Genomic DNA, 175,593 nt, shown 5'->3' on the forward strand with positions numbered 1-175,593 from the left:
TTGCCGCCGGAGAAGAGGATCACCGGCTTCTCGAACTCGCCCGCCACCTCACGGAAGATATGGACCGCCTCGGACTCCAGCGCGTCCAGGTGGGACAGCGTGAACTCACTCATACGAGCCCCCGCTCGGCCAGCGCCGCGTACACCAGGTCGGCCGACTCCCGTGGGGTCTGGTCCTGCGTCTTGAGCACCAGCGCCGGGTCCACGGGCTCCTCGTACGGGTCGTCGACGCCCGTCAGCCCGGTCAGTTCGCCCGCCGCCTGCTGGGCGTACAGGCCCTTCACGTCCCGCTCGCTGCACACCTCGACGGGGGTGGCGACATGCACTTCCACGTACGGCGTGGCGCTCGCCTCGTGGCGTCTGCGGACGGCCTCGCGGCTGTCGGCGTAGGGGGCGATGACCGGGACGACGGACAGGACGCCGTTGCGGGCCAGCACCTCCGAGACCAGGCCGATGCGCTGGACGTTGGTGTTGCGGTCCTCGCGGGAGAAGCCCAGCCCGGCGGAGAGGAAGCGGCGGATCTCGTCGCCGTCGAGCACCTCCACCCGGTGTCCCTCCGCTCTCAGCCGGTCCCCGAGCAGGCGGGCGATCGTCGTCTTGCCCGCGCTCGGCAGCCCGGTGAGCCAGACCGTGGCTCCCTGAGCCCTTGCCGTGGTGGTCATGCGCGACATCCTCTTTCTCTGCTGGCATGGGGCTCAACGAACGCTAGGTAAGAACCTTGAGAAGAGGAAGAGAAGAAGCTGAGGGTTCCATGAGTGACGCGCGATGTGGTTGAGATCACAGGGGACTTGTCGCCGGAATCACCGCATGTCCGCAGCCGGAGTCAGAGCCCGGCGAACTCGGCCCCCGCGTCCCGCAGCCGCTCGTGCAGTTCCCGGAAGACGGCGGCCGAGCGCGCGCCCGGCCAGTCGGCGGGCAGGAGGTGCGCGGGGAGTCCGGGGTCGGCGTAGGGGAGGTGGCGCCAGGAGTCGAGGGCGAGGAGGTAGTCGCGGTAGGCCTCCTCGGGCGGGGTGTCGGCGCGCCGCGACCAGTCGTCCAGCACGCGCGCGTGGCGGTCGAGGAACGCCTCGTGCTGCTTGGCGATGGCCGCCAGGTCCCACCAGCGGGCGACCGCCTCCACGGTGGGCGCGAAACCGAGGTGGGCACCGCGGAAGAAGTCGACGTAGGCGTTCAGGCGCAGCCGCTCAAGGGTGTGCCGGGTCTCCTCGTACAGCCGGGCGGGGGCGATCCACACGCCGGGCGCGGCGGTGCCGAAGCCGAGTCCGGCCAGCCGGGAGCGCAGGACGTGCCGCTTCTGCCGCTCCGACTCCGGCACGGAGAACACGGCGAGCACCCAGCCCTCGTCCTCGGCGGGGGCGGTGGCGTAGATGCGCCGGTCGCCGTCGTCGAGCAACTGGCGGGCGTCGGGGGAGAGTTCGTAACCGGCGGTGTCCTGCGCGGTGCGCGCGGGCACCAGCAGGCCGCGCCGCTTGAGCCGGGACACCGAGGAGCGCACCGAGGGCGCGTCCACGCCCACCGCCGCCAGCAGACGGATCAGCTCGGCGACGGGCATCGGGCCGGGCAGGAAGCGGCCGTACGCGCCGTAGAGCGTGACGATCAGGGACCGGGGAGCGTGCTGGTCGGACACGTTGATCATCTTAACGGCGTGCGGTTCGTTGTATGGATCACCGCTGGTCATCCGGGGTACGCAGCCGGAACCGCTGGAGTTTCCCGGTGGCGGTGCGCGGCAGCGCGTCCAGGAAGACGATCGCGCGCGGGCACTTGTACGGCGCCAGCTCGGCCTTGACGGAGGCGCGCAGCGCCTCGGCGTCCCGGGGCGCGCCCTCACGGACCACGACGTACGCCACCACCGCCATCCCGCGTGCCTCGTCGGGGTGCCCGACGACGGCCGCCTCGACCACGTGCGGATGGCGCAGCAGCGCGTCCTCGACCTCCGGTCCGGCGATGTTGTACCCGGCCGAGATGATCATGTCGTCGGCGCGGGCGACGTAGCGGAAGTAGCCGTCGGGTTCGCGGACGTAGGTGTCGCCGGTGATGTTCCATCCGTCGCGGACGTACTGCCGCTGCCGGGGGTCGTCGAGATAGCGGCAGCCGACCGGGCCGCGCACCGCCAGCAGGCCCGGCTCGCCGTCGGGCACCGGTTCGCCGTCGGCGTCCTGCACGCGCGCGTACCAGCCCGGTACGGGCACGCCCGTGGTGCCGGGCCGGATGTGGTCGTCGGCGGCGGAGACGAAGATGTGCAGCAGTTCGGTGGCGCCGATGCCGTTGATGACGCGCAGGCCGGTGCGTTCGTGCCAGGCGTGCCAGGTGGCGGCGGGCAGGTTCTCGCCCGCCGAGACACAGCGGCGCAGACTGGTCACGTCGTGGCCGTCGAGTTCGCCGAGCATCGCGCGGTAGGCGGTGGGCGCGGTGAACAGCACGGACACGCGGTGCTCGGCGATCGCGGGCAACAGCCGCGCCGGACCGGCCTGTTCGAGCAGCAGCGCGCTGGCACCGGCCCGCAGCGGGAAGACGACGAGTCCGCCGAGCCCGAAGGTGAACCCGAGTGGCGGACTGCCCGCGAACACGTCGTCGGCGCGCGGGCGCAGGACGTGCCGGGAGAAGGTGTCGGCGATCGCGAGGACGTCCCGGTGGAAGTGGACGCACCCCTTGGGGCGGCCGGTGGTGCCGGAGGTGAAGGCGATCAGCGCGACGTCGTCGGCGGCGGTGTCCACGGCCGGGTACGGGGTGTCCGGCGCCGGGCGGTTGAGGAGATCGTCGGGGCCGTCCCCGCCGTAGGTGACGATCCGCAGGTCCGAAATCTCGGCCTTGGCGAGGTCGTCGACGGAGCGGATGTCGCACAGGGCGTGCCGGACCCGCGCGATCTCGCACATCGTGCGCAGTTCGCCGGGGCGTTGCTGGGCCAGCACGGTCACCGCGACCGCGCCCGCCTTCAGCACCGCGAGCCAGCAGGCGGCCAGCCAGGGGGTGGTGGGGCCGCGCAGCAGCACCCGGTTGCCGGGGACGACGCCGAGGTCCCCGGTGAGCAGATGCGCGAGCCGGTCGACGCGGGCGCGCAGGTCGCCGTAGGTCCAGGGCGGGCCGGTGGGGGTGCGGAAGACGGGGCGGTCGGGGGGCGGCCCGTGCAGCAGTGCGGCGGCGCAGTTCAGCCGCTCCGGGTAGCGCAGCTCCGGCAGGTCGAAGCGGAGGTGGGGCCACTGGTCGGGGGGCGGGAGGTGGTCCCGCGTAAAGGTGTCGACGTGGGCGGAGCGGGTGTGACCGTCCATGATGGTGCGCCCCCTTGGCTGGTGGGCGGCGTACTGGTCATCCGAGCGTAGCGCGTTGGTGACGGCAGTCAACGGAGCGCGATACCGTCGGGGGACGTGCTCAGTGAGGGAGGACCGGCCGTGCCCGCATTCTCGCTCGACCCCGACCGACTGGCCTGGTGCGCCGAGCTGCGCACCCGCGCCGACCGCCAGCTGCGCCCGCTCGCCGACCAGGGCGAACCGGGCCGGGTCAACCGCCCGCTCCTCGCCGAACTGGGCCGACTGGGCCTGCTGTCCCGGCTGTTCACCTCCGGCGCGCTCGACCTCTGCCTGACGCGCGAGTCCCTCGCCCGGTCCTGCAGCGAGGCGGAGACCGCCCTCGCCCTCCAGGGCCTGGGCGCCCACCCCGTGCACACCCACGGCACCGACGCCCAGCGCGCCCGCTGGCTGCCGGGCGTGAGCGACGGCACCACGGTGGCCGCCTTCGCCCTCACCGAGCCGGAGGCGGGCTCGGACGCGGCGGCGCTGGCGCTGCGGGCGACGCCGGACGGCGCGGACGGCTGGCGCCTCACCGGCGACAAGTGCTGGATCTCCAACGCCCCCGAGGCCGACTTCTACACCGTCTTCGCCCGCACGGAACCCGACGTGGCCGGAGCGCGCGGCGTGACCGCCTTCCTGGTCCCCGCCGACCGCCCCGGACTCACCGGCGCCGCCCTCGACATGCTCTCCCCGCACCCCGTCGGCACCCTCCGCTTCGACGCCGTACCGGTCACCGCCGCCGACGTGCTCGGGGAGCCCGGTCACGGCTTCCGGGTCGCCATGGGCACCCTCAACCTCTTCCGCCCCAGCGTCGGCGCCTTCGCCGTCGGCATGGCGCAGGCCGCGCTGGACGCGACCCTCGACCACACCGCGCACCGCAAGGCCTTCGGCGGCACGCTGAGCGACCTCCAGACGGTGGCCCACCAGGTCGCCGAGATGGCCCTGCGCACCGAGGCGGCCCGGCTGATGGTGTACGCGGCGGCGACGGCGTACGACGAAGGCGCCGCCGACATACCCCTACGGGCCGCCATGGCGAAACTCCTCGCCACCGAGACCGCCCAGTACGTCGTCGACACCGCCGTCCAACTGCACGGCGCCCGCGCCCTGCGCCGGGGCCACCTCCTCGAACACCTCTACCGCGAGGTCCGCGCCCCACGCATCTACGAGGGCGCGAGCGAGGTGCAGCGCGGGATCATCGCCAGTCGGCTGTACGCCGCCGAGAGGAGCCAGGGTGGCCACTGAACGCGTCAACCCGCCCGCCCTCTCCCCGCCCACCGGCTTCTCGCACGCCGTCGTCGCCACCGGCAACCGCGTCGTCTTCCTCGCCGGACAGACCGCGCTCGACGAGGACGGCAAGATCACGGGCAGCACCCTCCCCGAGCAGTTCCGCCGCGCCCTCACCAACCTCCTCACCGCCCTGCACGCCACCGGCGGCACCCCGTCCGACCTCGCCCGTGTCACCGTCTACACCACCGACGTCGCCGCCTACCGCGCCCACGCCGCCGCACTCGGCCGTGTCTGGCGGGAGCTGGCGGGCCGCGACTACCCGGCGATGGCGGTGGTGGAGGTCGTACGGCTGTGGGACGAGGCGGCGCTGGTGGAACTCGACGGGTTCGCGGTGCTGCCGTGACCGGGCCGGACTCGCCACCGAAGGGGTGACGGTCACGGGGGTCGGCGCGGGCGGCGGGTACGAGTGGAGGCCCCGCTCCCTCACCAAGGAGGCCCCCGATGTCCCTACGCGCCCTGCTCGGCACGGCCGCCGCGACGCTGCTGCTCGCGACGCCCGCGTCCGCCGACCCCTACGAGACGGTCACCGTCGACCCGACCGCCCGCGTCGCCCCCGACGGCACCGTCACCCTGACCGGCACCTACCGCTGCACCGGCGGCAGCGGACCGGTCTTCGTCAGCTCCTCCGTACGCCAGGACCCCGACCAGGTCCGCCACGGCATCAACGGCACCCCCGCCATCTGCGACGGCGTCCAGCGCAGCTGGACCAACACCGGCAAGCCGTCCACCCACACCACCTTCCGGACGGGCCCCGCCCATGTCGAGGCCACGCTGATGGAGCTGAACACGGACGCGGGTCTGCCGCTGCCTCGGTTCCACGCCCGGAGCGGGCAGACGGTGACACTGACCGAGAGCTGATCCGCGAGGACAGTCCCGTACCCCACTGCCAGGTGCGCCCGAACACCCCACGCCGACGGCACAGTTCGGGCGTACCGGTCACGGGGGCCTCCGCCGACTGCCCCCGCGCGCTCTGGGTGCCCGACTCGGCCTCGAAGGAGTCCCCGACCGCGAACTCGGCACCGAGACCACTGCCCGCCTGGAGGCGTCCGGAGCACCCCGCCCGTGACAGCACGTGCCCCGGCGGCAGCCCTTCAGGGAGTGGGTACGGCGATCAGGCTGACGGCGGCCAGGTGGGCCCGGTGGCGGCGGAACACGCCCCGCATGGGCGCCGTCCGGCGGGCGGTGACCGTGAAGCCCTCCTCGGCGAGCAGTCCGCTCCAGTGGGCCGGGGTCAGCGGGCGGGCACAGTCGGGGCCGTCCGGCAGGAGGCACAGTTCGTGGATGCCGTAGCGGCCGGTGGTGCCGTCGAGGAGGCGGCGCGCCTCCCGGATGACGAGCCGTCGGTCGGGTTCGGGCCGCGGGGTGAGCATCGCCTCGCCGTAGACGACGGTGGCGCTCCCGGGCGGCAGACCGGTGGCCGACGCGTCCGCCCAGACCGCGCGGACGTTCGTCGCGGCGGTGGCGGTGAAGGTGCTCAGGGCCGCCACCGCGGCCGGGTCCCGGTCCACTGCGGTGTAGCCCGCCGGGGCGCGCACCAGCGTCAGACGGGCGGTGGCGCCGAGCCCCGCCGCCAGTTCCACCACCCGGTCCGCGGGCCCGACGGCGAGCGCGTCGAGCATCCAGCGGGTCAGTCCCACCCCGCCGGGACGCAGGACACGCGGCAGGGCGGTGTCGGGGAGGGACTTGGTCACAGCAGACCACTCCAGTACGTCCAGAAGCGGGTGAGGACGAGCACCGCGATCACGCCGTACCAGCCGGACAGGACCAGCCAGTGGTTCTCCCGCACGGCGAGGCCGAGGTGGCGTCTGAAGTTGTGCAGGGTCAGGTACCAGAACAGGGCGATGGTGACGACCCACACCACCGCGCAGTACGGGCACAGCCGGTTGAGGGAGTACAGCGACTGCCAGATCAGCCAGTGCACGAAGACGACGGCGGCCAGCGCCCCGGCGTTCAGGGACAGCCATACCGCCCGGTGCAGCCGGGACCCGGTGACCACCGCGACGCCGAGGGTGACGACGACGGCGAAGGCGGCGAGCCCCAGCAGCATGTTCGGGAAGCCGAACAGGTTGCCCTGCGGGCTCGCCATCGCGCTGCCGCAGCCGATCACCGGGCTGATGTCGCAGCCGGGCTCGTAGGCCGGGTCGTTCAGCAGCCGCCAGTCGTCGACGGTGAGCCGGAAGGAGGCCAGCCAGCCGACCAGGCCGGTCACCGTCATCAACCAGCCGAGCCGCCGATCGGGACCGGCGTCAGTCACCGGTCGCGTGCCGTGTGGCGGCGCCCTGCCGCACCGGTGGGGTGGCGGCGCGACGCCGGTAGACCACGTACGGGCGGGCCAGATAGCCGATCGGCGCGCTCCACACGTGCACCAGCCGGGTGAACGGCCAGGCCGCGAAGAGCAGACAGGCGGTGAGGGCGTGCAGTTGGAACAGCAGCGGCGCGCCCGCGATGGCCTCCGGCTCCGGCTGGAGGACGAACAGACCGCGGAACCACACGGAGACGGTGGAGCGGTAGTCGTAGCCCTCGCCGAAGACGTTGTGCGCGGCGGTGGCGATGATGCCGAGCAGCACGGTGGCCGCCAGCAGCGGGAAGAGGAGCTTGTCGCTGCGGTCGGTGCCGAGGCGGATGCGACGGGTCAGCAGGCGGCGCGCGCAGAGCATGCCGAGCCCCGCCACCATGGCGATCCCGGCGACCGAGCCCGCCCACACGGCGGTGTTGTGGTACACGTGCTCGTCGATGCCGACGGCCTCGGTCCAGGACGCCGGGACGGCGAGCCCCACCACGTGCCCGGCGATCACCATGAACGCGCCGATGTGGAACAGCGGGCTGCCGAACCGCAGCCAGCGGTGCTCCAGGAGCTGGCTGGTGCGGGACGTCCAGCCGAACTGGTCCTGGCGGTAGCGCCACACGTGCCCGACCGCGAACACGGCGAGGCAGATGTAGGGCACCGCGACCCACAGCAGCAGGTCGGCGCCACTGGCGGCGGCGAGGGGTGGGGTTTCTACGGCGCTCATCGCGGGCCTTCCAGGGATGACGGGGGCGTCAGGGGCGGCATCAGGGTCGGCGGGGCCTGCTCGGGCGGCACGAACGCGTCCGGCGGCGCGAACTCGCCCGACCCGTACGGGTCGAGGCCGACGTCCTCGTTGGGCGGGCCCTGCGCGGCGAGTTCCGCGACCGCTCGCAGATCCGCCTCGGTGGGCGGCGGCAGCAGCGAGATCAGCGCGGCCAGGACGTGCCGGTAGGGCGAGTCCGTGTCGGTCAGCGCCCGGTGGATCAGCTCGATCCCGCGCCGGTGCTGACGCAGCGGCGCCTCCCCGGCGCGCGGCCCGGCGAGCGCGGCGTACTCCAGGACCACGGGCAGGTGGTCGGGCAGCTCACCGCCGTCGGTGTCCCAGCCGGTGGCGCGGTAGCGCTGCGCCAGCGTGAGCAGGGCCATGCCCCGGCGGCGGGTGTCGCCGTGCAGGTAGTACGTCAGGTAGAGGCTGCTCTTGCGGCGCAGGTCGAACATCTCGACGTAGTGCCGCTCCAGCGCGTCCGTCTCCTGGCCGGTGAACCACGCCGTGAACGCGGTCAGTTCCTCGGCGGCGGGCGACGGCGGCAGCGCCTGCACGGTGGCGGTGAGCACCGGACGGGCGGCGGCGAGCGAGGCGTCCGGGTACTGCAGCAGCAGGGACATCAGCCGCAGCAGCAGCGCCCGCGTCTCCGTCTCTTCCGGGGTCAGCGGGGGCGCGTCCCGGTGCGGGCGGCGCAGGGCCGCCTTCACCTTGGTGCGGACGATGCCCGGCACGGTGGCGGGGAGGGGGCTCATGAGGTCTCTCCCGTCGAGGCTGTCTTGGCGCGGCGCAGGGTCGGGATGCCGAGCATCACGCGGCGGCCGTCGGTGGGCTGCGGGTCGCCGGAGGTCTCCACGGGGCAGCGGTCCTCCATCGCGGACAGCGCCGCCGCGTCCTCCTTGTGCGCGGCCGGGACGACGTACCGGTCCTCGTACTTGGCGACGGCGAGCAGCCGGTGCAGGTCCTCCGCCTCGCGGGCGGTCATCCCGACCGCCTTGACCACGGACTCGTCGCCGGGCTCACCGAGGGTCCGCTCCCGCATGAAGGAGCGCAGCGCCGTCAGCTTCATCAGCACGCCGCCCACCACGTCGGTGTCCCCGGCGGTGAACAGCTCCGCCAGGTACTCCAGCGGGATCCGCAGCCGGGTGACGGCGGCGAAGACGTGGTCGGGGTCGTCCTGGTTGCCGCCCGCGCTCGTCACCGCGTCCAGGACGGGGGAGAGCGGCGGCACGTACCAGACCATCGGCAGGGTGCGGTACTCCGGGTGCAGCGGCAGCGCCACCTTGTACTTGGACACCAGCGCGTACACCGGCGAGCGGCGGGCGGCGTCCAGCCAGTCCTCCGGGATGCCGGACTCCCGTGCCGCCGCGATCACCTCGGGGTCGAACGGGTCGAGGAAGACGTTCCGCTGGGCGTCCAGCAGGTCCTTCTCGTCCGGCGTCGCCGCCGCCTCGCCGACGCGGTCGGCGTCGTAGAGGAGCAGGCCCAGGTAGCGCAGTCGGCCCACACAGGTCTCCGAGCACACCGTGGGCTGTCCGGCCTCGATGCGCGGGAAGCAGAACGTGCACTTCTCGGCCTTGCCGGTGGCGTGGTTGACGTACACCTTCTTGTACGGGCACGCCGTCACGCACATCCGCCAGCCTCGGCACTTGTCCTGGTCGACCAGGACGATGCCGTCCTCGACCCGCTTGTACATCGCGCCGGACGGACAGGCGGAGACACAGGCCGGGTTGAGGCAGTGCTCGCACAGGCGGGGGAGGTGGAAGAGGAAGGTCTGCTCGAACTCGAACTTCACCTTCTCCGCCCACTCACCGGTCAGGTTGGGGTCGCCGCCCGCGTTCTCGGGCGCGCCGCCCAGGCCGTCCTCCCAGTTGGCGCCCCAGGTGATGGCGGTGGGCTTGCCGGTGAGGACCGAGCGCGGGCGGGCGACGGGGACGTCCTTGCCCGCGGGGGCGTTGACGAGGTTGTCGTAGTCGTAGGTGACCGGCTCGTAGTAGTCCTCGAGGGACGGCAGGTCCGGGTTGGAGAACAGGGACAGCAGGCGCCGTACCCGGCCGCCGGAGCGCAGGACCAGACGGCCCTTCTTGTCCAGTGTCCAGCCGCCCTTCCACTGCTCCTGGTCCTCGTAGCGGCGGGGGTAGCCGACGCCGGGTTTGGTCTCGACGTTGTTGAACCAGGCGTACTCGACGCCGGTGCGGTTGGTCCACGTCTGCTTGCAGGTGACCGAGCAGGTGTGGCAGCCAATGCACTTGTCCAGGTTCATGACCATGGCGATCTGGGCCATGACGCGCATGTCAGTACTCCACGTCCTGCGAGCGGCGACGGATGACCGTGACCTCGTCTCGCTGGTTTCCGGTCGGGCCGTAGTAGTTGAAGGCGTAGGTGAACTGGGCGTAGCCGCCCGCGAGGTGGGTGGGCTTGAGCAGCAGCCTGGTCAGCGAGTTGTGGATGCCGCCGCGCTTGCCGCTGACCTCGGTCTTCGGCACGTTCACGTTGCGGTCCTGGGCGTGGTACATGTACACCGTGCCCTCGGGCATCCGGTGGGTGACCACCGCCCGGGCCGCGACGACGCCGTTGCGGTTGTACGCCTCGATCCACTCGTTGTCCTTGGCGCCGATCTTCTCGGCGTCGGCGACGGACATCCAGATCGTGGGGCCGCCCCGGGACAGGTCGAGCATGTACTTGTTGTCCTGGTAGTTCGAGTGGATGGACCACTTCGAGTGCGGGGTCAGATAGCGGACGGTGACCTCCGCGCGGTCCCGGTCGTGGAGCTGCTCGTCGCCGTAGTGCCGGGGCGTGTTCAGCGGCGGCCGGTAGACGGGGAGCTGCTCGCCGAGTTCGCTGATCCAGTCGTGCTGCACGTAGAAGTGCTGCCGTCCGGTGAGCGTGTGCCAGGGCTTGAAGTGCTCGACGTTGATGACGAACGGCGAGTAGCGGCGGCCACCGGTCTCCGAGCCCGACCATTCGTACGAGGTCATGACGGCCCGCGGCTGGGTGCGCGTGTCGGCGAAGGTGATGCGCTCCGCCTCCCGCTCGGAGGCGAGTTCCACCAGGCCCTCGCTGCCGGTCTGCCGCTCCAGCTCCCGGAAGCCCTCGGTCGCCAGACGCCCGTTGGTGGTGCCGGACAGGGCGAGGATCGCCTCGCACATGTGGGTTGCGGTGGCCAGCGAGGGGCGTCCGGCGGCGATGCCGTCGCGGATCGTGCCGTTGCGGCGGCGCAGCTCCTCGATCTCCTTGTCCGGGTGGACCGTGATGCCCTTGGTGGTGGTGCCCAGCTTGTCGAGCAGCGGGCCGACCGCGCGGATCTTCTGGGACACGGCGGCGTAGTCCCGCTCGATGACGACGAGCTTCGGCATGGTCTTGCCGGGAATCGGCTCGCACTCGCCGGTCCTCCAGTCCCGCACCACGCCGCCCGGCTGGGCGAGTTCGTCCGGGGTGTCGTGCAGCAGCGGCACGGCGAGGACGTCGGTGCGGGTGCCCAGGTGCTCGCGGGCCAGCTCGCTGAACCGGTCGGCGATGGTGAGGAAGGTGTCGTAGTCGGTGCGGGCCTGCCAGGGCGGCGCGATGGCCGGGGTGAAGGCGTGCACGAAGGGGTGCATGTCCGTGGAGGACAGGTCGTCCTTCTCGTACCAGGTGGCCGCCGGGAGGACCACGTCCGACATCAGACTGGTGGACGTCATCCGGAAGTCCATGGTGACCAGCAGGTCGAGCTTGCCCTCGGGCGCCTCGTCCCGCCACACCACGTCCTGCGGGCGCCCCTCGGGCGGGGTCTCCTCGGAGCGGACCGCGGCGTCGGTGCCGAGCAGGTGGCGCAGGAAGTACTCGTTGCCCTTGCCGGAGGAACCGAGCAGGTTGGCCCGCCACACGGTCAGCACGCGCGGGAAGTTGGCCGGGTCGTCGGGGTCCTCGGCGGCGAACTTCAGATCGCCGGACTTCAGCTCGTCGACGATGTGCTCGGCGACGCTCTTGCCCTTCCCGGCCGCCTCGTCGGTGATGTCGAGCGGGTTGCGGTTGAAGCCGGGGTGGCCCGGCGTCCAGCCCAGCCGGACCGCCTGCGCCAGCACATCGGCCGTGGCCTTGCCCGCGAACCGTCCCTCGCCCAGCGGCGAGGCCAGCTCGTCGGGGCCGAACGCCTCGTACCGCCACTGGTCGGTGTTGAGGTACCAGTACGAGGTGCCCGCCATGTGCCGGGTCGGCCGCTGCCAGTCGAAGGCGAACGCCAGGTGCTGCAGGCCGGTGATCGGGCGGATCTTCTCCTGGCCCACGTAGTGCGCCCAGCCGCCGCCGTTGACGCCCTGGCAGCCGGTCATCGTCACCAGCGCGAGGAACGCCCGGTAGATGGTGTCCGAGTGGAACCAGTGGTTGGTCCCGGCGCCCAGCGCGATCATCGAACGGCCGTTGGTCCGCTCCGCGTTGCGCGCGAACTCCCGCCCGATCCGCGCCGCCTGCTCGGCGGGCACGGAGGTGATCGTCTCCTGCCAGGCGGGGGTGTACGGCTGCGAGGCGTCCTCGTACGAGGTCGGCCACACGCCGGGCAGGCCCGGCCGTACGACGCCGTACTGCGCCAGCATCAGGTCGAAGACGGTGGTGACCAGCCGCCCGCCGACCCGGCGCACGGGCACCCCGCGCACCATGGTCGAGCCGCCCTCGGTGGCGCCCTCGTCGAAGCGGGGCAGGGTGACCTCGACGGTCTCCTCGGCGCGCTCCAGCAGGCTCATCTCGGGGACGGTGTCGCCGAGTTCGAGGTTCCAGCGGCCCTGACCGGTCTCTCCCCACCGGAAACCGAGGGAGCCGTTGGGGACGACGGGCTCGCCCGTGGCCGCGTCCAGCAGGACCGTCTTGAACTCGGCGTTCTCCTCGTCGCGGCCCAGGTCGGCGGCCGTCAGGAACCCGTCGGGCACGTGACCGTCGCCGCGCTCCTTCAGGGCGACCAGGAACGGCGCGTCGGTGAACTTGCGCAGGTAGTCCTGGAAGTACGGCACCTCACGGTCGACCAGGAACTCCTTGAGGATCACATGGCCCATCGCCATCGCCAGGGCGCCGTCGGTGCCCGGGTGCGGGGCCATCCACTCGTCGGCGTGCTTGACGTTGTCGGCGTAGTCGGGGCTGACGGCGACGATCTTGGTGCCGTTGTAGCGGGTCTCCGTCAGGAAGTGCGCGTCCGGGGTGCGGGTCACGGGGATGTTGGAGCCCCACATGATCAGGTACCCGGTGTTCCACCAGTCCGCGGCCTCCGGGACGTCCGTCTGGTCGCCGAAGACCTGCGGCGAGGCGATCGGCAGGTCCGCGTACCAGTCGTAGAACGACAGCAGGGTGCCGCCGATCAGCGACATGAACCGGGCGCCCGAGGCGAACGACGCCATCGACATCGCGGGGATCGGGGAGAACCCGGCGACCCGGTCGGGGCCGTACTCCTTCACCGTGTGGACATGGGCCGCGGCGACCATCTCGGACACCTCGTCCCAGTCCGCGCGCACCAGACCGCCCTTGCCGCGGGCCCGCTTGTACGCGCGGGCCTTCGCCGGGTCGCCGGTGATCTCGGCCCATGCCGCGACCGGGTCACCGAGCCTGCGCCGGGCCTCGCGCCACAGCTTCAGCAGGGTGCCGCGCACATACGGGTAGCGGACCCGGCTGGGGGAGTAGGTGTACCAGGAGAACGAGGCCCCGCGCGGGCAGCCGCGGGGTTCGTACTCGGGACAGTCCGAGCCGATCGACGGATAGTCGGTGGCCTGGTGCTCCCAGGTGATGATGCCGTCCTTGACGTACACCATCCACGAGCACGAACCGGTGCAGTTCACGCCGTGCGTGGACCGCACCACCTTGTCGTGCGCCCACCGGTCCCGGTAGAACCCCTCCCACTTGCCGTCGTTCTCACCGAACACCGCACGCCCGTCGTCCGACGTCTCGCGGCGGGTCAGCAGCCGTCGGGCCGCCAGCGGCCAGTCCTGAGCTACGCGCGACGGCTTCGGCCGTGCGTTCTGGTCGTTCTCCATGCTGGAAGACGGTAGGTACCGGTCCTGATTCGCACCTGGGGCCAAAGGTCCCTTACCAGGCGACCTACCGTCCCGATCCGAGGACCCGGAGGTGGGCCCTTGGGGCCCGCTGGCGGCGCGTCGGCTCATGCGAAGAGGTCCGTGCTCAGATAGCGCTCACCGGTGTCGGGCAGGACGACCACGATCAGGGCGCCCTCGTGCCGGGGGTCCCGGGCGACGGTGGCGGCGGCGTGCAGGGCGGCGCCGCTGGAGACCCCGGCGAGGATGCCCTCGGTGCGGGCCAGGCGTCGGGCGGCCTCCTGGGCCTGCGTGAGCGGGACCCGCCGGATGGTGTCGTACACCCCGGTGTCCAGGACATCCGGGACGAATCCGGCGCCGAGTCCCTGGATGCGGTGCGGCCCCGGGTCGCCGCCCGACAGCACCGCCGACTCGGCGGGCTCCACGGCCACCACCGTGACCCCCGGCTTCTTCGCCTTCAGCACCTGCCCGACACCGGTGACGGTGCCGCCGGTGCCGACCCCGGCCACCAGGACGTCCACCTTGCCGTCGGTGTCCTGCCAGATCTCCTGGGCGGTGGTACGGCGGTGGGCGTCCGGGTTGGCCGGGTTGCGGAACTGCTGCGGCATGAACCAGCCGTGGGCCTCCGCCAGCTCGGTGGCGCGGGCCACGGCACCGCGCATGCCCTCCGGCGCCGGGGTGAGCACCAGCTCCGCGCCGTAGGCCCGCAGCAGGGCGCGGCGTTCCAGGCTCATGCTCTCCGGCATGGTGAAGGTGACCGGGTGGCCCAGCGCGGCGGCCACCATGGCCAGCCCGATGCCGGTGTTGCCGCTGGTCGGCTCGACGAGGCGCTGACCGGGGCGCAGGGCGCCGGTCTCCCGGGCGTCCTCGATCATCGCCAGCGCGATGCGGTCCTTGACGCTGCCGCCGGGGTTGGCGGACTCGAGCTTGGCCACCAGGCGCGCGGGGAGGTCCTCACCGAAGCGGTGCAGGGCCACCAGGGGGGTGCGCCCGATCAGCGCGGTGACCGAGGGGTGGATCGTCGCCATGGAATGCCTTCTTTCTGGGGGACTTGGGTTCGTGCGTCGAGGCCGGGGCGCTGACGCGGGAGCGGGCGGGGACGTCCCGCAGGACCAGGGCGTGCGCGCCCACGAGCGTGTCGTCGCCGACGGTCACCGGGCCGAGGACGGTCGCGCCGACGCCGAGCACCACCCGGTCGCCGACCCGGGGGTGGCGGCGGGCGGGGGTGGTGTCGGACCACCAGCCGGTGCCGCCCAGGGTGACCCGGTGGTAGAGCATCACGTCGTCCCCGAGGACGGCGGTCTCGCCGATCACGACGCCCATGCCGTGGTCGATGAAGCAGCGGCGGCCGATCGCGGCCCCCGGGTGGATCTCGACACCGGTCAGCGCACGGGTCGTCTGCGACAGCAGCCGGGGCAGGAACGGCACGCCCAGGCGGTGCAGCCGGTGCGCGACGCGGTGCGACCAGATGGCCCACAGCCCCGGGTACAGCAACGCCTCGACACGGCGGGCACCGCGCAGCGCGGGGTCCTTCCGGCAGGCCGTCCGGAGGTCTTCCAGGATCATGTACGGCGTCCTTCTGAGGGCGTGACGGCGGCTGGAGAGGGGGCAGCCGACGGCACGGGGGTCATCCGCCGCCTCGATGCGCCGGGGGAGTGAAGGTGGTTGTGCTGGCCGGGTGGTGCCGATGCCTCAGACGTCGTCGGACGCGGCGTCGTGGCCCCGCCCCCGGGGGGCCGGGCCGCCGTGGATCACGGGCGGGACGCGGGACGGACGTGGGCGGGCCGCGCGAGGGACCGGTACGGCCGACATCGGCGCGACCACCAGGCGCCCGGGTTCGGGGCGTAGGTGTGTCGTGGGCCCCGGGTCGGGCTGCCGTCGTCCATGTCGCCGGACGCTAGACAGGCGGGGGCGGGTGGCGCTTGGGCCGAAGTACCCCATGTGGGCGGCCGTTGGGCCCTGCCGGGGCTGGTGAGGGAGGGCCGGAGGTCGGTGGGGCGGGGACTGTCCGGCCCACGCGGCGGCCGTCGGCGTACGGCGATGCTGGTCCCGACCGACCAGGAGCTGTCGTCACGACCGCCGCACGGCCGCTGGGCCCCGTCTTCTCGTGCCCGGGGCCGCGGCCCGCGGGACGCCCTCCCGGTCCGGTCACCGTCCGGCAACCCCCGACTGACACCGCCGGACGACCGTCCGCCACGCCCCGTCCCGGTGCCTGGCCCGCCCCGGCCGATATGCCGGTTCCCTCAAGGGGCGTGGCGGACAAAACCCTTCGCACCGGCCGGTCCCACCGGCGTGACCCACGGGAGACGACCTCCATGAGCGCTCTGACCCTCGCGTCGGACCCCGAGGACGCCACGGCCCTCGCCGCCGCCGAGGCCCACCACGCGCGGCTGGCCGGGAAACTGGCCGGACGCGTCGCGCTGCTGCTCACGGCCACGGGCCGGGACCCGGGCGCCGCGGCCCGGCTGCACACCGGGCTGGTGACCTTCTGCGACCGCGACCTCCTGCCGCACGCCGCGGCCAAGGAGGCCGTGCTCTACCCGGTCGCCCGCCAGCTGCCCGACACCCGGCTGCTCATCGAGAGCCTGGTGGGCGAGCACCGCTGCATGGCCGCGCTCGTCGAGGCCCTGCGGGGCGCCAGGGAACAGCCCCTGGCAGCCGCCGAGGCCCGCGCCCTCCAGGTCCTGTTCGAGGAGCACGTGGCCAAGGAGAACGGCCTGGTGCTCCCGCTCCTGGCGGCGGCGCCGGAGGTGCGGCTGCCGGTGCTGCTGGCGGAGGTCGCGGCGCGTACGACATCCCTGCGCACCGATCCCAGGACAGCCGATCCCAGGAAAGCCAAGAAAGCCAAGAAAGCAGAGGACATGAAGGACGACGACCGGGACGACCCCCTGAACCAGGGCGGCGGCTGCGGCTGCGGTGGCTGCGCCTGCGGCGCGCAGGAGATCGGCGACCCCGAACTCGACGTACGGACCGTCCCGCACGCCGTCCGTCACGCCACCGTCTTCCACACCCTGGACACCCTCCCCCCGGACAGCGCCATCGTGCTGGTCGCCTCCCACGACCCGCTGCCGCTGCTCGCCCAGTTGGAGGAGCGCCGCCCCGGCGTCTTCGCCACCGAGTACCTGGAGCGTGGCCCCGAGAGCTGGCGCCTGCGCTTCAGCCACCGTGCCGGGGTGACGTCATGAGCGGCTCCCGTTCCGGGGCGTTCGCCCAACTGGTCGGCGCCGCCCTGATGGTGGCCGGTCCCGTCATGCTCTACCGCGCCCGCGACGGCCGCTCCGAGATCCGCGGCGAACTCGAGGCCCAGAAGATCACCTTCCCGGACCACGGACTCCCCGCCCACCTGGCCCACTACTCCGGCCAGCCGGTGCGGACCGGCCCCCAGGCGCACGCCTACGCCGACATGATCAAGGACCACATCGCCAAGGCGACCGGCGGTCGCACCTACGCCCAGGTCACGGAGGAACTCCACGCCACGGGCGGCGACGACGAGAAGCTGACCAAGCTGCGCCAGACCGCCTTCATGGGCGAGACCCTGCGTGCCTCCCTGCTCTCCGCCTACCAGGCGTGGGAGATCACCACCCTGGTCGCGGGCCTCGGCACGGCGCTGACCGGGGTGGGCGCGGCGATGGTGGCGACGGCCCGCCAGGCGCGCCGCTCCTGAAGGGCTGGCGCCCCACCCCTCACCGCCAACAAGGGACCTTCGGCCCACCCCCAAGGGCTCATCGGCCGCCGCGCCGGAACCCGTGGAGGGCGGAGGCTGATCCACGACCGACCCGGAGGTTTTCCGTGTACGACCGCAACCCGCGCCCGTGCGGCTGTCTCCCCCGTCACCTTCCGCGGCGGGCGCCGTACCGGCTCCGGGCCGGTCATCGTCCGGCCGCCCACCACATCCGCCCGGACAGCGGGGCGGCCGGACCCACCCGGTGGTGCCGGTGAGTGCCGTCCGGGCGATCCGGCGACAGCACCAGAACGTCGCCGACAAGCCGTTCATCGTCATCTGGGAGTCCACCCGGGCCTGTCCGCTGGCCTGTCTGCACTGCCGGGCCGAGGCCGTGCCCGACCGCGACCCGCGGGAGCTGGACACCGCCGCCGCCAAGGACCTGCTGCACCAGGTCGCCGCGTTCGGACACCCCGCCCCGCTGTTCGTCATCACCGGCGGCGACCCCTTCCAGCGGCCCGATCTGCTGGAGCTGATCGCGTACGGCGAGGAGGCGGGCGTCCGCGTCGCCGTCTCCCCCTCCGGTACCCCCACCCTCACCCCGGCCCGCCTGCGCGAGGTGCACGCGGCGGGTGCCGTCGGGCTCTCCCTCAGCCTGGACGGTTCCACCGCCGAACTCCACGACGGCTTCCGGGGCGTGCCCGGCGTCTACCGCTGGACGCTGGACGCCTGGGACGCCGCCCGCGCCCTCGGCATGAAGGTGCAGATCAACACCACGGTCACCCGGCACAACCTGCACGACCTGCCGGGCGTCGTCCGCCTCGTGAGCGACCACGGCGCCATGCTGTGGAGCGCCTTCTTCCTGGTGCCCACCGGGCGCGGACGCGGACTCGGCGTCCTGACGCCCGCCGAGTCCGAGGACGTACTGAACTTCGTCTACGACGTCGGCCTGACCGTCCCCGCCAAGACCACCGAGGCCCACCACTTCCGCCGCGTCGCCCTCCAGCGCAAGATCCTCACCGACCTGGGGGAGGACCACGTCCCGGCGCTCGGACTCGGGCCCCTCTACGAGGAGTTGCGGGCGCGCGCCACCGACCTCGGTCTCGACACCGCCAACCGACGCGTCCGCAGGCCCCCGCTGGACGTCAACGCCGGACGCGGCTTCGTCTTCGTCTCCCACACCGGCACCGTCCACCCCAGCGGCTTCCTCCCGCTGGGCGCGGGCAACGTCCGCCGCACCCCCCTCCCCGAGATCTACCGCACCTCCGAACTCTTCACCGGACTGCGCGACGCCGACCGGCTCGGCGGTCGCTGCGGCGCCTGCGAGTTCCGCCGCGTCTGCGGCGGCTCCCGGTCCCGCGCCTACGGCGTCACCGGCGACCCCTACGCCGAGGAACCCTGGTGCGGCTACCGCCCCGGAACCTTCCCCCACCAGCGGGAGCTGGCGGCCGTACTGGCCGGAGGCCCACCCGCGCAAGGAGCACCGTGACCGGCAAGCCCGTCGCCCTCGCAGCACCCACCCGGCGGGGCGGGTACCGGCCCGCCAGCCTGAAGGCGCGTCACCTGCGCGCCCACGTCCTCGTGGTGGGATGGGCGGCGCTGGCCCTCGTGGCGGCCTTCGCCCAGCAGAGCCTGCCCCTCGCCCGCTGGCTGGCGATCCACCTGTTCCTGCTCGGCGCCGTCACCACCGCCCTGGTCATCTGGAGCGAGCACTTCGCCACCGCGCTGCTGCACGCCCAACCCCCCGACGAGCGCTGGAGCACCGCCCGGCTCGCCGCCGTCAACGTCGCCGTCGCCGGACTGCTGACCGGCGTCTGGGCCGACCTGCCGGTGCTCACCGGCGCCGCCTGCGCGCTGCTGCTCGCCGCCGTCACCGCCCATCTGGTGGTGCTGGTGCGCATGGGCCGGGGCGCGCTCGGGGGACGGCTCGCCCCCGTCGTCGGCTACTACCGCGCGGCCACGGCGGCGCTGCTCGGCGGCGCGGTGCTGGGCTGGCTGCTGGCGTCCGGGCACGCCGGACCGGGGTCGTACGCCGGGCTGCGCCTCGCCCACGTCCACCTCACCCTGCTCGGCTGGATCGGCCTGCCCGTCCTCGGCACCCTGTTCATGCTGTGGCCGACCGTGCTGGGCGTACGGATGTCCGAGCGCACCACGAACGCCGTCCGCCGCGTGCTGCTGCCGACCGGCGGCGGCCTGCTGGTCGCGGTCGTCGGGCTGGCCGCCGGATGGCGGTGGGCGGCGGTGGCCGGGGTCGTCGGGTACGGCGCCGGAGTGGCCGTCTCCGTGGAGCTGTTCGCCCGTACGCTGCCCGGGCGCAAGCCCGTCTCCGCCGCGGCGGCCTGGATGCTGGGCGCGGCGGTCGGCTGGCTCTGCGTGGGCGTGGTGGCGGACGCGGGCATCCTGGCGGCGCGACCGCTCGCCGAGGCGCAGGACCCGGTGGGCACGCTGGTCCCGGTGCTGCTGGTCGGCATGGTCGCGCAGGTGCTGATCGGGGCGCTGACGTATCTGCTGCCGGTCGTCCTCGGCACCGGCCCGAGGGAGCGCGCCGCGCTGCGGGCGGTCCTGGAGCGGGGCTGGCCGGTCCGGCTGATCGCGCTCAACGCCGGTGTGGCGCTGCTGGCGCTGCCCGGCCCCTTCGGCACGACCGGCCTCGCGCTCGTCGCGCTCGCCGCGGCGGCGTTCCTCGCCCTCACCGTCACCGTCATGGCGCGCGGCGTACGCGCCGCCGACGCGGGCGCTGCCTCGCGGCGGCCGGTGCTGCTGGGCACGGCGGCCGGGGCGGTGCTGACCGTGCTGGCGGTGCTGGTCGCCAACAGCGGTGGTACGGGCGGTACTTCGGTAGCCGCCGGGCAGGGCGGCGGCACCGGTACCGGTGTCACCCGCACCGTCGAGGTCACCCTCACCTCCATGCGCGTACGGCCGAGCCGTATCGAGGTCGACCCGGGCACCTCCCTGCGGCTGGAGGTCACCAACGACGACGCCCAGCGCCATGACCTCAAGGTCGACGACGGCCCCGCGACCCCGCTGCTCTCCCGCGGCCAGTCCGACACCCTCGACCTGGGCCCGGTCACCGGCGACCGGGAGGCCTGGTGCACCCTGCCCGGCCACCGCGCCGCCGGGATGACCCTGGACATCGTGGTCAAGGACGGTACGGGCGGGCACAGCACGGGGCACGGCGACGGGCACGCCGCCCTCGCCGACAGCGGCACCGGCCTCGACCTCTCCGCCGACTTCACCGGCGACTGGGCGGCCCGGGACGCCCAACTGGCCCCGGCCCCGGGCGGCTCGGTGCACAAGGTGACCCTGCGCGCCGCCCACACCGACGTGGAGGTGGCGCCCGGCGTCAAGCAGCAGATGTGGACCTTCGGCGGCACCGCACCCGGCCCCACCCTGCGCGGCAAGGTCGGCGACGTCTTCGAGGTGACGCTCGTCAACGACGACGAGGGCATGGGCCACGGCATCGACTTCCACGCCGGATCCCTCGCCCCCGACAAGCCGATGCGCACCATCCAGTCCGGCGAGAGCCTGGTCTACCGCTTCCGCGCCGAGCGCGCGGGCGCCTGGCTCTACCACTGCTCCACCGCCCCGATGCTCCAGCACATCGGCAACGGCATGTACGGCGCGGTCGTCATCGACCCGCCCGGTCTGTCCGAGGTCGACCACGAGTACGTCCTCGTCTCCTCCGAGCTGTACCTGGGCACCCCCGGCTCCACCGCCCAGGTCACCAAGATGCGCGAAGGCACTCCGGACGCCTGGGCGTTCAACGGCGTCGCCGCCCAGTACGGCAAGCAGCCGCTGCGGGTGAAGGCCGGGGAACGGGCCCGCTTCTGGGTGGTCGCCGCCGGGCCCGGCGACGGCATCGCCTTCCACGTCGTCGGCACGGTCTTCGACACCGTCTACAAGGAGGGCGCGTACCTTCTGAAACCGGATCAGCCCGGCGGCGCGCAGGTCCTCGACCTGGCCACCGCGCAGGGCGGGTTCGTGGAGACCGTCTTCCCCGAGGCGGGCCACTACTCCTTCGTCGACCACGACATGCGGCACGCCGAGTCCGGCGCCCACGGCGTCGTGGAGGTGAGCCGGTGATGGACACCGTCACCTGGTGGTCGGTGGTGCGCTTCCTGCACGTGGCCGGTGCCGCCCTGTGGGTCGGCGGGCAACTCGCCCTGTCCCTGGTGATCCTGCCGCTGGCCCGCCGGATGCTCGACGCCGAGGCGAAGGACCGTTTCACCGCCGAGGCGGGGCGCCGGTTCGGCCTGCTCACCGGGGCGGTGTTCCTGCCGGTGCAACTGGGCACCGGCTGGGCCATGGCCTGGCACAAGGGCGTCACCTGGGCCTCCCTCGCCGACCCCGGCTACGGGCGCACCCTGGCCACCAAACTCGCCCTGTTCGTGCTGGTGATGCTCACCGCCGCCGGACACGGCATCGCCCACGCCAGGGGCCGTACCGAACTGGCGCGTTCGCTGGCGGTGGTGTCGCTGGTGGGGTCGCTGGGCGTGGTCCTGCTGGCGACGGGCCTGCCCGCCACCTGAGCCGGGTGGACGGACGCGTGGGCAAGACGCGGCCCTCCGGACCCCGAACCAGGACCGTACGGCCCTCCCCGGGCCACCGGCCCCCAACGGAAGCTGAAGTCGGCGCAAGACGGCGCCGCACAGCGAAGGTCATCGAGGGTCGTCGAAGGTCATCGAGGACTTCAGGACAGTAGGGAGTCGCCATGCAGACCCGGGAGATCGACGCCACCGTGCTGGAGACGGTGCTGACCGCGGCCGCGGCGGCACCGTCGATCCACAACACGCAGCCGTGGCGCTTCACCATGGACCCGGTCACCGGCACGCTCCAGGTGCGCCTGGACCGACGGCGGGCCCTGCCGCTGGCCGACCCGATGTACCGCGCCCAGTACCTCTCCGTGGGCGCCGCCCTGCTCAACCTGCGCGTCGCCGTCGCCCAGCTGGGCCTGGAACCGGTCATCCGGCTGCTGCCCGACCCCCGGGGCGACGCCGACCTGCTGGCGACCGTACAACTCACGCCCGCGACGGGGGAGTTGCCGGACCTGCGGTGGCTGTACCCGGCCATCGCGCGGCGGCGCACCAGCCGGATGCCGTTCACCGGCCGCCCGGTGCCCGAACCGGTCGTGATGGACCTGGCCGCCGCCGCCCGTGCCGAGGGCGCCCGGCTCTACGTACCCGACATCGCCCGCACCCGCAGGCTGCTGCGCCTCACCGCCGAGGCCGAGACCCGTAACCGCGCCTTCGCGTCCCGTACCGCCGAGACCCGCAACTGGATCACCGCCCCCGGTTCGCACCTGGGCTACGGCATCCCCGTCACGGCCCTCGGCCCGCAGGACACCGCGGGCCGGATGCCGATGCGGGACTTCACCGGCCCGTTGCCCGCGCTGCGGCTGCCCGCCCTGCGCTTCGAGCGGCACGTCCAGGTCGCCCTGCTGTGGACGGCCCACGACCGGCCGGTGGACTGGCTGCGCGCCGGACAGGGCCTGGAGCGCGTCCTGCTCACCGCGACCACACGCGGCGTACGGACCTCGATGCTGCACCAGGTCATGGAGTGGCCCGACCTGCGCGCCGCGGCCCGCCTCCCCCAGCGCCGCTGCTCCCCCCAGCTGGTGATCCGCTTCGGCTACGGCCCGGACGGCGCCCGCACCCCGCGAGCCTCCCTCGACCTGGACGACTAGGGGCTCAGCCCGCCGGGCGGGAAGCCGTGATCTCCCGCCCGGTGATGATCTCCGCGGCGATGCGGACGAAGACCCCGTCCGGGTTGGCCACCCAGGAGCGCGGCCCGGTCCTGGTCAGGCGTTCGTGTTCGGCGGCGTCCGTCACCACGTCGGCGCGGCCGGTGACGACCACGCTCCAGCCGGACTGCGCGTCGGCGTCGTACTCGTCCACCTCGAACGCGACCACGACGCCGTCGACGGCCCGTACGAGGTCGGAGTCGGCGCCGGTGCGCAGCACCACCGCGCCGTCCGTGTCGAGGGCGAAGTTCACCGGGAGGACCGCGGGCAGCGCCTGCCGCGTGTACACGATGCGGCCGACCGGGGTCTTCGCCAGCAGGCGCAGACATTCCTGGCGGTCGAGCGCGCGGAAGCCGTTGTTGCCGAACATCCCTCCAGCGTCCCGTGCCCGACCATCGCCGCGTTAGGGCCCAACGGCCCTGTTTCGGTGCTCCGGGTCCCGACGTTTCGACAACGCCGCCCCGGGTGACGCGGTAGCCGGAAACGGGGACCGCCGGGCCCCGTGATGAGGACTGTTGGCCCACCTCAGCGGGCCATTGCGATGCCGATAGTGACTACGGGCCACGGACGGCGCAGCGCCGCCGAGCGCCCGCGGCGCCCGCACCCGCACCGGCGCCGCTCACCGCGAGAAGGAAGGGACGGACGGAATGCTCCAGCCGTCTGGAAACAAGAGCGAGACACCGGCGGCCCCAGTGTCCCGGCAGGCCTGGCTGATGCTGACGCTGGCCACGGTCGGTTTCGCCGTCAACTTCTGGGCGTGGGCTTTGCTGAGCCCGCTCGGTCCGCGTTTCAAGGACTCCCTGGAACTGTCCTCGTTCGAGCAGTCGCTCCTGGTAGCGGTGCCGGTGGTGGTCGGCTCCCTCGGCCGGATCCCGGTCGGCGCGCTCACCGACCGGTTCGGCGGTCGGGTGATGTTCCCGCTGGTGTCGGCGGCCACCATCCTCCCCGTCCTCTACCTCGGTCTCGCCGGTCATGACTCGCTGGCGGCGCTGCTGGCCGGAGGGTTCTTCCTCGGTATCGGCGGCACCGCCTTCGCCGTCGGCGTGCCCCTGGTCAACGCCTGGTTCCCGCCCGAGCGGCGCGGTCTGGCGATCGGCATCTTCGGCGTGGGCATGGGCGGCACCGCGATCAGCGCCCTGACCACGGTCAAGCTGGTCGACGCCCAGGGCATGGCCACCCCGTTCCTGATCACCGCCGGTGCGCTGGCCGTGTACGCGGTGGTGTCCGCGCTGCTGCTGCGGGACGCCCCCGGCCGCACCGTGCCCACCGAGCCGCTCACCCAGCGCCTCGCCGCCACCCTGCGCCTGACCGTCACCTGGCAGGCCTCCGCCCTGTACGCGGTCGCCTTCGGCGGGTACGTCGCCTTCTCCGTCTACCTGCCCACCTACCTCAAGACCGGCTACGGCCTGGAGCAGGCGGACGCCGCGAACCGCATGGCCGGGTTCGTGCTGGTCGCGGTCGCGATGCGGCCGGTCGGCGGCTGGCTGTCGGACCGCTTCGGCCCGGTCCGGGTACTGGGCGCCTCGCTCGCCGTGGTGCTCGTCGCGGCCTTCGCCCAGTCCCCGTCGCCGTCGCTGGCGCCGATCGGCACGATCGCCTTCCTCGCCATGGCCGCCGCGCTCGGCGCGGGCAGCGGCGCGGTGTTCGCCCTGGTCGCCCTGCTCGCCCCGGCGAACAAGGTCGGCTCGGTCACCGGCATCGTCGGCGCCGCGGGCGGCCTCGGCGGCTTCGTCCCGCCGCTGGTCATGGGCGCGCTGTACGGCTCCTTCGGCAGCTACGCGGTCGGCCTGCTGCTGCTCGCCGGGGTCGCCGCGGCGGCCCTGGCCTTCACCAGCACGGGCGTACGCCATGCGGTCGCCCGGCGCCGGGTTCCCCCGACCGCGGTCTCCGCGGGCCGCTGACCTCGCGCACGCTACCCACCCAACCCCCAGGGGAGGACCCCCACCATGTGTGAGTACTGCGGCTGCCAGTCCCTGACCACGATCGATGAACTCACCCAGGAACACGACACGGTCGTCCGGCTCATCGCCCACGTGCGTGACGCGTACCGGGACGGTCGCATCGCCCGCATGGCCGAGCTGGCCCGGCAGATCACCGTCGTGCTCACCCCGCACACCCAGGTGGAGGAGGGCGGCCTGTTCCCCGCGATGGCCGCCGAGTTCCCGGAGCAGATCGCCGCGCTCGAGGCCGAGCACCGCCGCATCGAGTCCGTGCTGGCCGAGGCGGAGGGGTCCTTCCTGGCGGACGCGACCTGGCCGGGGCGTCTGATGGACACGCTCGCCCTGTTGCGCGAGCACATCCTCAAGGAGCAGGACGGCGTCTTCCCCGCCGCCCTGGCGACCCTCGACCCCGACCAGTGGGAGGCCGTCGAGGCGGTCCGCGCCCGGGTGGGCAGCGCCGTACCGCAGCCGTCGCCCTGACCCCCGCCGCACCCCCGACCCACCCCGTCCGCCCGGCGCGCCCCTTACGCCGGGCGGGCGTCCTGTCGTGCGGGGCGCGGACCCGTGCGGTACGGATGGGCACAACCGACGGGGCCGCACGGGCCCGGGAAGGGGCGGCCCCGTGGCCACGCGGACAGCGGGACGACGGCAGGCGGGCATGGACGGCGAGCTGGCCGAGGCGCTGGTGCGCTCGCGCCGGTTCCTCAGCAGGGCCGAGGTCTCCGACGACCTGCGCTCCCTGCACCGGCGCGGCGGGCGGCAGGCGGACGAGTTCTACCGGGACCGCTGGTCCCACGACAAGGTGGTCCGCTCCACCCACGGAGTGAACTGCACCGGCTCCTGCTCGTGGAAGGTGTACGTCAGGGACGGCATCATCACCTGGGAGGCCCAGCAGACCGACTACCCGTCGGTCGGCCCGGACCGCCCCGAGTACGAGCCGCGCGGCTGCCCGCGCGGGGCGGCGTTCTCCTGGTACACCTACTCGCCGACCCGGGTCCGCTACCCGTATGTGCGCGGGGAGCTGCTGCGGATGTACCGGGAGGCGAGACAGCGGCTCGGCGACCCGGTGGCGGCCTGGGCGGACATCGTCTCCGACCCCGAGCGCGCCCGCCGCTACAAGTCGGTGCGCGGCAAGGGCGGCCTGGTCCGGGCGAGCTGGCAGGAGGCCGTCGAACTGGTCGCCGCCGCGCATGTGCACACCATCAGGGAGTACGGCCCCGACCGGCTCGCGGGCTTCTCCCCGATCCCGGCGATGTCGATGGTCTCGCACGCCGCGGGCGCCCGCTTCTACTCCCTGCTCGGCGGCGTGATGCTGTCGTTCTACGACTGGTACGCCGACCTGCCCGTGGCCTCGCCGCAGGTGTTCGGCGACCAGACCGACGTACCGGAGTCGGGCGACTGGTGGGACGCGGGCTATCTGATCATGTGGGGTTCCAATCTGCCGGTGACCCGCACCCCGGACGCCCACTGGATGGCCGAGGCCCGCTACCGGGGGCAGAAGGTGGTCGCGGTCTCCCCCGACTACGCCGACAACGTGAAGTTCGCCGACGAGTGGCTGTCCGCCCAGCCGGGCACCGACGGGGCGCTGGCGATGGCCATGGGGCACGTGATCCTCAAGGAGTTCTTCGTCGACCGCGCCACCCCGTACTTCACCGACTACGTCAAGCGGTTCACCGACCTGCCCTTTCTGGTCACCCTCGACGAGCGCGAGCCCGGCACGTACACACCGGGCAAGTTCCTCACCGCCGCGGACCTGGGCCGCGACGACGGGACCGAAGAGAACGCGGAGTTCAGGACCGTCCTGCTGGACGCGGCCACCGGCGAGCCCGTCGTGCCCAACGGCACGCTCGGGGACCGCTTCTCCGACTCCGGCGCCGGGAAGTGGAACCTCGACCTCGGCACCACCGACCCGCTGCTGTCCGCGGCGGGGTCCGCCGAGCCCCCGGTCACGGTGGAGCTGCCGCGCTTCGACGACGGCTCGGCACGCACACCGCGCGGGGTGCCGGTGCGCCGGGTCGCCGGACGCCTGGTGACCACGGTGTACGACCTGCTGCTGGCCCAGTACGGGGTCGCCCGCGCCGGACTGCCCGGCCGCTGGCCCGCCTCGTACGACGACGCCTCCGAGCCCTGCACCCCGGCCTGGCAGGAGACGGTCACCGGGGTGGCGGCCGACCGGGCGGCCCGGATCGCGCGGGAGTTCGCCGCCAACGCGGAGGAGTCCAAGGGCCGGTCGATGATCATCATGGGGGCGGGCACCAACCACTGGTTCCACTCCGACACCATCTACCGCGCTTTCCTCACCCTGACCACGCTGACCGGCTGCCAGGGTGTCAACGGCGGCGGCTGGGCGCACTACGTCGGCCAGGAGAAGGTCCGCCCCATCACCGGCTACTCGGCGATCGCGACCGCCGCCGACTGGAACCGCCCCGCGCGGCAGATGATCCAGACGGCGTACTGGTACCTGCACAGCGACCAGTTCCGCTACGACCCGTTCTCCGCCGACACCCTCGCCGCCGCCGGAACCGACGGCGGCCCCTTCGCCGGGATGACCACCGCCGACGTCATCGCCCAGTCGGCCCGGCTGGGCTGGATGCCGTCCTACCCGACCTTCGACCGCAACCCGCTCCACCTGGCCGGGGAGGCGGAGGCCGCCGGACGCCCGGTCGGCGAGCACGTGGTGGCCGAACTGAAGGCCGGGCGGCTGCGGTTCGCCTGCGAGGACCCCGACGCCCCCGAGAACTTCCCGCGCGTGCTCACCGTGTGGCGGGCCAACCTGCTGGGCTCCTCCGCCAAGGGCAACGAGTACTTCCTGAAGCACCTGCTCGGCACCGACTCCGCGCTGCGCGCCACCGAGGCGCCGCCAGGCGCCCGCCCCCGGGACGTCACCTGGCGCGAGGAGGCACCCGTCGGCAAGCTGGACCTGCTGCTCACGCTGGACTTCCGGATGACCAGCACCACCGTCTACTCCGACGTCGTCCTGCCCGCCGCGACCTGGTACGAGAAGCACGACCTGTCCTCCACGGACATGCACCCCTACGTGCACGCCTTCAACCCGGCGATCGCCCCGCCCTGGCAGACCCGCACCGACTTCGACGCCTTCCACACCCTGGCCCGCGAGTTCAGCCGCCAGGCCGTCGGCCACCTCGGCGTCCGTACCGACGTGGTGGCTGCCCCGCTGCTGCACGACACCCCCGACGCGCTGGCCACCCCGCACGGCAGGGTCCGGGACTGGAAGGCGGGCGAGTGCGAGCCCGTGCCCGGCCGCACCCTGCCCAAGCTGGCCGTCGTCGAGCGCGACTACGGCGCCGTGGCCGACAAGATGGCCGCGCTCGGCCCGCTCCTGGACACCCTGGGCGCCACCACCAAGGGCGTCACCTTCAAGCTGGACCGCGAACTGGAGTACCTGCGGCACAAGAACGGCACCGCCCGCGGGGGAGCGGCCGACGGGCGGCCGTCGATCGCCCGGGACACCCAGGTCTGCGAGGCGATCCTCGCCCTGTCCGGCACCACCAACGGCCATCTCGCCACACAGGGCTTCCACACCCTGGAAGCCCGCACCGGCACCCGGCTGGCCGACCTCGCCGCCGAGCACGAGGGCAAGCGGATCACCTTCGCCGACACCCAGGCCGCCCCCGTCCCGGTGATCACCTCACCGGAGTGGTCCGGCTCCGAGACCGGCGGGCGCCGCTACTCGCCGTTCACCGTCAACGTCGAGCGGCACAAGCCCTGGCACACCCTCACCGGCCGCCAGCACTTCTACCTCGACCACGACTGGATCGCCGCCCTCGGCGAACAACTCCCGGTCTACCGGCCCCCGTTGCAGATGGACGCCCTGTTCGGCGAACCCCGCGTCGGGGAGACCGGCGAACTCGGCGTCACCGTGCGCTACCTGACCCCGCACAACAAGTGGTCCATCCACTCCGAGTACCAGGACAACCTGTTCATGCTGTCGCTGTCCCGGGGCGGCCCCACCCTCTGGATGAGCACCCCGGACGCGGCCAAGATCGGCGTGCACGACAACGACTGGGTCGAGGCGGTCAACCGCAACGGCGTGGTCGCCGCCCGCGCCGTCGTCTCGCACCGCATGCCCGAGGGCACCGTCTACATGCACCACGCCCAGGACCGCCTCATCGACGTGCCCCGCACCGAGACCTCCGGTCTGCGCGGCGGCATCCACAACTCCCTGACCCGGCTGCTGATCAAGCCGAGCCATCTGATCGGCGGCTACGCGCAGCTGTCGTACGCCTTCAACTACCTCGGCCCGACCGGCAACCAGCGCGACGAGGTCACGGTCGTCCGCCGCCGCACCAACCAGGAGGTGACGTACTGACATGCGCGTGATGGGCCAGATGGCGATGGTGATGAACCTGGACAAGTGCATCGGGTGTCACACCTGCTCGGTCACCTGCAAACAGGCGTGGACCAACCGCACCGGCGTCGAGTACGTGTGGTTCAACAACGTCGAGACCCGCCCCGGCCAGGGCTACCCCCGCCGCTACGAGGACCAGGAGCGGTGGAAGGGCGGCTGGGAGCTGAACAAGCACGGGCGGCTCGCGCTGAAGGCGGGCGGCCGGTTCAAGAAGCTCGCCCAGATCTTCTCCAACCCCGAACTGCCGCCCCTGGACGCCTACTACGAGCCGTGGACGTACGACTACGAGACCCTGACCAACGCCCCGCTCCAGGACCACACCCCGGTCGCCCGCCCCAAGTCCCTGATCTCCGGCAAGGACCTGAAGATCTCCTGGTCGGCCAACTGGGACGACAGCCTCGGCGGCTCCGCCGACCACGGCGACCAGGACGTCCTGCTGCGGGACATCGCGGAGCAGGTCACATTCGAGTTCGAGCAGACCTTCATGTTCTACCTGCCGAGGATCTGCGAACACTGCCTCAACCCGTCCTGCGCGGCCTCCTGCCCCTCCGGCGCCATCTACAAGCGCGAGGAGGACGGCATCGTCCTCGTCGACCAGGACCGCTGCCGCGGCTGGCGGATGTGCGTGACGGGATGCCCGTACAAGAAGGTCTACTTCAACCACCGCACCGGCAAGGCCGAGAAGTGCACCTTCTGCTTCCCGCGCGTCGAGGTCGGCCTGCCCACCGTCTGCTCCGAGACCTGCGTCGGCCGCCTGCGCTACCTCGGCCTGGTCCTCTACGACGCCGACAAGGTGCTCGAGGCCGCCTCCGCGCCCGACGACACCGACCTCTACGAGGCCCAGCGGCAGGTCTTCCTCGACCCGCACGCCCCCGACGTCATCGAGGCGGCCGAGCGGTCCGGCATCCCCCGCGACTGGATCGAGGCCGCCCAGCGCTCCCCGATCCACGCGCTGATCAACACCTACAAGGTGGCGCTGCCGCTGCACCCCGAGTACCGCACCCTGCCCATGGTCTGGTACATCCCGCCGCTCTCCCCGGTCGTCGACGCCGTCCGCGGCACCGGCCACGACGCGGAGGACCACCGCAACCTCTTCGCCGCCGTCGACGCCCTGCGCATCCCCGTCGACTACCTCGCCCAGCTGTTCACCGCGGGCGACCCCGCCCCCGTCGACGCCGTGCTGCGCCGCCTGGCCGCCATGCGCTCCTACATGCGCGACATCAACCTCGGCAGGGAACCCGACGACGCCATCCCGGAGTCCGTCGGCATGACCGGTGAGCGGATGTACGACATGTACCGGCTGCTGGCGCTGGCCAAGTACGACGAGCGGTACGTCATCCCGCCCGCGCACGCCGAACAGGCCCACCGCCTGGAGGAGTCGGCGACCGAGTGCAGCCTCGACTACGAGGGCGGCCCCGGCATGGGCGGCTCCGGGCCCTTCGGCGAGGCCTCGGGCGGCGCCGCGCCGATCGCCGTGGAGAACTTCCGGGCGCTGCGCGACCGGCAGACCTCCGAGACCCCCGCCGCGCCGGTCGACAAGGAGACCCGCGTCAACCTGCTCAACTGGGACGGCAAGGGCTCCCCACCCGGCATGTTCCCGCCCGCCGCGGACGACGAGGACCCCAGGACATGAAGCGCAGGAACCCGCGCCCCGCCCGCCCCCAGCCCTGGCACCCGTACGCCTGGCAGACGCAGTCCCTGCTGCTCGGCTACCCGGACGACGACTTCCCGGCCCGCCTGGCGCTGGCCCACCGGGCGGCACCCGCGCTGCCCGCCCCGGTCCGTCAGCCCCTGCTCGCCTTCCTCACGGACGTCGAGGCCACCCCGGCCGACGACCTGGCGGCGGCGTACGTGGCCACCTTCGACCACCGCAAGCGCTGCTGCCCGTATCTGACCTACTACGGCCACGGCGACACCCGTAAGCGCGGTCTCGCCCTGCTCCGGCTCAAGCAGACCTACGCCGCCGCGGGCTGGCGGCTGGCCGACGACGAACTGCCCGACCACCTCGCCGTGGTCCTGGAGTTCGCCGCCGCCGAACCCGCCGTCGGGCACGGGCTGCTCACCGGGCACCGGGCGGGCCTGGAGCTGCTGCGGCTGGCCCTGGCGGACGACGGCTCCCCGTGGGCGGCGGTCCTGGCCTCCGTCTCGGCGACCCTGCCCGCGCTGGCGGGCGACGACCGGGAAGCGGTCGCCCGGCTGGCCGCCGGGGGGCCGCCCGAGGAGGAGGTCGGCCGCACCCCGTACCCGCAGTTCCTGCCCGACCCCGCCTTTCCGGGAGGCACTCGATGACCGCACCCGCCCGCTTGCTCACCACGGCGGCCGAGACCGGCACGGGCGGCGTCCTGCTCTGGGTCGTCCTGCCCTACGTCGTCCTCGCCGTCTTCGTCCTCGGCCACGTCTGGCGCTACCGCTACGACAAGTTCGGCTGGACCACCCGCTCCTCCCAGCTGTACGAGAACCGGCTGCTGCGCATCGGCAGCCCGCTGTTCCACTTCGGCATCCTCGTCGTGCTCATCGGTCACATCGGCGGCCTGGTCGTCCCCAAGAGCTGGACCGAGGCCGCCGGGATCAGCGAGCACACGTACCACGTCACCGCGGTCGTCCTCGGCACCCTCGCGGGCGTGTGCACCCTGGGCGGCGCGGCCATTCTCATCTACCGCCGCCGCACCGTCGGACCGGTGTTCTCCGCGACCACCCGCAACGACAAGGCGATGTACCTCTCGCTCGTGGTGACCATCGGCCTCGGGCTGGCGGCGACCGTCGCCGCGAACATCGTCGGGGGCGGCTACGACTACCGCGAGACGGTGTCGCTCTGGTTCCGCTCGATCTTCGCCTTCCAGCCCGACCCGGACCGGATGACCGGGGCCCCGGTGCTCTTCCAGCTGCACGCCATCAGCGCCCTGCTGCTGTTCGCGTTCTGGCCGTTCACCCGGCTCGTGCACATGCTCACCGCGCCGATCGGCTATCTGACCAGGCCGTACATCGTCTACCGCAGCCGTGACACCCGGCTGGGCACCCGCCCGCCGCGGCGTGGCTGGGAGCGCGTCGGCTGACAGCGTCCGCGGGGGTCGTGTCCAGGGGTCCTCCGGCCCTTCGGAATACCCCCCGGGGTACTCGTGCTACCGTCGAAGACATACCCCCTGGGGTAAAAGCTTCGCTGGAAGGGAGTACCTCGTGTTCTTCGTCGACACGATCGAGGTGGCAGGGCTCGGCAACCGCGGCTATCTGGCGGGCGGTGAGCGGACGGCGGTGGCCGTCGACCCGCCCCGCGACGTCGACCAGGTGATCGCGGCCGCCGCCCGGCGCGGTGTGCGCATCACCCAGGTCGTCGAGACCCACGTCCACAACGACTACGTCACCGGCGGCCTGGAACTGGCCCGCCTCACCGGTGCCGCCTACCGGGTGCCCGCCGGGGCCCGGGTCTCCTTCGCCCGCACCCCCGTCCACGACGGCGACCGCGCGGACGTCGACCCCGCCGCCGCCCTGACCCTGCGCGCCATGGCGACGCCCGGACACACCCCGCACCACACCGCCTACGTGCTGGAGGAGAACGGCACGGCCGTCGCCGTCTTCACCGGCGGCTCCCTGCTGATCGGCACCGTCGGCCGCCCCGACCTCGTCGAGCCGCGCCTGACCGAGCACCTCGCCCGTGCCCAGCACGCCTCCGCGCACCGGCTGGCCGCCGAACTGCCCGAGCGGACGGCGGTCCTGCCCACGCACGGCTTCGGCAGCTTCTGCTCGTCCGCCCAGGCGGAGGGCGACGCCACGACCATCGGCAGGGAGAAGGCGTCCAACGACGCCCTCACCCGCGACGTGGACACCTTCGTCGCCGACCTGCTGGCCGCCCTCGACGACATCCCCGCCTACTACGCCCACATGGGCCCGGCCAACGCCGCGGGCCCCGCCCCCGTCGACCTCACCCCGCCCGCCATCGCCGACGCCGACGAGATAGCCGCCCGGCTGGCCGCGGGGGAGTGGGTGGTGGACCTGCGTCATCGCGTCGCCTTCGCCGAGGGGCATGTGTCCGGCTCGTTCAACTTCGAGGCCGAGGGACAGCTCGCCACCTACCTCGCCTGGCTGATCCCCTGGGGCAAGCCGGTCACCCTGCTCGCCGAGTCGACCGCCCAACTCGCCGCCGCGCAGCGCGAACTGGCCCGGGTGGGCATCGACCGCCCCGCCGCCGCGGCCACCGGCTCCCCGGCCGACTGGCTGCGCCCGGGGGAGACCCCGGCCGCCTTCCGCCGCGCCGCCTTCGCCGACCTCGCCGACCGGGCGGGCGCGGCGGGCGCGGCGGGCGTGGTGGTCCTGGACGTCCGGCGCGCCGCCGAGCGCGCGAGCGGTGGACACATCGAGGGCTCGGTCCACATCCCCGTCCACACCCTGCACCGCCGCCTCGGCGAGATACCCGAGGGTGAGGTGTGGGTGCACTGCGCGGGCGGGATGCGCGCCGCCATCGCCGCCTCGCTGCTGGACGCGGCCGGTCGGGACGTCGTAGCCGTGGACGACTCCTTCGAGTCGGCGGTGGCGGCGGGGCTGACGGCATGAGCGCCCGACCCCCCGTCGCGGGCCGCGTCACCGTCCAGGAGGCCGCCGAGTCCACCGGCCCCCGGGGTGCGCGCGCGGTCCTGCTGGACATCCGCGAACCGCACGAGTGGCAGGCGGGCCACGCCCCCGGAGCCGTACACCTGCCCCTGTCCGCGCTGGTCACGGGCGCCCCGCTGCCCGCCCAGGCGCAGGCCGTGCCGCTGGTCGTGATCTGCCGCTCGGGCAACCGGTCCCGGCAGGCCGTCGAACTGCTCACCGCCCGTGGCGCGCGGGCCGTGGACGTGATCGGCGGCATGGAGGCGTGGGCCGTGGCCGGGCTGCCGGTGGTCGACGCACGCGGTGGGAGAGGCGCCGTCGCGTGAGTGTGCTGTTCCTCGCCCTGACCGCCGGGGCGTTGGTCGGTCTGGCGCTCGGCGCGCTCGGGGGCGGCGGCAGTGTGCTGGCCGTCCCCGCCCTGATCTACCCGCTCGGCCTCACCCCGGCCGCGGCCACCACCGCGAGCCTGGTCATCGTCACGCTCACCTCCGTGACCGCGCTCGCCGCGCACGCCCGCGACGGCCAGGTCCGCTGGCGTACGGGGCTGCTGTTCGCGGCGGCCGGGATCGGCCCGGCGATGCTGGGCGGCGCGCTCGCGGCGCGGGTCCCGGCGGCGCTGCTGACGGCGGCGTTCGCGGGGGTCGCGGCGGTGGCCGCCGTGCACATGCTGCGGACCACCCCGGAACCCGTCGCGCGGGTGCGCCCGGGGCGGGCGGTGGCCGCGGGGGCGGGCCTCGGCGGTGTCACCGGCGTGCTGGGCGTCGGCGGCGGCTTTCTCGCCGTACCCGCGCTGGTGGGGGTGGTCGGCCTGCGGATGCGGGCGGCGGTGGGCACCAGTCTGCTGGTCATCACCGTCAACTCGCTGGCCGCGCTGGCGACGCGGGCGGGCACGGTCGGCGCACTGGACTGGACGGTCATCGGCCCGTTCGCCGGGGCGGCGATCCTGGGCGCGAGGGACGGGAAACGCCTGGCCGCGAAGGTCTCGGGCGGCACGCTGCAGCGGGCCTTCGCGCTCGTCCTCCTCGCGCTGGCCGTCTTCATGCTGGCGGAGGCGGTGCTGTGAGGGCCCCGTGCGCCGGGCTCACGCCAGCGACAGGAACAGCTTCTCCAGCCGGGCGCGCATCGCCTCGGTGTCCTCGCCGTTCTTCCGCCCGGACTCGATGTCCGACACACACTGCTGGAGGCCGGTGGCGATGATCGCGAACCCGGCCCGGTCGAGGGCGCGTGAGGCGGCGGCGAGCTGAGTCACGACGTCCTCGCAGTCACGGCCCTCCTCGATCATCCGGATCACACCGGAGATCTGACCCTGTGCGCGGCGCAGCCGGTTCAGCACGGCCTTCAGATCCGCACCCGCAAGCTCAAGCTCCACGATCACTCCTCATAAAATACCCCTAGGGGTACTGTACGTCCCGTTTGGGACCGACGTCGACCATGAAGGACCGCACCCATGACGAACCTCCCCACCCCCGCGACGCTCGGCACCGACCAGGCGGGCAGCCGCCTGCACGAGTTCACGGTGATCGATGTCCGCACCCCAGCCGAGTATGCCTCGGGCCATCTGCCCGGCGCCCTGAACATCCCCCTGGACCACCTGCGCTCGGCCCTGCCGGAGATCCGGCACGCGGCCGAACACGGCGAGATCCTCGTCGTCTGCGCCTCCGGCGCCCGCTCGGAGAGCGCCTGCGAGCTGCTGGCCGGGCAGGGCATCGCCACCGCCACCCTCGCGGGCGGCACCGGCGCCTGGGCCGCCGCGGGGCGCGACCTGCACCGCCCGGCCGCCCGCGCCACCTGGACCATGGAACGCCAGGTCCGCTGCACGGCGGGCACGCTGGTCCTGCTGGGCCTCGTCCTCGGCCTCGCCCTGCACCCGGCCTTCCAGCTCCTCGCGGCGGGCATCGCGGGCGGCCTGGTCTTCTCCGCGCTCACCAACACCTGCGGCATGGCGGCACTCCTCGGCAAGCTGCCGCACAACCGCCCGCGCAAGGCCGACCTGGACGCCGCCCTTTCGGCCCTGCGCGGGCGCTGAGCGGCCTCAGTCCGCCAGCTCGACGCCGACGGCGGGCGGCTGCCTGAGGGTGTTGTCCACCGTGCAGTGCGAGGCCACGGCCAGCAGTCCCGCCCGCCGCCGCTCGTCGAGTCCGGGCGGCGGCTCCACCACCACCCGCAGCGCGGCGACCCGGGCGGGCCGGTCGGCGGCCATGGTGAACTCCGAACGCACCCGCAACCCCGCGCGCGGCAGCCCGTGCCGGTGCAGATAACGCCCCGCGTAGAAGGCGACACAGGTGGCCAGGGAGGCGGCGAACAGCTCGACGGGCGTGGGCGCGGTGTCCGTCCCGCCCACGTCCAGGGGCTGGTCGACCAGCACCCGGTGCCCCCGGACGTCGACGGCGTAGGCGTCGCCGTCGACATGCGTGACCTCCAGGCGGTGTGCCTGGTCCCCCTGCCGTCCCACCCTGCGGTGGCCGTCCTGCGCGGCGGTGCCCGTCATGGCCCGACCTCTTTTCCCAGTCTCTCGCTCACCCCTCAAGTCGACTCCCGGTGAGGTCCCCACGGGAGGGGCCGAGCGGGGTGCGGAAGAGGGCCGGTGGGGCCCTCCCCGCCCCGCCGGGCACACCGTCAGGCCGCGGCCCGGCCCACCTTGAGCGCCGCGGCGGTCTCCACCACGCGCCAGGCCTGGTGCCGCGCCGCCAGCAGGGCCACCTCACCGGGCGCGCCGTCACCGGCGACGTGGGAGGTGCCGTAGGGGTTGCCCGAACGGAACTGGATGGGGTCGGTGTAGCCGGGCGGCACGATGATGCCGCCCCAGTGGTAGAACGTGTTGCCCAGCGCGAGGAGGGTGGACTCCTGTCCGCCGTGGGCGGTGTTGGAGGCGGTGAACGCCGAGTACACCTTGTCCGCGAGTCTGCCCGCGAACCACAGTGGGCCGGTCGTGTCCATGAACGCTCTGAGCTGGCTCGCCGGGTTCCCGAACCGGGTGGGCGTACCGAACAGCACCGCGTCGGCCCAGTCCAGGTCGTCGAGGCTCGCGTCGGGGATGTCGACGGTGTCCTCGAGGTGCCGCTGCCACTTCGGGTTGGCGCTGACCGCCGCGGCCGGTGCCGTCTCGGCCACCCGCCGCACCCGCACATGCGCACCGGCCTTCTCCGCACCAGCGGCGGCGGCCTCGGCCAGGGCGTGGACGGTGCCGGTGGCGCTGTAGTAGATGATCGCGACGTTCACGGATGTCATGTCGGTCTCCTCATATCGCGTGGGTGTCAGGCGAGTTCAGGCCTTACTCAGGAGTACGACGACACAACCGCCCGGAATGTGAGGCGACGGTCGATGTCACATTCCTCGCCCCTGTTTCGTCGTAGGGGAGGGCGATGCGCCACCGGACAGAACCGAGGAACAAGGCCAGGGAAAAACAGCACAAAGGGCACAAGCCGAGCGACACGACCGAGGGAGCCGCGACACCGTGACCACCCCACCCGCGCCGGGAGACAACGAACTCGGGCCGTCGGCCCGTGTCGACCCGGCCCTGAGCGCGATCATCAGCGAGCGCCAGCAACTGCTCAATCTCGGCTACCGCCTCCTGGGCTCCCTGGCCGAGGCCGAGGACGTCGTCCAGGAGACCTACGCCCGCTGGTACGCCATGTCCGCTCGGCAACGGCAGGCCATCGAGTCCCCCGGCGCCTGGCTGACGACCGTCGCGGGCCGGATCTGTCTCGACCTGCTCGGCTCGGCACGGGCCAGACGGGAGCGCTACGTCGGCGCGTGGATCCCGGAACCACTGCCCGACCGGGCGGAGTGGGGCGGCACCACGGCCGACCCCGCCGACCGGGTCACCCTGGACGAGTCGGTCGACATGGCCCTGCTGGTCGTCCTCGAGTCCATGACACCGGCCGAGCGCGTCGCCTTCGTCCTGCACGACGTCTTCCGCTACCCCTTCGCCGAGATAGCGGAGATCGTCGGCCGCACCCCCGCGGCCTGCCGCCAACTGGCCTCGTCGGCCCGCCGCCGCGTCCGCGTCGCCCGCCCCTCCACCCACCCGGCCGCCCACCGCGCCGACATCATCCGCGCCTTCAAAATGGCCTGGGAGGCCGGTGACATCGACGCCCTCATCGACGTCCTGGCCCCCGACGCCACCGCCACCGCCGACGGCGGCGGCCTCGTCCGCGGAATACGCCGCCCCCTCAACGGCGCCGATCAGATAGCCCGCTTCTTCATCGACCGCGCGAGCGCGGCGGCGGGCCTCGCCCTCCTGGAACGCACGGTCAACGGCCAGCCCGGCCTGGCCGCCCAGATCGACGGCGTCACGGTGACGGTGATGGCCTTCGACGTCACCGACGACCGCATCAGACGCGTCTGGGCGGTACTCAACCCTGCGAAGCTCGGTCCGTGGCTGTGACCCGCGTCGGACGTCCCGGAGGGAGACGCCCCACAGGCGTTCGGGCATCTCGGAGCGCTTCGGCCGAGCCCGCGCCCTGAGGGTCCTGATCACGGGTCAGTACGCTTCACCGGCTCCGGGCGATCACGTCCTGGACACCGCGGAACTCGGGGCGGCGGCCTGATCGCGGTGGTGGGGCCGTCCTCGCGGCGGGATGTTCCGGTCTGCTCCACACCGGTGACAACCGGGCGACGTGGGCCGTCGAAGGAGCGCGGCAGCCCGAAAGCCTGCTTGTCTGAACGTCCCGTCATCAGACCAGCGAGGAGCCCCCGCCGTGCCGCCAGAGCGTTCGGACCTCTCCTACACCGTGCCCGGGATGAGCACGCAGGACAGCCAGCAGATCATCGGCATGCTGCAAATGCGCCTGCACTCCCTCAACGACCTCCACCTCACTCTCAAGCACATCCACTGGAACGTCGTCGGACCGCACTTCATCGCGGTCCACGAGATGCTCGACCCCCAGGTGGACAAGGTGCGCGGCATGACCGACGACGTCGCCGAGCGCATCTCCACCCTGGGCGGAGAGCCCAACGGCACCCCCGGCGCGCTGGTGAGCGACCGGACCTGGAACGACTACTCCATCGGCCGCGCCGAGTCGATCGAGCACCTCGGCGCGCTCGACCTCGTGTACACGGCCGTCATCCAGGACCATCGCGAGGCGATGCAGGCGACCGAGACGTCCGACCCCGTCACCCAGGACATGCTCATCGAGCAACTGCGCGAACTGGAACTCTTCCAGTGGTTCGTCCGCGCCCACCTGGAGTCCAGTGGCGGCAGGCTCAGCACGCGCGGCGCCACCACGGAGACCGGCGCCGCCGCACAGGCCGCCGACCAGGCCCGCGACCAGCCCTGACCCGCGACCGACGGACGCGAAGGACGCTGGCCGCCAGAGCGGGTGAGCACCGGCTCCGCCGTGGCCCCGCGCTCGGGTACGAGGCGGCGGCCGGAGACGGGCCGCGCGGGGTGCATCCGCCGACGGCCCCGGCGGTGAAGCAGGGACGAGCCGATGAGCTGGTCGTCCGTGTCCGGGGGTGAGCGTGGAACTGACTGATGCCCGGGTCCTGGTACCCGGTGCGACCGCCGAAGTGGCCGGGCGGGGCGCGCGGGTGGCCCTCGCCGGACGCGCCGGAGCCGGGGCTGTGGAGATCCGGCCGGGGCATCTCGGCACCGGCTTCGCCCATCGCCCGGTGGCGGGCACCGAGCTGGTGCGCCCGGACCCGGACCAAACTCCCGTCGTCGAACGGCGCGCCCGGTGACAGCGCACTCCGCCGAGGTCTCGGACGTGCTCGTCGTGGGTGGCGGCGCGGCCGGTCTCGGCCTCGCGCACCGGCTGACGCAGACCGGCGCCGCCACCGTGACCGTCATCGAGCCGCCGGACGGCCCGCTGCGCCCGGCGGAGCGGACCTGGTGCTACTGGGGCGAGGGCGACGACGGCCTCGACGAGGCCGTCAGCGCCTCCTGGTCCCGGCTGCGCCTGCACGGCCCCGACGGGCGGCCGGTCACCGTCGACCCGGCCCCGTTCACCTACCGCATGGTCCGCTCGACCGACTTCGAGCGGCTGGTCCACGGGCGCCTGGCCCGGTCGGACGGCGGGCGTCTCCTGCGCGCGACGGCGGAAGCGGTGCGCGGCGTGCCCGGCGGCGCGGAGGTGCGCTGCACGCTGCCCGGGGGCCGGTCCCTGACGCTGCGCGCCCGGCGCGTCTTCGACTCACGGCCGCCGCGCGTACCGCCACCGGCCCGGACCCAGCTGCTCCAGCACTTCCGCGGCTGGTTCGTCCGCACCGACACCGCACGGTTCGACCCGGCCGTAGCCGAGCTGATGGACTTCCGGGTGCCCCAGCCCGCACACGGGCTCGCCTTCGGGTACGTCCTGCCGCTCGCCCCGGACCGCGCGCTCGTGGAGTACACCCAGTTCTCCGGCACCCCGCTGACCACCGAGGCGTACGAGGCGGCACTCCGCCACTACTGCCGCGACACGCTCGCGCTCGGCGCGCTCACCGTGGAGCGGACGGAGCAGGGGGCCATCCTCATGACCGACGCCCGCTTTCCGCACCGGACCGGTCCCGCCGTCTTCCGCATCGGCACCGCGGGCGGCGCCACCCGTCCCGCCACCGGCTACACCTTCGCCGCGGTGCAGCGGCAGAGCAGGGCCATCGCCGACGGGCTGCGCGAGGGGCACGGAAGAGTCCCCGCCCCCCACGGGCGACGGGCCCTGGCCATGGACGCGATCCTGCTGCGCGCCCTGGACACCGGGCGGATCGACGGCCCCGCCTTCTTCACCGACCTGTTCCGCCGCGTCCCGGCCGAGCGTCTGCTGCGCTTCCTCGACGGCGCCACCTCACTTCGCGAGGAGTGGGGCATCGGCCTGCGCACCCCGGTGCGGCCGATGCTGCGCACGGCGGCCGAACTGCCCTTCCTGCCCCGCCGCTCCCGGCCCCTCCCGAGAAACGGAGCACACCACCGATGAGCCTGCTGCGCGACCACGACCTGGCCCGCGCCTTCGACCACGCCGCCCACACCTACGACCGGCTGACCTCCCTGAACCCCGGCTACCGCACCGACCTCCTGCGCTCGGCCCGCCGCCTCCGCCTCCCCGACGACGGCGCCGGACTGCACGTCCTCGACCTCGGCTGCGGCACCGGCGCCTCCACCCGGGCCCTGCTCGCAGCCGCCCCCCGGGCCCGCGTCACCGCGGTCGACGCGTCGGCGGGCATGCTGCGCCGGGCCCTGGCCAAACCGTGGCCCGCCCGCGTGCGCTTCCTGCACCTGACCGCCGAGGAGGTCGCGTCGTGCGGTGAGGGCCCCTTCGACGCGGTCTTCGCCGCCTACCTGTTCCGCAACGTCACCGACCCGGACGCGGTCCTCGGCAGCGTCCGGAGCCTGCTGCGGCCGGACGGACGGCTCGCCGTGCACGAGTACAGCCTCAGCGGCTCGCGCGTGCACCGGGCGCTGTGGACGGCGGTGTGCCAAGGGATCGTCATCCCCGCGGGCACGCTCACCGGCGACCGCGCCCTCTACCGGCACCTCCGGCACAGTGTCACCGGCTTCGACACCGCCCCCGCCTTCGCCGCCCGCCTGACCCGCGCCGGTTTCACAGCGGTGCGCGTGGCCCCCGTGGCCGGGTGGCAGACGGGCATCGTGCACACCTTCCTCGCTCGCCGAGGCCCGGCCCCGGCCCCGGCCCCGGAGCACACCCGGTGACCGCCCGCCGAGGCCGCGACCGCAGGGCCGAAGTACTGCCGCCCGCACCCGGCCGGGACCGGTTCCGGCGCGGGGAAGAACCGTCCGTCGCGGTGGTCGGCGGCGGAATCGCCGGTCTGGCGGCGGCCACCCTGCTGGCCGAACGCGGCGCCCGCGTGACCCTGTACGAGAAGGAGGAGCCGCTCGGCGGACGGCTCTCCGGCAGGCGGACCAGACTGGCGGACGGTTCCCCGGCGACCATGAGCCGCGGCTTCCACGCCTTCTTCCGCCAGTACTACAACCTCCGCGGCCTACTGCGCCGCACCGACCCCGCCCTCACGCGGCTCACCCCCCTGCCCGACTACCCCCTGCGGCACAGCAGCGGCCTGACGGACAGCTTCGCCCGCGTCCCGAGGACACCGCCGTTCAGCGCGCTCGGCTTCGTCGCCCTCAGCCCCACCTTCGGCTGGCGCGACCTCGCCGCCCTGGACGCCCGCGCGGCACTGCCCCTGCTCGACGTGCGCGTACCCGAGGTGTACCAGCGCTTCGACGAGGTCACCGCCACCGCTTTCCTGGCAGGCGTCCGCTTTCCGCAGGCCGCGCACCACCTGGCGTTCGAGGTCTTCTCGCGCAGCTTCTTCGCCGACCCGCGCGAGCTGTCCGCGGCCGAACTGCTGCTGATGTTCCACATCTACTTCCTCGGCTCGGCCGAGGGCCTGCTCTTCGACGTACCGAGCGAGCCGTTCCCCCAGGCGCTCTGGGACCCCCTCGGCGACTACCTCCAGCGCCTCGGGGCCGACCTTCGCACCGGCACGCCCGTGCACGGCGTGTTCCCCGCCGGCGACGGCGGAGCGGACGTGCTCACCGACACCGGCACGGGCCACCACCAGGCCGTGGTGCTCGCCCTCGACCCCGGGGGACTGCGCCGGGTCGTCGACGCGTCACCCGGCCTGGGCACCTCCGGCTGGCGCGCCGCCGTCGCCGCCCTGCGCACCGCGCCGCCGTTCCTCGTCTCCCGGCTCTGGCTCGACCGGCCGGTGCACGCCGACCGCCCGGGGTTCCTCGGCACCAGCGGCTACGGCGGGCTGGACAACATCAGCGTCCTGGAACGGTACGAGGGTGAGGCCGCCCGCTGGGCCGCGCGGACCGGGGGATCGGTGGTGGAACTGCACGCCTACGCCGTGGACGCGGGCGCGGAACCGACACAGGTGCAGGACACGCTCGTCGACCGGCTGCACCAGGTGTACCCGGAGACCCGCGAGGCGCGCGTCGTCGACGCCCGGCACGAGTGGCGGTCGGACTGCCCGCTCTTCCCGGTCGGTTCCCACCACCGGCGCCCCACCGTACGCACCCCCCACCCCTGGCTGACGCTGGCCGGTGACGCCATCCGCTGCGACCTGCCCGTGGCCCTCATGGAACGTGCCGCCACCACCGGCTTCCTCGCGGCGAACGCGCTGCTCGCCGACCGGGGCGTGCGCGGCCAGGTGCTGTGGACCGTCCCCCGCGCCGGACGCTCCCCCGTCCTGCGGGCGCTCGCGGCCGTCGCCGGGCGCCGCCCGTCCTCCTGACCGGCGCCCGGCCGTCGTACGGTCAGCCGGGGAACCGCCCGGTGCTGCGCAGCGCCCAACGGCGTTCGGCGTAGGCCAGGTCATCGCGCCACAGGCGCCCGGCCGTACGCCGTATCAGCGGGCGCAGCACGGGGGCGGCGGCCCGCGCGAGGGCGAAGCCGGGCCGGTCCGAGGCGGCGATCGTCGCCTCCACCACGGCGGTGCGCGGCCGGGCGTGCCCCGCTCCGGTCAGCGGAGTCGCGTGGGTCTCCACCACGGACGTGGCGCCCTCCCCGTCGGTGATCCGCATGACCACCGTGCGCGGCTCCGGTGCGGTGAACTCGGCCCGCACCGGGACCACCAGGCGCCCGGCCACCCGGAAGGAGACATCGACGACGAAGGCGTCGTCCTCCTCGCCCCGCGGCTCCTCCGCCACCGTCAGGTCGACGAACGAGTACGGGTGGAACCAGGAGCCGTGCCACGGGTCGAGCCGGTTGGCCACCACATCCTGCGGTTCGCACCGCCCCACCGCCGTGTACACCGCGTCCACCCCGCTGCCCGCCGCGGGCCGCGGGGGCACCACAGGACGGTCGGCGGGCTCCTCGCCGCCCACGTCGTCCAGCCGTACCCAGACGAGTACGCCGTCGTCGTGCGCCGGGAACGGCTGCCAGCCGGCGGTGGGGGAGCCGTCCAGGGCGAGGCCGTGCCAGTGGCACACCAGCGTGCCGCACGCCGCCACCCGGCTCTCGCGCAGGGGAGCGCCCAGGTGCGGGCAGATCCCCTGACCCGCGCGCAGGTCACCGGTCGCCGAGCGCCACAGCACGACCTCCACACCGGCGACCGTCCTGCCGTAGGGGCGGTCCGCCGCGCGGATGTCCCGTGAGGCGCCGACCACGAACCAGTTGCCGGACGGACGGGTGGACGCCCGCTTGAGCGCCTCGGCGATGAGTGCCGGTCGTGCCTGGCGCCACGTCGGTGGCTGCGCCGCCCAGTCCGGGCCGGGACGCCTGAGCCGCAGCGGCGGGGTCCAGCGCCTCCCGCCCGTTCGCTCACTCACCGCACCGGTTCCTTCCGTTCGGCTGCCGGACCACCCGCCGTGGCCGCTCCACGCGGGGCGCGGGCCTGCCACCGGGCAGCGGCCACGCGCAGCACACCGGCTGCGGCGGTGGCCGCGCGACGCCGACGCGACACGACCGCACGACGGTGCAGGACGGCGTAGTCCTGCTCCGCGATCGCGTCGAGGATCCCGCCGTACAGGGTGAACGCGGTGCGGATGCACGGCCGCACCCGCGGATCGAGCATGGCGATGCCCGGCTCCGCCGTCCGGTACACCTCGCGCGTCATGGCTTCCGCGGCGACCAGGGCCGCGCGGATCCGCGGATCGGTGCGCCCGGTACGCCGACTCCACTCCAGCAGCGGTCTGTCCACACCGTGCGAGGCGAGCAGATCGCCGGGCAGGTAGACGCGGCCCCGGTCGAGGTCCTCGCCCACGTCCCGCAGGAAGTTGGTGAGCTGGAACGCCACACCGAGCGCCGCCGCGTGCGGTGCCGCCTCCTGCCTCGGCGTGACGGTGCCGAGGACCGGCAGCATCTGCAGACCGATCACCGCGGCCGAACCGTGCACGTACTTCCGCAGGTCGGCGTAGGTCGGATAGTCCGTCACGGTCAGGTCGGCACGCATCGAGGCCAGGAAGTCGGCGAAGAGACCGTGCTCGATGGCGTACCGGTCGGCGGTGTCGGCGAGGGCCCGGACCACCAGTTCGTCGCCGCCACCGCAGCGCAGCCCGCTCGCGAGGTCGCTCTCCAGACGGCGCAGCAGCCGGTCGCGCTCCTCGGGCCCGCGGTGCCGGTCGAGGTCGTCCACGATGTCGTCGGCCCAGCGGGCGAAGCCGTACAGCGCGTGCACGGCCGAGCGGCGTTCGAGCGGTAGCAGACGGGTGGCCAGGAAGTACGTCTTGCCGTGGCGGGCGTTGAGCCGTCGGCACCGGGCGTAGGCGGCGCGGAGCGCGGGATCGGTGATCCCGGCCGCGTCGAGTTCACGACGGGTCATCGGCACCTGCCGGGGCGGGGACGGGGGAGGGACCGCTCGCGGCCGGGGGCCGGGGTGCGCGTGCGGGCCGGGAGCCGGTGCCGCCGGTGACACGCGCGGCGGCGAGCTTGCCGCTGATGAGCACGGTCGGCACGCCGACCCCGGGGGTGGTCCCGCATCCCGCGAGCACCACGTTCTCCACCTCCCGTACGAGATTGCGCGGGCGGAACGGCCCGGTCTGGGCGAACGTGTGGGAGACCGAGAAGGGACTGCCAGCGCCATGGCCCTGCCGCGCCCAGTCGAGCGGGGTCACCAGGAGTTCTTCCTGGACGCTGTCCGCGAACCCGGTCAGGCCCCGGCGCTCCAGTTCGGTGACCAGGCGGTCGCGGTAGCGCGGACCGAGGTCGCGCCAGGCGTCGGCCGCGGGGCCGACGGCCGTGTTCGGGCAGGGGGCGAGGACGTAGTGGAGGTGGCGTCCCGGCGGTGCCAGGGCGGGATCGTGCGTGGTGGGTCGGGTGATCAGCAGGGACGGGTCGCTCATCAGCTCGCCCGTGCGGGTCAGCTCGTCGAAGGTGCGCTCCCACGCGGCCCCGAAGGAGAGGGTGTGGTGGGCGAGCTGCGGCCAGGTGCGGTCGGTGCCCGCGTGCAGGATCACGGCGGACGGTGCGTGGCGCAGCCGGGCGGGCCGCCGGGGCGCCCGGCCCAGCAGCCGGTAGGCGGCAGGCAGTTCACAGGTCAGTACCACCGCGTCGCAGGAGACGCGCTCCCCGGAGGCCAGCCGGACGGCTCGCACCCGGCCCGCCGACCGCTCCAGGCCGCTCACCTCGGCCGCCCAGCGCAGGTCGGCGCCGGCTTCCGCCGCAGCGTCGGCCATGGCGCGGGGGAGCGCGTGCATGCCGCCCCTGGGGAACCAGACACCGGCCACGGTGTCCATGTACGCGATCACCGCGTAGGCCGCCAGGGCGCGGGCCGGGGCCACACCGGCGTACAGGGCCTGGAAGGAGAAGACGCGGCGCAGGCGGTCGTCGGACAGGAAGCGGCCGATCCGGCCGTCCAGCCGCCCGAACCCGCCCAGCGCCGCCAGCCGGGCCAGATCCGGGTGCAGCAGCTGGAAGGGCGAGTCGAAGTTGGTGTCGATGAAGCGGCGCATCTGCGCCGCGTACAGGCGCTCCAGCCAGCGCCGCAGATCCCGGTATCCGGCCGCCTCGGCCGGTCCGGCGAAGCGCCGTACCTCCGCCTCCATCGCCTCGCCGTCGGTGTGCACGTCGAGCGAGGAACCGTCCGCGAAGCACGCCCGGTACGCCGGACGCAGAGCCGTCAGCTCGACGCGGCGGCGCAGGCTGTCCCCGACCGCCGCGAACGCCTCGTCGGCCAGGTGCGGCATGGTCAGGACCGTGGGCCCGGTGTCCACCTGGTACCCGCCCAGCCCCAGGCGCCCGGCCCGGCCGCCGGGACCGGCGTCCCGCTCGACGAGGGTGACCCGGCGGCCCGCGCCCAGCAGGTGCAGCGCGCAGGCGAGTCCGGACAGTCCGGCACCCACCACGACGACGTGGTCGGTCGGTCCCGGCACCCTTCTCACGCGACCTCCTCGGCACGGCGCGGGGCCACGCCGGTGGCGCGGTGCACCAGTGAGGCGAACTCCTGGCGTACGGCCGGGTGGGCGCCGGTGCGTTCGAAGTGGCCGAGGCTCAGGTCCGTCAGCTCCTCGATCTTCGCCTCCACGAGGTCCCGGGCGCCGGTGCGTTCCAGCGCCGCCCGCGCCCGCCGCACGGCGTGCCCGGACCGTGGGTGCGCGTCCGGGGCCAGTCCCGCGGCGGCCTGGCGGTCGTCGGCGGCGTCGGAGAGCTGGAGGGCGACGGAGAGCAGGTAGGTGAGCTTGCGGGAGCGCAGGTCGTCGTCGGCTGGCTTGCCGGTCCGCTCCGGGTCGCCGAAGGCGCCGAGCAGGTCGTCCCGCAGCTGGAAGGCCAGCCCGGCGCACCGTCCGGCCGCCCGCAGCGTGTCCAGCACGCTCGCGTCGGCCCCGGCCAGCGAAGCACCCAGCGCGAGGGGCCGGGCGACGGTGTACAGGGCGCTCTTGAGGGTGGCGACGGCCAGCGCCTCGTCGGCACTCGACGAACGGGTGGCCTCGGCGCGCAGGTCGCGGTACTGCCCGGCGACCATCTCGGTGCGCATCGCCCGCCACTCCTCGTGCAGACACCGGCCGTGCGGCGTACCGAGTGCCGTCTCCGTCAGCAGGTCGTCCGCCCAGGCCAGCGCCAGGTCACCGGCGAGCACGGCGGCCGACGTCCCGAACGCCTCCGCGCCGCCGTGCATGCCCGCGGCCTGGTGCGCGCGGGCGAGTTCGACGTGCAGGGCGGGGGCGCCCCTGCGCCGCACGGACCCGTCCATCACGTCGTCGTGCACGAGGGCGCAGGCCTGGAGCAGTTCCAGGGCGGCTCCCGTGCGCAGTACGGCGGTGGCGTCGCCGGAGCCGCCCGCGGCGCGCCAGCCGCAGTGCGCGAAGGCCGCGCGCAGCCGTTTGCCGCCCCGCCCGACCAACGCGGCCAGGCGGTCGGCCAGCTCCTGGGCGAATACGGGATCGACGGCGCGGCAATGGCGTAGTCGTTCGTCGAGGACCTGCTGGAGAACGGCGCCGACGGGCGTCCCCGCGTCGGACGCGGTGAGGGGGGCGTCGACGAGTTCGGCCGGTGGGGCCACCACCGGCGGCAGTCCAGGCATGCACAACCCCTTCTCACTCTCGGTCATCCGCACGGCAGTGCTTCGGCTGCGTGCCCGCGTACGGATGCGCTGATTCCTGCCCGGTTGTGCGCCGGTGTCGGACGAACTTCACCTCAGCGGCCCACCGGCGGGGTGATTCACGGTGGTGCGTCACCCCGCGCGTGTTCCTGCTCGCGGACGTCCGCGAGGTCGGTGAGCCGGTCGAGCTGCCGCACCGGCCGGGCGGTGCGCCGGTTGTCGGCCAGCCGCTCCCGGTGCCGGTCGAGGAAGGCCCAGTAGCCCGCGGTGTACGGGCACGCGCGCTCCCCGGTGCGGTCGCCCGGCCGGTAGGCGCAGGGACCGCACAGGTCGCTCATGCGGTGGACGTAGGCGCCACCCGAGGTGTAGGGCTTGGTCGTCATGCGTCCGCCGTCGGCGTACTGGGACATGCCGACGACGTTGGGGAGCATGACCCAGTCGTAGCCGTCGACGAAGCAGCGGTGGAACCAGTCCGTGACGGCGGCGGGGTCCCAGCCCCGCTGGAGGGCGTGGCTGCCGAGGACCATCAGCCGTGGGATGTGGTGCGTCCATCCCGTGTCGCGCACCTGGGCCAGGACCGTGCGCAGGCAGTTGGCCCGGACGGCGTCCGCGTCCAGGTCGTTCCACCAGTCGGGCAGCGGGGCGGTGTGCCGCAGTGCGTTGGAGTGCCGGTAGTCCGCGCCGAAGTACCAGTACAGCTGCCACACGTACTCGCGCCATCCGGCGATCTGCCGGACGAATCCCTCCACGCTGTTGAGCGGGGCCCTGCCCTGCCGCCACGCCTTCTCCGCCTCCTCGACGCATTCGGCGGGATCGAGGAGACCGAGGTTGAGCGAGGAGGAGAGCAGGCTGTGGCTCATGACCGGGTCGGCGGCCAGCATCGCGTCCTCGTACGGTCCGAAGGTGGCGAGCCGGTGCTCGACGAAGCGGCGCAGGGCCCGTCGCGCCTCCGTCCGGGTCGCGGGGAACAGCCGGGGCCCGTCCCGTCCGACGAAGGAGACGTCCCCGTCGCGTTCCCAGCGGTCGAGGTCGTGGCGGACCTCTTCGTCGATGTGGTCCTCACGGGGCCGGTAGGGGCGGCTGATCCCGAGGGAGGCGGTGTCGCGGGGCGGGGGTTCCCGGTTGTCGTGGTCCAGGTTCCACTGGCCCCCCGCCGGTTGACCGCCGTCCATGAGCAGGTCGTGTCCGCGACGGACCCAGCGGTAGAAGTCCTCCTGCCGCAGCCGCTTCCCGTCGTGGCCGTCCGCCCACTCGGCGAAGTCGGCCATCGGCACGAGGAACCCCCGCGCGGGGCCCACCGTCACGCGCGGGAGGGCCCGCACCAGGCGCAGGGCCGCGTGCGAGGTGGGGTGGTGGACACGGACCGGGCGCCCGCGGGCCGCCCGGTCGAGGCCGTCGCGGTACGTCTCCGCCCGTACGTAGGTGACGCGGTCGCCCAGTTCGGCCGCGCGGTGACGCATCGCCGACAGGACGAGATGGGCCTTGGCCCGGTGGAACCGGCGCCGTCGGAACACCGAGCGGGCCTCGATCACGATCAGGGGCGTGTCGCGTCCGGGGCCGTCCTCGTCCGGGGTGAGGAAGTGCGGGCCGAGCTGGTCGCCGAAGATCCAGTGCACGAGTGCGTGCCTCCTCAGTCAGGGCCGCGGGCGCGCGGGGAGCGCGCGAGCCCGTCGGCGAGGTCGATGACCGGTTCCGGTGCCGTCCACGAGGAAGCCGATGAAGCCGATGAAGCCGATGAAGTCGAGGAAGCCGAGGAAGTCGATGAAGCCGATGAAGTCGAGGAAGCCGAGGAAGTCGATGAAGCCGAGGAGATGCCGGGCGCCGATCCGCCTCAGGCGGGCGGACCGCCGTGGCCCGCCGCCCGGTCGGCCCCTCCGCCGACGCCGAGCAGTCCCGTCGCCGAGAACGGCTCCGCCGCCGCGAGCCGGGGCAGTTCGCGCCGCGACAGCCAGGTCACTACGGGCGGCATCGCGGCCCGCACGAGCTGGGTCGAGCGCAGCCAACGGGGAACGTACACGGCCGCCCGGCGCCGCTCGACGGCCGTGACCAGCCGCCCCGCCACGTACGCGGCCGGGAACACCTTGCGCGCCGGGGGTGGCATGTGCCCGCGCAACTCCCGCAGCACCGCGTGCTCGTCGGCGTCGCGCACCATGTCGGTGTCCGTCCAGTTGATGTAGGCGATCCCCACGCCCACCCCGCGGTGCGCGACCTCGGCGCGCAGCGCGGGGGCGAACGACTCCACCCCCGCCTTCGACGCGCAGTAGGCACTCATCATCGGTGCCGCGCCTATCGACGCGAGCGACCCCACTTGCAGGAGGTAGCCGCGCGTGTCGATCAGGTCGGGCAGGAACGCGCGGGCGGTGATCGCGCTGCCGATGAGGTTCACCTCGACGACGCGGCGCCAGACGGCGGGATCCGACTCGACGAACGGACCGCCCTCCGCCACCCCCGCGTTGGCGATGACCACCGAGGCAGGACCGAAACGGGCACGGATCTCGGCGCCGACCCGGTGCATACGCCGGTCGTCGGTGACATCCGCCTCCCAGCACGCGGCGGACCCCGTGGGCAGCGAGTCCCTGACCCGGGCCAGGGTGCCCTCCTCCCGGCCCAGCAGTGCCACCCGCGCGCCTCGCTCGGCCAGGACCCGCGCGAGCGCCGCCCCGAGGCCCCGGGCTGCCCCGGTCACGACGGCGACGCGACCGTGCAGGGGCGTACGGTCGACCGGCATGGGGGGTTCCTTTCCGGGGTGACACCTGCCCGGCCCACGCTAGACGCCTCACGGTCAGGGGGCATGTCGGCCGCTTCCTGACGGGTCGGCAGCGCTCCGGCACGGAACCGCCGGGACGGCACCGTCCGGCCATCGTTCGCCCGGGGTTCACCCGGGTGATCCCCTCCTGGCTCACGTGCGCACGGGTCAGGAGGGGTATACGGCGGCGTTGGTCCCGGAGGGCCTCAGATGTCCCGGAAGATCTCGATCTGCGCCCCGATCGAGTTCAAGCGCTCCGCCAGATCCTCGTACCCCCGATTGATGACGTACACGTTCCGCAGCACCGACGTCCCCTCCGCCGCCATCATCGCCAGCAGCACCACCACCGCGGGCCGCAGCGCGGGCGGGCACATCATCTCGGCGGCGCGCCAGCGGGTGGGGCCCTCGACGAGGACGCGGTGGGGGTCCAGGAGTTGGAGGCGGCCACCGAGGCGGTTGAGGTCGGTGAGGTAGATGGCGCGGTTGTCGTAGACCCAGTCGTGGATGAGGGTCTTGCCCTGGGCCACGGCCGCGATCGCCGCGAAGAACGGGACGTTGTCGATGTTCAGGCCGGGGAAGGGCATGGGGTGGATCTTGTCGATCGGCGCCTCCAGCTTGGAGGGGCGGACCGTCAGGTCGACCAGGCGGGTGCGGCCGTTGTCGGCGAAGTACTCCGGGGTGCGGTCGTGGTCGAGGCCCATCTCCTCCAGGACCGCCAGCTCGATCTCCAGGAACTCGATCGGCACCCGACGGACCGTCAGCTCGGACTCCGTGACGACGGCGGCGGCGACCAGGCTCATCGCCTCGACCGGGTCCTCGGAGGGGGAGTAGTCCACGTCGACGTCGATGTTCGGGACACCGTGGACGGTGAGGGTGGTGGTGCCGATGCCCTCCACCCGCACCCCCAGCGCCTCCAGGAAGAAGCACAGGTCCTGGACCATGTAGTTGGAGGAGGCGTTGCGGATGACCGTGACGCCGTCGTGCCGGGCGGCGGCGAGCAGCGCGTTCTCGGTGACCGTGTCCCCGCGTTCGGTGAGGACGATGGGGCGGTCGGGGCGCACCGTGCGGTCGACGACCGCGTGGTACTGGCCCTCCGTCGCGGCGATGTCGAGGCCGAACCGGCGCAGCGCGATCATGTGCGGCTCGATGGTCCGGGTGCCGAGGTCGCAGCCACCGGCGTACGGCAGCTTGAAGCGGTCCATGCGGTGCAGTAGCGGGCCGAGGAACATGATGATGGAGCGGGTGCGTACCGCGGCGTCCGCGTCGATGGAGTCCAGGTCGAACTCCGCCGGGGGGATGAGTTCCAGGTCGACGCCCTCGTTGATCCAGCGGGTGCGTACGCCGATGGAGCCGAGCACCTCCAGCAGGCGGTAGACCTCCTCGATCCGGGCGACCCGGCGCAGCACCGTGCGCCCCCGGTTGAGCAGTGAGGCGCACAGCAGGGCCACGCACGCGTTCTTGCTCGTCTTGACGTCGATGGCCCCCGAGAGACGACGGCCGCCCACCACCCGCAGATGCATCGGGCCCGCGTAGCCCAGCGAGACGATTTCGCTGTCCAGGGCTTCACCGATTCGGGCGATCATCTCAAGGCTGATGTTCTGGTTGCCGCGCTCGATGCGGTTCACGGCGCTCTGGCTGGTGCCGAGCGCCTCGGCGAGCTGCGCCTGCGTCCAGCCGCGGTGCTGCCGGGCGTCGCGGATGAGCTTGCCGATGCGTACGAGGTAGTCGTCTGCCATGCGGTTGAGGCTATCTCAGATATGAGATCGCGCCTCCCGGGGGGTCCATTCGGGTGATGGACCGTCAACGGCGCCTGCGTGACGTCGTACGACGCCATCCGAAAGGTCCGGGCAAATCCATCGATGTCGTACGACGTCCGGTACTGCTGCGGGTGTGGCGCGGGCCCGTCCTGCCGCCGGTGGTGATGGACCACGAACGCTTGTTGAGGTTCAGCCGTACTCCGGGAAGGATGCGAAAACTCTTACGGAACGTAAGGGGCATCCCTGCCTCCCTTCGGGTTGCGGACTGCTGACTGTCAGTCCGGTTACCCCCAAGGGGAGGAGTCATGGCCGTACCGGCCGTCCGTTGGGGCGCACGCCACACCGGGGCCGGGCATGACCATCCCGCCCCCATGTACTAGAGTTATCTCGACATCGAGATATCTGCCGAGGCGCACCGCACCGCCAGCCCTGGTAAGGGTTACCTAACTTAGCCTCACCTTAACGGATCGGCCAAGACGGCGTGGCGGCAGGATTGCGGTGGTACGCGCACATCAATGAAGGAGACTGTCGTGTCGGCGAACAGCTTCGACGCCCGCAGCACGCTGAAGGTGGGCGACGAGTCGTACGAGATCTTCCGCCTGGACAAGGTGGAGGGCTCGGCCCGGCTCCCCTACAGCCTGAAGGTCCTGCTGGAGAACCTGCTCCGCACCGAGGACGGCGCGAACATCACCGCCGACCACATCCGCGCGCTCGGCGGCTGGGACTCCCAGGCGCAGCCCTCGCAGGAGATCCAGTTCACGCCCGCCCGTGTGATCATGCAGGACTTCACCGGCGTGCCCTGTGTCGTGGACCTCGCGACCATGCGTGAGGCCGTGAAGGAGCTGGGCGGCGATCCCAACAAGATCAACCCGCTCTCCCCGGCCGAGATGGTCATCGACCACTCCGTCATCGCCGACAAGTTCGGTACCAACGACGCCTTCAAGCAGAACGTCGACCTGGAGTACGGCCGCAACAAGGAGCGCTACCAGTTCCTGCGCTGGGGCCAGACCGCGTTCGACGACTTCAAGGTCGTCCCGCCGGGCACCGGCATCGTCCACCAGGTGAACATCGAGCACCTGGCCCGCACCGTGATGGTCCGCAACGGCCAGGCGTACCCCGACACCCTCGTGGGCACCGACTCGCACACCACCATGGTCAACGGCCTCGGCGTCCTCGGCTGGGGCGTCGGCGGCATCGAGGCCGAGGCCGCGATGCTCGGCCAGCCGGTCTCCATGCTCATCCCGCGCGTCGTCGGCTTCAAGCTCACCGGTGAGCTGAAGCCCGGCACCACCGCCACCGACCTGGTGCTCACCATCACCGAGATGCTGCGCAAGCACGGCGTCGTCGGCAAGTTCGTCGAGTTCTACGGCGAGGGCGTGGCCGCCACCTCGCTGGCCAACCGCGCCACCATCGGCAACATGTCGCCGGAGTTCGGCTCCACCGCCGCGATCTTCCCGATCGACGACGAGACCCTGAACTACCTCCGGCTCACCGGCCGCTCCGAGCAGCAGGTCGCGCTCGTGGAGACCTACGCCAAGGAGCAGGGCCTCTGGCTGGACCCGCAGGCCGAGCCGGACTTCTCCGAGAAGCTGGAGCTGGACCTGTCGACGGTCGTCCCGTCGATCGCCGGTCCCAAGCGTCCGCAGGACCGGATCGTCCTCGCGAACGCCGCCGAGCAGTTCAAGCAGGACGTCCGCAACTACGTGGACAGCGTGGACGAGGCGGGCGTCGAGTCCTTCCCGGCCTCCGACGCCCCGGCCGTCACCCCGAACGGCGCCCCCTCCAACCCGGTCACCGTCACCGCCCCCGACGGCTCGTCGTACGAGATCGACCACGGCGCGGTCACGGTCGCGGCCATCACCTCCTGCACCAACACCTCCAACCCGTACGTCATGGTCGCCGCCGCGCTGGTCGCGAAGAAGGCCGTGGAGAAGGGCCTGACCCGCAAGCCGTGGGTCAAGACCACCCTCGCCCCGGGTTCGAAGGTCGTCACCGACTACTTCGACAAGGCCGGGCTCACCCCGTACCTGGACAAGGTCGGCTTCAACCTCGTCGGCTACGGCTGCACCACCTGCATCGGCAACTCCGGCCCGCTGCCGGAGGAGGTCTCCAAGGCCGTCAACGACCACGACCTCGCGGTCACCTCGGTGCTCTCCGGCAACCGCAACTTCGAGGGCCGGATCAACCCCGACGTCAAGATGAACTACCTGGCGTCCCCGCCGCTGGTCGTCGCCTACGCCATCGCGGGCTCCATGAAGGTGGACATCACCAAGGACGCCCTCGGCATCGACCAGGACGGCAACCCGGTCCACCTCGAGGACATCTGGCCCACCGAGGCCGAGGTCAACGACGTCGTCGCGAGCGCCATCGGCGAGGACATGTTCGCCAAGTCCTACAGCGACGTCTTCGCGGGCGACGCCCAGTGGCAGGCGCTGTCCATCCCCACCGGCAACACCTTCGAGTGGGACCCGGAGTCGACGTACGTCCGCAAGCCCCCGTACTTCGAGGGCATGCGGATGGACCCGGCCCCGGTCGAGGACATCTCCGGCGCCCGGGTGCTCGCCAAGCTCGGCGACTCGGTCACCACCGACCACATCTCCCCGGCCGGTGCCATCAAGGCCGACACCCCGGCGGGCAAGTACCTCACCGAGCACGGTGTCGAGCGCCGCGACTTCAACTCCTACGGTTCCCGCCGCGGCAACCACGAGGTCATGATCCGCGGTACGTTCGCCAACATCCGGCTGCGCAACCAGATCGCGCCGGGCACCGAGGGCGGCTACACCCGCGACTTCACCCAGCCCGACGCGCCGGTGTCGTTCATCTACGACGCCTCCCGCAACTACATCGAGCAGGGCATCCCGCTGGTCGTCCTCGCGGGCAAGGAGTACGGCTCCGGCTCGTCCCGCGACTGGGCCGCCAAGGGCACCGCGCTGCTCGGCGTCAAGGCCGTCATCGCCGAGTCCTACGAGCGCATCCACCGCTCCAACCTGATCGGCATGGGCGTGCTCCCGCTGCAGTTCCCCGAGGGCGGCTCCGCCGAGGCCCTCGGTCTGACCGGCGAGGAGACCTTCTCCATCTCCGGCGTCACCGAGCTGAACGACGGCACCACCCCGCGCACGGTCAAGGTCACCACCGACACCGGTGTGGAGTTCGACGCGGTCGTCCGCATCGACACCCCCGGCGAGGCCGACTACTACCGCAACGGCGGCATCATGCAGTACGTGCTGCGCAGCCTGATCCGCAAGTAAGCGGCTCACGCCCGCACAGGGCCGCATCCCCGCATCCGGGGGTGCGGCCCCCGCCGTATCTGTTTACATCCGGCCCGCCCGCCGCTACCTTCCCCTCCCAGGGGTGGGAGCGCTCCCATTGGTGCTGCGGACCGGAACCCGTCGTGCCTCTCCGCTCCCACCCCGCCCGGGCCCCTCAGTGGGCCAGCACCCGTGCCGCCCAGTCCAGTTGCCGCCGGACGTGCAGCGCGTCCCCGCCCTCGTGGCCGTTGTAGGGGTAGGCGTGGATCTCCCGGCGCGGATCGGCGCCGCTCAGCTCCGCGTACCGGTTGAAGGCGGCGTAGGCGCCGCTCGGCGGGCACACGGTGTCGCGCAGGCCCACGCCGAAGTGGGCGGGCGCGTGGGCGCGTCGGGCGAAGGAGACGCCCTCGAGGTAGGCGAGCGTGCGGTGGGCGGAGGCCTCGGCGCCGCGGTGGACGGCGAGATACGCGGCGATCTCGCCGTAGGGACCCGCGTCGGCCAGCTCCAGCGCCCGTCGGATGCCGCACAGCAGCGGGGCGGTGACCAGGGCCGCCGCGAGGTCCGGGACCAGGCCCGCGACGGCCAGCGCGAGGCCGCCGCCCTGGCTGTTGCCGAGCGCGGCCACCCGGGTCGGGTCCACGCCGGGCAGGGCGCGCACCGCGGTGACGGCGCGGACGGCGTCCGTGATCAGGCGGCGGTAGTGGTGGTCGTGGGGGCTGCGCAGGCCGCGGACCGCCGGGCCCGGGCCGCCCGGCGCGGTGGCGTGCGGGTCGGGGGTGTCGCCGCCGTTGCCGTACTGGTCGCCCTGGCCGCGGTTGTCCATCAGCAGATGGGCGTATCCGGCGTTCGCCCAGGTCAGCCGCTCGTGCGGGAAGCCCCGGCCGCGCCCGTAACCCGCGTACTCGACGACCGCGGGGAGGAGGCCGGGCGCGTCGGTGGGGCGGGTGAACCAGGCGCGCACCGGGTCGCCCGCGAAGCCGCGGAAGGTCACGTCCCAGGTCCGCACCAGCCGCAGCCCGGTCGCCACGGGCCGTACGGAGAGGACGGGTTCGCGTGCGGCGGCCTCCTTCAGGGTGTGCTGCCAGAAGTCGTCGAAGTCGAGGGGCTCCTCGACGGCCGGGCGGTACCGCTCCAGCTCGTGCGGCGGCAGATCGAAGGCGGGCACGGGACCTCCCGGTGCGTCCGGTGGATTCGGTCGTGGTCGGATCCCGCTTGGCGCAAAGCGGTCCGATCGTTGCGTCTTTGCATCAGAATGTTTCGCCGTCAAGTGCTCTCGAAGCACTCTGAACCCCTGACTCCTCCCTCTGTCACCCCCATTGACACCCATTACAGCCGCCCCTAGCTTTGCCGCAAAGTTACCGGGGGGAGTCCGAAACTTTCGGTTACGCCAGGTCTCGGTACCCCGCGCCATCGGGAGGCCCATGCATGAGCACTTCCGCGACATCGGCTCCACCACCCGGCACCCAGGACCCACCGCCGAAGGAGGCCAAGCCCGCCGCGCCGCGGCCGTCCGCGCGCACCAGCTGGCGGCGGGCCCTGCGCCGGGACTGGCAGCTGTACTCGCTGGCCGTCCTGCCGCTGCTGTTCTTCCTGGTCTTCCGCTATCTGCCGATGATCGGCAACGTGATCGCCTTCCGCCGCTTCGAGCCGGGCGGATCGATCCTCGGCGAGCAGTGGGTGGGCCTGCGCTATGTGGAGATGTTCCTCAGCGACCCCACGTTCTGGCAGGTCTTCCGCAACACGCTGTGGCTCGGCGGGCTCACCCTGCTGTTCTGCTTCCCGATCCCGATCGTGCTCGCCCTGCTCCTGAATGAGGTGCGCCGCGGCGCCCTGAAGCGCTTCGTGCAGTCGGTGTCGTATCTGCCGCACTTCCTGTCGATCGTGATCGTCGCGGGCATCACCCTCCAGATGCTCGCGACGGACGGCCCGATCAACCACGCCCTGGGCTGGTTCGGTCACGACCCGATCCGTTTCATCCAGGAGCCGGAGTGGTTCCGTACCATCTACGTCGGCTCGGAGATCTGGCAGACCGCGGGCTGGGGCACCATCCTCTACCTCGCCGCGCTCACCACCATCGACGAGGACCTCTACGAGGCCGCGCGCATCGACGGCGCCAACCGCTGGCAGCAGATCTGGCACGTCACCCTGCCCGGCATCCGCCCCACCATGATCACACTGCTGATCCTGAACATCGGCACGTTCATGGCCGTCGGCTTCGAGAAGGTCCTGCTGCTCTACAACCCGCTGACCTATCCGACCGCCGACGTCATCTCGACGTACCTGTACCGCACCGGCCTCGAGTCCAACAGCTTCAGCTACGCCGCCGCCATCGGTCTGTTCGAGGCGATCATCGGGCTGGTGCTGATCACCTCGGCCAACCAGCTCTCCCGGCGCACGGTGGGGACGAGCCTGTGGTGAGACCGAGCCGCTCCTACCGGGTCTTCCAGGGCGTCAACGGGGTGATCCTCAGCCTCGTCGTGGTGGTCACCCTGTACCCGTTCCTCAACATCGTCGCCCGGTCCTTCAGCGGGGAGCGCCAGATCCGGGCCGGTGAGGTGACCCTGTGGCCCAAGGGGTTCGACCTCACCACGTACGAGATCGTCTTCAAGGACTCGATGTTCTGGCGGAACTACGGCAACACCGTGCTCTACACGGTCGTGTCCACCGCCATCGCGATGGTCCTGACGACCTGTTACGCCTACGTCCTGTCGAAGAAGCACCTCAAGGGGCGCGGACTGCTGGTGGGCATCGCGGTGTTCACCATGTTCTTCACCGGCGGACTGATCCCGAACTACGTGCTGATCACCAGCCTCGGCCTGAAGAACACCATCTGGGCGCTGGCCCTCCCCAACGCCATCAGCGTGTTCAACCTGCTGGTGATGAAGGCCTTCTTCGAGAACCTGCCGACCGAGCTGGAGGAGGCCGCGCAGATCGACGGGCTGAGCACGTACGGCATCCTGCTGCGGATCGTGCTGCCGCTGTCGAAGGCGGTGGTGGCGACGATGGTGCTGTTCTACTCGGTGTCCTTCTGGAACTCCTGGTTCGGCGCGTTCCTCTACATGGACCGCTCGGAGCTGATGCCGGTCACGGTCTACCTGCGCAACCTGATCGCGGGCGCCACCGGCGGCGGCAACGCCGGGGCCGCGACGGCGGAGCTGACCCAGGTGGCCGCGAACATCCAGGCGGTGACGATCGTGCTCACCGCGCTGCCCATCCTCTGCGTGTACCCGTTCATCCAGCGCTACTTCGTCTCGGGCGTGATGCTCGGCGCGGTCAAGGGCTGACAGCCGTACCCCCACCATCTGAGGGAGCACCCGATGAACAACGGACCACTGTCACGCCGCCAGATACTCGCCGCCGCGGGATTCGCCTCGCTCGCCGCCCTCACCGGCTGCGGCAGCGGCGACGACGGCGGCGACCCCAAGGACCTCAGCAAGAAGCAGAACGGCGCGATGAAGAAGTACCGCGTCGGCGACCAGTTCAAGGCCGCCAAGCCGCTGTCCTTCTCGGTGCTGCACAACGACAACCCGACCTATCCGATGAAGGGCGGCTGGCTGTTCTGGAAGGAACTCACCCGCCGCACCGGCATCACCCTCAAGCCCGTCAACGTCCCGCTCAGCGACTACGAGAAGAAGCGCAGCCTGCTCATCGGCGCGGGGGACGCGCCGGTGCTGATCCCCAAGACCTACCACCCCTCCGAGGTCGCCTTCGTCTCGTCCGGCGCGATCCTCCCGGTCAGCGACTACACCCACCTCATGCCCCACTTCCGGGACACCGTCAGGAAGTGGCGGCTGGAGCCCGAGCTGGACTCCATCCGGCAGTCCGACGGCAGGTCCTACCTCCTGCCGGGCCTGCACGAGAAGGTCAAGTCCGGCTACTCGCTGGCGCTGCGCACCGACGTCCTGGACCGGCTCGGCCTCACCGCGCCCACCACCTGGGACGAGGTGTACGACGTCTTCAAGGCGATCAAGGCCGAGTACCCCGACCGCTATGTGTTCTCCGACCGCTGGAGCACCAACACCCCCTTCCCCGCCGGTGCCCTGATGCGCTACCTCGGCGGGGCGTACGGCGTGAAGGCGGGCTGGACCTACGCCAACACCACCTGGGACACGCGGCAGGAGCGGTTCGTCTTCACCGGCGCCACGGACGCCTACCGGCAGGTCGTCGAGTATCTGCGCAAGCTGGTCGCCGAGAAGCTGATGGACCCCGAGAGCTTCACCCAGACCGACGACGAGGCCGTGAAGAAGCTGCTGTCCGAGCGGTCCTTCGCGATCAGCGCCAACCCGCAGGAGCTGGTGCAGAACTACCGCTACAACCTCTCCAAGCAGGTCGAGGGCGCCACCATCGACATGGTGCCGGTGCCGCTCGGCCCCGCCGGACCGGTCGTCCTGGGCGGCGCCCGGCTGGAGAACGGCGTGATGATCTCCAGCAAGGCGCTGGACGGCGACGACTTCGTGGCGCTGATGCAGTTCGTGGACTGGCTCTGGTACTCCGACGAGGGCCAGCGGTTCTGCAAGTGGGGCATCGAGGGCGCCACCTACACCCGCTCCGGCGCCGCCTACGAACCCGCCGACGGCATCAGCCTCATGGGCTCCGACCCGGACGCCCCCAAGGACCTCCAGAAGGACTACGGCTTCTTCAACGGCGTCTTCACCTACGGCGGCAGCTGGGACCTGGTCTCCTCCTCCTTCGGCCCGGACGAGAAGGAGTTCGAGGACGCCATGTCCCAGCGCGAACAACTCCCCGTCGACCCGGCCCACCCCCTCCAGTCCCACGAGCAGGAACAGGCCACCCTCTGGGACACCCCGCTCAAGGACCACGTCACCCAGAACACCCTCCAGTTCGTCCTCGGCAAGCGCCCGCTGTCCGAGTGGGACGCCTATGTCTCCGAGCTGAAGGCCAAGAACATGGACCAGTTCATCGACCTGCACAACACGGCGTATGAACGGTTCCGGAAGGAGCACGGATGATCCACGTCCCCGCCGAGCCCCAGGGCCGGTTCCCCGACGCCTGGCGGAGTTGCGTCGGCACCGGCCGCCTCGACCTCGCCCTGCGCCGCGACTACCAGGACTCGCTGAGCCTCCTCCAGCGGGAGATCGGCTTCCGCTACCTGCGCGGCCACGGCCTGTTCAGCGACGGCATGGGCATCCACCGCCCCTACGACTGGCAGGGCGCCCGGCACGTCCACCACAGCTTCACCTACCTCGACCAGGTCTTCGACGCGCTCCTCGACGTCGGCATCCGCCCGTTCCTCGAACTCGGCTTCACACCGTCCGAGCTGGCCTCCGGCGACCACACGGTCTTCTGGTGGCGCGGCAACGTCACCCCGCCCGCCGACGCCAAGGAGTGGGCCGCCCTGGTCCGCGCCACGCTCACCCACCTCATCGACCGCTACGGCCTCGACGAGGTCCGCACCTGGCCCATCGAGGTGTGGAACGAACCCAACCTCCCCATGTTCTGGCTGGACGCCGACGAGGCGGCGTACCACCGGCTCTACGAGATCACCGCGCACACCGTGAAGGAGGTCGACGCCGGTCTCCAGGTCGGCGGCCCCGCGATCTCACCCGGCGCCGACGAGTGGCTGACCGGATTCGCCGAGTTCGCCGACCGGCGCCAGGTCCCCGTCGACTTCGTCTCCCGGCACGCCTACTCGTCCGGCCCCGGACAGCACGTGCCGTTCGGCACGTACCAGACCCTCGCGCCCGCGAGCGACCTGCTCGACCAGTTCGCCGCCCCCCGCCGAGTGCTGAAGGGCACCTCCCTCGGCGAACTCCCCGTCCACATCACGGAGTTCAACTCCTCCTACTGCCCCGACAACCCCATCCACGACACCGCCTTCAACGCCGCCTACCTCGCCCCGGTCGTCACGGGCGGCGCCGAGCACGCCGACTCCTTCTCCTACTGGACGTTCAGCGACGTCTTCGAGGAGGCGGGCGTACCGACAGCCCTCTTCCACGGCGGCTTCGGCCTGCTCACCCACCGACAGGTGCGCAAACCGACGTACCACCTGTACGCCTTCCTGGCCCGGTCGGGCGAGGAGTTGCTGGCCCGCGGCGACGACCACCTGGTCACCCGGCACCGCGACGGCCGGGTGACGGTGCTGGCGTGGGCGCCGGTGGACGCGTCCGGCGAGACGCCCGGACCCGACGGACACACCCTCCGACTGTCGGTGCCCGTCGGCGGGGGACAGGCCTTCGTACGCCGCTCCTCCGTCGACGAGGAACGCGGCAACGCGCACACCGCCTGGCGGCACATGGGCAGCCCCCGCTCCCCGAAGCCCGCCCAGCTCGACATCCTCCACGAGGCGGCGGAACCGTCCCGCTCCCACGCCCGCGTCCCGGTCGCCGAGGGCCGGGCGGAGCTGACCCTCACCCTGACCCGCAACGAGGTCACCCTCGTCGAACTGTCACCGGTCTCGGACGAGGCCCCGCCCTGGTGGGACGAGGGCCGCCTGCTCGGCCGGAAGCCCGCACCATGACCACGACGACGGACTTCGGCGCGGGACCCCTGTCCCGCGCCGCCGCCCTGATCCACACCCTCGTCACCGTCGAGGCGCTGCTGCTCCTCGCCGCCTCCCCGGGCCTGGCCGGACTGTTCCTGCTGGGCCCGGCGGACGCCGCCAACCTCCCCCTGGCCGCGCTCTGCCTCCTTCCGCTCGGCCCGGCCCTCTCCGCCGCCCTCTACGCCCTCCACCACCGCGACCGCGACCTCACCGACCTCCACCCGGCCCGCGCCTACCGGCGGGGCTGGCGGCTCAACGCGCTGCCCGCGCTGAAGCTGTGGACCCCGTTGCTGGCCTGGCTGACGGTGATCGCCTTCACGCTCACCCACTTCTCCGCCACCGGCCTGCCCGGCTGGTGGGCGGTGCTGCTGGCCGTGGTCGGCGCGGGGTCCCTGCTCTGGGGTGCCCACGCCCTCGTCCTGACCTCCCTGTTCGCCTTCCGCGCCCGTGACACGGCCCGCCTCGCCGCGTACTTCCTCTTCCGGCACGTCCGCGCCACCCTCGCCGCGGCGTCCCTGCTGGTCCTGGCCGCCACGGCGACCGCCTTGCTGACCGAGGCCCTGCCCGCCCTGCTGGCGGCCCCGCTGCTGCTCTCCCTGCTGCACGGCAGCCGCCCGTTGATCGCCGAGACCGAGGAGGACTTCACGGCATGACCGCCCCCCGCACCCTCAAGATCCCCTACGGCGGCGACTACAACCCCGAGCAGTGGACCGAGGAGGTGTGGGACGAGGACCACCGCCTGTTCACGCGGGCCGGGATCGACACGCTGACGGTCGGCGTCTTCAGCTGGTCGCTCACCCAGCCGGGCCCGGACACGTACGACTTCACCGTCCTGGACCGGATCCTCGCCCGCGCGGCGGCGGAGGGCCGCGGCGTCTGCCTGGCCACCGGCACGGCCGCCGTCCCGCCCTGGCTGGCGAGACGCCACCCCGAGGTCAACCGCACGGACTTCGAGGGCCGCCGCCACCGCTACGGCCAGCGCCACAACTTCTGCCCCAGCTCACGGGCGTACCGCGACCACGCGACCCGCATGGCTGGCCACCTCGCTGACCGCTACGCCGACCACCCGGCCCTCCTGGCCTGGCACATCAACAACGAGTACGGCGGCGCCTGCTACTGCGGCCTCTGCGCCGACGCCTTCCGCGCCTGGCTGCGCGACCGGCACGGCACCCTCGACGCCCTCAACGACGCCTGGTGGACCACCTTCTGGTCCCACCGCTACACCGACTGGGACGAGATCGAACCCCCGAGCGCCCTCACCGAACACTGGCGCGGCCCGGACCACACGGCCTTCCAGGGCATCACCCTGGACTACCACCGCTTCACCACGGACGCCCTCCTCAACTGCTTCCGCGCCGAGCAGGAGGCGATCCGCCGCCACGACCCGGCGGCCCCCGTCACCACCAACCTCATGGGCCCCTACCGCCCCCTGGACTACCACCGCTGGGCCCCGCACCTGGACTTCGCCTCCTGGGACAACTACCCGCCCCTGGACGCCCCGCCGACCCGCCCCGCCCTCGGCCACGACCTGATGCGCGGCCTCAAGGACGGCGCCCCCTTCTGGCTGATGGAACAGACCCCGTCCACCACCGCCTGCCGCGACGTCAACCCCCTGCGCCGCCCCGGGGAACTCCGCCTCGCCACCTTCCAGGCCATCGCCCACGGCGCCGACGCCACCCTGTACTTCCAGCTACGCGCCTCACGCGGAGCCTGCGAGAAGTACCACGGCGCGGTGATCGGGCACGCGGGCCGCGCCGACACCCGCGTCTTCCGCGAGACCGCCGCGCTGGGCGAGGAGCTGACCCGCCTCGGCGCCGCGACGCTGGGCGCGCACACCCCCGCCCGCACCGCGCTGATCTTCGACTGGGACAGCTGGTGGGCCCTGGAGTTCTCGGACGGCCCGTCCCGCCTGGTCCGCTACCTGGACGTCGTCCACGCCTACTACCGGGCGGCTCGGGAGGCCGGTGCGGACGTGGACGTCACCCCGCACACCGCCGACCTGGGCCGCTACGACGTGGTCCTCGCCCCGGCCCTCCACATGATCAAGGGCGACCTGGCCGCCCGCCTGGAGGCCGTCGTCGCCAGGGGCGGCACGGTGCTGGCGACGTTCCTGTCCGGCCGCGTCGACGAACACGACCGGGCCTTCCGGGCCGACGTGCCCGGCCCGCTGGCCCCCCTGATGGGCATCAGGGTCGACGAATGGGACGCGAGGCCGGAGGAGTTCGAGCAGACGGTCCCCGAACTGGCGGCCAAGGCCCGGCTGGTCTTCGAGATCGTGCACCTGACCGGCGCCGAGCCGATCGCCACCTACGGCACCGACTTCTACGCGGGCACCCCGGCCGTCACCCGCAACCGGTACGGCGACGGCGGCGAGGCCTGGTACGTCGCCACCGCCCTCGACCAGCCCGGCGTCGACACGGTCGTCCGCCGCGTCCTGACCCGGCACGGTCTGCTGGGCCCGTACGCGGACCACCGGACCTTGGAGACGGCGACCAGGGTCACCCCGGAGGGCACCCGTCTCCTCTTCCTCCTCAACCACGCCCCCGCACCGGCGTCATTGACGGCCGCGTGCACGTCCGTCGACCTCCTGACGGGCAAACGGACCGAGGAGGGGGAGCCGTTGACCCTCGACCCGTACGGGGTGGCCGTCCTGCGGCTTCAGTAGATGCGCCGCCCCCGCGCGTCCGGCACGCCCGACTTCCGCGAGAAGTAGCTGTTGATCTGGTCCCGCCACTCCCGGGCCGACCGGAGCTGCTCCTCGTACCGCTCGGCCACGCGCGCGTGCCGCGCCGCGTCCACGACGTCAGCCAGCGAGGTCCACACCTCCCGAGCCGCCTCCACCTCCGCCACGCCCTCGAAGTGCGTGTCGTAGACGTGCTGGATGACGGTTCGGCCGCTGTGCAGAACATGCTCGTACGGCACGTGGTGGAAGAACAGCAGCAACTCGTCGGGACAGGTGCGCGGCGACTCGTAGACGTCGGCCCACACCTTGGCGTACTGCGCCGCGTACCCGGTGCCGGTGGCCGCGCTGCGGTCGACGCCGACACCGTCGCGGTCGGCGAAGTGGTAGGTGCCCCAGGGGCTGTACTCGTAGCCGTCGACGCTGGGCCCGTAGTGGTGCCCCGGCTGCACCATGAACCCGACCCCGAGGGGAGCGGTGTACTTCTCGTACGTCCGCCAGGAACCGTCGAGCACGGCGTGCAGGCCGCTGACCAGCCGCTCGGGGGCGTCCGGGAAGGTCAGCGCGATCCACTCGCCGAGCACCGCGCGCGGGTCCGCGCCCGGGTCCCAGGCGAGCCGCCCGAAGGTGTAGAGGTTGGCCTGGGCGAGGGGGTGCCCGGTCCAGTAAGGGTCGTCCCCGACGTTGGACACGGCGACGAGCCCGTCCGCCAGACCGCCGACCGCCGTCTCCCCGTCCGGCCGGAACCGCAGCACCTCACTCCACATCGGCCCCAGCCAGCACACGTGCCGCTGCTGTCCGGTGTACTCCTGGGTGACCTGCAACTCCACCGCGAGCCGGGTGCGGGGCATCGCGCCGATGACGGGGGACACCGGCTCCCGCACCTGGAAGTCCATCGGCCCGTGCTTCACCTGGAGCACGGCGTTCGCCGCGAACTCCCCGTCCAGCGGCGCGAAGTGGTCGTGGGCGGCCCGCGCCCGGTCGGTGGTCCGGTCCCGCCAGTCCTGTCGGTGGTCGTAGACGAAGGCCCGCCAGTGGACCGTACCGCCGTACGGCTCCAGCGCGGCGGCCAGCATGTTGGCGCCGTCGGCGTGGCTGCGGCCGTAGGCGAAGGGGCCCGGCTGGCCCTCGGAGTCGGCCTTGACGACGTAGCCGCCGAAGTCGGGGATGGCGTCGTAGACGCGGGCGGTGGCGTCGGCCCACCAGCCCTTTACCCCGGCGTCCAGGGGATCGGCGGTCGGCATTCCCCCCAGCACCATCGGCGCGGCGAAGGTGACGGAGAGGTGGGTGCGGATGCCGTAGGGACGGAACAGCTCGGCGAGAGCGGCGACTTCACCGATCCTGTCCGTGAGCAGGTGTGCCTCGACCTCATGCACGTTGACGTTGTTCACGGCCACGGCGTTGATCCCACAGGCGGCGAGCAGCCGGGCGTACGCCCGTATCCGTTGGGGTTCTTCGCGCGCCCGCCCGTCGGCCCAGAACAGCGACCCGCCCGCGTATCCCCGCTCCACCTGGCCCATGACCGGGTGCACGGCGACGTTGTCCCAGTGGTCGAGCATGCGCAGGGGAAGGGCGGGCCGGTGCGTCTCGGGGGCCCGCTCACCCTGGAAGGCGCCCTCTCCCAGCCGTACGAGGTGGAAGAGACCGTGCAGAAGCCCCCGTTCGCCCGGGGCCGTGATGGTCGTCGTGGCGTTCGCGCGGGCATGGGTGAAGGACTCGTCGCCCCACCCGGCGCCGCCGACGTCCAACACGAGACCGTAGGAGGCAGCCGCGTCCGCCCCACGGCCGCCCCGCTCGACCGACCCCCCGAACCGAGCGCAGGCCTCCGCCACCTCCCCGTACACGGTGTCCACCAGCGGACCCCCGGCTCCCCGGATCAGCGTCCGCCGGGCACCCACGGCGCTCAAGGCGGCGGGGGGCAGCCAGGCTGGGTCGGTGCCTGCGTCTTGGGCATCCATCACCCGAACAAGGTATCGGGCCTGCGTCTACGCGGTGGCGACCGGGAAGGTGACGTCCGCTGAGCCCAGGACCCCGTAGAGCCGTGGCCACAGCGGCATGAGTGGTTCCGCCGCGCGGGCGCTGGACAGGTCCCCGAGGTCGGTGACCTGGTCGGGGACCCAGCCGAAGGACCGCAGCAGAGCCGTCACCTCCGTCGTGGCGTGGTCGTCGTCTCCGCTGAGGAACACGTGGTGATGGCCGGGGATCTCCCCGTCCTCATCCTCCGTTCCCAGACGTCCGGCGTGGGCCCGGGGGCGGCCCCGGGGCCCACGCCGTCGTGCTCTGCCGAACCCGGTGCCGGGTTCACGCGCCGTTCAGTTGCTGTACTGCGGATCCGGTCTCCGGTTGGGGTCCGAGCAGAAGTGCCCGGTGGCCGGGTCGACGCCGGGGTCCCACACGAGGTAGCCGATGCCCCAGGGGTTGCCTCCGTGGAGGTTGCCGGTCGTCCCGCAGGGCCCGTACGGAGTGTCGTTCGCCGCCGCGTCCGCCGTTGGACCGCTGCACTTCTCGGAGTTGCCGTCGTGCACCGGCCCGGCGAGCCCGGAGCGCTCGCCGAGCAGCTTGGCGGCCCGGCCGTTGCGGTGGAGGTACTGGCTCGGCATGAAGCTGTGCCGTAGCAGGGGCTGCGCGCTGCCCTGCTTGTAGGCGTGGCCGTCGGTGCCGCACTCGGGTCGCCGGGAGTCGTCCGAACCGCGGTGGGACCAGCCGCTGTTGGAGCAGCCCGTCCGCACGGGTGGGGTGCCGGTCGGCACGTCGTCGATGATCATCGCGTTGGACGGGAGGCCCGTGGTGGCGCAGTCGGGCGGGTAGGCCGTGCCGTCGGCCTGTTCGGCGTCGTAGGTGGGGGAGGGGAAGCGGAAGAACTCGTTGCCGCAGGAGTAGGTGCAGTCGTCCTTCCACCGCACCGGCTCGTGGAACCAGCACTTGAAGTCACTTCGCGTGCAGGGCCCCGGTCCGGCGTCGTTCGACGCGCCGTCGCCGATGAGACCGGCCGCGCACTGGTTGACTTTCGCTCGTCGACGCTGGGCACCGGGAGTTCCCAGTAGGGAAAACCCTCGTCCGTCATACACGCCTTGATGAGTTTCTGCTCGGCGCGCTCGATCTCGATGACCTCCTCATGGGCCAGGTCCCGCACCCGGGAGCCGGAGACGGACTCCCACGGTCGCGGTTCCTCAGCGCTCCACGGCGGCGTCCGCATGCCCGCCCTGCTGCAGTTCCGCGTTGGCGGACAGGTGCGAGAAGTAGGTGAAGGCGAGCCGCGTGAGGGGCGAGTCGGGCCCCAACGGGACCGCGGTGATCTCGCGCAGAGCCCGGTCGGGGATCGCGAGCGCCGCGCGGGGGAAGCGCAGGAAGTAGTGGTCGAGGCTGCGGTCGTCTGGAAACTCGCTGTCCACTCCTCAGATCCTCCCCCGTACGGACGTGACACGGTACGGACATCGCTTCCCTGCCCGCCTCGCTGGTACCTGGACCCGGGCGAGGAGTGCACGTACTGGTGCCACGTGTACAACGGGTCCGGGAACTCGTGGACCTTCGGCCGTGCCACCGTGAGCGGCAGGTACGGCCGGGTCTATGACCCGCACCTCGCCAACTGCGGCTCCGAGGTGCTGTGCCCGTGACGGCGCCGGACACCTGACCGGGCGAAGGGCGGGGCTGCGGAGCGACGACTCCGGAGCCCCTTCAGTCCTTCAGGAACGCGAGCCGCGGATCCGTCAGGTTGGGCGCGATCTCGATGACCTCCGCCGTCACGACGTCGTGGACCACGAACGGGTCCTCGGCGACCCTCGCCTGGAAGTCCTCCAGCGTGGTCCCGGTGGCGAGCACCGCGCCGCCCTGTCCGGGCTGGATGCTTCCCACCAGCAGGAAGACACCGTCCTCCACACCCCGGCGGATCCAGTCCTGGTGGCCCGCCATGTGCTCGGCGGCGGCGGGCTTGTTGGCGGAGAAGCGAAGCAGGGCGACGTACACGAAGGTCTCCTCATCGACAGGGGCAGGAGGGAGAAGGGCCGCGGAGGGCCAGGAGAGGGCGGCTCAGCGCTCGCCGTCGGCGGAGGTGTGAGCGGCCACCCGCTCACTGAGCCAGGTGGTGATCCGGTCGGCCTCGCGGTGCACGAAGTCGCCGTCGTGGAACGCGTTCGACAGCGTGGCGACGCCTTGGCTGAAGGCCAGGACGTGCATCGCGGTGTCGTCGGCCGCCTCCGCGTCGAACCCGAGGCCCTCGAACTGCTCGCGCAGCCAGGTGCGGAACAGTTCGAAGACGCCCACGGCGTGCGTGCGGGAGGGATGGTCGAGCTTGGCGAGTTCGTTCGTCAGGGTGCCGACCGGGCAGCCGTAGCTCTCTATCTCGCCGCGGTTGGTGATGACCATCTCGACGAACCGCCGCACGCGGGCGAGCGGGTCCGTCGAGCCGTCCGCCCATTCGGCGAGCATCCTCCGCGTGCTGACCAGCCGGGCCTCGATCACCGCTTGGAGGATCTCGTCCTTGGTCTTGAAGTGGTAGTAGAAGTTGCCCCGCGAGATCCCCACCGTCTCCGCGATCGTCGCGAAGGACGTCGGCTCGAAGCCGCGCTGGTAGAACAGGCGGTTCGCCGCGTCGACGATCTGCTCGCGCGTTCCCACGACGACCCCTCACGTCCGGTGACCGTGTCTAGGACGAGTGTCCTAGACGACAGTCGGCACTCTAGGACATCCGTCCTAGCCCGGCAAGGAGGGGCGCAGAAGCCAGAGGCCCCGGATGGAATCCGGAGCCTCTGGATCAGCCGATGGCGAGGGAACGGGGTGACCTAGGCGAGGAGTTCCACCTCCGCGATCGTCGCCTCACCCTCCAGGACCAGGCGGTACTTCCCGTACGCACCCGGCTGCCCCACCGTGAACGCGCGTACCTGGCGGTCCCAGGCGAAGGACTCGCCGGAGCGTTCGTCCAGGGTCCGCCACTCGGTGCCGTCGTCGGAGCCCTGGAGCTTCCAGCCGGTCGGGGCCTTGGCGCGGTCCGTCGGGGAGGTCAGCGTGTACTGGACCGCCTTGGCGGCGGACGGCACCGGCAGCTCCACGGCCGTCGTCACGGCCGCCTCCGTCGCCGACGTGTCGTCGAACAGGGCGCCCTCGCCCTTCAGGACGTCCGCGCGCGGGTTCGGCTCGCGGTTGCCCTTGGTGAGGGAGACCGGGCTCGCCTCGTCGCCCGTGCCCCACGACGACGGCCGCGGGCCCATGTCGAACTCCAGTACCGCGCCCTTGGCGAGGAGGGAGTGCGGCAGCGCGGTCGAGTGCCAGCTGCGGCCGTTGACCTTCAGGCCCTGTACGTAGATGTTCTTGGCGTTGTTCTTCGGGGCGCGGACCACGAGGTCCTCGCCGTTCTCCAGGTGGACGGTCGCCTTGGTGAACAGCGGGGAGCCGATGGCGTACTCGCCGCTGCCCATCACCAGCGGGTAGAAGCCGAGGGCGGAGAAGAGGTACCAGGCCGACTGCTCGCCGTTGTCCTCGTCGCCGTGGTAGCCCTGGCCGATCTCGCTGCCGGTGTAGAGGCGGGTGAGCACCTCGCGGACCTTCTCCTGGGTCTTCCAGGGCTTCCCGGCCGCGTCGTACATGTACGCCGCGTGGTGGGCGACCTGGTTGGAGTGGCCGTACATGCCCATCCGCACGTCCCGCGCCTCGGTCATCTCGTGGATGACACCGCCGTAGGAGCCGACGAACTCGGGGGAGGCGGTCTCCGGGGTGGTGAAGTACTCGTCCAGCTTGTCCGCCAGGGCGCCCCGGCCGCCGTAGAGGTTGGCGAGGCCGCGGCTGTCCTGCGGGGCGGTGAAGGCGTAGCCCCAGCCGTTGGTCTCGGTGTAGTCGTGGCCCCACACGCGCGGGTCGTACTCCGAGGACTTCACCCGCCAGTTCCCCTCGGCGTCACGGCCCTGGAAGAAACCGGCCTGCGAGTCGAAGAGGTTGACGTAGTCCTGGGCGCGGTCGGCGAAGTACTGCGACTCCTCCTGGTAGCGCTTCTCGCCGGTCTCCCGGTACAGGGCCTGGCCCATCCTCGAGATGCCGTAGTCGTTGAGGAAGCCCTCCAGCGCCCAGGAGAGGCCCTCGTGGGTGGCGGTGCTGGTGTAGCCGAGGAAGGGCGAGGTCGCCATGCCCTTGCGGCCGACGCCCGCGGACGGGGGCACGACCGTCGCGTTCTTCACGGCCGCGTCGTACGCCGCCTTGGCGTCGAAGTCGACGCCCTTGACGTAGGCGTCCGCGAACGCCACGTCGGAGGAGGTGCCGGTCATCAGGTCCGCGTAGCCGGGGGACGACCAGCGCGAGGTCCAGCCGCCGTCCTTGTACTGCTGGACGAAGCCGTCGACCAGCTCACCGGCCTTCTTGGGGGTCAACAGGGAGTACGCGGGCCATGTCGTGCGGTACGTGTCCCAGAAGCCGTTGTTGACGTACACCTTGCCGTCGACGATCTTCGCGCCGGTGTGGGTGGGGGTGTCGGGGTTCGGCATGGGGGAGAAGGGCGAGGCGTACTGGTACTTGCCGTCGACCTTCTCGAAGCCGGAGTTGGGGTACAGGTAGAGGCGGTACAGGTTGGAGTAGAGGGTGGTCAGCTGGTCCGGGGTCGCGCCCTCCACCTCGACCTTGCCGAGGAGGCGGTCCCACTGGCGCTGGGCGGCGTCCCGTACGGCCTCGAAGGAGCGGCCCTCGGGGATCTCCTGGCGGAGGTTGTCCTTCGCCTGGTCGACGCTGATCAGCGAGGTCGCCAGGCGCAGGGTCACCGTGCGGTCGGCGCCCGCGTCGAAGCGCAGGTGGCCCTTGACGCCGCTGGACGCCCCGTCGGTGACCGGCTTGTCGAAGGTGCCGTAGACGAAGAGGCGGGTGGCGCCGGTGGACAGGCCGGACTTCACGTCCGAGTAGCCGGTGAAGGTGCCGCTGTCCTTGTCGAGGGTCAGGCCCGCCTGGTCGGTGACGTTGTCGAAGAGGACGCTCGCGTCGTCGCCGGGGTAGCTGAAGCGCATCATCGCGGCGTGGTCGGTGGGCGTCATCTCCGCCTTGACGCCGTTCTCGAAGCGGACGCCGTAGTAGTGCGGGCGGGCCGTCTCGTTCTCGTGGCGGAAGGGGAGGGCGCGGGCGGTGCGTGCGGTATCCGGTGTACCGGATACCGCCGACGGCATCACCTGGAACGTCTGCCGGTCGCCCATCCACGGGCTCGGCTCATGGCTCGCGCTGAACGCCTGGATGGTGGTCAGGTTGTCCGCGTTGTTGGCCCGCGCGTAGTCGTACAGCCAGCTCAGCGAGCCCGCGTTGGTCACCGGCGTCCAGAAGTTGAAGCCGTGCGGCACCGCGGTCGCCGGGAAGGTGTTGCCGCGGGAGAAGCCACCGGTGGAGTGGGTGCCCCGGGTGGTGACCGCGTAGTCGGACAGGTGTGCCTTCGGCTTCTCGGGGGCGACGGTCTTCAGTGACACGTCGTCGATCCAGCCGCGGAACTTCGCCGGGCCCTTGGGGGAGTCGTATGCCAGCAGTATGCGGTCGACCGTCTTCCCCGCCGCGACCGACCCGATCCGGGAGACCACGTTGTTCCACTGGTTGACGTACAGCACCTTCGAGGCGCCCTGCCCCTTCGGGGTGAGCGGGAAGCCGTGCTGGTCGGTCGCCTTCAGCTCGCTCAGCGAGGTGCCGTCCGTGAACACCAGGTCCATGGCGACGTTCGTGGCGTCGTAGTCGAGGTCGCCGTCCGCCATCGACGGGAAGATCTTGTACGCCAGCTGGGTGTCGCGCCCGACGGGCACGTTGACGTCGAAGATCCTGTTGTACGAATACGCCCTGCCGTCGGCTGTATGCCGTCCGGCGTAGCGCAGGGCCCGCTTGCCGGTGAAGCCCGCCCCGGCCTTCGCGGTCGGCGACCCGGTCGGGCCCCGGTCCGTCAGCGACAGCATGTCCGGCGGAACCGGCCCGTCCGCGCCGCCGACGGAGAACTGGACATCGGCGAGCTGGGTGATGCCCGAGGCGCCGTTGTTACGGGTGATCTCCAGCCGGAAGTGCCGGAACTCGGCCGGTTCGGCGAGGTCGAAGGTCCTGGTCTGGAAGCGCTCGGCGAAGGTCTCGCCCTCGCGGGTGTCCAGGGTCCGCCAGGTGGTGCCGTCCGCGGAACCCTTCAGGGTCCAGTCCCGTGGGTCACGGGTGGCGAAGTCATTGGCCGAGGTGAGCGCGTACGTCACCAGCTTCACCGGCTCGCTCAGGTCGAACTCCACCCAGCCGGTGGACTGGAAGACCAGCCACTTGGTGCTGGGCTCCCCGTCGACGAGGTTCTCCTTGACCTCGCCCGCGCCGGAGTTCTCGCCGTTCGCCCGTACGTCGGTGACCTTGTCGGTCACATTGCCCGGGATGCCGCTGCTGTAGCCGCCGTCGACGCCCGAGGCGCGCTTGGTGCCGTCGGAGGCGGTGTCGACGGTGTTCCGCCAGTCCGGCGCCGGGTCGTCCGCCTCGAACGAGGACGCGAACTCCCCGCCGGGTGCCGTGGGGGCCTCGGGCAGGGCGACCGCCGCGCCCGGCGTCCCCACGGCCATGACAAAGGCGGCCGCGCACACGACCGCCGTACTCCATCCGGGCCCAACTCTGTGCCGAGTTCTGCGTTGCATACCTGAGTACCTCTCTGCGCTGCGGACAACGTTGTCACCTTCGGTGCGCAAGGATCAGTAGGGGCTCAAGTGCACAGCTATGTCAAGGGTGTTGCCTGGGGTATTAGGGGTCAATGTCATGGATTTTTCCGGCAAGCCACCCACAGCGGGCTCATATTTCCGCGAGGTCTCAACTCGGAAAAGACCCATGGCCAACCTTGCATTCGATCTTGCTCCGTTGGCGGGAAGTGGACTATACCTGTCGGCACTTCGCATGCACGGCACTTCCTGCACGGCTTCCTGTAAGACCCTGCTTGACCCCACCGCGGTGCCGGGGAGGATCCGGTTCACCGCCTGAGTCCTGGAAGAAGGCGAGGACTTGAGCATGGGATCCACTTCCGCCGAGAACAACGGCCCCGACCGCACCGGCGTCACGGGTGTCGGCCGCCGTGCCCTGATCAAGCGGTCCGCGGCACTGGGCCTGGTCTCCGTACCCGCGATGAGTTTCCTGTCCGCGTGCGCGAGCGGCGGGGGCGACGACTCCGGTGACGACAACGCGCAGGGGAAGGTCTCCAAGGAGAACCCCTTCGGGGTGAAGGACGGCAGCAAGCTCGACGTCGTCATCTTCAAGGGCGGCTACGGCGACGACTACGCCAAGGCCTGGGAGGCGGCCTTCCAGAAGCAGTGGGGCGTCACCTCCAGCCACACCGGCACCCAGGAGATCACCGGCAAGCTGCAGCCCCGCTTCAACGCGGGCAACCCGCCGGACATCGTGGACAACTCCGGCGCTCAGAAGATCAAGATCGATGTGCTCTACAAGAACGGCCAGCTGCTCGACCTCGCCGAGGTGCTGGACGCCCCGTCGGTCGACGACCCGTCGAAGAAGGTGCGCGACACCGTCATCCCCGGCACCCTCGACCCGGGCCTCCAGGAGGGCAAGGTCGTCGCCCTCAACTACATCTACACCGTGTGGGGCCTGTGGTACTCCGGCAAGCTTTTCGCCGACAAGGGCTGGGAGGAGCCGCAGACCTGGGACGACTTCCTCGCCATCTGCAAGGACGCCAAGGCGCAGGGCATCGGCGGCCTCGCCCACCAGGGCAAGTACCCGTACTACATCAACGTCGCCATCATGGACCTGATCGCCAAGAAGGGCGGTCTGGAGGCCATGAAGGCCATCGACAACCTCGACCCCAAGGCGTTCGTCGGCTCCGACGCCGCGCAGGCCGCCGTCGAGGCGGTCTACGAGGTCGTCGAGAAGGGCTATCTGATGCCCGGCACGAACGGCCTGACCCACACCGAGTCGCAGACCCGCTGGAACCAGTACAAGGCCGCCTTCATCACCTCCGGCTCCTGGCTGGAGAACGAGCAGCTGAAGCAGACCCCGGACGACTTCGACATGAAGTTCCTGCCGATGCCGCTCCTCGAGGGCAGCGCGATGCCCTTCGAGGCGATCCGGGCCGGTTCCGGGGAGCCGTTCATCATCCCGTCCAAGGCCAAGAACCTGCCCGCGGCCAAGGAGTTCATGCGGATGATGCTCTCCAAGGAATGGTCGACGCTGTTCGCCAAGGAGGCCAACTCGCTGACCATCCTCCAGGACGGCGTCGACCCGAGCGTGCGGCTGCGGCCGGGCACCCAGTCCACGGTCGAGGCGTCCAAGGCGGCCGGTGACAACACCTTCCGGTACCTGTACACCGAGTGGTACAGCGAGATGGACACCGCGATCCAGAACGCGTCCAACGAGCTGATGGCCAAGCGCATCCAGCCCAAGGAATGGCTGAAGCGGGCCCAGGATGCCGTGAACGAGGCCGCGAAGGACCCCGCCGCCAAGAACAACCGCCGCGAATAGCAGCAAGGGGGGCCGCAGGTCACCGTCCGGAACACCAGGGGCAGGAACGCCAATGCGCAAAGGGCAGTACCGGTTCGTCGCGGGATTCCTCTTCGCTCCCGTGGCGCTTTATCTGATCTTCGTCATCTGGCCGTATATCCAGACGTTCGGCTATTCGCTGACCGACTGGAAGGGCCAGTCGCAGACCTTCAGTTTCGTCGGCCTGGACAACTACAAGGCGCTGTTCCAGGACGACGTCTTCATGCGGGCCATCTGGCACAACATCCTGTTCCTGGTGTTCATCCCGGTGATCACCATTCTGCTCGCCCTGTTCTTCGCCTTCATGCTGAACGCGGGCGGACGCGGCAAGGCCGGGGGCGTTTCCGGCGTCGCCGGTTCCCGGTTCTACAAAATCGTCTACTTCTTCCCGCAGGTGCTGTCGCTGGCGATTCTCGCCGTGCTCTTCGAGGCGGTGTACCGCAGCGACGGCGGCGGCATGCTCAACGGCCTCCTCATCAAGCTGGGCCTGGTCGACGCCGACCGGCCCATCGAGTGGCTCAACGAGCCCAACCTGGTGCTGTGGATGCTGATCGTGGTCGTCGTCTGGCACGGCGTCGGCTTCTACCTGGTGCTGTTCTCCGCCGCGATGCAGTCCATCCCCAGGGACATCTACGAGGCCGCGCTCATCGACGGCGCGGGCCGCGCCCAGTCCTTCTTCCGCATCACCCTGCCGCTGCTGTGGGACTCGGTGCAGACCGCCTGGGTCTACCTCGGCATCGTGGCGATGGACATGTTCATCCTGGTCTCCACCATGACCGTGCCCCGCGGCGAGTTCGGCGGCGGCCCCGACCACCACAGCGAGGTCATGGCGACCGTGCTGATGCGCAACTTCCTCACCTACGGCGAGAGCGGCTACGCCTGCGCGATGGGCGTGATCATGCTGCTGCTCACCCTGATCCTGTCCGTCGTGATGCTGCGCGCCACCCGCCGCGAGCGCGTCGAGTTCTGAGGCGGGGGAGACCACCACCATGAGCGCACCCATCAAGGAGCCCGAGGCCGCCCCGGTGCGGCCGTCCAAGGTCGCCGCCCCGCCCCGGCCGGGCGACCGGCGCGGCGAGGGCGTCGTCCTGAACGTCTTCTCGCACGGGTTCCTCGCCCTGTGGGCCCTGCTGATCGTCCTGCCGCTGCTGTGGCTGGTGCTCAGCTCCTTCAAGACCGACGCCCAGATCGGCGGCTCGGCCTTCGGCTGGCCGCAGCACTGGGACCTCGACGTGTTCTCCCGCGCCTGGGAGAAGGGCATCGGGGACTACTTCCTGAACACCGTGATCGTGCTGGCGTTCTCGGTGCCGCTGACCATGCTGCTGGGCTCCATGGCGGCGTACGTGCTGGCCCGCTACGAGTTCTGGGGCAACCGCCTGCTGTACTACTTCTTCGTCGCGGGCGCGATGTTCCCGGTGTTCCTGGCGCTGGTGCCGCTGTTCTTCATGGTGAAGCGGCTGGACATGCTGAACACGTACCAGGGACTCATTCTGGTGTATGTCGCATACAGCATGCCGTTCACCGTCTTCTTCATGCATGCCTTCTTCCGCACCCTGCCGACCGCGGTCTTCGAGGCGTCGATCCTGGACGGGGCCTCGCACACCCGGACCTTCTTCCAGGTGATGCTCCCGATGGCGAAGCCGGGCCTGATCAGCGTCGGCATCTTCAACACGCTGGGCCAGTGGAACCAGTTCATCCTGCCCACGGTGCTGATGCAGCCGCAGAGCGGCGACGACCCCGAGCGCTATGTCCTGACCCAGGGGCTGATCCAGCTCCAGCAGCAGCAGGGGTACGCCTCCGACCTGCCCGCCCTGTTCGCGGGCGTCACGATCGCGATGGTGCCGATGCTGGTGGTCTACCTGTCCTTCCAGCGCCAGGTGCAGGCGGGCCTGACCTCGGCCACTCTGAAGTGAGCGCGCCATGACAGGGTGGGGCTGACTCCAACCTCTGTGGTTGACCCCGCACCCTGGAGACAAACCTCCGTAGCCCTCCGCAGTGCCCCGTGCGCACGCCGTTCCCGCCCCTGGTGACGGCGTGCGCGCGGGTGTGCACGGACGCGGAAACTGTTCAACCTCTTGACGGGCGGCACCCCGAACGGCTCAGCTTAGAGTTCACTAGTTGGACATGGACGGGGCCTCATCGAAGCGGTCCCGCGCGCGGGAGGTCGTCGTGGAGACTCCGGGGTCGCAGTCGTCGCTGCACCGAGCCAACCTGGAGCGTGTCGTACGTGCCGTGCGGCTGGCCGGATCGCTGACCCAGGCGGAGATCGCCAGGACGACGGGACTGTCCGCGGCCACCGTCTCCAATATCGTCCGCGAACTCAGGGAGAACGGAACGGTCGAGGTCACACCCACCTCGGCGGGTGGCCGCCGGGCCCGGAGCGTCTCGCTGAGCGGGGACGCCGGGATCGTGGTCGGCGTGGACTTCGGGCATACGCATTTGCGCGTCGCGGTCGGGAACCTCGCCCACCAGGTGCTGGCCGAGGAGTCCGAGCCGATGGACGTCGACGCCTCCGCCGCACAGGGCCTGGACCGGGCGGAACAACTGGTCAACCGGCTGATCGAGGCGACCGGCGTGGACCGTTCCAAGGTCGCGGGAGTGGGCCTCGGTGTGCCGGGGCCGATCGACGTGGAGTCCGGCACCCTCGGCTCGACCGCCATCCTGCCCGGCTGGGGCGGCACCAAGCCCGCCGAGGAGCTGCGCGAGCGGCTGGGCGTGCCGGTGCACGTGGACAACGACGCCAACCTGGGCGCCCTGGGCGAGCTGGTCTGGGGGAGCGGCAAGGGCGTGCGCGACCTGGCGTACATCAAGGTCGCCAGCGGTGTCGGCGCCGGTCTGGTGATCGACGGGAAGATCTACCGGGGTCCCGGCGGCACAGCCGGTGAAATCGGACATATTACACTCGATGAATCCGGCCCGGTCTGCCGCTGTGGAAACCGGGGCTGCCTGGAGACCTTCACGGCCGCGCGCTATGTGCTCCCGCTGCTCCAGCCCAGCCACGGCACCGATCTGACGATGGAGGGCGTGGTGCGGCTGGCGCGGGACGGAGACCCGGGCTGCCGTCGGGTGATCGCCGACGTCGGCCGTCATATCGGCAGTGGAGTCGCCAACCTGTGCAATCTGCTGAACCCGAGCAGGGTGGTCCTCGGCGGTGATCTCGCCGAGGCCGGTGAGCTGGTGCTCGGGCCGATCAGGGAGTCCGTCGGCCGCTACGCGATCCCCAGCGCGGCGCGTCAACTGTCCGTTCTCCCGGGGGCTCTTGGTGGCCGTGCGGAGGTGCTCGGAGCGCTCGCTCTCGCGCTCAGCGAGATGGGTGATTCGACCCTTCTGGATGGAAGTGCGGGGGGCACCCTGCACGCCGCGGCACCTGCCTTCACTTAGAGAACGGATGGCACCGTTGCCAACCCGTTAAGGATTTACTTCTTGACGTCGCACGTGTGGCCGAGTTGACTTCCAGCCACCTCGGCCGCAACGACGCGGCCTCGTCAGGGAGGTTTCTGAAGTGAACACGCGTATGCGTCGTGCCGCCGTAGCCATCGCCGCAGGTGCGATGGCCGTCTCGCTGGCTGCCTGTGGCAGCGCCGAGGAGGCGGATGGCGGCAGCGGCGACTCCACCAAGTCGGCCGCCAAGGGTGACAACATCAAGGTCGGTCTCCTGCTTCCGGAGAACAAGACCGCGCGGTACGAGAAGTTCGACCGCCCCTTGATCGAGCAGAAGATCAAGGAGCTGACGAACAACAAGGCGGAGATCCAGTACAACAACGCCCGCCAGGACGCCAACCTCCAGGCGCAGCAGGTCGACACGATGATCACCAACAAGGTGGACGTGCTGATCCTGGACGCCGTGGACGCCAAGGCGATCAAGAACTCCGTGCAGAAGGCCGTTGACCAGGGCATCAAGGTCGTCGCCTACGACCGCCTCGCCGAGGGCCCGATCAGCGCCTACACGTCCTTCGACAACGTGCAGGTCGGCAAGACCCAGGGCGAGGCCCTGCTGGAGGCGCTGGGCGACAAGGCCGAGGACGGCCAGATCGTCATGATGAACGGCTCCATCACCGACCCGAACGCCGCCATGTTCAAGGAGGGCGCGCACTCCGTCCTCGACGGCAAGGTGAAGGTCGGCAAGGAGTACGACACCAAGGAGTGGTCGCCGGACAACGCCAACGCCAACATGGAGGCGGCGATCTCGGCGATCGGCAAGAACAAGATCGTCGGCGTCTACTCCGCCAACGACGGCATGGCGGGCGGCATCATCACCGCCCTGAAGTCCGCCGGCCTCGACGTCCCGGTCACCGGCCAGGACGCCGAACTCGCCGCCGTGCAGCGCATCGTCGCCGGTGAGCAGTTCATGAGCGTCTACAAGCCGTACGCCCCCGAGGCCGAGGCCGCCGCCGCGATGGCCGTCGCGCTCGCCAAGGGCGAGTCGCTGGACTCCATCGCCAAGGACAAGGTCGACAGCGAGAGCGCCAAGGCCGTCCCGTCCGTCCTGGTCGACGTCACCTCGCTGACCCAGGAGAACATCAACGACACCGTCATCAAGGACGGCGTCTACACCGCCGAAGAGATCTGCACCGGCAAGTACAAGGCCGCCTGCGACAAGCTCGGCATCAAGTAACACCAGCCGCCGCACGCCCGTCCCGAGCCGGTACGGGAATCCGCCCCAGGATTCCCGTCCGGGCCCGTGAGGCCTCGGGACGGCCGCGGCGCCCAGGCTCCTCCGGCGCCCCGCGTCACACAGCCCCGCAAGCTATCTGCGGGGCGCCGGACGGAACATCCCCCCAGTTCTCTCTGCACAACCTCCCGCCGGGTCAGGCGGCGAAGGAGATGGTTCACGTGTCCGCTACGCCCGTGCTGGCGTTGCGCGGGGTCTCCAAGCGGTTCGGTGCCGTCCAGGCGCTCACCGACGTAGAGCTTGAGGTCCACGCCGGTGAAGTGGTCGCCCTGGTGGGCGACAACGGCGCCGGAAAGTCCACGCTGGTCAAGACGATCGCCGGCGTGCACCCCATCGATGAGGGCGTCATCGAGTGGGACGGCAAGGCCGTATCGATCAACAAGCCGCACGACGCCCAGGCCCTGGGCATCGCGACGGTCTACCAGGACCTCGCGCTGTGCGACAACATCGACGTCGTCGGCAACCTCTTCCTCGGCCGTGAGCTGAAGAGGTTCGGCGTCCTCGACGAGATCGAGATGGAGCGCCGCGCCCGCGAGCTGCTCCAGACGCTGTCGATCCGCATCCCCAGCGTGCGTATCCCGATCGCCTCGCTCTCCGGCGGTCAGCGCCAGACCGTGGCCATCGCCCGCTCCATGCTCGGCGAGCCCAAGCTGGTGATCCTCGACGAGCCCACCGCCGCCCTCGGCGTCGAGCAGACCGCCCAGGTCCTCGACCTGGTCGAGCGGCTGCGCGAGCGCAACCACGCGGTCATCCTCATCAGCCACAACATGGCCGATGTGAAGGCCGTCGCGGACAAGGTGGCCGTGCTCCGCCTCGGTCAGAACAACGGCGTCTTCGAGGTCAAGACGACCTCGCAGGAGGAGATCATCTCCGCCATCACCGGCGCCACCGACAATGCCGTGACCCGCCGTGCGGCGCGCACGAACGGGGAGGTTTCCCAGTGAGCACCGACAAGACCTCCACCACGACGGCGCCGGACGAGCACGCCGTCGAGAACCCCGAGGCCGCCGCCGCCGCGGTCACCGCCGTCGACCCGCGACTGCTCGTCCGCGAGCAGGGCCTGGCGGGCTACCTCGGCGAGTTCAAGCGCAAGATGAAGGCCGGTGAACTGGGCTCCATCCCGGTCGTCCTCGGTCTGCTCATCATCTGCGTCGTCTTCCAGAGCCTGAACTCGGCGTTCCTGTCCGCGCAGAACATCAGCGACATCACCGTCACGATGGTCGGCACCGGCATGATCTCCGTCGGCATCGTCTTCGTGCTGCTGCTCGGCGAGATCGACCTGTCGGTGGCCTCGGTCTCCGGCGCGGCCAGCGCCATCGCGGCCGTTCTCGCGGTCAACCAGGGCATGCCCGAGTGGCTGGCCGTGGTCATCGCCGTCGCGGCGGGCGCCGCCATCGGCGCGGCCCACGGCTTCTTCTTCGCGGTCCTGGGGGCACCGGCCTTCGCGGTCACCCTCGCCGGTCTGCTGTTCTGGCTGGGCTTCATGCTCCAGACACTCGGTGAGAACGGCACCATCAACCTGGACAGCGACGGCCTCATCGGCCAGCTGACCACGTACTTCTTCACGGACATCGCCGCCGCCTACGTGCTGGCCGCGGTGGTGACCGGTGTCTTCTTCATCACCTCGTTCCTCGGCAACCGCCGCCGCGAGGCCGTGGGCGTGCCCTCCCGGCCGCTCAACGACACCATCCTGCGCACGGTGCTGCTCGCGGTGATCGCCTTCGCCGCGGCGTACATGTACAACCAGTACAAGGGCCTGCCGCTGGCCACCGTGATCTTCCTGGTGTTCCTGATCGCCACGGACTTCCTGCTGCGCCGTACCGCGTACGGCCGCAAGGTGTTCGCGCTCGGCGGCAGCGTCGAGGCGTCCCGCCGTGCCGGTATCAACGTCACCGCGGTCCGCATCTCGGTGTTCGCCATCTCCGGCGGCTTCGCGGCGATGGGCGGCCTCTTCCTGGCCTCCAAGATCGCTTCGGCCAACCAGAGCGCCGGTACCGGTGACCTGCTGATGAACGCGATCGCCGCGGCCGTGATCGGTGGCACCAGCCTCTTCGGCGGCCGGGGCCGCACCTGGAACGCCCTGCTCGGTGTGCTGGTGATCGTCTCCATCCAGTACGGCCTCCAGCTGGAGTCCATCGCCGAGCCGGTCAAGTACATGATCACCGCGGGCGTCCTGCTCACCACGGTCGTCATCGACTCCGTGACCCGCAAGACCCAGCGAACGGCCGGACGCGCCTAGCCTCCACGCCGTATCGCTCGACCCTGTGCCCGGCACCAACGGCGGTGCCGGGCACAGCCATGCCGTACGGCCGCGCGGAGCCGTACGGGCGGACGCGTGACGCATGACGCACCACCTGCGGTACGTCCGCGCGGCCGGAACATTAGACTCGACAGGCCCGGCAACAGCTCGATCAGCTCTACTGCAAGGAGGCACGGGTGCCGCTGCTGACCCGCATCAGGGGACCGCGCGATCTGGACCGGCTCACCCCCGAGGAGCTGGACCAGCTGGCCGAGGAGATCCGCACCTTCCTCGTCGACTCGGTCTCCAAGACCGGCGGCCACCTCGGACCCAACCTGGGCGTGGTCGAGCTGACCATCGCCCTGCACCGGGTCTTCGACTCACCGGCCGACAGGGTGCTCTGGGACACCGGCCACCAGGCCTACGTCCACAAGCTGCTCACCGGCCGCCAGGACTTCTCCAGGCTGCGCGGCAAGGGCGGCCTGTCCGGCTACCCCTCGCGCGCCGAGTCCGAGCACGACGTCATCGAGAACAGCCACGCCTCCACGGTCCTCGGCTGGGCCGACGGCCTCGCCAAGGCCAACCAGCTGCTCAAACGCGACCAGCACGTGGTCGCCGTGATCGGCGACGGCGCGCTCACCGGCGGCATGGCCTGGGAGGCGCTGAACAACATCGCCGAGGCCAAGGACCGCCCGCTGGTCATCGTCGTCAACGACAACGAGCGCTCCTACGCGCCCACCATCGGCGGCCTCGCCAACCACCTGGCGACCCTGCGCACCACCGACGGCTACGAGCGCTTCCTGGCCCGCACCAAGGAACTCCTGGACCGCACCCCGGTCGTCGGAAAGCCGCTCTACGAGACCCTGCACGGCGCCAAGAAGGGCCTGAAGGACTTCATCGCCCCGCAGGGCATGTTCGAGGACCTCGGCCTGAAGTACGTCGGCCCCATCGACGGCCACGACATCGAGGCGCTGGAGTCGGCCCTGACCCGCGCCAAGCGGTTCAACGGCCCCGTCATCGTGCACTGCCTCACCGAGAAGGGCCGCGGCTACGAGCCCGCCGAGCAGGACGAGGCCGACCGCTTCCACGGCATCGGGCCCATCCACCCGGACACCGGGCTGCCCATCAAGGCCGCCGCCGCGAGCTGGACGTCCGTCTTCGGCGACGAGATGGTCAGGCTCGGGCGCGAGCGCGAGGACATCGTCGCGATCACGGCCGCGATGCTCCAGCCGGTGGGCCTGAAGAAGTTCGCCGACGCGTTCCCCGACCGGATCTACGACGTCGGCATCGCCGAGCAGCACGCGGCCGTCTCCGCGGCGGGCCTCGCCACCGGCGGGCTCCACCCGGTCTTCGCCGTCTACGCCACCTTCCTCAACCGCGCCTTCGACCAGGTCCTCATGGACGTCGCCCTGCACAAGTGCGGGGTCACCTTCGTACTGGACCGGGCCGGGGTCACCGGCGACGACGGTGCTTCCCACAACGGCATGTGGGACATGTCCATGCTCCAGGTCGTCCCCGGGCTGCGCATCGCGGCCCCGCGCGACGCCGAGCAACTGCGCACCCAGCTCCGCGAGGCCGTCCAGGTCGACGACGCCCCGACCGTCGTGCGCTACTCCAAGGGCGTGGTCGGCCCCGCCGTACCCGCCGTGCGGCGGATCGGCGGCATGGACGTCCTGCGCGAGTCGGGCACCGACCACCCGGACGTGCTCCTCGTCTCCATCGGCGCCCTCGCCCCGATGTGCCTGGAGATCGCCTCCCTCCTCGACAAGCAGGGCATCTCCACCACCGTCGTCGACCCGCGCTGGGCCAAGCCGGTCGACGAGGCCATGGCCCCGCTCGCCGAACGCCACCGCGTCGTCGTCACCGTCGAGGACAACTCCCGCGTCGGCGGCGTCGGCTCGGCCATCTCCCAGGCCCTGCGCGACGCGGGCGTCGACGTCCCCCTCCGCGACTTCGGCATCCCACCCCGCTTCCTCGACCACGCCTCCCGCACCCAGGTCATGACGGAAATCGGCCTCACGGCCCCCGACATCGCCCGCCAGGTCACGGGCCTGGTCTCCAAACTGGACGGCCGCTACGACCGCGAGAGCACGAGCGAGGTGGAACCGGCCCGGGACTGACGAACGACAAGGGACCAACGCCCCTGAGGACAACGCCTCAGGGGCGCGGGTTCCTGCGAGGGAGACGGCCGGGCAACGCCCCAAAGGGGCGCGGGGAACCGCGCGACCAGCCACCACGGCGCCGCGCACGGCCAACAACCGCAACGCCCGCGGCGGGCAGCCGGTCAGCGAGGAACCGACCGCGGCCCCGCCACCTCCGCCCCCAACTCCCGCACCCGCCGCCGAAGCTCACGATCCGCCGTGACCACCACGCACCGGCGGTCACCCGCCCGGGCGACCAGCTCCACCATGTGGTCGTCGCCACTGCCGGGGGCGGACTCGACGAGGACGCCGGGGGCGGAGCCCACCCCCCGCGCCGCGCCCTCGACGACCAGGACGATCTCCACGGGACCGTCATGGCCGGGCAGGCCCTCCGTGGCCAGCCGGTCCCGCAGCCGCTCCGCCGCCCCGCGCCGGTCCCGCCACCATCCGTCGGGCACCGACCCGACGACGTTCGCGGCATCGACGATCACGAGCAGCGGGTCAGTCATGACACCCAGGGTCGCACGGGCCCGCGCCGCCAAGGCGCTCCGGTAGCCGATTAAAGTGGGCCCGTGTCAATGGTCCGCACAGTGAACGGCGACTGGCTGATACGCGGCCGCGATGGCCGGATCGCCGCCTACGCCCCCAGTGACGACGCGGTGTGGTGCCGGGCGGAACGGCATCCCGGCGGCGCCTTCCTGCCCCCGCGCAAGGCGGGCGGCGACCAGCGGCTGCACCCGGGGTTCGCGGTCGGTCAGGGCACCGACGGGTACGCCCATCTGGTGGCCTGGCGGCCCACCAGGGACGGCGAGTCCGGCCTGGTGCACTCCACCCACTTCCGGCCGCACCTCTCCGCCCTCGACTGGCATCCGATCGGCCACCCCAACAGACGCGGCGACCGCACCGGCAGACCCGCGGTGGCCGTCGACCCTGACGGACGCGCGTACGTCTTCGTCCGCAACCGCGGCCTGGGCGTGCACACCATCAACCAGAAGGCCCGCGGCGGCTGGAACGCCTGGCACGACCTCAGGGGCTCCAAGGTGGACGAGGACCTCGTCGCCGTCACCGCCGAGTCGGGCCTGATCGAGCTGTTCGCCACCAGCCCGGCAGGCGTCCTGCGCTGGATCCAGGAGGAGCCCGCCACCCGCCTCGTCGCCGCCGACCCGCTGCCGGTGCGGGCGGTGCCGGGCACGCTGAGCGCCCTGCCGACCTCCAAGGAGAGCACCACGCTGTTCTACGCCGATCCCGAGGGCATGCTGCACGCCTGGCGGCCGGGCGCCGACCCGGTCCCGCTGGCCACGGTCGCGGGCCCCGGCCCGGTGGCCGCCCTGCGCTGCTCCCTCGACGGCCACGACTGCACCCTGCTCGCCCAGCGCTCCGCCTCCGGCAAGGTCGCGTTCGCCGCCTACCCGACCGAACAGGAGTCCGCGGGCCTGTGGTGGACGGAGTCCGGCCCGCACCTCCCCGCGGACACCCGGGTCGCCCTCGCGCAGGACGCCGAGGGCCGGATCGTCGCCGCGACGACGACCCCGGACGGCACCCTGCGCCTGGCCCGCCAGAAGGACGAGCCGGGGCTGGCGCTGGCGGCCTGGCAGGAGGTCTGACGCCGCGTCGGCGGCACGCGTGCCGGTGCCCCGCACACCCAACGGCGTGCGGGGCACCGTACGAACGCGAAAGCCCCGCCTACTGCGGGACGCTCGCCACGCCCGGCTCCAGGAACCGCTTCCCGTTCACCCGCTCGGACACGCCCTCGCGGTCCAGGTACGGCGTGATGCCGCCCAGGTGGAAGGGCCAGCCCGCGCCGGTGATCAGGCAGAGGTCGATGTCCTGCGCCTCGGCGACGACGCCCTCGTCGAGCATGAGCCCGATCTCCTGCGCCACCGCGTCCAGTACGCGCGCCCGCACCTGCTCCTCGGTCAGCACGCTGTCGCCCTGCTTCAGCAGCGCGGCGACCTCCGGGTCCAGCTCCGGCTTGCCGCTGTCGTAGACGTAGAAGCCGCGCTTGCCCGCCTCGACGACCGCCTTGAGGTTCGGGGAGACCGTGAAGCGGTCCGGGAACGACCGGTTGAGCGTCTCGGAGACGTGCAGGCCGATCGCCGGGCCGACCAGTTCGAGCAGGACGAGCGGGGACATCGGCAGGCCCAGGGGCTCCACCGCCTTCTCCGCCACCTCGACCGGGGTGCCCTCGTCGATGACGTTCTGGATCTCGCCCATGAAGCGGGTCAGGATGCGGTTGACGACGAACGCCGGGGCGTCCTTCACCAGGACCGCGGTCTTCTTCAGCTTCTTGGCCACCGCGAAGGCGGTCGCGAGCGAGGCGTCGTCCGTCGTCTCACCGCGGACGATCTCCAGCAGCGGCAGGATCGCGACGGGGTTGAAGAAGTGGAAGCCGACGACCCGCTCGGGGTGCTTCAGCTTCGACGCCATCTCCGACACCGACAGGGAGGACGTGTTCGTCGCGAGGATCGCGTGCGCCGGGGCGACCGCCTCGACCTCCGCGAAGACCTGCTGCTTGACGCCCATCTCCTCGAACACGGCCTCGATGACGAAGTCCGCGTCCGCGAAGCCCTCGGCCTTGTCCAGGACACCGGTCACCAGCGCCTTGAGGCGGTTGGCCTTGTCCTGGTTGATCCGGCCCTTGCCGAGCAGCTTGTCGATCTCGGCGTGGACGTAGCCCACGCCCTTGTCGATGCGCTCCTGGTCGATGTCCGTGAGGACGACCGGGACCTCCAGGCGGCGCAGGAACAGCAGGGCGAGCTGCGAGGCCATCAGGCCCGCGCCGACCACGCCGACCTTGGTGACCGGACGGGCGAGGTTCTTGTCCGGGGCGCCCGCCGGGCGCTTGCCGCGCTTCTGCACGAGGTTGAACGCGTAGAGTCCGGCGCGCAGTTCGCCGCCCATGATGAGGTCGGCCAGGGCCTGGTCCTCGGCGTCGAAGCCCGCCTGGAGGTCGCCGTCCTTGGCGGCGGCGATGATGTCCAGGGCGCGGTAGGCGGCGGGGGCGGCGCCGTGCACCTTGCCGTCGGCGATGAAGCGGCCCCCCGCGACGGCCTGGTCCCAGGCGTCACCGCGGTCGATGACCGGGCGCTCCACCGTGATGTCGCCCTTGAGGACCTGCGCGGTCCACAGCAGCGACTGCTCCAGGAAGTCGGCGCCCTCGAAGAGGGCGTCGGCGATGCCGAGGTCGTAGACCTGCTGGCCCTTGAGCTGCTTGTTCTGGTTGAGGCTGTTCTCGATGATGATCTTGACGGCCTTCTCGGCGCCGATCAGGTTGGGCAGCAGCGCGCAGCCGCCCCAGCCGGGCACCAGGCCGAGGAAGACCTCGGGCAGCGAGAAGGCGGGCACGGACTTGGACACCGTGCGGTAGGCGCAGTGCAGGCCGACCTCGACGCCGCCGCCCATCGCGGCGCCGTTGTAGTACGCGAACGTCGGTACGGCGAGGGAGGCGAGGCGCTTGAAGACCTCGTGGCCGCCCTTGCCGATGGCGAGCGCGTCCTCGTGCCTCGTCAGCAGCTCGACGCCCTTGAGGTCGGCGCCGACGGCGAAGATGAACGGCTTGCCCGTGACGCCGACGCCGACGATGTCGCCGTCCGCGGCCTCCTTCTCGACCTGGTCGATGGCGGCGTTCAGGTTCGCCAGCGACTGCGGGCCGAAGGTGGTCGGCTTGGTGTGGTCGAACCCGTTGTCGAGGGTGATCAGCGCGAACTTCCCCGCGCCGAAGGGCAGGTCGAAGTGGCGTACGTGGGCGCTGGTGACGACCTCGTCCGGGAACAGCTCGGCCGCACCCTTCAACAGCTCAGCGGTGGTGCTCACTTGTCCCCCTCGAAGTGCGGGTTCTCCCAGATGACGGTCGCGCCCATGCCGAAGCCGACGCACATGGTGGTGAGGCCGTAGCGGACCTGCGGCTGCTCCTCGAACTGACGGGCCAGCTGGGTCATCAGCCGGACGCCGGAGGAGGCCAGCGGGTGGCCGAAGGCGATGGCGCCGCCGTACTGGTTGACGCGCTCGTCGTCGTCCGCGATGCCGTAGTGGTCGAGGAGGGCCAGCACCTGCACGGCGAAGGCCTCGTTGATCTCGAACAGGCCGATCTGGGAGATGTCCAGGCCCGCCTTGGCGAGCGCCTTCTCGGTGGCCGGGATCGGGCCGTAGCCCATGACCTCCGGCTCGACGCCCGCGAAGGCGTAGGAGACCAGGCGCATCTTGACCGGGAGGTCGTTCTCCCGGGCGAAGTCCTCGCTGGCGATGATCGAGGCGGTGGCGCCGTCGTTCAGACCGGCCGCGTTACCGGCGGTGACCCGGCCGTGCACGCGGAACGGCGTCTTGAGCCCGGCCAGGTTCTCCAGGGTCGTCCCCGGGCGCATCGGCTCGTCGGCGGTGACCAGGCCCCAGCCGGTCTCACCGGCCTCCGCGTTGGTGCGGCGCACCGAGATCGGCACCAGGTCGGCCTGGATCTTGCCGTTGGCGTACGCCTTGGCGGCCTTCTCCTGGGAGCGCACGGCGTACTCGTCGGCGCGCAGCTTGGTGATGTGCGGGTAGCGGTCGTGCAGGTTCTCCGCGGTCATGCCCATGAACAGGGCGGACTCGTCGACCAGCTTCTCGCTGACGAACCGCGGGTTGGGGTCGACGCCCTCGCCCATCGGGTGGCGGCCCATGTGCTCGACACCGCCCGCGATGACGGCGTCGTAGGCGCCGAAGGCGATGGAACCGGCCGTCGTCGTCACGGCCGTCAGGGCGCCCGCGCACATCCGGTCGATGGAGTAGCCGGGGACGGACTGCGGCAGCCCGGCGAGGAGGCCCGCGGTGCGGCCGATGGTGAGGCCCTGGTCGCCGATCTGGGTGGTCGCGGCGATGGCGACCTCGTCGATCTGCTTCGGGTCGAGGCCGGGGTTGCGGCGCAGCAGCTCCCGGATCGCCTTCACGACGAGGTCGTCGGCGCGGGTCTCGTGGTAGATGCCCTTCGGGCCCGCCTTGCCGAACGGGGTGCGGACGCCGTCTACGAAGACGACGTCCCTGACGGTACGAGGCACGATGGCTCTCCTCCAGGATGCGGGGCGCTGAGCACTTGCTTACGACCATGCTACTTATGAGTAACGTAGCTGCCCAGCCCCGTCGGCGCGAGCGGCGAAGGTCACACCTTCGGGGGAGCCGTCGACCCCCTCGGCGTCAGCACCGGCGTGGGCACCGGATGCGAGCCCGGACCCTCTCCCGTGATCACGCCGAACAGCGTCCGCGCCACCTCCGCGCCGAAGCCGTGGACGTCATGGCTCATCGCGGAGAGCGTCGGGTGGGTCAACCGGCACAGCTGCGAGTCGTCCCAGGCCAGCAGGGAGACGTCGTCCGGCACCCGCAGTCCCATCTCGGTGGCCACCGAGAGGCCCGCCACCGCCATGATGTCGTTGTCGTAGACGATGGCCGTCGGCCGGTCCTGCGGGGCCGCCGTCAGCAGCGAGCGGGTCGCGCGCGCCCCCGCGTCGCCGGAGAAGTCGGTGGCGACCTGCGCGGCCCCGGTCAGCCCCAGTTCCCGGGCGGTGGCCTCGAAGGCGGCGGTGCGGATGGCGGTGTGCCCGAGGGCCGCCGCGCCGCCGACCCGGGCGATCCGCCGGTGCCCGAGCGCCGTCAGATAGCGCACCGCCTCGGTGACCGCCGTGGCGTCGTCGGTCCACACCGAGGTCAGCCCGCCGGTCAGCGACGGATGCCCGACCGCCACCACCGGCAGCCCGAGCCGCGCGGCGACCGCCACCCGGGGGTCCTCGGCGCGGAAGTCGACCAGGATCGAACCGCCGATCTGCCGCGCCTTCCACCACGAGTCCAGCAGCCCGGCCTCCTCCTCCAGGTTCTTCACCAGCCGCAGGAGCAGGGAGCAGGAGTGCTCGGTCAGGACGCTCTCCACCCCGGACACGAACTCCATGTAGAACGGCTCCAGACCCAGCATCCGCGCGGGACGGCACACCGCGAGACCGACCACGTCCACCCGGGAACCGGCCAGCGACCGCGCGGTGAGGTTGGGTGCCCAGCCCAGCTCCCGCGCGGCCCGGAAGATCCGGTCCCGGGTCGCCTCCGACAGCCCCGGCCGGTGGTTGAAGGCGAGCGAGACGGCACCCTTGGACACGCCCGCGCGCGCGGCGACGTCCTTGATGGTGACGCGGGCGGACGGCGTCGATGTCATCGGGTGGGCTCCACGCAGTACAGGGCGGATCGGGCGGCGGCGGCATCCGGAGTCTTCCAGCCCGTGACCCCGATGGTCACCCGTTCGCCGGGAAGCAGCGTCACCAGCCCGCGGTCGGCCCGCGCGTCCGGCTCCAGCCGGTCCGCCTGGAGCAGCAGATCCCGTACGAGGGTGCGGGCCGTCACCGCGATCCCGCCCGGCACCAGTTCCACGTCGAACTCCGGCCGGGGATACGGGATCTCCCGGTCCGGCGCGGGGAAGCGCAGGGCGCGCACGTCGTCGGCGTCCGCGACCAGGAACTCCTTCGGCCCGCCCGGCACCAGCTCACGTGGCACCGGCACCTCGGTCACCGCCCGCCGCCCGGCCTCGAAGGCGGCCGTCACCGAGCCCAGGACCGCGCCGTCCACCGACATCCGGCGCAGCGTCACCGTCCCGGCCCACGAGTCCGCCGCCTGGTTGACGGCCACCAGCGTCAGCCCGCCGCCCTCCTCCCGCACGGTCAGCAGCCGGTCCGCGTACAGCCGCCGCAGCTCGTGGTAGAGCGGCTTCTCGCGTTCGTCGCCGTCGATCGCGGCCCATGAGGTCACCGGCCAGCAGTCGTTGAGCTGCCAGACGACCGTGCCCGCGCACACCGGCCAGTGCGACCGCCAGTGCTCGATCCCGGCGGAGACGGCGCGCGCCTGGTTGACCTGGGTGAGGTAGTGCCAGCGGTCGAAGTCGCCCTCGGGGAAGGCGAAGTGCCGCTCCAGGCCGCGGCGCAGCTTGCCGTTGCCGTCGTCGGCCTTCTGGTGGTGCAGCATGCCGGGGGAGTCGGGCGCGAGCGCCTCGCCCGCCAGCGCGCGCCGCAGGGTGGCGTACGCGGGCGGCGCCTGCCAGCCGAACTCCGCGACGAACCGGGGGACGTCACGCCGGTAGTCGGCGTGGTCGGCGCGGTTCCACACCTCCCAGGAGTGGTGCGTGCCGTGCGCCGGGTCGTTCGGGTGGTGGTCCCAGGAGCCGGACCAGGGGCTGCCCGCCGTGTAGGGCCGGGTCGGGTCGAGTTCGGCGACGACGCGGGGCAGCAGCCCCAGGTAGTACCCCTCGCCCCAGGAGTCCCCGGCCAGCGGCCCCTCCCACGCCCAGTCCCGGAAACCCCACAGGTTCTCGTTGTTGCCGTTCCACAGCACCAGCGACGGGTGCGGCATCAGCCGTACGACGTTCTCCCGGGCCTCCGCCTCCACCTCGCCGCGCAGCGGCTGCTCCTCCGGGTAGGCGGCGCAGGCGAAGGGGAAGTCCTGCCAGACCATCAGGCCCAGCTCGTCGCAGGCGGTGTAGAAGTCCTCGCTCTCGTAGATCCCGCCGCCCCACACGCGCACCAGGTCCACGCCCGCGTCGGCCGCCTTGGTGAGCCGCCGCCGGTAGCGCTCGGGGGTGATCCGGGACGGGAAGACGTCGTCGGGGATCCAGTTCACGCCGCGCGCGAAGAGGCGCTCGCCGTTGACGACCAGGGTGAACCCGGTGCCGTGCGCGTCGGCCGAGGTGTCCAGCTCCAGGGTGCGGAAACCGATCCGGCGCCGCCACACGTCGAGGGCGTCGGCGTCGTGCAGCAGCGTCAACTCGATCTCGTACAGCGGCTGTGCGCCGTATCCGCGCGGCCACCACAGGTCGGCGCCGGGCACGTCGAGCCGTACGACCCCGCGCGTGCCGTCGATGCGGCCACGCGCGCGTGCGTCGCCGATGCGGGCCTCGAGGGTCAGCCCGGCCTCCACGCGGCTGCGCTCCACGTCGACGTGGAGTTCGACGCGGCCGGTGCCGTCCGCGACGGTGACCAGGGGGCGGACGCGGGCGATACGGGCCGTGGACCACTGCTCCAGGCGCACCGGACGCCAGATCCCGGCGGTCACCAGGGTCGGGCCCCAGTCCCAGCCGAAGGAGCAGGCCATCTTGCGGAGGTACTGGTAGGGCTCGGCGTAGGCGCCGGGCCGCTCGCCGAGGCGCCCGCGCACCGCCTCGGCCTCGGCGTACGCGGAGGCGAACCGGACGGTGAGCAGCCCCTCCAGGCCGGTCACGTCGAAGCGGTGCGAGCGGTGCATGTTGCGCACCCGGCCGAGCACCCGGCCGTCCAGCAGGATCTCGGCGGCGGTGTCGAGGCCGTCGAAGACCAGGTCGGTCTGCTCGTGCCCGGCCCCGGCCCGCAGCCGCCGCTCGTACGTCCACTCCCGGCGCCCCACCCAGGCCACGTCGGCCTCGTTCGTCCCGAGGAACGGGTCCGGGATCAGCCGCGCCGCCAGCAGATCGGTGTGCACACAGCCGGGCACCGCGGCCGGGAGCACCGCTCCCGGGTCGTCGGGGTGTCGCAGGACCCATCCGTCGGTGAGCGGTGTGGCCTGAAGCATGCGCACTCCTTAACCGGTCTAATCCATGAGCTGGACACACTTCCGCAACCTTGGCGGAATACGGACTTTACCGGTTCAGAAACGGCTGTCAGAGTGCCGAATCAGCCAACTCTGCACGTGCTCGTCCGTCCCACGAACGGAGCTGATGCACATGAACCGCCGCACGATCCTGGCCATGACCGCCACCACGACCGCGCTGCTGCTCGCCGCCTGTACCGGTACAGCGGGCGACTCCTCCGGGGGCGCCGACGCCGAGGCACCCGACGACCCGACGAAGGTCAGCGGCACCATCACCGTGCTCACCCACCGGACCGACCTGGTGCAGGACGGGACGATGAAGAAGTACGCCGCCGAGTTCACCAAGACCCACCCCAAGGTGAAGGTCGAGTTCGACGGCATCACCGACTACGAGGGCGAAGTCAAGATCCGTATGAACACGGAGAACTACGGCGACGTCCTCATGATCCCCGGCGTGATCGAGAAGAAGGACTACCCCAAGTTCTTCGCCTCCCTGGGCACCCAGGACGAACGCAGCGCGAAGTACCGCTTCACCGACTACACCACCGTCGACGGGAAGGTCTACGGCCAGAGCCCGCTGGGCGCGGTGCCGGGCTTCATCTACAACAAGCGGGTGTGGAACGAGGCCGGGATCACCGACTGGCCCACCACACCGGCCGAGTTCCTCGACGACCTGAAGGCGATCGAGTCGAAGACCGAGGCGATCCCGTACTACACCAACTTCAAGGACATGTGGCCGCTCAGCCAGTGGACCCAGGTCAACGGCTCGGTCGGCTGCGACGAACAGGCCACCACGAAGCTCGCCGAGGGCGACCCCTGGGCCGAGGGCGCCGACCTGCGGACCGCCGACACCCTGCTGTACGACATCGTCCACGAGGGCCTGATCGAGAAGGACCCGACGACCACCAACTGGGAGGCGTCCAAGCCCCGGCTGGCCAAGGGCGAGATCGCCACCATGTGGCTCGGCTCCTGGGCGGTCATCCAGATGCGGGGTGCGGCGGAGCAGGCCGGGACCGACCCCGACGACATCGGGTTCATGCCCTTTCCGGTCCAGCATGAGGGCGCGTTCTGCGCGGTGACGCTCCCCGACTACCAGCAGGCCGTCAACATCCACTCCGAGGACAAGGCCGCCGCCCGCGCCTGGATCGACTGGTTCACCGACCAGTCCGGCTACGCGGCGGACAACCTGGCGCTGTCCCCGCTCAAGGACGACCCGCTGCCCGACATCCTCAAGGCGTACGAGGACAACGGCGTCAGGCTCCTCGACCTCGACGACACCAAGGGCGCCGAGGTGAAGTCCCTCGACAACCAGTCCGAGATCGGCATCTACAAGCCCGACTACCGCCAGGACCTCGTCGACCTCGCCCGCGGCGCCACCCAGGGCAGCCTGGACGACTTCCTCGACCGCCTCGGCGAGAAGTGGACCGAGACCCGCGCGGCCCTGGGGTCCTGATGACGGAGACGACCCACACGGCGGCCGTCGAGACCAGCGCGGGGGCGGCTCCACCGGCCGCCCCCGTACCCGCCCCGCCCCCGCGCTCGGCACGTCTGTGGCGCGGGGTCACCCCCTGGCTGTTCCTGCTGGCCCCGCTCGCGCTGCTGGTCATCTTCACCTACGCGCCGATCGCCAACATGGTCGCGTACAGCTTCACCGACTGGGACGGCGTCAGCCCCGAGCTGCACTACACGGGTGCCGAGAACTACACCGAACTCTTCACCCGCCCCGACCTGTTCGAGGTCTTCTGGGTCAGCGGCTACTACCTGGCCGCCTCCGTCGTCCAGATCGTGGCCGCGCTCTACTTCGCGACGATCCTCAGCTTCCACGTCCGCTTCCGGAACTTCTTCAAGGGTGTGCTGTTCTTCCCGTACCTGATCAACGGGGTCGCGATCGGCTTCGTCTTCCTCTACTTCTTCCAGGACGGCGGCACCCTCGACTCCGTGCTGAGCCTGCTCGGCGTGGAGACGGACCGTGCCTGGCTCGGCACCCCGGAGTCGGCGAACACCTCGCTGGCCGCCGTCTCGGTCTGGCGCTATCTGGGTCTGAACTTCGTGCTGTTCCTCGGCGCGATCCAGTCCATCCCGGGGGAGCTGTACGAGGCGGCCGAGCTGGACGGGGCCAGCCGCTGGCACCAGTTCCGGTACATCATCGCGCCGGGCATCCGGCCGGTGCTGTCGCTGGCCGTGATCCTGTCGGTCTCGGGCTCGCTCGCGGTCTTCGAGATCCCGTACATCATGACCGGCGGGGCGACCGGCACCGAGACCTTCGTGATCCAGACGGTGAAGCTGGCCTTCCAGTTCAACAAGACGGGGCTCGCCTCCGCGGCGGCGGTCGTGCTGCTGCTCGTCGTGCTCGCGGTGACCTGGGTGCAGCGGCGTCTCGTCCCCGACGACAAGGTGGATCTCGCATGACGCGCCGCGCGGTGGCCCGCACCCTCGTGTACCTGTCCCTGATCGGCGCGACCGTGGTCGTGCTGCTCCCGCTGACCGCCGTCCTGCTGACCTCCCTGAAGTCGGAGCGGGAGATGGCCGACGGCAGCGGGGCCCTGACCCTCCCGGACAACCCGCTCCACTTCGACAACTACGTCACGGCCTTCCAGGACGGCGAGATGCTCCAGGCGTTCGCCAACACCGCGATCATCCTGGTCGTCGCCATCGGCGGCACGGTCCTCATCGGCTCGATGACGGCCTACGCGATCGACCGCTTCACCTTCCGCTTCCGCAAGCTGGTGGTCGCGCTGTTCCTGGTCGCCGCGCTGGTCCCCGGGGTCACCACCCAGGTGGCCACGTTCCAGATCGTCAACAGCTTCGGCATGTTCGACAGCCTCTGGGCGCCGATCGCCCTCTACATGGGCACGGACATCGTCTCGATCTACATCTTCCTCCAGTTCGTCCGGTCCATCCCGACGTCCCTGGACGAGGCGGCCCGGCTGGACGGCGCCAACGCCTTCACCGTCTACCGCAAGATCATCTTCCCGCTGCTGAAACCGGCGATCGCCACCGTGGTGATCGTCAAGGGCATCACCACCTACAACGACTTCTACATCCCCTTCCTCTACATGCCCTCCGAGGACCTCGGCGTGATCTCGACGTCCCTGTTCCGCTTCAAGGGCCCCTTCGGCGCCCACTGGGAGACGATCTCGGCGGGCGCGGTGCTGGTGATCATCCCGACCCTGGTCGTCTTCCTGCTGCTCCAGCGCTTCATCTACAACGGCTTCACGCGGGGCGCGACGCGGTGACCACCGCACCCGGCACGGCGGGCTCCGGCAGCCCCCGCAACAGCAGCCAGCTCAGCACCGGCAGCAGCACCAGGGGTGACAGGGCCGTGCGCAGGGAGGTCGCGTCGGCGAGGACGCCGATGAGCGGGCTCACCAGACCGCCGACGCTCACGGTCAGCCCGAGGGTGATCCCCCCGGCGGTGCCGACCCGGGACGGCAGATAGTCCTGGCCGAGGGTGACCTGGAGCGAGAACGGTACGTACAGTCCGGCCGAGGCGAGCGCCACGAAGCCGTACAGCGCCGGGCCGGGCACGAGGACCAGGCCCGCGACCGCACCGGCGGTGAGCAGGTACGACCAGCGCGAGACGGTGACCCTGTCCCAGCGGTCGGCCAGCGCACCGCCCAGCACGGACCCCACCGCGCCACCGAGGTACAGCACGGACAGGGCGGCGGTGCCCGCCGCGGTGCCGCCGTCCAGGCGCTCGGCGGCGTACAGCGAGACGAAGGCGGACAGGCCGACGAAGACGACCGACCGGCACACCACCGCCAGCGACAGCCGCACGAACGACGCCACGTCGTCACCGGACGCCGCCACCGCCGTACCGGAGGCCCCGGCCGCCCGCCGCCGCTCCAGCGTCCGCAGCACCGGCAGACACAGCACGGCGCCCACGAGCGCCGGGAGCGCCAGCAGCGGCGTCATCCGCAGGCCACCGGTGGCCACCACGGCGGCGACCAGGAGCGGGGCCGCCGCGAAGCCCAGGTTGCCGCCCAGCGCGAACCAGCCCATCGCGCGGTGGCTGCCCCGGCTGACGAGCCGGGCGACCCGCGCCGACTCGGGGTGGTAGGCGGCCACGCCCACGCCGGACACCGCCACGAAGAACAGCGTCAGCGCATAGGAGCCGCTCACCCCGCTCAACGCGATGCCCACGCCGCCGAACAGCGTGCTCACCGGCAGCAGCCAGGGCAGGGCCCGGCGGTCGGTCAGCGCGCCGAACAGCGGCTGCGCGACGGACGACAGCAGGGACGCGGCGAGTACGACGCCGGACACGGCCGCATAGCCGTAGGCGCGCTCGGCGACGAAGAAGGGCACCAGGGAGGCGACGGCGCCCTGGTAGACGTCCACGCAGGCGTGCCCGAGGGACAGGAGGGTGATCGATGATCCGGCCGCTGACTTCCTTGGCATGCGGTCATGATCCGAGTCCGCCGCCCTGTCGCGCTTCCGATAACCTGCCAGGAAATGACGGAGATCCGCCACGATCCGATCGCCCCGACCCGCACCCAGCGGCTGACGTCCGGCGCCGCCATCGGCGCCCACCGGCACGACGACCACCAGATCGCGCACGCGGGCCGCGGCGTGCTGTCCGTGACCACCGACGCGGGCTCCTGGGTCGCCCCGGGCACCCGCGCCCTCTGGGTGCCCGCCGGGACCGTGCACGCGCACCAGGCGCACGGCGACCTCGAACTGCACCTCGTGGGGCTGCCCGCGACCGAGAACCCGGTGGGCCTGGACACCCCGGCCGTGCTGGCCGTCAGCCCGCTGCTGCACGAGCTGATCGTCGCCCACACCCGCACCCCGGACGACGGCAGCCCCGAACGCGCCCGGCTGCGCGCGGTGTTGATCGACCAGCTGCGCGTCTCACCCCAGCAGCCGCTGCACCTGCCCACCCCGACCACGCCACTGCTGCGGTCCCTCTGCGACCTCCTGCACACCGACCCGGCCGACCGCCGCACCCTGGCCGAGCTGGGCCGCGTCGTCGGCGCCAGCGCCCGCACCCTGTCCCGCCTCTTCCACGACGACCTCGGCATGACCTTCCCGCAGTGGCGCACCCAGCTCCGGTTGCACCACGCCCTGATCCTGCTGGCCGAGGGCACCCCGGTGACCAGGGTCGCGGCCCTGTGCGGCTGGTCGTCCACCAGCGCGTTCATCGACGTCTTCCGCCGGGCGCTGGGGCATACGCCGGGGGCGTACGCCCGGGGTTGACGGCCCGCGGGGCTCCGGCTGGGCGGACAGCGGGAGCCTGGCGGATCGTGGGGTTCCCGGCTGGGCGGACAGCGGGAGCGTGACGGATCGTGGGGCTCCCGCCTCAGCGGACTGCGGGAGCGTGACGGATCGTGGGGCTCCCGCCTCAGCGGCAGCGGGAGCGTGGCGGACCTTGGGGCTCCCGCCTAGGCGGCCAGCGCCCGCACCAGCACCGGCGTGACCTGTTCTATCTGCCAGGGCCGCGCGCCGTACCCGGCGAGGGCGGTCTCGACCGACTCGGCCGTGACGACCGCCGGGGGCTCCCAGCACACCCGGCGCACGGTGTCCGGCGTGATCAGGTTCTCCTGCGGCATGTTGAGGCGCTCGGCCAGGGTGGAGACGGCCGTGCGGGCGGCGGACAGGCGGGCCGCGGCGGCCGGGTCCTTGTCGGCCCATGCGCGCGGGGGCGGGGGACCGGCGACCGGCTGGCCGGGCGGGGGCAGCTGGCTCTCGGAGAGGGCCTTGGCGCGGTCCACCGCGGCCTGCCACTGCTCCAGCTGGCGGCGCCCGGTGCGCGGCCCGAAGCCGTTCAGCGCGGCGAGCGCGTGCACGGTGGACGGCAGGGCGAGCGCGGCCTCGACGATGGCGGCGTCCGACAGCACCTTGCCCGGCGAGATGTCCCGCCGCTGCGCGATCCGGTCGCGCGTCTGCCACAGCTCGCGCACCACGGCGAGCTGACGGCGGCGCCGCACCTTGTGCATCCCGGAGGTGCGCCGCCAGGGGTCCTTGCGGGGCTCGGGCGGCGGGGCGGAGGCGATCGCGTCGAACTCCTGGCGGGCCCAGTCCAGCTTGCCCTGCCGGTCCAGCTCCTTCTCCAGCGCGTCCCGCAGATCGACGAGCAGCTCCACGTCCAGCGCGGCATAGCGCAGCCAGGGCTCGGGCAGCGGCCGGGTGGACCAGTCGACGGCGGAGTGGCCCTTCTCCAGGACGAAGCCCAGCACGCTCTCGACCATGGCCCCGAGCCCGACCCGGGGGAACCCGGCGAGGCGCCCGGCCAGCTCGGTGTCGAACAGCAGGGTGGGCACCATGCCTATCTCCCGCAGGCACGGCAGGTCCTGGGTGGCGGCGTGCAGCACCCACTCCACGCCGCTGAGCGCCTCGCCGAGGCCGGACAGGTCGGGGCAGGCCACGGGGTCGATCAGCGCCGTCCCCGCGCCCTCCCGGCGCAGTTGCACCAGATAGGCGCGCTGGCCGTAACGGTACCCGGAGGCCCGCTCGGCGTCGACGGCCACGGGGCCGGAACCGGCGGCGAAGGCGGCGATGACGTCCGCGAGGGCCTGTTCGTCCGCGACCACCGGCGGAATGCCCTCGCGGGGCTCCAGCAAGGGGATCGGCGCCTCCGTCTCCGCAGATCCGCCGTCGTCCGGAGGGGCGCCCCCGGTGGTTCGCAGTGAAGTGTCTGCTGCGGTGTCTTGGGCGTCGGTCACCTGTCAAGGGTATCCGGATGTTCGACGGCCCGACCTGCACGATCCGGCCAATGGCTGTCTGACCTGGCGAAACGCGGGCGAATCCATGATCGACGAGGTGGTGTTCATGACCGTCGGTCAGAAAGTGGCGCCGGGGCGCGGGCGCTCGCGCCCAGCACACAGGCGCGCGCCCGTCGCCGGGCGCGCGCCTGGAAGGGGGAGGAGTGGGTGGGGGTCAGTGGATGATGCCGGTGCGCAGGGCGACCGCCACCATGCCCGCACGGTCGCCCGTGCCGAGCTTGCGGGCGATGCGGGCCAGGTGACTCTTGACGGTCAGGGCGGACAGGCCCATGGAGACGCCGATCGCCTTGTTGGACTGGCCCTCGGCGACCAGGCGCAGCACCTCGACCTCGCGGCCGGACAGTTCTCGGTAGCCGCCCGGGTGACTCGGGGCACCCGGGGGGCGGCGGTGCAGACGGGCGGCGGCGGCGCCGATCGGGGCGGCGCCCGGGCGGGTGGGGAGCCCGATGTTGGTGCGGGTGCCGGTGACGACGTAGCCCTTGACGCCGCCCGCGAGGGCGTTGCGCACCGCGCCGATGTCGTCGGCGGCGGACAGGGCGAGGCCGTTGGGCCAGCCCGCGGCGCGGGTCTCGGAGAGCAGGGTGAGGCCGGAACCGTCCGGCAGATGGACGTCGGCGACGCAGATGTCGCGCGGGTTGCCGACGCGGGGACGGGCCTCGGCGATGGACGAGGCCTCGATGACATCGCGTACGCCGAGCGCCCACAGATGGCGGGTGACGGTGGAGCGCACGCGCGGGTCGGCGACGACCACCATGGCGGTCGGCTTGTTCGGGCGGTAGGCGACCAGGCTTGCGGGCTGCTCGAGAAGAACGGACACCAGGCCTCCTGGAGTGCGGGGAGTGCGGGGACGGGTCGGCTCGTGGGGATGAAGCCGGGACGAACCGTGATTTCAAGGTCACAGTCGTCTTCGGCACCAAGGGCGTCCGCCTTTAGGAAATGATCACGATCCGGTGAGTAACAATCTGTGCAATTCGGACACGCGATCGATTATCCGAAGATCGAGTCGGATCGGTCACGCTCACTCACATGTCGAAAAGTGGTCGTGTCGACAAAGCGTGCCGACCGAAAGTCGACCGAAACGGGACTCAGTGCGATAGCCGACCGAAACGGGACTCAGCGCGAAAGCCGACCGAAACAGGACTCAGCGCGATAGCCGACCGAAACGGGACTCAGTGCGACTGCGGACCCCGGCGCTGCGGCAGCGTCACCACCGACGCGTCCCCCGGACCGGCCGGGGGCAGCCCCGCCACCTGGGCGAGCAGGTCGCACCAGGACGCCAGGTGCGCCACCGTGTCCGGAACCCCGCCCAGCCCCTCGCGCGGCGTCCAGGACGCCCGGATCTCGATCTGGCAGGCGGCCGGGCGCGCCGACAGCCCGCCGAAGTAGTGCGAACTCGCGCGCGTGACGGTGCCGCTCGGCTCGCCGTACGTCAGCCCGCGCGCCTGCAGGGCCCCGGTCAGCCAGGACCAGCACACCTCCGGCAGCAGCGGATCCGCAGCCATCTCCGCCTCCAGCTCCGCCCGCACCAGCGTCACCAGCCGGAAGGTGCCCCGCCAGGCCTCGTGCCCGGCCGGATCGTGCAGCAGCACCAGGCGCCCGTCGGCGAGGTCCTGCTCGCCGTCGACGACCGTGGCCTCCAGCGCGTAGGCGAACGGCGCCAGCCGTCGCGGCGCGTGGGTCGGCTCCACCTCCACCTGCGGTCGCAGCCGCGCCGCCCGCAGCGCGTCGACGGCGGCCCGGAAGGCCGCCGGAACTGTCTCGCCGTTATGCAGGACCCCGTCCCCGTTCTCTGCGTTCTCCGCGTTCTCCGCGTTCCCCTGGTTCCCCTCGTGCCCCTTGGATTCGCCCATTCCGCCAGCGCCGTCCGACAGTCGTCCCTGAGCCGCAGCCATGCGGGGAAGATTAAGCGGAACGGAAGCCGAGCGCAGGGAGGACACCCCGCCCGGACCCGCGCCGGACGCGCCCCGACGCCGTGCGAGACTTTTCCCGTGAGTGCCAATGGAAGCCCGACGGGCAAGCAGCCGACAGCCACATACGAGTCCGCCTTCCTGAAGGCGTGCAGGCGCGAGCCCGTGCCGCACACGCCGGTGTGGTTCATGCGGCAGGCCGGGCGCTCCCTGCCGGAGTACCGCAAGGTCCGCGAGGGCATCCCCATGCTGGAGTCCTGCATGCGGCCCGAGCTGGTCACCGAGATCACCCTGCAGCCGGTGCGCAGGCACGGCGTCGACGCGGCGATCTACTTCAGCGACATCGTCGTCCCCCTCAAGGCCATCGGCGTCGACCTCGACATCAAGCCCGGCGTCGGCCCCGTCGTCGAGCGCCCGATCCGCACTCGAGCGGACCTCGACCGGCTGCGCGACCTGACCCCCGAGGACGTCTCCTACGTCACCGAGGCCATCGGCCTGCTCACCCGCGAACTCGGCGGCACCCCGCTCATCGGCTTCGCGGGCGCCCCGTTCACCCTCGCGAGCTACCTCGTCGAGGGCGGTCCGTCGCGCAACCACGAGCACACCAAGGCGCTCATGTACGGCGACCCGCAGCTGTGGGCCGACCTGCTGGACCGGCTCGCCGACATCACCGCCGCCTTCCTGAAGGTGCAGATCGAGGCGGGCGCCAGCGCCGTACAGCTTTTCGACTCCTGGGTGGGCGCCCTGGCCCCCGCCGACTACCGGCGCTCAATCCTGCCCGCCTCCGCCAAGGTCTTCGCGGCCGTCGCGGAGTACGGCGTCCCGCGCATCCACTTCGGCGTCGGCACCGGTGAACTGCTCGGCCTGCTCGGCGAGGCGGGCGCGGACGTCGTCGGCGTCGACTGGCGGGTCCCGCTGGACGAGGCCGCCCGCCGCGTCGGCCCCGGCAAGGCGCTCCAGGGCAACATCGACCCGGCCGTCCTCTTCGCCCCGCAGGAGGCCGTCGAGGCCAAGGCCCGCGAGGTGCTGGACGCGGCGGCGGGCCTGGAGGGCCATGTCTTCAACCTCGGCCACGGCGTCCTGCCGACCACCGAACCGGACGCGCTCACCCGGCTCGTGGAGTACGTCCACACGCGGACGGCGCGCTGACCGTCACCCCCAGGTGTGCCGGGGCCGGGCCTGCCTGCCGAACAGCAGGCCGCGCGGCTCCGGCGGCGGCGGGGTGCCCCGCCGCAGCGGCCAGGCGATGACCATCCCGGCGAGGAAGCCGACGATGTGCGCCGCGTACGCCACGGTCCCCGCGTCGGCGACGCCCGTGCCGGAGGAGTACACCGCCTGAAGCACGAACCAGAAGCCCAGCACCAGCCAGGCGGGCAGCCGTAGCGGCAGGAAGACCAGGAACGGCACCAGCACCCACACCCTGGCCTTCGGGTACAGCACCAGATAGGCGCCCAGCACCCCCGCGATCGCCCCGGAGGCGCCGATCAGCGGGTCGGCCGAGCCGTCGTTGAGGAACGCGAAGCCGTACGTCGCCGCGTAGCCGCAGACGCCGTAGAAGATCGCGAAGGGCACATGGCCCATGCGGTCCTCGATGTTGTTGCCGAAGATCAGCAGGAACAGCATGTTGCCCAGCAGGTGCAGCCAGCCGCCGTGCAGGAACATCGCGGTGAGCACGCTCAGCTCCGGCGACTTGTCGTAGCCCGGCGGGCCGACCAGGCAGCCCGCGCCCTGCGGGCCCACCGCGACGTCGCCGGTGGGCACCAGCCGGGGCAGCTGATGGTGTATCAACTCGCGCGGCACCACCGCGTACTGGTCCAGGAACGCCTGCAGATGGCAGTACTGCGCCAGGCTGCTGTCCCCCGCCACGGAACCGGCGAGGCCGGGCATGAACAGGAAGACGAAGACGCTCGCGGCGATCAGCGCGTAGGTCACGTACGGGGTGCGGCGCACGGGGTTCACGTCATGGACGGGGATGACCACACAGAAGTAGTGCCCCCGATGCGCTCCGTGAATCGGTGAACACGCCCGTCCGTGCGTGCGTATGTCTCGTCGACGGCGTGCGGACACAGGCGACACAGGCGACGTGAGGACACAGGCGATGAGCGACCGAGTGGTTCCCCCGATGCAGGCCATGCCCGACGGCGAGGCGGAGCTGGCCCTCGTGGTGCGGCTGCCCTGGGAGGACGTGGCACGGCTCGGCCAGGAGGCCGGGCGGCTGGCGGCGCAGATGCAGCGGCCGGTGACGCTGGACGAGGCGGTGAGCCATCGGTTGCGGTCGGCCCGGCCCGCGGCGCATGCCCGTCCCGGGGTGGGGGTGGGGTCGGGTGAGCAGCCCGGGGCCGCGCCGGGGAGTGGGTCCGTGGCGTCCTTGCCGCGGCTCAGTGGGTCGGCTTAGCGCCGTTGCGGGGTGCGGGGGCGTCGTGGTTGCCCGCGCAGTTCCCCGCCCCCCTGAGGGGTGGGGTCCAGCACTGCCTTCGCCGCCTTGCGGGCCGCTACCAGTACCGGGTCCCACACCGGGGAGAACGGTGGGGCGTAGCCGAGGTCGAGGACGGTCATCTGTTCCACCGTCATGCCCGCGGTGAGGGCGACCGCGGCGATGTCGACGCGTTTGCCCGCGCCCTCGCGGCCGACGATCTGGACGCCGAGGAGGCGGCCGGTGCGGTGTTCGGCGAGCATCTTCACCGTCATGGGGGAGGCGTCGGGGTAGTAGCCCGCGCGGCTGGTGGACTCGATGGTGACCGCGGCGAACCTCAGGCCCGCGCGGCGGGCGTCCTTCTCGCGCAGACCCGTGCGCGCGATCTCCAGGTCGCAGACCTTGCTGACGGCGGTGCCGACCACGCCGGGGAAGGTGGCGTAGCCGCCGCCCGCGTTGGTGCCGATGACCTGGCCGTGCTTGTTGGCGTGGGTGCCCAGGGGGATGTACCGCTCGCGGCCGGAGACCAGGTCGAGCACCTCGACGCAGTCGCCGCCCGCCCAGATGTTCTCCTGCCCGCGCACCCGCATCGCCAGGTCGGTCAGCAGCCCGCCGTGCTCGCCGAGCGGCAGCCCCGCCGCGGCGGCCAGCGAGGTCTCGGGCCGCACGCCGATGCCGAGGACGACCACGTCCGCCGGGTACGCGGCGTCCCGGGTGACCACCGCGCTGACGTGCCCCTCGGCGTCGGTGCGCAGTTCGGTGACCTCGGTGTCGTTGACCATGGTGATGCCCATGCCCTGCATGGCCTTGTGCACCAGACGGCCCATGTCCGGGTCGAGCGTGGACATCGGCTCCGCGCCGCGGTTGACGACCGTCACCTCATACCCGCGGTTGATGAGCGCCTCGGCCATCTCGACGCCGATGTAGCCCGCCCCGACGACGACCGCGCGACGGCCACGCGCGCGTGCGAGGGTGTCCAGCAGGGCCTGCCCGTCGTCGAGGGTCTGCACGCCGTGCACCCCCAAGGCGTCCGCGCCGGGCATGTCCGGGCGGATCGGGCGGGCACCGGTGGCGATGACCAGTCCGTCGTACGGCGTCCAGGACTCGGCCCCGGAATCGACGTCACGCGCGCGTACCCGCTGCCCGGCCACGTCGATCTCCGTGACCTCGGTGCGCAGCCGCAGGTCGATGCCGCGGGCGCGGTGCTCCTGTGGGGTACGGGCGATCAGTTCGTCCCGGTCGGTGACGTCGCCACCCACCCAGTACGGGATGCCGCACGCCGAGTAGGAGGTGAAGTGGCCGCGCTCGAAGGCCACGATCTCCAGTTCGCCGGGGTCCTTGAGGCGGCGTGCCTGTGACGCCGCGGACATGCCCGTGGCGTCACCGCCGATCACGACCAGACGGCTGCTGCGGCTCCCGTGGGCGATGTCCATGGCAACACGCTACGGGCAGCGCGCACTTCAGTCCTGCTCGCCGTCCCCGTCACCTCGCGCGGGCTCCGGCGACGCGGTGCGGGCCTGCGGCAGCGGGCCGAGCGCGCTCATCGCCCCCGCGGGGGCCGGGCGGCGCGGCAGCCGGGGCCGTACGACCCGCAGCCACAGCAGCACCAGCAGCGCCAGCGCCGCCGCGAACGGCAGCACCGCGCCGAAGGCGACCGCGAGCCAGCGCAGCATGGTCACGAACGCGTCCCAGCCGCCCGCCACCGCGTCCACGAACCCGGGGTCGTCGTCCTTCTCCGGCTTCTCCTGCACCGGCGTCTCGGACAGCGTCAGGGTGATGGTGGCCAGGCTCGTGCGGTCCTCCAGGGACTTCTGCTGGGCGAGCAGGGCCTCCAGGTCGGCCTGGCGGGCGCTCAGTTCGCCCTCCAGGGTGACCACGTCGCTGAGTTTGGTGGCCCGGTCCATCAGCTCCCGGATCCGGGTGACGCTGGCGCGCTGGGTCTTGATCCGGCTGTCGACGTCCACCACCTGGTCGGTGACGTCCTGCGCCTTCGCCGTGCGGTCCAGGAGCTTGCCCGTGCCCTCCAGGTCGGTGAGGACCTCCTCGTAGGCGTCGGAGGGCACGCGCAGCACCACGCGGGTGCGCTCGCCGCCCTCCTCGTCGCGGCTGGTGACCTCGTTGCCGACGTAGCCGCCCGCGCCCTCGGTGGCCGTACGGGCCGCGTCGAGGGCCTTCGGCACGTCCTTGACCCGCACGGTCAGGGAGGCGGTGCGGATGATGTGGCTGGGGGTGAGCTTGGTCGGCGCGGAATCCCGGGCCTGGCCGCTCTGGTGGCCGCTGTCGGCCGCGGCGCCCTCCTCGGCACCGGCCTTGGCACCCGCCGCCCGGTCGTCGCTGGCCGCGTCTCCTCCGCTGTCGTCCGCGCCGCTGCACCCGGTGAGGGCGAGTGCCGCGGCGAGCAGGATTCCGGCCAGAGCCCGCACGGAACGCCGCCGTGTGGTGACTGGTGTGCGCATGATGGGTCCACCCCCGAGGGTCGTGACGACTGACGTTCCTTCGACGCCGGGGCGGTCCGGGACGTTGGGCCGATCCGGTCCCGATGCGGTCACGGTCGGGACTCGGTGGGGCCACATGGCCCTGGTGGGAATGTCAGTGGCGTCTGAGAAGGTGGAGCCATGACCGCAGCACCAACGGACACCAGGCATGTCGTCGTCATCGGGGCCGGGATCGCCGGACTGGCCGCCGCGCACCGGGCGCTCGCCCGGGGAGCGAGAGTGACCGTGCTGGAGGCGTCCGGGCGGGTCGGCGGCAAGCTGCTGCCCGGCGAGATCGCGGGCGTCCGCGTCGACCTCGGCGCCGAGGCCATGCTGGCCCGCCGCCCCGAGGCCGTCGGCCTCGCGCGCGAGACCGGCCTCGCCGACCGCCTCCGGCCGCCCGCCACCACCGCGGCGGCGATCTGGACCCGCGGCGCCCTGCGCCCCATGCCCAAGGGCCATGTCATGGGCGTCCCCGGCACCGCCGCCGCGCTCAGCGGCGTCCTGTCCGACGAAGGCCTCGCGCGCGTGGAGCGCGACGCCGAGCTGCCCCGCACCGAGATCGGCGACGACGTCGCGGTGGGGGAGTACGTGGCGGCGCGGCTCGGCCGCGAGGTCGTCGACCGCCTCGTGGAGCCGCTGCTCGGCGGGGTCTACGCGGGCGACGCGTACCGCATCTCGATGCGCGCGGCCGTCCCCCAGCTGTTCGCCGCCGCCCGCACCCACGACTCGCTCACCGAGGCGGTCCGCGACCTCCAGGCGAAGGCGGCCGGGGCCGCCCCGCAGCCGGGGCCGGTGTTCATGGGCATCGAGGGCGGCGTCGGCAGCCTGCCGCTCGCGGTCGCCGAGTCCGTCCGGGCGCGCGGCGGCGAGATCCTCACCGACACCCCGGTGACCGGACTGCGCCGCGAGCCGGACGCGGGCTGGCGGGTCGTCGCCGGGGACCGGGTGCTGAGCGCGGACGCCGTGGTCGTCGCCGCCCCGGCCCGCGCCGCGGCCGACCTGCTGCGCGCCGAGGCCCCCGCCGCCGCGGCCGAGCTGACCGCCGTCGAGTACGCGTCGATGGCGCTGATCACCCTCGCCTACCGCCGCGCGGACGCCGACCGGCTCCCCGAGGGCAGCGGCTTCCTGGTTCCGCCGGTCGACGGGCACACCATCAAGGCGTCCACCTTCGCCTCCCGCAAATGGGGCTGGATCGCCGACGAGGACCCCGACGTGGTGGTGCTGCGCACCTCCGTCGGGCGGTACGGCGAGACGGAGATCCTCCAGCGCGACGACGCCGACCTGGTGGCCGTCTCCCGGGACGACCTGCGCGCGGCGACCGACCTGGACGCCACGCCCGTCGCCACCCGCGTCACCCGCTGGGACGACGGCCTGCCCCAGTACCCCGTCGGCCACCACGCGCGCGTGGCCCGCGTCCGCGAGCACGTCGGCAAGCTCCCGGGCCTCGCCGTGTGCGGTGCCGCGTACGACGGCGTCGGCATCCCGGCCTGCGTCGCGAGCGGCCTCGGCGCGGCCGACCGGGCCCTCGGGGAGCAGGCCACTGCCGGAGCCACCGCGACAGCCACCGCCCACCCGGTGCCGGGCGCACAGGGTGGAACAGGAGAATAGGAAGCATGAGCGACGAAGCCCCCACCACCGCCCCCGACCGGATCCCCAACAAGGGCAAGCTGGCCAAGGACCTCAACGAGGTCATCCGCTACACCCTGTGGTCCGTCTTCCAGCTGAAGGACGTGCTGCCCGAGGACCGCGCGGGCTACGCCGACGAGGTCCAGGAGCTGTTCGACCAGCTCGCCGCGAAGGACGTCACCGTCCGCGGCACCTACGACCTCTCCGGGCTGCGCGCTGACGCCGACCTCATGATCTGGTGGCACGCCGAGACCAGCGACCAGCTCCAGGAGGCGTACAACCTCTTCCGCCGCACCAAGCTGGGCCGCGCGCTGCAGCCCGTCTGGTCGAACATGGCGCTGCACCGCCCCGCCGAGTTCAACCGCTCGCACATCCCGGCGTTCCTCGCCGACGAGACGCCGCGCGAGTACGTCAGCGTGTACCCCTTCGTGCGGTCCTACGACTGGTACCTCCTGCCCGAGGAGGACCGCCGCCGGATGCTCGCCGACCACGGCAAGATGGCCCGCGGCTACCCCGACGTGCGCGCCAACACCGTCGCCTCCTTCTCCCTCGGTGACTACGAGTGGCTGCTGGCCTTCGAGGCCGACGAGCTGTACCGCATCGTCGACCTCATGCGCCATCTGCGCGGCTCGGAGGCGCGGATGCACGTGCGCGAGGAGGTCCCGTTCTTCACCGGCCGCCGCAAGTCGGTGGCGGAGCTGGTGGCCGGGCTGGCCTGAGGCCCTGTCAGGCGGCCGGGCGGGCGGCCGGTGTCCTCGCGGACTCCCGGTCGCCCGGGGCCGTCGGCTTCGGCAGCGGATGGCCCGCGCAGGACGCGTGCCGGGCCGGGAGGCGGCCCTCCAGCAGGTAGGCGTCCACATGGTTGTTGACGCAGGCGTTGGGGCCGTAGGCGATGCCGTGCGTGCCGGAGTCGCGCTCGGTGACCAGCGTCGAGCCGGACAGCCGCCGGTGCAGTTCGAGGGCGCCCCGGTAGGGGGTGGCCGCGTCCCGCTCGGCGGCCAGGATCAGCGCCGGGGGCAGTTCACCGGGCCCGGTGCGCACGTCCAGCGGGCGCTGCCGGGGCGCCTGCCAGTAGGCGCACGGCAGGTTCATCCACGCGTTGTCCCAGGTCTCGAACGGCGCCACCCGCGCGAGGCGGGTGTTGTCCCGGTCCCAGACCGCGAAGTCCGTCGGCCAGGGCGCGTCGTTGCACTCGACGGCCGTGTAGACCGCGCGGGAGTTCTCCGCCTCCGCCGCCGCCTCCTTCGGCGGCCCGGCGATGTCGATCAGTGGCTGCGGGTCGCCCTTGAGATACGCCGACAGGGCGTGCGCGCGCTGCGGCCAGTAGTCGTCGTAGTACCCGGCCGTCAGGAACGCGTTCTGCAACTGCCCCGGCCCGACCTCCCCGCCCGCCGGTTCGGTGGCGAGCCGCGCCCGCGCCTTCTCGTAGCTGCGCAGCACGTCCTCGGCGGTGTCGCCGAGCCCGTACACGCCGTGGTGCGCGGCGATCCACTCCCGCAGCTCCGCCCAGCGGCCCTCGAACGCGGCCGACTGGGCGAGGTTGTTGCCGTACCAGACCCCCGCCGGGTCCGGGTTCACCGCCGAGTCGAACACCATCCGCCGTACGTGCGTGGGGAACAGCGTCGCGTACAGCGCACCGAAGTAGGTGCCGTACGAGGCACCCATGAAGGTCAGCTTCCGCTCACCGAGGGCGGCGCGCAGGACGTCCAGGTCGCGGGCGTTGTTGAGGGAGTGGTAGTGCCGCAGCGCGCTGCCCGTCCGCTGCGCGCAGCCGCGCGCGTACGCCTTCGCCTGCGCCACGCGCTCGCGCTTGTACGACGCCGAGGGGTGGGTCGGCGCCTGCGTGGGGCCCTTGAAGAACCGCCCCGGGTCCTGGCAGGACAGCGGCGCCGACGTGCCGACGCCGCGCGGTTCGTAGCCGACGAGGTCGTAGGCGCCCGCGAGGCGCTTCCACTCGGGGAGCAGGCCGACCAGCGGGAAGTACAGGCCGGAGGCGCCGGGGCCGCCCGGGTTGTGCACGAGGGCGCCCTGCCGGGGCACCTTGCGCTTGGCGTTGCGCGGGTCCTGGCCGGTGGCCCGCACCCGGCTGACGGTGAGCCGGATCTGCTGGCCGTTGGGGCGCGCGTAGTCGAGCGGGACGCTGACCGTGCCGCAGCGCATGCTGCCCGGCATGTCCTGCGCCTGCGCGCACGTGCCGAAGTCGATGCCCGCGGCGCGGGCCCGCTCGGCGGCCACGGCGGTGCCGAGCGTCTCGGCCGACACCTCCGGCCGCTGCGGGCTGCCGTCCGCCGGGGCGGCGAGGAGCGTGGCCAGGAGCACGGCGGACCCCGTGGCCGAGTAGAGGGCGGCTGCTCTCATCGCGTATCCCTTCAGTGCACGGCGAGCGACAAAAGGGATGTTTCGTTCGGGTGTCGGTGAAGGCAAGCACCGAGCGCCGGTGTCGGCCCCAATGCTCCCCGTGCGCCCCCCACCGGGGTCGGCGCTCCGGTCAGTCGCGCGCGTACGGCCCGCGGTGCGCGAAGGCCGCCCGCAGGTCCGGCTCCCCGACGGCCCGGACGCCGCGCACGGCGACGGTGGCCAGGTAGGCGTGGTCGTCCCCGGCGCCGCGCGCGCTGCGGCGGGCCAGCGTGCCCAGCAGCCGCTGCCCGGCGGGGGAGGCCCAGCGCGAGTACGGGTGCACCTCGATGCGGGCGATGACCAGACAGCTCAGGGTGAGCGTGAGGGGCAGCGCGAACCACAGGGCGATCAGCGGGCGCGGGGTCTCGGCCGCCGTGGGCAGCAGCCCCACGGGCGCCAGCAGCGCCGTCACGCCCAGCGCGAACACGACCAGCGCGGCGAGCCGCACTTGGCGGATTCCGGCCGCCACCGTCGTACGCGTCCCGTCCGGCACGGCGAGGCCCGCGCGGATCAGCCGGTCGGCGAGGCCCCGCACCGGGTCGGCGGCGGCCGTCGCGGTCCGCACCGGCGCGATGGGGGACTGGCCGTCCGGCCCGATCGCCCCTATCACCGACCGCTCGATGTCGTCGCGCCCGCGCGGGTCGACGACCGTGGCCCAGCCGGTGTGCGCGAGCAGCAGCCGACGCTGCCGCGCCATCGACACCAGCGTCAGCTCGGCGACCCGCGCGGGACCACCGGAGAGGAAGGCCGCCTCGTAGAGCGTCAGTTCACGTCCCCCGCCCGGTGCCGCGTCCACCCCCGCCGCGCGCACGGCGGCCAGGCACAACCGCGTACACGCCACACCGGCGACGACCCAGGCGGGCAGCAGGAGAAGGACCCAGAACATGCCGTGTTTCTATGCCAAGGGTCTGGGATTGGCCACACCCTGTTCACCATCCGGGCACCAGCGTTGCCGGTATGTGACCTTCCGGCCCTCAGCCCCCTGACCGGCGGCCCAGCACCAGCCGTCGCCCCTGTCCCCGCAGTACCCGCCCCACCCACCGCTGCCCGCCGCGCGGCGCCGGTCCCGAGCGCCGCGCCCACCACTCCCGCAGCTCCCGCCGCGCCCGCGCCCCTTCCGGACGCCCGGCGTCCAGCAGGAACTCGGCGAAGGCCAGCGCGTCATGCCGGTAGCCGCCGGTCATGGGGTGGGCCTGGGCGTAGGCGAGGAAGGCGGGACGGTAGCCGTCCCCGAGGATGGCGGGCAGCTCCGGCGCCACCTTGGCCACCACGTCCGCCCGCTTGGCGGCCAGGGCCCGCGCCTGCACCCGCAACCGCACCCGGTCGAAGCCCTCGGGCACGGGCGTGCCCGCGACCAACGCGGACAGCAGGGCGGTCTGGGCGAGGGCGAGCCGTTGGCGGGGGCGCTCGGTGGGGTGGTCCGGGGCGGTGGCCTCCCGGACGGGAGCGGGGCACTCCGACGCCTGCGCGCGGCCCTTCGCCACCGCCTCCCCGATCGCCGTCAACTCCCGCTCCAGCTCGGCCGGTTCGGGAAAGTTCTCGTCCCGCTCCAGCAGCACACCGGGCGGCCGGACCCGGGAGGCCAGGTCGGCCAGGATGTCCAGGACCGGCTGCGGGACCGGGTGGGCGTGGCTGTCGTGCCAGACGCCGTCGCGGTGAAAGCCGCCCGCGACATGGACGTAGGCGATGGCCTCCAGCGGCAGTTCGGCCAGCGCCTCGGCCGGGTCCTCGCCGCGGTTGACGTGGTTGGTGTGGAGGTTCGCCACGTCGATCAGGAGCCGTACGCCGGTGCGGTCGGCGAGGTCGTAGAGGAACTGGCCCTCCGTCATCTCCTCGTCCGGCCAGGAGATCAGCGCGGCGATGTTCTCCACGGCGAGTGGCACGGGCAGCGCGTCCTGCGCGATGCGGACGTTCTCGCACAGCACGTCGAGGGCGTCCCGGGTGCGCGGCACCGGCAGCAGATGGCCCGCCTCCAGGCGCGGGGAGGCGGTCAGTGGGCCGCCCGCGCGGACGAACGCGATGTGCTCCGTGACCAGCGGCGAGCCCAGCGCCTCCGCCCGCTCGGCGAGCGCGGCCAGCCGCCCCGCGTCCGGCCGGTCCGCGCCGCCGAGCCCCAGGGAGACCCCGTGCGGGACCACCGTCACCCCGCGCTCCCGCAGCCGCGTCAACGGCTCCGGGAGATGCCCGGGGCAGACGTTCTCGGCGACGACCTCGACCCAGTCCACACCCGGCATGCGCGCCACGGCGTCCGCGATCTCCGGCCGCCATCCGATCCCCGTACCCAGCCGCTCCATGACTCGTCCCCCTCCGCCACGTCTTCCCTCCGGTATGGCCCACCGCGCACGCGTGCGAACCCGGCCCGGTCACCTTCAGAGGAACATTTGAGGTTGCGTCGGCCCCGGCACGCGTGTGACCAGCGAATTCAGGATTCCCTGCAGCTTCTCCCGGACTCCGCGGAGCAGCGTGGACGACGGCGAGGGACCGGGGTGTGGCGCTCGCCGGTCGATCCCATGACTCAGGGAGGAATCTCAGACTCAGGAAGCTCGAATCGCTGGGGACCGGACTGCGGAGCCTGTTCGTGCCGAGGATCGAGGCGTCCGCGGGCTGCGGCCCGGAGCGGATCGTGGAGTACTCCAACTGCTGGCAGTGCGACTACCGCCCCTGCCTGGCGGTCCGCCGCGACGGGTGCGGCTGCCTGAGCCGTCAGCGGCGCAGGGCCGGGTGGTCGGCCACCACCGTGCAGCTGCCGGGGGCGATCTCGGTGAAGCCCGCGTCGCGGACCACCGGCAGTCCACTGGTGGTCAGGGCGGTCCAGTCGGCCGGGTCGGCGGCGCGGACGGCGAGCGGGAAGCCCGCGTCGCGCCAGGCCGCGCGCTCCTCGTCGGACAGCTCCCACCAGGCGAGCTGGGCGCCGTGCCCGGCCTGCGCCATCGCCTTGCCCGCCGACATCTCCACCTCGGGGCTGAGCCACAGCACGGGGCCGCCACGGTCGGCCGGGGCCGGGGGCTCGGGGTCGTCGAGGTCGGTGCCGGAGACCTGGAGCCGGGCCAGGTCCTTGGGCCAGCCGTCCAGCGGCACCGGCGGGAAGACCCGCACCTCCGCCGACTTCCCGGTGACGGTGATCCCGGGCAGCGCCTCCGCGCGCCGCCACTCCGCGCCGCGCGCCCGCCGCACCACCTTCCGGATCCGGGCGTCCTGCCAGTCCCGCATGGCCTGGGCCCACTCGCCCTCGCCCCGCGACCGCTCGTCGTCCAGCATCACCAGCACCGCGCGGGCGGCCGTCTCCAGCGCGTCGGTACGCGCGGGCGGCGCGGCCCGCTCGATCCGCGCGACCAGCGGCAGCACGAACTGGGGCGCGAGATCGCGGTCGGTGGACTCATGGCGGAAGGGGCTGTCGCTCACGGGCGTCGTCGGATCATCCTGGCTCACGCACCCCAGTGTGCCAGGGGCCGCGTCACCCCGAGCAGGCCGTCCGCTGGGCCTCCTGCCACTCACACACGGGGCACAGCGTGATGCCCTTGTACGACTCCGGATACTCCGTCGGCTCCCGGCACAGCACGCACTCCGCGTACGGCGGACCGTCCGCCTTGGGCGGCCTGGTCACGTCGATCAGGCAGTAGTCGCCACCCTCGTCGTCGCTCACGCCTTCGGCCCTGCCTTCAGCCATACGGTCAGCCCTGCCTTCAGCCATGCCTTCAGCGTACGGCGCTCACCGCCGCCCGCCCGCCGCCCCGATCAGCTCGGACACCTTCACGAACCGGTACCCCCGTGCGCGCAGCTCCGGCACGATCCGGCGCAGGGCGCGCTCCGTCGTCGGGGCGGCGCTGCGCGTGCAGTGCAGCACGACGACGGAACCGGGCCGTACGCCGTCCAGCACCTGCCGGGCCACCGCGTCGGGGTCCGTCGCGAACGCGTCGCCGCCGACCACGTCCCACTGCACCGCGGTGACGCCGGTGGCGTTCAGGGCCCGCAGCGCCTGACGGTCGTAGCAGCCGCCGGGGAAGCGGAAGTAGGGCATCGCGTCGGGCACGCCCGCGGCGCGGAAGGCGGCGTACGCCCGCTCCACGTCCGCCCGCATCCGGTCCGCGGCGAGGGTGGGCAGGCCGTGGCAGTCGGCGGTGAAGCCGTGGTGGCTGTAGGAGTGGTTCGCGACCTCGAAGAGCGGGTCGCGTCCGATGGCGCGGGCCTGGACCGGGTACTCCTCGGCCCACCGTCCGGTCATGAACACGGTGGCCGGAACCCGCAGCGCCCGCAGCGCCGCGATCAGCTCCGGGTGGTCGAACCGCTCGCCCGCCGCCGCCCGCGGCCCCTGGTCCGCCGTCATGTCGGCGTCGAAGGTGAGGGCCACGGTCCTGCCGAGGGTGCGCGGGCCGTTCTCGAACACCCGGGTCAGCCCGGCGGGCCCCGGCGCCAGCGTCGGCGGCCGGGACACCGCGGCCGAGGGGGTGGCGGGTGCCGAGGGGGCCGGTGGGGCGGACCGGGGTGCCTCCTGGGTGCCGCAGGCGGCGAGGGCGGCGCCCAGGAGGGCGATGGTGATGACGTTCCGTGCGCGACTGATCACCGTAGGAAAGTACGATGATCAGTGTTCCGGTGGGTGTCGACGCGGCGGGTGGGTCACCTGCCTGGCCGCGCCCGCGAAGGGCCGGTCACCTGCTCGAACGTGCCCCCCAAGGCCCGGTCACCGCGAAGGTCGTGCCCGGGTCGTAGCAGTTGACGTACATCGTCGAGCCGTCGGGGGAGAAGGCGACGCCCGCGAACTCGCCCCACTCGGGCTCCTCGGGGGTGCCCACGTTCTGGCGGTTGCGGGCCAGGGCGTAGACCTCGCCGCGCCGCGTGACGCCGTAGACGTGCTGGGCGCCGCCGCCGTCCTCGCAGACCATCAGGCCGCCGCTGGGGGCGAGGCAGATGTTGTCGGGGGACTCGCCGGGCAACTGGACGTCGGTGTCCGGGCCGAAGACGACCACCAGGGTGAGGTGGCGGCCCGCCGGGTCGTAGCGCCAGATCTGGCCGTAGTGGTCGGCGGCCGAACCCTCGGCGCTGCGCGCGTACGACGACACGAAGTACACGCTGCGCCCGCCCCAGTAGCAGCCCTCCAGCTTCTGCGCGTGGGTGATGCCGCGCGGGCCGAAGTCCTGGAGACGGATCGGGGTTGCGGCGGCCAGCGGGTCCGGTACGTCCACCCACTCCACGCCGTCGAAGCGGGCGCCGGGCTCCCGGACGGACGACAGGTCGGGCAGGCCCGGCACCCGCATCGCCTGGAGACGGCCGCCCGCGCGCAGCGAGCCGGTGCCGCCGAGCGGGCGGTCGGGCAGGAAGCGGTAGAAGAGGCCGAAGGGGCGCTGGAAGGCGTCCTCGGTCTCGTAGACGACACCGGTGCGTGGGTCGACCGCGATCGCCTCGTGCTGGAAGCGGCCCATCGCGGTCAGCGGGACGGCACCGGTGCGGCGCGGGTCGACCGGGTCCACCTCGAAGATGAAGCCGTGGTCCTTCGCATAGCCGTTGGTGCCCGCCCTGTCCTCGGTCTCCTCGCAGGTCAGCCAGGTGCCCCAAGGGGTGGGCCCGCCCGCGCAGTTGACGGCCGTACCGGCGATGGCGACCCGCTCGGAGCGCACGGCGCCGCCCGCGTCCAGCGTCAGCGCCGTGCAGCCGCCCGCGCCCGCCGGGTCGTAGGTGAGGCCCTCGACGGTGGGTACGGGTATCGCGGCGGTGGGGCGGTTCTCGTGGTTGCGGACGAGGTGGATCCGGCCGTGACGGCCACCGAAGGCGGCCATGCCGTCGTGGTTCGAGGGGACCCGGCCCTCGCCGGAGCGGAGCGGCTCGCCCGCACGGGAGAGCACCCGGTAGCGGAAGCCCTTCGGCAGGTCGAGCAGCCCGTTGGGGTCGGGGACGAGGGGTCCGTACCCCTGGTGGCCGAGTCCCTGGGCGGCGGCCGTACCGGCGAAGAGTTCGGTCAGGGACCCGGCGAAGGCGATGCCCACTCCCGCGGCACCGAGCATCTGACGGCGTGTCACGGACGTGGGTGTGCGTGTCTCGGACATGGCGGACCTTCCTGCTGGCGGACAGGACTGTGTCGCCGCCGTGTCTACCACCTGCCGTGGACCACGGGAACCACGCGCGTAGCGCGGGTCACTCCTGACGCGGGGTCAACTGCCCTGGCCGCGGCTGCTCCTGCGCCTTCTCCAGGAAGCGCAGCAGCTCCACCGGGAAGGGCAGCACCAGCGTGGAGTTCTTCTCGGCGGCGACCGCCACCACCGTCTGGAGCAGGCGCAGCTGGAGCGCGGCCGGGGTGTCGGACATCTGCTGCGCGGCCTCGGCGAGCTTCCTCGACGCCTGAAGCTCCGCGTCGGCGTTGATGATCCGGGCCCGCCGCTCCCGGTCGGCCTCCGCCTGCCGGGCCATGGACCGCTTCATCGTGTCCGGCAGCGACACGTCCTTGATCTCCACCCGGTCGATCTGCACGCCCCAGCCGACCGCCGGGGAGTCGATCATCAGCTCCAGGCCCTGGTTGAGCTTCTCGCGGTTGGACAGCAGATCGTCGAGGTCGCTCTTGCCGATGATCGACCGCAGGGACGTCTGCGCCATCTGGGAGACCGCGAAGCGGTAGTCCTCGACGTTGATGATCGCCGCCGCCGCGTCCACCACCCTGAAGTACACGACCGCGTCGACCTTCACCGTGACGTTGTCGCGCGTGATGCCCTCCTGGGCGGGCACGGGCATCGTCACGATCTGCAGGTTGACCTTGTGGATCCGGTCCACCACCGGGACGATCAGCGTGAAACCGGGCGGGCGTACGGTGCCCCGCAGCCTGCCGAGACGGAGCACCACTCCGCGTTCGTACTGCTTGACGACCCGGGCCGCCGCGGCGAGGTACACCGCGCCCGCGGCACCGGCCGCCACGGCCACCGTCAGCAGTTCCTCCAGCATGACGGCCTCCTTGCTCAGAGGTCCGTAGCGTCCGCCCTGCCGCTCCCGCTACTTCTGTCACGATATGCCCGGTGCCGGGCCGGGGGCCATGGCCAGGCCGTCACCGGGACCGCACGAGCCGTCCCGCGTCCCGGGCGAGGGCGGTGAGGCGGGAGATCGCGCGGAAGTACTTCTTGCGGTAGCCGCCCTTCAGCATCTCCTCGCTGAACAGGCGGTCGAAGGGCAGTCCGGAGGCCAGCACGGGGACCTCGCGGTCGTAGAGCCGGTCGGCGAGGACCACCAGGCGCAGCGCGGTCGACTGGTCCGGCACCGGGCGGACGTCGGTGAGGCAGACCGCCTTCAGCCCGTCGGTGAGGGCGCCGTACCGGCTGGGGTGGACCTTGGCGAGGTGGTCGAGGAGGGCCGGGAAGGCGTCGAGGGAGGCGCCCTCGGTGGCGTACGCCGCCCGGGTCACCTGCTCGTCGGAGAACGGCGGCGGGGCCTCGGGCAGGCCGCGGTGGCGGTAGTCCTCGCCGTCGATGCGCAGGGCGCGGAAGTGCGCGGACAGGCCCTGGATCTCGCGCAGGAAGTCGGCGGCGGCGAACCGGCCCTCGCCGAGCTTGCCGGGCAGGGTGTTGGAGGTGGCGGCGAGCGCGACGCCCGCGTCCACCAGCTTGCCGAGCAGGGTGGAGACCAGGACCGTGTCGCCGGGGTCGTCCAGTTCGAACTCGTCGATGCACAGCAGGCGGTGCCCGGAGAGGGTGCGGACGGTCTGCTGGAAGCCGAGGGCGCCGACCAGGTTGGTCAGCTCCACGAAGGTGCCGAACGCCTTGAGCGCGGGTTCGGCCGGGGTGGCGTGCCAGAGGGAGGCCAGCAGGTGGGTCTTGCCGACGCCGTAGCCGCCGTCGAGGTAGACGCCGCGGGGGCCGGTGGCGGGGCTGGCCTTCGCCTTGCCGAGGCCCTTGCCGGGGCCTTTGCCGGGGCCTTTGCCGAGGCTCTTGCCGAGGCCTTTGCCGAGGCCTTTACCGAGCCCGAAGAAGCCGCGCTTGCCGGTCGTCGCCGTGCCGCCGAGCCCGGCGGCGAAGCCCTCCAGGACCCGTACCGCCTCGCTCTGGCTGGGCTGGTTCGGGTCCGGTATGTACGTGCTGAACCGGACCGAGTCGAACCGAGGCGGCGGCACCATCTCGCCGACCAGCCGCTCCGCGGGCACGTGCGGCTCGCGGGCGCACAGGGACAGCGGGGCGGTGGCGGCGTCGGCGGCGCTCTTGCCGAGGCCGGGCGCGGTGGAGCCGGGAGTGGAAGACGACACGGTTCACCATGCTAAGCGGCGTGGAACACTGCACGTCATGCGACGCCTGTTCCCTGTGACCGACCAGACACCGACCCGGGGCTCCGAGGACCGTGACCGGGGCTCCGACGACCGTGGGCGTGGACTCGACGGCCGCGAGCTTGGCTCCGACGGCCGTGAGCGTGGTTCGGGCGGCCATGAGCGCGGCTCCGACGGCCGTGAGCGTGGTTCGGGCGGTCACGAGCGCGGCTCCGACGACCGTGAGTGGAGCCTCGCCGAGCTGGCCGCCGCCTACGCCTACCCGGCGGCCGAGCCCGGCCCGGGTGGGCCGCGGGTCTGGCTGCGGGCCAACATGGTGTCCACGCTGGACGGGGCCGCGCAGCACGACGGCCGTTCGCAGCCCATCTCCAACGCCACCGACATGCGGATCTTCGGCACCCTGCGGGCGCTGGCGGACGTGGTGCTCGTCGGTGCCGAAACGGTACGCCGGGAGGGTTACCGCCCCGCACGCGCGCGTGCGGAGTTCGCGGCGCTGCGGAAGGCGGCGGGGCAGGGCCCGGCCCCGGCGATCGCGGTGGTCAGCGCCAGCCTGGAGCTGGACTGGTCGCTGCCGCTGTTCACCTCGCCCCTGGTGCCCACGCTGGTCCTCACCGGCGCCGCGGCGGCCCCGGACCGGATCGCCGCCGCCGAGAAGGCCGGGGCGCGTGTGGTGATCGCCGGTGACGGGATGGGCGTGGACCCCGCGCGGGCGGTGCGCGCCCTCGCCGAGCTGGGGCACACCCGGCTGCTGACCGAGGGCGGTCCGCGGCTGCTCGGGCAGCTGGTGGCGGCCGAGGTGCTGGACGAGCTGTGTCTCACCGTCTCGCCGACGCTCACCGCGGGTGACGCCCAGCGGATCGCCGGGGGGCCGTCGGTGGCGGTGCCGCATCGATTCGACCTGGCGTCACTCCTGGAGGAGGACGGGTACTTGTTCAGCCGCTACCGCCGCGCCTGAGGGTCGGCGGTGCCGCGAATAGGCGGAATATGTCATTCCGTTTAGCTTCCGGTGGGCACACTAGGGAGCGCGGTCCCCGTGCGAACACGGGGCAGGATGGTTTCCGCAGGGCCGGACAACGGCCCACGGAGGACATGAGGGCCCGCGGGCCCTCGAAGGAGAAGGGGCGCCCGGTGTTCACAAGCGTTTTGATGATCGAGAAGGCCCTGACGTCCGCCGACGTGGAATTCGTCACCAGCTTGCACGGGGACGAACCGGTCGCCTTCCACGTACTGCTCCAGCCACGCGGCGAGCAGGCCGACCGGCTGCTGCGGGCCATCGACGACGTGGCGCTCGGCGAACTCGACGAGGCCGTGCGCGAGGGGGAGACGCCCGAGGGCGAGGCGGCGAAGGGCGTCGGACAGCAGGCCCTGGAGGTGTCCCTCACCGCCCTGCGCGCGTCCGGGAGCACGGCCGAGGGGCGGCTGGTCGAGGACCACCCGCTGGACGCGCTGAAGACCCTGGTCGAGGAGGTCGGCGCGGACGAGGTGATCGTCCTGACCGACCCGCACTACGTGGAGGAGTTCTTCCACCGCGACTGGGCCTCGCGGGCCCGGCACAAGGTGGGCGTGCCGGTGCTGAAACTGTTCTCCCACAGCAAGGCGTAGGGGTTCATCGGCAGCCCCCGGTCCAGCGCATAGGCTGGGGGTCGTCTTTTCGCGCGCCGTCACGGAGCTTTCGCGCGTCGTCGTCACGGATCTTGGGAGAAACACACATGGCACCCGGCCTTCCTACCGCCATGGAACGCCCGCACTTCATCGGCATCGGTGGCGCCGGGATGTCCGGGATCGCCAAGATCCTCGCCCAGCGGGGGGCGGCCGTGGCGGGCAGTGACGCCAAGGAGTCCGAGACCGCCGAGGCGCTGCGCGCGCTGGGTGCGACCGTGCACATCGGGCACGCGGCGGCGCACCTCGCCGACGACGCCAGCTGTGTCGTCGTCTCCTCGGCGATCCGCGCGGACAACCCCGAGCTGGCCCGCGCGGCCGAGCTGGGCGTCCCGGTGGTGCACCGCTCCGACGCGCTGGCCGCGCTGATGGCGGGCCTGCGCCCGATCGCGGTCGCGGGCACCCACGGCAAGACCACCACCACCTCCATGCTGGCCGTGTCGCTGGCCGAGCTGGGCCTGGAGCCGTCCTACGCGATCGGCGGCGACCTCGACGCGCCCGGCTCCAACGCCCTGCACGGCCAGGGCGAGATCTTCGTGGCGGAGGCGGATGAAAGCGACCGCAGCTTCCACAAGTACGCCCCCGAGGTCGCCATCGTCCTCAACGTCGAACTCGACCACCACGCCAACTACGCCTCGATGGACGAGATCTACGAGTCCTTCGAGACCTTCGCGGGCCGGATCGTCCCCGGCGGCACGCTGGTGATCTCCGCGGACCACGAGGGCGCGCGCGAGCTGACCCGGCGGCTGGCCGGATCGGTGCGGACGGTGACGTACGGAGAGGCGGACGACGCCGACGTACGCGTCCTGTCCGTCGTACCGCAGGGCCTGACCAGCGAGGTCACCGTCGTGCTGGACGGCACGGAGCTGACCTTCCGGGTGTCCGTCCCCGGCCGCCACTACGCGCACAACGCGGTCGCCGCGCTGGCCGCGGGCGTGGCCCTGGGCGTCCCGGCCGCCGAGCTGGCCCCGGCGCTGGCCGCGTACACCGGCGTGAAGCGGCGGCTCCAGCTCAAGGGCGAGGCCGCCGGGGTGCAGGTGATCGACTCCTACGCCCACCACCCGACCGAGATGACCGCGGACCTGGAGGCGATGCGGGCCGCCGCCGGGGACGCCCGCATCCTGGTGGTCTTCCAGCCCCACCTCTTCTCCCGCACCCAGGAACTGGGCAAGGAGATGGGCCAGTCCCTGGCCCTCGCGGACGCCTCCGTCGTCCTGGACATCTATCCCGCGCGCGAGGACCCGATCCCCGGCGTCACCAGCGAACTGATCATCGAGGCGGCCCGCGCGGCGGGCGCCGACGTCACCCCGGTGCACGACAAGGCCGACGTGCCCGACATGGTGGCGGGAATGGCCGGGGCCGGTGATCTGGTTCTGACGATGGGCGCGGGCGACGTCACCGACCTCGGACCGCGCATCCTGGACCGGTTGTCGAAGTGAAGGGCTGAGGCTTATGTCGTACGACGTCGAGAAGCCGGACGAGCAGTGGCGCACGGAGCTGAGCCCAGCCGAGTACGCCGTACTGCGGCAGGCCGGTACGGAGCCCGCCTTCACCGGTGAGTACACGGACACCAAGACCGAGGGCGTCTACTCCTGCCGGGCCTGCGGGGCCGAACTGTTCACCTCCACCACCAAGTTCGAGTCGCACTGCGGCTGGCCGAGCTTCTACGATGCACGCAACTCGGATGCGGTGGAACTGGTGCCCGATCGTTCACACGGGATGGTGCGGACCGAGGTGCGGTGTGCTCGATGCGGGTCGCATCTGGGTCACGTGTTCGAGGGGGAGGGCTACCCGAATCCGACGGATCAGCGGTACTGCATCAACAGCATCTCGCTGCGGCTGGTGCCGGACGAGGACTGAACCGGGCGTACAGCCCGACCCGTCTGCCGCTACCTGCGGCTTTGCCTTGGAAAGGGCCTGCGAGCCGCCTCGGAGGCCCTTTCTGATCTTCCGAGGGCCTGCCGCGTTGAGCGATGGAAAGACCCTCAGAAGAATCTGAAGGCGGCCTTGGAAGAACGCGCGCCGGGTCCCGGTGGAGGAGTCTTTCAGACTGCGAAGGGACTGGCCGGGCTCGTTGAGCACCAGGTCCGTCGCTACCCGTCTTGGAGCCGCTGGGTCACCCTTGCCCTGCTTGCTCACGCCTTCCTCGCCGTCGTGCGCGCCGACGAATGCACCCGGTGCGCCGTACCGGAGGAACTGGCCCGGCTGACCTGTCGGCATCCAGCGACTGTTCCTCGCCGTCACCGTCCGGCCGGCGAACAGTCTGGCCCACCGGTTCGGCTGGTCCGACTGGCGACGCCGACACCAGGCACGGTCACGGGCAGCCGCTACCGCCGACGAGCTGCGGCCCAGACATGAAGAATGGGGTGCGGGCAGGGGAGGAAACGATGCATTCGAAAATGGTTGGGTTAGAGGTCGAGATTGCGAGTCTCGACGGTCCGGTCGCCCCGTTGATCTACCAGTCACCTGCGGGCGGGACGGAGTTGGTGGCCTCTGACTCTCGTGGGCGGCTGACACGGTGGGATGCCGAGTCCGGCCGCCCGATGGGCGTCTTCCAGGTGCCCGAGAGCGCCTCCAACGGCACGTTCGAATTGACCGCGCTCGTGCTGCCGGACGGGCAGGTGCGTATCGCTGCCGGGGACGAGTGGGGGCTCTGCCTGTGGGACGGTGCGAGCGGACGGCTTCTGGCGGACGCGGTCGGGGACGACCGGATCTTCCATGTCGCTGGAGGACTGACGGGCGGTGGTCGGGCCCTTCTGGTCGGCACAGGGGTCAATGGGCTGCACATGTGGGACCCAGTGACTGGCGCGTCCCTGGCCCCTCCGCTGGAACACGTGGGAGACGTCGTCGCCGTGACCCTGGCGGAGTTGCGCGACGGGACCTCATTGATCGTGACGGGTGGCTACGGAGGAGTACGGCGCTGGCATGGCGACCTCTGCGAGTCGTCGTTCGGCGCGGAGATCGAGGCTTTTCACATCGACATGTTGATCACGGCGTACAGCGAGGACGGGCGACCACTGATTGTCGGTGTCGTGGAGGAGGGCGAGGTCGTCCGGCATTGGGACGCGAGGACGGGGGAGGAGGCGGGGCCGCCGATTCCGACTGAGGGGGAGTTCGTGAGGATCGCGACAGCGACCGTGGGGGGTCGGATGCGCCTGTTCACAGCAGACCAGGACGTGGTGAGCCAATGGGATCTACTGTCCGGCGAATCGTTCAAGCATACGTTCGTCGGATCGTATGTCTCCGCAGTGTCTCTGCGGGACGGAAGCGCTCTCCTTGCCACCGGGACGAAGGGAGGGAAGCTGACCATCCACCACCTGGCCTGAGCGTCAAGGGACCCACAAGGCCGGGTGGCAGGTCGACGCCGTCGGAATCCACTTTGCCCCGTACGACTGGCAACACCGCCACCAGGCACGATCACGGACCAGCCACTACTGCTGGCACGGCCTCAGCCGGACATGAAAGATTACGATCTACATCGCCACCACGGACACCTCGCCGAGGAATCCGGCGACGAAAGCAGTAAGCGGTGCCTAATTTCTGCAGGCTCGGTCCATTGAGCCGAGGGGGTGCTTCAGGGATGCGTAACGTTCGATGGCCTGTTCTGCTCCTCGGCCGACGCGTTGTGGCGCTGGCTGCCCCCACCACGAGAGTGGCGGTCTCGGAGCCCTGGCTGTGGTGCCTCCTGCGGGGCGAGCCTGGCCTCAGCCGCCCCTATGAATGACATTCGTCGATTCGGAGAACTGCGCACTGGAGAAGCACTGCGGCTGCCGAGTTTCTACGATGCACGCAACTCGGATGCGGTGGAACTGGTGCCCGATCGTTCACACGGGATGGTGCGGACCGAGGTGCGGTGTGCTCGATGCGGGTCGCATCTGGGTCACGTGTTCGAGGGGGAGGGCTACCCGACTCCGACGGATCAGCGGTACTGGATCAACTCGATCTCCCTGCGGCTGAATCCGGCTGGGGACTGAGCCCGGGAGGGGCACCCATGTGGGGGCGTGTCCTGCGGCAGGCGGGCGTGGTGGATCCGTCGCTGCGGCGTGACTACGCGCTTCAGCGGTGGGTGGTGGCCCGCTTCGCGCGGGCCGAGTACCTGGCGGTTCGGCTGCTGCTGCCGATGGCTCTCCAGCCCGACGTCGTCGCGGCCGTCGCGTTCATGCACGAGACGGACGACCGCGTCGACCAGGGCGGGGCGGCCGACCGCTCGGCCGCCCCGGCCAAGTGGGCCGTACTCGTGGAGAAGGCCCGCACCACCGGGACCTCCGACCTCCCGGTGCTGCGCGCCCTGGCGCACACCGCCGAACGGCACCCGGACACGTGGGCCCGTGTCGGGGACTTCCTGAACGGGGCCGCGCTGGAGGTCGCCTGGGAGGAGTTCGCCACCGAGGCGGACTTCGACCGGTACGTCACCGGCTACTCGCTGCCCGCCCTCATGCTCACGGCGGGCCTGCTGGCTCCTACGGGGCCTCCCGGGTCGGACGAGTTCATCAGCTACTGCGAGCGGCTCATCTCGGCGATGCAGCGCCTGGACTTCCTGGAGGACCTCGCCTCGGACCTGCGCACCGGACGCCTCGGCATCCCCCCGGAGGCCCTCGAAGCCTGCGGCATCAGCCGGGCGGACCTGCGGCCGGGCAGACCGCGGAGCCCGGCGGTCGACCGTCTGATCCGGACCCAGGCCGACGCCGCCGCGGCCGCGCTGGCGTCGGCGAGGCCGCTGGAGCACACGGTGAGCCCTGCCAGCGAGCCCTTTGTCCGCGCGTTGATCGGCGTACAGCAGTACCGTCTTGAGGCCGTACGGGCGGCTGGGGCCGGGCTCACCGAACGGTCGTCACGTCCTTCGGCGGTAGGCAGTCTCGGCTTGCTGTGAGGGGAAGCCTTCGCACGGTGGCGACATCGCCACCGAGGCTGAGGGAGCCCTCGGAGGCGAAGTCATCATCCTCGCGTGCTACTGGAACCCGAAGTACTGCTGATTCCAGCATCAACCACATTGGTCTTCGAGGTATGGGGCTCTGCCGCCGTGCCACTTCGAAGGGGGAGGTTGCTGGGACGGTGTCCGGCGTTGGGCGGCTCTGTCCCCGGACAGCGCGCACGGGAATGCCATGTACGACCTCAGTCCTCGCGCAGGGCAAGTTGCAGCACCACATAACTGTGGTGTTCGCGTCCGTGCGGCGAACGGGCCGTTGACACGAGAACGTCGGCCGTGATCCGGCGATTTGCGTAGGCGCTCAACAGGCTGGTCACCTCGTGATCCACACGGGCTGTGATCACGCCGCGGTCGGCCGTCTCGATCTCTACCGTCCGCCGGAGCATGCTTCCGCCGACGAGTCGGCCCACCATCTGCTGCTGCTGTTCCTCAGGCTGGACGGCCCGTAGGGCATCCCGGCACTGCTGGGCGCCGCGCGCCCCGAGTCGCGAAGCGCGGACACCGCCGTAGGGCGAAGACCAGGTCAGACGGATGTCGGCGCCCGAATCCGCGAGCACGTCCGTCAGGTCGGCGAGGCGGCTGAAGACCCGCCCACCCAGCGGCAGCGCGGTCTCGATCACTGCGTCGACAGCCCCCGGCCCTGCCTCCGCCCGATCCGTGATGTCAAGGATCTGTCCCATGGCGCGGTCCAGTAACGATTCCTTCGTGGCTACATCCGGCAGAGGCAACTCGTCCGCGCCCACTGGTGCCTCCTCAAGGACCATGCCGTATGAGGAGGGGAACGTCGCCGCAGCGTAGAGCCGCGTCGCCTTGCGGACGGCCTGCGGAAGTGGGCCGTAGTCGTGTGTCGGGCGGCTTTCGTCGAGCGCGTGGGCGACGGTCGTCACTGCTTCCTGGAAGGAGATCAGCCACTGCCCAAGCACGGACGACTCCACGCGGTGCTGTCGGACGGGCGTCCCTTCAAGCGCCACGCGAAGACTACGCCGGGCCTCCTCGGCTTGTGAGCTGTCAGTCGTGAGTCCCGCGGCCCTCAACATCTTGCGCCGCTGGGCAGAGGCCAGCTCGTCTGGCGACCGCACAGGATCATGGCCGGGTGCCTTGCCCCGATTGGCCCGCAACCAGGCCCTCAGGGCCTCCTTGTCCGAGGGGTCTGGCAGGTTCTGCGGCGCATTCACAGCAGCACCTCCACATATCCTCGTCGGGTTCCGTCGGGAACCCCGTTTTCTCCGCGACGGCAGCGCTGCCAGATCTCGTCGTGTACCCCGAGCTCCTCGAAGACCTTATGGTCCCCAGCAGCCATGGCTCCTGCCACTCCGAGGGCCTGGAAGTCCGCAGTCTCGGGGAGGCGCAGGACATACGCGTCCACCCGCATGCCATGGCGCACACACCAGTCCTTCGTACCCAGATTGTCAAGCTCGTCAACCGTGTCCGGGTCCTCGGTCGCCCGGCCGTATGCATCCGACGGTATGAGGTACGTGACATCGACGTCCTCGGGATTGATCTTCCTGCTGACGAAGCTCCCGGCAAGCCAGATTCGGCCCACCGCGCCTGTCGCGATCTCCACGAGAGCGAAGTGCATCCGCAGCTCGCTCATGAGGTCGGGGCGCGTGGACGAGTCCGCGAAACACTCGGCCTTCACCAGTTCCGACTCGACTTCTTCCCAAGCCAGGGGGAACCTCCCCGGAGGAGGGCACTTCGTGACGCGGTCGAACGCGGGTAACGGTGTCATACGGTCCTCGGCTCAAGGGCGAACGCAGAGTCAACCTAGACGATCTCTGGGTGATGGGTGGGTCGAATACGGAAGAACGCTCAGAAGGAGTTACTGAGGTTGAACTCGTGATGTCAGCCGGGTTGGTTGCTCAGGTAGGTCTGATGGTCAGGCCGGTCTCGGCGAGGTAGCCGTCTATGAGGTCGCTGCGGTACTGGATGTGCCGTAAGCCGCGTCGGATGCGCTGGACGAGGTGTTCCGGGGACGGCCAATCAGTGCAGTGGGGGGGTGGGTAAGTCTCTCACGACGAGAAGGTGTTTGTTTCAGGCGTAGGATTCATTGATGCTGTGTCAAGTTGCCGTGACGGCGTATCGGTTCAATTTTCTGGAGTGTGGTCGTCGCGGCTCAGGGATCCTGGTACCTCATCCCTGAGCGCCGTTCAACAGCCTTCGACGCACTGCTGGCCAGGCTGTTGGCCCTGGCGAGATCCTCTTGGGGCCGGATCCGCACCTCCGAGGGCTCGCCTGTCCCCAGGCAACCGATTCCCCGGACGTCGCGTACGAATACGTCGCTCAGCTCGACCATCAAGTACAGCAACGGCGCAAGGTCAGGATGCGCCCGGACGTGGGGGTGGATGCCGGTCCTGTCCGTCCTCGTCCGCTCTGTCGACCAGTGCCGCAGTGACGCAGCGCTGCAGTGCTGGAACCCGCCCGGATTGCCGACTCCGGCGAGGCATTACCGCTGCCGGTCATCAACTCGCACGCGCCGTGGTTCCAAACGGAACGGTCGGGCCGGATCTGGGCGTGGGATCTTCGTGTCCTCCGCCCAGGTAACCAAGCGGCGCGTTCGTGTTGTGCCTCGCGGAGCTGGGGACAGCCCTCCACAGAGATCACCTACGTCAGACGAGCCCCGTTCGGTAGCATGCTCCGAACGGGGGATTTCGGCTGTCGTGAGACGAGAAGCGGCACACTCACCGCACGAGGCCCGAGAAGTCCTGCCGCATGCCGCTCCCCGGAGCACACAGGCGAACCGACCGCACAGGACTGACCGGGTACACCGGGTACGGAGCGTGAAGATGGACTTCGACGTCGCCGCTCCCGACCCTGCTGGCATGGTGGCGTCGCTCAGTTCGCTCGGATACTCGCTTCCCGCCGCCGTTGCAGACCTCGTGGACAACAGTGTCTCGGCAGAGGCCAAGAACATCGACGTCGACTTCACGTGGGACGGACAGAGGTCCTGGATCGCTGTGACGGACGACGGCAGGGGGATGACGGAGCCCGAGCTTGTGACCGCCATGACGGTGGCGGCCCGCGGTCCGTCAGCCGAGCGGAGTGCCACAGACCTCGGCCGTTTCGGTGTGGGGCTGAAGTCCGCCTCGTTCTCCCAGTGCCGCAAGCTCACCGTCGCCACGGTCAGGGACGGAGTCCGGCACGTCCGGACGTGGGACCTCGGCGTTGTGGAGCACTGCAAGGAGTGGCGGCTCCTCCGTGACCCGGGCGACACGACCACCGCTCTCCTGTGTCGGATCGCGGGGAGCATGCAGCACGGGACCATCGTCCTGTGGGAGCAGCTCTCCGGTTACCACAACACCACCGTGGCCAGCGACGACGAGAAGACGCAAGCCCAGTTCTACGCGGAGGCGGAGCGTACCGAATCCCACCTTGCGATGGTCTTCGCCCGTTTCCTGCAGCGTCCGGCCCGGTGCCGGATCCGGGTACGTGGCTCCGACCTCTCCCCGTGGGACCCGTTTCTGTCCGCGCACCCGTCGGTACAGCGGATCCCCTGGGAACCACTACCGCTGGGATCGGAGTCGGTGCGTGTGGAGCCGTTCGTCCTCCCGACGGCACAGCGGCTCTCGGCAGCTGAATACGAGTCGGCTGCCGGGCAGAAGGGATGGCTGGGGCAGCAGGGGTTCTACGTCTACCGCCGTGACCGACTGATCCTGGCCGGTGACTGGCTGGGGATCCGCGGCCTGCGGCGCGAGGAGAAGTACAACCTCGCGCGGATCGCCGTGGACATCCCTGCGGAGGCCGACGCCGACTGGGGCGTGGACGTGCGCAAGGCGAGCGTGGTTCCCCCCGTCTCCTTGCGTCGTCATCTGGAGAGGATCGCAAGGCACACTCGCGAGGTGGCCTCTCGTTCCGCACGACAGCGTGGTCAGGTGGTGTCGCGGGCGCACGGTGACCCCCTGAAGTTCGCCTGGAACGTGAAGCGCCACGACGGCCGGGTCGTTCTGCGTATCAACAGAAAGCACCCTTTGGTGAAAGCAGCGATGGACGACCAGGGCGGCAATCCGGACGTCGTCCGCTCGATGATCCGGCTCCTTGAGGAGACGGTCCCGGTCACGGCGCTCCGCTTGCTTCACGAGACCGACACGGTCGACGACCCCGAACCCTTCGGCGGACCGGGGCCAGCCGCTCCGGAGACCGTCGACATCGCCCGCCAGGTGTACGAAGCACTCCTGGGGCAGGGCCGCTCCCCAGAGGACGCCCGGGGCGTACTCAGCTCCATGCCTCCCTTCGACGAGCAACAAGGTTTCTGGAACTCCTGACACCTGGTAGTCCCCACTCCCAACCGACCCGGCCGCAGGAGGTCGCTGTGAGCACCACCCCCGAGGACAGTCTCGAGAAAGCCGAGCAGACAGCGGTGCTGCTCCTGCCCGGTGACCGGCAGGCAACGCCGACCGAGGTCGACTTCGCCGTGAACACCGCGGTCAGTATCCTCGCTGCCCAGGGGATCACTGTGGAGCGGGACCAGGTGCGGAAGGTGCTCGAGGCCCGGGCCTCCGTGTTCCAGGCTGATTCATCCGCGATGAAGAACGACGAAGGCCACGTGCCCTGGCTCGCCGACGCGAAGGCGGACCGGAAGTGGGACTTCTGGGGCCGTTACCGGCGCTACCTCCTGACCGTCTCCAAGCTCCCGACGCAGGTCGTGCGCCGACTCGACCAGAGCACCGACGACGTTCTCGGTGAGCTGGAAGACCCTCAGCGGGAAGGCGCCTGGCGCCGGACCGGGCTCGTGATCGGGCAGGTCCAGTCCGGCAAGACAGGGCAGTTCATCGGGCTCGCCGCGAAGGCAGCCGACGCCGGCTACCGGCTCATCGTGGTGTTCGCCGGGATTCACAACGACCTGCGCAGCCAGACCCAGCTCCGTATCGACGAGGGACTCCTCGGGTTCGACACCCAGTACCAGTTCCGCTCGGACGACGACGCGCATCGCCATATCGGTGTTGGCGCGATGTCGCACGACAAGCGCCTGAAGGCCGCGTCGCTCACCACCAGTCACGAGAAGGGGGACTTCGCCCGCAAGACGGCGGTCTCCGCGAACGTGCCGGTGGGCAGCGTCCCGGTGGTCCTCGTGGTCAAGAAGAACCGGCGGATCATCGACAACCTGCGGGACTGGGTGATCGACAACCACGGCGTGGAGGACCCGGAGACCGGCCGGATGGTCGTTCCCGACCTCCCCTTGTTCGTGATCGACGACGAAGCCGACAACGCCGGGGTGAACACCTCCAAGGACCCCGACACCAACCCGTCGGCGATCAACAAGGCCATCAGGCGGTTGGTCAACAGCTTCACGAAGGCGTCCTACGTCGGCTACACCGCGACCCCCTTCGCGAACATCTACATCAGCCCCGACACGGACCACGACGAGCTGGGCCCCGACCTCTTCCCGGAGAGTTTCATCCGCACCCTGCGGGCGCCGTCAAACTACCTCGGTCCCGAGCGTGTCTTCGGTCTGCAGACCGACGGCGACGAAGAGGACATCGAGCCGCTGCCACTCATAAGGCACATCAAGGACACAGACCTCTGGGTACCGGACAAGCACAAGTCCCACCACCGCGTTCCCGACTTCCTGCCGGAGTCGCTGCAGCGCGCCATCCGGTCCTTCGTTCTGACCTGCGCGGCACGTCGAGCTCGGGGGCAGGTCGCCGTGCACAACTCCATGCTGGTGCACGTGACCCGCTTCACGGCCGTGCAGCAGCAGGTCTGCGACCAGATCGACGCCCACGTGCGTCTCCTCTTCGATGTTCTCCAAGACCGGTTCAGCAGTGTCCGCGAAGAACTCGAGGAAGAGCTGCGGGAACTCTGGGATGAGGACTTCGTCCCGTGCACCGAGGACATGACCGGGGACAGACTCGACTGGGAGGACGTCGAACCGCATCTCCACGCCGCCCTCGGGAAGATCACCGTCATGGCTGTCAACGGGGCGGCGAAGGACGCCCTCCAGTACTACGAGCGCCGGGAGACCGGCCTGTCGGTCATCGCCGTAGGCGGCGAGAAGCTTTCCCGCGGTCTGACGCTCGAAGGGCTGTCGGTCAGCTACTACCTGCGTGCCTCCAAGACGTACGACACCCTGCTGCAGATGGGCCGCTGGTTCGGCTACCGCCCCCGCTACGAGGACCTGTGCCGCCTGTACACGACACGTACACTGCAGCGCCAGTACGCGGAGATCACCGCGGCCACTGACGAACTCAGGCGCGATGTCGAGGAGATGTCCGCGGTGGGACTTACTCCCAGAGAGTACGGTCTCAAGGTCAGGACATCGTCGCTCGGCCTCGGCATCACGGCGTCCAACAAGATGAGGCAGGGCACGCGTGTCCGCCTCAGCTACTCCGGTGAACTTCCCGAGACGACCATCTTCGACCTTTCTGAGAAGGCGGTTCGCAACAACCACGAGCTCCTCGAGTCGTTCGTCGCGCGCCTCGATGCGGTCTCGGCCGGGAAGGTGGACGAGCGGAGCGGGAGCATCACCTGGAGTGGCGTCGCAGCCTCGGACGTCACCGAGGGTTTCCTCGACTCCTACCTCACCGACCGGCAGGCCCAGCGGGTGCGGCCGGCCTTCATCGCAGAGTACGTGCGCCAGTGCGCCAAGCAGGGTGAGCTTGGCAACTGGACGATCCGCCTCGCCAGCCGACTGCCCGAGGGCGCGGCGGCCGAGATCGCGGGCCACTCCATCGGCCTCATCACGCGCAGCCACTCCAAGTCCTCGGAGGTCGTTCCCGGCCGCTACACGATCAAGCGCGTCCTCAGCCCTGCCGACGAGCTCTGCGACCTGACCGAGGAACAGTACGACCGGGCGCTGAAGGACACGAAGGAGGCCGCGAAGGGGAAGCTCAACAGGAAGGGCGAACCGCTCGATCCGGACACGCCCCGCGGTCGGCCTCTGCGTCACCAGCGCCGCGCCGACCAGCCGTTGCTTCTGCTGTATCCCCTCAGCCCTGCCGAGGTGGCCAAGTCGTCGGGGAACCCTGAGCCGGTCGCTCCACTGGTCGGGTTCGCTATCAGCTTCCCGTTCTCCCGCCACCAGTTGAAGACCGAGTACGTGGTGAACGATATCTGGTTCAAGCAGGACATGGAGTTCGACGACTTCGAGGACGAAGAGTGATCGACGAGAGTGTGTGGCAGGAGCTGGAGGCCCACCAGCAGACCCCGGGCAGGTCCACCCGGCGGCTTCACCCCGACTCCCCGCACGACATCCAGGTGTCGGTGACGCACCCCGCCCTCCGGCGGATGCTACTGCTCGGCACGGACGCCAGGACTGCCGACACCGTACGTCAGGAGATCCACGAACTGCCGGCCACCCGTGGCCTGCAGCTGAACCTGTCGTCGGTGTCCGGTAACCACTACGAGCTCCAGGTCATGCTCACCGACGACGAACTCACGGAGGTCTTCACCCCGCTCGTCTCCGACATCGCAGAGGTGGTGCGGGACGCACCGACAACCGAGACGGCGGCGGAGGCTGCGGTTCGCCGCTACGTCCGGTGGCAGCAGTTGCTGCGCTCCGTGTCGCGCGACGGCCTGTCCCGACAGGCCCGGTGCGGCCTCTTCGGCGAACTCCACTTCCTCCTCGAGTACGTGCTGCCGACTTTCGACCAGCTCACCGCCGTCAGCTCTTGGACCGGACCGAGACAGACGAACCAGGACTTCCAGATGCCCGGTGCCGCGGTCGAGGTGAAGGCGACCACGGCACGCTCCCCCCGGACGGTCCAGATCGCGAGCGAGCGGCAGCTGGACACAGCCGACTCGACCCCCCTCGCACTGGCCCACCTCGTCCTCGACGACCGGCAGATGGGGCTCGGCAGGAGTCTGAACGTCCTGGTGGACGAGATACGGGCCCGTCTGACCTCACCGTCCGCCTCCCAGCGCTTCGAGAGCCTGCTGGTCCAGGCCGGCTACCTGCCGAACCAAAGGGATCTCTACGACCACGATCGCTACACCCTGCGGCGCAGCGAATTCTGGACGGTCGGGGAGGGTTTCCCTCGCATCGTCGAGGCCGAACTGCCGCCCGGGGTGGGCAACTGCACGTACACCATCGACGTGTCGGCCCTGGCCACCCACAGCGTGACCGCCGAAGCACTGGTCGACCTGATCCGAGGAACCCATGGCTGAGCACGACCTCCACGAGTACTCCCGCGCGCTGGTGACCGACATCCAGGCGCTGGCGGACGCCGAGGGCGGCTCGATCCCGAACACGTTCACCCAGCATGTACTCGAGATCCTCGAGGAAGCCGGTGTCGTCACCGACGCGGCACTCGCGTACCACTCCTCCCGAGGGCTGGAGATCTACGGCTACGGCCTGCCCGACGACGGGTCCAGCCTCGATCTCTACACCACCGACTTCAACCTGACCCCGTTGAGCAGCAAACTGACCAAGGCCGAGTCCGACAGGCTTTTCCGAAGACTGTTCGCGTTCCTGGGCAAGCACGGGGCCATCCGCCCCAACCAGGAGGACAACACCGACGTGCACGACATGTGCGTGGGTGTGGAGAAGGCACTGTCGAACGTTCCGAAGATCCGCCTCTTCCTCCTCAGCAACCGGATCAGCACGACGAGCGCCCCGGAGCCCACGGAGTTCCAGGGGATCCCCGTCACCTACGAGCTATGGGACCTTGCGCGGCTCCACAGACACGAGACCTCCGGGAGCATCGGCGAGCCCATCAAGGTGACCTTCGAGCGTCCTCTTCCGTGCCTGGCGGCGCACAGCGACGAGCCGAACTACTCGGTCGTCCTGGCCGTCATCCCCGGCCGACAGCTTGCCGAACTGTACAAGGAGCACCGGACCCGGCTGCTCGAACTCAACGTCCGGTCCTTCCTCCAGACCCGTGGTGGCGTGAACAAGGGCATCCGCGAAACCCTGCTGAAGGATCCGAGCCGCTTCCTCGCCTACAACAACGGCGTGACCGCCACCGCCTCGGACGTGGACTTCGAGACCGACGAGGACGGCAGTCCCGTCGCCATCAGGAGCATGACCGGCCTCCAGATCGTCAACGGCGGCCAGACCACCGCCTCGCTGCACCACGTCCTGACTCATGACAAGCGGGACCTGGACGGGGTCCACGTGCAGATGAAACTCACGATCGTCGATCCCGCCTATCTGTCCGAGATCGTTCCGAGGATCTCCCAGTACTCCAACACCCAGAACAAGGTGACGTTGGTCGACTTCAGCTCGAACCACGAGTTCCACGTCGCCTTCGAGCGTGTCTCCCGAAGCCTGTGGGCTCCTGCGACCGACGGCAGCGGTCAGGAGACGCGATGGTTCTACGAGCGGGCGCGGGGCCAGTACACCGACAAGTCCGCCGAGCACGAGACCCGCGCCGCCCAGCGCAAGTTCAAGCTGATCACGCCGAGTCGGCAGAGATTCAGCAAGTCCGACCTGGCCACCTTCGTGCACTCTTGGGAGCAGCTCCCGTACTGGGTGAGTCGCGGCGCCCAGAAGAACTTCGCCCACTTCATGGAGCGGATTGAGAAGTCCGATCCCGTCGTGGACGTGCAGTACTGCAAGCGCGCCATAGCCACTGCAATCCTCTTCCAGGCTGCCGACCGGATCGCCCGTGCGCACTCGGCCGGCAGCCACAAACGGCTGATCACGACCTACACGGTCGCCCGGCTCTCGCTCGCCGCCGAGAAGCGGATCGACCTCGACAGGATCTGGAACGAGCAGGGCATCACGGACGCCCTGAGGGACGCCCTCGACGAACTCTGTCCATTGATCATGGAGACGGTGATCTCCGGTGACCGGCACGTGTCGGAGTGGGCGAAGAAGCCCGACTGCTGGGACGAGGTGTCCCGTATCGCTTGGACGCTCCCCGACGCGCTGACCGCCGAGCTCACGGCCGAGCCCTTCGAAATCGCCTCCCCCGAGAGCAGTGAGTCCGACGAGGCCGAAGCCGCCGTCGAGGACATCCCCAGCGAGGAGTGGCAGGCTCTGGCGGACTGGGCCCGCGAAGGCCGGTTTCTGCGCGCCGTGGACAGGCAGCTCGCCGACCGTGTCGCGCAGCGTCTGTCCCAGGGGAGGCGGGTCACCGGGACCCAGGCTAGGCAGGCGATGGAGGTCTACGAAGAGGCTCTGCGGCACGGCTTCCACCCCGCGTCCGTCGGCCTCGACCACGAGACCGAGTGAGAGCGGCAGCCCTCGACAGCCGGGGCTGCTGCTACAGGGTTCCCTCCCGCAACAGGTCGTTGATCGCGTCTTCTGCCCGCCTCAGCACGATGCGCCCGTCCCCGTCGCTGAACACGAGCAGCTTGGTACCCGGGCTGATGCCTGCTTCGGCGAGGATCCCGAGCGGGATCTCCACACGGTCGGCCTCGTCGACGTCGAGTTCTGCGGGTTCTCGGATCATCTAGGTCAGTCTGTCATCCGGAGCACGCCCACGGCATGGCCGCCCGAGGTGGAAGGATGGCCTCGTGAGCACACACGACGGATGGGTGAGCACGCCTTGGAGCGCACAGCTGAGAGGCCGCCGCGTACGGGACACCGAACCGGAGAAGGCCCTCAGGAGCGCCGTGCACGCCCTCGGGCTCCGCTTTCGGCTGCACCGTAAGGTCGCTCCCCGCTGCACGGCGGACTTCGTGCTGCCCCGGTACTCCGTCGCGGTCTTCGTCGATGGTTGCTTCTGGCACGGCTGCCCCTCCCACGGCACGCGGCGTTTCCGAGGACCGAACGCCTCGCGCTGGGAAGCCAAGATCACGACCAACATGGAAAGGGACGCCAGAAACACCGAAGCGGCGAGAGATGCTGGATGGACCGTGGTGCGCATCTGGGAGTGTGAGGTCAGGGCCGACGCCGGGCGGGCCGCCGAGCACATCGCCCACGCCGCACACCGCAGCGTCCCGGTTCTCCCGGGAGGGCCTTCTCAGCCTGTGGTTACCGCAACATCCAAGGTGGCTGCGGTTCCCTCGTCCTCCTGCGGACGGGTCGGGCAGTAGTCGCTCAGAGGGCAGCTTCCACAGACGGGCTGCTTGTCGCGACAAAGGTTCTCGCCGATAAACCTGATGGCGGCCATGCGCACCGGCGCGTCCCGGCCGGCGCCGAGAAGCTTGATGAGGTTGAGCCGACCCTCGGTCAGTCGGTTGGTCAGGTGCGATTCGTTCTGCTGAACCCTCGCAGCCACCCGCAACGCACTCTGGCCCACCAGCATTATGTCGCCGCCGGCCAGCAGCCTGAACAATGCGAGCTCAGCCGGCTTGAGCCCCATCACCTTGCTGTGATCGAGAACCGAATCCGCGTTCGCCCAGACCTCGGGCTTGTCGACGACCGGACTGAGCCTGCCCTCCAGACGCTTGCGGAGTGCTGTTGTCGGCGCCGCGTTCACGAGGGCGAGATAGACGTCCTGCGTCAGTTCCCTGTGCCCAGCGACCTCGTCCATCACGTCTGAGAGCTGCTTCGGGTGCAGCTTGCTTCCCGAGAGCACCGCCATGACGAGAGCCCCGAGCGGCTTCATCTTCCGGCCACCGGGGAACTGGTACCACTGCTTGCCCGCACGCTGCTCCTTGGCCCAGCGGGTCAGCACCTCACGTACCTTCGGCCACTTGTCCGCGGCCTCCTCTCCGGCGGGAGCATCTTGCGGCAGGAGAACCCGGGCCGCGGCTTCGCCCAACAGCGGGGGAACCGCGTTGCCAATCTGGCGGAAGGCGTCGCTCCGCGTACCCGCGAACCGAAAGCGGTCCGGGAAGGTCTGGATCCTCGCGGCTTCACGCACGGTCAGCGTTCGCGCCTCTTCAGGATGGATGTACCAGTAACCGTCCTTGGCGATGTGTGCGGTGATGGTGCGGCTCAATTCCTTCCAGTCCAGCTTCTTGTACTTGTCGGTGAATTGCTCCGAGTCGTACCTCTGGAAATCCTTCTCGTCCTCTTCCAGTTTCTCTTCGAGCTCGGAGTAGAGGGTTTTGGAATCCATGACCGTGAAGATCCTGAAGTCGTCCTCACGAACCCGCCGCGTCATGTGGTCGTGAATTACACCCTTTTCTGCCCTTCTGCGCATCTCCTTGGCGAAGGAAGAGAGTGTCGACTCCTGCTGCTCGTCGTAGTCGATGACTCGGGCACCCACCGCTTTCAAAGGCTCCGGATTGAGCGCAGGCAGGTCGCCGATGGCATCCCGAAGTTTGGTCTGCTTCTTCGGCTTGCCCCACGCGAAGCCGCCACCGTCTCTCCGCGCGAGCAGGATCAAACGCTTCCGGTGCTGCGGCACGCGGTAGTTCCACGCATCGACGAGGCGTACCTGGGTCACGTACCCGAGACTCTCCAGCTTTGCCTCGATGATGCGGATCACGCTGAAGTCATCGCCGAGCCCCATGTCAGGGACGTTCTCCATGAGGACGGCGCGTGGAAGGAGCCGCTCCACCACGTCGACATAGGCCCGCCAGAGTTCCTTTCGGAGATCGTGCGGGTCACGGTTGTGGTACTCGACCAAGTGCCGGATCTTGCTGCGTCCGGCACGACTGAACGGCTGGCAGGGGGGGCCTCCCGCCACGATGTCGATCTCGGCGCCGGAGTCAAGGATTCGCTGGACGAATTCGCCTCGCTGGTCGTCGTCCCCGAGGTCGACACAGAGGCTCATTCCCGGGAAGTTCGCTGCATGTGTCTCGCGAGCCCGCTCGTCGAAGTCCACGGCCGCAGCGGTGGTCCATCCGGCCCGTTCAAGGCCCAGGCTCAGTCCGCCGGCGCCCGAGAAGAGGTCGACAGCCAGGCGCTTATCTTTTCCGTAACCGGACTGGACCCATTTCCTGAAATCGTCCGGCTCGCAGTGGTGCCTGTGCTTGTCCAGTTTGAGGTAGTCGCTCCGCTCCAGGGGCACGCCATACGTGCTTTTTGCCCCCTTCTCCTTCGCCACGACCCACTCCTCCGTACCTGACGACCTGAACGACCTCCAGGAGATCACGCACGACGCTGCGGAGGCAAGGCCTCCGGCCGGTCCACACCGCCGCAAAGCCTCGACTGTCACGCGGGTGACCTGCCTGGTGAACACTGCGGTTCACTCACCGTGTCTCACCGGTAACTTGAAGCAGTGTTCTTCTCTTGAGCCACCTCATGTTAGAGGACACTCCCTGGGCTACTCCTCGCGACCACCCCGTTCCGGATACGTCCGCGAACGTCACCTGCCTCAACGAGCCCTCGAAGCAGAAGGCACGTTCGACTACAGGGCTGCGCCCCCTTCGAACGCCTCAGCGAGGGCGTCCGCGGCGTCGAGTGTTCTGACGCTGACCAGCAGGCAGGCACGAACCATCACGACGGCCGGTTTCAGCGTGGTCGCGTCGATCGGCTCCGGCGGCGATGACGGGTCCCAGGACGCGATGCCTCAGGCCCCGCACATTCCCTGGGCCGCGGCGTCGGCGAGGGCGACGCACGCCAAGGCCAGAGCCTTCTGGTAATGAGGGGCGGCTTGGAGTGAGGGTTTCGGGTTGTGTAGGAACGCCACGTCTGATTTATGGCCCCGTGCATCCGAGTGGGGTCCAAGGAGTGTTCCGCCCGCGCTGCCCTCGTGAAGTAGCCCACCTTCATGGAGAGCGTGAACTTCGGCATCAGATCGCTCGCGGTTCGTGTAAGGACCCGAGGGGACTCTCCACTGCAACTCCTCATAACCCTGCTGGCTATGCTGCGGGGCCGTACGCGGCGGACTCTGAGACCAGCGCCTGCATCTGTGCCCGCATGCCGCTGTGGAGGTCGATCTGGGGCTGCCAGCCGAGCGCCTCTTGGGCGTGGGTGGGGTTGGCGCGTGTGGTGGGGACGTCGCCGCGGTGTGGGTTCTCCTGGTGAATCTGGATCTCGCGCCCGGCGAGGCTGTTGGCGATGTTGATCACTTCGAGCAGGGAGGCGCTAGAACCGCCGCCTACGTTGATCACCCCGCTGGCGGCCGGTGTGGTGGCTGCGGCGATGGTGGCGGTGACCGCGTCGTCGATGTAGGTGAAGTCCCGGCGCTGGTGACCGTCCCCGTACAGGCGTAGTGGTCGGCCGGTCAGGGCGGCCGTGAGGGCGAGGTGCGTGAACATGTCGGGGCGCTGCCGGGGGCCGTAGACGGTGAAGTACCGCAGGGCGACGACGCTGGTGGGGCAGTTGGCCTGGGCAGAGTGTGCGAGGCAGAGCTGCTCCTCGGCGAGCTTCGTGACCGCGTACGGGGAGGCTGGCCGGGGGCGGTCGGTTTCCACGCTCGCGCCGCCGTCGGTGGGGCCGTAGACGCTGGATGAGGAGGCCACCACGACCCGGGGGACGCCCATCCGGGCGGCGGCGTCCATGACCCGGTGGGTCGCGAGGACGTTGGAGGCGACGTACTCGCTGAATCTCGGGCCCCAGGAAGGGCGCACGCCGGGGATGCCCGCTAGGTGGAAGACGGCGTTCGCGTCGATGAGAAGCGGCTCGATCGCGCAGCTGAGGAGGTCGGCTGTGACGTGCATGTATCCAGGGGTCCCCTGTAGTGGAGCGAGGTTGAGCGCGGCCGTGGGGTCGGTGGCCGGGTTGCGCCGGTCGACGCCGATGACGGTCGCGCCCGTCTGGGCGAGGGCGTGTGCGAGGTGGGAGCCGATGAAGCCGGCGGCGCCGGTCACCACCGCCCGGCGGAGTACAGCGGTGGTCGGGTTGGATGGGTGCTGTGACACGGAGGTCTCCAGGAAGACGGGGGAGGGCGGCTTGCCTAGGCGAGGCGGGCCAGAACCGTCCGGCCGTGGGTGCTGAGGGCGAGATCGTGCTCTTCGTTGTCCGCGGACGAGGGCGGTGACGGCCTCGATCGCGCCGAAGGACTCCAGCAGCCGCTGTTCGGTGTCGTTGAGCGGCCTTCCGTATCCGGCGAAGAACGCCGTCCGGAGGCTGGGGGCGGCCTGCCAGCGGCGGAACTCGAGGCGGGCGAAGTCGCGGATGCGGGCGTCGCGGCGCATGTGCTCGAAGTCGCACAGCCCGAAAGAGTCTCCGAGGAGCCAGTTTCGAGGCTGGTAGTCGAGGTGGCAGACCGCGCTGTCCAGGAGCGTGTTCGCCACGACGTCCGCGTGGTGGTTGAGGCGGTCAACTTCGACCGTGGAAATGAGGTCGGCCCGCTCCGCGCGGGCCGTCCAGTCGCGCAGCCGCTGGGCGAGTTCCGTGCCGACGGCGCCGGTGCGCGGCACCGAGGTGGGGTGGTGCAGCTTGGCCAGCACGCGCCCGGCCTCGTAGTGGAGCTGCTCCTCCTCGGACGATCCTGGCGCGACGACCCTGGCCCGTACGCCCGGTACAGCGGTGAGAAGGAGGGTGCAGGTTGTGTCCTGTCGGCCCACCACGCGGGGAGCGTGGCCGATCAGGTGGGCTCCCCAGACGAGATAGGCGTGCAGCTCGCGGAGGTACCGGTCACGCTCGCTGTGCTGCTTGGCGAAGAACTCGTTGCCGTCGGCGTTGACCAGGCGCAGGACGCGGGAAGGGAGCGTCGGATCGTGCATGATCCGGACTGCTCCGAGTGTGCCGCGAGCCAGATTTAGGCGGGGGTCGTCGGACAGTGTGATCACGAGGCAGCCTCCTGTTCTAAGGCGGCCAGGTGCTCGGTGTCGTTGTGGCGGTCGAGTATCCATCGTCTCTGTCCGAGCCGGTTGAGGTGGTGCTGCCAGTGGGTGAGGGAGCCGTGGGAGATCGTGAATCCGGCCGGGGAACCGAGCGGGATTCCCAGGAGCAGGGTGTGTGCGACGATCACCGTTTCGCCGTGCGCGGTGAACAGGACGCGTTCGCCCTCGTGTTGGTTGATGAGTTTCTGGAGGAAGTGGCCGGCCCGCTTCAGGTAGCCGTCCCAGGTGTCGGATCCGGCAGCCCAGGGCTTGTCGGGGTGGGCATGCGGCCCACCATCGGCGGTTGTCTTTACCTTGGTCCAGGGCTGGCCGTCGGCGGCGCCGTGGACGGGGCCGTCGAGACGGTCGTCCGTGGAGATGGGGAGCTGGAGGGCCTGGCTGATGATCTCGGCCGTCTGCCGCAGACGGATACGCGGTTCGGTGTACAGCGTGTCGAAGGGCCGGTCGCGGTGCTCGGCGGCGAGGCGGTGCGCGACCCGTTCGACCTGTGCGTATCCGCGGTTGGTCAGCCCGGTGCAGGTGCGGGGGCCGCCGACCAGGCCGTTGACGTTGCACTGGGCCTCGCCGTGGCGGACGAAGACGAGTTCGGTGGTGATCATGCGGAACCTCGGGAGCCCGGTTGGAGAGTCTGGCTGTGGCGGTAGCCGTTGCGCCCGCCGTATGGGGCGGTCAGGACGGCGTGCAGGGCGAGGAAGTCGTCGAGACGCTCGCGATCCGTGGTGCTGAGCCGGGGGTCGTGGTGTTCGGCGACTTGGTTGTAGGCACGTAGGGCGGAGTCGATTGCAAGGCCGGGTAGGGGCCCGTATGTCAGGACTAGCGTCGCGATCAGTTTCGCCAGGTCGTATCCCATCGGCGCCAGCGTGAGATCGTCGGTGTCCACCGTGTGGATGTCGCCGGCCTTGGTGACGATGAAGTTCCGGGGGTTGCTGTCCTTGTAGAAGGCGGCCGGCCCCTCGGCGGTCTGCTCCAGCAGCGTCAGCATCGCGTTGAGGGCGGTCCGGTCCGGCAGGTAGCCCTGCTCCAGTCTTCTTCGGAGGGCGATCTGCCGGGGGCCGATGTAGCCGCTGAACGCGATGCCGTCCCGGAACCGGTGCGGTGTGTTCGGAGAGGCCGAGCTGAGGGCGGTGGTCCAGGCGGCTCCGTGGGCGTCGCCCAGCAGTTTGGCCAGGGGCAGCAGGTCGTCGGTCCGGGCCGGGCGGCCGTCGATCCACTCGTACGTCAGGCTTGTCGGGCCGACCGCGGTCAGCGTCGGAAGTCGGAGTGGCCGTGCGTGCTCGGCGAGCCAGGTGTGATGGCGGGCTGCCGAGGCCACCTGGTGTGGGGTGTCGTAGTGCTTGGTGAATTGGCGAAGGCTCACGATCGTTTTCCCCCTGCCTGGGCCACGACGAAGGTGACGAGGGACGTGGTGGTGAGGGGCCGGTCCGGCAGGAAGTCGTGAAGGGTCGCCGCGAAGGCGCCCGCATTGCCGTACAGGTTGGGGGCGAGGTCGTACTTCGGGCTGGTGGCCAGGTACTCGGCAACGTGGTCGTGGCCGTCGAAGGTGAAACTGTGCTCCTCCTGCTCCACGGCGAGTACGTCGAGCGACACGGCGGCCAGCTCGGCGAGGTTGCCGCTGTGCGCCGAGGCGTACAGGCTCTCGTGCTGCTCGGCGCGCGGGTCGACGCCAGCGGCAGCGACCAGCTGGTCCATCTCCCGGTAGCTGTCGAGCGCTTTCGTGACGAGCACGGCCAAACCGTCGGCAGCGAGCGCCCGGTCGATCTCCGCGACCACCGCCTGCGGGCGCGGTGAGTGGTACAGGCAGAACGCGGCGACGACAACGTCACACGACCCGGTGGGCACGGGGAGATGGTGGAAGTCGCCCTGAAGGAAGCTCACCGGCAGGCCGGGCAGACGTCGGGCGCGCTGGCGAGCCTGTTCAATCAGGGCCGACGCGGCGTCGAGGCCGACGACGCGCCGGGGACGGAGCTCCCGGGCGAAGGTCAGGCTGCTCGTGCCGCGACCGCAGCCGAGGTCCAGGGCCAGGCCGAGACGGTCCGGCCGCTCGTGGTGGTTGCGCACCAGCCCGACGATCGTCTCCGGTACGGGGCGCCCGGAGGTCTTCGCCCGCATCAGGGCGTTGGACCGGCTGGCCAGCCGAGAGACGTGTCCGTACAGATCCGCCTGCCGCGCGGGGTCCAGAAAGGGATTGGTACCGCTCATGAGGCAGCGCCCTCCCTTCGGGCGCACAGAGTGCTCAGCGGTCCTCGGCGGCGACCTTCCGCAGCCATCGGCGGGTCTGCCGCCGATTGGCCAGCAGCACCACACTGGCACGGCCCGAGGCGAACTCGTCGATCTTGGCCATGACGCGCGGGCGCATCTTGCGGCGATACGTTGCGACGTACTTGATGACGCCCCAGTGGATGCGGTTGTGCACCCCGTTCCCTTTGTGCCCGCCCCCGTGCCGGATCTGCCGGGAGAAGATCCCGTACAGCGCGGCCACGGTCGAGACGTCCATCAGAACCACCGTGTCGCAGGCTTCGAGCCGGATCTGCAGTGTCGAGTTGTAGTTCCCGTCGATCACCCACCTCGGCTGCGCGACCAGGTCCTGTTGCAGGGCGGCGAACTTGTCCATGGGCAGCTCGTTCCATCCGTCGTCGTAGAACGCGGCGTCCAGGTGTGTGACCGGGGCGTCGAGAATCCTGCCCAGCTCGCGTGCCAGGTAGGACTTGCCGCTGCCTCCGCAGCCGACGACGGCGACCTTCTGCATGGTGCTCCAGCGTAGAGGTGCTCGGGTGCCCGGTCAGATCGGCCGTTCGGACACGTTCGGATGATTCAGGCGGCATGGTCCTGGTGGTCTGTTTCATCACGCTGCTCCCCGTTCCATCGCGGTGGGGCTGGCGGCCGTTTCCAGGACGGCTTCCAGCGCATCGACCTGTCGGCTTAGGCGGAACATGTCCAATCGGTTCAGACAGGCCGCGATCAGGGCCGCGTGCTGTTGGGTGCCAGCGATCTGCTGGAGGTGCGTCAGCCGCTCGATCACCTCGTTGCTGGAGCTGACGATCAGCTCCTTGGGCACGAAGCGATCGGCGTGCAGGATGTCGGCAGGGGTGAGTGGGAGGCAGCCAGCGAGTACGGCCTCGAAGATCCGCTGCGTCATCTGCCCGACGGCGGCGTACCGCTTCGGCAGCATCAGCACGGTCGCCAGGGACCTGCCGTACACGGTTTGGACCACCTCGAAGGGGAGCCTGCCGACGAACGGGACGTGCGGCCAGTGGGAGGTCTTCGTCCACTTGCCCCCGACCACGTGATCGAAGTGGGTGGCGACCGGCGCGAAGAACCTGGCGAAGTGCTCGTCGCGGTCGTACTGGTTGCCGACGTAGCCGAGTACGAGGTCCCGTGGCTTGTTGGCTAACGCGAGGGGGTCCGCCTCGGCGAGGAGACGGTCGTCGACCGGGAAGAGCAGGCGGTGGGCTCCTGGCGTCGGTTCGAGAGCTGCCTCGCACACGGTGACATGGCCGAAGCGCCGCCACACACTGTCAGGCTGGAGCCGGAGGTCCTTGTCCCAGATCACGGTGGGCGTCTTCCTGCGCTCGGTGTACCGGGTGACCAGTTCGGCTTGGCGGTGCAGGTCGCAGGTGTGCCCCTCGGTGCCGCACGGGGTGGTGTTGCGCCCGTCGCTGGCCCAGCGCCACTCCAGAAACAGGGCGTCGATGTCCGGGCTGCCGTGGTGGAAGGTGTAAGCGTTGCCCAGGTCGTCGTCGGCTTCGAGCAGGTCCCGGTTGGCCTGGAGGAAGACGATCTCGTGGCCGTGGTCGTGGAGGGCGTCGATGAGCGGGCGGCGGTGGCTGCGGCCCCCGTCCGGAGTGTCGGTGATTCCGTTGCCGAGGAAGCCCCAGAAGCTGTACCCGATTTTCACTTGGTGATCCACCTGCCTTCCAGCAGCAGCGCGTCCAGTCCGGAGTTGGCCAGGCACTCCAGTGCCAGCTCCGGTGTCCCGCAGATCGGCTTGCCCTTGACGTTGAGCGAGGTGTTGATCAGGACCGGAACCCCGGTGCGGCGGGCGAAGGCGCGCAGCACGTCGTGCACGAACGCGTTCTGCGACCAGGTGACGGTCTGGAGGCGGGAGGTGCCGTTGGCGTGCACGATGGCCGGCACCCGCTCACGCGCCTTGTCGGTTACGCCGGACGCCATCGACATGTACGGCGCCTACTGGCCGAGAGTGAAGAACTCCGCGGCGCGTTCGGCCAGAACCATGGGCGCGAAGGGGCGGAATGGTTCTCGGAACTTCACGGTGGCGTTCAGCCGCTCGACGACCCCGGGCCTCAGTGGTGAGGCGAGGATCGAACGGTTCCCCAGGGCACGGGGACCGGCCTCGACCCGGCCCTGGAAGAGCCCGATGATCAGGCCGTGGGCGAGCTGGTCGGCAAGGAACTCGGCTGCCTCGACGCCCAGCGTCTTCTGGTGGAGCCCGGGCCACGGCGTCAGGTCAAGGGACTGGTCCTGGTACGACGGGCCGAGGTAGCAGGTCCGGGCGACGCCTGACACGGGCCGTCGGCTGCGGCTGCTGGTGTGCACGGCGATGGCGGCCCCTATGGCGGTACCGGCGTCGCCCGGGGCGGGCGGCACGAAGACCTTGTCGAAGATGCCGTCCTCGATGATCCGGCCGATGCTCACGCAGTTCGTGGCGACTCCACCGCCGACGCACAGACGGCGCGATCCGGTGATCATCCGGGCTCGGCGGGCCAGATGCAGCATCACCTGCTCAGTACGCTCCTGGAGCGCCGCGGCCAGATCCCGATGGACGTCCCCGAGCGGCTCGCTCGGGTAACGCTCGAGGCAGGTCTCCGCGATGAAACGACGGGAGGTACACGGGTAGCCCGAGGTCAGCACGCGCGGCGGGAAGTACGTCGGATCGACCACGAACCCCGTCGGCGTGGTGCGCACAGCCCGGGCGAAGAGGGGCCGGAACCGCGCGGGGTCGCCGAGGGCGGCGAGAGCCATCACGGTGCCCTCCTCGTCACCGCGGCGCCACCCGAGGTGCTCGGTGACCGCGCCGTACACGTAGCCCAGCGAGGCAGGGTCGTTGATCGCCTCGAGCGTGTGGGTGTACGGGTGGAGAGCGTCGCTTCCTCGGGCGATGGTCGTGGTCTGCCGCTCGCCGAGGCTGTCGACGATGAGAACGGCGGACTCGTTCCACCCGGAGGCGGCGAAGGCGGCCAGCTGGTGCGCGCGGTGGTGCAGGACGGGGTGCACACGGGTGGAGGGAAACCGCCGGCCGAGGGCGCCGGTTCTCAGTTGAGTACGCAGGGCCACCTTGGCGAAGCCGTGAGCCCGCGGCAGTGCCCGGTCGCGGGTCATCGGCGACAGTGCCAGGCGCAGGGCCGTCGCAGACTCGGCAAGGTAGTGGGCGGGCCGGAAGTTGTAGGCGACGGCATCGACGTCGGCGGCGGTGAGCCCTGCCTCGCTCAGCAGCCACTCCACGGCGTGGCGGGGGTAGTCCTTGGTGTGCTTCTGTTGGGAGAGCCGCTCCTCCTCGACGAAGCCGGTCAGCTCTCCGTCCACCAGCAGGGCTGCGGAAGAGTCGTGCGTGTAGGAGCACAATCCGAGGATTACGGAGGGCGCGCGGTCCAAGGCGGCCGTCACCGCGTCCTCGCCGTCTCGCGCGTGGGGCAGGTGCGGGCACGGTTGTTCAGCTCGCCGTACCAGGCGATCAGCGCCTCACCCAGCGGCCCGTCGATCTTGTCGGCCACCTGCCACGCCTGGTCACGCGCGCCGTCCTTCCACAGGCGGTAGCTGCGCAGGGTCTCCGACATCATGTTCCAGCCCGGGTGGCCGGTGGCGTCGCGGGCCGCGACCTGGCCGAGGAGGTCGTCAAAGCCCCGCCACGGTGTGGTGAGGTCCGGCATGACCGCGCTCGCGGTCACCGAGGTCAGGTCTTCAGCCTGACCGAGGTGTTCCTCGTAGATGTGCAGCGATCCCACCTGGTGGTGGAACTCGCCCAGCTCGACCCCGAGCCACCCCGCGACGCGACCAGCTCATGCAGCACGGTGTAGAAGAACAGGTCGTACGGCATACCGATCCATACGTCCTGACCGCGCATGGTGGTCGACATGTGGAGGCGGCCAGCCCGCAGGTAGAAGAGGAAGCCCAGCGTGCAGGGCACGTCCTTGTGTCCGGCGGCGTCCTGGGCCGGATCGTAGAGCTGGATCAGAGCCCTGCGAGAGTCGGGGTCCTCCTTGAGGATTTCGACGACCCGGCTCAACTGGTCGACTCTTCCCGCCCACCTCCGCATCCGCGGGCCGTACGCGCCCCGTAGGACACCGTCGTCGGCGTACTGCCGTAGGCGCGCGTTGTAGTCGAAGATCCATGCGGCATCCGAGCCGGAGAGGTGCCATACGGTCTCCGCCACGGCGAACGCGGGGTTGATGACGCGCGCGGGCGGCGCGTACAGCAGGCGGGCCCGTGGCTGGGTCAGCCGCATGTTGACGTCGAGGACCTCACGGGTCGCCATGCCACGGGGGCTGATCCTTTCGCCGTTCTTGGCCAGGGCGACGGCGCCCACGAAGAGCTCGGCGACGCTGTCGGCGGTCAGGTGGGTCATCGGGCAGGTACTCCTTCTCCCTGCAGCGGTCCGGAATCGGTGCCGCGGGCATCGTGGTGGACGTGGTGGGGACGCGTGACAGGGGCGTCGGCCCGGCGGGCAATGAGGCGTGCGACCTGGGCGGCGCTGTCGCCAGGCCGTCGGCACACCGCATCCATCGCCGCCCTGTCGGCAGGCGGACGAGGACCGCGCAGTGCGACGAGTGCGTCAGCGACGTCATCGGCGGTCCTGCACCGCCGCGCGAGGCCGTTGCCGGAGAGTCCGAGCGTGGGCTCGCCGGGCGCACCCAGTTCGAGCACCGGAACACCCACCAGCGCGGCTTCGATGCCGCACGTCGAGTAGGCGCTCGCCAGGGCGTCGGCACCGGCGAGGCAGCCGCGAGCGCCGACCCGGGGATCGGCCACGGCCACGAAGGGTTGACCGTCCCGTTCGAGAAGGGGCGCGAAGACGTCGATGCTCTGTGCTGGATGCGGCGCGATGACGAGTCCCCAGTCGTCGTCGGCCTTCCACAGACCGTCCAGGAGGAGGTCGGCCTGGGCCTTGAGGCGGTCAGGCCCGAAGGGCTGGCAGGCCCACACCGCGATACGGGCCGGGGCTCGCCACGGGCTGGGCGACAGCAGCTTCTCAAGGTAGCGCCGCTGGGCTTCGCGCTCGAGGTCGGCGAGCGAGTCGAAGCGGGGCTGGCCTAGAACATGAACTTCGGCGTCAGGGTGGCGCACCCACGCCTTCGCGAGGGGGAGATCCCGTTCCCCCATGACGACGATGTCGCGGCTGTGCAGCGCGGGCCATGCGACGGACTCCGCCGTCCACGCCCCGTGTTGGAGATGTACCGTGTTCGCCCCATGACGCTCCGCCGCGTGTCCAGCGAGCGCGCCCAGCGGGCTGGTGTCGTTGCTGACCAGAACGGTGTGCGGTTGAGTCGCGGCGAGGACACCGTCCAGCCACGTCTCCGCCCGGACCACGGATCGCCACGAGGGCTGGGTGCACCCGCCACTCGTCTCCAGCAGTACGGACAGAAGCCTGACCAGCCGGGCCAGTTGAACCGCGTACTTGCCGACCCGAACGGCACGGCCGTCGTCCTGCAACCTCAGACCGTCCGCGGCGCCGGAGAGGGTGAAGAGGTCCGTCGGCGGCGAGCACAGATGCACCCCCGCGATGCTCGAAGCCGGGCACCGCTCCGCCGGGTCGGTCGCCAGGTCCGCCACGAGGCTCGGGCGTCCGGTCCTGGCCAGTTCCTCCAACACCGGCAGCAGAGTGGCCGCGTGGCGGGAGGACCACGACAGCGCCACCACCTCGCTCGCTGGAAGCCTCGAGGGAGCCGGACTCGGCACCGCTGCGGTCACCGGGGGACGAGATCGTTTGCGTAACTGCGCGGAGCGGAACGGATTGTGAGGGGCTGGCGCACCGAGCAGGTACGCGATGCCCGACCGGGTAACGGTGTACGCGCGGTACTCGCGCGAGCTGCTCGACCGCAGCCCGACGAGTCCTTCGTACGGCGCGAGCCTCAGCCGACCTGGGGCCTTCGCGAACGGCTCCCAGTCGCTGAGCGCCGCCAGCTTTCGTACAACCTGCGCCATAAGGCGCCGAGCTGGCACATGCTGGACGTACAACCATCCCGCACCGCCCGGTGTCCTCGCGAGGTCAGCGCCGTACGTCTCGAGGGCCTGCATCAACTGGTCGACCCGTGCGTCCTCGCCGACCACTGCCCGCAACGGCTCGCCATCGGACTCTGCGCGGGAGAAGTCGGCGGCGGCGTTGCCTTCGGATGGCGTCATACCGGGCTCCCCGCTGGGAGCGGCCCGGCTTCCAGGAACCCAGCCAGGTGCTTCGGTGACTCGGCGACGAATGGGGCTGGAGGGCTCGGGGCGCCGTAGCCCCAGCTTGTGTGTACGTATGAGACTCCGGCACGGCGGGCTGCCTCCTGGCCGACCGTCATATCACCGACGTACAGCACATCAGCCAGGTCGGCGCTGAGGCCGATCAGTGCGAGCAGGACGGGATGGGGTGCGGGTTCGCCCTGCTCGATCCGGTTCGGAGTGCGCACCATGGCGAACGGGACGCCGAGCTGGGCCAGGAAAGGAGTAGTTCGGCCCAACGGGCTGGACGTGACGATTACCGGGCGGGTGTCGACGAGCCCACCGTCCAGGGCGCACAGCAGCACACGTACAAATTCGGGGCCGCGGTCCAGCCTCGTTCCGCCGGGGGACGGCGTGGGCAAGGGCAGATTCCGGGATCGCATCAGAGGGTCTCCAAGCGGAGTTGTCAGGAGGTGATGGGCGACTCTGGGCGCTTCACGAAGGCGATCACCCGCTTCCCGCATCCGTCATCCTTGGGGCAGGCGGCCCAGGCATCGGCTGCGGCAGACACGAGGCGAAGCCCGCGTCCGCTGGTGGCGTAGAGGGAGGGGATCTGAGGCACCGGGGGGTCCGGGGAGTTGTCTTCGACCTCGATCCCCACGACACCAGCCTGCAAGGTGAGCGTCAGCGTGATTACGTCATCGGGCTTGCCGTTGGGTCTGGGCGGAAGGGCCGGGCTGGCGTTGAGGGTCCGGCCATGCTGCTCGGCGTTGGTGGTGAGCTCGCTGACGATCAGCACCGTTTGGTCCAGGAGGTCTTCCACTCCCCACGTTGTCAGCGCGTCGCGGGTGAAAGTCCGGGCTTTGCCCGGGGCCCTGTCGTCTGCGGCGAGCGTCAGGCTCTTCTGCTGTTCAGGAGCGTTGATGACGCTGCCCAGGCTTGTGATTCGGTCCATGTTCGCCTTCTCACAACTGGTGCCTGAGGCTGCGGAGGACTCGATCGGCGGTTCTTTCGGAGCGGTTGAAGCGGCGGAGGTCCTGCACGAGCACGGCCATCGGTGGCGGTTGCGGAGGCGCCGTCCATCGGGGGTCGTGGTGGGTTCTCGCCCGCCGCCTGCGACAGTCCGGGCATCGGCGCCAGTCCTTTGGCTGGTCTTCACCGGTTTCCTCCCGGACAAGGACAGTTGGTGGTTTCGTTGACCACGAGCGAACCGTGGATCACATCGCGGCGGTATCTCCGGGCGGTTGCCGGGGCCGTCAAACCCGTCAAAGATCGTTTTGGTAGACCGAGGTAGCCGATGGCGCGCGAGCGGAACGTGAAGCTGGCCGACGCGATCGCGGAAACAGGCTGGTCGCAGATGAAGGTGGCGGCTGCCTTCGTGAGGGTCGCGGCCGAGGTAGAAGCAAGGGAACTGCTGGGCACCAGCCGCTCGCACATCGCCATGTGGGTGGCGGGAACACAGCCCTCGGGCAGAGCGCCGCTTATCTTGTGCGAGACGTTGTCCCGACGGTTACAGCGCCCCATCACTCCGGCCGAGATCGGACTCTCCGCGCCGGAGGCACATGCAGGCGCGGCATCGGAGTGGAACGTCGATACGCTGGCTGCGCTGGTCGATCTTGGGAGAAGCGACGTGGACCTCGAACGCCGCCGACTGTTGGCCGGCGCCGCCTACTCGGTGGGCGGCTTGGCTCTGCCCGGACAGCAGTGGTGGGACGAGGCCCCTCAGCGGGCGAAGTCCCGCCGCGCCGCGACGGGCCGTAGGGTCGGGGTCGCCGAAGTCAGTGCTGTCCGTGAGATGACGGAGTTCTTCTCCCGACGAGACCAGCGCCACGGTGGCATGGACGGCCGTACGTCGCTTCACCAGTACCTCGTTGACGACGTTGCCCGGTACTTGAGCGGGGTCTTTACCAGCGACGACACCCGTAGTGCCCTCCTCGCCGCTGCAGCTGAGGCGGTGTACGTCGCTGGCTGGATGAGCTTCGATGCGTCTCACCACGAAGGGGCGCGGCGCTACTTCACGCTCGCCCTGAAGCTCGCGGCGGAAGCAGACGACGCCCCGCTCACTGGCCACATCTTGCGGGCGATGGCTCATCAGGCAACGGACCTCGGTCACCCACGGGTTGCCGTTCAACTCGCCACGGCCTCCGTGGAGCGCAAGCGGTACACCCTGGCGACACCCCGCGAGCGAGCACTGCTCGGAGTGGTGCAGGCACGCAGCCTCGCCGCCGACGGGCAGAAGCGCGCCGCGATCGCAGCGCTTCTGCGGGCTGAGGACGACCTCGCCGCGGCGGAAGTCGGCGACGAGGACCCGAGCCGGGTGTGGTTCTTCCAGCGGGCCTCCTTGGCCCACGAGACCGCCCGCACCCTGTGGACGCTCGGTGACCTCGACGGGGCCCTGCGGGAATTCAACAACAGCGTGCTGAGCAGGAAGGCCGAAACCTTCAGCCGGACCCACGCGGTGACACTGGGCTACATGGGCACGTTGCAGGCACGCAAGGGGAACGTGGAGGCCGCTTGCCACACATGGGCCCAGGCGCTGGACGCGATGGAAGGCGTCCAGTCGGGCAGAGCACGCGAGGCGGCCGTGAACATGCGCCGGGTGCTGTCCCCCTTCCGCAACCGGGGAATCGGCGTGGCGGCGGAGATCGACGAGCGCGCCAAGGCCGTACTCGAACGAGTAGCCTGACGGCGCCATGGTGGGAAGGCGGTTGTGCTGTGGTCGACCGCCTTGCAGTACCGCGAGCGGAGAACGGGGGAGCCGTGTCCACACAGTCCATCGATGTACCTGTGATCGCCGACGTGGTCGGGGGCCACAAGGATCGACTCGACGACTTCAAGGGCGGCGTGGAGTCGATCATTCGGCTGCGCCCTGAGTACCCAGAGGAGACCCTGCAGGGAATCGAGGAGTTCTCCCACCTCCAGGTCACCTGGTTCTTCAACTTCGGCTCTCCCGAAGACGTCGCCCTCCACGCGCGCAGTCCGCGCAACAACCCGGCTTGGCCAGCTACGGGCACGTTCGTGCATCACAACCACCGTCGCCCTGCCCGGCTCGCGACCTCGTTCCCACGGTTGCTCCGCGTTGACGGTCGGGACCTGCACGTCACGGACCTCGACGCCGACGACGGCACCCTGGTGGTGGACTTGGTGCCGGTCTTCAAGGAGTTCATGCCGCGTGGCACCCTCTCCCAGCCTGCATGGCCCGGCGAGATGCTGGAGGACTACTGGAGGGACGCCACCGAGCGCTGACTCGGGATATTTTCCAGAGCCGCGACTGGCGGCCGGAAGGGATTGCGGGGGCTCCAGGTTCGCGTCGCCCGGCGCGGCGACTTGGACCAGCTCGGCTGTGACGACGTGCCGCCCGCCGAACTCGTCGCCCATGCCACCGAGCATGCGGTTGGGCCGTACGAGATGCGGCTACGGCGTACCGCTGCGGAATGAAGGCGGCACAATGCCCCGGCTTTGCACTCTCACGGCGGTATGGCCGGCGGCATTGTGTGCAGGCGCGGCTTAGCCGACAGCCTTCCCGACGAACATCAGATCACGGCCACACATGCTGACGAGGCACAGTCCTTACAGGGCGATGGCAAGGTGCAGAAGCACCAGGTGCTGAAGGCGAGAGCGATGAAGCCGAGGAAAAGCGACGGCAATGATCGGGACTCGCACGTACTACTCCTTCGTTGGAGCCCAGCACGCCAGCTCGACCGAGTCCTTGGTCAAGGCCGTGCCTGAGAGAGGTTCCACGGGGCTCGTCCGGTCACCGATGGCTCGGGGTGTGGCGGCAACGGATCAGCCAGAGCGGGTCCACCTTCACGAGAACCACCCGCACCTTGCCGAGCGTCTGTTCTACGGTGCCATCAGTGACCGAGGGTGAGGGAGGGGCCGTGGAGCAGGCGGGGGCGGTGCTGGCCGAGCGGATCGCGGAGCGCAGAGCGGGCGTTGGCGACCCTCGGGTGTTGGTGGGTGAGATGCGGCGTGCGGTGCTGCTGGTGCCGGTCGCCGGTGGGGGTTTGTGGTCGGCGCACTCGGGCGGGGTGCGGTGGATCTGCGCGTTCACTGATGAGGCGGCGCTGGCCCGCTTCGCAGTGCTGCACGGGCCGGGTGACCAGCCGATGGAGTACGCGACGTTGCTCGGTGCGCGGATCGTGGACGAGGTCGTGCCGTCGCTGGGCGAGCCCGCTGGTCTGGCGGTCGACATCGCCACGGAGGGCGGGTCGATGTTCTTCCCGCCGGTGGCCGGGATCGTGCCCGAGAGTGTGGCGGTGGACGCCCATGAGTGAGGACGGGGTGGACGTCAAGCTCGGCCGGGAGGCGGTGGCGAAGTTCACGCAGGGCGTGGGCGCGGTCATCGACCAGCTCGGGGACCTGGGCGGGGCGACGGGTTCGGTGATGGGCAAGGGTTTCTCGGAGTTGTCGATGACGGGGATGGAGGCCGGGCACCACGGTCTGTCGGTGGATTTCGAGGACTTCTGCGAGCGCTGGGAGTGGGGAGTTCGCGCCCTGATCAGTGACGCGAGCGCGATCTCGAATCGGCTGGGGTTGGCGGCGGGTACGCAGTGGGAGCACGACCAGTACGTGGCGGGCGCCCTGAAGGTCGGGGTGAACTCGGTGATGGGCGGCAACCCGCACGCCTCGGAGGAGGAGATCACTCAGCAGGACTGGGGCGACGTCTTCACCCCCGACTACCTGAGCCCCGACTACAGCCGCGAGTCGTTCGAGCAGGCGGGCGAGGACATCGAGCAAACCTGGAAGGACACCGGCCGCACCGTGCTCACCGAGGGCCAGGGCGGACAGCGCTCGGACCTGCTCAACGACGCGCTCGGCATCTCCGACGACCAGTGGAACCAGGCGCTGGACGACACCTTCGGCCCGTCCCCGGAGGAACGCGCCCAGCAGCAGGAGGGTAACTAGTTGTGGGCGTCGGTGACTTCATCAGTGACATCACTCCGGACTCGGTGGAGAACGTCGTCGAGGGCGGGGTGGAGTGGGTCGGCAACCGGGTCGAGGACGCCGGGAACTGGACCGCCGACCGCCTCGACGACGTGGGCTGGGAGTCCGGCGCGGACTGGGTGCGTGAGCAGTCCCGCTCGGTCGCCAACCGGATGGGCGCTGAGGTCGACGAGATGGACCTCGGCCAGACCGAGGACAAGACCAAACTCATCTACGGCAGCCCGACCAAGATCCGCGCCACCGCCGAGAAACTGCGCGGCTTCCAGTCCGCGTTCGACAGCGCGGGCGAGGGTCTGAAGGGCATGGACTCCTCCCGCCTGAAGGGCGAGACCGCCGAAGCCCTGCGCACCGCGGTGCGCACCCAGCCACCGAAGTGGTTCACCGGCGCGGACGCCTGCGAGGACGCCGCCGCCGCGCTGGAGGCGTTCGCGTCCACGGTCACCTGGGCGCAGGGCCAGGCCCAGACCGCGATCGACAAGTGGAAGGACGGCGTCAAAGCCTCCGAGGACGCCGCGAACGCGCACCGCAAGAAGGTCGACGACTACAACAGCGCCGTCGACCGCTACAACGCGATGCCCGCCGACAAACGCGACCCCGCCACCCTGCCGCCCAAGCCCGCCGCGACCTTCACCGACCCGGGCAAGACGCTGATGCAGGAGGCGCAGGACATCCTCGCCGAGGCCCGCAAACAGCGGAACACCGCCGCCGAGACGGCCCGGTCGGCGGTGCGCGCGGCCCGTGACAAGGCCCCGGCGAAACCGTCGTACGCCGATCAGTTGCGCGACGGCGTTCAGGAAGCCTGGATCATGGGCGACCACGTCGGCGGCGGCATCATCAAGGGCACCGCGGGCCTGCTGAACTTCGTGCGCGGCATCAACCCCCTCGACCCCTACAACCTCACCCACCCCGCCGAGTACGCCACGTCACTGAACAGCCTGGCCGCCGGCCTGGTCGTCGCCGCCAACGACCCCGTCGGCACCGGCCGCCAGATGGTCAGCGACTTCATGAAGGACCCGGCGGAAGGCTTCGGCCGCCTCATCCCCGACCTCGCACTGACCGCCGCCACCGGAGGCGGCGGCGCCGCCGTCAAGGGCGTACGTGTAGCAGCGGACGCGGCGGATGCGGCGAGGGCCCGCAACCTCCTGGACAACGCCCCCGACGGCACTCACAACCGCCCCGACGGCGAACGCACCACCGACGGCACCGACCCGGTCGACCTGGCCTCGGGCCGTATGTTCCTGCCCCAGACGGACGTGGCGATCCCCGGCATCCTCCCCCTGACCTTCACCCGCCGCACCGAGTCCGGCTGCACGATGGGCCGCTTCCTGGGCCCGTCCTGGACGACCACGGTCGACGAACGCCTGACCATCGACGCGATCGGCGTCATCCACGTCACCGCCGACGGCCTCCTCATCCCCTACCCGCATCCGGCCCCCGGCGCCCCCACCCGCACGGAATCGGGCCGCACCCGCCTGTCCCGCGAGCCGGACGGCGACTACACCCTCACCGACGAAGACACCGGCACAACCCGCCACTTCACCACCCCACCCGGCACCGAACCCGGCGCCGACGGCACCGCCTGGCTGACGTCCATCACGGACCGCAACGGCCACACGATCACCATCGACCGCACCGACGACGGCACCCCCCAGACCCTGACCCACTCAGCGGGCACACAGCTCAAACTCACCCCCACCGACGGCCGCATCACCGCCCTGACCCTGACCGGCGCGGGCGAGGACGGCACCGACCTGCCCCTGATGTCGTACGGCTACACGGACGGCAACCTCACCACCGTCACCAAACCCTCCGGCGCCACGACCCTCTTCACCTACGACGACCGCCACCGGGTCACCTCCTGGACCGACTCCAACCACAGCCGCTACGACTACGTCTATGACGACCGGGACCGCGTCATCGCCGAAGGCGGCGAGGCGGGCCACGTCCAGATTTCCCTCACCTACACCGACCCCCACCCCGAAACCGGCCACCGCACCACCACCCTCACCACCCCCAACGGCCACACCACCCACCACCTCATCGACCGCCACAGCCGCGTCATCGCCACCACCAACCCCCTCGGCCACACCACCCGCTCCACCTACGACACCCACGGCAACCTCCTCACCTGCACCGACCCCATCGGCCGCACCACCACCCACACCTACGACGAAGATGGCCGCCTGCTCCGCGTGGCCCGCCCCGACGGCACCGAACTACGCATCAAGCGCGACCCGTCGGGGCTGCCGACAGAGGTCGTGGCACCGGACGGTGCCCGCACGAGCTGCACCTACGACGAGCGCGGCAACCGAACGACGGTCACCGACCCGGCCGGTCACACCACCCACTACGCCCACGACGCACACGGCCGCCCCACCTCGGTCACCGACGCCCTCGGGAACACCACGCACGTCCTCTGCGACGCGGCGGGCCTGCCCGTTCAGGTCACCGACCCGGCCGGAGGGACAGTCCGCCTGGAACGCGATGCCCTGGGCCACCCCGCGCGTGTCACCGACCCGGTGGGCGGCGTCACCCGCCTCACCTGGAGCGAGGACGGCCATCTCGTCCGGCGTACCGGCCCCGACGGCGCCACCGAATCGTGGACCTACGACGGTGAGGGGAACCGCCTCTGCCACACCGACCCGGTCGGCGGCGTGACCCGGTTTGAGTACACCCACTTCGACCTGCTGGCCGCCCGCACCGGCCCGGACGGGGCACGCTACGAGTTCGAGCACGACCAGCACCTGCGCCTCACCCGCGTCACCAACCCGCAGGGCCTTGTCTGGGCCTACGAGTACGACGCGGCCGGTCGGCTCGTCGCTGAGACCGATTTCGACGGCCGCCGCCTCGGCTACGGTCTTGACCCGGCGGGGCAGTTGACGACCCGGACGGACGTGCTCGGTGGTGTCGTCACCTTCGAGCACGACCAGTTGGGCCGGGTGACCCGCAAGGACGCGCAAGGCCACGTCACCACCCACACCTACGATCCAGTCGGCCGTCTCGTGCAGTCGTCCAGCCCGGATGGGACTCTCATCCGCCAGTACGACCGGCGTGGTCTGCTCAAGACCGAACTCGTCGACGGCCATGCCATCAGCTACCGCTATGACGCCGCAGGCCGTCGAGTGCGCCGCGTCACTCCCACCGGGCATGTCACCACGTACACCTACGATCCGGTCGGTCGCCCGGACCGTCTGACAGCCGGCGGTCACCAAGTCGCTTTCACTCACGATGCCTCGGGCCGCGAGCTCTCCCGGGCCTTCGGCGACTCCCTGACCGTGTCGTCCGCCTGGGACGAGGCAGGTCGACTGTCCGCCCAGCATCTGATTGCTGGCGGACGCACACTCAACAGCCGCAGTTATACCTACCGCGCTGACGGTCACCTCACCACGATCTCCGACCGGCTGTCAGGCACCTGCAGCTTCGAACTCGACCCGGTCGGCCGTGTCACCGCCGTGACCGCCGACGGCTGGAGCGAGCGGTACGCCTACGACGCGAGCGGCAACCAGACCGAGGCGTCCTGGCCCGCCTCGCACCCGGGCCACGAAGCCACCGGACCCCGGGCGTACGACGGCACCACTGTCATCCGCGCCGGAGGGGTCCGCTATGAGCACGACGTCCTCGGCCGCGTCACCCTCCGCCAGAAAACCCGGCTCTCCCGTAAACCCGACACCTGGCGCTACGAGTGGGACGCCGAGGACCGCCTGGCCTGCGTTGTCACACCCGACGGCACCCGCTGGCGCTACCGCTACGATCCGCTGGGGCGCCGCACCGCCAAACAACGCCTCGCCCAGGACGGTGAGACGGTCGTCGAGGAGATCCGCTTCACCTGGGACGGCGCGACCCTGTGCGAACAAGTCACGGTGTCTGAGGCCATCCCCAACCAGGTTGCCCTCACCTGGGACCACCAAGGCCTGACCCCCCTTGCCCAGACCGAACGCATCCTCGGAAACAACACTCGGCAACAGGTGATCGACCGCCGCTTCTTCGCCATCGTCACCGACCTCATCGGCACCCCCACCGAGCTGATTGACGAGACCGGCGACATCGCCTGGCGTACCCGTACCACCCTCTGGGGCACCACCGCCTGGACGCGGGGCAGCGGCGCCTACACCCCCCTGCGGTTTCCCGGCCAGTACTACGACCCGGAAACCGGCCTCCACTACAACTACGTACGCCACTACGACCCGGAGACCGGCCGCTACACGGCGCCAGACCCGCTGGGCCTCGCACCTGCCCCCAATCCTTCGGCGTATGTGCCCAACCCTCACGCTCTCTGCGACCCACTGGGATTGGCACCGTGCGACGGCACGTCGGAGAGAGCGGCCCGCGGAGTACGCCAGGAGGGTGTCGAGCGCACACTCGACAACTCGCTCGACAAGAACACCTACCTGCGGGACGTGGCCCAAGAGTACGGAATCAACCTGAGAGGCTCAGGTCAGAACATCGACGTCATTTTTGACCCCGACCTCGGATCTGGACTGCTCGGGGTGACGAGGGCGGCCGACGGTGGGCGAGTGATACGGGTCGGCCCGGACGGCATCTACGATGACATCACCGCAGCGAACACCATCGCGCACGAGTTGAGCCACGCCCGGTACTTCTTGAAGCACGGGACCTTCGACGGCGAGGTCCACGGACACGCCGACTCGATGGCGGACGGAACACCGTACGGGTCGGGCAATGCCCTGCAGGACTGGATCGAGGGAAACCGTTGACACGGCAGGACATGGGGGAATGGCGCGAAACCAGCGAGGAACTGCATTCTCCGTGGCGTCGGCTCTTCAACAGTGACTGGCAGGGGCCTCGAGTGGCAAGTCCTTGCCCGGTCTGCTCGGCTCCGTCGCTGCACCGCTGGTACCACCAGGAGAGCGACCGGGCGATGATCCGAGGAGGACGCCGTTACCTCGGCCATGGACGCCTCTGGGAGTGGTGCAGCACCTGCCGAACGTTCGAGCACTATCCCGACGCACTGGTCCCGGACTGGTGGGTCGCACCGTACGAGGTCGCGGCGGAGGAATTGCGCTATGACCCAGGGCCGATCGAGAAGGCGCGGATGTCGGCGCTCTGAGTGGAATTCCACGTGACCAACTGGGAACCAATGCCGCCCTGGTGAGCCTGAGGCCGACAGCGGGCCAAAGCTGGGGCGATGCCTGTTGAGCGGCGCGTGTCCACAGCCGAAAAAGTCCTTAAAAGAGCTGATGAGAGAGGTATTCCCCTCTTTGCACCACCACGGTGTCGTGGTCGCGTACCAGACGCGATCACCAGGGAGGCCGCTGCCGTGGCGCCGATTCTGTACACCGTTGTTCTGATGCTGCCCTTCGCGATGGCAGCCGGGCCTTACGCGCTGTGCGAAGCGCGAGATTGCCTACGTCCCGGTCCCGGCCGCCACCGTCGCGTCGTACGGGGGCGTCATGCGGCCCGCAGGGGTCAGTGGTGACCGGGCGGACGGACGCCGCAAGTGTTGTCTGGCGGTGGACGAGCGGCACCCCCCATGCCTCGACGCGGGCTCGAGCCGCGTTGAGATGCGCCTTGGAACAGTTCGGGCTCGATCCCGGCGCGATCGCTGATGCGGTGCTGGCTGTTTCCGAGCTCGTCGCCAATGCCGTCGAGCATGCGGTGGGTCCGTACGAAATGCGTGTGCGCCGCAGCGGTCGGCAGATTATCTGCGAAGTCGAAGACCATGATCCGCGGATTCCGGTGATTTCAGATCTGCCCGCAGGCCCGCCCTTCGTCCCGGTCGAGGAGCATCGTGGGGGCGGGGCGGACGCTCTGTGCGGACTTCTGGCCGAACGAGGGCGCGGACTGCACATCGTTCACGAACTCAGTGGCGGCGCGTGGGGCTTTCGAAGGAGTTCCCGAAGCACGAAGGCGGCGTGGCTGGTTGTCCCGGGCAGCTTCATGCAGGGCTGATACGTCAGCACCGCTTCTCGCAGCGTTCATCGCTCTGCTGAGCGACGGACGCTGTGCCTCTTCTGTGTTCCGTGGGATGTAACGGGACTGGGGCTGGCCGGATTTGGTCGCTTTGATGGGGTTGATCTCCGTGCAGGCGGGTAACTCCAGTCGCGTTCGACTACTTGGAGTTGCTATATGTGTGCAATGAGTGATGGGAGTCTGTAGTGGCGACCAGACGGGGCAGCCGAGTGTCGTTGGTTGCACTGACGCTTTTGCTGGCGGCGACGTCCGCGTGCACATCGGCTGACGGTGCTCCGTCGCCGTCAGGGACATCTGTTTCAGAACCGCTCATGAGCGAAACCACCGATGCGCCGGGAGAAGGAGCGGTAGTGGCGTACCTGGCGATGTGGGACGACGCCGTGGCTGCGGCCAAGGTGTCGGACGCTGAGCACCCAAGGCTGGACGACCATGCCGAGGAGGGTGCGCTACAGCTCCTTCAACACATGATGCGGGAGAACCGGCAGGAGGGCGTGGTGACGAGAGGGCGGCCTGAGTTCGCTCCTGTGGTCACCGAGCGTGGGGCCTCGGAGGTGGTCATCGAGGACTGCGCGGACGGCTCCGACTGGCTCCAGTACACCGAAGACGGCGCCCTCAAGGATGACGTGCCCGGTGGCCATCACCGCGTCGACGCGACCGTTCGCCGACACGGTGAGCGGTGGCTGGTCGAGTCGCTGCGCATCGACGCGGTTGGGACGTGCGTGGAGTGACTCGCAGGCATGGTGGCGCACCGGTGGCACTCCTCATCGCCGCCGCTGGAACAGGCCTGCTCATTGCGCCGGAGGCGGCAGCGGGGGACGGGTTCGGCAGCGGTGTCGGAGTCGAGTGCTCGGGTAAGGGGTGCGACCTTGCTGTGTCTCAGAAACGCTCACCGAAGCGCTCCGGCGGCGCGGGAGGAGGGCGCGGGAGCCGTGCGAGTGGCGGTGGCGCTCACCGCGGCGGTGCAGGGACTGGCAAACCTGCGGAACCGCCGACCGTCGTCTCCGACGGGTGGGAGTACGAGTTGGGAAACGGCATGGGCATCCTGCCGCGCTTCGACGGGGTGAAGCAGGACAAGCCGCAGTCCGGCAAGCCAGGGAGGCGGGAGATCTCCGTGGCAGAGGTCGCCCGCCAGGCCGTAGAACGGCTGGAGCTGCCCGAGCCGGTGATCCGGACCAGCCCCGATGAGGACTACGTGCAAGTGGTGCATGTGCCGACGTGGATGTGGGTGGACAAGGGCGTATGGGGACCGGTGTCGGAGACGGCGGAGGTGCCTGGGGTGCGGGTGACCGCGACCGCGCGTCCGCGTGCGGCGGTGTGGTCGATGGGGGATGGGGCGACGGTCACGTGCCGGGGGCCGGGTACGCCGTACTCCGCGAGGTATCGGCCGCAGTCGGAGTCGCCGGACTGCGGATATACGTACCGAAGATCCTCGCTGGGCGAGCCGGGCGGAGCATTCACGGTGTCCGTTCGCGTGACGTGGGACGTGGAGTGGCGCGGCGGTGGGCAGGCCGGTGCGATTCCCGGGCTCGTCGTCAGTGCGGAGCGGCAGCTGGTCGTGGATGAGGTGCAGGCCGTTGTCACGCGCTGACGGCTCGGGTTGAGGGTGCGGCTGGCTGGCCATGGGCTAGCTGGGCCGGGCTGGTGAACGCTGGGAATTCTCTGATGCGAGGTGAATTGTGGGTACCTCTATGTCTTCCTCGGCTGTGAAGAGCGGTGGTCTGGCGGTGCCGAGTGCGCGCCGGGCGGGCCCGGAGCAGCCACCGGCCGTCATGGGCGTCCGGCGTCGCAGGCTGGGCTGGGTGTGGGCTGGGACGGGTGCGGTGGTGGCCTCGGCGGTTGGCTTTGCGCTGGTCGCGCAGGCGGTGGGGGAGCGGGAGCAGGTTCTGGTGCTGGCCCGTGATGTGCCGGTCGGGGCGGTGTTGAAGCCGGGGGATCTGCGAGCGGTGGAGGTGGCGGCGGACGCTGGGGTGGTGTCTGTCGGGGATCGGGGTTCGGTGCTGGGGCGGCGGGCGCGGGTTCCGCTGGTTGCCGGGGCGTTGCTGGCTCCTGGTCAGGTGGGTACGAGGGGTGCCTTCCCGCCGAAGGGTTTCTCGCAGGTGGCGCTTGCCGTTGAGCCCGGTGGTGCGCCACCGGGTCTTGCCCGGGGTGAGCGTGTGGCCGTCCTTCCTGGTCCGGCCGGTGCCGGGGCCGAGGGGGGTGAGGAGGAGTCTTCGGCGGTGGTCGGGACGGTGACGGGTGTGCGGGAGCCAAAGTCGGTGGGTGGGCCGCGGGTGGTCACGGTGTTGGTGGAGACCGGGGCGGCACGGAGGGCGGTGCAGTTTGAGGGTCCGCGTGTGGTGGTTCTTCCTGCGGAGGGGCGGGAGGCTCCGTGAGGCGGCTTGTCGTGGTGGGGTCGGTGACCGGTGCTCCGGGGGTGACGACGACGGCGTTGGCGCTTGCCGCCGTGTGGCCGCCGGAGGCGGATGGTGGGGTGCGGCCGGTGCTGGTGGAGGCGGATGCCTCCGGCGGTGACCTGATGATCCGGTTCGGTCTGCCGTCGGCTCCCTCGCTGCTGGATGTCGCGGCGGTGGTCGGGCAGCCGTATCCGGGCTCGTTGCTCGGGGCGGCGTGTGAGCTGCCGGGCGGGGTGAGGGGGGTGGTTGCGGTGCCCGGCCGTGGGCCGTGCCGGGAGGCTGTCCGGCTGCTGGCCGGGGATGCCGGGCGGCGTGTGTTGCTGGGGGACGGTTCCGATCGGGGCACGGTGCTCTTGGACGTCGGCCGCCTGGGCGAGGAGATCGAGCCGCTGCTCGACATGGCCGACCACGTGGTGCTGGTGGCGCGTGGCGGGGCGGAGCCGCTGACGCATGTGTCCGCGTGTGGCTGGGACGTTGACGCGCGTGCTGGGCGGCTGACGCTCGCTGTGGTGGGCCGTGCCCGTACGTGGCGGAGGAGATCGGGAGCACGCTGGGGATCGAGCGAGTGGTCTTCCTGCTCTGGGATCCCAGGGCTGTGGCCGCAATGGACGGGGCCCGGCGTAGTGCGCCGCGCACGGCCTGGGGGCGGCCCTCGCCGCTGATGTCCGCCGCACGGGCACTGGCGCGTGAGCTGGCCAAGCCGCGGGACAGCGTGCTCCGGACGAGGGCTGTGGACCGCGAGGACGTGACCGGGAGCTATGCGACCCAATGGCCTGGGTGGCCCCGGACAGGGCTGTGTGAGGGGCCGGGAGCCGAGAGGAGCGGATCGTGAGTGAGCTGCTGATGCCGCCGGGAGTAGTGCCCGGTGCGGGTGAGCGGGAGTTGGTCCAGGTGGTGCGGCAGCGTGTCGCGGCCCGGCTGACCGCGTACGCAGGCGAGCGGGAGTCGGCGGGGCTGCCCGCGGAGGACGATACGGCGCGGCGGGCGACGGTGGGGCTGTTGCTGGCGGAGGAACTGGCGGAGCAGCGGCGGTTGTCCCTCGCCCGGGGCGGTCGGGTGATTGATGCCGCGGTGGAGGAACGTGTCGCGCAGGCGGTCGAGGACGCCTTGTTCGGCATCGGCAGTCTGGAGCGGCTGCTGGCTGATGAGGCCGTGGAGAACATCTGCGTCAACGGCTGCGATGTGGTGTGGGTCAAGGACGCGGCCGGTGTGTGGCGGCGTGAGGCCCCGGTCGCCGCCTCGGACGATGAGCTGGTGGAACTGGTCCGCACGCTCGCGGCCCGCACGGGCGGGGAGGAGCGCCGTTTCGACCGGGGCGTACCCCGTCTGAATCTGCAGCTGCCTGACGGGTCCCGGCTGTTCGCGGTGATGGCGGTGACGGGGCGGGTGTCGCTGACGGTCCGCCGTCACCGGTTTCCGGCGGCGTCGATGGCGGAGCTGGTGCGGCTGGGCGTGTGCGATGAGCAGCTCGCCGCGTTCCTGCAGGCGTTGGTACGCGCCCGCAAGAACATCGTCATCGGAGGCGGCACCAACGTCGGCAAGACGACCGTGCTGCGGGCCTTCGCCCACGAGATCCCGCCCCAGGAGCGGCTGGTGACGATCGAGGACACCTTCGAACTCGGTCTGGACGCCGACCCGGTGGCCCACCCGAACGTGGTGGCCATGCAGGCCCGGGAGCCGAACATCGAGGGACAGGGCGGCATCGACCAGGCGGAGCTGGTGCGGTGGGGGCTGCGGATGTCGCCCGACCGGGTCATCGTCGGGGAGATCCGCGGGGCCGAGGTCATCCCGATGTGCAACGCCATGAGCCAGGGCAACGACGGCTCGCTGTCCACCATCCACGCCTCCACCTCACGCGGGGTTTTCACCAAGCTCGCCTCCTACGCCGCGCAGTCCCCGGAGCGGTTGTCCCTGGAGGCGACGAACCTGATGGTGGCCTCCGCGGTCCACTTCGTCGTCCACCTCGGTTGGGACAGCGCGGGCCGTCGGGTCATCGATTCGGTACGCGAGGTCATCGACGCGGACGGCGCGCAGATCGTCTCCAACGAGGTCTTCCGGCCAGGCCCTGACGGGCGTGCCGTCCCCGCCACCCCGCCGCGCACCGAGACCCTTCACGGTCTTCTCGCCGCCGGACTGGACGCCAGGGGCGCCGCTTTCCCGTGGTGGGGAGCGGGGTGATGCGGGGTCTGGTCGGGGCTGGTGCCTGGACGGCGTTCGCGGTGGCGTGCGGGACCGTCTTCGGGCTGGGCCTGGTCGCCATCGGCTATGGGGCGGTACGGCGAGCGGCCCGCGAGGAGGCGGCCGGTTCGTGGCGTGCGCTGAGGGGGCGGCTGCCTGCGGACTGGACGCGACGCCGGGTGGTGATCGCGGTCATGGCGGGCGCGGTTGTGGGGGTGCTGACGACGTGGCCGGTGGCGGCGGTGCTGACCACGGTCGCCGTGCTCACCCTGCCCGGCCTGCTGGGCCCGGACCGGCAGGCGGCGCGGCGCACGGAGCGGATGGAGGCGCTGGCCACCTGGACGGAGATGCTGCGCGACACCCTCTCTGCCGCGGCGGGTCTGGAGCAGGCCGTACTGGCGACCGCGGACATCGCCCCGGCCGCACTGGAGCCCGAGATGCGGGAGCTGGCCGCCGCTGTCCGCTCCGGGCATCCCCTTCCGACCGCGCTGCGCACGCTCGCCGAGCGCCTCGATGACCCGCTGGCCGATGTGGTGGTCACCGCGCTGGTGATGGCCGCCGAGGAGCAGGCCAGTCACCTCGCCCCGCTCCTGACCGAACTGGCGGACTCGACGCGCGAGCAGGTGGCCATGCGGCAGCGCATCGATGCCGGACGGGCCAGCGTGCGCACCGGGGTGCGGGTCACGGTGATCGTCACCCTGGGCATGGTGGTCGGGCTCGTGGTCTTCAACCGGCCCTACCTCGACCCCTTCGACACGCTGACCGGACAGGCGGTGCTCGCCGTGGTGGGCGCCCTGTTCGCCGCGAGCTTCACTTACCTGACCGCGATCGGCCGCATCGAGGAACCCGTCCGCCTCATCCGCACGGCCGCGCACCGTGCCACCACGGCCACTGAACGGGGAGGTGTCCGGTGATCATCATGCTGCTCGGCGCGCTGTTCGGAGCCGGGGTCACCGCTCTCGTCTACGGGCTGCGCCCGCCCCGGCCCGCGCTCGCCGATGTCCTCACCGCCCTCAACGCCCCCGTACCAGCACCGGATTCACGCCAGCGCGAGGAGAGCGACGGGGAGTGGGCCACCCGGCTGGGCAGGCACGCCGTGCCGCTGGTGAGGGCACTCGGCTTCCCCACCCCCTCCCTGCGCGCGGACCTCGCCGTGTGCGGCACGGACGAGGAGCAGCACCTGGCGGGGAAGGCGGTCTGCGCCGCCGCTGGACTCGTCGCCCCGTGGGCGGCCGTGCTCATGTTGCGCCTGGGAGCGGGCGTCGCTGCAGGCTGGTGGATGCCGCTGGCCGGATCGCTGGGCCTGGCCGTCGTCCTGTTCTTCGTACCGGACCTGTCGGTACGCCAGCAGGCCACACGGCGGCGCCGCGAAATGCGCCACACCCTCAGCCTCGTCCTGGACCTGACGGTGATCACCCTCGCCGGCGGTGCGGGAATCCAGCAGGCCCTCGCTCAGGCCGTGGCCGCGCCCCAGGGGTGGGCGGGGGCACGGCTGCGGCACGCCCTGCACGTCGCCCAGCTCACCCGCACCAGCCCCTGGCCTCACCTGGGCGACCTGGGGCGGCACCTGGCCGTAGCCGATCTGACGGAGCTGGCCTCGACCCTGAACCTCGCGGGCAGTGAGGGCGCGAAGATCCGCGGCTCGCTCACCGCGAAGGCGCAGGCCATGCGACGGCGCAGGATCTCCGAGGCCGACGGCGCCGCCCAGGCGGCGACCGAGCGGATGTCACTGCCCGTCATCGGGCTGTTCGCGGCGTTCCTGCTGCTGATCGGCTATCCCGCCTTCGCTCACGTCATGTCAATCACGTGAGTTCCCCCACGAGAGCTAGAGAAAGAGTGCTCGTCATGTTCCGACTCGACACCCTGGCCCGCCGGGTCCGCGCCCACCTGGCCGTACTCCGCCGACAGGCCCGCTCGGACGCGGGCTACTCCACAGAGGCCATCGTGGTCACCGCGCTGCTGGCGCTCCTGGCGCTGACCGCGGTGGGCATCATCGTCGCCAAGGTCACGGCCAAGGCGAACGGCATCGACCTGGGCGGTTAGTCCGTGACCGGATTCCTTCGCAGACTGCGCGGTGACCGCGGGGCGGTGAGCACCCAGCTGGTGCTCGTCGCCCCGGCGCTGATGCTGATCGCCCTGCTGGCCGTGCAGTTCGCACTGGCCTGGCACGCCCGGCACATCGCCCAGTACGCCGCCCAGCGCGCCCTGGCCGCCGCCCGCGCCGAGGACGGCACCGCGGCGGCCGGCCGGGCCCAGGCACGCCGCAGCCTGGCCGCGCTCGGCAGCCGGGCACTGACCAGCCCGTCCGTGACCGCCGAGCGCACCACCGCCCGGACCACCGTGCGCGTGAAAGGCACGGTGATGCGCCTGCTCCCCATCCCCGGACTTGTGCTGCAGGCCTCGGGCACGGCCTCCGGTCCCACCGAGCGCCTCACCACCCCCACGGGAGACCAGCCGTGACCCGGCAGGTGCGACGGATGCGCGCCGAAACGGAGCGGGGCTCGGCGGCGGTAGAGCTGGTCCTCGTCATGCCCTTGCTCGTGCTGGTGCTCCTGGTCGTGGTGGCCTTCGGGCTGCTCGCCGATGCCCGCCTGGTCGTGGCGGACGCCGCCCATCAGGCCGCCCGCGCCGCCTCCCTGGCCCGCACCGAGAAGGACGCCCACACCCAGTCCCAGCGGGCCGCCGCAACGGCACTGCGCGAGGCGGGAGCCTCCTGCACCAACGCCCAGGTCCGCCTCACCACCGGTCACCTCACTCCGGGCGCCACGGTGACGGCCAAGGTCTCCTGCACCGCCGACCTTGGCTCCCTCACCCACACCGGCCTGCCCGGCCACATGACGCTGGCCGACACCGCCTTCTCCGTCGTCGACACCTACCGGAGCACCCCGTGAAGCGACGAGCGCGGGAGCACGTGACGCGGATCCACCGCCAGGTGACATCCGGCGACGATCAGGGGCAGGCCACGGCATTCGTCGTCGGCGTCTTCGCCGCGCTGTGGCTGTTCGCCGGGATCGTTGTCGACGGGGGACTCGCCCTGGCCGGTAAAGCCCGGGCCCTGGACGTGGCACAGGAAGCCGCCCGCACCGGCGCCCAGCAACTGGACATCGGACGGCTGCGCAACGGCGAAGAGGTCCGCCTCGTACGCGGCCAGGCCGCAGCGGCGGCCCGCGCGTACGTCACCTCCACCGGAGACAGAGCCACCGTCACCGTCAAGGGCCAAGCCGTCACCGTCCACGTCACCCACCACCAGCGCACCCAGATCCTCCAACTGGTCGGCCTGCGCACCCTCACCGTGCACGCCACCGGCACCGCGCACGCAGAACGCGCAGCGCCGTAAGCAGCGTTGACCGACTCCGTACCGGCGACGAGAGCGAACCGGCGATGAATCCCCCACCTCAGCCGTGCCAGCGCCTGACCGCTGCCGCCACAGCGGCCGGCACCCTGGCCGTCACGCTTGCCCTGCTGGCCGGGATGCCCTACATCCTGTGGCAGGCCACCGGCCTGCCCTGGCCCGGACACGTCTCCTCCCTCAGCGACTTCGGACAGCGACTCACGCAACCGATCAGCGACCCGCTGGTGATCGACCTGCTGGCCATGGTCGGCTGGGTGTGCTGGGCCGCCTTCGCCTGCACCGTGGTCCGCGAGACCGCCTGGTACACCACCCACCTCCCACAACTGCTGCGCGACCGTCACGCCCACCATGAACACGTGGCCGCGCTGTCCATGAAGGGCTCGCTCGCCGCCCTGTGCATCGGCACCCTGGTCGTCGCCCTGCTCACCCTGTGGCGCCCCCAGCCGGTCAGCGCCCAACAGCCGACCTTCCCGGGCGAGGCCGTGGCGCACACCGCCGCGACGGCCCTCGTCATCCCTGCCTCGGCTCAACAGCCCGCGCCCGCGACTGCAACCCCGGCGGCCACAGCCCAGGCGGCGGCCAGACCCGCTCCGCCGTACTCCCGACCGCCCGGACAGACCGACCCAGCCCGGCACATGGAGTACACCGTCGTGGAGGGCGACACTCTGTGGGACCTCGCACGCACGCACCTGGGCGACGCGGTCAAGTGGCCGCGCATCTACGCGCTGAACAAGGACCGCCCCCAGTGCGACGGAGCCCGGCTCACCGACCCGGACCTGATCCTGCCCGGCTGGCACCTGACCATCCCCGTCGACCGGCCCGCCACCCCGCCACCGACGCGCAGTCCCGCGCCGCCGGATGCCGCGCCCGACTCGACACCCCCGGAACCGGCCGAGACCGCACCACCGCCTACTCCCGACCGGCACACGGATGCAGAGGAGCAAGGCGAAGGCGAGCGCACCTCCCCAGAAACCGGCCAGGAGAAAGGGACCAAGGCCCCCAAGGCGGCTCCACCCCCGGGCCCGGCCGCGATCAGCCTCGGAGAAGCCAGCCTCATCGGCATCACCGCGGCGGCAGGCCTGCTGGCCGCGCGCCGTTACTGGTACTGGCACCAGCACCGCCGCCGTCCGCCCGGCCGAGAGACGGACATCCCCGCCCTGAGCCCGCTCGTGGACAAGGCCGCACAAGCCGCCCACGCAGCCACCCGGCCCCGCCTTTCATCAGCCGACACCCAACCCCTGGCCCCTCGCCAGACGCCACCCCAGCGGCCCCACGCCAAAGACACGGTCACCATTGGCATCCGGCAGGACACCGAGGTCCCCCTCGACGAACTGGCCACACCCGGAGGCTGCACCTGGACCGGCCCCGGCGCACACAACGCCGCACGCGCCCTGCTGGTCGGCATCCTCACTGCCGCCGAACGCCAGCGACCCGGCCCCTCACGCGTCACAGCGGTCACCTCCCACGACGTCGCCGAGAACCTGCTGCCCGGACTGCCCACCCGCTTCTCCGCCCTGACCCAGAGCACCGACCCCGCGGACGCCATCCGGACCGCCGAACAACACCTGATCACCCACGCCCGCACCCGTGATGATCAGCCCACCGCGCCCGGGGAAACCGGGCCAGCCAGCGCCGACGCCGCACCAGAGCACGGGCCGGGCACCCTGCTTCTGCTCACCACGCCGCACTCCGCCCATACCGGACAACTCCAGGCCCTGGCCACCCGCGCCACACCCGAAACCCTGATCGTCGTCACCCTGGACACACCCCTGCCCGGCGCCACCTCGTGGCACATCGCTGACGACGGCACTGTCACCACCGAGGCACCTGGCCAACACGTCGGCTCGCTACGGCTGTTTCAGCTCACGCCGGACGCTGGACGCGACGTGACCGAGGTCCTCCTCACCGCCCGCGGTGAGCGCCCTCGCCTGCGCATTCTCTCTACGACACAGCGCCCCGAGGCCGCGCACCCCGACGCCTCTCCCGCACCCCCGGCACCGGACCCGCCCACGTTCCCGCAGGCGGTCGACACCACGCGGCCGAAACAGACCAAACCCGTGCGCCTCCACGTCTTCGGCCCCGTCACCCTCTACGCCCGCAGCCACCCCGACCCCGTCGGCACCAACATGCGCAGCGAGGTCCACGAATTTCTCGCCCTCCTCGCCGCCCACCCCACCGGACTCCTCGCCTCCGACATCGCCGACAAACTCCACCTCGCCCCTGGTCAGGACCAGAACGCACTGAAGAACCTACGCCGCGCCGTAAGACGCGCCCTGCGCTCTGCGACCGGCATTACGGGGCAGGAATTCATCCTCCTGCAAGGAGACATCCACAAGCTGCACCCGGAACTCGTGGAAACCGACCTCGCTGATTTCAACCACAGCCTGCAAGAAGCGTTTGCCACCTCGGGAAAGAAAGAAGAATGGGGCGAGGAACTTGCTGCCGTACGCGACGCCCTGGCCCACTACCGCGGCCCCTTCGCCCACGGCAGCGACTACTTGTGGGCCGACGCGATCCGCGAACACTGCGCCATGAAAGCCACCGACGCCGCCCTGCGCCTGACCCGCCAAGCCGAACACTCCAGCGCCACATCCCGCGAGCGGGACACCGTCCTCGAACTGCTGGAACACCTGGGCACCTTGCACCCCGACCACGAACGCCTCGCCCAGCACACCATCCGCCTTTACCAGTCCGCCGGACGCCACGACGCCGCCCGGCACACCTACACCCGCCTGGAAAGGCACCTTGCCGAGCTCGGCCTGGAACCCGAACCTGCCACCCAGGCCCTCGTCACGCCCCGGCCGCGCTCCCGTCAGACACGATAAGGACGCAGGCCACTGCCTCTGCGAGCTCATGGCCAGGCGGCAGTGACCTGTTGGCGTGCGCCCCGTCGCATCCGGTGTCGTATCGGCAGTCGATCCGGCGTGCGCGCTTGGATACGACACCCCCTGCCGGCCCGAAAGCGCAGGCCACAGCCCACGCGAGCCACCGGCAGGCGAGGGCGACTGTATATCGGTGCAGCAACGCATCCCGATCTACTGACAAGCCGCCCCCGGCCCGCCTGCGCCCCACGCGGTCCCCGCTGACGGACCCCTTCTACCGCTCGCTGACCCTTCACCACGTTCAACACATCTTCTCGACAGGCTTGTACAGCCCAGGGCCCGAGACAGACCGCCTCCCCGCACTCAGCTCACCGAGGAGGTGGCGGGCCGCAGGCGGCTACGGAGGACGCCACCCCGCCGGAGTCCCGCAATTCGTGCGCGCACTCGATTTCCCGGAATGTTGGCGCGGGCGGGGTGCCTCGGAAACGGTTGTGCAGGCGGCGACCCGCGACGCCTTGCGTCGCTCTTTCTGAAATAGCCCTGGAAAACGGTCGTGAATTCACGAGAATTCCAGCATTATCAAGCCGGAATCCGGCTTCAGGTGGGTTCCGGGTCGAGCTATATTTGAATTGTTCCCGGGAGATCCGGGAATGGAAATCCCGCCGATGGGGTCCGCCCGAAAACGGATTACGGGTGTAGTGTGCCCGAAAAGACGGTCGATTTCGAATTCGGATAGGTCGGCTATTTGCCTGGTGAAAGGACTTCCGTGATGACGAGCACTGCCACCCCTGCGTCCGCAGCCCCGCCTTCCAGCCCTCCGGCACCGCAGTCCGCCACGACCTCTCCGCCTTCTGCCACGGTGTCTGCGGCGTCTGCGCCTGGCGCGGGTGGCAAGGCCCGGCCGGGTGAGCTGCGGGCGAGGATCGCGCAGGTGTTGTCGGCGAGTCCGGGATCGGGGTTCACGGTCACGGAACTGGCCCGGAGGCTGGGGCATTCGGGCGGGGCGGTCGGCAACGCGTGCGAGACGCTGGTGTGCCGGGGTGAGGCGGAGCGGTCCGGTTCCAAACCCCGCACCTACCGGGCGACCTCGGCGACAGCCGCCGCAGCCCAGCAGTCCCCACCGCCTTCGCCCACCCCGGGCGGCCAGCCCACAGTCCCGCACCAGGCCTCTCCGCAGCCGCCTGCGGCCCCGCCCCCGAACCAGCGGCCGCAGCCGATCACCCGCCCGAACGGGCAGACGTACCACCCGAGGGCGCTGGCGCAGTTGCCGGATGTGGAGGCGCTGCGCAGGCTGCGGGAGGCGCAGGTCGCAGTCCTGTTGTACGGGCCGCCGGGGACGGGGAAGACCTCGCTGATCGAGGCGGCGTTCCCGGACCTGATCACCGTGGCCGGGGACGGAGACACCACGGTCGGCGACCTGATCGGCGAGTACACCCAGGATGCCAGCGGCGGCTACGAGTTCGTCTACGGGCCGCTGGTCACCGCTATGCAGGAGGGCCGCGCCCTCCTCCTGGACGACGCCACACTGATCTCCCCGAAGGTCCTGGCCGCCCTGTACCCGGCGATGGACGGGCGCAGGCAGATCCAGGTCAAGGCACACAAAGGCGAGACGATCACCGCCGCCGACGGCTTCTATGTGATCGCCGGACACAACCCAGGCGTGCACGGGGCGGTCCTGACCGAGGCGCTCGCCTCCCGGTTCAGTGTGCAGATCCAGGTCGGCTCCGACTACGACCTGGCCGCCTCCTTGAAGATCAACCGCACGGCGGTGCGGATCGCCCGCAACCTCGCCGCCCTCCAGCAGGCGGGCGATGTCGGATGGGCGCGGCAGCTGCGGGAGTTGCTCGCCTTCCAGAAGATCGCCGATGTCCTCGGCGTCGAGGCGGCCTTCGCCAACCTGGTCGGCATCGCACCGCTGGAGGACCGGGACACGGTCGCCGAGATCGTCACCAAGGCCATCGGCCGCCCGGTCACCGCCCTGGCCCTGGGCCGCCAGCTCTAAACCGCCCCGCCCGGGCCCGGCCGAGCACCGGGCCCGGGCCGCCCGCCCACCCCACCACCGCACACCAGGAAGGACCCGTGTCTGCCATGCCTTCGCACGCCCAGGCTCACGTCCAGCACACCCCTCCCGCCGTGTCCGAAGCCGACCAGGCCCTGGCCCGCTGGGAGGACGACGGCGGCCCTGCCGTCGAACCCCGGCCCGGCCGCCAGGCCGGTCAGTGGTTGCGTATCGCCGCCGCCCTGACCGAACGCCTTCCGGAACTCGCCGAACGCGAGGATGTGATCGTCTCCTGTCAGCACGGCACCCGCTCCGGCGCCCCCGCCGCCTTCTACCCCGCCACCGCCCAACTGGAGATCGACGCCGCCCTGTTCGCCCCGCTGGCCCCGGCCGCCATCAACCCGTCCTGGTCGGGTGACGAGGAGAAGTACCCGGTCGCCTGGGGCGCCTTCACCCACGAGGCCGCACACGCCCGCCACAGCCGCTGGGTGATCCCGCCCCCGCTGCGCGGGACGGCCCTGGACGCCGTATCCCAGGTACTGGAGGAATCCCGCGCCGAGTACGCCCACCTCGCCCGCCGCCCCGGCGACCGCAGGTTCCTGCGGGCCGCTGTTCGCACCCTGGTCTTCACCGACTTCACCAGCCAGACCCCCAGCGACCGGTGGCAGGCGGCAACGGCGGCCGGACTGATTCTCGCCCGCCGGGACGCCGGAATCCTCGACGACGACGAAACCGCAGCCCTGGAGAACACCGGCACCGCCATCCTCGGCCCCGACCTCCTCGACACTCTCGCCATGATCTGGACGGCGGCCCACAGCACCGCCGATGACGACGCGCAGGCCATGGTCGACCACGCCCGGGCCTGGTGCCAGGCCCTCGGCACCGACCCCTCCGGCCCCGAACCGGCCCCCGACCCCACCGCCGGACACCTGGGCGAGCTGGCCGAGGCGATCGGCAAGGTCGTGGACACGGTGGCCGCGAACGAGGCCGCACACGCCGCAGCCCAGGCACGTATCGGAGCCGCCCGAACGGCCCGGACACGCGCCAAGGCCGCCCAGGCCGCCCACGCCCGGCAGGCCGCACAGACAGCCGAGAAGGTCTTCGCACCCGGCGCACCCCCCTACACCCCCGGAAAGGCCGCCAAGGGCAGGCGCCGCTCCCCGGTGACCGGCACCCGCCAGCCCACCCGCGCCGAGAAGGCGGCGGCCGGACAGCTCGCCCGCGCGCTGCGGGCCGCCGCCTACCGGGAACGCACCACCCGGTCACCGCCTCAGCGGCCCCTCCCGGCCGCCTCAACATGCGCCAGGCCCTCGCCCGCGACGCACAAAAGGCGGCAGGCGCCAGCCCGACAGCGACTCCCTGGATCCACACCACACACCGGGCAGGCCCCACCCCGCCGCTGCGGGTGGGGATCGCGGTGGACGTCTCCGGATCCATGAGCATCGCCGCCGCCCCCATCGCCTCAGCCGCCTGGATCCTCGCCAAGGCCACCTCCCTCACCGATCCCGACTCCCGCAGCGCAACCGTCGCCTACGACCGCTCGATCACCGCGATCACCGCACCGGGCCGCGCCCCCGCCAAGGTCACCGAGTTCGCCGCCAGCGGCATGGGCCACAGCCTCGCCGAGACCACCGACGCCCTGACCGCAGCCCTCGACCTCACGACACCGGGGGCGGGCCGCCTGCTGGTGATCGCCTCCGACGGCTACTACCACCCCGACGAAGCCGACCAGGCGACCGGACGGATCACCGCCCTGCGCAAGGCGGGCTGCGCGGTGCTCTGGCTCGCCTTCGAACCCGACCCCCGCCCCCTCCCCGGCGCCACCCTCCTCCAACTCATCGACCCCGCCCAGGCCGCCACCGCCATCGGCAAGGCCGCCACCCACGCCCTCACCACCACCAACCCCTGACCCTGCGGTGCCGCCCCGATAGGAGCACGGGGCGGCACCTGGCAGACCGGCCGCCCAGCCCCCCACACCACGCACGGGCGGCCCTCACCCACCCGCACAACCCACGATCACAAAGGAGCCCATGTCCCCATGACATCGCTCGCCGAACGCGCCCACGCCGCCGCCGTCTTCATCCGCCACCACACCGCCGTCAGCCCGCACGGCCGCTACCGAGGCGCAGAACACGCCCGCACCGCCGTACGCCTGGCCGCCGCCCTCGGCCTTGGCCTGCACCAGATCACCACCAGCCCGGACTGGCTACGGCGCCGCACCACCCCGGCCGAACCGGTCCTGGCCACCGCCACCTGTCCCGACAGCGGTGAAAAGTACGTCTTCCTCGCCCGCTACCCCATCTACGACGACGAGCCCTTCGAACTCCTCGGCCCCTGCCCCCAATGCTCCGGCCAAGTCCCCCTCACCACCATCCGCCACCTCGCCGACCTCGGCACCTACCTCGCCCACACACCCCTCACCACAGACGACATCAAACGCTCAAGCACGGTGCCGGACACCTTCCCCGGCGACGAAGGCCACACCAGCACTTGCCCCTACAGCGAACCCCTCTGACCCCCACCGCACCAAAGGACATGCCCCAATGACCGAACGCCCCAGCTGAGGTGGTGCCCCCGTCGTGGTGTAGCCGATCACGGTCCGTCGCCTCCGCCTCGGAGCCATCCGGTACGTGGCCGCTGCTTGCCGTCGTGCGATTACCGCCGGTCCCAGCCCGGCGAGCCTCAACAGGGCATCCGGCGAAGGCGATTCGGGTCGCGACCTGCGGATTCCGTTAGCTTGATCGGCTACACCACGCGGCGGCAACGCCAGTGCGTTAAGGATGTGTGCGCCCTGTCAAGAGGGCGGGACCTCTGGTAGTTCGCATGGTGTCGAAGCCATTGCGAGTGTCTCGGAGGTCCCGTTGCCGCAGAATTCTGTCAGCGTCAGGTCCGGCGCGACAGCCCTGG

147 protein-coding genes and 6 pseudogenes are annotated in these 175,593 nt (G+C 71.1%); 83 read left to right on the forward strand and 70 right to left on the reverse strand.

Features of this window, described 5'->3' with window-relative positions; translation table 11 throughout:
• The 4 genes and pseudogenes from ACFVQG_RS35510 to ACFVQG_RS35525 form a co-directional block, all read right to left on the reverse strand.
• Positions 1-113: pseudogene (locus ACFVQG_RS35510) on the reverse strand (sulfate adenylyltransferase small subunit); the annotation flags it as partial.
• Positions 110-661, reverse strand: a complete 552-nt coding sequence (gene cysC / locus ACFVQG_RS35515) for an adenylyl-sulfate kinase (protein WP_383391796.1) — start codon at positions 659-661, stop codon at positions 110-112. The pseudogene ACFVQG_RS35510 and the gene cysC, both read right to left, overlap by 4 nt.
• Positions 662-822: 161 nt before the next feature.
• On the reverse strand, positions 823-1,635 hold the full coding sequence (locus ACFVQG_RS35520) for a PaaX family transcriptional regulator C-terminal domain-containing protein (RefSeq protein ID WP_383391799.1): 813 nt from the start codon (positions 1,633-1,635) through the stop codon (positions 823-825).
• A gap of 28 nt (positions 1,636-1,663) precedes the next feature.
• Positions 1,664-3,265: an AMP-binding protein gene (locus ACFVQG_RS35525; RefSeq protein ID WP_383391801.1), complete on the reverse strand. Its 1,602-nt coding sequence runs from the start codon at positions 3,263-3,265 to the stop codon at positions 1,664-1,666.
• Between the two features lie 120 nt (positions 3,266-3,385).
• On the opposite strand from ACFVQG_RS35525, the gene ACFVQG_RS35530 reads away from it, so the two are divergent.
• The 3 genes from ACFVQG_RS35530 to ACFVQG_RS35540 all read left to right on the forward strand — a co-directional run bounded on the left by ACFVQG_RS35530 (position 3,386) and on the right by ACFVQG_RS35540 (position 5,428).
• Complete coding sequence (locus tag ACFVQG_RS35530) at positions 3,386-4,525, forward strand: acyl-CoA dehydrogenase family protein (protein WP_383391804.1); 1,140 nt, start codon at positions 3,386-3,388, stop codon at positions 4,523-4,525.
• A complete protein-coding gene (locus ACFVQG_RS35535; RefSeq protein ID WP_383391807.1) occupies positions 4,515-4,913 on the forward strand; it encodes a RidA family protein in 399 nt (132 codons plus the stop codon). The genes ACFVQG_RS35530 and ACFVQG_RS35535 overlap by 11 nt, the downstream gene beginning before the upstream one ends.
• A gap of 98 nt (positions 4,914-5,011) precedes the next feature.
• A complete protein-coding gene (locus tag ACFVQG_RS35540) occupies positions 5,012-5,428 on the forward strand; it encodes a DUF6299 family protein (RefSeq protein WP_383391810.1) in 417 nt (138 codons plus the stop codon).
• Between the two features lie 233 nt (positions 5,429-5,661).
• On the opposite strand, the gene ACFVQG_RS35545 is transcribed toward ACFVQG_RS35540, so the two are convergent.
• From ACFVQG_RS35545 to epsC, 8 genes are all read right to left on the reverse strand, one after another.
• Positions 5,662-6,261, reverse strand: a complete 600-nt coding sequence (locus ACFVQG_RS35545; protein ID WP_383391813.1) for a class I SAM-dependent methyltransferase — start codon at positions 6,259-6,261, stop codon at positions 5,662-5,664.
• Positions 6,258-6,785 (reverse strand): vitamin K epoxide reductase family protein, encoded by a 528-nt coding sequence (locus tag ACFVQG_RS35550; RefSeq protein ID WP_383391816.1) that lies wholly within the window; start codon positions 6,783-6,785, stop codon positions 6,258-6,260. The genes ACFVQG_RS35545 and ACFVQG_RS35550 overlap by 4 nt, the downstream gene beginning before the upstream one ends.
• Positions 6,786-6,816: 31 nt before the next feature.
• Complete coding sequence (narI, locus tag ACFVQG_RS35555) at positions 6,817-7,581, reverse strand: respiratory nitrate reductase subunit gamma (RefSeq protein ID WP_383391818.1); 765 nt, start codon at positions 7,579-7,581, stop codon at positions 6,817-6,819.
• Positions 7,578-8,375 carry a nitrate reductase molybdenum cofactor assembly chaperone gene (narJ, locus tag ACFVQG_RS35560; RefSeq protein WP_383391820.1) on the reverse strand — a complete coding sequence of 266 codons (798 nt, stop codon included), beginning with the start codon at positions 8,373-8,375 and terminating at the stop codon, positions 7,578-7,580. The genes narI (ACFVQG_RS35555) and narJ (ACFVQG_RS35560) overlap by 4 nt, the downstream gene beginning before the upstream one ends.
• Positions 8,372-9,913, reverse strand: a complete 1,542-nt coding sequence (gene narH, locus ACFVQG_RS35565) for a nitrate reductase subunit beta (protein ID WP_383391823.1) — start codon at positions 9,911-9,913, stop codon at positions 8,372-8,374. Before narH (ACFVQG_RS35565) ends, narJ (ACFVQG_RS35560) begins: the two co-directional genes overlap by 4 nt.
• Before the next feature lies 1 nt (position 9,914).
• Entirely contained in the window at positions 9,915-13,613 is a 3,699-nt protein-coding gene (locus tag ACFVQG_RS35570) for a nitrate reductase subunit alpha (RefSeq protein ID WP_383391826.1), read from the reverse strand.
• Between the two features lie 125 nt (positions 13,614-13,738).
• Positions 13,739-14,659, reverse strand: coding sequence for a cysteine synthase A (cysK, locus tag ACFVQG_RS35575; RefSeq protein ID WP_383391829.1), 921 nt, complete (start codon positions 14,657-14,659; stop codon positions 13,739-13,741).
• Positions 14,586-15,197 (reverse strand): serine O-acetyltransferase EpsC, encoded by a 612-nt coding sequence (epsC, locus tag ACFVQG_RS35580; RefSeq protein WP_383391832.1) that lies wholly within the window; start codon positions 15,195-15,197, stop codon positions 14,586-14,588. Before epsC ends, cysK begins: the two co-directional genes overlap by 74 nt.
• Positions 15,198-15,946: 749 nt before the next feature.
• On the opposite strand from epsC, the gene ACFVQG_RS35585 reads away from it, so the two are divergent.
• The 6 genes from ACFVQG_RS35585 (at position 15,947) to ACFVQG_RS35610 (ending at position 22,975) form a co-directional block, all read left to right on the forward strand.
• Positions 15,947-16,816, forward strand: a complete 870-nt coding sequence (locus tag ACFVQG_RS35585; RefSeq protein ID WP_383391835.1) for a DUF2249 domain-containing protein — start codon at positions 15,947-15,949, stop codon at positions 16,814-16,816.
• Entirely contained in the window at positions 16,813-17,295 is a 483-nt protein-coding gene (locus ACFVQG_RS35590) for a hypothetical protein (RefSeq protein WP_383391837.1), read from the forward strand. Before ACFVQG_RS35585 ends, ACFVQG_RS35590 begins: the two co-directional genes overlap by 4 nt.
• Before the next feature lie 271 nt (positions 17,296-17,566).
• The gene (locus ACFVQG_RS35595) at positions 17,567-18,781 is read left to right on the forward strand and encodes a TIGR04053 family radical SAM/SPASM domain-containing protein (RefSeq protein ID WP_383391840.1); all 1,215 of its coding nucleotides are present in this window, start codon (positions 17,567-17,569) and stop codon (positions 18,779-18,781) included.
• Entirely contained in the window at positions 18,778-21,375 is a 2,598-nt protein-coding gene (locus ACFVQG_RS35600) for a multicopper oxidase domain-containing protein (RefSeq protein WP_383391843.1), read from the forward strand. Before ACFVQG_RS35595 ends, ACFVQG_RS35600 begins: the two co-directional genes overlap by 4 nt.
• Positions 21,375-21,821: a hypothetical protein gene (locus tag ACFVQG_RS35605; protein WP_383391845.1), complete on the forward strand. Its 447-nt coding sequence runs from the start codon at positions 21,375-21,377 to the stop codon at positions 21,819-21,821. The genes ACFVQG_RS35600 and ACFVQG_RS35605 overlap by 1 nt, the downstream gene beginning before the upstream one ends.
• Before the next feature lie 182 nt (positions 21,822-22,003).
• Positions 22,004-22,975 (forward strand): Acg family FMN-binding oxidoreductase, encoded by a 972-nt coding sequence (locus tag ACFVQG_RS35610; RefSeq protein WP_383391848.1) that lies wholly within the window; start codon positions 22,004-22,006, stop codon positions 22,973-22,975.
• Between the two features lie 4 nt (positions 22,976-22,979).
• Here the strand turns inward: ACFVQG_RS35610 and ACFVQG_RS35615 are convergent, their stop codons facing one another.
• Complete coding sequence (locus ACFVQG_RS35615) at positions 22,980-23,402, reverse strand: pyridoxamine 5'-phosphate oxidase family protein (RefSeq protein ID WP_383391850.1); 423 nt, start codon at positions 23,400-23,402, stop codon at positions 22,980-22,982.
• 277 nt (positions 23,403-23,679) lie between these two features.
• On the opposite strand from ACFVQG_RS35615, the gene ACFVQG_RS35620 reads away from it, so the two are divergent.
• The 9 genes from ACFVQG_RS35620 (at position 23,680) to ACFVQG_RS35660 (ending at position 34,985) form a co-directional block, all read left to right on the forward strand.
• The gene (locus ACFVQG_RS35620) at positions 23,680-24,933 is read left to right on the forward strand and encodes a nitrate/nitrite transporter (protein ID WP_383391853.1); all 1,254 of its coding nucleotides are present in this window, start codon (positions 23,680-23,682) and stop codon (positions 24,931-24,933) included.
• A 45-nt stretch (positions 24,934-24,978) separates the two neighbouring features.
• A complete protein-coding gene (locus ACFVQG_RS35625; RefSeq protein ID WP_383391855.1) occupies positions 24,979-25,452 on the forward strand; it encodes a hemerythrin domain-containing protein in 474 nt (157 codons plus the stop codon).
• A gap of 178 nt (positions 25,453-25,630) precedes the next feature.
• The gene (locus tag ACFVQG_RS35630) at positions 25,631-29,302 is read left to right on the forward strand and encodes a nitrate reductase subunit alpha (protein WP_383392191.1); all 3,672 of its coding nucleotides are present in this window, start codon (positions 25,631-25,633) and stop codon (positions 29,300-29,302) included.
• 1 nt (position 29,303) lies between these two features.
• Positions 29,304-30,974: a nitrate reductase subunit beta gene (gene narH, locus ACFVQG_RS35635; protein WP_383391857.1), complete on the forward strand. Its 1,671-nt coding sequence runs from the start codon at positions 29,304-29,306 to the stop codon at positions 30,972-30,974.
• Complete coding sequence (gene narJ / locus ACFVQG_RS35640; RefSeq protein ID WP_383391859.1) at positions 30,971-31,630, forward strand: nitrate reductase molybdenum cofactor assembly chaperone; 660 nt, start codon at positions 30,971-30,973, stop codon at positions 31,628-31,630. Before narH (ACFVQG_RS35635) ends, narJ (ACFVQG_RS35640) begins: the two co-directional genes overlap by 4 nt.
• Positions 31,627-32,394, forward strand: coding sequence for a respiratory nitrate reductase subunit gamma (gene narI / locus ACFVQG_RS35645; RefSeq protein WP_383391860.1), 768 nt, complete (start codon positions 31,627-31,629; stop codon positions 32,392-32,394). The genes narJ (ACFVQG_RS35640) and narI (ACFVQG_RS35645) overlap by 4 nt, the downstream gene beginning before the upstream one ends.
• Before the next feature lie 121 nt (positions 32,395-32,515).
• The gene (locus ACFVQG_RS35650) at positions 32,516-33,886 is read left to right on the forward strand and encodes a rhodanese-like domain-containing protein (protein WP_383391863.1); all 1,371 of its coding nucleotides are present in this window, start codon (positions 32,516-32,518) and stop codon (positions 33,884-33,886) included.
• Complete coding sequence (locus tag ACFVQG_RS35655) at positions 33,883-34,248, forward strand: rhodanese-like domain-containing protein (protein WP_383391866.1); 366 nt, start codon at positions 33,883-33,885, stop codon at positions 34,246-34,248. The genes ACFVQG_RS35650 and ACFVQG_RS35655 overlap by 4 nt, the downstream gene beginning before the upstream one ends.
• The gene (locus ACFVQG_RS35660) at positions 34,245-34,985 is read left to right on the forward strand and encodes a sulfite exporter TauE/SafE family protein (RefSeq protein ID WP_383391869.1); all 741 of its coding nucleotides are present in this window, start codon (positions 34,245-34,247) and stop codon (positions 34,983-34,985) included. The genes ACFVQG_RS35655 and ACFVQG_RS35660 overlap by 4 nt, the downstream gene beginning before the upstream one ends.
• Positions 34,986-35,003: 18 nt before the next feature.
• Here the strand turns inward: ACFVQG_RS35660 and ACFVQG_RS35665 are convergent, their stop codons facing one another.
• A complete protein-coding gene (locus ACFVQG_RS35665) occupies positions 35,004-35,291 on the reverse strand; it encodes a metal-sensitive transcriptional regulator (RefSeq protein WP_383391871.1) in 288 nt (95 codons plus the stop codon).
• Positions 35,292-35,369: 78 nt separating this feature from the next.
• Here ACFVQG_RS35665 and ACFVQG_RS35670 point away from each other — a divergent pair, with 78 nt between their 5' ends.
• Entirely contained in the window at positions 35,370-35,948 is a 579-nt protein-coding gene (locus tag ACFVQG_RS35670) for a rhodanese-like domain-containing protein (RefSeq protein WP_383391876.1), read from the forward strand.
• Positions 35,949-35,954: 6 nt separating this feature from the next.
• On the opposite strand, the gene ACFVQG_RS35675 is transcribed toward ACFVQG_RS35670, so the two are convergent.
• Complete coding sequence (locus ACFVQG_RS35675) at positions 35,955-36,410, reverse strand: OsmC family protein (protein ID WP_383391879.1); 456 nt, start codon at positions 36,408-36,410, stop codon at positions 35,955-35,957.
• Positions 36,411-36,538: 128 nt separating this feature from the next.
• Positions 36,539-37,150 carry an NAD(P)H:quinone oxidoreductase gene (gene wrbA / locus ACFVQG_RS35680; protein WP_383391882.1) on the reverse strand — a complete coding sequence of 204 codons (612 nt, stop codon included), beginning with the start codon at positions 37,148-37,150 and terminating at the stop codon, positions 36,539-36,541.
• Positions 37,151-37,376: 226 nt separating this feature from the next.
• Here wrbA and sigJ point away from each other — a divergent pair, with 226 nt between their 5' ends.
• The 6 genes from sigJ (at position 37,377) to ACFVQG_RS35710 (ending at position 43,096) form a co-directional block, all read left to right on the forward strand.
• Positions 37,377-38,309, forward strand: a complete 933-nt coding sequence (gene sigJ / locus ACFVQG_RS35685) for an RNA polymerase sigma factor SigJ (protein WP_383391884.1) — start codon at positions 37,377-37,379, stop codon at positions 38,307-38,309.
• A 355-nt stretch (positions 38,310-38,664) separates the two neighbouring features.
• Entirely contained in the window at positions 38,665-39,201 is a 537-nt protein-coding gene (locus tag ACFVQG_RS35690) for a Dps family protein (protein ID WP_383391889.1), read from the forward strand.
• A 184-nt stretch (positions 39,202-39,385) separates the two neighbouring features.
• On the forward strand, positions 39,386-39,604 hold the full coding sequence (locus ACFVQG_RS35695) for a hypothetical protein (protein WP_383391892.1): 219 nt from the start codon (positions 39,386-39,388) through the stop codon (positions 39,602-39,604).
• A complete protein-coding gene (locus ACFVQG_RS35700; RefSeq protein ID WP_383391895.1) occupies positions 39,601-40,815 on the forward strand; it encodes a lycopene cyclase family protein in 1,215 nt (404 codons plus the stop codon). The genes ACFVQG_RS35695 and ACFVQG_RS35700 overlap by 4 nt, the downstream gene beginning before the upstream one ends.
• Positions 40,812-41,549 (forward strand): methyltransferase domain-containing protein, encoded by a 738-nt coding sequence (locus ACFVQG_RS35705; RefSeq protein WP_383391898.1) that lies wholly within the window; start codon positions 40,812-40,814, stop codon positions 41,547-41,549. Before ACFVQG_RS35700 ends, ACFVQG_RS35705 begins: the two co-directional genes overlap by 4 nt.
• On the forward strand, positions 41,546-43,096 hold the full coding sequence (locus ACFVQG_RS35710) for an FAD-dependent oxidoreductase (RefSeq protein ID WP_383391901.1): 1,551 nt from the start codon (positions 41,546-41,548) through the stop codon (positions 43,094-43,096). The genes ACFVQG_RS35705 and ACFVQG_RS35710 overlap by 4 nt, the downstream gene beginning before the upstream one ends.
• 22 nt (positions 43,097-43,118) lie before the next feature.
• Here ACFVQG_RS35710 and ACFVQG_RS35715 read toward each other — a convergent pair whose 3' ends face one another.
• The 8 genes from ACFVQG_RS35715 to ACFVQG_RS35750 form a co-directional block, all read right to left on the reverse strand.
• The gene (locus ACFVQG_RS35715; protein WP_383391905.1) at positions 43,119-44,132 is read right to left on the reverse strand and encodes a DUF5914 domain-containing protein; all 1,014 of its coding nucleotides are present in this window, start codon (positions 44,130-44,132) and stop codon (positions 43,119-43,121) included.
• Entirely contained in the window at positions 44,129-45,124 is a 996-nt protein-coding gene (locus ACFVQG_RS35720) for a phytoene/squalene synthase family protein (protein ID WP_383391908.1), read from the reverse strand. The genes ACFVQG_RS35715 and ACFVQG_RS35720 overlap by 4 nt, the downstream gene beginning before the upstream one ends.
• A complete protein-coding gene (gene crtI, locus ACFVQG_RS35725) occupies positions 45,111-46,682 on the reverse strand; it encodes a phytoene desaturase family protein (RefSeq protein WP_383391911.1) in 1,572 nt (523 codons plus the stop codon). Before crtI ends, ACFVQG_RS35720 begins: the two co-directional genes overlap by 14 nt.
• Entirely contained in the window at positions 46,679-47,821 is a 1,143-nt protein-coding gene (locus ACFVQG_RS35730) for a polyprenyl synthetase family protein (protein WP_383391914.1), read from the reverse strand. Before ACFVQG_RS35730 ends, crtI begins: the two co-directional genes overlap by 4 nt.
• Positions 47,822-47,958: 137 nt before the next feature.
• Complete coding sequence (locus tag ACFVQG_RS35735; protein WP_383391916.1) at positions 47,959-49,455, reverse strand: cryptochrome/photolyase family protein; 1,497 nt, start codon at positions 49,453-49,455, stop codon at positions 47,959-47,961.
• 215 nt (positions 49,456-49,670) lie between these two features.
• Positions 49,671-50,567, reverse strand: a complete 897-nt coding sequence (locus ACFVQG_RS35740) for an SDR family oxidoreductase (protein WP_383391918.1) — start codon at positions 50,565-50,567, stop codon at positions 49,671-49,673.
• Positions 50,568-50,791: 224 nt separating this feature from the next.
• Positions 50,792-52,321: a helix-turn-helix domain-containing protein gene (locus ACFVQG_RS35745; RefSeq protein WP_383391921.1), complete on the reverse strand. Its 1,530-nt coding sequence runs from the start codon at positions 52,319-52,321 to the stop codon at positions 50,792-50,794.
• 64 nt (positions 52,322-52,385) lie between these two features.
• Complete coding sequence (locus tag ACFVQG_RS35750) at positions 52,386-52,583, reverse strand: DUF4236 domain-containing protein (protein WP_383391923.1); 198 nt, start codon at positions 52,581-52,583, stop codon at positions 52,386-52,388.
• Between the two features lie 289 nt (positions 52,584-52,872).
• Between ACFVQG_RS35750 and acnA the strand changes: the two genes are divergently transcribed.
• Entirely contained in the window at positions 52,873-55,590 is a 2,718-nt protein-coding gene (acnA, locus tag ACFVQG_RS35755; protein ID WP_383391925.1) for an aconitate hydratase AcnA, read from the forward strand.
• A 175-nt stretch (positions 55,591-55,765) separates the two neighbouring features.
• On the opposite strand, the gene ACFVQG_RS35760 is transcribed toward acnA, so the two are convergent.
• Positions 55,766-56,755: an acetylxylan esterase gene (locus ACFVQG_RS35760; protein WP_383391928.1), complete on the reverse strand. Its 990-nt coding sequence runs from the start codon at positions 56,753-56,755 to the stop codon at positions 55,766-55,768.
• Positions 56,756-57,015: 260 nt separating this feature from the next.
• On the opposite strand from ACFVQG_RS35760, the gene ACFVQG_RS35765 reads away from it, so the two are divergent.
• Genes ACFVQG_RS35765 through ACFVQG_RS35790 form a run of 6 tightly spaced genes read left to right on the forward strand, consistent with a single transcriptional unit; the run spans position 57,016 to position 64,757 of the window.
• Positions 57,016-58,008, forward strand: a complete 993-nt coding sequence (locus ACFVQG_RS35765; protein WP_383391931.1) for an ABC transporter permease — start codon at positions 57,016-57,018, stop codon at positions 58,006-58,008.
• Positions 58,002-58,874 carry a carbohydrate ABC transporter permease gene (locus tag ACFVQG_RS35770; protein WP_383391934.1) on the forward strand — a complete coding sequence of 291 codons (873 nt, stop codon included), beginning with the start codon at positions 58,002-58,004 and terminating at the stop codon, positions 58,872-58,874. The genes ACFVQG_RS35765 and ACFVQG_RS35770 overlap by 7 nt, the downstream gene beginning before the upstream one ends.
• 33 nt (positions 58,875-58,907) lie before the next feature.
• Positions 58,908-60,560, forward strand: a complete 1,653-nt coding sequence (locus ACFVQG_RS35775) for an extracellular solute-binding protein (RefSeq protein WP_383391937.1) — start codon at positions 58,908-58,910, stop codon at positions 60,558-60,560.
• Entirely contained in the window at positions 60,557-62,068 is a 1,512-nt protein-coding gene (locus ACFVQG_RS35780) for a xylan 1,4-beta-xylosidase (protein WP_383391940.1), read from the forward strand. Before ACFVQG_RS35775 ends, ACFVQG_RS35780 begins: the two co-directional genes overlap by 4 nt.
• Positions 62,065-62,745 (forward strand): hypothetical protein, encoded by a 681-nt coding sequence (locus ACFVQG_RS35785; RefSeq protein ID WP_383391942.1) that lies wholly within the window; start codon positions 62,065-62,067, stop codon positions 62,743-62,745. The genes ACFVQG_RS35780 and ACFVQG_RS35785 overlap by 4 nt, the downstream gene beginning before the upstream one ends.
• On the forward strand, positions 62,742-64,757 hold the full coding sequence (locus tag ACFVQG_RS35790; RefSeq protein WP_383391944.1) for a beta-galactosidase: 2,016 nt from the start codon (positions 62,742-62,744) through the stop codon (positions 64,755-64,757). Before ACFVQG_RS35785 ends, ACFVQG_RS35790 begins: the two co-directional genes overlap by 4 nt.
• On the opposite strand, the gene ACFVQG_RS35795 is transcribed toward ACFVQG_RS35790, so the two are convergent.
• From ACFVQG_RS35795 to ACFVQG_RS35825, 7 genes are all read right to left on the reverse strand, one after another.
• On the reverse strand, positions 64,751-66,730 hold the full coding sequence (locus ACFVQG_RS35795) for an alpha-glucuronidase (protein ID WP_383391947.1): 1,980 nt from the start codon (positions 66,728-66,730) through the stop codon (positions 64,751-64,753). The two genes, ACFVQG_RS35790 and ACFVQG_RS35795, sit on opposite strands and share 7 nt — an antisense overlap.
• Positions 66,731-66,757: 27 nt before the next feature.
• Positions 66,758-66,958, reverse strand: coding sequence for a hypothetical protein (locus ACFVQG_RS35800; RefSeq protein WP_383391950.1), 201 nt, complete (start codon positions 66,956-66,958; stop codon positions 66,758-66,760).
• 126 nt (positions 66,959-67,084) lie between these two features.
• Positions 67,085-67,675: a hypothetical protein gene (locus tag ACFVQG_RS35805; RefSeq protein WP_383391952.1), complete on the reverse strand. Its 591-nt coding sequence runs from the start codon at positions 67,673-67,675 to the stop codon at positions 67,085-67,087.
• A gap of 267 nt (positions 67,676-67,942) precedes the next feature.
• Positions 67,943-68,164 carry a hypothetical protein gene (locus ACFVQG_RS35810; protein WP_383391954.1) on the reverse strand — a complete coding sequence of 74 codons (222 nt, stop codon included), beginning with the start codon at positions 68,162-68,164 and terminating at the stop codon, positions 67,943-67,945.
• Positions 68,165-68,447: 283 nt separating this feature from the next.
• Entirely contained in the window at positions 68,448-68,735 is a 288-nt protein-coding gene (locus ACFVQG_RS35815) for a YciI family protein (protein WP_383391957.1), read from the reverse strand.
• Positions 68,736-68,798: 63 nt separating this feature from the next.
• The gene (locus tag ACFVQG_RS35820) at positions 68,799-69,386 is read right to left on the reverse strand and encodes a TetR/AcrR family transcriptional regulator (RefSeq protein ID WP_383391959.1); all 588 of its coding nucleotides are present in this window, start codon (positions 69,384-69,386) and stop codon (positions 68,799-68,801) included.
• A gap of 164 nt (positions 69,387-69,550) precedes the next feature.
• Positions 69,551-73,369 (reverse strand): GH92 family glycosyl hydrolase, encoded by a 3,819-nt coding sequence (locus tag ACFVQG_RS35825; RefSeq protein WP_383391963.1) that lies wholly within the window; start codon positions 73,367-73,369, stop codon positions 69,551-69,553.
• Positions 73,370-73,733: 364 nt separating this feature from the next.
• Between ACFVQG_RS35825 and ngcE the strand changes: the two genes are divergently transcribed.
• The 8 genes from ngcE to dxs all read left to right on the forward strand — a co-directional run bounded on the left by ngcE (position 73,734) and on the right by dxs (position 84,243).
• Positions 73,734-75,194: an N-acetylglucosamine/diacetylchitobiose ABC transporter substrate-binding protein gene (gene ngcE / locus ACFVQG_RS35830; protein ID WP_383391966.1), complete on the forward strand. Its 1,461-nt coding sequence runs from the start codon at positions 73,734-73,736 to the stop codon at positions 75,192-75,194.
• A 52-nt stretch (positions 75,195-75,246) separates the two neighbouring features.
• On the forward strand, positions 75,247-76,182 hold the full coding sequence (locus ACFVQG_RS35835) for a carbohydrate ABC transporter permease (RefSeq protein ID WP_383391969.1): 936 nt from the start codon (positions 75,247-75,249) through the stop codon (positions 76,180-76,182).
• A 19-nt stretch (positions 76,183-76,201) separates the two neighbouring features.
• Positions 76,202-77,125: a carbohydrate ABC transporter permease gene (locus ACFVQG_RS35840; RefSeq protein ID WP_383391971.1), complete on the forward strand. Its 924-nt coding sequence runs from the start codon at positions 76,202-76,204 to the stop codon at positions 77,123-77,125.
• Positions 77,126-77,381: 256 nt separating this feature from the next.
• On the forward strand, positions 77,382-78,593 hold the full coding sequence (locus ACFVQG_RS35845; RefSeq protein WP_383392194.1) for an ROK family protein: 1,212 nt from the start codon (positions 77,382-77,384) through the stop codon (positions 78,591-78,593).
• A gap of 133 nt (positions 78,594-78,726) precedes the next feature.
• Positions 78,727-79,827, forward strand: a complete 1,101-nt coding sequence (locus tag ACFVQG_RS35850) for a sugar ABC transporter substrate-binding protein (RefSeq protein ID WP_383392196.1) — start codon at positions 78,727-78,729, stop codon at positions 79,825-79,827.
• 209 nt (positions 79,828-80,036) lie between these two features.
• Positions 80,037-80,828, forward strand: coding sequence for an ATP-binding cassette domain-containing protein (locus ACFVQG_RS35855; RefSeq protein ID WP_383391975.1), 792 nt, complete (start codon positions 80,037-80,039; stop codon positions 80,826-80,828).
• A complete protein-coding gene (locus tag ACFVQG_RS35860) occupies positions 80,825-82,123 on the forward strand; it encodes a sugar ABC transporter permease (RefSeq protein ID WP_383391977.1) in 1,299 nt (432 codons plus the stop codon). The genes ACFVQG_RS35855 and ACFVQG_RS35860 overlap by 4 nt, the downstream gene beginning before the upstream one ends.
• Positions 82,124-82,320: 197 nt before the next feature.
• Entirely contained in the window at positions 82,321-84,243 is a 1,923-nt protein-coding gene (gene dxs / locus ACFVQG_RS35865) for a 1-deoxy-D-xylulose-5-phosphate synthase (protein ID WP_383391979.1), read from the forward strand.
• A gap of 164 nt (positions 84,244-84,407) precedes the next feature.
• Here the strand turns inward: dxs and ACFVQG_RS35870 are convergent, their stop codons facing one another.
• Positions 84,408-84,773 (reverse strand): NTP pyrophosphohydrolase, encoded by a 366-nt coding sequence (locus ACFVQG_RS35870; protein WP_383391982.1) that lies wholly within the window; start codon positions 84,771-84,773, stop codon positions 84,408-84,410.
• Between the two features lie 69 nt (positions 84,774-84,842).
• On the opposite strand from ACFVQG_RS35870, the gene ACFVQG_RS35875 reads away from it, so the two are divergent.
• Complete coding sequence (locus tag ACFVQG_RS35875) at positions 84,843-85,868, forward strand: hypothetical protein (RefSeq protein ID WP_383391984.1); 1,026 nt, start codon at positions 84,843-84,845, stop codon at positions 85,866-85,868.
• Between the two features lie 79 nt (positions 85,869-85,947).
• Here ACFVQG_RS35875 and ACFVQG_RS35880 read toward each other — a convergent pair whose 3' ends face one another.
• The 4 genes from ACFVQG_RS35880 to ACFVQG_RS35895 all read right to left on the reverse strand — a co-directional run bounded on the left by ACFVQG_RS35880 (position 85,948) and on the right by ACFVQG_RS35895 (position 92,805).
• Positions 85,948-88,077 (reverse strand): 3-hydroxyacyl-CoA dehydrogenase NAD-binding domain-containing protein, encoded by a 2,130-nt coding sequence (locus tag ACFVQG_RS35880; protein WP_383391986.1) that lies wholly within the window; start codon positions 88,075-88,077, stop codon positions 85,948-85,950.
• Entirely contained in the window at positions 88,074-89,291 is a 1,218-nt protein-coding gene (locus ACFVQG_RS35885; protein ID WP_383391989.1) for a thiolase family protein, read from the reverse strand. Before ACFVQG_RS35885 ends, ACFVQG_RS35880 begins: the two co-directional genes overlap by 4 nt.
• A gap of 101 nt (positions 89,292-89,392) precedes the next feature.
• Positions 89,393-90,430, reverse strand: a complete 1,038-nt coding sequence (locus ACFVQG_RS35890; protein ID WP_383391991.1) for a LacI family DNA-binding transcriptional regulator — start codon at positions 90,428-90,430, stop codon at positions 89,393-89,395.
• Positions 90,427-92,805, reverse strand: coding sequence for a glycoside hydrolase family 2 protein (locus ACFVQG_RS35895; RefSeq protein WP_383391994.1), 2,379 nt, complete (start codon positions 92,803-92,805; stop codon positions 90,427-90,429). Before ACFVQG_RS35895 ends, ACFVQG_RS35890 begins: the two co-directional genes overlap by 4 nt.
• Positions 92,806-92,956: 151 nt before the next feature.
• On the opposite strand from ACFVQG_RS35895, the gene ACFVQG_RS35900 reads away from it, so the two are divergent.
• The 3 genes from ACFVQG_RS35900 to ACFVQG_RS35910 are packed head-to-tail and all read left to right on the forward strand — an operon-like array spanning position 92,957 to position 96,059.
• Entirely contained in the window at positions 92,957-94,276 is a 1,320-nt protein-coding gene (locus ACFVQG_RS35900) for an ABC transporter substrate-binding protein (protein ID WP_383391997.1), read from the forward strand.
• Positions 94,276-95,232 (forward strand): carbohydrate ABC transporter permease, encoded by a 957-nt coding sequence (locus ACFVQG_RS35905; RefSeq protein WP_383392000.1) that lies wholly within the window; start codon positions 94,276-94,278, stop codon positions 95,230-95,232. The genes ACFVQG_RS35900 and ACFVQG_RS35905 overlap by 1 nt, the downstream gene beginning before the upstream one ends.
• On the forward strand, positions 95,229-96,059 hold the full coding sequence (locus ACFVQG_RS35910) for a carbohydrate ABC transporter permease (protein WP_383392003.1): 831 nt from the start codon (positions 95,229-95,231) through the stop codon (positions 96,057-96,059). Before ACFVQG_RS35905 ends, ACFVQG_RS35910 begins: the two co-directional genes overlap by 4 nt.
• On the opposite strand, the gene ACFVQG_RS35915 is transcribed toward ACFVQG_RS35910, so the two are convergent.
• Positions 96,037-97,221, reverse strand: coding sequence for an MFS transporter (locus tag ACFVQG_RS35915; RefSeq protein ID WP_383392005.1), 1,185 nt, complete (start codon positions 97,219-97,221; stop codon positions 96,037-96,039). The two genes, ACFVQG_RS35910 and ACFVQG_RS35915, sit on opposite strands and share 23 nt — an antisense overlap.
• Before the next feature lie 54 nt (positions 97,222-97,275).
• Here ACFVQG_RS35915 and ACFVQG_RS35920 point away from each other — a divergent pair, with 54 nt between their 5' ends.
• Positions 97,276-98,019 carry an AraC family transcriptional regulator gene (locus ACFVQG_RS35920; RefSeq protein WP_383392008.1) on the forward strand — a complete coding sequence of 248 codons (744 nt, stop codon included), beginning with the start codon at positions 97,276-97,278 and terminating at the stop codon, positions 98,017-98,019.
• Between the two features lie 185 nt (positions 98,020-98,204).
• Here the strand turns inward: ACFVQG_RS35920 and ACFVQG_RS35925 are convergent, their stop codons facing one another.
• The 3 genes from ACFVQG_RS35925 to ACFVQG_RS35935 all read right to left on the reverse strand — a co-directional run bounded on the left by ACFVQG_RS35925 (position 98,205) and on the right by ACFVQG_RS35935 (position 101,437).
• Positions 98,205-99,485, reverse strand: a complete 1,281-nt coding sequence (locus ACFVQG_RS35925) for a ribonuclease D (protein ID WP_383392010.1) — start codon at positions 99,483-99,485, stop codon at positions 98,205-98,207.
• 214 nt (positions 99,486-99,699) lie between these two features.
• Positions 99,700-100,362, reverse strand: coding sequence for a response regulator transcription factor (locus ACFVQG_RS35930; RefSeq protein ID WP_360224832.1), 663 nt, complete (start codon positions 100,360-100,362; stop codon positions 99,700-99,702).
• A gap of 352 nt (positions 100,363-100,714) precedes the next feature.
• Positions 100,715-101,437 carry a DUF3000 domain-containing protein gene (locus tag ACFVQG_RS35935; protein WP_383392014.1) on the reverse strand — a complete coding sequence of 241 codons (723 nt, stop codon included), beginning with the start codon at positions 101,435-101,437 and terminating at the stop codon, positions 100,715-100,717.
• Positions 101,438-101,533: 96 nt separating this feature from the next.
• Between ACFVQG_RS35935 and hemE the strand changes: the two genes are divergently transcribed.
• Positions 101,534-102,601 (forward strand): uroporphyrinogen decarboxylase, encoded by a 1,068-nt coding sequence (gene hemE, locus ACFVQG_RS35940; protein WP_383392017.1) that lies wholly within the window; start codon positions 101,534-101,536, stop codon positions 102,599-102,601.
• A gap of 3 nt (positions 102,602-102,604) precedes the next feature.
• Here hemE and ACFVQG_RS35945 read toward each other — a convergent pair whose 3' ends face one another.
• The gene (locus ACFVQG_RS35945; protein WP_383392020.1) at positions 102,605-103,432 is read right to left on the reverse strand and encodes a rhomboid family intramembrane serine protease; all 828 of its coding nucleotides are present in this window, start codon (positions 103,430-103,432) and stop codon (positions 102,605-102,607) included.
• Between the two features lie 118 nt (positions 103,433-103,550).
• Here ACFVQG_RS35945 and ACFVQG_RS35950 point away from each other — a divergent pair, with 118 nt between their 5' ends.
• Positions 103,551-103,847, forward strand: a complete 297-nt coding sequence (locus ACFVQG_RS35950) for a hypothetical protein (protein WP_383392023.1) — start codon at positions 103,551-103,553, stop codon at positions 103,845-103,847.
• Here ACFVQG_RS35950 and ACFVQG_RS35955 read toward each other — a convergent pair.
• Positions 103,844-105,298 carry an FAD-dependent oxidoreductase gene (locus ACFVQG_RS35955; protein ID WP_383392026.1) on the reverse strand — a complete coding sequence of 485 codons (1,455 nt, stop codon included), beginning with the start codon at positions 105,296-105,298 and terminating at the stop codon, positions 103,844-103,846. The genes ACFVQG_RS35950 and ACFVQG_RS35955 overlap by 4 nt on opposite strands.
• Before the next feature lie 27 nt (positions 105,299-105,325).
• Positions 105,326-106,321 carry a DUF4349 domain-containing protein gene (locus ACFVQG_RS35960; RefSeq protein WP_383392029.1) on the reverse strand — a complete coding sequence of 332 codons (996 nt, stop codon included), beginning with the start codon at positions 106,319-106,321 and terminating at the stop codon, positions 105,326-105,328.
• Positions 106,322-106,480: 159 nt separating this feature from the next.
• Here ACFVQG_RS35960 and hemG point away from each other — a divergent pair, with 159 nt between their 5' ends.
• Both hemG and hemQ read left to right on the forward strand, forming a co-directional pair.
• The gene (hemG, locus tag ACFVQG_RS35965) at positions 106,481-107,950 is read left to right on the forward strand and encodes a protoporphyrinogen oxidase (RefSeq protein ID WP_383392031.1); all 1,470 of its coding nucleotides are present in this window, start codon (positions 106,481-106,483) and stop codon (positions 107,948-107,950) included.
• Between the two features lie 5 nt (positions 107,951-107,955).
• Complete coding sequence (gene hemQ / locus ACFVQG_RS35970) at positions 107,956-108,687, forward strand: hydrogen peroxide-dependent heme synthase (protein WP_383392034.1); 732 nt, start codon at positions 107,956-107,958, stop codon at positions 108,685-108,687.
• 7 nt (positions 108,688-108,694) lie between these two features.
• Here the strand turns inward: hemQ and ACFVQG_RS35975 are convergent, their stop codons facing one another.
• From ACFVQG_RS35975 to zapE, 9 genes are all read right to left on the reverse strand, one after another.
• A complete protein-coding gene (locus ACFVQG_RS35975) occupies positions 108,695-110,326 on the reverse strand; it encodes an alpha/beta hydrolase (RefSeq protein WP_383392036.1) in 1,632 nt (543 codons plus the stop codon).
• Between the two features lie 130 nt (positions 110,327-110,456).
• Positions 110,457-111,251, reverse strand: a complete 795-nt coding sequence (locus ACFVQG_RS35980; RefSeq protein WP_383392039.1) for a TIGR04222 domain-containing membrane protein — start codon at positions 111,249-111,251, stop codon at positions 110,457-110,459.
• An 88-nt stretch (positions 111,252-111,339) separates the two neighbouring features.
• Positions 111,340-112,659 (reverse strand): DUF692 domain-containing protein, encoded by a 1,320-nt coding sequence (locus tag ACFVQG_RS35985; protein WP_383392042.1) that lies wholly within the window; start codon positions 112,657-112,659, stop codon positions 111,340-111,342.
• Between the two features lie 409 nt (positions 112,660-113,068).
• Positions 113,069-113,794, reverse strand: coding sequence for an aminoacyl-tRNA hydrolase (locus ACFVQG_RS35990; protein WP_383392045.1), 726 nt, complete (start codon positions 113,792-113,794; stop codon positions 113,069-113,071).
• 25 nt (positions 113,795-113,819) lie between these two features.
• Positions 113,820-114,032, reverse strand: coding sequence for a hypothetical protein (locus ACFVQG_RS35995; protein ID WP_383392050.1), 213 nt, complete (start codon positions 114,030-114,032; stop codon positions 113,820-113,822).
• Between the two features lie 42 nt (positions 114,033-114,074).
• Positions 114,075-114,926, reverse strand: a complete 852-nt coding sequence (locus ACFVQG_RS36000; RefSeq protein ID WP_383392055.1) for a polysaccharide deacetylase family protein — start codon at positions 114,924-114,926, stop codon at positions 114,075-114,077.
• An 85-nt stretch (positions 114,927-115,011) separates the two neighbouring features.
• The gene (locus ACFVQG_RS36005; RefSeq protein ID WP_383392058.1) at positions 115,012-116,403 is read right to left on the reverse strand and encodes an alkaline phosphatase PhoX; all 1,392 of its coding nucleotides are present in this window, start codon (positions 116,401-116,403) and stop codon (positions 115,012-115,014) included.
• An 88-nt stretch (positions 116,404-116,491) separates the two neighbouring features.
• Positions 116,492-117,289 carry a slipin family protein gene (locus ACFVQG_RS36010; RefSeq protein ID WP_383392061.1) on the reverse strand — a complete coding sequence of 266 codons (798 nt, stop codon included), beginning with the start codon at positions 117,287-117,289 and terminating at the stop codon, positions 116,492-116,494.
• Between the two features lie 100 nt (positions 117,290-117,389).
• Complete coding sequence (gene zapE, locus ACFVQG_RS36015) at positions 117,390-118,577, reverse strand: cell division protein ZapE (protein WP_383392063.1); 1,188 nt, start codon at positions 118,575-118,577, stop codon at positions 117,390-117,392.
• Between the two features lie 37 nt (positions 118,578-118,614).
• On the opposite strand from zapE, the gene ACFVQG_RS36020 reads away from it, so the two are divergent.
• The 8 genes and pseudogenes from ACFVQG_RS36020 (at position 118,615) to ACFVQG_RS36055 (ending at position 125,124) form a co-directional block, all read left to right on the forward strand.
• A complete protein-coding gene (locus ACFVQG_RS36020) occupies positions 118,615-119,550 on the forward strand; it encodes a pyrimidine reductase family protein (protein ID WP_383392066.1) in 936 nt (311 codons plus the stop codon).
• Between the two features lie 173 nt (positions 119,551-119,723).
• Positions 119,724-120,197 carry an indole-3-glycerol phosphate synthase gene (locus ACFVQG_RS36025; protein ID WP_383392069.1) on the forward strand — a complete coding sequence of 158 codons (474 nt, stop codon included), beginning with the start codon at positions 119,724-119,726 and terminating at the stop codon, positions 120,195-120,197.
• 107 nt (positions 120,198-120,304) lie between these two features.
• The gene (gene murC, locus ACFVQG_RS36030; protein WP_383392073.1) at positions 120,305-121,693 is read left to right on the forward strand and encodes a UDP-N-acetylmuramate--L-alanine ligase; all 1,389 of its coding nucleotides are present in this window, start codon (positions 120,305-120,307) and stop codon (positions 121,691-121,693) included.
• A 13-nt stretch (positions 121,694-121,706) separates the two neighbouring features.
• Positions 121,707-122,114 carry a peptide-methionine (R)-S-oxide reductase MsrB gene (gene msrB, locus ACFVQG_RS36035; protein ID WP_383392078.1) on the forward strand — a complete coding sequence of 136 codons (408 nt, stop codon included), beginning with the start codon at positions 121,707-121,709 and terminating at the stop codon, positions 122,112-122,114.
• A gap of 161 nt (positions 122,115-122,275) precedes the next feature.
• Positions 122,276-122,612 (forward strand): annotated as a pseudogene (locus tag ACFVQG_RS36040) (IS701 family transposase); the annotation flags it as partial.
• A 29-nt stretch (positions 122,613-122,641) separates the two neighbouring features.
• Positions 122,642-123,580 (forward strand): WD40 repeat domain-containing protein, encoded by a 939-nt coding sequence (locus tag ACFVQG_RS36045; RefSeq protein ID WP_383392080.1) that lies wholly within the window; start codon positions 122,642-122,644, stop codon positions 123,578-123,580.
• 427 nt (positions 123,581-124,007) lie between these two features.
• A pseudogene (locus ACFVQG_RS36050) lies at positions 124,008-124,228 on the forward strand (peptide-methionine (R)-S-oxide reductase); the annotation flags it as partial.
• 17 nt (positions 124,229-124,245) lie between these two features.
• Positions 124,246-125,124: a squalene/phytoene synthase family protein gene (locus ACFVQG_RS36055; protein ID WP_383392085.1), complete on the forward strand. Its 879-nt coding sequence runs from the start codon at positions 124,246-124,248 to the stop codon at positions 125,122-125,124.
• 242 nt (positions 125,125-125,366) lie between these two features.
• Here the strand turns inward: ACFVQG_RS36055 and ACFVQG_RS36060 are convergent, their stop codons facing one another.
• The 3 genes and pseudogenes from ACFVQG_RS36060 to ACFVQG_RS36070 form a co-directional block, all read right to left on the reverse strand.
• Positions 125,367-126,104 carry a hypothetical protein gene (locus tag ACFVQG_RS36060; RefSeq protein WP_383392090.1) on the reverse strand — a complete coding sequence of 246 codons (738 nt, stop codon included), beginning with the start codon at positions 126,102-126,104 and terminating at the stop codon, positions 125,367-125,369.
• A 248-nt stretch (positions 126,105-126,352) separates the two neighbouring features.
• Positions 126,353-126,910, reverse strand: a complete 558-nt coding sequence (locus ACFVQG_RS36065) for a DUF6932 family protein (protein WP_383392094.1) — start codon at positions 126,908-126,910, stop codon at positions 126,353-126,355.
• Positions 126,911-127,040: 130 nt separating this feature from the next.
• A pseudogene (locus tag ACFVQG_RS36070) lies at positions 127,041-127,154 on the reverse strand (IS630 family transposase); the annotation flags it as partial.
• Between the two features lie 810 nt (positions 127,155-127,964).
• On the opposite strand from ACFVQG_RS36070, the gene ACFVQG_RS36075 reads away from it, so the two are divergent.
• The 4 genes from ACFVQG_RS36075 to ACFVQG_RS36090 are packed head-to-tail and all read left to right on the forward strand — an operon-like array spanning position 127,965 to position 135,292.
• Complete coding sequence (locus ACFVQG_RS36075; RefSeq protein WP_383392097.1) at positions 127,965-129,440, forward strand: ATP-binding protein; 1,476 nt, start codon at positions 127,965-127,967, stop codon at positions 129,438-129,440.
• 47 nt (positions 129,441-129,487) lie between these two features.
• Positions 129,488-132,277 (forward strand): Z1 domain-containing protein, encoded by a 2,790-nt coding sequence (locus ACFVQG_RS36080; protein WP_383392101.1) that lies wholly within the window; start codon positions 129,488-129,490, stop codon positions 132,275-132,277.
• Positions 132,274-133,281 (forward strand): PD-(D/E)XK motif protein, encoded by a 1,008-nt coding sequence (locus ACFVQG_RS36085; protein WP_383392104.1) that lies wholly within the window; start codon positions 132,274-132,276, stop codon positions 133,279-133,281. The genes ACFVQG_RS36080 and ACFVQG_RS36085 overlap by 4 nt, the downstream gene beginning before the upstream one ends.
• Positions 133,274-135,292, forward strand: coding sequence for an AIPR family protein (locus ACFVQG_RS36090; protein WP_383392107.1), 2,019 nt, complete (start codon positions 133,274-133,276; stop codon positions 135,290-135,292). Before ACFVQG_RS36085 ends, ACFVQG_RS36090 begins: the two co-directional genes overlap by 8 nt.
• A gap of 31 nt (positions 135,293-135,323) precedes the next feature.
• Here the strand turns inward: ACFVQG_RS36090 and ACFVQG_RS36095 are convergent, their stop codons facing one another.
• A complete protein-coding gene (locus ACFVQG_RS36095; RefSeq protein WP_383392110.1) occupies positions 135,324-135,512 on the reverse strand; it encodes a hypothetical protein in 189 nt (62 codons plus the stop codon).
• Between the two features lie 85 nt (positions 135,513-135,597).
• Between ACFVQG_RS36095 and ACFVQG_RS36100 the strand changes: the two genes are divergently transcribed.
• Positions 135,598-136,098, forward strand: a complete 501-nt coding sequence (locus ACFVQG_RS36100; protein WP_383392199.1) for a very short patch repair endonuclease — start codon at positions 135,598-135,600, stop codon at positions 136,096-136,098.
• Here ACFVQG_RS36100 and ACFVQG_RS36105 read toward each other — a convergent pair.
• The 13 genes and pseudogenes from ACFVQG_RS36105 to ACFVQG_RS36165 form a co-directional block, all read right to left on the reverse strand.
• Positions 136,026-138,002: a DNA cytosine methyltransferase gene (locus ACFVQG_RS36105; RefSeq protein ID WP_383392113.1), complete on the reverse strand. Its 1,977-nt coding sequence runs from the start codon at positions 138,000-138,002 to the stop codon at positions 136,026-136,028. The genes ACFVQG_RS36100 and ACFVQG_RS36105 overlap by 73 nt on opposite strands.
• A gap of 757 nt (positions 138,003-138,759) precedes the next feature.
• Positions 138,760-140,568, reverse strand: coding sequence for an NAD-dependent epimerase/dehydratase family protein (locus tag ACFVQG_RS36110; protein ID WP_383392115.1), 1,809 nt, complete (start codon positions 140,566-140,568; stop codon positions 138,760-138,762).
• Between the two features lie 62 nt (positions 140,569-140,630).
• Positions 140,631-141,287: a histidine phosphatase family protein gene (locus ACFVQG_RS36115; RefSeq protein ID WP_383392118.1), complete on the reverse strand. Its 657-nt coding sequence runs from the start codon at positions 141,285-141,287 to the stop codon at positions 140,631-140,633.
• The gene (locus ACFVQG_RS36120; RefSeq protein ID WP_383392123.1) at positions 141,284-142,045 is read right to left on the reverse strand and encodes a phosphotransferase; all 762 of its coding nucleotides are present in this window, start codon (positions 142,043-142,045) and stop codon (positions 141,284-141,286) included. The genes ACFVQG_RS36115 and ACFVQG_RS36120 overlap by 4 nt, the downstream gene beginning before the upstream one ends.
• Positions 142,042-142,887, reverse strand: a complete 846-nt coding sequence (locus tag ACFVQG_RS36125) for a class I SAM-dependent methyltransferase (protein ID WP_383392126.1) — start codon at positions 142,885-142,887, stop codon at positions 142,042-142,044. The genes ACFVQG_RS36120 and ACFVQG_RS36125 overlap by 4 nt, the downstream gene beginning before the upstream one ends.
• Before the next feature lie 34 nt (positions 142,888-142,921).
• Positions 142,922-143,434, reverse strand: a complete 513-nt coding sequence (locus ACFVQG_RS36130) for a topology modulation protein (protein ID WP_383392129.1) — start codon at positions 143,432-143,434, stop codon at positions 142,922-142,924.
• A 96-nt stretch (positions 143,435-143,530) separates the two neighbouring features.
• The gene (locus ACFVQG_RS36135) at positions 143,531-144,583 is read right to left on the reverse strand and encodes a hypothetical protein (protein ID WP_383392131.1); all 1,053 of its coding nucleotides are present in this window, start codon (positions 144,581-144,583) and stop codon (positions 143,531-143,533) included.
• Positions 144,580-146,310: pseudogene (locus tag ACFVQG_RS36140) on the reverse strand (carbamoyltransferase). Before ACFVQG_RS36140 ends, ACFVQG_RS36135 begins: the two are co-directional and overlap by 4 nt.
• Entirely contained in the window at positions 146,307-146,648 is a 342-nt protein-coding gene (locus tag ACFVQG_RS36145; RefSeq protein ID WP_383392134.1) for a hypothetical protein, read from the reverse strand. The pseudogene ACFVQG_RS36140 and the gene ACFVQG_RS36145 overlap by 4 nt, the downstream one beginning before the upstream one ends.
• On the reverse strand, positions 146,597-147,268 hold the full coding sequence (locus ACFVQG_RS36150; RefSeq protein WP_383392137.1) for a thymidylate synthase: 672 nt from the start codon (positions 147,266-147,268) through the stop codon (positions 146,597-146,599). Before ACFVQG_RS36150 ends, ACFVQG_RS36145 begins: the two co-directional genes overlap by 52 nt.
• Positions 147,265-149,043 carry a hypothetical protein gene (locus tag ACFVQG_RS36155; RefSeq protein WP_383392140.1) on the reverse strand — a complete coding sequence of 593 codons (1,779 nt, stop codon included), beginning with the start codon at positions 149,041-149,043 and terminating at the stop codon, positions 147,265-147,267. The genes ACFVQG_RS36150 and ACFVQG_RS36155 overlap by 4 nt, the downstream gene beginning before the upstream one ends.
• Entirely contained in the window at positions 149,040-149,588 is a 549-nt protein-coding gene (locus ACFVQG_RS36160; RefSeq protein ID WP_383392143.1) for an HAD family hydrolase, read from the reverse strand. Before ACFVQG_RS36160 ends, ACFVQG_RS36155 begins: the two co-directional genes overlap by 4 nt.
• Positions 149,531-150,019: an ATP-binding protein gene (locus ACFVQG_RS36165; RefSeq protein ID WP_383392146.1), complete on the reverse strand. Its 489-nt coding sequence runs from the start codon at positions 150,017-150,019 to the stop codon at positions 149,531-149,533. Before ACFVQG_RS36165 ends, ACFVQG_RS36160 begins: the two co-directional genes overlap by 58 nt.
• 342 nt (positions 150,020-150,361) lie before the next feature.
• On the opposite strand from ACFVQG_RS36165, the gene ACFVQG_RS36170 reads away from it, so the two are divergent.
• The 21 genes and pseudogenes from ACFVQG_RS36170 to ACFVQG_RS36270 all read left to right on the forward strand — a co-directional run bounded on the left by ACFVQG_RS36170 (position 150,362) and on the right by ACFVQG_RS36270 (position 175,201).
• Positions 150,362-151,750 carry a Tat pathway signal protein gene (locus ACFVQG_RS36170; protein ID WP_383392148.1) on the forward strand — a complete coding sequence of 463 codons (1,389 nt, stop codon included), beginning with the start codon at positions 150,362-150,364 and terminating at the stop codon, positions 151,748-151,750.
• Between the two features lie 74 nt (positions 151,751-151,824).
• Positions 151,825-152,310 (forward strand): TrmO family methyltransferase, encoded by a 486-nt coding sequence (locus tag ACFVQG_RS36175; protein ID WP_383392150.1) that lies wholly within the window; start codon positions 151,825-151,827, stop codon positions 152,308-152,310.
• Between the two features lie 719 nt (positions 152,311-153,029).
• Positions 153,030-153,341 carry an SseB family protein gene (locus ACFVQG_RS36180; protein WP_383392202.1) on the forward strand — a complete coding sequence of 104 codons (312 nt, stop codon included), beginning with the start codon at positions 153,030-153,032 and terminating at the stop codon, positions 153,339-153,341.
• Entirely contained in the window at positions 153,334-153,972 is a 639-nt protein-coding gene (locus ACFVQG_RS36185) for a hypothetical protein (protein ID WP_383392152.1), read from the forward strand. Before ACFVQG_RS36180 ends, ACFVQG_RS36185 begins: the two co-directional genes overlap by 8 nt.
• A 2-nt stretch (positions 153,973-153,974) precedes the next feature.
• Entirely contained in the window at positions 153,975-158,726 is a 4,752-nt protein-coding gene (locus ACFVQG_RS36190; protein ID WP_383392155.1) for a putative T7SS-secreted protein, read from the forward strand.
• Positions 158,727-158,818: 92 nt separating this feature from the next.
• Positions 158,819-159,079: a hypothetical protein gene (locus ACFVQG_RS36195; protein WP_383392158.1), complete on the forward strand. Its 261-nt coding sequence runs from the start codon at positions 158,819-158,821 to the stop codon at positions 159,077-159,079.
• Between the two features lie 365 nt (positions 159,080-159,444).
• Positions 159,445-159,921: an ATP-binding protein gene (locus ACFVQG_RS36200; RefSeq protein ID WP_383392161.1), complete on the forward strand. Its 477-nt coding sequence runs from the start codon at positions 159,445-159,447 to the stop codon at positions 159,919-159,921.
• A gap of 332 nt (positions 159,922-160,253) precedes the next feature.
• Positions 160,254-160,670, forward strand: coding sequence for a hypothetical protein (locus ACFVQG_RS36205; RefSeq protein ID WP_383392164.1), 417 nt, complete (start codon positions 160,254-160,256; stop codon positions 160,668-160,670).
• Between the two features lie 305 nt (positions 160,671-160,975).
• On the forward strand, positions 160,976-161,530 hold the full coding sequence (locus ACFVQG_RS36210) for a hypothetical protein (protein ID WP_383392165.1): 555 nt from the start codon (positions 160,976-160,978) through the stop codon (positions 161,528-161,530).
• Positions 161,531-161,711: 181 nt separating this feature from the next.
• Entirely contained in the window at positions 161,712-162,314 is a 603-nt protein-coding gene (locus ACFVQG_RS36215; protein ID WP_383392168.1) for an SAF domain-containing protein, read from the forward strand.
• 849 nt (positions 162,315-163,163) lie between these two features.
• The gene (locus ACFVQG_RS36220; protein ID WP_383392170.1) at positions 163,164-164,513 is read left to right on the forward strand and encodes a CpaF family protein; all 1,350 of its coding nucleotides are present in this window, start codon (positions 163,164-163,166) and stop codon (positions 164,511-164,513) included.
• Positions 164,513-165,427, forward strand: coding sequence for a type II secretion system F family protein (locus ACFVQG_RS36225; protein ID WP_383392172.1), 915 nt, complete (start codon positions 164,513-164,515; stop codon positions 165,425-165,427). The genes ACFVQG_RS36220 and ACFVQG_RS36225 overlap by 1 nt, the downstream gene beginning before the upstream one ends.
• Positions 165,424-166,323 (forward strand): type II secretion system F family protein, encoded by a 900-nt coding sequence (locus ACFVQG_RS36230; RefSeq protein WP_383392174.1) that lies wholly within the window; start codon positions 165,424-165,426, stop codon positions 166,321-166,323. Before ACFVQG_RS36225 ends, ACFVQG_RS36230 begins: the two co-directional genes overlap by 4 nt.
• A 35-nt stretch (positions 166,324-166,358) precedes the next feature.
• The gene (locus tag ACFVQG_RS36235; protein WP_383392176.1) at positions 166,359-166,556 is read left to right on the forward strand and encodes a hypothetical protein; all 198 of its coding nucleotides are present in this window, start codon (positions 166,359-166,361) and stop codon (positions 166,554-166,556) included.
• Between the two features lie 3 nt (positions 166,557-166,559).
• Positions 166,560-166,973, forward strand: a complete 414-nt coding sequence (locus ACFVQG_RS36240) for a TadE family protein (RefSeq protein WP_383392179.1) — start codon at positions 166,560-166,562, stop codon at positions 166,971-166,973.
• 17 nt (positions 166,974-166,990) lie between these two features.
• A complete protein-coding gene (locus tag ACFVQG_RS36245) occupies positions 166,991-167,404 on the forward strand; it encodes a TadE/TadG family type IV pilus assembly protein (RefSeq protein ID WP_383392180.1) in 414 nt (137 codons plus the stop codon).
• Complete coding sequence (locus tag ACFVQG_RS36250) at positions 167,401-167,850, forward strand: pilus assembly protein TadG-related protein (RefSeq protein ID WP_383392183.1); 450 nt, start codon at positions 167,401-167,403, stop codon at positions 167,848-167,850. The genes ACFVQG_RS36245 and ACFVQG_RS36250 overlap by 4 nt, the downstream gene beginning before the upstream one ends.
• A 44-nt stretch (positions 167,851-167,894) precedes the next feature.
• Positions 167,895-170,690: a BTAD domain-containing putative transcriptional regulator gene (locus ACFVQG_RS36255; RefSeq protein WP_383392185.1), complete on the forward strand. Its 2,796-nt coding sequence runs from the start codon at positions 167,895-167,897 to the stop codon at positions 170,688-170,690.
• 919 nt (positions 170,691-171,609) lie between these two features.
• Positions 171,610-172,689: an AAA family ATPase gene (locus tag ACFVQG_RS36260; RefSeq protein ID WP_383392203.1), complete on the forward strand. Its 1,080-nt coding sequence runs from the start codon at positions 171,610-171,612 to the stop codon at positions 172,687-172,689.
• Positions 172,690-172,775: 86 nt separating this feature from the next.
• Positions 172,776-174,595: pseudogene (locus tag ACFVQG_RS36265) on the forward strand (VWA domain-containing protein).
• 129 nt (positions 174,596-174,724) lie between these two features.
• Complete coding sequence (locus ACFVQG_RS36270) at positions 174,725-175,201, forward strand: hypothetical protein (RefSeq protein ID WP_383392188.1); 477 nt, start codon at positions 174,725-174,727, stop codon at positions 175,199-175,201.
• Positions 175,202-175,593: the final 392 nt, after the last annotated feature.

The sequence above is a fragment of the Streptomyces sp. NPDC057877 genome, assembly GCF_042796855.1.
Lineage (GTDB): Bacteria > Actinomycetota > Actinomycetes > Streptomycetales > Streptomycetaceae > Streptomyces.

Coding starts and splice junctions, on each gene's coding strand:
- cysC (WP_383391796.1), bottom strand. CDS start 661: ATGACCACCACGGCAAGGGCTCAGGGAGCCACGGTCTGGCTCACCGGG.
- ACFVQG_RS35520 (WP_383391799.1), bottom strand. CDS start 1,635: ATGATCAACGTGTCCGACCAGCACGCTCCCCGGTCCCTGATCGTCACG.
- ACFVQG_RS35525 (WP_383391801.1), bottom strand. CDS start 3,265: ATGGACGGTCACACCCGCTCCGCCCACGTCGACACCTTTACGCGGGAC.
- ACFVQG_RS35540 (WP_383391810.1), top strand. CDS start 5,012: ATGTCCCTACGCGCCCTGCTCGGCACGGCCGCCGCGACGCTGCTGCTC.
- ACFVQG_RS35550 (WP_383391816.1), bottom strand. CDS start 6,785: ATGACGGTGACCGGCCTGGTCGGCTGGCTGGCCTCCTTCCGGCTCACC.
- narI (WP_383391818.1), bottom strand. CDS start 7,581: ATGAGCGCCGTAGAAACCCCACCCCTCGCCGCCGCCAGTGGCGCCGAC.
- narJ (WP_383391820.1), bottom strand. CDS start 8,375: ATGAGCCCCCTCCCCGCCACCGTGCCGGGCATCGTCCGCACCAAGGTG.
- narH (WP_383391823.1), bottom strand. CDS start 9,913: ATGCGCGTCATGGCCCAGATCGCCATGGTCATGAACCTGGACAAGTGC.
- ACFVQG_RS35570 (WP_383391826.1), bottom strand. CDS start 13,613: ATGGAGAACGACCAGAACGCACGGCCGAAGCCGTCGCGCGTAGCTCAG.
- cysK (WP_383391829.1), bottom strand. CDS start 14,659: ATGGCGACGATCCACCCCTCGGTCACCGCGCTGATCGGGCGCACCCCC.
- epsC (WP_383391832.1), bottom strand. CDS start 15,197: ATGATCCTGGAAGACCTCCGGACGGCCTGCCGGAAGGACCCCGCGCTG.
- ACFVQG_RS35585 (WP_383391835.1), top strand. CDS start 15,947: ATGAGCGCTCTGACCCTCGCGTCGGACCCCGAGGACGCCACGGCCCTC.
- ACFVQG_RS35590 (WP_383391837.1), top strand. CDS start 16,813: ATGAGCGGCTCCCGTTCCGGGGCGTTCGCCCAACTGGTCGGCGCCGCC.
- ACFVQG_RS35605 (WP_383391845.1), top strand. CDS start 21,375: ATGGACACCGTCACCTGGTGGTCGGTGGTGCGCTTCCTGCACGTGGCC.
- ACFVQG_RS35610 (WP_383391848.1), top strand. CDS start 22,004: ATGCAGACCCGGGAGATCGACGCCACCGTGCTGGAGACGGTGCTGACC.
- ACFVQG_RS35615 (WP_383391850.1), bottom strand. CDS start 23,402: ATGTTCGGCAACAACGGCTTCCGCGCGCTCGACCGCCAGGAATGTCTG.
- ACFVQG_RS35620 (WP_383391853.1), top strand. CDS start 23,680: ATGCTCCAGCCGTCTGGAAACAAGAGCGAGACACCGGCGGCCCCAGTG.
- ACFVQG_RS35625 (WP_383391855.1), top strand. CDS start 24,979: ATGTGTGAGTACTGCGGCTGCCAGTCCCTGACCACGATCGATGAACTC.
- ACFVQG_RS35630 (WP_383392191.1), top strand. CDS start 25,631: ATGGACGGCGAGCTGGCCGAGGCGCTGGTGCGCTCGCGCCGGTTCCTC.
- narH (WP_383391857.1), top strand. CDS start 29,304: ATGCGCGTGATGGGCCAGATGGCGATGGTGATGAACCTGGACAAGTGC.
- narJ (WP_383391859.1), top strand. CDS start 30,971: ATGAAGCGCAGGAACCCGCGCCCCGCCCGCCCCCAGCCCTGGCACCCG.
- narI (WP_383391860.1), top strand. CDS start 31,627: ATGACCGCACCCGCCCGCTTGCTCACCACGGCGGCCGAGACCGGCACG.
- ACFVQG_RS35655 (WP_383391866.1), top strand. CDS start 33,883: ATGAGCGCCCGACCCCCCGTCGCGGGCCGCGTCACCGTCCAGGAGGCC.
- ACFVQG_RS35670 (WP_383391876.1), top strand. CDS start 35,370: ATGACGAACCTCCCCACCCCCGCGACGCTCGGCACCGACCAGGCGGGC.
- ACFVQG_RS35675 (WP_383391879.1), bottom strand. CDS start 36,410: ATGACGGGCACCGCCGCGCAGGACGGCCACCGCAGGGTGGGACGGCAG.
- wrbA (WP_383391882.1), bottom strand. CDS start 37,150: ATGACATCCGTGAACGTCGCGATCATCTACTACAGCGCCACCGGCACC.
- ACFVQG_RS35690 (WP_383391889.1), top strand. CDS start 38,665: ATGAGCACGCAGGACAGCCAGCAGATCATCGGCATGCTGCAAATGCGC.
- ACFVQG_RS35705 (WP_383391898.1), top strand. CDS start 40,812: ATGAGCCTGCTGCGCGACCACGACCTGGCCCGCGCCTTCGACCACGCC.
- ACFVQG_RS35720 (WP_383391908.1), bottom strand. CDS start 45,124: ATGACCCGTCGTGAACTCGACGCGGCCGGGATCACCGATCCCGCGCTC.
- ACFVQG_RS35730 (WP_383391914.1), bottom strand. CDS start 47,821: ATGCCTGGACTGCCGCCGGTGGTGGCCCCACCGGCCGAACTCGTCGAC.
- ACFVQG_RS35740 (WP_383391918.1), bottom strand. CDS start 50,567: ATGCCGGTCGACCGTACGCCCCTGCACGGTCGCGTCGCCGTCGTGACC.
- ACFVQG_RS35745 (WP_383391921.1), bottom strand. CDS start 52,321: ATGGCAGACGACTACCTCGTACGCATCGGCAAGCTCATCCGCGACGCC.
- ACFVQG_RS35750 (WP_383391923.1), bottom strand. CDS start 52,583: ATGCCCCTTACGTTCCGTAAGAGTTTTCGCATCCTTCCCGGAGTACGG.
- ACFVQG_RS35765 (WP_383391931.1), top strand. CDS start 57,016: ATGAGCACTTCCGCGACATCGGCTCCACCACCCGGCACCCAGGACCCA.
- ACFVQG_RS35775 (WP_383391937.1), top strand. CDS start 58,908: ATGAACAACGGACCACTGTCACGCCGCCAGATACTCGCCGCCGCGGGA.
- ACFVQG_RS35780 (WP_383391940.1), top strand. CDS start 60,557: ATGATCCACGTCCCCGCCGAGCCCCAGGGCCGGTTCCCCGACGCCTGG.
- ACFVQG_RS35785 (WP_383391942.1), top strand. CDS start 62,065: ATGACCACGACGACGGACTTCGGCGCGGGACCCCTGTCCCGCGCCGCC.
- ACFVQG_RS35790 (WP_383391944.1), top strand. CDS start 62,742: ATGACCGCCCCCCGCACCCTCAAGATCCCCTACGGCGGCGACTACAAC.
- ACFVQG_RS35795 (WP_383391947.1), bottom strand. CDS start 66,730: ATGGATGCCCAAGACGCAGGCACCGACCCAGCCTGGCTGCCCCCCGCC.
- ACFVQG_RS35825 (WP_383391963.1), bottom strand. CDS start 73,369: ATGCAACGCAGAACTCGGCACAGAGTTGGGCCCGGATGGAGTACGGCG.
- ngcE (WP_383391966.1), top strand. CDS start 73,734: ATGGGATCCACTTCCGCCGAGAACAACGGCCCCGACCGCACCGGCGTC.
- ACFVQG_RS35835 (WP_383391969.1), top strand. CDS start 75,247: ATGCGCAAAGGGCAGTACCGGTTCGTCGCGGGATTCCTCTTCGCTCCC.
- ACFVQG_RS35840 (WP_383391971.1), top strand. CDS start 76,202: ATGAGCGCACCCATCAAGGAGCCCGAGGCCGCCCCGGTGCGGCCGTCC.
- ACFVQG_RS35850 (WP_383392196.1), top strand. CDS start 78,727: ATGCGTCGTGCCGCCGTAGCCATCGCCGCAGGTGCGATGGCCGTCTCG.
- ACFVQG_RS35855 (WP_383391975.1), top strand. CDS start 80,037: ATGGTTCACGTGTCCGCTACGCCCGTGCTGGCGTTGCGCGGGGTCTCC.
- ACFVQG_RS35870 (WP_383391982.1), bottom strand. CDS start 84,773: ATGACTGACCCGCTGCTCGTGATCGTCGATGCCGCGAACGTCGTCGGG.
- ACFVQG_RS35875 (WP_383391984.1), top strand. CDS start 84,843: ATGGTCCGCACAGTGAACGGCGACTGGCTGATACGCGGCCGCGATGGC.
- ACFVQG_RS35890 (WP_383391991.1), bottom strand. CDS start 90,430: ATGACATCGACGCCGTCCGCCCGCGTCACCATCAAGGACGTCGCCGCG.
- ACFVQG_RS35895 (WP_383391994.1), bottom strand. CDS start 92,805: ATGCTTCAGGCCACACCGCTCACCGACGGATGGGTCCTGCGACACCCC.
- ACFVQG_RS35900 (WP_383391997.1), top strand. CDS start 92,957: ATGAACCGCCGCACGATCCTGGCCATGACCGCCACCACGACCGCGCTG.
- ACFVQG_RS35905 (WP_383392000.1), top strand. CDS start 94,276: ATGACGGAGACGACCCACACGGCGGCCGTCGAGACCAGCGCGGGGGCG.
- ACFVQG_RS35910 (WP_383392003.1), top strand. CDS start 95,229: ATGACGCGCCGCGCGGTGGCCCGCACCCTCGTGTACCTGTCCCTGATC.
- ACFVQG_RS35915 (WP_383392005.1), bottom strand. CDS start 97,221: ATGCCAAGGAAGTCAGCGGCCGGATCATCGATCACCCTCCTGTCCCTC.
- ACFVQG_RS35920 (WP_383392008.1), top strand. CDS start 97,276: ATGACGGAGATCCGCCACGATCCGATCGCCCCGACCCGCACCCAGCGG.
- ACFVQG_RS35935 (WP_383392014.1), bottom strand. CDS start 101,437: ATGGCTGCGGCTCAGGGACGACTGTCGGACGGCGCTGGCGGAATGGGC.
- ACFVQG_RS35950 (WP_383392023.1), top strand. CDS start 103,551: ATGAGCGACCGAGTGGTTCCCCCGATGCAGGCCATGCCCGACGGCGAG.
- ACFVQG_RS35955 (WP_383392026.1), bottom strand. CDS start 105,298: ATGGACATCGCCCACGGGAGCCGCAGCAGCCGTCTGGTCGTGATCGGC.
- ACFVQG_RS35960 (WP_383392029.1), bottom strand. CDS start 106,321: ATGCGCACACCAGTCACCACACGGCGGCGTTCCGTGCGGGCTCTGGCC.
- hemG (WP_383392031.1), top strand. CDS start 106,481: ATGACCGCAGCACCAACGGACACCAGGCATGTCGTCGTCATCGGGGCC.
- hemQ (WP_383392034.1), top strand. CDS start 107,956: ATGAGCGACGAAGCCCCCACCACCGCCCCCGACCGGATCCCCAACAAG.
- ACFVQG_RS35975 (WP_383392036.1), bottom strand. CDS start 110,326: ATGAGAGCAGCCGCCCTCTACTCGGCCACGGGGTCCGCCGTGCTCCTG.
- ACFVQG_RS35980 (WP_383392039.1), bottom strand. CDS start 111,251: ATGTTCTGGGTCCTTCTCCTGCTGCCCGCCTGGGTCGTCGCCGGTGTG.
- ACFVQG_RS35985 (WP_383392042.1), bottom strand. CDS start 112,659: ATGGAGCGGCTGGGTACGGGGATCGGATGGCGGCCGGAGATCGCGGAC.
- ACFVQG_RS35995 (WP_383392050.1), bottom strand. CDS start 114,032: ATGGCTGAAGGCAGGGCCGAAGGCGTGAGCGACGACGAGGGTGGCGAC.
- ACFVQG_RS36005 (WP_383392058.1), bottom strand. CDS start 116,403: ATGTCCGAGACACGCACACCCACGTCCGTGACACGCCGTCAGATGCTC.
- ACFVQG_RS36010 (WP_383392061.1), bottom strand. CDS start 117,289: ATGCTGGAGGAACTGCTGACGGTGGCCGTGGCGGCCGGTGCCGCGGGC.
- ACFVQG_RS36020 (WP_383392066.1), top strand. CDS start 118,615: ATGCGACGCCTGTTCCCTGTGACCGACCAGACACCGACCCGGGGCTCC.
- murC (WP_383392073.1), top strand. CDS start 120,305: ATGGCACCCGGCCTTCCTACCGCCATGGAACGCCCGCACTTCATCGGC.
- msrB (WP_383392078.1), top strand. CDS start 121,707: ATGTCGTACGACGTCGAGAAGCCGGACGAGCAGTGGCGCACGGAGCTG.
- ACFVQG_RS36045 (WP_383392080.1), top strand. CDS start 122,642: ATGCATTCGAAAATGGTTGGGTTAGAGGTCGAGATTGCGAGTCTCGAC.
- ACFVQG_RS36055 (WP_383392085.1), top strand. CDS start 124,246: ATGTGGGGGCGTGTCCTGCGGCAGGCGGGCGTGGTGGATCCGTCGCTG.
- ACFVQG_RS36065 (WP_383392094.1), bottom strand. CDS start 126,910: ATGACACCGTTACCCGCGTTCGACCGCGTCACGAAGTGCCCTCCTCCG.
- ACFVQG_RS36075 (WP_383392097.1), top strand. CDS start 127,965: ATGGACTTCGACGTCGCCGCTCCCGACCCTGCTGGCATGGTGGCGTCG.
- ACFVQG_RS36090 (WP_383392107.1), top strand. CDS start 133,274: ATGGCTGAGCACGACCTCCACGAGTACTCCCGCGCGCTGGTGACCGAC.
- ACFVQG_RS36095 (WP_383392110.1), bottom strand. CDS start 135,512: ATGATCCGAGAACCCGCAGAACTCGACGTCGACGAGGCCGACCGTGTG.
- ACFVQG_RS36110 (WP_383392115.1), bottom strand. CDS start 140,568: ATGCACGATCCGACGCTCCCTTCCCGCGTCCTGCGCCTGGTCAACGCC.
- ACFVQG_RS36115 (WP_383392118.1), bottom strand. CDS start 141,287: ATGATCACCACCGAACTCGTCTTCGTCCGCCACGGCGAGGCCCAGTGC.
- ACFVQG_RS36125 (WP_383392126.1), bottom strand. CDS start 142,887: ATGAGCGGTACCAATCCCTTTCTGGACCCCGCGCGGCAGGCGGATCTG.
- ACFVQG_RS36130 (WP_383392129.1), bottom strand. CDS start 143,434: ATGCAGAAGGTCGCCGTCGTCGGCTGCGGAGGCAGCGGCAAGTCCTAC.
- ACFVQG_RS36150 (WP_383392137.1), bottom strand. CDS start 147,268: ATGACCCACCTGACCGCCGACAGCGTCGCCGAGCTCTTCGTGGGCGCC.
- ACFVQG_RS36155 (WP_383392140.1), bottom strand. CDS start 149,043: ATGACGCCATCCGAAGGCAACGCCGCCGCCGACTTCTCCCGCGCAGAG.
- ACFVQG_RS36160 (WP_383392143.1), bottom strand. CDS start 149,588: ATGCGGGAAGCGGGTGATCGCCTTCGTGAAGCGCCCAGAGTCGCCCAT.
- ACFVQG_RS36165 (WP_383392146.1), bottom strand. CDS start 150,019: ATGGACCGAATCACAAGCCTGGGCAGCGTCATCAACGCTCCTGAACAG.
- ACFVQG_RS36170 (WP_383392148.1), top strand. CDS start 150,362: ATGGCGCGCGAGCGGAACGTGAAGCTGGCCGACGCGATCGCGGAAACA.
- ACFVQG_RS36180 (WP_383392202.1), top strand. CDS start 153,030: ATGCGGCGTGCGGTGCTGCTGGTGCCGGTCGCCGGTGGGGGTTTGTGG.
- ACFVQG_RS36185 (WP_383392152.1), top strand. CDS start 153,334: ATGAGTGAGGACGGGGTGGACGTCAAGCTCGGCCGGGAGGCGGTGGCG.
- ACFVQG_RS36205 (WP_383392164.1), top strand. CDS start 160,254: ATGAGCGAAACCACCGATGCGCCGGGAGAAGGAGCGGTAGTGGCGTAC.
- ACFVQG_RS36210 (WP_383392165.1), top strand. CDS start 160,976: ATGGGCATCCTGCCGCGCTTCGACGGGGTGAAGCAGGACAAGCCGCAG.
- ACFVQG_RS36215 (WP_383392168.1), top strand. CDS start 161,712: ATGGGCGTCCGGCGTCGCAGGCTGGGCTGGGTGTGGGCTGGGACGGGT.
- ACFVQG_RS36225 (WP_383392172.1), top strand. CDS start 164,513: ATGCGGGGTCTGGTCGGGGCTGGTGCCTGGACGGCGTTCGCGGTGGCG.
- ACFVQG_RS36235 (WP_383392176.1), top strand. CDS start 166,359: ATGTTCCGACTCGACACCCTGGCCCGCCGGGTCCGCGCCCACCTGGCC.
- ACFVQG_RS36245 (WP_383392180.1), top strand. CDS start 166,991: ATGCGCGCCGAAACGGAGCGGGGCTCGGCGGCGGTAGAGCTGGTCCTC.
- ACFVQG_RS36255 (WP_383392185.1), top strand. CDS start 167,895: ATGAATCCCCCACCTCAGCCGTGCCAGCGCCTGACCGCTGCCGCCACA.
- ACFVQG_RS36270 (WP_383392188.1), top strand. CDS start 174,725: ATGACATCGCTCGCCGAACGCGCCCACGCCGCCGCCGTCTTCATCCGC.